We start from the raw sequence: 226,964 nt of genomic DNA, 5'->3' as shown, positions 1-226,964 counted from the left end.
TGACCCAGTTGGCGGCAAGCTTGGCATCGCCGCACACGCCGACCACCTGTTCGAAGTAGTCGGCCTGCTCACGGCTGGTCGCCAGCACGTTGGCGTCGTAGACCGACAGGCCGAACTGGCTCTGGAAGCGCTCGCGCTTTTGCGGTGGCAACTCCGGCAGGGTGGCGCGGGTGGCTTCGAGGAAGGCGTTCTCGATGACCACCGGCAGCAGGTCCGGGTCGGGGAAGTAACGGTAATCGTTGGCTTCCTCCTTGCTGCGCATGGAGCGGGTCTCGTCCTTGTTCGGGTCGTACAGGCGGGTTTCCTGGATGACCTTGCCGCCGTCTTCGATCAGCTCGATCTGGCGTTGCGCTTCGGTGTTGATGGCGCGCTCGATGAAGCGGAACGAGTTGACGTTCTTGATCTCGCAGCGGGTCCCGAACTCGGCCTGGCCCTTGGGGCGTACCGAGACGTTGCAGTCGCAACGCAGCGAGCCTTCGGCCATGTTGCCGTCGCAGATGCCCAGGTAGCGCACCAGGGCATGGATGGCCTTGACGTAGGCGACCGCCTCTTTGGCGCTGCGCAGGTCGGGTTCCGAGACGATCTCCAGCAGCGGCGTGCCGGCGCGGTTGAGGTCGATGCCGGTGGAGCCGCTGAAGTCTTCGTGCAGGCTCTTGCCGGCGTCTTCTTCAAGGTGCGCCCGGGTGATGCCGATGCGCTTGACCGTGCCATCTTCGAGGGCGATGTCCAGGTGGCCCTTGCCGACGATCGGCAGCTCCATCTGGCTGATCTGATAACCCTTGGGCAGGTCGGGGTAGAAGTAGTTCTTGCGCGCGAACACGTTGTGCTGGCCGATTTCGGCATCGATGGCCAGGCCGAACATGCAGGCCATGCGCACCGCTTCCTGGTTCAGCACCGGCAGTACGCCGGGCATCCCCAGGTCGATCAGGCTGGCCTGGGTGTTCGGCTCGGAGCCGAAAGTGGTGGCGCTGCCGGAGAAAATCTTCGACTGGGTGGCGAGCTGGGTGTGAATCTCCAGCCCGATGACAACTTCCCATTGCATGTGGTGGTCCCTCAGAAGCCGTTAGGTGCGCGAGTGTGCCAGTCAGTCACTTGCTGGTAGCGGTGTGCGACGTTGAGCAGGCGGCCTTCGTGGAAATACGGCGCGAGCAACTGCACGCCAACCGGCAGACCATCGACGAAACCGGCCGGCATCGACAGGCCTGGCAGGCCGGCGAGGTTGGCGGTGATGGTGTAGACGTCTTCCAGGTATTCAGCGACCGGGTCGTTGTTCTTGGCGCCGATCTTCCAGGCCAGGTTTGGCGTGGTCGGGCCGAGAATCACGTCGACATCGTTGAAGGCCGCCATGAAGTCGTTCTTGATCAGGCGGCGGATTTTCTGCGCCTGCAGGTAGTAGGCATCATAGTAACCGGCCGACAGGGCGTAGGCACCGACCATGATCCGGCGCTGCACTTCGGCACCGAAGCCTTCGCCACGGGAGCGCTTGTACAGGTCGGTGAGGTCAACCGGGTTCTCGCAGCGGTAGCCGAAACGCACGCCATCGAAACGCGACAGGTTGGACGAGGCTTCAGCCGGGGCGATCACGTAGTAGGCCGGAATCGCGTGCTGCATGTTCGGCAGGCTGATTTCCTTGACCACGGCGCCGAGTTTTTCCAGCTCCTTGACGCTGGCCTGGACCAGGTCGGCGATGCGCGGGTCGAGGCCGGCGCCGAAGTATTCCTTCGGCAGACCGATGCGCAGGCCTTCGAGCGAGGCATTGAGGCTGGCGCTGTAGTCCGGCACCGGTTCATCGATGCTGGTGGAGTCCTTCGCGTCGAAACCGGCCATGCCTTGCAGCAGCAGCGCGCAGTCTTCGGCGGTGCGGGCCAGCGGGCCACCCTGGTCGAGGCTCGATGCGTAGGCAATCATGCCCCAGCGCGAAACGCGGCCGTAGGTCGGTTTCAGGCCAGTCAGGCTGGTCAATGCCGCCGGCTGGCGGATCGAGCCGCCGGTGTCGGTGGCGGTGGCGGCGGGCAGCAGGCGCGCGGCGACCGCAGCTGCCGAACCACCGGAGGAACCGCCAGGCACGTGCTCGAAATTCCACGGGTTTTTCACCGGGCCGTAGTAGCTGCTCTCGTTGGCCGAACCCATGGCGAATTCGTCCATGTTGGTCTTGCCCAGCGTCACGGTACCGGCTTCGGCCAGCTTGCTGACCACGGTGGCGTCATACGGCGCCTTGAAGTTGTCGAGCATCTTCGAGCCGCAGCTGGTGCGGATGCCCTGGGTGCAGAACAGGTCCTTGTGGCCGATCGGCGCGCCCAGCAGGGCACCGCTCTCGCCGGCAGCGCGACGGGCGTCGGCAGCACGGGCCTGGCTGATGGCCAGTTCGTCGGTGACACTGATGAAGCTGTTGATTTGCGGATTGAGCTGGTGGATCCGCGCCAGCAGGGCACGGGTCAGCTCTTCGGAAGAAAACTTCTTGTCGGCGAGTCCGCGGGCGATCTCGGCCAGGGTCAATTGATGCATGGCAGGCTCTATTCCCTTACTCGATGACTTTCGGAACCAGGTACAGGCCGTTTTCCGTCGCCGGGGCGATGGCCTGGTAGCTGTCACGGTGGTTACTTTCTGTTACCACATCGGCGCGCAGGCGCTGAGTGGCTTCCAGTGGGTGGGCCAGTGGCTCGATGCCAGTGGTGTCGACTGCTTGCATCTGGTCGACCAGTCCCAGAATACTGTTCAGGGCATCGGTAGTGCGTGGCAGATCGCTTTCATTCAGGCCAAGTCGGGCCAGATGAGCGATCTTTTCCACGTCGCAGCGTTCAAGCGCCATGGGGATCTCCTGGGGAAACAAAAACGGATTTGGTCCGCGATGAGGAACATGCTGGCAGTATTACGGTCATAAGGCCGCGATCATGTGCAGGCTTGCTCGGAAAAACCACCAATTTAACATATTGGTGCCTTGCCCAAAATCCCCGCCGTTGTTAGAGTTTGCCGCACTTTTTTACCCACGCGTTGCCTAGGGTCACTTTCCCATGTTCAAGAAACTGCGTGGCATGTTTTCCAGCGATCTTTCCATCGACCTGGGAACTGCCAACACCCTTATTTACGTGCGTGAGCGCGGTATCGTCCTGAATGAGCCATCGGTTGTGGCCATTCGTACTCACGGCAACCAGAAAAGTGTCGTCGCTGTCGGTACTGAAGCCAAGCGCATGCTGGGCCGTACGCCTGGCAACATTGCTGCCATTCGTCCGATGAAAGACGGCGTGATCGCCGATTTCAGCGTTTGCGAGAAAATGCTGCAGTACTTCATCAACAAGGTTCATGAAAACAGCTTCCTGCAGCCAAGCCCGCGGGTGCTGATCTGCGTGCCGTGCAAATCGACCCAGGTCGAGCGTCGGGCCATTCGTGAATCGGCGCTGGGCGCCGGTGCCCGTGAAGTATTCCTGATCGAAGAGCCGATGGCCGCCGCTATCGGTGCCGGTCTGCCGGTTGAAGAGGCCCGTGGTTCGATGGTCGTCGATATTGGTGGTGGTACCACTGAAATCGCGCTGATCTCCCTCAATGGTGTGGTGTATGCCGAGTCCGTACGGGTCGGTGGCGACCGTTTCGACGAAGCCATCGTCACCTACGTGCGTCGCAACTACGGCAGCCTGATCGGTGAATCCACCGCTGAGCGCATCAAGCAGGAAATCGGTACTGCCTATCCGGGCGGCGAAGTCCGTGAAGTCGATGTCCGCGGCCGCAACCTGGCCGAGGGCGTGCCACGTGCCTTCACCCTGAACTCCAACGAAGTGCTTGAAGCCCTGCAGGAGTCCCTGGCGACCATCGTCCAGGCGGTCAAGAGCGCCCTGGAGCAATCGCCGCCGGAGCTGGCTTCGGACATCGCCGAGCGTGGCCTGGTGCTGACCGGTGGTGGTGCCCTGCTGCGTGACCTCGACAAACTCCTGGCCCAGGAAACCGGCCTGCCGGTGATCGTCGCCGAAGACCCGCTGACCTGCGTGGCGCGCGGTGGTGGCCGTGCCCTGGAAATGATGGACAAACACACCATGGACCTGCTCTCCAGCGAATAAGCTGGAACCTGCAGTTCACGCCGCCCGGTTTACAGGTAGTGCTCACAGTGCTACCTGTATGTGCTGGGCTGACGTCCGTGTGGGCGTCATTTTCCGTCAATCCGCAAGCAGGCCGGTGCGTTGCCGTATGAATGACCTCTTGAATCGTCGTCCACGAGGAGCGGCCCATTAAACCGCTTTTCGCCAAGGGCCCTTCGCTGGGCGTACGCCTGCTCGTGCTGGTTGTGCTGTCGATCACCCTGATGGTGGTCGATGCGCGCTTTACCCTGCTCAAGCCTCTGCGCAGTCAGATGGGCTTGGCGCTGATGCCGTCCTACCTGATTACCGATCTGCCTCAGCGCGTGTGGCAGGGGGTTGCCAGCCAGTTTGGCAGCCGTACCGAACTCGCTGCCGAGAACGAGAAACTCAAGACCGAAGCCTTGCTGCTGCAAGGGCGCCTGCAGAAGCTGGCAGCCCTGACCGAACAGAACGTGCGCCTGCGCGAATTGCTCAACTCTTCGGCGCTGGTCAACGAGAAGGTTGAAGTCGCCGAGTTGATCGGCGTCGACCCTAATCCCTTTACCCACCGGATCCTGATCAACAAGGGCGAGCGCGATGGCGTGGTCCTCGGTCAGCCGGTGCTCGACGCGCGTGGCCTGATGGGCCAGGTGGTCGAACTGATGCCCTACACCTCGCGGGTACTGCTGCTGACCGACACCACCCACAGCATTCCGGTGCAGGTCAACCGTAATGGCCTGCGGGCGATTGCCAGCGGTACCGGTAACCCCGAGCGCCTTGAGCTGCGCCACGTTGCCGACACCGCCGACATCAAGGAAGGCGACCTGTTGGTCAGCTCGGGCCTGGGTCAGCGCTTCCCGGCCGGTTACCCGGTGGCCACGGTCAAGGAAGTGATTCACGACTCCGGCCAGCCGTTTGCGATTGTCCGGGCAATCCCGACCGCTGCACTGAACCGCAGCCGCTACCTGCTGCTGGTGTTCACCGACAGCCGTTCGCCCGAGCAACGTGCCAGTGATGCGGCGATTGCCCAGGAACAGGCGGATCGCCAGGGCCTGCCAGCTTCGGCGGCTGCTGCGCCTGCCACGGCCCCGGCAGCACCTGCTGCGGCTACACCGGCAGCGACTGCTTCGACGCCAGCAGCACCAGCACCAGTGCCTGCCGCCCCCGGCGCACCGGCAACCAGTGCCCACCCGCCCGCCACGGCAGCCCCCGCAGCGCCTGCTGCAACGCCGGGCGCGCCCGTCATTTCCCGGGAGAGACACTGATGGTAAGCACCCGTAGCCGTAATGGCTGGGTCGTCTGGCTGACGTTTCTGCTCGGCATGCTGCTCAGCGTGTCGCCGATGCCGCCCTTCGCCGAAGTGTTCCGGCCAATGTGGCTGGCACTGCTGCTGGCATTCTGGACCCTGGCCCTGCCGCACCGGGTCGGCATGACCACTGCGTTCGTCCTGGGCCTGGCCGAGGACGTACTGTACGGCACACTATTGGGCCAAAATGCTCTGGTGCTGACCCTGATCACCTTCCTGGTGCTGTCGTTGCAACAGCGCCTGCGGATGTTCCCGATGTGGCAGCAGAGCCTGGTGATCCTGGTGATCTTCGGCCTGGCCCAATTGATCCAGCTGTGGCTCAGCGCCCTGACCGGCAACCGCCTGCCGACCCTGGCGCTGATCTGGTCGGCGGTCATCAGCGCCTTGCTCTGGCCATGGATCAGCTATGGCCTGCGTGGTTTGCGCCGGCGCTTGAGCATCAACTGAGCACTCACATCCCGACGCTGACAGGGAGACGTCAAGATGACCCCGCTGTACCTGGCCTCTGGTTCGCCACGCCGCCGTGAGTTGCTGACCCAGATCGGTGTTCCCTTTACTGCGCTCAGTGCGCAGATCGACGAGACCCCGCTGGCCGCCGAAGAGGCCGAGGCGTATGTCGAGCGTCTGGCGCGGGAGAAAGCCTGCGCTGGCCTGGCGTCACTGTCCCAGGGCAACGAACGCCAGGTCGCGGTGCTTGGCGCCGATACCGCCGTGGTGCTCGAAGGTCGAATTCTCGGTAAACCGCAACACCGCGAAGATGCCCTGGCAATGCTGGCAGCTCTTTCCGGGCGCGAGCACCAGGTGCTGACCGCGGTTGCCGTGGCCGATCATCAACGCTGCCTGAGTGTCAGTGTCACTAGCCGCGTGCTGTTTCGCCCTATCAGCGTCGAGGAGGCCGAGGCCTACTGGGCCAGCGGCGAGCCGGTCGACAAGGCGGGCGGCTATGCCATACAGGGCCTGGGTGCCGTTTTCGTACAGCGCCTTGAAGGCAGCTATTCGGCGGTGGTCGGTCTGCCGCTGAACGAAACCGCTGGACTGCTTGGCCAATTCGGCATCCCCTGCTGGCAGCGCCTGCCGGCCCGTTGAGCGAGGATAAGCCAGAACTGCCCTAGCCAGTCGCCAACGAGCGATCCATCATTACTGAAGTCATTTGACGAGAGCCTGCCATGAGTGAAGAGATTCTGATCAACATCACACCGATGGAATCACGCGTGGCGGTGGTGGAAAACGGTGTACTGCAGGAGGTGCATGTCGAGCGCACCCAGCGCCGCGGCATCGTCGGCAACATCTACAAAGGCAAGGTGGTGCGGGTGCTGCCGGGTATGCAGGCGGCGTTCGTCGACATCGGCCTGGACCGCGCGGCGTTCATCCATGCGTCGGAAATCTCCCAGCGCGAAGGTTCGTCGGTCGAGAGCATCAGCGCCCTGGTGCATGAGGGCCAGAGCCTGGTGGTGCAGGTGACCAAGGACCCGATTGGCTCCAAAGGCGCGCGCCTGACGACCCAGCTGTCGATCCCGTCCCGTTACCTGGTGTACATGCCGCGCACCAGCCATGTCGGCATTTCCCTGAAGATCGAAGACGAAGCCGAGCGTGAGCGCCTCAAGCAGGTGGTTACCGACTGCATCGCCCAGGAGAACATCCAGGACGCCGGCGGTTTCATCCTGCGTACCGCCGCCGAAGGTGCCGGCGCCGATGAGATCCTCATGGACATCCGCTACCTGCGCAGGCTTTGGGAGCAGATCGGCACTCAGATCAAGACCGTCGGCGCGCCGACCGAAATCTATGAAGACCTGGGCTTGGCCTTGCGCACCCTGCGCGACCTGGTCAACCCGAAGATCGAGAAGATTCGCATCGACTCGCGGGAAACCTTCCAGAAAACCACGCAGTTCGTCGCCGAACTGATGCCGGAGATCGCCGATCGCCTGGAGCATTACCCGGGCGAGCGACCGATCTTCGACCTCTACGGCGTCGAAGACGAAATCCAGCGTGCCCTGGACCGTAAGGTGCCGCTCAAGTCCGGCGGCTACCTGGTGGTCGACCCGGCCGAGGCGATGACCACCATCGACGTCAATACCGGGGCCTTCGTCGGCCACCGCAACCTCGAAGAAACCATCTTCAAGACCAACCTTGAGGCGGCCACCGCCATTGCCCGGCAACTGCGCCTGCGCAACATCGGCGGGATCATCATCATCGACTTCATCGACATGGAAGATGAAGAGCACCAGCGCCAGGTGCTACGCACCCTGGAAAAACAGCTGGAGCGCGACCACGCCAAGACCAACATCATCGGCATCACCGAACTGGGCCTGGTCCAGATGACCCGCAAGCGCACCCGCGAAAGCCTCGAGCAGGTGCTGTGCGAACCCTGCTACTGCTGCCAGGGGCGCGGCAAGCTGAAAACCCCCGAGACAGTCTGTTACGAGATTTTCCGCGAGATCCTTCGCGAAGCCCGTGCGTATCAGGCCGAAGGCTATAGAGTGCTGGCCAACCAGAAGGTGGTAGACCGCTTGCTGGACGAAGAGTCGGGCAATGTTGCCGAGCTTGAAGCCTTCATCGGTCGAACCATTCGCTTCCAGGTCGAGTCCATGTATTCCCAGGAACAATACGATGTGGTGCTCCTCTGACTCGTTCTGAACAACATTGCGCCGTGCGTCGGCTGGCAAAGCGCCGGGTTGCGGTCATAGTTAAGCCACGATCTGGAGGGCCACTGGCATGGAACGACTAATACGCGTTCTCGGCGCCTTGACCCGCTGGGGGCTCGGCTTCAGTGCCTTGCTGGCAGTGCTGGTGGCGCTGTATGTCAGCCTCGGTCGGCAATTCATCCCGCTGGTGGCCGAGTACCGCGCCGAAGTCGAAACCAAGGCCGAGCAGGCCCTGGGCATGCCGGTGCATATTGGTGCCCTGGAAGGGCACTGGAGCGGCCTGGCGCCGATTGTACGGGTGCGTGATATTCAGGTCGGCGAAGGGGCAACGGCCCTGCGCCTGGACGGCGTCAAGCTGGTGCCCGACCTCTGGGCCAGCCTGGTCGAGCGCCAAGTGCGCCTGGCCAACCTCGAGGTCGGTGGCCTGCAGCTCAGTCTGCGCGAAGATGAAAATGGCGCCTGGGCCCTGGAAGGGCTGCCGAAAAAAGACGACAAGCCGCTGGACCCCGAGCAACTGCTCAAGCAAATCCAGGTGGTGTCCAAAGTCACGGTGGTCGACAGCCAGGTGACGCTGGAGGCGTTCCAGCGCGAGCCGATGACCCTCACCTACGTCAGCCTTGGCCTGCAGACCGGCAGCGTGCGTCAGCGCCTGGATGCGCGGGTGACCCTGCCCGATGGCCAGCCGCTGGCGTTGAGCCTGCGCAGCCGCATCCGCCCAAGCCAGTGGCGCGACGGTGAAGTCGATGCCTACCTGAGCTTGCCGCAAAGCGACTGGGCGCGCTGGCTGCCACCACGCCTGCTGGGCCAGTGGCAGGCCACCGAGCTGCGCGCGGGTGGCGAGCTGTGGGCGAACTGGGGCAAGGGCCAGTTGCAAAGCGCCATGGTGCGCCTCAATGCGCCGCAGCTGCGCGGTCACTATGCCGAACGCAAGCCGGTGCAGGTCGATAACCTGGCCCTCAATGCCTGGTTCCAGCGAAGCGAGAAGGGTCTTGATGTACTGGTCGACTCCCTGGCCATGAGCCTGGGCAAGACCCGTTGGGAATCCCACGTGCAGCTCAAGCAGACGGCAGCGACCGAGTCGAGCGACGAAACCTGGGCGATCCAGGCCGACCGCCTCGACCTGACGCCCGTTACGCCGCTGCTCGATGCCTTGGCACCGTTTCCGGAAAAACTCATGGCGGTAGTCGATGGCCTCAAGGTCACGGGGGCCTTGCGCAATGTGCGTCTGGACATCCGGCCTAAAGCCCAGGGTGACCAGCGCCTGAGCTTCGCTGCCAACCTGGAGCGGGTAGGTTTTGATGCCTATCACGGCGCCCCGGCGGCGGGGAATGTCAGCGGCAGCATCAGCGGCGACCTCGGCCAGGGCGAGCTGCGCCTGGATACCGATGCCTTCATGCTGCACCTGTACCCGATCTTCGAGAAGCCCTGGCACTACCAGAAGGCCAATGCACGGCTGACCTGGCGCCTGGACCAGGACGGCTTCACCCTGATCGCGCCGTACCTCAAGGTGCTGGGCGATGAGGGCAAGATCGCCGGCGACTTCCTGATTCGCCTGCTGTTCGATGAAACCCGCGAAGACTACATGGACCTGCGTGTCGGCCTGGTCGACGGCGACGGTCGCTACACTGCCAAGTACCTGCCCGAAGTGCTCAGCCCGGGGCTGGATGAATGGCTGCGCACGGCAATCCTCAAGGGCGCGGTCGATGAAGGGTATTTCCAGTATCAGGGCTCGATCAATCACGGTGCCCCGGCGCAGGCCCGGAGCATCAGCCTGTTCTTCAAGGTGCACGATGCCGCCCTGGACTTTCAGCCGGGCTGGCCGCAGGTGCAGAAAGTTGCCGGTGATGTGTTCATCGACGACGATGGCGTGCGCATCAAGGCGCAAAGCGGGCAGTTGCTCAATACCCAGGTGCGTGACGTTGAGGTCAACATTCCCCATGTCGTCGCCGGTGAACACAATCACCTTTATCTGGACGGTGAATTCGACGGCGGGCTCGGCGATGGCCTGAAGATTCTCCAGGACGCCCCGATCGGCACCGGGCCGATCTTCGCCGGCTGGGAAGGCGAGGGCAGCCTCAAGGGCAAGCTGAAGCTGGATATCCCCTTGGCCAAGGGACAGAAGCCCAAGATCGTGGTCGATTTCGCTACCCGCGATGCACGGTTGAAGATCGCCGCGCCAGCCTTGGAGCTGAACCAGCTCAAGGGCGATTTCCGCTTTGACTTCGACAAGGGCCTGAGCGGCGAGAACATCAGCGCACGGTCCTTCGACAAGCCGATCACCGCGCAGATCTTTGCCGAAGGCAAGCCCGGCGAGTTGCAAACTCGCGTCAATGCCAAGGGCCAGATGCCCGTCAAGGCGCTGACCGACTGGCTGCAGGTCAAGCAGGCCCTGCCGCTGTCCGGTGAATTGCCTTATCAGTTGCAGGTGAGCCTGGGCAGTCGCGAAAACCTGCTGACGGTCCATTCCAGCCTCAAGGGCTTGACGGTGGACTTGCCAGCGCCCTTTGGCAAGGCTTCCAGTGAAACCCGCAACAGCCAGTTCAGCATGACCCTGCAGGGGCCGGAGCGGCGTTTCAATGTCACTTACGCCGATGTCGCCAAGGCGTTCTATGCTGCGCCCATGGACAAGCTCGACCAGGGGCGTGGCGAATTGCTGTTCGGCGCCGGGACCGCCCAGTTGCCACCGGGCCAGGGCCTGCGGGTGCGTGGCCGCCTGGCGGAGCTGGACCTGGAGCCCTGGCAGAAGCAGCTTGATCGCTTTGCCGGCAATGACCCGAGCGGCAGTGCCAAGCAAATGCTGCGCGGCGTCGACCTGAGTATTGGCCAGCTCAAGGGCTTTGGCCTGAACCTGGCCCAGGCGGTGGTACGTGTGGACCGCAGCGGCAACCTGTGGGCCTTGCGCCTGGACAGCAAGGAAGTCATCGGCAACGCCCGCATCCCTGATGCCAAGGGGGCGCCGATGGTGATCAACCTGCAGACCATTCACCTGCCGCCCGCCGACCCCGCTGAAGTCTCTTCCGATGACGGCCCGGATCCGATGGCCAACATCGATCCGCGCAAGATTCCAGCTGTCGACCTGACCATCGACAAGCTGTTCCGCGGTGACGACCTGCTCGGCAGCTGGGCGGTAAAAGTTCGCCCGACCGCCAAAGGTATCGCCCTCAACGACCTCGACGTCAGCGTCAAAGGCCTGCAGATCGACGGCAACGGTGGCTGGGAAGGCGCGCCGGGGGCCAGCGCCAGTTGGTACAAGGGCCGCCTGGAAGGCAAGAACCTGGCTGACATCCTCAAGGCCTGGAATTTTGCCCCGACGGTCACCAGCCGTGATTTCCGCCTGGACGTCGATGGTCGCTGGCCTGGCTCGCCTGCCTGGGTCGGGCTCAAGCGTTTCTCCGGCAGCCTCGATGCTGCCTTGCGCAAAGGTCAGTTCGTTGAAGTGGAAGGCGGCGCTCAGGCGCTGCGGGTGTTCGGCCTGCTCAACTTCAACTCGATTGGCCGGCGCTTGCGCCTGGACTTCTCCGACCTGCTCGACAAGGGTCTGAGCTACGATCGGGTCAAGGGCCTGCTGGTGGCCAGTGAAGGGGTCTACGTGACCCGCGAGCCGATTACCCTGACGGGCCCGTCCAGTAACCTGGAACTGGATGGCACCCTGGACATGGTCCGTGACCGGGTCGACGCCAACCTGTTGGTGACCTTGCCGGTGACCAACAACCTGCCGATTGCCGCCCTGATTGTCGGAGCGCCGGCCATCGGCGGGGCATTGTTCCTGGTTGACCGGCTGCTCGGTGATCGGGTGGCGCGATACGCCAGCGTGCATTATCGCGTCGAGGGTCCGTGGAAAGAGCCTAAGATAAGCTTTATCAAACCTTTCGACAAAACACGCTAGGAGCCGGCATGAAGTCAGCGGTTATCCAGATGGTCAGCCAGAGCGACGTTCTGGCCAACCTGGAACGAGCCCGGCACCTGCTTGAGCAGGCGGCCGCAGGTGGCGCGCGGCTCGCTGTGCTACCGGAAAACTTCGCCGCCATGGGCCGGCGCGACAGCGCTGCAATCGGTCGCGCCGAAGCCCTGGGCGAAGGCCCGATCCTGCCCTGGTTGAAACAGACTGCCCGCGACCTCAAGTTATGGATAGTGGCCGGGACCTTGCCGCTGCCGCCGGTCGGCCAGGCCGAGGCCAAGTCCCATGCCTGTTCCTTGCTGATCGATGAACATGGCGAGCAGGTGGCGCGCTACGACAAGCTGCACTTGTTCGATGTCGATGTGGCCGATAACCGCGGCCGCTATCGCGAATCCGATGACTATGCCCACGGCGGGCAGGTGGTGGTTGCCGATACCCCGGTGGGTCGCCTGGGCCTGAGCGTCTGCTATGACCTGCGCTTCCCCGAGCTGTACAGCGCGTTGCGCGAGGCCGGGGCCGAATTGATCAGCGCACCGTCAGCCTTCACCGCCGTGACGGGTGCCGCGCACTGGGAAGTGCTGATCAGGGCGCGGGCCATCGAAACCCAATGTTATGTCCTGGCCGCGGCCCAGGGCGGAACCCACCCGGGGCCACGGGAAACCTATGGTCATGCGGCGATCGTCGACCCCTGGGGGCGCATCGTCGCCGAACAGGCCAGTGGCGAGGCCGTGCTGCTCGGCGAGCGCGACAGCAGCGAACAAGCGTCCATCCGGGCGCGGATGCCGGTGACCTTGCACCGGCGCTTTTTCTCGCAGGACGCCTTGCGGCCTGCGCACACCTCGGAGTGACTATGAGCCAGATGTTATCCACTGTCAGCGAACACCTGCTGGCGCCGGGCGGCCTGACCCTCGACAGCCTGCAGTCAGTGCTGGGCGAGCTGGCAGGGCCAGGCATCGATGCCGCCGACCTGTACTTCCAGGGGCAGATTTCCGAATCCTGGGCGCTGGAAGACGGCATCGTCAAAGAAGGCAGCTTCAACCTCGATCAGGGCGTGGGCGTGCGTGCCCAGTCCGGCGAGAAGACCGGGTTTGCCTACAGCAATGCCATCAATCTCGAAGCCCTGACGTCGGCGGCCCGCGCGGCTCGGTCGATTTCCCGTGCCGGGCAGAATGGCAGTGTGCAAGCGTTCAACAGCCAGGACGTCGTCCAGTTGTATGGCACCGACAACCCGCTGGAAGTCATCAGCCGCGCCGAAAAGGTCGACCTGCTCAAGCGGGTCGACGCCGCCACGCGCAAGCTTGATCCACGCATCCAGCAAGTCACCGTCAGCATGGCCGGGGTCTGGGAGCGGATCCTGGTGGCCGCTGCCGACGGCAGCCTGGCGGCCGACATTCGCCCGCTGGTGCGTTTCAACGTCAGTGTGATTGTCGAGCAGAATGGCCGCCGCGAGCGTGGCGGCCATGGCGGTGGCGGGCGTACCGATTACCGCTATTTCACTGACGAGCGGGTCATGGGCTTTGCCCGTGAGGCCCTGCGCCAGGCGCTGGTCAACCTTGAAGCGATCCCGGCGCCGGCGGGTACCTTGCCGGTGGTGCTCGGTTCGGGCTGGTCCGGCGTATTGCTGCACGAGGCGGTGGGCCATGGCCTGGAAGGTGACTTCAACCGTAAGGGCAGCTCGGCCTATAGCGGCCATATGGGCGAAAAGGTGGCTTCAAGCCTGTGCACCATCGTCGATGATGGCACCCTGGAAGGTCGTCGCGGCTCGCTGAGCGTCGATGACGAAGGCACTCCGACCGAGTGCACCACCCTGATCGAGAACGGCATCCTCAAGGGCTACATGCAGGACAAGCTCAACGCCCGTCTGATGGGCATGGCGCGCACCGGTAATGGCCGCCGCGAGTCCTATGCGCACCTGCCGATGCCACGCATGACCAACACCTACATGCGTGCTGGCGAGAGCGACCCGGCAGAAATCATCGCCTCGGTGAAAAAGGGCATCTACTGCGCCAACCTTGGCGGCGGACAGGTGGACATCACCAGCGGCAAGTTCGTGTTCTCTACCAGCGAGGCGTACCTGATCGAAGACGGCAAGATCACCGCTCCGGTCAAAGGCGCAACCCTGATCGGTAACGGTCCGGAAGCCATGAGCCGGGTATCGATGGTCGGCAACGACCTGGCGCTGGACAGCGGTGTCGGTACCTGTGGCAAGGATGGTCAGTCGGTGCCGGTGGGCGTCGGCCAGCCGACCCTGAAGATCGATGCGATCACCGTCGGTGGCACGGGCGCATGAAGATGAAACCGGGCAGGCAGGGCGCCTGCCCGTGTGCGGGGCTCAACGCAGGCCGCGTTGGACCTCGTCGAGTTCGCGGATGTACTTGAAGATCTTGCGGCTCGCGCTTGGTGCCTTGTTGCGCGCCAGCTCGTGCTGGGCCTGGCGGATCAGCGAGCGTAGCTGCTGGCGATCGGCTTCCGGAAACTCCTGGACGAACTTCTCCAGGACTTCGTCGGTACCGTCGATCAGCCGGTCGCGCCAGCGTTCGAGGTTGTGGAAGCGCTCGTTGTACTGGCGCGAGGATGCGTCGAGCTGGTCAAGCAGGGCATTGATCGCGTCGATGTCCTGGTCGCGCATCAGCTTGCCGATGAACGACTTGTGACGCCGCTTGGCCTCGTTCGCGGTGTGCCGCTTGTGTTCTTCCAGAGCCGCGCGCAGTTCGTCGGTCAACGGCAGTTTGGCCAGGGTGTCGGGCTTGAGCGTAGTGAGGCGCTCGCCCATATCAACCAGCGCCTGCATCTCGCGCTTGATCTGGGTTTTGCTTTTTTCGCCGTCAAAGGCGGTGTCGTAAGAATCAACCATGGGGGCAGTCCGCTGAGAATCGCCGCCATGATAACCAGTCGGGGGCCGCTTGTCCGGTCCGGTCGTAGATTGACCCGCGCCGAACGCAGAATTTGAGTGGAGAAAACCATGAGTGCAGTCCAGAGCGTAGGTCCACAGGCCCTGCCGGCGTTGCAGGAGCAGGTCGAGCAGATCATCGCCGAAGCCCGGCGCCAGGGCGCCAGCGCCTGTGAAGTGGCGGTATCGCTGGAGCAGGGGTTGTCGACCTCGGTGCGCCAGCGCGAAGTCGAAACCGTGGAGTTCAACCGCGACCAGGGCTTCGGCATTACCCTGTACGTGGGGCAGCGCAAGGGCTCGGCGAGCACGTCGGCCAGCGGCAGCGAGGCGATCCGGGAAACCGTCGCCGCCGCCTTGGCGATTGCCAAGCACACCTCCGAAGACGAGTGCGCCGGGCTTGCCGATCCGGCACTGATGGCCCGTGAGCAGCCGGACTTCGACCTGTACCATGCCTGGGACATCACCCCTGAGCAGGCCATCGAGAAGGCTCTTGAGTGCGAGGCTGCGGCCTTCGACGCCGATGCACGGATCAAGAACGCCGACGGCACCACCCTTAACACCCACCAGGGCTGCCGCGTTTATGGCAACAGCCATGGCTTTATTGGCGGCTACGCTTCGACCCGGCACAGCCTGAGCTGCGTGATGATCGCCGAAGCCGACGGCCAGATGCAGCGCGACTACTGGTATGACGTCAACCGTCAGGGCGAATTGCTGGCCGACCCGCGCAGCATCGGTATACGCGCCGCGCAACGGGCGGCCAGCCGCCTCGGCGCGCGCCCGGTGCCGACCTGTGAAGTACCGGTGCTGTTCTCCGCCGAGCTTGCTGGCGGTTTGTTCGGCAGCTTCCTCTCGGCGATTTCCGGCGGCAACCTGTATCGCAAGTCATCTTTCCTTGATGGCGCCATGGGCCAGCGCCTGTTCCCGAGCTGGCTGACGCTGGATGAGCGTCCGCACTTGCAAAGGGCGTTGGGCAGTGCGGCCTTCGACGGTGATGGCCTGGCAACCTACGCCAAACCGTTCGTCGAGAATGGCCAGCTTGTGTCTTATGTGCTGGGCACCTATTCCGGACGCAAGCTCGGCTTGCCGAGCACCGCCAACGCCGGTGGCGTGCATAACCTGTTCGTTACCCATGGCGTCGAAGACCAGGCGGCCTTGCTGCGGCGCATGGGCCGCGGGCTGTTGGTCACCGAGCTGATGGGCCATGGCCTGAACATGGTCACCGGTGACTATTCTCGTGGTGCCGCAGGCTTCTGGGTTGAAAACGGCGAGATTCAGTTCGCTGTTCAGGAGGTGACGATCGCCGGCAATATGAAGGACATGTTCCAGCAAATCGTCGCGATCGGTAATGATCTTGAAACCCGCAGCAATATTCACACAGGTTCCGTGCTGATCGAGCGGATGACCGTAGCGGGCAGTTAAGCCCCTCCCGGCCTCATCGCTGGCTTGCCAGCGATCGAGCGCGCAGCGGTCGCAATCCAGTTTATCGCGGGGCAAGCCCGCTCCTACACCCCCTCCAAAGCCCGGCCATGTGTCGGGCTTTTTGTTTTTCTTTTCCCTTGTTCTTGAACTGATTCTGATTATCACTTAATAATGAATATCATTATCTTGGCGATGATGTTCATGAAACCAGTCCTCCACGAATTGCCCTACCTGGAAAACTGGCGCTGGCTGAGCCGGCGCATTCGCTGTGCCCTCGACCCGGACGAGCCGCGCCTGATCGAGCACTACCTCACTGAGGGCCGCTACCTGGTGTGCTGCACCGATACCAGCGCCTGGACCGTCGCCCTGACTTCATTCCGCCTGTTGCTGGATACCGCCTGCGATCGCGCACTGCCCTGGCATTGGCGCTGCCTGTGCCTGGACCAGGCCTGGCGACCGCTGCTGGAGCTGCGCAACCTCGATCGCCACGAACACAACCAGCGCTGGCAGCCCTTCGCCCTGCAACTGGCGAACTGCGTGCTGCTGCCTTCGATTTCCTACGATGAACTGATGCAAGGACTTGATGATGAGTAATACCCGTATCGAGCGCGACAGCATGGGTGAACTGCTGGTGCCGGCCGAGGCCCTGTATGGCGCCCAGACCCAGCGCGCGGTGAACAACTTTCCGATCAGCCAGCAACGCATGCCGACCCAGTTCATTCGCGCGTTGCTGCTGGCCAAGGCTGCCGCGGCCAGGGCCAATATCGAGCTCAAACAGCTGGACCCGGCCCGGGGCGAGGCGATCGTCAACGCCGTGGAGCAACTGCTGGCGGGCGATTTCATGCAGCACTTCCCGGTGGATATCTTCCAGACTGGCTCCGGGACCAGCTCGAACATGAACGCCAACGAGGTGATCGCCACCCTGGCCAGCCGCGTGCTGGGCGACACGGTCAACCCCAACGATCATGTCAACTGCGGGCAAAGCAGCAACGACATCATCCCCACCACCATTCATGTCAGCGCCGCGCTGGCCTTGCATGAGCAGTTGCTGCCGGCGCTGAACCATCTGGTCAAGGTCATCGAGGCCAAGGCTGAGCAGGTGCATCCGTTCATCAAGACCGGCCGCACCCACCTGATGGATGCCATGCCGGTGCGCATGAGCCAGGTATTGGGTGGTTGGGCGGCGCAGATCAAGGCGGCTATCGGCCACCTGCAGGCGACCCTGCCAAGCCTGCAGGCGCTGGCCCAGGGCGGTACTGCGGTGGGCACCGGCATCAATGCCCACCCTGAATTCGCTGCCCGCTTCAGCCAGCAACTGACCGCGCTGACCCGCGTCGAGTTTATCCCTGGGCATAACCTGTTTGCCCTGATCGGCTCGCAGGACACCGCAGTGGCCGTTTCCGGCCAGCTCAAGACAACGGCGGTGGCGCTGATGAAGATCGCCAACGACCTGCGCTGGATGAACTCCGGGCCACTGGCGGGCCTTGGCGAAATCGAGCTCGAAGGCTTGCAGCCGGGCTCCTCGATCATGCCGGGCAAGGTCAACCCGGTTATCCCGGAAGCGACCGCCATGGTTGCCGCGCAGGTGATCGGCAACGACGCGACCATCGCCGTGGCCGGGCAGTCGGGCAACTTCGAGCTCAACGTGATGCTGCCGATCATTGCCCAGAACCTGCTCAGCAGCATCGAGCTGATGGCCAATGCCAGCCGCCTGCTGGCCGACAAGGCGATTGCCAGCTTCAAGGTCAACGAGCCAAAACTCAAGGAAGCGTTGGCGCGCAACCCGATCCTGGTGACTGCGCTGAACCCGATCATCGGCTACCAAAAGGCCGCCGAGATCGCCAAGACCGCCTACAAGCAGGGTCGGCCGATTATCGACGTGGCCCTGGAACATACCGACCTGCCGCGCAGCCAGCTTGAAGCGCTGCTCGATCCGGAAAAGCTCACCGCTGGCGGGATCTGAGCCGGTCCACCGCTCTGGAGGTTAGTCATGCAGCACTGGAAACGCACCACCGAAATTGCCAACCGCTTGTTTGAACAGGGCGAGCTGGTCGATGCCCGCGAGTTGTATCTGCAGGCCCTGGCGCTTGCCCAGGTGTTGTTCGAGCGCTGGCATGACGCCGACGAAGCGGTGGCCGCTTGTGTCATCGCCCACCACAACCTGGCCGACTTGCACCTGCGCCTGAATCAGCCGCAGGAAAGCGCCGAGTACCTCTGCGCCATTCACCAGCGGCTGCTGCAGAGCGCCCAGGACCCACGCCTGGCGCCGAGGTTGCGTGAAGCTGCGCTGCGTCATAGCAGCAAGACCTACACCGAGTTGCTGAGCTTTATCAGCGAGTACGGCCAGTACCCGCGCACCGAGCGTCTGCTCTACCGGCACGAGCCGCAGCCGGCCCTGCATGCCGGCCAGGAAAGCACCGCGCCTTCAGCCCTACGACATGGAATCCAGTGATATGCCTTATACCTTGCCTGCATTGCCTTACGCCTACGATGCGCTGGAACCGCACATCGATACCCAGACCATGCAGATTCACCACAGCAAGCACCACCAGACCTACATCAACAACCTCAATGCGGCGGTAGAAGGCAGCGAGTATGCCGAGTGGCCGGTGGAAAAACTGGTCGCCAGCGTTAAACAACTGCCGGAAAAACTGCAGAACGCCGTGATCAACCAGGGTGGCGGCCACGCCAACCACTCGCTGTTCTGGACGGTAATGTCGCCCAAGGGCGGCGGCTTGCCACAAGGCGCCGTGGCCAAGGCCATCGAGGAGCAACTGGGTGGCTTCGACGCCTTCAAGGAGGCCTTTACCAAGGCTGCGCTGACCCGTTTCGGCAGCGGCTGGGCCTGGTTGAGCGTGACCCCGGCCAAGACCCTGGTGGTCGAAAGCAGTGGTAACCAGGACAGCCCGCTGATGAACGGCAATACGCCGATCCTCGGCCTGGACGTCTGGGAGCACGCTTACTACCTGCTGTACCAGAACCGCCGTCCGGAATACATCAACGCGTTCTACAACGTGATCGACTGGTCCGAGGTAGAGCGTCGTTACGCAGCCGCGCTTGTGTGAGTCGCGCGGGTATGCGTTCGGATGTGATGTCCATTGCCGGAGTGCGACTGTTTCGCCTGGCGCTCGGTACCCTGTTGTTGCTGGTCGGCTTCGCGCTGCTGGTGGCTCAGGGTATCGCCTGGCTTGATCTGGAGCCGCGCATGCTGCGGGCACTTGAAGGCGGTGCGCTGTGCGCCCTGGGCACTGCCCTGGGCGCCGTGCCGGTGCTGGTGATCCGCAACATGCCGGTGGCGCTCGCCGATACCCTGCTGGGCTTCGGGGCCGGGGTGATGCTGGCGGCCACGGCTTTCTCGCTGATCATTCCCGGGCTGGATGCCGCCCAGGCCATTGGCCTGGGTAAATGGGGCGCGGGTGGCTTGATCAGCTTCGGCTTGCTGTTCGGGGCCTTCTGTCTGTACCTGGTGGACCTCAAGGTCTCCGGCGCTTCACCGGAGGCGCTGGTCGGTACTGCTCAGCAGCCGGTGATCGCCGCGCGGATCTGGGTGTTCGTCATCGCCATCATTGCCCATAACATTCCGGAAGGGATGGCTATTGGCGTGTCTGCCGGCGGCGGCATGCCTGATGCCGACAGCCTGGCCATGGGTATCGCCTTGCAGGATGTGCCCGAAGGCCTGGTCATCGCCCTGGTGCTGGCAGGGGCGGGGATGGCCCGCTTCAAGGCGTTTCTGATCGGTGCGGCTTCAGGTCTGGTCGAGCCGCTGGCGGCGGTGGTGTGCGCCTGGCTGGTTAGCGTGGCGGAGTTGTTGCTGCCATTGGGGTTGGCCTGCGCGGCAGGTGCGATGTTGCTGGTGGTGACCCAGGAAATCATTCCGGAATCGCGCAGCAATGGCCATCACCGGCTGGCCAGTCTTGGCCTGTGCATCGGCTTCTGCCTGATGATGGTGATGGACACGGCGCTGTCTTGAGAAAACGGGGGCGGGTTACTCGCCCTCGTCGAAGTAGTTGTTGATCAGCTCGACCAGTGCAGCCAGTGCTGCGTCGTCTTCTTCGCCTTCGGTGTGCAGGTGCACCTGAGTGCCCTTGCCAGCCGCGAGCATCATCACGGCCATGATGCTCTTGCCGTCGACCAGGCTCTGGGGTGTACGGCCCACTCGGACCTGGCAGGGAAAGCGTCCGGCTACACCTACGAATTTCGCCGCCGCCCGGGCGTGCAGCCCCAGCTTGTTGATGATGGTGATTTCACGAGCGGGCATCGAGGCGGGGATCCTGTGGGCTAGAGGTCGCGGTGGCGAACCTGGACGTTCTTCAACGATTGTTGCAGCAGCTGTCCCAGTCGCTCGGTCAGGTACACCGAGCGGTGGTGACCGCCGGTGCAGCCGATGGCAATGGTGACATAGGCGCGGTTGCTGGCGGCAAAGCGTGGCAACCATTTGAGCAGGTAGCTTGAGATGTCCTGGAACATGTCCTCGACATCCGGCTGCGCTGCCAGGTAGTCGATCACCGGTTGCTCCAGCCCTGAATGGTCGCGCAGTTCCGGCTTCCAGTAGGGGTTGGGCAGGCAGCGCACGTCAAACACCAGGTCGGCGTCTACCGGCATGCCGCGCTTGAAGCCGAAGGACTCGACCAGAAATGCCGTACCTGGTTCCGGCTGGTTCAGCAGGCGCAACTTGATCGAATCACGCAACTGATAGAGGTTCAGGTTGGTGGTGTCGATCTTCAAGTCAGCGAGGTCGGCGATCGGCCCGAGCAGTTCGCTCTCGACCTTGATGGCTTCGGCCAGCGAGCGTTCGGCGTTGGTCAGCGGGTGGCGGCGACGGGTTTCCGAGAAACGCTTGAGCAGGGTTTCCTCATCGGCGTCCAGGTACAGCACATCGCACTGGATATGTCGGCTGCGGGCGTCTTCGAGCAGTTCCGGGAAGCGCGTGAGGTGGCTTGGCAGGTTGCGCGCGTCGATCGACACCGCCACCTTGGGCTGCATCAGTTCGGTATTGATCAGGGCGTTTTCGGCCAGTTGCGGCAGCAAGCCCGCCGGCAGGTTATCGATGCAGTAGTAACCGTTGTCCTCAAGTACATCGAGGGCGGTGCTCTTGCCGGAGCCGGACCGGCCGCTAACGATGATCAAGCGCATGTTCAGTGCCCGTTTTGTACGTCCAGTACGACCTGGTACAAGGATTCGTTACTGGTGGCCGCACGCAGTTTTTCGCGCACGTCCTTGCTATCGAGCATGCTGGCGATCTGGCGCAGCAGCTCCAGGTGCGCATCGGTAGCCGCTTCCGGGACCAGCAGTACGAACAGCAGGTCGACCGGGGCACCATCGATGGCGTCGAAATCGATAGGGGCGTCAAGGTGCAACAGCGCGCTGACCGGCGATTCGCAGCCCTTGAGGCGGCAATGCGGAATGGCAATGCCGTTGCCGAAGCCGGTAGAGCCCAGTTTTTCCCGGGCGATCAGGGCTTCGTACACGTCCTGGGTGTCCAGCTCGGGCACTTGTTTGCCGATCAGATTGGCGATCTGTTCGAGCGCACGCTTTTTACTGCCGCCCGGCACGTTCACAAGGGAACGGCCGGGGGTCAGGATGGTTTCAAGTCGGATCATGGATGAGGGGGATCAGCGGGCCGCTGCACCTTGCAGCAGGCTTTGCTGTTTTTCCTTGTGTTTTTTCAGTTGGCGGTCGAGCTTGTCAGTCAAGGCATCGATCGCTGCATACATGTCTTGGTGTTCGGCATTTGCAACCACTTCGCCGCCGGGAATGAACAGCGTTGCTTCAATCTTCTGCTGCAACTTCTCGACCTTCATGATTACCGTCACATTGGTAATCTTGTCGAAATGCCCCTCCAGCCGTTTCAACTTCTGCTCGACGTACTCACGCAGGGGCTGAGTAACTTCTACATGCTGTCCACTGATATTGACTTGCATACAGCTTCTCCTTTGTTGCCGGTGCATAAGAGGCAGGTGTTGCGCCTGCCACTGAACTGCGGTGGCACACCTCAGGAGCCGTTACATCAATCGCTTGCGCTCGCTCGACGGTGCAATGCCGAGGGACTCGCGGTACTTGGCGACGGTGCGACGTGCTACCTGGATGCCTTGTGCCTCCAGTAAACCAGCGATCTTGCTGTCACTCAATGGCTTTTTCTGATTTTCCGCTGCAACCAGTTTTTTGATGATCGCGCGGATCGCCGTGGACGAGCATTCGCCGCCTTCGGAGGTGCTGACGTGGCTGGAGAAAAAGTACTTCAGCTCGTAAATACCACGAGGGGTGTGCATGTATTTTTGCGTGGTGACCCGGGAAATGGTCGATTCGTGCATGCCCACCGCTTCAGCGATATCGTGCAGCACCAGCGGCTTCATCGCCTCATCGCCGTGATCGAGGAAGCCACGCTGGTGTTCGACGATCTGGGTGGCGACCTTCATCAGGGTCTCGTTACGGCTTTGCAGGCTCTTGATGAACCAGCGCGCCTCTTGCAACTGGTTGCGCATGAAGGTGTTGTCGGCGCTGGTGTCGGCGCGCCGAACGAAGCCGGCGTACTGCGGGTTGACCCGCAGGCGCGGCACCGCTTCCTGGTTGAGCTCGACCAGCCAGCGCTCGTTGTCCTTGCGCACGATCACGTCCGGAACCACGTATTCGGCTTCGCTGGACTCGATCTGCGAACCTGGGCGCGGGTTGAGGCTCTGCACCAGTTCGATGACCTGGCGCAGTTCATCTTCCTTGAGCTTCATGCGGCGCATCAGCTGGCTGTAGTCGCGACCACCGAGCAGGTCGATGTAGTCGCTGACCAGGCGCTGGGCTTCGGCCATCCACGGGGTGCTTGGCGGCAGTTGGCGCAATTGCAGCAACAGGCATTCGCTGAGGTTGCGCGCGCCGATGCCGGCCGGTTCGAACTGTTGAATGCGGTGCAGCACGGCTTCGACTTCATCCAGCTCGATGTCGAGCTCGGGGTCGAAGGCGTCGCAGATTTCTTCCAGGGTTTCGTCGAGGTAGCCCTGGTTGTTGATGCAGTCGATCAGGGTCACGGCGATCAGCCGGTCGGTGTCGGACATCGGTGCCAGGTTGAGCTGCCAGAGCAGGTGGCTCTGCAGGCTTTCGCCAGCGGAGGTGCGGGTGGTGAAGTCCCACTCGTCATCGTCGTTGCTGGGCAGGCTGCTGGCGCTGGTCTGGTAGATGTCTTCCCAGGCGGTGTCGACCGGTAGCTCGTTGGGAATGCGCTCGTTCCATTCGCCTTCTTCGAGGTTGTCCACCGTCGGGGCGGTCTCCTGGAAGCTGGTTTCCTGAACTTCGGCGACGGGTTTGCTCTCGGCGTTGTCGGCCATCGGGTCGCTGTTGTCGAAGTCGTCGCCATCTTCCTGGCGTTCGAGCATCGGGTTTGATTCCAGCGCTTCCTGGATTTCCTGCTGGAGGTCCAGGGTAGAAAGCTGGAGCAGACGTATGGCCTGTTGCAACTGCGGGGTCATCGTCAGTTGCTGGCCCATTCTTAGGACGAGCGATGGTTTCATGGCAGGGGCTTAACACCTTATTTGCCGGCGCACATGCGCCATCCACTACAAGGGCACCGAAGCGCCAACTTTAAGCAAATTATATGCCTGAAATTGCAGCGTTTGCCTAGAGCGCCGTAACAATTAAGCCATGAACTGGCTTGATCGAGAGCGCTCTGGCAGCGCCTTACACCTTGAGCCTACAGGCGGAACTCATGGCCGAGGTAAACCTCTTTGACCAGATCGTTGGCCAGGATGGTCTCTGCATCGCCTTCGGCGATCAGTTGGCCATCGTTGACGATGTAAGCGGTTTCACAGATATCCAGGGTTTCACGGACGTTGTGGTCGGTGATCAGAACGCCAATGCCCTTGGCCTTCAGGTGGTGGATGATCTGCTTGATGTCGCCGACCGAGATCGGGTCGACACCGGCAAAGGGTTCGTCGAGCAAAATGAACTTCGGCGCAGTGGCCAGGGCGCGGGCGATCTCGACGCGGCGACGTTCGCCACCGGAGAGGCTCATGCCGAGGTTGTCGCGGATGTGGCTGATGTGGAATTCCTGCAGCAGGCTTTCCAGTTCCTTGCGCCGGCCATCGCGGTCCAGGTCCTTGCGGGTTTCAAGGATTGCCATGATGTTGTCGGCCACCGACAGCTTGCGAAAGATCGAGGCTTCCTGCGGCAGGTAGCCGATACCGGCGCGCGCGCGGCCGTGCATGGGCTGATGGCTGACATCGTGGTCGTCGATCAGGACACGGCCCTGATCGGCCTGGACCAGGCCGACGATCATGTAGAAGCAGGTGGTCTTGCCGGCGCCGTTGGGGCCGAGCAGGCCGACGATCTGGCCGCTGTCGATCGACAGGCTGACGTCGCGGACCACTTGCCGGCTCTTGTAGCTCTTGGCCAGGTGCTGGGCTTTGAGGGTTGCCATTTACTCGGCCTTCTTCTTCGGCTGGATCACCATGTCGATGCGTGGGCGCGACTCGGTGACTTTGCCACCGCGACCGGCGGTAGCGATCTGTTTCACCGTGTCGTAGACGATCTTCTCGCCTTCGGTGGTGTTGCCTTCGTTGATGACCTTGGCGCGGTCGATCAGCACGATGCGGTTTTGCGGCGCGTTGTACTGGATGGTCTTGCCATAGCCTTGCATCTTGTCCGGTTTTTCGGCGCTCTGCTGCTGTTCGAAGTAGGCCAGGTTGCCCACCGAGGTCACCACGTCGATGTCGCCACCGGCAGTACGGGTGATGGTCACGGTGTTGCCTTTGATCATCATCGAACCCTGGGTGATGATCACGTCACCGGTGTAGGTGGCAACGCCTTGTTTGTCATCCAGTTGAGCGTGGTCGGCCTGAATGCGGATCGGCTGGTCACGGTCGTTCGGCAGGGCCCAGGCGCTCGCGCTTCCCAGTGCTGCGCTCAGGCTGAGCAAAAAGGGGAGGGTTTTAACGAGCCTCATACTGTCCTCTTACGTTGGACAGCAGGTCCATCCTGCCGTCTTTCAAATACGCTTTCATTCCATTGCCCGTAGTTACGCCACCGGCGCCGTCGATTCTAACGGCTTGCTCGGTTTGCGCATATTGCTTCTGCGGGAATACCGTCATGCGGCTGGTGGTAATGATCATGGTGCGGTTTTTTTCATCGGTGCGGGCAACCCGTACCGAGTCGATCAGTTCGACTTCGCTGCCATCGGGGTTGACCTCGCCGCGCTCGCTTTGCACGTGCCACGGGTAAGTGGTGCCACGGTACATCTGCAGGTCCGGCGTGGTCAGCAAGGTCACTTCGCTGGCCTTGAGGTGCTCGACCTTGTCGGCGGTCATCTCGTACTGCATCTTGCCGTCGGGCAGGAACTGCACGCTGTGGGCGTTCACGGCGTAATAGTCAATGGCGCTCTGGTCGGGCCCGACAACAGGTTTGTTGTCGAGGAAGCTCTCAGGGCTGATGTTCCAGTAGCCGATCGCCACCAGCAAGGCGGCAATCACACTGAACAGCGCAATGTTGCGGATTTTCTTACTGAACATGTGTCGCTCTACAGGTAATGGCTGTTGGCCGCTTCAAGATTGCCCTGGGCTTGCAGGATCAGTTCGCAGAACTCGCGAGCTGCACCTTCGCCGCCACGCGCCTGGGTCACCCCATGAGCGTGCTCGCGAACGAAGGCGGCGGCGTTGGCCACCGCCATGCCCAGCCCGACCCGTCGGATCACGGGCAGGTCAGGCAGGTCGTCGCCCAGATAGGCAACCTGTTCATAGCTTAGGTTGAGCTGGCCAAGAAGCTCGTCCAATACCACCAATTTATCTTCGCGGCCCTGGTACAGGTGAGGAATGCCGAGGTTCTTTGCCCGGCGCTCGACCACCGGGGTCTTGCGCCCGCTGATGATGGCGGTGGTCACGCCCGAGTTCATGAGCATCTTGATGCCCTGGCCGTCGAGGGTGTTGAAAGTCTTGAATTCGCTGCCATCTTCGAGAAAGTACAGGCGCCCATCGGTGAGTACGCCGTCTACGTCGAAAACCGCCAGTTTGATGGCTTTGCCGCGCTGGAGCAGGTCCTGGGTCATTTACATCACTCCCGCACGCAACAGGTCGTGCATGTTCAGGGCGCCAACCGGGCGCTCGTCCTTGTCGATCACCACCAGGGCGCTGATCTTGTGGTCTTCCATGATCTTCAGGGCCTCGGCGGCGAGCATCTCGGCGCGGGCAGTCTTGCCGTGGGCGGTCATGACTTCCTCGATGAGGGTCTTGTGCACATCGATGTTGCGATCGAGGCTACGGCGCAGATCGCCGTCGGTGAAGATCCCGGCCAGCCGTCCGTCGGCTTCGAGTACCACGGTCATGCCCAAACCTTTGCGAGACATTTCGAGGAGCGCGTCCTTGAGCAGGGTGCCGCGCTGAACCTGCGGCAACTCGTCGCCAGCGTGCATGACGTTCTCGACTTTGAGCAGCAGGCGTCGGCCGAGGGCGCCGCCGGGGTGCGAGAACGCGAAGTCTTCAGCGGTAAAGCCGCGGGCCTCGAGCAGCGCGATGGCCAGGGCATCGCCCAGTACCAGTGCTGCGGTGGTCGAGGAGGTCGGTGCCAGGTTGAGCGGGCAGGCTTCCTGGGCGACGCGGGCGTCGAGGTTGGCCTCGGCGGCCTTGGCCAGCGGCGAGTCGGGGTTGCCGGTGAGGCTGATCAACTGGATGCCCAGGCGCTTGATCAGCGGCAACAGGGTGACGATTTCGGCCGTCGAGCCCGAGTTGGAGAGGGCCAGGATCACGTCATCACGGGTGATCATGCCCATGTCGCCATGACTGGCTTCGGCCGGGTGAACGAAAAACGCCGGCGTACCGGTACTGGCCAGGGTGGCGGCGATCTTGTTGCCGATGTGCCCCGACTTGCCCATGCCGACCACCACTACCCGGCCCTTGCTGGCCAGGATCAGCTCGCATGCCTTGACGAAATCGGCGTCGATGTGGGCCAGCAGGCCCTCAACCGCCTCGAGTTCGAAACGGATGGTGCGCTGCGCGGATTGGATCAGGTCGCTGGATTGGCTCATGTCGAAAATCGGATTGCCTGATGAAAAGGCGGCGATTATAGCGGTAATGGGCAAATCCCTCACCTTGTGATTGTCATACAGTTGCGCATTAAGCTTAACCATGCCTGAACAAGCACTGCAGCGGCCTTGGGGCGGCCCTATCAGCGGTGCTATAGTTCGCCGCTGTTCGGCCCGCTCGGTGCGGGCGTGCCTCCACGAAGGGGGCGCGCGTCTGAGTGAGAAGGCTGCATCGCAAGGAGTCTAGATGAGCGTTGATAACGCCTACGCGGTCGAATTGAAGGGCGTGACCTTCAAGCGCGGTTCGCGCAGCATCTTCAATAATGTCGACATACGCATTCCGCGCGGCAAGGTTACCGGCATCATGGGGCCTTCCGGGTGCGGCAAGACCACGCTGCTGAGGCTGATGGGCGCACAGTTGCGTCCGGCCAGCGGCGAAGTCTGGGTGGCAGGGCAGAATCTGCCGACCCTGTCGCGCAGTGACCTGTTCGATGCCCGCAAGCAAATGGGCGTGCTGTTCCAGAGCGGCGCGCTGTTCACCGATCTCGATGTGTTCGAGAACGTCGCCTTCCCGTTGCGGGTACATACCCAGCTGTCCGACGAGATGATTCGCGACATCGTCCTGATGAAGCTCCAGGCCGTTGGCCTGCGCGGTGCCATCGAGCTGATGCCCGACGAGTTGTCCGGTGGCATGAAGCGTCGCGTCGCCCTGGCCAGGGCCATCGCTCTGGACCCGCAGATCCTTATGTACGACGAGCCGTTCGTCGGCCAGGATCCTATCGCCATGGGGGTGCTGGTACGGCTGATCCGCCTGCTCAACGACGCCCTGGGCATCACCAGTATCGTGGTTTCCCACGATCTGGCCGAAACCGCCAGCATTGCCGACTACATCTACGTGGTGGGTGATGGTCAGGTCCTGGGGCAGGGCACGCCAGAGGAACTGATGGGCTCCGATAACCCGCGCATTCGTCAATTCATGAAAGGCGATCCGGATGGTCCGGTGCCCTTTCACTTTCCTGCGCCGGATTACCGCGCCGATCTTCTGGGGAAGCGTTGATGCGCAAAAAATCCATGCTCGAACGTATTCGTCGCTTTGGTCGTTCGGCCATCGACGTGCTGGCCGTACTCGGCCGCTCCTTTTTATTCCTGCTGCATTCGCTGGTAGGGCGCAGCGGCACCGGCGGCGGCTTCCAGCTGTTGGTCCGGCAGCTGTATTCGGTTGGCGTGCTGTCGCTGGCGATCATTGTCGTTTCCGGGGTGTTCATCGGCATGGTGCTGGCCCTGCAGGGGTTCAGCATCCTCACCAAGTACGGCTCGGAGCAGGCGGTGGGGCAGATGGTCGCCCTGACCTTGCTGCGTGAACTCGGGCCGGTGGTTACCGCCTTGCTGTTCGCCGGCCGTGCAGGCTCGGCGCTGACCGCCGAGATCGGCAACATGAAGTCCACCGAGCAATTGTCCAGCCTGGAAATGATCGGTGTCGACCCGCTCAAGTACATCGTCGCCCCACGGTTGTGGGCCGGTTTCATCTCCCTGCCGTTGCTGGCGCTGATCTTCAGCGTGGTCGGCATCTGGGGTGGCTCATGGGTTGCCGTGGACTGGTTGGGCGTCTACGAAGGCTCGTTCTGGGCCAACATGCAGAACAGTGTTTCCTTTACCGACGATGTGCTCAACGGGGTGATCAAGAGCCTGGTTTTTGCCTTCGTCGTGACCTGGATTGCCGTATTCCAGGGCTATGACTGCGAGCCCACTTCAGAGGGGATCAGTCGTGCCACCACCAAGACCGTGGTCTATGCCTCATTGGCAGTCCTGGGTCTGGACTTTATTCTGACCGCCTTGATGTTTGGAGATTTCTGATGCAAAACCGCACCCTGGAAATCGGTGTCGGCCTGTTTCTTCTGGCCGGGATCCTGGCGCTGATCCTGCTGGCCCTGCGTGTCAGCGGCCTGTCGGCGAGCCCGAGCAGCGATACCTATAAACTTTATGCCAATTTCGACAATATCGCCGGTTTGACTGTCAGAGCTAAAGTGACCATGGCCGGTGTGACCATCGGTAAGGTCACCGCCATCGATCTGGATCGTGACACCTTCACCGGTCGGGTAACGCTGCAGCTGGAAAAACGGGTAGATAACCTGCCGGTCGATTCCACTGCATCTATCCTCACCGCTGGGCTGCTCGGCGAGAAGTACATCGGTATCAGCGTGGGCGGAGAAGATGCGGTGCTCAAGGATGGTGCAACCATTCACGACACCCAGTCGGCGCTGGTACTGGAAGATCTGATTGGCAAGTTCCTGCTCAATACCGTTGGCAAAGAAGCTAAATAAGGAGTTTCCATGATTTCTATCCTGCGACGCGGCTTGCTGGTGTTGCTGGCAGCGCTGCCGTTGATGGCCGGCGCGGCTGTGCAGTCACCCAAAGAGGTGATTCAGGCTACAACCAACCAATTGCTGGCCGACCTCAAGGCTAACAAGGAGCAATACAAGGCGAACCCGAGTGCCTTCTATGACGCCTTGAACGCCAATCTGGGGCCGGTTGTGGATGCCGATGGCATTTCGAAAAGCATCATGACCGTCAAGTATTCGCGCAAGGCCAGCCCGGCGCAGATGCAGCGCTTCCAGGAGAACTTCAAGCGCAGCCTGATGCAGTTCTATGGCAACGCTTTGCTTGAGTACAACAACCAGGGCATTACCGTCGGCAACGAGAAGAAAGACGGCGATGACCGCGCCAGCGTCGACATGAGCGTCAAGGGCAACAACGGTGCTGTCTATCCGGTGTCCTACACCCTGACCAAGCTCGACGGCGAATGGAAAGTGCGTAACGTCATCGTCAACGGCATCAACATCGGCAAGCTGTTCCGCGATCAGTTCGCCGACGCCATGCAGCGCAACGGCAACGACCTGGACAAGACTATCGACGGTTGGGCGGGTGAAGTGGCCAAGGCCAAGGAATCCACCGAGCAAGCGGCCGAGAAGCAAGCGCAATGACCGACAGCGCCGTGACCATGAGCGAGCCGGGTGTATTGAACCTGGCCGGGGTCCTGGATTACCGCAGCGGGCCTGCCTTGCGCAAGGAAGGCAAGGCCCTGATCGCGGCGTGCAAGGCCCAGGCCTTGGTGCTGGATTGCTCGAAGGTAGAGAAATCCAGCAGCGTCGGCCTGTCCCTGCTGCTGGCCTTCATGCGCGATGGCAAGGCGGCCGGCAAGGCCGTCGAAGTTCGCACCATGCCCCAGGACATGCGTGAAATCGCCGAAGTTTATGACCTCGATGAGGTGCTGGCCGGTCAATGACCGCCAGCCAGCGACTGGCCCCTCTGTCAGAGTCTCCGATTACGGGGTTCGCAGGCGAGGGGCTTTTTTGTATGATGGCCGACCCGCGCGCACAGGGCGCCGATTGAGGTTGAGCATGCAGGCCGTAGAAGTTAAGAACTTCCTTGAAGAAAAGTTGCCGGGAACCCGGGTCGAAGTTGAAGGCGAAGGCTGCAACTTCCAGTTGAACGTGATCAGCGACGAATTGGCGGCCCTGAGCCCGGTCAAGCGTCAGCAGCAGATCTATGCTCACCTTAACCCGTGGATCACCGATGGCAGCATCCATGCGGTAACCATGAAATTTTTCAGCAGCGCAGCCTGGGCTGAGCGCACCTGAGCCAACTTGGCGGCGAGACTCTAATGGACAAACTGATTATTACTGGCGGCGTTCGCCTCGATGGCGAAATCCGCATTTCCGGGGCAAAGAACGCTGCCCTGCCGATTCTGGCGGCGACCTTGCTCTGCGATGGCCCGGTCACCGTGGGCAACCTGCCGCACCTGCACGACATCACCACGATGATCGAGCTGTTCGGCCGCATGGGCATCGAGCCGGTGATCGACGAGAAGCTCTCGGTCGAAATCGACCCACGCACCATCAAGACCCTGGTCGCGCCGTACGAGCTGGTGAAAACCATGCGCGCCTCGATCCTGGTACTGGGCCCGATGGTTGCCCGCTTTGGCGAAGCCGAAGTGGCCCTGCCTGGCGGTTGCGCCATTGGTTCGCGTCCGGTCGACCTGCACATCCGCGGCCTTGAAGCCATGGGCGCAAAGATCGAGGTCGAAGGCGGCTACATCAAGGCCAAGGCCCCTGAAGGCGGCCTGCGTGGCGCGCACTTCTTCTTTGATACCGTCAGCGTGACCGGTACCGAGAACATCATGATGGCCGCAGCCCTGGCCAAAGGCCGCAGCGTGCTGCAAAACGCCGCGCGCGAGCCGGAAGTGGTCGACCTCGCCAACTTCCTCAACGCCATGGGCGCCAAGGTTCAGGGCGCCGGTACCGACACCATCACCATCGACGGCGTCGAGCGTCTGGGTTCGGCGACCTACCGCGTCATGCCTGACCGTATCGAAACCGGTACCTACCTGGTGGCTGCGGCCGTTACTGGCGGTCGGGTCAAGGTCAAGGACACCGATCCGACCATCCTCGAAGCCGTCCTTGAAAAACTCAAGGAAGCTGGTGCCGAAGTCACCACCGGTGAAGACTGGATCGAGCTGGACATGCACGGCAAGCGGCCTAAAGCCGTCAACCTGCGTACCGCTCCCTACCCGGCGTTCCCGACCGACATGCAGGCGCAGTTCATCTCGCTCAACGCCATTGCCGAAGGCACCGGCGCGGTGATCGAGACGATCTTCGAAAACCGCTTCATGCACGTCTACGAAATGCACCGCATGGGCGCCCTGATCCAGGTCGAAGGCAATACTGCCATCGTGACCGGGACCAAGACCCTCAAAGGCGCTCCAGTGATGGCCACCGACCTGCGGGCTTCGGCCAGCCTGGTGCTGTCGGCGCTGGTTGCCGAAGGCGACACCCTGATCGACCGCATCTACCACATCGACCGTGGTTACGAGTGCATCGAGGAAAAACTGCAGATGCTCGGCGCGAAGATCCGTCGCGTTCCGGGCTAGCCTGTGACCGGCGCAGGGACGCGCCAGCCAATTGCTGCACCGAATTAATGCGGTCGGGCCCTGTTGAGTGCCCGGCCAGCTGTAGCCGCATAAGGACCGACGTTTCCCATGTTGACCATCGCGCTATCCAAAGGTCGGATTCTCGACGATACCCTGCCGCTGCTGGCGGAGGCCGGTATCGTTCCGACCGAGAACCCGGACAAGAGCCGCAAGCTGATCATTCCTACAACTCAGGAAGACGTGCGTCTGCTGATCGTGCGTGCCACCGACGTGCCGACCTATGTCGAGCATGGTGCCGCCGACCTGGGTGTGGCCGGCAAGGACGTGCTGATGGAGTACGGCGGCCAGGGCCTGTACGAGCCGCTGGACCTGCAGATTGCCCAGTGCAAGCTGATGACCGCCGGCAAGATCGGTGCTGCCGAGCCTAAAGGCCGTCTGCGCATCGCCACCAAGTTCGTCAACGTTGCCAAGCGCTACTACGCCGAACAAGGCCGTCAGGTCGATATCATCAAGCTGTATGGCTCGATGGAGCTGGCGCCGCTGATCGGCCTGGCCGACAAGATCATCGACGTCGTCGACACCGGTAATACCCTGCGTGCCAATGGCCTGGAACCCCAGGAACTGATTGCCACCATCAGCTCCCGGCTGGTGGTCAACAAGGCTTCGATGAAGATGCAGCACGCCCGCATCCAGAGCCTGATCGACACCCTGCGCCAGGCGGTCGAATCGCGACACCGCGGCTGACTTCTGCGCGCGACCTTCGCTGTCGCGCCCGTCTATCCGCGTCATAGCCAATTTTCTCGGGTGCCCGCGCGGATGGACTGGTAGCTTAGGGCGCCTGAGCATTCGCCATTTATTGAGGCCCTCGCTATGACCACGTCCACTGCAATCGCCCGACTCAATGCCGCTGACCCGGATTTCGCCCGACATCTGGATCATCTGCTGAGCTGGGAAAGTGTCTCTGACGACGCGGTCAACCAGCGCGTGCTCGACATCATCAAAGCCGTGCGCGAGCGCGGCGATGCGGCGCTGGTGGAGTTCACCCAGCGTTTCGATGGCGTGCAAGCCACTTCGATCAACGACCTGATCCTCGGTCGCGAGCGCCTGGAGCTGGCCCTGACCCGCATCACCCCGGCCCAGCGTGAAGCCCTGGAAAAAGCCGCAGAGCGGGTGCGCAGCTACCACGAACGGCAGAAGCAGGATTCCTGGAGCTACACCGAAGCCGACGGCACCGTGCTCGGTCAGAAGGTCACGCCGCTGGACCGCGCCGGCCTGTATGTGCCGGGCGGCAAGGCGTCGTACCCCTCGTCGGTACTGATGAACGCGATTCCGGCCAAGGTCGCCGGTGTCGGTGAAGTGGTCATGGTGGTGCCGACCCCGCGTGGCGAGGTCAACGAGCTGGTCCTGGCCGCCGCCTGCATCGCCGGTGTCGACCGGGTCTTCACCATCGGTGGCGCCCAGGCGGTTGCTGCCCTGGCCTATGGCACCGAAAGCGTGCCACAGGTCGACAAGGTGGTTGGCCCGGGCAACATCTACGTGGCCACCGCCAAGCGTCATGTGTTCGGTCAGGTAGGTATCGACATGATCGCCGGTCCGTCGGAGATTCTCGTGGTATGCGACGGCCAGACCGACCCGGACTGGATCGCCATGGACCTGTTCTCCCAGGCCGAGCACGACGAAGATGCCCAGGCGATTCTGGTCAGCCCCGACGCCGCGTTCCTCGACAAGGTTGCCGCTAGCATCGACAAGCTGCTGCCGACCATGGAGCGCGCCGAGATCATCAAGACCTCGATCAACGGTCGAGGTGCGCTGATTCAGGTGCGCGACATGCAGCAGGCGATGGAGGTAGCCAACCGTATTGCGCCGGAGCACCTGGAGCTGTCGGTGGCCGATCCGCAAGCCTGGCTGCCGCAGATTCGCCACGCCGGCGCGATCTTCATGGGCCGCCACACCAGCGAAGCCCTGGGCGATTACTGCGCAGGCCCCAACCACGTACTGCCAACCTCCGGCACCGCGCGCTTCTCGTCGCCGCTGGGGGTGTACGACTTCCAGAAGCGTTCGTCGATCATCTTCTGCTCCGAGCAGGGCGCTTCCGAGCTGGGCCACACCGCCTCGGTACTGGCCCGTGGCGAATCGCTGACCGCCCACGCCCGTAGCGCCGAATACCGCATCCTTGCCGACAAGAAGGGGAACTGAACATGAGTAAATTCTGGAGCCCCTTCGTCAAGGACCTGGTGCCTTACGTACCGGGCGAGCAGCCAAAGCTGGCCAAGCTGGTCAAGCTCAACACCAATGAAAACCCCTACGGCCCGTCGCCCAAGGCGCTGGAAGCCATGCGTGGCGAGTTGAACGACAACCTGCGCCTGTACCCGGACCCCAACAGCGACCTGCTCAAGCAGGCGGTGGCCGAATACTACGGCGTGCAGGGCAACCAGGTATTTCTCGGCAACGGTTCGGACGAAGTGCTGGCGCACATCTTCCATGGCCTGTTCCAGCATGATGCGCCGCTGCTGTTCCCGGACATCAGCTACAGCTTCTACCCGGTCTACTGCGGCCTGTACGGCATCCCGTTCGAGGCGGTGGCGCTGGATGAGCAGTTCCAGATCCGTGTCGACGATTACCGCAAGGCCAATGGCGGGATCATCTTCCCCAACCCCAACGCACCGACTGGCTGCCTGCTGGCCCTGGAGGCCATCGAGCAACTGCTCAAGGCCAACCCGGACTCGGTGGTGGTGGTCGATGAAGCCTACATCGACTTTGGCGGCCAGACCGCCATCAGCCTGGTGGATCGCTACGACAACCTGCTGGTCACCCAGACCCTGTCCAAGTCGCGCTCGCTGGCAGGCTTGCGGGTCGGTCTGGCGGTGGGCCACCCGGACCTGATCGAGGCCCTGGAGCGGATCAAGAACAGCTTCAACTCCTACCCGCTCGATCGCATGGCGATCGTCGGTGCGGCGGCGGCGTTTGCAGACCGTGCGTACTTCGACGAAACCTGCCGCAAAGTGATCGACAGCCGCGAGTGGCTGGTCAAGGAATTGAGCGCCCGTGGTTTTGAAGTATTGCCGTCGGCGGCCAACTTCATCTTTGCCCGCCACCCGCAGCAGGATGCCGCCGAGATTGCGGCCCGCCTGCGCGAGCAAGGGGTGATCGTGCGGCACTTCAAGCAGGCGCGGATTGCCCAGTTCCTGCGGATTACCATTGGTACCCCGGAGCAGAACCAGGCGTTGCTTGATGCATTGAACTAGTTTCGCGTTGTCTTAATCGCCGGCAACGCCGGCTCCCACAGGGTTGACCGCCCCTGTGGGAGCCGGCGTTGCCGGCGATTGCTTTTGGCGGGGTGAAAGCGGTAACCTTTCCTCTCTAAAATTCATCCGATGATTGGATGTCATGACCTTACTGATCAAACGCTCCCTGGTCGAACAAGCCGTCGAGCAACTGCGCCAGCGCGTGGCCAGCGGTGCCTGGGCCGTGGGCCAGCGCCTGCCCACCGAACCGGAACTGGCCAGCGAACTGGGCATCAGTCGCAACACCGTGCGTGAAGCCATGCGCGTGCTGGCGTTCAGTGGCCTGGTCGAAGTCCGCCAGGGGGATGGCAGCTACCTGCGCAGCGCCGTCGACCCGCTGCAGGCGCTACAGGCCTTGTCGCGCTGCGATCTGGAGCAGGCGCGAGAGACTCGCCATATTCTTGAAGCCGAAGCCATTGGCCTGGCCGCGCTGCGCCGTACCGACGCGGACCTGCACGCTCTTCGCGAAGCGCTCGAACACAGCGGCGCGCATTTTCATGCCGACCTGGAGCAGTACATCCGCTGCGATCTGGTGTTCCACCAGCGCCTGGTCGATGCCGCGCACAATCCGGCCCTGAGCGAGCTGTATCGGTACTTCTCCGGTGTGGTGGCCGCCACCTTGCACCACAACCTGTCCCACGCGCCCCGCTGTCAGCTGGTCTTCGACCTGCACGGGCAGATTCTCGATGCCATCGAACAACGCGATCCGGACAGGGCCAAGGCCCTGAGCCGGACCCTGATCAACGAATCCTGACCTTGCGAGACTGCCATGGGCCATGACACAACCCGAACTGCGGCGCCAGCCAATGGGCCGGAGCTGGAAGAACTGCTGATCGACGCCGAAGCCGACGACGAACAGGTGCAACAGCAGCCGGTGCTGCTCAAGCGGCCCTGGCTGTTGCTGCTCGGCCTGGTGCTGGTGGCGCTGAACCTGCGGCCGGCGTTGTCGAGCATGGCGCCGCTGCTTAGCCAGGTTTGCGACAGCCTGGGCCTGACAGCGTCGCAGGCCGGTTTGCTGACGACCTTGCCAGTGCTTTGCCTGGGCCTGTTCGCGCCGCTGGCGCCGTTGCTGGCGCGGCGCTTTGGCAGCGAGCGGGTGATCCTCGGTATTCTTTTGGTGTTGGCAGCGGGTATTGCCGTGCGTAGCGCCTTCGGCAGTACCGGCGTGTTCGTCGGCAGCATCATGGCCGGGGCCAGCATCGGCGTGATCGGCGTACTGTTGCCTGGTATCGTCAAACGCGATTTCCCCAAGCACGCCGGGACCCTGACCGGTGTCTACACCATGGCTTTGTGTCTGGGCGCGGCCATGGCGGCCGGCGCCACCGTCCCCCTGAGCGAGCGCCTGGGTGACAGTTGGTCGCTAGGTCTGGGCTTCTGGTTGATCCCGGCATTGCTGGCCGCGCTGATCTGGCTGCCCCAGGCGCGCGAGGGGCACGGTGCGCATCACGTCGCCTATCGGGTGCGTGGCCTGCTGCGCGACCCGCTGGCCTGGCAGGTGACCTTGTACATGGGCCTGCAGTCGTCGCTGGCCTATATCGTCTTTGGCTGGCTGCCGTCGATTCTGATCGGTCGTGGCCTGAGCCCGACCCAGGCGGGGTTGGTGCTTTCCGGCTCGGTCATCGTGCAGTTGATCAGCTCGCTCAGCGCCCCCTGGCTGGCGACCCGCGGCAAGGACCAGCGCCTGGCCATCGTGATCGTCATGCTCATGGCCCTGACCGGCTTGTTCGGCTGCCTGTATGCGCCCCTGGATGGCCTGTGGGGCTGGGCCATCGTGCTTGGCTTGGGGCAGGGCGGCACCTTCGCCCTGGCCCTGACCCTGATCGTGCTGCGCTCCAAAGACGCCCATGTGGCGGCCAACCTGTCGAGCATGGCTCAGGGCATCGGCTATACCCTCGCGTCGATGGGGCCGTTCGCGGTCGGCCTGGTGCATGATTTGACCGGCGGCTGGAACGCGGTGGGGTGGATCTTTGCGGTGCTGGGGGCCGGCGCCATTGGTTTTGGCCTCAAGGCCGGGCGCAACTTGCATGTGCAGGTGGCCAGCGAGCGGGTTTGAGATTGCGTTGAGGCTATCGCCGGCAAGGCCGGCTCCCACAGGGGAACTGCTGCACACTCCTGTGGGCGACAGCCTTGCTGGCGATGGCTGCGAAGCGGCCCGGATTTAAGCAGACATTCGCCAGGCAAATGCCCATAGCTTTTTGCCACTCCAGCGGACTATCGTTCAGGTCTATTCCCTTCGAAACGGACCCGCCCCATGAGCGACGCCAACACTGCCTTGATCACCCGCTTCTACCAGGCGTTCCAGCGCCTGGATGCCGAAGCCATGGTTGCCTGCTACAGCGACGATATCGTCTTCAGCGACCCGGCCTTCGGCACCTTGCGCGGCAAGGACGCGGGTGACATGTGGCGCATGCTCACCACCCGTGCCAAGGATTTTTCCCTGACCTTCGACAGCGTGCGTGCCGATGAACGCAGCGCCAGTGCCCACTGGGTCGCCCGCTACCTGTTCAGCCAGACCGGCCGCACCGTGGTCAACGACATTCAGGCGCGGTTCGTCCTGCGGGACGGCAAGATCTGCGAGCACCACGATAGCTTCGACCTGTGGCGCTGGTCGCGCCAGGCATTGGGTACCAGCGGGTTGTTGCTGGGCTGGTCACCACTGGTGCAGGGCAAGGTGCGCGCCCAGGCGCAGAAAGGCCTGCGGGCGTTTCAGGCCGGGCGCTGAAGCGCTAAGCTGTGCGCTTTGCCGTTGATAGTAGCCGTCGTGTCCGAGCCCACTCCCGAACCCCTGAACAAACCCTGGTACGTCTACCTGGTGCGCGCCGCCAATGGCTCGCTGTATTGCGGGATCAGTGACAACCCCGCGCGGCGCTTCCTAGCCCATCAGAAGGGCCAGGGCGCACGCTACTTCAGTACCAGCCCGGCAGTGGCGTTGGTCTATGTCGAAGCCTGGCCGGACAAGACCAAGGCCCTGCAACAGGAGCGGCTGGTGAAGAAGCTGCGCAAAAGTGCCAAGGAGGCGCTGGTGGCCTCCTGGTCGGGGCTCAGTCCTTGCGACGCTTGAGCTGATCGGTCAGTTGCGTCGGCAGGCCCTTGATGATCAGGGTACCGGCTTCCTCGTCGTACTCGATCTTCGAGCCCAGCAGGTGGGCTTCAAAGCTGATCGACAGGCCCTCGGCGCGCCCGGTGAAGCGGCGGAACTGGTTGAGGGTGCGTTTATCGGCCGGGATTTCCGGCGACAGGCCGTAGTCCTTGTTGCGGATGTGCTCGTAGAAGGCCCGAGGGCGGTCTTCGTCGATCAGCCCCGAAAGCTCCTCAAGGGTCACCGGCTCGCCGGCCTTGGTCTGGCTGGTGGCGTAGTCGACCAGGGTCTGGGTTTTCTCGCGGGCGGCTTCTTCGGGCAGGTCCTCGCTTTCGACGAAGTCACTGAAGGCCTTGAGCAGCGTACGGGTTTCGCCCGGGCCGTCGACACCTTCCTGGCAGCCGATGAAGTCGCGGAAGTACTCCGAGACCTTCTTGCCGTTCTTGCCTTTGATGAACGAGATGTACTGCTTGGAGGCTTTGTTGTTCTGCCACTCGGAGAGGTTGATGCGTGCAGCCAGGTGCAGCTGGCCCAGGTCCAGGTGGCGCGATGGGGTCACGTCGAGGTCGGCGTTCACCGCCACGCCTTCGCTGTGGTGCAGCAGGGCGATGGCCAGGTAGTCGGTCATGCCTTGCTGGTAGTGGGCGAACAGGACGTGGCCGCCTACGGACAGGTTGGACTCTTCCATCAGTTTTTGCAGGTGTTCGACGGCGACACGGCTGAAGGCGGTAAAGGTACTGCCTTCCTCCAGGTATTCCTTGAGCCAGCCGCTGAACGGGTGGGCGCCGGATTCTGCGTGGAAGAAGCCCCAGGCTTTGCCCTGTTTGGCGTTGTAGCTGTCGTTGAGGTCGGCCAGGAGGTTTTCGATGGCACCGGACTCGGCCAGTTCCGAGTCGCGTGCGTGCAGCACGGCGGGGCTACCATCGGGTTTCTTGTCGATCAGGTGGACGATGCAATGACGGATCGGCATGGGATTCTCGGTCGAAAATGGGCGGTGCTGGCCGCGTTGCAAAGTCGCCAAGTGTACCTCAGCCCAGGGGGGATTCAGTGGCCAGATGTTGGCAGATATGTCGGTTGTTCGTTTTTTGTTCAGAATTTTGCGTTTTTTCGCGCAAACCCCCGAAAAACCTGCACATTTGCCCTGAGGGAGGCGGATATTTATCTATTCCTGTGGTAGTTTTGCCCGGTCTTGCGCCCCGTGTGTGGCGCATTGCTGGCAGACCGCTCGCGTCACGTCGAACCAAACGTCGTTTTACGTATCTACATACGCGATTGACGTGGCTGTAACACCGGACCGCCGGATACCCCGCAGGTCTGGCTCGATGACTGACGTAGCACTCTGCATACTCACTGAATTTGATAGGGAAGGAACACCACCATGGCATTGACCAAAGACCAACTGATCGCCGATATCGCTGAAGCTATCGACGCGCCAAAAACCACCGCGCGTAACGCTCTGGAGCAACTGGGTCAGATCGTTGCTGATCAGCTGGAAAATGGCAGCGAAATCACCCTGCCAGGCATCGGCAAACTGAAAATCACCGAGCGTCCTGCCCGTACCGGCCGCAACCCTTCGACTGGCGCTGCCATCGAAATCGCTGCCAAGAAAGTCGTCAAGTTCGTGCCAGCCAAAGTGCTGACCGACGCTGTAAACAAGTAATTGTAAACAGCTCGAAAAAACCGCGTCCGGGTTGCCCGGACGCGGTTTTTTTATGCCTTGGTTTTGCTCCAGCGCTGCTGGCGCCAGGCTTGGCGCGCTGCAGCATCCTGGAAGGTCCAGGCGATCATGCGGCTCTGCTTCTGCCCCTGGCCCATCTCCACCACTCGCTGATCGAGCGCACCGGCCTTTTTCAGCGCCGCCTGGATGCCGGGCAGGTTGGAGGCTTTGGACACCAGGCTGGTGAACCACAGCACCTGCTGGCCAAGGCTGGCGCTCTCCGTCACCAACTGGCTGACGAAGCGGATCTCGCCGCCTTCGCACCACAGTTCGTTGTTTTGCCCGCCAAAGTTCAGCACCGGCAGCTTGCGCTTGGGGTCGGCCTTGCCCAGCGCCCGCCATTTGCGCTGGCTGCCACGGGTGGCTTCTTCGCGCGAGGCGTGGAAGGGCGGGTTGCACAGTGTCAGGTCGAAGCGCTCGTCACTGTTCAGCAGCCCCAGCAGGATGTGCTTGCGGTTGCCTTGCTGGCGCAGGCTGATGGCCTTGCCCAGGCCGTTGGCCTGGACGATGGCGCCGGCCGCAGCCAGCGCCGTGGCGTCGATGTCCGAGCCGAGAAAGCGCCAGCGGTAATCGCTGTGGCCCAGCAACGGGTAGATGCAGTTGGCGCCGACGCCGATATCCAGGGCCTGGACGTGCGCACCCCGGGGGATTTCGCCGCTGTTTTCTTGCGCGAGCAAATCGGCCAGCACATGCACGTAATCCGCCCGGCCAGGGATCGGTGGGCATAGATAGTCGGCCGGGATGTCCCAGTGCTGGATACCGTACTGAGCCTTGAGCAAGGCGCGGTTGAAGACCCGCACAGCCTCGGGGTTGGCGAAGTCGATGCTGGGCTTGCCATGGGGGTTGGTGATCATGAACTGGCCCAGCTCAGGGCTGCTCTTGATCAGTTGGGGGAAGTCGTAGCGGCCCTGGTGGCGGTTGCGCGGGTGCAGGGTCGGTTTGTTGGCTGTGGTCATGTTGATGTCCGGTGGAAAGCATCGCGGGTCAAGCCCGCTCCTACAGGGTTGTGTAGGAGCGGGCTTGACCCGCGAAAGCATCACTGAGGTCAGCGAGTGTTACAAGGCGGCAATCCGCGCATGCTGCTCGGTGAAGTTGGCCAGGGCCTGTTCGGCTTCAGCCAGCTTGGCGCGCTCCTTGTCGATCACCGCAGGCGGTGCCTTGTCGACGAAGGCGGCGTTGGACAGCTTGCCGCCAACACGTTGGACTTCACCCTGCAGACGCTGGATTTCCTTGTTCAGGCGAGCCAGCTCGGCGTCCTTGTCGATCAGGCCGGCCATCGGCACCAGCACCTGCAGATCGCCAACCAGGGCGGTGGCGCTCAGTGGCGCTTCGTCCTGTTCGCCGAGCACGGTGAAGGACTCGATCTTCGCCAGCTTCTTGAGCAGCGCTTCGTTTTCCTGCAGGCGACGCTGGTCTTCGGCGCTGGCGTTTTTCAGGAACAGTTGCAGCGGCTTGCCCGGGCCGATGTTCATTTCGCCACGGATGTTGCGCACGCCGAGCATCAGCTCCTTGAGCCACTCGATGTCGCCTTCGGCAGCGGCATCGATGCGGCTTTCGTTGGCCACTGGCCAAGGCTGCAGCATGATGGTCTTGCCTTCGGCACCGGCCAGCGGCGCCAGGCGCTGCCAGATTTCTTCGGTGATGAACGGCATGAACGGATGGGCCAGGCGCAGCGCCACTTCCAGCACCCGTACCAGGGTGCGGCGGGTGCCACGGGCACGTTCGATCGGCGCGTTCTCGTCCCACAGCACCGGCTTGGACAGCTCCAGGTACCAGTCGCAATACTGGTTCCAGATGAACTCGTAGAGCGCTTGGGCGGCGAGGTCGAAACGGAACTGATCGAGCTGGCGGGTGACTTCGGCTTCGGTGCGCTGCAACTGCGAGATGATCCAGCGATCGGCCAGCGACAGCTCATAGGCTTCGCCGTTCTGGCCGCAGTCCTCGCCCTTGTCCAGCACGTAGCGGGCAGCATTCCAGATCTTGTTGCAGAAGTTGCGGTAGCCCTCGACGCGGCCCATGTCGAACTTGATGTCGCGACCGGTGGAGGCCAGCGAGCAGAAGGTGAAGCGCAGGGCGTCGGTGCCGTAGCTGGCGATGCCCTCCGGGAACTCGGCCTTGGTCTGCTTGGCGATCTTCTCGGCAAGTTTTGGCTGCATCATGCCGCTGGTGCGTTTTTCCAGCAGCTCGTCGAGGGTGATGCCGTCGACGATGTCCAGCGGGTCAAGGACGTTGCCCTTGGACTTGGACATCTTCTGGCCCTGGCCATCGCGCACCAGGCCGTGGACATAAACGGTCTTGAACGGTACCTGCGGGGTGCCGTCCTCGTTCTTCACCAGGTGCATGGTCAGCATGATCATCCGGGCAACCCAGAAGAAAATGATGTCGAAGCCGGTGACCAGCACGTCGGTGGAGTGGAATTTCTTCAGGAATTCGGTCTGCTGCGGCCAGCCCAGGGTCGAGAAGGTCCACAGGCCCGAGCTGAACCAGGTATCGAGGACGTCGTTGTCCTGGTTCAGGACCACGTCGGCACCGAGGTTGTGCTTGCTGCGCACTTCTTCTTCGCTGCGCCCGACATAGACCTTGCCGGACTCGTCGTACCAGGCCGGAATACGGTGGCCCCACCACAGCTGACGGCTGATGCACCAGTCCTGGATGTCGCGCATCCACGAGAAGTACATGTTTTCGTATTGCTTGGGCACGAACTGGATACGGCCGTCTTCAACGGCAGCAATCGCCGGCTCCGCCAGCGGCTTGGTCGACACGTACCACTGGTCGGTCAGCCACGGCTCGATGACGGTGCCGGAGCGGTCGCCTTTCGGCACTTTCAGGGCGTGGTCGTCGACGCTGACCAGAAGGCCCGCAGCGTCGAAGTCGGCGACGATCTGCTTGCGCGCGACGAAGCGGTCCAGGCCGGCATACTGGGCAGGCAGGGTGGCGTCGATGCTGTCGTTGACGCTGCCGTCGAGGTTGAACACCTGTGCGGCCGGCAGGACGAAGGCATTCTTGTCGAAGATGTTCAGCAGCGGCAGGTTATGGCGCTTGCCGACTTCGTAGTCGTTGAAGTCGTGGGCCGGGGTGATCTTCACGCAGCCGGTGCCGAATTCAGGGTCGCAGTAGTCGTCGGCAATGATCGGGATGCGCCGAGCAACCAGGGGCAGCTCGACGAACTTGCCGATCAGCGCCTTGTAACGCTCGTCTTCCGGGTTCACGGCAACGGCGGCGTCGCCGAGCATGGTTTCCGGGCGAGTGGTGGCGACGATCAGGTAGTCCTTGCCGTCGGCGGTCTTGGCGCCATCAGCCAGCGGGTAGCGCAGGTTCCACAGGTGGCCCTTCTCGTCGTGGTTTTCCACTTCGAGGTCGGAGATCGCCGTGTGCAGCTTGGTATCCCAGTTGACCAGGCGCTTGCCGCGGTAGATCAGGCCGTCTTCATGCAGGCGCACGAAGGCTTCTTTAACGGCTTCAGAGAGGCCGTCGTCCATGGTGAAGCGCTCGCGGCTCCAGTCGACCGACGAGCCCAGGCGGCGAATCTGGCGGCTGATGTTGCCACCGGACTGATCCTTCCATTCCCAGACCTTTTCCAGGAATTTCTCGCGGCCCAGGTCGTGGCGGTTCTGGCCCTTGGCTTCAAGCTGGCGTTCGACCAGCATCTGCGTGGCGATACCGGCGTGGTCGGTGCCAGGCTGCCACAGGGTGTTGCGGCCCTGCATGCGGCGGAAACGGATCAGGGCGTCCATGATCGCGTTGTTGAAGCCATGACCCATGTGCAGGCTGCCGGTGACGTTCGGCGGCGGGATCATGATGGTGTAGGAATCGCCCGCGCCTTGCGGAGCGAAATAATTCTCGGACTCCCAGGTGTTGTACCAGGAAGTTTCAATAGCGTGCGGCTGGTAGGTCTTATCCATGCGCGGCGGGACCCTTAGGCATTTATTCAGGAAAGCCGAGAAGTATAACGGGGATAAGGGGCGGGGCGTAGTGTGAGGTGATGGCAGGAGGCAAAAACAGTGGTGAACGCATCGCGGGGCAAGCCCGCTCCCACAGATGCTGGTGGTTCTGTGGGAGCGGGCTTGCCCCGCGAAGGTGCGTTTACTCGGGAAGCTGGTTAAGCAGGCGCTCGAGCCGGGCATCGAGCCGGCGCTTGATCTCGCTCTCGATATGCGGGGCGAAATCGTTGATCACGTCTTGCATGATCAATTGCGCGGCCGCGCGCAGCTCGGCGTCCAGGTGCAGCAGGGTTTCCTGGCGCTTGGCCTGTGGGTCGGCAGGGGTTTCAGGCACGGGCTCTGGCGCCACTTCGGCCTCTTCGAGCAGCAGCGGGATCTGCTCCTCGACAGTGTCGGTCAACAGCGGTGGCTCGAGGGATGCATCGCCAAGCAACTGACGGATCGACTCCAGGTCGTCCAGCAGGTGCGCGGATTGGGGCAGGGGAGTGGATTTGTCCATCGTCTTCAGAGTCGCTGTAAGCGGTGATCTTGCAGAGCATAGCCCTGTTCGCGGTAGAAACGGAAACTCTCTCGGGCCGCCTGACGAATCGCCGGCTCTTCGACCACGATCTCGGCGATCCGGGCAAAACCGGCCGCGAAGGGCGGAACCTTGAGGTCGAGGTTGATCAGCAGGTCCTGATGGCTGCCGGCGTCATCGCCAAGGCCCAGGGCCACGCTGGCCTGCGGGTCATCTTCAGCCGGGCTGTGGGGCACGAAGGCCTCGCCCTTGAACGCCCACAGGCGTGCGTCCAGTTCATCGCGCTGGGCGGCGTCGCTGCAATGCAGGTAAACCCGGTGCCCGAGGCGCCAGGCCTTTTCGCACAGCTTGCAGGCGAAATCCAGGCGCGCCGAGGGCGCGGCGCTGGGCAATATGTAGAAATCGACTTTGGTCATGATCGGCCTGCCGGCCGGCTACGCCCGAAGGCGCAGGCGGCCTGCGTCATCTCAGGCGTTGGCGCGGTCGAGCAGGTACTGGGTCAGCAGCGGTACCGGACGGCCCGTGGCGCCCTTGTCCTTGCCGCCGCTGATCCAGGCGGTGCCGGCGATGTCCAGGTGGGCCCAGTCGTAGGCCTTGGTAAAGCGCGAGAGGAAGCAACCGGCGGTGATGGTGCCGGCTTTCGGCCCGCCGATGTTGGCGATGTCGGCGAACGGGCTGTCGAGCTGCTCCTGGTATTCATCGAACAGCGGCAACTGCCAGGCGCGATCGTCGGCGCGCTTGCCGGCCTCGAGCAGTTGCCCGACCAGCGCGTCGTTGTTGCCCATCAGGCCGGACGTGTGGCTGCCCAGGGCGACGATGCAGGCGCCGGTCAGGGTGGCGATGTCGATCACCGCCTGCGGCTTGAAGCGCTCGGCGTAGGTCAGGGTATCGCACAGCACCAGGCGGCCTTCGGCGTCGGTGTTGAGGATCTCGACGGTCTGCCCGCTCATGGTCGTGACGATGTCGCCCGGACGGGTGGCGCCGCCGCTTGGCATGTTCTCGGCGCAGGCCAGCAGGCACACCAGGTTGATCGGCAGTTGCAGTTCGAGCACGGCGCGCAGGGTGCCGAAGACGCTGGCGGCACCGCCCATGTCGAATTTCATTTCATCCATGCCGGCGCCGGGCTTGAGGCTGATGCCGCCGGTGTCGAAAGTGATGCCCTTGCCCACCAGCACGAAAGGCTTCTCGCTCTTTTTGCCGCCCTGGTAGTTGAGCACGATCAGCCGTGGTGGCTGGTCGCTGCCCTGGCCAACGGCATAGAAGGCGCCCATGCCCAGGTCCTTGATCTTCTTCTCGTCCAGCACCTCGACCTTCAGGCCTTTGAATTCCTTGCCCAGGGCCTTGGCCTGTTCGGCCAGGTAGCTCGGGTGGCAGACGTTCGGCGGCAGGTTGCCCAGGTCGCGGGTGAAGCCCATGCCGTTGGCGATTGCGACGGCGTGCTTGACCGCGCGCTCGACGTCGCTGACGCCGGCCTTGGCGCTGAGCAGGGTGATTTTCTTCAGGGCGCGGGGTTCGGCCTTCTTGCTCTTGAACTGGTCGAAAACGTACTGGCCATCGAGCAGGGTTTCGGCCAGCAGGCGGGTCTTGCCATAAGAGGCCTCGCGGCCGGTGACGGCGACGTCGTCCAGGGCCAGCACCGCATCGCTGCCGTTCAGGCCCTTGAGCACCGCTAGAACGCTGGCGACCACTTTGCGCCAATTGCGATCACCCAGCTCGGCATCCTTGCCGGTACCGACCAGCAGCACGCGCTCGGCCTTGAGGTTGGGCAGGCTGTGCAGCAGCAGGGTCTGGCCGACCTTGCCGGTCAGGTCGCCGCGCTTGAGCACGCTGGCCAGGGCGCCGCCGGTAGCCTCGTCGATGGCCTTGGCGGTGGCGCCGAGTTTGCCGCCTTCAGCCACGGGCAGCACCAGCGTGGCGGTTTTCAAGGATGCAGCGGCTACGCTTTTTACAACCAGTTCCATGTCAGGTTCCCCGAATGATCTGTCAGTGCGCACACGGTATGCCGGCGCGCCAAGGCTCCTGGCCGCGTGGTCGCGTACCAGTGATAAAGCCCCCAGTTTGAGCCTGCTTCGCCCGCCCTGACAACCCCGAGATGAAGCATTGTGCGGCGCCAAGTGACAGGCACGGTCAATCACAGGATAATGCGCCAACTTTTACCCGGGTTCGCTCTGGCGAGCGGGCTACTATCTTGGCTGTTATGGATTCCTTGTTCGGCTGTCCGAGCCTGACAACCCAGGAGTGTCTGGTTTGATCGTCTTTCGTTATCTGTCCCGCGAGGTCCTGGTGACCTTGAGTGCCGTCAGCGCCGTGCTGCTGGTCATCATCATGAGTGGGCGCTTCATCAAATACCTGGCGCAGGCTGCCCAGGGCGTGCTCGATCCGAGCGTACTGTTCCTGATCATGGGGTATCGCCTGCCGGGCTTCCTGCAATTGATCCTGCCCCTGGGCCTGTTTCTCGGCATCCTCCTGGCCTATGGCCGGTTGTACCTGGAAAGCGAGATGACCGTGCTCTCGGCCACCGGCATGAGCCAGCAGCGCCTGCTGGGCATGACCATGGCCCCGGCTGCGCTGGTCGCCGTATTGGTCGCCTGGCTGAGCCTGGGGCTGGCGCCTCAGGGCGTCACCCAGGTGGCGCAGATCATCAACCAGCAGGATGCCCTGACCGAGTTCGACACCCTGGTGCCGGGGCGCTTCCAGACCCTGCGCGATGGTTCGCGGGTGACCTACACCGAACAACTGTCGGAAGACCGCGCCAACCTTGCCGGCGTGTTCATCTCCGAGAAGCGCTTCAGCCAGGACAAGACCAAGGATCGTGGCCCGTCGGTACTGGTTGCCGAAAAAGGCCACCAGCAGGTCAACCCCGATGGCAACCGTTACCTGATCCTGGAAAACGGCTATCGCTATGACGGCAACCCTGGCCAGGCCGATTACCGGGCAATCAAGTACGAAACCTACGGCGTGCTGTTGCCCAAGCCCGAGGTCAGTGAAGAAGTCACCGAGCGCGAAGCCATCCCGACCTCGCAACTGATCGGTAGCCAAGGCCTGCGCGAGCGTGCCGAGCTGCAATGGCGTCTGTCGCTGCCGTTGCTGGTGTTCATCGTGACCCTGCTGGCAGTGCCGCTGTCGCGGGTCAACCCACGCCAGGGCCGTTTCCTCAAGCTGCTGCCGGCGATTCTTCTGTATATGGCGTACCTGACAATGCTGATTGCCGTGCGTGGCGCCCTGGAGAAAGGCAAACTGCCGATCGGCCTGGGCATCTGGTGGGTCCATGGCCTGTTCCTGCTGATCGGCCTGGGGCTGATGTACTGGGAGCCGCTGCGCCTCAAGCGCGCTGCTCGCCGTGCGGAGGTGGCCCATGGTTAAGCTCGATAGTTACATCGGCAAAAGCGTGCTGGTGGCCATTCTGGCCGTGCTCGGGATCATTCTCGGCCTGGCCTCGCTGTTTGCCTTCATCGATGAAATGGGCGACGTCACCGATACCTATACGTTGATGGACGCTGGCACCTTCGTCTTGCTCACCGCGCCGCGGCGCCTCTACGACATGCTGCCGATGGCCGCGCTGATCGGTTGCCTGATCGGCCTGGGCAGCCTGGCCAGCAGCAGCGAACTGACCATCATGCGCGCCGCGGGCGTGTCCATTGGCCGGATCGTCTGGGCGGTAATGAAACCGATGCTGGTGCTGATGCTGGCCGGTATCCTGATTGGCGAGTACCTGGCCCCGGTCACCGAGAACAAGGCCCAGGCCGAGCGTTCCCTGGCCCAGGGCGGTGGTGAGGCGCAGAGCTCCAAGCGCGGTATGTGGCACCGTCAGGGTGAGGAGTTCGTGCACATCAACTCGGTGCAGCCCAACGGCTTGCTGTACGGCGTGACCCGCTACCGTTTCGACAACGAGCGGCACATGCAGACCTCAAGCTTTGCCCGCCGCGCCCAGTACAAGGACGATCACTGGCTGCTCAGCGACGTTACCACCACGTATTTCCGTGGAGACCACACCGAAGTGGTCAAAACCCCTGAAGAGCGCTGGGACGTATCCGTCACTCCGCAACTGCTCAATACCGTGGTCGTAGCGCCAGAGTCGCTGTCGATTACCGGGCTCTGGGACTACATCCACTACCTGTCCGACCAGGGCCTGAACAACGCCCGTTACTGGCTGGCGTTCTGGACCAAGGTGCTGCAGCCGATGGTCACCGCCGCGCTGGTGCTGATGGCCATCTCCTTCATCTTCGGCCCCCTGCGCTCGGTTACCCTCGGCCAGCGGGTGTTCACCGGGGTTCTGGTGGGCTTTGTGTTCCGTATCGCCCAGGACTTGCTCGGGCCTTCGAGCCAGGTGTTCGGCTTCCCGCCGTTGCTGGCGGTGGTGCTGCCGGCGGCAATCTGTGCGGTGGCAGGGTTGTGGTTGTTGCGGCGCGCTGGATAGGCCGCTGCAGACAAGAAAATGCCGACCCTTGGGTCGGCTTTTTTCTGTCTGCTATTTCTTGCGCTTGGGGATCCGCACCAGCTGGGTGTCGGAATAGATGTCGTGCCAGCTGCGCTTGCGCTTGTCGAACAGGGCCCAGATAAAACCCAGGCCCAGGCACAGCCAGGAGGCGATGGCGACGACGAAACGCAGCAGGGCCTGCCACAGGCTGATGGCACTGCCATCGGCGTTCTGTACACGAATCCCCCACACTTGCATCCCCAGGGTCTGGCCGCCGTGGGTCCAGAACTTGGCGAAGAAGCCGAACAGGGCGAACAGCAGGATGGTCGACAGCAGCGGATCGCCATCCAGCGCGCCAGCCTCGGTCAGCTCGCGCATGCGCGCCTCGCCGATAATGGCCATCTGGATCATCTTGTAGGCGCCGGCAGTGACGATCAGCAGCGCGGTGCACAGCAGAAAATCGTAGAACATGGCGGCCAGGCGGCGGCCCAGGTCGACCGGGGGAAATTCACCCTGGGGCTGAAGCAGGTGCTTGGGCATTCACGGGGCCCTCCTTGCGCAAAACGCCCATTCTACGGAATTGCGCGCACAAAAAAGCCCCTGCTGTTGCCAGCAGAGGCTTCTTTGTTGATGAAGATCAGCCTTCGGCTTGAACTTCGTCAGCCTGCATGCCTTTCTGGCCTTGCACGGCGATGAAGGTGACTTTCTGGCCTTCTTTCAGGCTCTTGAAGCCGTTGCCCTGAATAGCGCGGAAGTGTACGAACAGATCCGGACCGCTTTCTGGAGTGATGAAACCAAAACCTTTCTCGTCGTTAAACCACTTGACGGTACCGCTCTGACGTTGGGACATTGTCTTATTTCCTTTGAAACTTAGAATTAGTAACAGCTTCTTCCAAATGAAAGAGTACTGGGCTGGGTTGCAGGAAAGTAAGAGACGTCGAACGGGTGTAGCAAACATCAGAGCTACTGCCCAGGTCACGAACCATAGCGACCCATGCAAACACAGTGCACAGACAATACGCTAACTTTGAAGACAAAAACAAGCCCTGCAGACCGCTGCTGCTGTGCCTTTTAGCGGCCGTTCGGTCGATTGCTTCCGGCTCATTCCAAGCGGTGTTGCAAGGCTTTTCGAAAGTTATAAACCACGTTCGGATTCGAAAATCCGAACGCGTCATGACACCGAGTTTCAAGTAACGATTCAGCCGCGATAGTAACGCTGGGCAACAAACGGCATCTTGCTGACTTTCATCGCTACGCGCTTGCCGCGAACAATGGCCCACAGCGGAGTTTCCAGGGCGATATGGGCCGCATCCAGGTAGCCCATGGCCACCGGCGCATTCAATGACGGACCAAAGCCGCCACTGCAGACGCTACCGATTACCGTGCCCGCCTCATCGACGATTTCAGCACCTTCACGGACCGGGGTGCGTTCCTGCGGCAGCAGGCCCACGCGTTTACGGGCAACGCCGCTTTGCTGCTGGGCGAAGATCGCCTCGGCACCGGGAAAACCACCGGCACGTTCGCCATCGGCCCGGCGCACCTTGGAAATGGCCCAGAGCAGGCTGGCTTCGATTGGCGTGGTCTGGCTGTTCATGTCATGGCCGTACAGGCACAGGCCGGCTTCCAGGCGCAGCGAATCGCGTGCGCCCAGGCCAATGGCGGCTACCTCCGCTTCGGCCAGCAGGCGGCGGGCCAGTGCTTCGGCGTTTTCGGCCGGCACGGAAATCTCGAAACCGTCTTCACCGGTATAACCCGAGCGGCTGACAAAGCAGCCGGCGCCCAGCAGTTGCACCGGCTGGAACTGCATGAAGGTCATTTTTGCCACTTCTGGCGCCAGGCGCTCCAGCACCTTGACCGCTGCCGGGCCCTGCAGGGCCAGCAGGGCGCGCTCCTCGAACAGAGGCTGGATCTGGCACTGGTCGCCGATATGCTTGCGCAGGTGCGCCAGGTCCTGCTCCTTGCAGGCGGCGTTGACCACCAGGAACAGTTCGTCGTTGCCCAGGTTGGCGACCATCAGGTCATCGAGAATGCCGCCTTGATCGTTAGTGAACATGGCATAGCGCTGCATGCCCACCGGCAGGTCGATGATGTCGACCGGCACCAGGGTTTCCAGGGCCTTGGCGGCACCGGCGCCGCTCAGGCGGATCTGGCCCATGTGCGAAACGTCGAACAGGCCGGCCTGCTCGCGGCTGTGCAGGTGTTCTTTCATCACCCCCAACGGGTACTGAACCGGCATGTCGTAGCCGGCGAACGGCACCATGCGCGCGCCCAGTTCCAGGTGCAGGGCGTGCAGCGGGGTCTTGAGCAGTGTTTCGGTGGACATTGATGACTCCTTGGGGCTTGAGAGGGTGTCAGCATTCGATGATGTTGACGGCCAGACCGCCGCGGGCGGTCTCCTTGTATTTGCTTTTCATGTCGGCGCCGGTCTGGCGCATGGTGCGGATGACTTTGTCCAGCGAGACGAAGTGCTGCCCGTCACCGCGCAGGGCCATGCGCACCGCATTGATCGCCTTGACCGAGCCCATGGCGTTGCGTTCGATGCAGGGCACCTGGACCAAGCCGCCGATCGGGTCGCAGGTCAGGCCCAGGTTGTGCTCCATGCCGATCTCGGCGGCGTTCTCGACCTGCTGCACAGTGCCGCCCATGACCTCGCACAGGGCGCCGGCGGCCATTGAGCAGGCAACGCCAACCTCGCCCTGGCAACCGACTTCGGCGCCGGAGATCGAGGCGTTTTCCTTGTAGAGGATGCCAATGGCGGCGGCGGTGAGCAGAAAACGCACCACGCCGTCGTCATTGGCGCCCGGGATAAAGCGCATGTAGTAGTGCAGCACTGCCGGGACGATACCGGCGGCGCCATTGGTCGGCGCGGTGACCACGCGTCCGCCAAAGGCGTTTTCTTCATTGACGGCCAGGGCATACAGGTTGACCCAGTCGAGCACCGACAACGCATCGCGCAGGCTGGCCTCCGGGTTGCTGCACAGCTGACGGTAGAGCGCTGCGGCACGGCGCTTGACCTTGAGCCCGCCGGGCAGGATGCCTTCGTTGCGGCAACCGGCGGACACGCAGTCCTGCATCACTTGCCAGATGTGCAGCAGGCCGCTGCGGGTTTCTCCTTCCGGGCGCCAGGCCGCCTCGTTGGCGAGCATGATCTGGCTGATCGACAGGTTCTGTGCGGTGCAATGGCCGAGCAGCTCTTTGGCGGTCTTGAACGGGTAGGGCAGCACGGTGCTGTCTTCGACGATGCGATCAGCGCCAGCCGCGTCCTCATCGACCACAAAGCCACCGCCCACCGAGTAGTATTCGCGGCTGCGAATCTGCAAACCGGCGGCGTCGAAGGCACGGAAGATCATGCCGTTGGGGTGAAAGGCCAGGGGTTTGCGGATCATCGCCAGGTGCTGTTTTTCGACGAAGTCGATGGCGTGCTCGCCGAGCAGCTTGAGCCGGCCGCTGCTGCGGATGGCCTGCAGGCGGGCGGGAATGCTTTCAGTATCGACCGTGTCCGGATGTTCGCCTTCCAGGCCAAGCAGCACGGCCTTGTCGCTGCCGTGGCCTTTGCCGGTGGCGCCGAGCGAGCCGTAGAGCTCGGCCTTGACGCACGCCGTGGCGGCCAGCAGGTCGTCGCGGCGCAGGCCTTCGGCAAAGCGCGCGGCGGCGCGCATCGGGCCGACGGTATGGGAACTGGAGGGGCCGATGCCGATCTTGAACAGGTCGAAGACACTTAGTGACATGGTCGTACCCTCGTTGTTGGGGAGGAGCATCGCCGGCAAGGCCGGCTCCCACAGGGTTCTTTGGTATTTCCAGAACCTGTGGGAGCTGGCTTTGCCAGCGATTAGGCCATCAGGCCGGACTCAGACGTCCTGATAGCTCTCGATCGACGGGCAGGCGCAGACCAGGTTGCGGTCGCCGAAGACGTTGTCGACCCGGCCGACCGGTGGCCAGTACTTGCCTTCCACCAGCGACGCCAGCGGATACACCGCCTGCTCGCGGCTGTACGGGTGGCTCCATTCACCGGCGATTTCCGCGGCGGTGTGCGGGGCGTTCTTCAGCGGGTTGTCGTCCTTGTCCAGGCTACCGCTTTCCACCGCGCGAATCTCTTCACGGATGCGGATCATCGCCTCGCAGAAACGGTCCAGTTCCTCTTTAGACTCGCTTTCGGTCGGTTCGATCATCAGCGTGCCGGCCACCGGGAAGGACATGGTCGGGGCATGGAAGCCGAAGTCGATCAGGCGCTTGGCGACGTCATCGACGCTGATCCCGCTGCTGTCCTTGAGGGGGCGCAAATCGAGGATGCACTCGTGCGCCACCAAGCCGTTGCTGCCGGTGTACAACACAGGATAGTGCTCTTCCAGGCGGCGGGCGATGTAGTTGGCGTTGAGGATGGCCATCTGCGAAGCGCGCTTGAGCCCGGCCCCCCCCATCATACGAATGTACATCCAGGTGATCGGCAGGATACTGGCGCTGCCGAACGGTGCGGCGCAGACCGCGCCCTGTTTGTTGTCCATGTGCGCATGGCCGGGCAGGAACGGCGCCAGGTGCGATTTGACGCCGATCGGGCCGACGCCCGGGCCGCCACCGCCGTGAGGAATGCAGAAGGTCTTGTGCAGGTTCAGGTGCGAAACGTCGCCACCGAACTTGCCCGGTGCGCAGAGGCCGACCATGGCGTTCATGTTGGCGCCGTCGATGTACACCTGGCCGCCGTTGTCGTGGATGATCGCGCAGATCTCGCCGATGGCTTCTTCGAACACGCCGTGGGTCGAGGGGTAGGTGATCATCAGCGCAGCGAGGTGTTCGCGGTGCTCGATGGCCTTGGCGCGCAGGTCGTCGATGTCGACGTTGCCACGGGCGTCACAGGCGGTGACCACCACGCGCATACCGGCCATGTGCGCGGTAGCCGGGTTGGTGCCGTGGGCCGAGGAGGGGATCAGGCAGATGTCGCGGCGCGCTTCGCCACGGCTCTGGTGGTAGGCGCGGATCGCCAGCAGGCCTGCGTACTCGCCCTGGGAACCGGCGTTGGGCTGCAGCGACACGGCGTCATAGCCGGTGGCGGCGCAGAGCATGGCTTCCAGTTCGCTGGTCAGTTGCTGGTAGCCCTGGCTCTGCTCGGCCGGTGCGAACGGGTGCAGGTTGCCGAACTCGGCCCAGGTCACGGGGATCATTTCGCTGGCAGCGTTGAGCTTCATGGTGCACGAGCCCAGCGGGATCATGGTGCGGTCCAGGGCCAGGTCCTTGTCGGCCAGGCGGCGCAGGTAGCGCATCAGCTCGGTTTCACTGTGGTAGCGGTTGAACACCGGGTGCTCGAGGATCGCCGACTGGCGCAGCAGGGCGGCAGGCAATTGCGCCTGAACGCGGGCCGCGAGGGCGGCGAAGTCTGGCGTGGCCTTAGCATCGGCGAACAACTGCCACAGCGCTTCGACGTCGGCCTGGGTGCTGGTTTCATCCAGCGACAGGCCCAGGCGCTGGGCGTCGATCTGGCGCAGGTTCAGGCGCTGGGCGCGAGCCTGGTCATGCAGGGCGGCGGTGGCGCTGCCGGTGGCCAGGGTCAGGGTGTCGAAGAAGTGCTCGACTTCGACCTTCACGCCCAACTGCTGCAGGCCGGCCTTGAGGATCGCGGTCAGTGCATGGGTGCGTTCGGCGATCTGCTTCAGGCCCTGCGGGCCGTGGTACACGGCGTACATGCTGGCGATGTTGGCCAGCAGCACCTGGGCGGTGCAGATGTTGCTGGTGGCCTTCTCGCGGCGGATATGCTGCTCACGGGTCTGCATGGCCAGGCGCAGGGCGGTCTTGCCGAAGCGGTCGATCGACACGCCGACCAGACGGCCCGGCATGTCGCGCTTGAACGCGTCGCGGGTCGAGAAGTACGCCGCATGCGGGCCACCGAAACCCAGCGGCACGCCGAAGCGCTGGGCGCTGCCGATGGCCACGTCGGCGCCGAATTCGCCCGGTGGGGTCAGCAGGGTCAGGGCCAGCAGGTCGGCAGCCACGGCGACCAGGGCATTGGCCGCGTGCAAGCGCTCGACCAGCTCTCGGTAATCGAACACTTCACCGTTGCTGGCCGGGTATTGCAGCAGGGCGCCAAAGAAGGCGCTGACATCGCTCAATTCACGCTCATCACCCACCACTACCTCGATACCCAGTGGTTCGGCACGGGTGCGCAGTACGTCGAGGGTCTGCGGGTGGCAATGCACGGAAGCGAAGAAGGCGTGGCTGCCCTTGTTCTTGCTCAGGCGCTTGCAGAAGGTCATGGCTTCGGCGGCGGCGGTGGCTTCGTCGAGCAAGGATGCGTTGGCGATCGGCAGCCCGGTGAGGTCGCTGATCAGGGTCTGGAAATTCAGCAGCGCTTCCAGGCGGCCCTGGGAAATCTCTGGCTGGTACGGGGTGTAGGCGGTGTACCAGGCCGGGTTTTCCAGCAGGTTGCGCAGGATCGGTGCCGGGGTGTGGCAGTTGTAGTAACCCTGGCCGATGAAGCTCTTGAACAACTGGTTGTTGCCGGCGATGGCCTTGAGCGAGGCCAGGGCGTCGGCTTCGCTTTGCCCTGCGCCCAGCTCAAGGACGCTGGTGCCCTTGATGCTGTCAGGAATGACTGCAGCGCTCATGGCCTCCAGCGAGTCGAAACCGAGGGTGGCGAGCATGTGTTGCTCATCGCGCTGGCGTGGGCCGATGTGGCGGGCGATGAATTCGTTGGCAGTGCCGAGGTTGATGGTCATGGCGGCTCCTCAGGCGTCAGCGTTGGCTTTGATCAGACGGTCGTAGGCGTCCTGGTCGAGCAGTTGCGCGACGGCACCGGCGTCGGTCGGGATGAAACGGAAGAACCAGCCTTCACCCAGCGGGTCTTCGTTGACCAGCTCGGGGTTGCCTTCAAGCTGGTCGTTGACCGCTACCACTTCGCCGGTCAGGGGCATGTACACGCCGCTGGCGGCCTTGACCGATTCGACGGTCGAGGCTTCGGCGCCTTGCTCGTAGCGTTGCAGCTCTGGCAGTTGCACGTAGACCACATCGCCCAGGGCGTTCTGGGCGAAGGCGGTAATCCCGACGGTGACGCTGCCGTCCGCTTCGCTACGCAGCCATTCGTGATCTTCGGTAAAACGCAACTCGCTCATGGAAACTCCTCAAGGGCCGCAGGGGACGGCTGTGGGCGTGGCTCAGATGAGCCCAGGGATGAGTAATGCCATAGCAATATTGCGGCCATCTATTAAATATCGTTATAAAACAATAGGTTATGTATTTATGAGGGCGAGCGCTCCGGTTGGCTGTAGCGAAATCGCTACGCCCGAAGGCGGGAAAAAAAGCGCAAGTGGATCAGAACCTTGCACTGCGGCCCTGAAACTGTTCTGTATTGATATCGTTACGGTGTAGTGATTTTGATACAGGTAGTCAGGGCTTGGTCGGAATGCCGTATTTGCGCAGGCGATGGGCAATGGCGGTGTGCGAGGTTTGCAGGCGGCTGGCCAACTGGCGGGTTGAGGGGTAGCTGATATAGAGCTTGGCCAGCAGGTTACGTTCGAAGTCTTCCACTGCCTGTTCCAGGCTGTCGACTTCAGCGTCATGCCCACGGGCCACCGAGGTGCCGGCGATGTCCAGGTCGCCGATGTCCACCAGGCTGCTTTCACTGATGGCCGCGGCACGGAAGATCACGTTCTGCAACTGGCGCACGTTGCCCGGCCAGCGGTTACCCAGCAGCGCAGGGTAAGTGGCCGGGGCCAGGCGGCACAGCGGGCGCTGGATCTGGGTGCAGGCCTGTTGCATGAAGTAGCGCGCCAGCAGGAGGATGTCCTGGCCGCGCTCGCGCAGTGGCGGCACCTGCAGGTTGAGTACGTTCAGGCGGTAGAACAGGTCTTCGCGAAAGGTGCCTTCGGCGACCATCTTTTCCAGGTCGCGGTGGGTGGCGCTGAGGATCCGTACGTTGACCTTCACTTCACGGTCGCCGCCGACCCGGCGAAAGCTGCCATCGTTGAGAAAACGCAGCAGCTTGGCTTGCAGGTACGGCGACATCTCGCCGATCTCGTCGAGAAACACCGTGCCCTGGTTGGCCAGCTCCATCAGCCCCGGCTTGCCGCCCCGTTGTGCGCCGGTAAAGGCGCCGGGGGCGTAGCCGAACAGTTCGCTTTCGGCCAGGTTCTCCGGCAGCGCCGCGCAGTTGAGCGCCAGGAAGGGCGCGTTGTGACGGCTGCTGATGGCGTGGCAGGCGCGCGCCACCAGCTCTTTGCCGGTTCCGGTTTCGCCGTGAATCAGCAGCGGCGCATCCAGGGCTGCGACGCGCAGGGCGCGGGCCTTGAGGGTGCGGATCGGCGGCGAATCACCCAGCAGCGCATCGAAACCTTCGGCGTGATCATGGTGCAGCGCCGACAACCGTTCACCGATGCGGTTGGGCTGGTACAGGGTCAGCAGGGCGCCGGCATTGGTGATCGGTGTGGCATCGAGCAGCAGGGTCTGGCCGTTGAGGGTCACTTCGCGCAAGGGCAGATGAAAGCCCTGTTCGATCAAGGCTTCGAGCAAACCGGGGTCGCCAAACAGGTCGGCCACCGAACGGTCGGACGGTTCCTGCCCGCACAGTGCCACCAGTGCCGGGTTGGCCAGCAACACGTGGCCGGCACTGTCGAGGGCCAGCACCGGGTCGCTCATCGCCGCCAGCAAGGCATCGAGCTGCAGGTGGCGACGCTGGCCGGGGAGGATGTCGACCACTTGTACGGTTTGCACGCCGTGCACGTTGAACAGCGCGTCGTGCAGCTCTTCGAGCACGTGGGGGCTGAGGGTCGGGGCGTCGATATAGACGTTCGGCGGCACCATCTCCACAGCGTCCAGGTTGAGGTTGCGGGCGCCGAGCAGGGCCAGCACTTCCTGGGTGATGCCGACGCGGTCGATGAAACTGACGTGGATGCGCATGGGGGGAGGGGTTCAAGGCTGCCGAAGGCGGCCAGTATGCTGTTCAGCGCAATCGCGGGGCAAGCCCGCTCCTACCTGGGTGGGAGCGGGCTTGCCCCGCGATGAGGCCCGAAGGCTATTCCAGATGTTCTGGCTTGACCGAGTCGCCAGACTTCATATTCAGCTGAGTCCGAATATCTTCGAACATCAGGTCATAGATCTTGTGTGGCGACCCGAGGCTCTCGAACTTCTTCGGCGCTGGCAGGTAGCTCTGGGCCTTGCGTGTGGTAAGGCTGAGAAAACTGGGGAGGACCTGATCTTTGGCCAGGAAGAATTTTTCGTCCACCGGCTTGCCTTCGATGTTGCCATGCATGTGGAACTGAATGCCTCGACCTTCCCTGGGGTCCTGCGCCACTTCGTAATTGATGTTCAGGTCGTAGCTGTGATCATTCTGGTTCAGTGCGGTGCGCTCGATATGGACGTGACCAGGTTGAAACTGGGCCATGGTGCAATCCTCCGGAAGGTTGAAAATGGCGGGCCCTCAAGCCCGCCCACTGCATTCAACGGTAGCTGATTCCAGGCTTCGAGGTGCTCACCCGGGTACCGGCGGTACCCTTGACGATATCCTCGATGTCAGCCAGCGAACCGATGACCGCCACTTTGCCGGTATGGCGGGCGAAGTCGCAAGCGGCCTGGACTTTCGGGCCCATGGAGCCGGCGGCGAAGCCGAGGCGTTCGAGCTCGTCCGGATGCGCCTGGGCAATGGCCTTCTGGCTCGGCTTGCCGTAGTCGATGAATGCGGCATTGACGTCGGTGGCGATCACCAGCAGGTCGGCTTCGAGCTGTTCGGCCAACAGCGCCGAGCACAGGTCCTTGTCGATTACCGCTTCGATGCCCTTGAGCTTGCGCTCGGCGTCATACATGGTCGGGATGCCGCCGCCGCCCGCGCAGATAACGATGCTGCTCTTTTCCAGCAGCCATTTGATCGGGCGAATCTCGAAGATGCGCTTGGGCTTGGGGCTGGCCACCACCCGGCGGTATTTATCGCCGTCGGCCTTGACCACCCAGCCTTTCTCCTTGGCCAGACGCTCGGCGTCTTCCTTGCTGTAGACCGGGCCGATGAACTTGGTCGGGTCCTTGAAGGCCGGGTCGTTGGCGTCCACTTCCACCTGGGTCAGGAGAGTGGCGAACGGCACTTCGAAGTCCAGCAGGTTACCCAGCTCCTGTTCGATGATGTAACCGATCATGCCTTCGGTTTCAGCACCGAGCACGTCCAATGGGTAGGCTTCGTCCGGCTTGTAGGATTGCGCCTGCAACGACAGCAGACCGACTTGCGGGCCGTTACCGTGGGCGATGACCAGCTCGTTGCCCGGATGAATCTTGGCGATCTGCTCGGCGGCGATGCGGATATTGGCGCGCTGATTGTCTGCAGTCATGGGTTCGCCACGGCGCAGCAGGGCGTTGCCGCCCAATGCAACAACGATACGCATGATGATGTCCTTTTAGCGTTGGCAGCGAAGCTCTTGTGGGAGCTGGCTTTGCCAGCGATTCAGGCACCGCGCAGTAACGGGTACTGCGCCGATACCATCGCCGGCAAAGCCGGCTCCCACAGGAGCGAAGGTTCGCTCCCTGAATGGATTACAGGTCAGCCAGGGTCGAGACCAGGATCGCCTTGATGGTGTGCATGCGGTTTTCCGCTTGCTCGAAGGCGATGCAGGCAGGCGACTCGAACACGTCGTCGGTCACTTCGATACCGTTGGCCAGGTTCGGGTACTGCTCGGCGATCTGTTTGCCGACCTTGGTGTCGGAGTTGTGGAACGCTGGCAGGCAGTGCATGAACTTGGTCCGCGGGTTGCCGGTGGCTTTCATCAGCTCGGCGTTGACCTGGTACGGCAGCAGTTGCTGGATGCGTTCGCCCCAGGCTTCAACCGGCTCGCCCATCGATACCCAGACGTCGGTGTGGATGAAATCGACGCCCTTGACCGCTGCTTTCGGGTCTTCGGTGAGGGTGATGCGTGCGCCGCTTTCTTCCGCGTATTTCTTGCAACGGGCGACCAGGTCGTCGTGCGGCCACAGGGCTTTGGGCGCGCAGATGCGCACGTCCATGCCAAGTTTGGCGCCGACCAGCAGCAGCGAGTTGCCCATGTTGTTGCGGGCATCGCCCAGGTAGGCGTAGCTGATGTCGTGGATCGGCTTGTCGGCGTGTTCACGCATGGTCAGCACGTCGGCGATCATCTGGGTCGGGTGGTATTCGTCGGTCAGGCCGTTGAACACCGGGACGCCGGCGAACTTGGCCAGCTCTTCGACGATTTCCTGCTTGAAGCCACGGTATTCGATGGCGTCATACATGCGCCCAAGCACCCGGGCGGTGTCCTTCATGCTTTCCTTGTGGCCGATCTGCGAGGAGTTAGGGTCGATGTAGGTGACGTTGGCGCCCTGGTCGTAGGCCGCCACTTCAAAGGCGCAACGGGTGCGGGTCGAGGTTTTCTCGAAGATCAGCGCAATGTTGTTGCCTTTGAGGTGCTGCTGCTCGGTGCCGGTGTACTTGGCACGTTTCAGGTCGCGGGACAGGTCCAGCAGGTAGCGCAACTCGCGAGGGGTGTGGTGTTCCAAGCTCAGCAGGTTACGGTTGTGGATGTTGAACGCCATGATGATTCTCCTGTTCGTGTGAACGGAAAGCGGTGATCGGCCCGTCTGCACCCGTGGGTGCAGACGGTTGGATGGTCGTTTTAGTAGTCGATAGGGTCACGCACGATCGGGCAGGTCATGCAGTGACCGCCGCCGCGACCGCGGCCCAGTTCGCCGGCGCTGATGGTGATGACTTCGACACCGGCCTTGCGCAGCAGGGTGTTGGTGTAGGTGTTGCGGTCGTAGCCGATGACCACGCCAGGCTCAACCGCCACCACGTTGTTGCCGTCATCCCATTGCTCGCGTTCGGCGGCGAAGCTGTTGCCGCCGGTTTCCACCACGCGCAGCTGCTTGAGGTTGAGGGACTCGGCGACCACGTCGAGGAACGACTTGTTCTCGCGGCGCACGTCCATGCCGTACGGCTTGCTGCTGTCCGGACGGATGACGAACGGGACGATTTCCTTGACCACTTCCGGGAAGATCGTGACCAGGTCGCGGTCGCAGAAGCTGAACACGGTGTCCAGGTGCATCGCGGCGCGGGATTTCGGCAAGCCGGCCACCACGACCTTCTCGACCGCGCCTTTGGCAAACAGCGATTGCGCCAGTTGACCGATGGCCTGGCGCGAGGTGCGCTCGCCCATGCCGATCAGGACCACGCCATTGCCGATCGGCATGACGTCGCCGCCTTCGAGGGTGGCTTTGCCGTGGTCATGGTCCGGGTCGCCGTACCAGACTTCAAAGTCGGCACCGCTGAACTCGGGGTGGAACTTGTAGATGGCGGTGGTCAGCAGGGTTTCCTGACGTCGCGCCGGCCAGTACATCGGGTTGAGGGTCACGCCGCCGTAGATCCAGCAGGTGGTGTCGCGGGTGAACTGGGTGTTGGGCAGTGGGTCGAGCAGGAAGCTGGAGTGGCCCAGGTAGTCGCGGTACATCTTGATGACGCTGGCGCCTTCGCTGTCGGGCAGGTCTTCACCGGCCACGCCGCCGATCAGGAACTCGGCGAGCTTGCGTGGCTCCAGGCCTTCGAGCCAGCTGCGCACTTCGTTGGTCAGGCCGACACCGACGGTGTCCGGGGTGATCTTGCGGTCGAGGATCCATTTCAGCGCTTCGGGGTTCTGTACGGTCTCGGTCAGCAGGTTGTGCATTTCCAGCACTTCGATGCCGCGCTCGCGCATTTTAGTGACGAAGTCGAAGTGGTCGCGCTTGGCCTGGTTGACCCAGATGACGTCATCGAACAGCAGTTCGTCGCAGTTGCTCGGGGTTAGGCGCTGGTGCGCCAGGCCAGGGGAGCAGACCATCACTTTGCGCAGTTTGCCGGCTTCGGAATGTACGCCGTACTTAACTTTATCCGTGGACATGGTTCATTTCCTCCAAGTTGCGAAAACGGGTGGTTACAGAGTCAGGAAGCCGTCGTACAGGCCGTAGGCAGCCACCAGGGCGCCAAGGACCACGGCGGCGAAGATCAGCTTCTCCACGTTGGTAAAAATCGGTTGGCCGACCTCGCGCTTGGCCTTGGCGAACAGAATTACGCCAGGGGCATAGAGCAGGGCCGAGAGCAGCAGGTATTTGACGCCGCCGGCATACAGGAGCCAGACCGCGTAGAGCAGGGCGATGGCGCCGATGACCAGGTCTTTCTTGCGTTCGGCCAGGGCCTGTTCGTAGGTTTCACTGCGCAGGGCGAGCAGGAAGGCATAGGCTGCCGACCACAGGTAAGGCACCAGGATCATCGAGGTGGCGAGGTAGATCAGTGACAGGTAGGTACTGGCCGAGAACAGGGTGATGACCAGGAAGATCTGCACCATGGCGTTGGTCAGCCACAAGGCATTGGCCGGTACGTGGTTGGCGTTCTCGCGGCGCAGGAACTCCGGCATGGTGTGGTCTTTGGCGGCGGCGAACATGATCTCGGCGCACAGCAGCACCCAGGACAGCAGCGCGCCGAGCAGCGAGATGATCAGGCCGACGCTGATCAGTACCGCGCCCCAGTGACCGACCACGTGCTCAAGCACGGCAGCCATCGACGGGTTCTGCAGCTTGGCCAGTTCCGGTTGAGTCATGATGCCCAGCGACAGCACGTTGACCAGCACCAGGAACAGCAGCACGGTGATGAAGCCGATGACCGTGGCCTTGCCCACGTCCGAGCGTTTTTCCGCCCGGGCCGAGAAGATGCTCGCGCCTTCGATACCGATGAACACCCAGACGGTGACCAGCATCATGTTGCGCACCTGGTTCATCACGCTGCCCAGGTCCGGGTTCATCGAACCCCAGATGTCAGCGGTGAAGATGTCCAGCTTGAAGGCGAACAGCGCGATCAGCACGAACAGCGCCAGCGGCACGACCTTGGCCACGGTGGTGACCAGGTTGATGAAGGCCGCTTCCTTGATGCCGCGCAGCACCAGGAAATGCACGGCCCAGAGCAGTACCGAGGCGCCAATGACCGCCGCCGGGGTGTTGCCCTCGCCAAAGATCGGGAAGAAGTAGCCAAGCGTGCTGAATAGCAACACGAAGTAGCCGACGTTGCCGAGCCAGGCACTGATCCAGTAGCCCCAGGCCGAAGAAAAGCCCATGTAATCGCCGAAACCGGCCTTGGCGTAGGCGTACACCCCGCCGTCCAGGTCAGGCTTGCGATTGGCCAACGTCTGGAATACGAAAGCCAGGGTCAGCATGCCGATGGCAGTGATGCCCCAGCCGATCAGAACGGCGCCTACATCGGCACTTGCGGCCATGTTTTGCGGCAGCGAAAAGATCCCGCCACCGATCATCGAGCCGACAACAAGTGCAACCAGCGCACCAAGTCGTAGTTTTCCGGGAGCGTCTGACATTGAATAACTCCGTACCAGGAGAAGAGATGGCGCTAGAATAAATCCAGCGGCGAATTCATTAGCTGATTCAGGTCAGTTCATGAGGACATTCCATTGCAAATCAATGACTGAAACAGCTTCCCGGAGTACGCCGACCACAGTGCTGCAAGCCTTGTCCACCGGCACCTCCATGGCGTTTTAGAGCAATCGCTCTTGCGGGGGCTGCGAGAATTGAAGCTAGTCCGTTTTGGGGGAATCGCAAATTTTCCCTGAGAAAATTTCTTATTAGCTTGAAGAGGCGGAAATTGTGCACAAAACTCACCGTTTAGTTCGTCAGGCATAGACGTACTAGTTATGAGCAGGGGGCGCTTAGTGGTTTAATATATATAGACGCTAAGACTGAGCTTATATTTAACTCAGGGTGTACCTCTGGCGTTACAAACACGAGACAGAAGGGGATCTGCATGTCCGAACCTGGACAGAAATTGCGCCTGGGTGCGTTGATCGCCTTGGTGGTCGGCTCGATGATCGGCGGTGGGATTTTTTCGCTGCCGCAAAACATGGCCGCACGTGCTGACGTCGGTGCGGTACTGATCGGCTGGGGGATCACGGCGGTGGGCATGTTGGCGCTGGCCTTCGTGTTCCAGACTCTGGCCAACCGCAAACCCGAGCTCGACTCCGGGGTGTATGCCTACGCCAAGGCCGGCTTTGGCGATTACATGGGCTTTTCTTCGGCCTGGGGCTACTGGATCAGCGCCTGGCTGGGCAACGTCGGCTACTTCGTGCTGCTGTTCAGCACCCTGGGTTTCTACTTTCCGGTGTTCGGTGAGGGCAATACGCCGATTGCCATTGCCTGTGCCTCGTTGCTGCTGTGGGCGGTGCACTTTCTGGTGCTGCGCGGAATCAAGGAGGCGGCGTTCATCAACCAGGTCACCACCGTGGCCAAGATCGTGCCGCTGGTGATGTTCATCGTCATTGCCGCCGTGGCGTTTCGCGCCGACATCTTCACCCGTGATATCTGGGGCATGAGCAACCCGAAGTTCGGCGGGGTGCTGGACCAGGTGCGCAACATGATGCTGGTGACGGTGTTCGTGTTCATCGGTATCGAGGGTGCCAGCGTCTATTCGGGGCGCGCGGCAAAGCGCTCGGACGTCGGCAAGGCCACGGTGGTCGGCTTTCTTGGCGTGCTGGCCCTGCTGGTGCTGGTCAACGTGCTGTCGCTCGGGGTGATGACCCAGCCGGAACTGGCGGCCTTGCAGAACCCGTCGCTGGCCTCGGTGCTTGAGCATATTGTCGGGCCCTGGGGGGCCTTGCTGATCAGTATCGGCCTGGCGGTGTCGCTGCTCGGCGCCTTGCTGTCGTGGGCCTTGCTGTGTGCCGAAATTCTCTTCGCCACCGCTCGCGACCAGACCATGCCGCGCTTTCTGGCCAGGGAAAACGCCAACCACGTACCCTCCAATGCGCTGTGGCTGACCAACGTGATGATTCAGCTGTTCCTGCTGATCACGCTGTTCTCTGCCGGGACGTACACCAGCCTGATCTACCTGGCATCGTCGATGATCCTCGTGCCCTATCTGTGGTCGGCGGCTTTTGCGGTATTGCTGGCGGTGCGCGGGGAATCGTACGAAGGGCACCCGGGGGCGCGACGCAAGGACTTGGTGATTGCCGGTATCGCCCTGGTGTATGCGATCTGGCTGTTGTACGCCGGCGGGCTCAAGTACCTGTTGTTGTCAGCGCTGCTGTACGCGCCGGGGGTGATCCTGTTCGCCCGGGCCAAGCATGAGCAGGGGCAGTCGCTGTTTACCACCTGGGAGAAGCTGATCTTTGCCGCGGTGCTGGTGGGCGCGGGGTTGGCGGCTTATGGCTTGTACAGTGGGGTGTTGAGCCTTTAATCAGGGCTGCGTCGCAGCCCATCGCCGGCAAGGCCGGCTCCCACAGTAGACCGGTGTGTACCACACTCTGCGGGAGCTGGCTTTGCCAGCGAGAGGCCCTCACATTCACCAACAGGCAGCAGCAGAACCCAGCTCACAAGCCCCCCGCTCCCAAACCAGCGGCGCCCCTGCAACCAGTAGCGGCGCTTTCAGCCGTCGCGCCGTCCCCCAGGGCGTCTGCTCCAGTAGCGGGTTCAGATCCGCCGCCGTCTCCGCCTGCAACGGCACATCCGCTACCACGGTGCCCTGATCGATCAACAGCTTCGCCGTGCGCGCCAGCGACAGGTGCAAGCTTGCCCCGCAACCGCTGCCCAGGCGATCGCTGTACGCCTTGATCGCCGCAGCCGCCATCAGGTAGCCGGTGCCATGGTCCAGTGCCTGCACCGGCAGCGGCACGGGCTGGTCGGCCTGCTGCCAGCGCATGCCTTCATGGGCGATGCCGCAGCTCATCTGCACCAGGCTGTCGAAGCCCCGGCGCTGTTGCCAGGGGCCGCTCCAGCCGTAGGCGTTGAGGCTCACATCGATCAGCCCGGGGTTGTGCTGGCGCCGCTGTTCGCTGGCGTAACCCAGTCGTTCGAGGGCATCGGCGCGGTAACCATGCAGGAGAATGTCGGCTTCACTGAGCAGGCGTTCAAACACCCGTCGATCATCCTCATCGTGCAAGTCCAGGCGCGCACAACGTTTACCCAGGGTCACCTCGGCAACCACCGCCGGTTCCTCCCAGCCTGGCGGGTCGATCCGCAGTACCTCAGCGCCGAAGCCAGCCAGCAGGCGGCTGGCGGTGGGGCCGGCGAGGATGCGGGTGAGGTCCAGCACCTTGACCCCGGCCAGAGGTCGGACGGCGTTACCGCTCCAGCGTCTGCTTGTAAAGGCTGGAGCCAGTTGGCGGTGAATCAACGGCTCGGCATTCACTGCCAGGCCCTGAGGATGGGCCGACCATTCGGGCCAGCTGCGCATTTGCGCGGCGCAACCGCCAGCGGTGACTATCGCGCTCTCCAGCTCGCTTGCATGCCAGCACGCAACCAGGTCAGCCATTTGTGCACGGTCAGCCGCACGGCCCACTACCTTCTCGGCGGCGGCGCGATGATGAGCTGCGTTGGTATGCAGGCGAATCCAACCATCTTCAGTGCGGTAGTCACCGGCAATCGGGTCCCACAAGGGCGGTGTGCTCCAGCCTTGCGGACGCAGGCTGGTGGCGAACCAGAACGAACTCAGGCGGCGGTCGACCTCGACCTTTGGCGGTTGATCAAGCTGGCGTTGCAGCAGTTCGGCCACGGCCAGGCCACAGGCGGCAATACTGCTGCTGGCCAGCTCGCTGACCGCAAAGGTCGAGGGCAGGGCGCCGCTGGCGTGAAAGCGCAGGGCATGCAGCAGTGTCGGTGGCAACTGCAGTTCGGTGACAAGGGTGTCGAGTAGCGCGGTCATCAATGGCCCTCCAGCAGAAGGGCCATTGCAGACCATCAGCGGCGCCAGGTCAAACCCTGAACTGATCCATCAGGGCCATCTGCTGCGACGACAGGGTGTTGAGCTGGCTGCTCACCTGGGCCGATTCGGCGGCCTGGCCGGTCAGGGTTTCGGTCACGCCACGGATCGCCGAGACGTTGCGGTTGACCTCTTCGGCCACCGCGCTTTGCTGCTCGGCGGCACTGGCGATTTGCAGGTTCATGTCGCTGATCACCGTGACTGCCTCGCTGATCTTGTCCAGCGCTTGCACCGCCTGGTGGATCTGCCCGGCGTTTTCCTGGGCCTTGCCGTGGCTCGAATGCATGGTCGCGACCACCTCGCGGGTGTTGCTCTGGATGCGTTCGATCACCTGGCGGATCTCTTCCACCGAGTCCTGGGTGCGCCGTGCCAGATTGCGCACTTCATCGGCCACCACGGCAAAGCCACGGCCGCTTTCGCCGGCGCGGGCCGCTTCGATCGCGGCGTTGAGGGCCAGCAGGTTGGTCTGCTCGGCGATGCTGCGGATCACTTCCAGCACCGAGCCGATCTGCTCGCTGTTCTGCGCCAGGGTTTCCACTTCACCTACGGCCTTGCTGACCTGTTCGGCAAGCACGGTAATGTCGCGGGTGCTGCGCTCGATGATTGCCATGCCGTCCTTGGCCGAGCGGTCGGCCCCTCGGGCGGCATCGGCGGCACTGGCGGCACTGTTGGCGACGTCATGGGCGGTGGCGCTCATTTCGTTGGAGGCGGTGGCCACCTGGTCGATCTCGCGAAACTGCACCTGCATGCCTTCGCTGGTGCGCTGGGCAATCGCCGAGGACTGGTCGGCGGTGGCTCGGGCCTGGGTGATGCTCTGCTTGATCTGGGCGATGGTCGGCTGCAGCTTGTCGAGGAAGCGGTTGAAGCCGCCGGTCAGCCGGCCCAGTTCGTCCTTGCGCGCATAGCGCAGGCGCTGGGTCAGGTCGCCGTCGCCGCTGGCGATGGCTTCGAGCATGCTCGCCACGCTGTTCAGCGGGCGGGTCACGCCGGTGGCGGTCAGCCACATCAGCAGCAGGCCGCCGAGGCCGGCCAGGGTGGCGAACAGCAGCACCTTGACGGTGCCGCTGGTGCGGGCGTCTTCGAGGGTAGCCTGAAGGCTGGAGGCGTCGGCCAGCAGTACCTGCTTGGGCAGGTCGATCAGAATGCCCCAGGGTTTGCTGTCGGCAATCGGTTGCACCGGGTTGACGGCACGGATGGTCTGGCCTTGCTCAAGGATCAGCGGCTGGTTGGCGGCGAGCTGTTGCAGTGCTTGCTGGCCGTCCTGGTCGATGGGTTTGCCGGCCTTGCCGGCATCGTTGCTGTTAGCGGCCAGCAGGCCGCTGGGGGCGACGATCATCAAGCGCCCGGCGCCGTTGAACAGCTCCTGCTGGGCTTTGGCGGCAGCGGATTGCAGGGCATCGAGGGAGATGTCCACGCCAGCCACGGCGATCACCTTGCCGTTGTGCAGCAGCGGCATGGTGATGCTGGTCATCAGCATCTGCTTGCCGCCGACGGTGTCGGAGTAGGGCTCGAGCAGGCACGCCCGGGCGCTGTTGCGCGAGCAGGTGTACCAGACGTTGTAGGGCGTGCCGCTGAGGTTGATCTCGGTCTTGTTCAGGTCGACATCGCTGATCACCGTGTTCAGGGCCTGGCCTTGGGCACGGCTCCAGTAACTGGCAAAGCGCCCGCTTTCGTTGCTCAGGCGCTTGGCGTCGTTGGCAAAAGCACTGTCGCCGCCCTCCAGGCCGTCGGGCTCGAAGGCCAGCCAGATGCCGAGCACGTCGGGGTTGCGCTTGAAGCTGGTGGCCAGGCTCTGGTTGATCGCTTCGCGCAGGTCGCCGCCGCTCAGACCGCGGTCACGGGCCAGTTGCTGCAGGTCCTGGACCTGGTCGGCGAGGGCGGTGACGACGGTCTGGCTGTCGCTGAAGGTGCGCCGCAGCATCTCGGCTTTCTCGCCCGCGCGGGCCTGCAGCAGGGCCTGGACGTTGCGGGTAAGCATGGTGGTGCTGGCGTCAGCGACCAGTTCATCGCTCTGGTGCGATTGATACAGGTTGATACCGACGACGAGTGCGACCACGCCAAGCAGGCAGAGGCCGGAAAGCAGGACGATTTTCAGGCGAATCGAGAGCGTGTCGAACATGGACGTACTCGCTAAAAGGCAGGCCGGTAGAGACCGAGCCACCGTACGGGCTCGATTCGCTACATCCATTTAGCGATAACAGTTCATCGGCCTTATAGCCTTAGCCATGAGTGTGTGCCGATGAACGGTCGTCAAGGCTCAAGGGCGCGGCTTCTGGCCGCGACCAGATCCACAGGTTGCCCAGGGTCATGCCGGCAATGGCGAGAAACACCGGCCAGCGATGGTCGAGGAACACCAGCATGAGGCTGGCGCACAGCAGCATGCTGAGCGTGGCGCTGACCTTGGCCCGGCGCTGGATCACCTTGCCGTTGCGCCAGTTGCTCAGGATCGGTCCGAACAAACGATGGTTTTCCAGCCAGGCGCTCAGGCGCGGCGAGCTGCGGGTGGCGGCCCAAGCGGCAAGGAGGATGAACTCGGTGGTGGGCAGGCCGGGAATCACGATCGCCACCAGGCCGATGCCGAGGCTGACGTAAGCCAGCAGGCCAAACAGCAGGCGTGAGAGTTTTGAAGCGGCTGGGCGGGTCATGGGCTTGTCGGTGTGCACGGGCAAGGCCCGGTTACCGCGAGGGTAACCGGGTACGACGCATCAGGCCAGTTCGGCTTTAGGCGCAGTTGCATAGGCGTGTTTGAGCAGTTCGGTGAAGCGCTCGAAGGCGGCCACGGCGCCTTGCTCGGCCTTGGCTTCTTCTTCGGCGCTCAGTTGCAGGCCGTCGAGGATGCGGGTGAACTGTTTCCAGCCTTCGGCGCGGCCACCGGCCGGTTCGCCCAGGTGACGGGCACCGAAGCTGTCCGACAGGCCCAGGCCGACGGCACGCTTGATCAGGAACGCGGCGCCAAGCTTGGAACCTTCGGAAACGAAGATCCAGCCCATGGCTTCACCCAGGCTTGGGCGCTGCAGGGCGCCGGCGAAGTCGGCCGGGATCTCGGTGTTCAAGTCCGCCAGGTCCAGGCCGGCCTGTTCGGCGCGGCAGCGTTCGGCCAGGTCCGGGACGATGGCGATCAGTGCCGGATCGGTGTACAGCGCTTTGAGCTCGGACTGGAACAGGTACTGGGCAACCACGAAGCGGGCGAAACTCTCGCGGGTTTCGAACGGCGCGTGGGATTTGACCAGGGCGTCCAGTTCGCTGTGCGGGGCGTGGGTCAGCTGGTTCAAGCGTTGCGAACGCAGGCTGGCGCGTTCGGCGGTGGTAGCGGCGGTCATGGTGATTCCTTGCGAAATGGGCGTGCCTGATGACTAGACGAATGAGAAGACGCGTGACAGTAAAAAAACCTCACCTGCGGGGGCTGCATTTGCAGCCCATCGCGGGTCGAGCCCGCTCCCACAGGTTCTCGGTCAGATATCCCAGACCAGGTTGATGGCGACGTTGCGGCCCGGCATGGTCAGGCGGTCGAGGTTGGCCGGGGCGGTCACTGCCGCTTCACCGAGGCCGTCGTAGCCGCGCACGTCATCCCACTGCCAGTACTTCTTGTCGGTCAGGTTGTAGAGACCGGCGTTGACGCTGATGTCGTCAGTGACCTTGTAGAAACCGGTCAGGTCGAGCACGCCGTAGCCGGGGGTGCGGAACTGCTTGCTGGTGCCGTCGGGGGCAAAGAAGGTGGTGTCGTCGACGCGGTCCTTGCGCTTGACCAGGGTCCAGCTCAGCAGCGCGCCGTATTGTTCCTGCTCGTAGCCCATGCCCATCACCGCGGTCAGCGGGTTGACGCTGTTGAGTGGCTGGCCGCTGTCGTCGTTGCGGCCGTGGGCATAGGCCAGCGAGCCCTGGGTATACACGCCGTGCGGAGCACCGAAGGCGTCGAGGTTCAGGCGGCCCTTGAACTCTGCACCCTTGATGGTCGCGTGCTTGATGTTGTTGGCTTCGAAGGTCTGGCCCAGGTTGCTGCCCTGCACGGCGTCTTCGTTGATGAAGTCGCGGTACTTGTTGTAGAACACCGCGACATCGAAGTTACCCGCCTCGAAGTTGCCGCGCAGACCGGTCTCGTAGCTCTTGCTCTTTTCCGGTTCGAGGTTGGAGTTGCCACGCACGCTGTAGCCCAGGCCCGGGTTCTCGAAGCGGCCGTACAGCGCCTTGGCGGTTGGCGTGCGGAAGCCTTCGGCGTACTGGCCGTACCAGGTGTAGGTGTCGTTGAAGGCGTAAGTCAGGCCGAACTTGGGCGAGACCCGGTGCCATTTCTTGGCGCCGTCATCGACAGGGTCGGTGGCGCTGGCGCCAACCCCGCGGAGGAACGCGTCGGTCATGTGCGGCTTGAGTTCGGTGTAGTCGTAGCGCACACCCGGCAGGAAGCTCCACTGGTTCCAGCGGATCTCGTCCTGGGCGAACAGGCTGTAGGTGTTGACGGTCGGATCGGGGAAATCGCTGACCAGGGCCTGGCTGTCCTTGGCACTGGCCTGGCCGATGAATTGACAGTCGCCACCAACGTTCAGGCAGGTGCCGGTGCCGCTGCGCGAGCCGGTGACCTTCTGGTGCTTGAGGGTGGTGCCGTAGGTCAGCAGGTGCTCGGTGGCGCCGACGCTGAAGGCTTTGTCCAGTTGCGCGTCGAACAGCCACTGGCGATCCTTGTAGGTGGTTTGGCGGTCACGGAACACCTGGCGGCCCGACGCGAAGTAGAGCTCTTCGGTGCGCTGGTCGGTCTTGCCGATCTGGTAGTTCAGGCTCCACTTCATGTTGTCGGCCAACACACTGCCCAGGGCGAATTCGTGGTTGATGCCGAAACGCTCGCGGGTCACGGTGTCGTTACCGGTGCGGTCGCGGTACGAGTTCATGGCGCCAAAGCCTGGAATGAACGGCCCGCCCACGGCGCTCTTCTGCTTCAGGTCGCGGTCGTCCTTGTAGCTTTCGTAGGTGAAGGCCAGGCGCGCGTCGTCAGCGTAGTTCCAGCCGGCCTTGGCGAGGATGTTGGTGGTGCGCACGTCTTCGGGGTTGGCGGCGGTGCGCGCCAGGCCCGTGCCGCCGTGGCTGCTGTAAGACTCGGTTTCATGGCCGTTGCGCTGGCTCAGGTGCAGCAGGCCGTCGAATTCGCCCTGGCGGCCGGCGACGCTGGCCGAGTTCAGCCAGCTCTCATCCGCCGAGCTGTAGCCGGTCTTCAGGCGTGCGCCGAGGTCCTGGCCAGGCTTGATGATGTCGTCGGGATCGAGGGTGAAGTAGCTGACCGCGCCGCCGATGGCGTTGCTGCCGTACAGCACCGAGGCCGGGCCACGGAGGATCTCCACGCGCTTGACGATTTCAGGATCGACGTAGTTGCGCTGGGTCTGGGCATAAGGGCCGAAGAAGAAGCTGTCGGGGATCGACACGCCGTCGATCTGGGTCAGTATCCGTTCACCGTCGATACCACGGATGTTGTAACCGTTCAGGCCGCTGCGCTGCCCGGTGCCGCTGACTGACACACCCGGCTCGTAACGGACCAGGTCCTTGATGCTGTTGACGTTCTGCCGGTCGAGCTGCTCACGGGTCTGCACGCTGACGGTGCTCGGCACCTGGCTGATGTCCTGGGCGCTGCGGGTGGCACTGACGGTGATCTGCTGCAGGGCGATGGCCTTGCTGGCGCTGCGTTCGATCACCACGTTGCCGCTGCCGAGGGTGCGGTAGCTCAAGCCGGTGCCGGCCAGCAGTTGCTGTAACGCGGCTTCCGGCTTCAGCGAACCCTGCACGCCCGGGGAGGCCACGCCTTCGGCCAGTTCAGCGGAGAAGCCCACTTGCCAGCCGGTCACCGCGGTAAAGGCGTTGAGCGCCGACACCAGTGGTTGCTGGCTGATGGCGAAGCGGTAGTCACCCATCCGCGGGGCACTGGCCTGGGCCGGTTCCGCGGCCAGCGCCGGCAGGCTGCAGGCGCCGCTGGCGAGCAGGGCCAGGGTCAACAGGGAGAACGTGCAACGCTGCAGGCCGGGGGTAGGTGAAGTGGCTGAAGACCGACGAGTGAAACCAGTGGGCATCGAAAGCGCTCCCTGTCGCGCAAATGTTATAGGTGCTGGCTGATTCAAAAATAAGAATCAGTTGCATTGGCTATAACGAGACGTAACAGCTTCCGGGATCGCGTAAAAAAACTTTTGCGTCAGTTGAGGATGACCAGTGCCGGGTATTCGTGCAGCTGCGCCGAGGTAATGTGGGCAAGGGCGCGCAGGGTTTCCAGGGGTTGGTCGAGGCGGTAGTTGCCAGTGACCGCGACATTTTCCAGGTGCTCATTGCCGTTGATGATCCAGCCGGGGTAGTAGCGGCGCAGTTCGGCCAGCACCTGGCTCAACGGACAATTTTCGAATACCAGGCGGCCCTGGACCCAGGCCAGGTCCTTCTGCGCGTCCAGGCGCCCGCGTTGGCTGAAACCGTTGGGCCCGACGCTGATACTGTCGCCCGCCGACAGGCGAATGCGCTGGTCGCTGCTGGCCTGCAGGTCGACGTCACCGCGTTGCACCCGCACCTGGGCTTCGCCGTTGAGGTAGCGCACGGCAAAATCGGTGTCGCGCACGCTGGCCCGCAACGGGCCGGCCTGCAGCTCCAGGGGCGGTTGGGTACCGGCGGGCACTTCGAAATAGGCCTCGCCCTGCAGCAGCCGGGCCACCTGACGGTTGTCGCGCAGGTCGCTGGCAAAGGCCGAATTGGTGTTGAGCAACACCCTGGAGCCGTCGTCCAGCTGTAGCCGCTGGCGTTCACCCACCACGGTCAGGTGGTCGGCCTGCAGGCGCAGCGGCAGGTTGCCAAGGGTGAAAATCCCTACCAGCAGCACGGCGGCTGCGGCCAGGGGCTTGTAGTGCGGGCGGATGCGTGAGCGTAGCGTGCGGCGCTGCCCCTGTTGCAACTGGCTGGCAACCTGACGCAACGGCGCGCCGTTCCAGATCGCTTCGGCCTCGACGTAGGCCCGGGCATTGGCCGGATCGGCTTCCAGCCAGGCTTCGAAGGCCTGGGTATCGTGTTCCGACGCGCATTGCAGGCGAATCAGCCAGTCCAGAGCCTGGTCCATGGCCTGATCACTGGCGCCTTGGCCAGGTGGCGAGGGGCGAGGGGCGGGACGGTCGGTCACGGGTGGGTCCTTGGCGGGTTGGCGCTTTTGCGCGAATGATCGGGGCTATCCATGGGGATGGCAAGGGTTTAGCTGCGATCGACGACAGGCTGTTTACTGCAGCCGGTCGGCTACCCCCACACAGATGGCCATGATCAGTTTCAGTTCCTTCTGAACCGTGCTTGCCGAGACGTTCAACTGCTCGGCGATTTCCAGGTAGCTGGCGCCATGCAGGCGGCTGAGGATGAAGATCCGTTGTTGGCGCTCGGTCAACTGCGCGAGGCTGACGCTCAGGCGCTTGAGCAGTTGTTCGGCGTGGGCGGCGTCTTCGGCGCTGCTGCTGGGCGCGGCGACGTTGTGCAGGATCTGCTCGGGTACATCGTCGACCAGGTTGCGCGACTGCGCCCGGCGTGCGCGCAAGTGATCGAGGGCGAGGTTGCGCGCAGTCTGGAACACGAAGGGTTCAAGGTGTTCGATGGGGCGTTCGCCAAGGGCGCGGGTCACCCGCAGGTAGGTCTCCTGCAACAGGTCCTCGGCAGTGCTGGGGTTATCCACCATGCGCTGCAGGGTACGCAACAGGCTGACGCGCTGCGCGAGGAAAACGGCGTTGAACTGGGACTGACTCACAGCGGTACCCGACCATGGCATGGCGAATGATAATGCTTATCATCAGCGCCTTGGTCAAGTACTGCCTTGGTCGCTCCTACAAGGGATGATCCTAGCGGGCGTTGCACAGTGCCAGGCAGTTATCCAGCATGCGGTTGGAGAAGCCCCATTCGTTGTCGTACCAGGCCAGCACCTTGAGCATGCGCCCGTTGGTGCGGGTGTGATTGGCATCGAAGATCGACGACAGCGGGTTATGGTTGAAATCACAGGACACCAGCGGCAGGCTGTTGTAGCCCAGCACCTTGGAATGCCGGCTGGCTTCCTTGAACAACTCATTGACTGCCGTGGCCGTGGCCTCGCGCTCAAGGTTGACGGTAAGGTCGACCAGCGACACGTTGATCACCGGCACCCGCACGGCCATGCCGGTGAGCTTGCCGGCCAGCTCTGGCAGCACCAGGCCCACCGCTTCGGCCGCGCCGGTCTTGCTCGGGATCATCGACTGGGTCGCCGAGCGGGCACGGAACGGGTCGCTGTGGTAGACATCGGTCAGGTTCTGGTCGTTGGTGTAGGCGTGGATGGTGGTCATCAAGCCTTGTTCGATACCGTACTCGCGGTGCAGTACCTGGGCCAGCGGCGCCAGGCAGTTGGTGGTGCACGAAGCACTGGAGATGATCTGGTGCGAAGGGCGCAGGATGTCATGGTTGACCCCATACACCACGGTGGCATCAGCGCCCTTGGCCGGTGCCGAGATAATGACTTTGCCAGCCCCGGCAGTAAGATGGGCGGCTGCCTTGGCGCGTTCGGTGAACAAACCTGTGCATTCGAACACCACATCGATGGCTTCGGCTTTCCACGGCAGCTCCGCCGGATTGCGGATGGCGCTGACGGCAATGCGGTCGCCGTTGACGGTTATGCTCTCGTGATCGGATTCAACCGTGGCAGCAAAGCTGCCGTGGACGCTGTCGTGTTTGAGCAGATGGGCATTGATCGCACTGTCGCCCAGGTCGTTGATGGCGACGACCTGCAGGTCCTGGCGGTAGCCTTGGGTATAGAGTGCGCGAAGGATGTTGCGGCCGATGCGGCCAAAGCCATTGATTGCGATACGAAGGGTCATGGAGCTACCTCTGGCAGACCGGGTGAAGCCCGTGGCAATTGAAGTTTTGCTTCACTGCATCTGTTTTTGTTGTTGGAATTACAAGATTTTTCGTAAAAAAATAGAAAACAAGCCTTTTTACTGGCAATATTTTGTTCAATCTACAACGAGCGATCGGCCAAGCCGTTCCTCCCGCAACGCATCGCCCCTGCTTTTGAGCCTAGGCCGCGATCGTTGATAAGGGAAACCGCCGCAGAGGTCGCAACCACCGATAGCCTGGAGTCCAGTACATGCATCCGCGCATTCTTGAGGTCACCCAACGGCTGATCGCCCGCAGTCGCCCCACCCGTGAACGCTACCTTGAGCTGATTCGCGGGGCCGCCAGCGACGGGCCGATGCGTGCCAAGCTGCAGTGCGCCAACTTCGCTCACGGTGTCGCCGGCTGCGGCAGCCAGGACAAGCAAAGCCTGCGGATGATGAACGCGGCCAACGTCGCCATCGTCTCCGCCTACAACGACATGCTCTCGGCGCATCAGCCTTATGAGCATTACCCCGAACAGATCAAACAGGCACTGCGCGAGATTGGCTCGGTCGGCCAGTTCGCCGGTGGCGTGCCGGCCATGTGCGACGGCGTCACCCAGGGTGAGCCAGGCATGGAGCTGGGCATCGCCAGCCGCGAAGTGATCGCCATGTCGACCGCCATTGCCCTGTCGCACAACATGTTCGACGCGGCGCTGATGCTCGGTATCTGCGACAAGATCGTCCCCGGCCTACTGATGGGCGCGTTGCGCTTCGGCCATCTGCCGACCCTGTTCGTCCCGGGCGGGCCAATGCCGTCGGGCATCTCCAACAAGGAGAAAGCCGATGTACGCCAGCGTTACGCCGAAGGCAAGGCCAGCCGCGAGGAGCTGCTGGAGTCGGAGATGAAGTCCTACCACAGCCCCGGCACCTGCACCTTCTACGGCACCGCCAACACCAACCAGTTGCTGATGGAAGTGATGGGCCTGCACCTGCCGGGCGCCTCGTTCGTCAACCCGTACACGCCGCTGCGCGATGCCCTCACCGCCGAGGCCGCCCAACAGGTCACGCGCATGACCAAGGCCAGCGGCAACTTCATGCCCCTGGGCGAGATCGTCGACGAGAAAGCCCTGGTCAACTCCATCGTTGCCTTGCACGCCACCGGCGGCTCGACCAACCATACCCTGCACATGCCGGCGATTGCCCAGGCGGCGGGCATCCAGCTGACCTGGCAGGACATGGCCGAGCTTTCGGAAGTGGTGCCGACCCTGTCTCATGTCTACCCGAACGGCAAGGCCGACATCAACCACTTCCAGGCCGCCGGCGGCATGGCCTTGCTGATTCGCGAACTGCTCGATGCCGGTTTGCTCCATGAAGACGTCAACACCGTCGCTGGCCATGGCCTGCGTCGCTACACCCAGGAGCCGTTCCTTGAGGCCGGCAAACTGGTCTGGCGCGAAGGCCCGAAGGCCAGCCTTGATGAGGCGATCCTTCGCCCAGTGGCACGGGCGTTCTCGCCCGAAGGCGGTCTGCGGGTCATGGAAGGCAACCTCGGTCGCGGGGTGATGAAGGTGTCCGCAGTAGCCCCCGAGCATCAGGTGGTCGAAGCCCCGGCACTGGTGTTCCATGACCAGCAGGCGCTGGCCGATGCGTTCCAGGCCGGCGAGCTGGAGCGCGATTTTGTCGCGGTGATGCGCTTTCAAGGCCCGCGCTGCAACGGCATGCCCGAGTTGCACAAGATGACCCCGTTCCTCGGTGTGTTGCAGGATCGTGGCTTCAAGGTGGCACTGGTAACCGACGGGCGTATGTCCGGCGCTTCGGGGAAAATCCCGGCGGCCATTCATGTTTGCCCTGAAGCCTTCGATGGCGGCCCGCTGGCACGCCTGCGCGATGGTGATATCGTCCGCGTCGACGGTGTGGCCGGCACCTTGACCGTGAAGCTCAGTGCGGCCGAACTGGCTGATCGTGAACTGCCGGCGGCCCCGAGCGGCAATGACCTGGGCTGCGGTCGCGAGCTGTTTGGCTTCCTGCGTACCGCCCTGAGCCCGGCGGAGAAGGGTGCCAGCGCCTTCACCTCGGCACTGGAGACGCTCAAGTGAAGCGCGCACTGGTCGGCGATATCGGCGGCACCAACGCGCGCTTTGCCCTCTGGGAAGACAACCGCATGCACGCGGTGCAGGTCTTTGCCACAGCCGACTACACCAGCCCGGAACAGGCCATCGGCGCTTATCTGGCCGATCATGGCCTGGCCCGCGGTGAGCTGGGCGCGGTGTGCCTGGCGGTGGCCGGGCCGGTCGATGGCGATGAGTTTCGCTTTACCAACAACCACTGGCGCCTCAGCCGTCAGGCGTTCTGCAAGACCTTGCAGGTCGAACGCTTGTTGCTGATCAACGACTTCACCGCCATGGCCCTGGGCATGACCCGTCTGCAGGCGGGCGAGTACCGTACCGTTTGCGACGGCACGCCCGATGCTGCCCGCCCGGCCTTGGTGATCGGCCCGGGCACAGGTCTTGGCGTCGGCACCTTGCTGAGCCTGGGAGAGGACCGCTGGATGGCCTTGCCCGGCGAGGGCGGGCATGTCGACCTGCCGGTGGGCAACGCCCGCGAAGCGCAGATTCGTCAGCAGATCGAGAACGAAATCGGTCATGTCAGCGCCGAATCCGTCCTCAGCGGCGGCGGCCTGTTGCGCTTGTACCAGGCCATCTGCGCGCTGGACGGCCAGCCCGCACCGTTGCAGAGCCCGGCGGCGATCACCGATGCGGCGCTGGCCGGTGAGCCTGTTGCCCTGGCGGTGATCGAGCAGTTCTGCCTCTTTCTGGGCCGGGTGGCGGGCAATGATGTCCTGACTCTCGGCGCGCGCGCCGGGGTGTATATCGTCGGCGGCGTCATTCCGCGCTTTGCCGAACTGTTCCTGCGCAGCGGCTTTGGCGCCAGCTTTGCCGACAAGGGCTGCATGAGTGGCTACTTCAAGGATGTCCCGGTATGGTTGGTAACCGCTGAGTTCTCCGGTTTACTCGGGGCTGGCGTAGCCTTGCAACAAGCCGGCTGATATCTGGGGGCGGGCTTGCCCCGCGAAGCCCTCTCCCTGATAAACAAGGAGTGATGCGTGAGCAAGTCGATACTGATGGTCGACGACGACCAGGACATCCGTGAGCTGCTGCAAACCTACCTGAGCCGTGCCGGTTTCAGCGTCCAGGCGGTGGCCGACGGGCGCGGCTTTCGCCAGGCCCTGGATGCCAGCGATTGCGACCTGGTGATCCTCGACGTGATGCTGCCCGACGAAGACGGTTTCAGCCTGTGCCGCTGGGTGCGTCAGCATCCGCGCCTGGCGCAGGTGCCGATTATCATGCTCACCGCCAGCTCCGACGAGGCCGACCGGGTCATCGGCCTGGAGCTGGGCGCCGATGATTACCTGGGTAAACCCTTCAGTCCGCGTGAACTGCAGGCGCGGATCAAAGCCCTGTTGCGCCGTGCCGGTTTTGGCCAGGAGCGCAATGGCGGTGATGTGCTGGCCTTCGATGACTGGCGCCTGGATACCATCAGCCACCGCTTGTTCCACCGCGATGGTGAAGAGGTGATCCTTTCCGGCGCCGACTTTGCCTTGCTCAAACTGTTCCTCGATCACCCGCAACAGATCCTCGACCGCGACACCATCGGCAATGCCACCCGCGGTCGCGAGCCGATGCCCCTGGACCGTATCGTCGACATGGCGGTCAGCCGCCTGCGCCAACGCCTGCGCGACACAGACAAACCGCCGCGATTGATTCGTACCGTACGCGGCAGTGGTTACCTGCTGGCGGCCAGCGTTGCGCCTGCGCACTGAAGGGCGCTGGCGCCTGCCGCTGCCGCGCTCGCTGCTGGGGCGGATGCTGCTGTTGACCCTGCTGGTGGTGCTGCTGGCGCAGGGCTTGTCGAGCCTGATCTGGCTGTCGCAACTGCGCGCCAGCCAGATGGAGGGCCTGGTCGCCAGCGCGCGCAGCCTGGCCCATTCGATGAGTGCCAGCGTCAGTTACTTTCGTTCGCTGCCGGTGGCGTACCGGCCGATGGTGCTCGACCAGTTGCGCAGCATGGGCGGCACCCGTTTTGTCGTTTCCCTCAATGACAAACCCCTGGGCATGCAGGTGCTGGCGGCCACGCCGCGCAAGCAAGCGGTGATCGACGCCGTCGGCGACGTGCTGCACCAGCGCCTTGGCGCGCAGCTGGAAATCTCCATCCAGTTCGTCAGCCCGCAGGATCTGCGGATCTTCAACAGCGGCCTGAAACTCGATGAGCTGCCGCGCTCCTGGGCGCACTATGCGTTGACCCTGGAGCCGATCAACCCGCCGGTGCTGGTGACCCAGATCCGCCTGGATGAAGACGAATGGCTGTACATCGCCTCGTTGCTGCCCGAGCCTTACACCAGCCTCGAAGAACAGGGCCTGCCGAGTCAGCAGCTGTGGTTCATCGTACTCACCAGCTCGTTCCTGCTGTTGTTCATCGGTTTGCTGGTGCACTGGCAGAGCCGCCCGCTCAAGCGCCTGGCCCTGGCTGCCAGGGAAATGTCACTGGGGGCCGATGTCGAGCCGGTGACTGAAGGCGGTGGCAGCGAAGTGGAGGAGGTGGGCCGGGCCTTCAATGCCATGCGCGAGCGCATCAGCCGCTACCTGACCGAACGCAGCCAGTTGTTCAGCGCCATCTCCCACGACCTGCGCACGCCGATCACGCGTTTGCGCCTGCGGGTCGAGCTGCTGGATGACGAGCCGTTGCAGGCCAAGTTCGGCCGCGACCTGGATGAGCTGGAGATGTTGGTCAAGGGCGCACTGCAATGCGTGAAAGACACCGACATCCACGAGAACATCGAGCGTATCGACCTCAACCAGGTGCTCGAATGCCTGGTCGAGCCGTACCTGGGCAGCGGCCAGATCACGCTTGAAGGCCGCGCGCTGGCGCCGTATCCCGGCAAACCACTGGCGCTCAAGCGCTGCATCGGCAACCTGATCGACAACGCCCTGAAGTATGGCGAGCGTGCTCACCTGCGCATCCTCGACAGCGACAGTGACTTCGTTTTGCAGGTCGACGACGAGGGCCCGGGCGTGCCTGAGCAGCGTCAGGAACAGGTGTTCGAGCCGCACTTTCGCCTGGCCGGGCAGCAGCAGGGTTACGGTCTGGGGCTGGGTATCGCGCGCAACATCGCGCACAGCCATGGCGGCGAAGTGAGCCTGCGCAACCTGCGTGAGGGCGGCTTGCGGGTGACCTTGAGCCTGCCGCGCAGCAGTGACTGAAAGCCCCGCTGCGCGAATGTCACCGGCTTGTGACATTCGCGCATCCCTTCGTTACCTCCGGCACAGGTGCCGCTGGTTAGACTCTGATGCAAGCGCAAGCACCACGACTTGCACCTGCATAACAACAAGAAAAGGTTCCTCTCGATGAATGCGATCAATCGCCTCGCCGCTGTCATTTCTCTCGCCTCCTTGTTGCCCTTGAGTGCTGTTGCTGCCGCTAACGGTACGGTCGAAGTCACCCATTGGTGGACCTCCGGTGGTGAAGCCGCAGCGGTGAAAACCCTCAAGGAACAAGTCGAGAAAGACGGCTTCACCTGGAAGGACAACGCCGTCGCCGGTGGCGGTGGCGCAGCGGCCATGACCGTGCTGAAAAGCCGCGCGGTCGCCGGCAACCCGCCGGGCGCCGCCCAGATCAAGGGGCCGGACATCCAGGAATGGGGCGCGCTGGGCCTGCTCACTGAGCTCGATGATGTCGCCAAAGCCAACAACTGGGATGCCTTGCTGCCAAAGAAAGTTGCGCAGCTCATGCAGTACGACGGCCACTATGTAGCAGTGCCGGTGAACATCCACCGGGTCAACTGGCTGTGGATCAACCCGCAGGTGTTCGACAAGGCCGGTGCCAAGGTGCCGACCACCCTCGACGAACTGTTCGCTGCCGCCGACAAGCTCAAGGCTGCAGGCTTCACCCCGCTGGCCCATGGTGGCCAGCCGTGGCAGGACAGCACCGTGTTCGAAGACCTGGTGCTGAGCATCCTCGGGCCCCAGGGCTATCACCAAGCCTTTGTCGAACTGGACGAAGACACCCTGACCGGCGAAAAAATGATCGAGGTGTTCAAGACCCTGCAACGCCTGGGCACCTACATGGACCCTAACCGCGCCGGACGTGACTGGAACATTGCCGCTGGCGAGGTCATCAACGGCAAGGCCGGCATGCAGATCATGGGCGACTGGGCCAAGAGCGAATGGACTGCCGCCGGCAAGGTAGCGGGCAAGGACTACCAGTGCGTGGCCTTCCCTGGCACCCAGGGCAGCTTCGCCTACAACATCGATTCGCTGGCGATGTTCAAGCTCAAGAACGCGAACGACATCAAGGCCCAGAACGACCTGGCCAAGGTCGCCCTGGAGCCGCGGTTCCAGACCGTGTTCAACCAGAACAAGGGCTCCCTGCCGGTGCGCCAGGACATGGACATGAGCCAGTTCGACGCCTGTACGCAGAAGTCGGCGGCGGACTTCAAGGAAGCGGAAAAAGGTGACGGCCTGCAACCGAGCATGGCCCACAACATGGCGACCTCCCTGGCGGTGCAAGGGGCGATCTTCGATGTTGTCACCAACTTCTTCAACGACCCGAAAGCCGACCCGGCGACGGCGGTCAAACAGCTGAATTCGGCGATCAAGTCGGCCAAGTGATGGTGTAGGCAACGACTCTGCGGGGCTTCATCGCTGGCAAGCCAGCTCCCACAGGGTCGGTGCATGCAGTCCATTGTGGGAGCTGGCTTGCCAGCGATGCGGTGCGCAGCGCCGCCCTTCAACCGAGACTTTCTGATGAGCACTGTTGCCACAATCAACAAGGCCTCACCCCTGGACGCCCTGCAGCGCTGGCTACCGAAACTGGTACTGGCGCCGAGCATGCTGATCGTCCTGGTGGGCTTTTACGGCTACATCCTCTGGACCTTCGTCCTGTCCTTCACCAACTCAAGCTTCATGCCCAGCTACAAGTGGGTGGGCCTGGCGCAGTACGCGCGGCTGATGGAGAACGACCGCTGGTGGGTGGCGAGCAAGAACCTGCTGCTGTTCGGCGGTATGTTCATCGCCATCAGCCTGGTGATCGGCGTGCTGCTGGCGATTTTGCTCGACCAGCGCATTCGCCGCGAAGGGTTCATTCGCACCATTTACCTGTACCCCATGGCGCTGTCGATGATCGTCACCGGCACCGCCTGGAAGTGGCTGCTCAACCCCGGCCTGGGCCTGGACAAGATGCTCCGCGACTGGGGCTGGGAAGGCTTTCGCCTGGACTGGCTGGTAGACCCCGAGCGGGTCGTCTACTGCCTGGTGATCGCTGCCGTGTGGCAGGCCTCGGGCTTTGTCATGGCGCTGTTCCTGGCCGGCCTGCGCGGCGTCGATCAATCGATCATTCGCGCCGCACAAGTCGATGGCGCCAGCCTGCCGAGCATCTACCTGCGTATCGTCCTGCCGAGCCTGCGCCCGGTGTTTTTCAGTGCGCTGATGATCCTTGCGCACATCGCGATCAAGAGCTTCGACCTGGTCGCGGCGATGACCGCGGGCGGCCCGGGCTATGCCTCGGACCTGCCGGCGATGTTCATGTACTCCTTCACCTTCAGCCGCGGGCAGATGGGCATGGGCTCGGCCAGTGCGATCCTGATGCTCGGCGCGATCCTGTCGATCCTGGTGCCTTACCTGTATTCGGAACTGAGGAACAAGCGCCATGACTAGGTCCCTCGCTCCCCGCTCATTGAGCCTCAGCCGCCTGGCCATCTACTCGACCCTGATCCTGGCCTGCGCGCTGTACCTGATCCCGCTGATCGTGATGCTGCTGACCAGCTTCAAGTCGCCGGAAGACATCCGCACCGGCAACCTGCTGAGCTGGCCCGAGGTGATCACCGGCATTGGCTGGATCAAGGCCTGGGACACGGTGGGTGGCTACTTCTGGAACTCGGTGAAGATCACCGTGCCGGCGGTGCTGATCTCGACCCTGCTCGGTGCGCTCAATGGCTATGTGCTGTCGATGTGGCGCTTCAGGGGCTCGCAGCTGTTCTTCGGGCTGCTGCTGTTCGGTTGCTTCCTGCCGTTCCAGACCGTACTGCTGCCGGCCTCGTTCACCCTCGGCAAGCTTGGCCTGGCAAGCACCACCACCGGCCTGGTGCTGGTACACATCGTCTATGGCCTGGCCTTTACCACGCTGTTTTTCCGCAACTACTACTGCAGTGTGCCGGATGCCCTGGTGCGGGCGGCGCGGCTCGATGGCGCGGGGTTCTTCACCATCTTCGGGCGCATCCTGCTGCCGATGTCGGTGCCGATCATCATGGTCTGCCTGATCTGGCAGTTCACCCAGATCTGGAACGACTTTCTCTTCGGCGTGGTGTTCGCCAGCGGCGACGCACAACCGATCACCGTGGCCCTGAACAACCTGGTCAACACCAGCACCGGGGTCAAGGAATACAACGTCGACATGGCGGCGGCGATGATCGCCGGGTTACCGACCCTGTTGGTCTATGTGCTGGCTGGCAAGTATTTCCTGCGCGGGCTCACGGCCGGCGCGGTCAAGGGGTAAACACAATGGCAACGCTTGAACTGCGCAACGTCAACAAGAGCTACGGCAGCGGTCTGCCGGACACCTTGAAAAACATCGAACTGTCGATCGACTCCGGCGAGTTCCTGATCCTGGTCGGCCCGTCCGGTTGTGGTAAATCGACCCTGATGAACTGCATCGCCGGCCTCGAACAGATCAGCGGCGGGGCGATCCTGGTGGACGATGCCGACATCAGCGGGATGAGCCCCAAGGATCGCGACATCGCCATGGTGTTTCAGTCTTACGCGCTGTACCCGACCATGAACGTGCGCGACAACATCGCCTTCGGCCTGAAGATGCGCAAGATGCCCGCCGCCGCCATCGATGAAGAGGTGGCACGGGTGGCCAAGCTGCTGCAGATCGAGCATCTGCTCACGCGCAAGCCTGGTCAGCTGTCCGGGGGCCAGCAGCAGCGCGTGGCCATGGGGCGGGCCTTGGCGCGGCGACCGAAGATCTACCTGTTCGATGAGCCGCTGTCCAACCTCGACGCCAAGTTGCGGGTGGAGATGCGCACTGAAATCAAGCTGATGCACCAACGCCTGAAGACCACCACGGTGTACGTTACCCACGATCAGATCGAAGCCATGACCCTGGGCGACAAGGTGGCGGTGATGAAGGACGGGCTGATCCAGCAGTTCGGCACCCCGCAGCAGATCTACAACGATCCGGCCAACCTGTTCGTCGCCAGCTTCATCGGTTCGCCACCGATGAACTTCATTCCCCTGCGCCTGCAACGCCAGGACGGCCGCCTGCTGGCGCTGCTCGACAGTGGCCAGGCGCGCTGCGAGCTACCCTTGGGTATCGAGACGGCGGGCCTGGAGGACCGTGAAGTGATCCTCGGCATTCGCCCGGAACAGATCGCCCTGGCCCCGGCCCAGGCCAATGGTTTGCCGAGTATTCGTGCCGAGGTGCAGGTCACCGAACCCACCGGCCCGGACCTGCTGGTGTTCGTTACCTTGAACCAGACCAAAGTCTGCTGCCGCCTGGCCCCGGATGTACCGACCCAGGTGGGCGACACCCTGAACCTGCAGTTCGACCCGGCGCGGGTGCTGCTGTTCGATGCCGCCACCGGCGAGCGCCTGGGCGTTGCCGCGCCAGTACCGACCCAGGCGAGCAAGGATAATGTCGCCCAATTCAAGGGCCGCTGAATTCGTTAGAGAACGTAGAAACCCATCGAGAACAATAAAACGAGGAAACAAGGGATGGATCACTTCAAGCGTATCAAGCCACTGGCGCCGCTGACCCTGCTGGCGGCCCTGGGCGTCAGTTGCGGGGTGCAGGCGGCCGGCGCCTTTGCCCCGGAGTCGAAATGGATGAGCGGCGATTGGGGCGGTACCCGTACCGAATTGTTGGAAAAGGGCTACGACTTCACCCTCGATTACGTCGGTGAGGTGGCCGGCAACCTCAACGGTGGCTACAACGACGACAAGACTGCCCGCTACAGCGACCAGTTCGCCCTCGGCGCGCACCTGGACCTGGAGAAGATCTTCGGTTGGCAGGATGCCGAGTTCAAGTTGGCGATCACCGAGCGTAGCGGTCGCAACCTGTCCAACGACCGTATCAGCGACCCGCGCGCCGGGCAGTTCAGTTCGGTTCAGGAAGTCTGGGGGCGCGGCCAGACCTGGCGCCTGACGCAGATGTGGGTCAAGCAGAAGTACTTCGATGGCGCCCTGGACGTGAAGGTCGGGCGCTTTGGCGAAGGCGAGGACTTCAACAGCTTCCCCTGCGACTTCCAGAACCTGGCGTTCTGCGGCTCGCAAGTGGGCAACTGGGTGGGTGGCATCTGGTACAACTGGCCGGTCAGCCAATGGGCGATGCGGGTCAAGTACAACATCACCCCGGAGTTCTTCGCCCAGGTCGGCGTGTATGAGCAGAACCCCTCCAACCTTGAGACCGGCAACGGCTTCAAGCTCAGCGGCAGCGGCACCAAGGGCATGATCCTGCCGGTGGAATTGGTCTGGTCGCCGCAGGTCAATGGCCTGCCGGGCGAGTACCGCCTGGGTTACTACTACAGCACGGCCAAGGCCGATGACCTGTATGACGATGTCAATGGCCAGCCCCAGGCGCTGACCGGCGCCGCCTTCAAGTCGCATTCGAGCAAGCATGGCTGGTGGGTGGTGGCCCAGCAGCAGGTCACCGCGCACAACGGCGATGCCAACCGCGGCCTGAGCCTGTTCGCCAACTTCACCGTGCACGACAAGGCCACCAACGTGGTGGACAACTACCAGCAGGTGGGCATGGTCTACAAGGGTGCCTTCGATGGCCGGCCCAAGGATGACATCGGCTTTGGCGTGGCGCGCATTCACGTCAACGATGATGTGAAGGATCGCGCGCAACTGCTCAATCAGCAAAGCGGCATCGAGGATTACAACGACGCCGGTTTCGTGCCGATCCAGAAGACCGAATACAACGCCGAGCTGTACTACGGCTTCCACGTCACCAACTGGCTGACCGTGCGGCCGAACCTGCAGTACATCAAGAGCCCGGGCGGGGTCGATGAGGTGGATAACGCGCTGGTCGCCGGGTTGAAGATTCAGTCGTCGTTCTGAGGCGATATGTTGTAAATTTACGCATATTGCAAACCCATCGCGGGTCAAGCCCGCTCCCACAGGACTTGTGGGAGCGGCGGTGCGGCGTTCCGACTTGACCCGCGATGCGGCCTCACTAACAACAAGAGTTCCCCGCCATGCCAGAGCACCCGCTACAACGTTTCTTCACCTCGCAGAGGCCGCGGCCGACCTTCGAGTGGGAGCGTTACCAGCAGCGCGATGTGCTGATCATCGATCATCCGCAATGTCAGGCGGTGTTCAGCCGTCAGGGCGCACAGTTGTTGCACTTCCAACCACAGGGCGAGCGCCCGTGGCTGTGGTGTGCGGCGCAGTGGCCGCAAGTTGGCGCCATCCGTGGCGGTGTGCCGGTGTGCTGGCCCTGGTATGGCCGTCATCCCAGCGAAGACATGTGGCCGGCCCACGGCTGGGCACGCTTGCTCGACTGGAAGCTGATCGACAGCAGCGAAGATGAACACGGCGTGACCCTCAAATGGCGCCTGCAACTGTGCGACTGGCAGGTCGACCTGTTGGCCAGGCTGGGTAAACGCATGGAGCTGCAACTGAGTACCGAACACCAGGACAGCCAGCCTTGTCAGTTGAGTCATGCTCTGCTGGCTTACTGGCGTATTAGTGACGTTTCTGAGATAGCGCTATCTGGGCTGGAAAACATTGAAGGTTACGACCGTTTGAACCGTCAATCCTGTCGCCAGAAGGGCGCTTTGAAGGTCCACGGCGGTTGCCAGCGGGTGTTTCCCAATGCGGCGACCCTGCAGTTGCACGATCCGGCTTGGCAGCGCCAGCTGTGCATCGATACCGGTGACAGTGAGGACACCGTGGTCTGGCACCCCGGCAGTCGGCCGTTGATGGGTGTCAGTGGCAGCGAAACCCTGGGTTTCGTCTGTGTCGAGGCGGCCAGTGGCAGCAGTGACAGCCTGAGCCTGGCGCCAGGGGAGCAAGCACACCTGCGTTTGCAGGCGCACCTGCTCAGTTGAGTTCGTCGTCGATCGGGTAACGGCTGGCGTTGAGGCTTTCCTTGATTTTGCGCAGGTGCGGCTGGAAGTCGACGCCGCGGCGCAAGGTCATGCCGGTGGCCAGCACGTCGAGCACGGTCAGCTGGATGATTCGCGAGGTCATCGGCATATAGATGTCGGTGTCTTCCGGCAGCGGGATGTTCAGGCTCAGGCTGCTGGCCTTGGCCAATGGCGAGTCGGCGGCGGTCAGGCCGAGTACCGAGGCGCCGTTTTCCCGGGCCAGGCGCGCGACTTCAACCAGCTCGCGGGTGCGCCCGGTGTAGGAGATGATCACGAACAGCTCGCCGGTGTGGGCCACCGAGGCCAGCATGCGTTGCATCAGCACATCGGCGTGGGCCGACACCGCCAGGTTGAAGCGGAAGAACTTGTGCTGGGCATCCAGCGCCACCGGGGCCGAGGCGCCGAGGCCGAAGAAGTGGATCTGCCGGGCCTGGATCAGCATGTCGACGGCGCGGCTGATCAGCTGCGGATCCAGTTGCTGGCAGGCACTGTCCAGCGAGGCGATGGCGCTGCCGAAGATTTTCTGGGTGTAGGACGCCGGATCATCGTCGGCTTCCACTGCCCGGCTGACGTAGGCAGCGCCGCTGGCCAGGCTCTGCGCCAGTTGCAGCTTCAGTTCGGGGTAGCCGCTGACGCCGAACGAGCGGCAGAAGCGATTGACCGTCGGCTCGCTGACCTTGGCGGCCTGGGCCAGGGCGGCAATGCTGAAACGGGTGGCTTGCTGGGGGTTGAGCAGGATGACTTCGGCGACTTTGCGCTCAGCCTTGTTCAGCTCTTCGAGGCGGCCCTGGATCTGCTCCAGGAGGTTTCGCACGCGGTCCATGGGTGTTTTCCTTGGGTCGATGAGGCACCCGGCTGGTGACAGCTGCGGGCTTTTGACACGGTGGCCTATCGTACTGATGGCATGGGTGGCACACCACTTGAATCTGTCCACTGAGTAAAATGTTGTGGTTTTTACTACATTATTCCTTGAAAACTGCGATTGAAAACGGTATTTCTACGTCAACTTGATAAAAGAACCAACATCATGGCTTCGATCAGCGTTGAACCCTGCACCTTTGCCCTGTTTGGCGCCCTTGGCGACCTGGCCTTGCGCAAGCTGTTTCCGGCGCTTTATCAGCTCGACCGGGCCGATTTGCTGCACGCCGACACCCGCGTGCTGGCCCTGGCCCGCGAGGCGGGCAGCGTTGAACAACACCTGGCGTCGATAGAAGCGCATCTGCGGGAGTTCGTGCCCGCCGGGCAGATCGAGGCGCCGGTGTTGCAGCGCTTCCTGGCCCGCCTGAGCTACCTGCACGTGGATTTTCTCCAGGCCGATGACTATCAGGCCCTGGCCGAGCAGGTTGGCAGCGACAGCCAGTTGATCGCCTACTTCGCCACCCCGGCGGCGGTGTATGGCGGCATCTGCGAGAACCTCGACAAGGTTGGCCTCAGCGCCCGTACCCGGGTGGTGCTGGAAAAACCCATCGGCCATGACCTGGAATCCTCACGGCGGGTCAACGACGCCGTGGCCCAGTACTTTCCAGAAAACCGCGTCTACCGCATCGACCATTACCTGGGCAAGGAGACGGTGCAGAACCTCATTGCCCTGCGTTTTGCCAACAGCCTGTTCGAAACCCAGTGGAACCAGAACTCGATTTCCCACGTGGAAATCACTGTCGCCGAAAAGGTCGGCATCGAAGGGCGCTGGGGCTACTTCGACAAGGCCGGGCAACTGCGCGACATGATCCAGAACCACCTGCTGCAACTGCTCTGCCTGATTGCCATGGACCCGCCCAGCGATCTCTCGGCCGACAGTATCCGTGACGAGAAGGTCAAGGTGCTCAAGGCCCTGGCGCCGATCAAGGGCGAGGGCTTGAGCACGCAAGTGGTGCGCGGCCAGTACATTGCCGGCTACAGCGAAGGCAAGCCGGTGCCCGGTTACCTGGAAGAAGACAACGCCAACGCCCAGAGCGACACCGAAACCTTCGTCGCCCTGCGCGCCGATATCCGCAACTGGCGCTGGGCCGGGGTGCCGTTCTACCTGCGCACCGGCAAGCGCATGCCGCAGAAGCTGTCGCAGATCGTCATCCACTTCAAGGAAACCCCGCACTACATCTTCGCCCCGGAACAGCGTTTGCAGATTGGCAACAAGCTGATCATCCGCCTGCAACCGGACGAAGGTATCTCGCTGCGGGTGATGACCAAGGAGCAGGGCCTGGACAAAGGCATGCAACTGCGCAGCGGGCCATTGCAGCTGAATTTCTCCGATACCTGGCGTAGCGCGCGGATCCCCGATGCCTACGAGCGGTTGTTGCTGGAAGTGATGCGCGGCAATCAGAACCTGTTTGTGCGCAAGGATGAAATCGAATACGCGTGGAAGTGGTGCGATCAGCTGATCGCCGGCTGGAAGCAGTCGGGCGACGCGCCCAAGCCCTATGCCGCTGGTTCCTGGGGGCCGATGAGCTCGATTGCACTGATTACCCGCGATGGGAGGTCCTGGTATGGCGATATCTGAACTGCAACTGCCGGCAACCGTCACGGCACATGATTTCAACACCGCGCCGCAATTGGCCGAAGGGCTGGCCAAGGACGTGGCCGGGCGCCTGAATACGGCCATTGCAGCTAAAGGCCAGGCTACCCTGGTGGTGTCCGGTGGACGCAGCCCGGTGGCTTTCTTTGCGGCGCTGCTCAAGCAGCCGCTGGACTGGTCGAAGGTGCTGGTGACCCTCGCTGACGAGCGCTGGGTGCCGGTCGAGCATGCCGACAGCAATGCCGGCCTGCTCAAGCGCCATTTGTTGACCGGTCCTGCTGCCAAGGCGCGTTTCCTCAGCCTCTATCGCGCCGCAGGCAGTCTTGAGGCCGCTGCGCAGGAAGCCGATCAGGCCCTGGCCGAACTGCCAGGGATCGACGTACTGGTCCTGGGCATGGGCGACGATGGCCATACCGCCTCGCTGTTCCCCAACAGCCCGAACCTTGCCGAAGGCCTTGACCCAAGCAGCCCGCGTCGCTGCCTGGCGATGCTGGCGCCGGCGGTGCCGCATCAGCGCTTGAGCATGACCCGCGCACTGCTGGCCCGTGCCGGCTTTACCGCCTTGTCGGTGCAAGGTGCGGGCAAACTCGCTACCCTGCGCGCCGCGCTGGCCGGCGACGACTCGGCGCAAATGCCGATTCGCGCCTTCTTACAAGACCCTCTGGATATTTACTGGTGCCCATGAGCCAAGGATCTGCCGTTATGACCACGCATGAACTGAAACAGCCGGGAGCTTCCATGGCCGACAAGATTGCCCGGATCGATCAGATCTGCACCCAGGCGCGCATTCTGCCGGTGATCACCATCGCCCGCGAAGAAGACATTCTGCCCCTGGCCGACGCCCTGGCCGCCGGTGGCATCAAGACCCTGGAAGTGACCTTGCGCTCCGCCCACGGCCTCAAGGCCATCCAGGTGCTGCGCGAGCAGCGCCCGCAGCTGTGCATCGGGGCGGGCACGGTACTGGACCGCAACATGTTTGCCGCCGTGCAAGCGGCTGGCGCGCAGTTCGTGGTCACCCCGGGTATTACCCAGGACTTGCTCGAGGCGGGCGTCGACAGCGACATTCCGCTGCTGCCTGGCATCAGCACGCCGTCGGAAATCATGATGGGCTACGCCCTCGGCTACCGGCGCTTCAAGCTGTTCCCGGCCGAAATCAGCGGCGGCGTGGCGGCGATCAAGGCCTATGGCGGCCCGTTCGGCGACGTGCGCTTCTGCCCCACCGGTGGGGTCAATCCGGGCAATGTGAAGAACTACATGGCGTTGCCCAATGTGATGTGCGTGGGCGGTACCTGGATGCTCGACAGCAGCTGGATCAACAACCGTGACTGGGCCCGTATCCAGGCTTGCAGCGCCGAGGCCCTGGCCCTGCTGGACTGAAACTGAATTCGTTGTGTGCTACACGGCTTTGAGGTGCGCTTGGTCGGCGCACCTTTTTTTTGCCTGGAGTTCTGTCGAGGTGCCGCCAAGGACAGGGAAGATGATCCGGCTGCTGAGCCGGCCTGTTGCACCGTAGGGTTGAAGGCTCAAGAATTTTCAACCGAGGTGCGTCATGCAAGACGATAGCAAGGAAGAAAGCTACCAGCCGTTGGGTTTCCCCCTCAAGTGTGGATCGTATGAAACCGTACGCTACCTGTTAGCCGACCAGCAGCTCAGGCCTGGGGCCTGGGTCGATGGGCAAACGGTGTATGGCGACTTTACCTTCAGAGGCCGCAAGTGGGCCACGTTCACCCGTCCAGTGTTTGCTTATCTGGTTTATGTCGACACCCAGGTGCAGCATCCCGGTACCGATCGAACACCCAACGTTCGCAGCGCCCAGGGGCATGATCTATGGTTCTTCAAGGGCGCGGAGAAAGACTACGCAGTGTCGCCCGCGATTGATGTGGTCAACACCCATTCCGAATTACTCACAGGCTTTTCTGCCCAGCAGGCGTGGGCAAGGATGAAAGCCCGCCAGCACACCCTCACGTTACCGAGCAGCACAGCTTACTCCATCTACCAGATGCACTTGGTCTACGCCCATTGTGTCGTGGGCGCAGCAGACGCTGTCGGTAGCCTGTTCCAGCTGTCCCGGCGTGTCTTGCGCTGCAGTGATGAGTCAGCAGACCTGTACTTCCTGTCGTCAGTGGCAACCAGCCAGCTGGGCGCGTGCGTGACGGATCAGCAACTGTTCGAGCCGCTTTCAAGGGAGGACCTGTTGAAAACGATCCTGGTCGATGGTCACTCCCCCGGCGTCAACACGGGTGTCTGGAGCCTGGACCTGGATGCACGCGATAACCTGCGAAAGCAGTACTGATCCCGAGGCAAGGAGTGCCCATGATGAACAAGCAAACACCTGCGATTGCACAGTTTCCTTTCAAGGAAGGCTCTTATGAAATTGACCGTTACCTGTTTGGCGAAGAGACACCGCATTCCGGATGCTGGATAAAAGGTAATACCAGCTATGGTGATGTCGCCTATGGCGGGCAATCGTGGGCAACCTATACACGGCCGATATTTGCGTACCTGGTGCATACCGATACGGTAATTGCCTATGACAATTCCGAACAAACCAGGGAGGTCAGTATCACTGAGGGCCTGAGCAAGAGTTTTACCGCGAGTATTGATCAAAGTTATGGGTTCAGCGTCAATTTCGGCGCGATCAACATCGGCTCTGAAATTACGTCCAGCACTGTGTACAGCGAAGTGTGGTCGGAATCGATCAGTACCAAACGCAGCCTGACGGTGAAGGGACCCAATCGGTTTTTCATCTATCAGGTACATATTGTCTATGCCCATTTGATGACGTCGGCGGCCAAGCTGGAATGGTTGTTCAAGTATCGACTGCTTGCGCCGATCATGGACAGGGACAACCGTATAGTTCGGCCGGACATGGTGTATCTCTCGTCAGTGGCTTCGCCGCAAATTGTTCCTTTGAAGCACACCAACGCTGTCAGCCCGCTGAGCTGGGAGCAGATCAACCAGGCTGTACTTTTTGATGGATTCCAGCGCGAGGATGTCTGGGGCAAGTGGAGTTTTGACTACACCGCGGCAAACCGCAGACGCTGACCGATAGAAACGCCTCGTGCAGAGGCGTTTTTGGCGTTTCAGAAACTGTCCGAGGTACTGAAGCTGCCACCACCGCTGCTGCTGGAGCTGGAAAAGCCGCTACTGCTCGAACTTGAACTACTGGAACCGGAGCTCGACCAACTGCTCGACGAAGAGCCGCTGGATGACGAGCTGCGCGGCACCAGGCGCCGGCCACTTTGCAGCAGGGTTTCCAGGGCGTGCAGGCTGAGATCGCGCGTCATGTAGTCGGCCAGCAAGCGTTCGAAGCTCAAGCTGGTGTTATAGCTGTAATCGCTGTCCCGGTAGTAATCGGTGCGCAGTGCCCGCTCCAGTTCCTTGGCCCGTTCGTAGTCACGCAGAGCGCGGTCATGCTGGTCGCGCAGGTCCGGCAAGCGCGCCTGTACATCCTGCAGGCGCGGGTACAGCTCCTTGAGCTGGGCGGCGATCTTGTCATCGTTGCTGTCCGGGGTTTTTTGCACTTCGACCAGCAGTTGCTCGATCGTTTGCGCCTGCAGGCGTTCGGTGATGTTCTGGCGGATCCGCAGGTAGTGCGGGTCCTGCTTGCCGGCAAAAGCGGCCAATTGCTGGTGCTGCTCGTTGGCCCGCGCCTTGGCAGCGGCGATATGTTTGTTCAGCGTGGTATCTTCGCGGGTCAAAGGGTCCATGCCCGCCGCCGTTCGCGCCTGGGCCAGGTGCTGGTCAACCGCGGCTTGCCGCGTGGCAATCAGGGCCAGGCGCTCGCCTTGCTGTTCTTCGTTGCGCGTCTGCATGGCGCGCAGGATCAGCTCGTTGCTGCGGTTACCCTGGTAGTTGACGCGCTTGGCCAGCTTGTTGTCGAGCCAGCGGTGCAGAAAGTTGTAGCGGTACTGCTCGGTGCCGTAATCACGTTTGAGCAGGTGGTAATAGATCGGGTTGGCACTGTAGGAGGGCAGCTTGTCGACGCACTCCTGGCGGATCTCGGCGTAGCCGGTAATCGCTTCGCGATTGGCCTCTTGCGCGGCGAGCAGCTGCTCCTCCAGCTCGCACCAGGCAGGTTCGAGCGCCAGTTGCTCCTTCACCTGGCGCTCGATGCTTTCAATGCGCTCGCGCACGGTGTGCTGGCTGGTCAGCGAGGCGGCAATATCGCTTTCGACCTGGGCAAGTTCCGCGCGCAGTTGCACTTCGGCCTCCTGGCGTGCCTGCAGTTGCAGCAAGGTGTCCTGGTCGAGGGCCGGGCGATGTTCAAGCTTGAGCGTGACGATATTGCTCAGGCGCGTGAGGATGTCCTGCTCCAGGCGTGCTTCCTGATCGCTCAGGGCCGACAACATCTGCTCGGCGCTGCGCAGCAAGGCCTCGCTGCTGCGGGCGTTCTGTGCCACGGTGCTGGTGAGGGTACTAGGCGTCATGTGTTCACCAGTCCAGGATCATGTCAGGGTTGCTCGTGGTGCGCTGGTTGAAGCGCAGGGTCAGCGAATTGGCAGCCTTGCTGCCCATCATGCGCTCATCGACATGGCCGTCGTCGAGCTTGTCCTGCTTGACCTTGAGGTATTCGGCCTGGCTGACGCGCACGCCGAAGAAGCGGGTCCAGCGCTGGTTACCGGTTTCAGAGCTGGTGACCGGGACTTTGGCGCTGATACCAGCCGGGTCGGTGGCCTCGACCACCAGGAACCAGCTCTTGCCTTTGTCGGTGGCCTCGCCGCGGTTGCAACCAGCGGCGTCGTAGCAACGCTCGACCCCGGACTTGATCCCGGTGCGGTCCACGACCTGGATCGTCAGCGCAACGGCCGCGAAGTCGAGCATCTGCTCAAGATGCTTAAGCTGACCTTGGGCCTTGAAGGCGTCCTGGGTGTCCAGGCTGTTGCTGGCTTGCGCGAACAGCGCTTGCAGTTGCGCACGATCGCCAGCGGCCAGGGGCATCGCCTTGAAGCGCTGCAGCAGTTGCTCGCGCAGGGCGAGCTGCTCCAGCAAGCTGCTGGTGTAAAGGATCTGCTCACCCAGTTCGTTGACCTGCCGGGTGGCTGTTTTCAGCGTTTTATCGTCCTTGACCTGCAGCAGTTGCTGGTCGGCCAAGCTGGCAAGCTCCTTGAGCTTGGCAAACCGCTTGATGCCTTCCAGGTAGGTCGGTGTGGCCAAGAGGCTGGCCAGCTCATCGCGCTGTTTGTAGATGCCCTCGACCGTGGCTAAGGCGTACCGGCTCGCGTACAGGTTATCGCGGGCCTGCTCGAGCTGCGCCTCACGCTGCTCGACCAGCGCCTTGACGCTGTCGCGGTTGGTCTTGTGGATGAAATCCGGCACATCGCTGGCAAAGCTCTGATCCAGTGGCGGCAAGGTTTGCCGGACGTACTCGAGCAGGCGGCTGACAGCGGCATCGGGCTGCGCCACAGCCTTTTGCTGTAATTGCTCAAGCTTCTCGTGCTGCTGCTGGATGTTGCTGCGCAGGTCTTGATCACGACGAAGCAGCTCATGGGCACTGTTCTGGACTTCCACCGTCACGCCGGTGTCATGGGCGATGCGTGTGCACTGGGTGATCAGCGCCGCGGCAATGAGCGCCAGAAAAAGCTTGTAGAGCTGGCTGCGCGCCATCGATGCCTTGCTCAGCAGCCTTTGCCACCCGCTCAGCGGCGGGGCTTCGAACATCAGCCGGCGGGCGAAGAACTCGCGCACGCCCTGGTCGATCAGCGCCTCGTCGAAGGCGATGTTGTGGCTCTGGTAGTAGTCACGAATACGCGCCGCGACTTCGGCGCGGCGCTTGGGCAGGTTCAGGTGTTCCTGGAGCTGCATCTGCTGGTGGCGCAATTCGTCGACGAACGCCATCGCTCCGAGCTGTTCGGAGAGTGGAATGCTACTCATCAGGCCGCCTTGCTGAGCAGCGCGGCGAATTTACGTTTGGCATCCTCGACCGCGGCGGCGATGTCGCGCGAAGCGTTGCTCGATTCTGCCCGGTAGGTTTCGGTGAGGCTGTTCATGTCGGTCTGGAACGACAGCGTGGCGTCAGCCAGGGCGCGCACCGAATCGACCTTGATGGTCGAGCCGTAGCTGGCCTTGACCGCGGCTTCAAGCTGCTGGTTGCCGGTGCTGCCCAGGGCTTCGAGGCCCTTGCTGATGCCGTCGGTGGTGGCGTTGAGGGTATGGGTGGCCTCGGCCAGGCCGCTGTTGGCGGTGAACGACACGGCGAGGCCGGTGAGTACCACTTCGTTGGTCGAGAAGAACGAGACCATGCGCTGGTACTGACGCTCCTTGATCACGTGCACCTGGTTGATCCGGGCGAAGACCATCTCGGCAGTGTTGTAGCCGACCTTGAGGTCATCGGCGATGTCCTTGACGATCTGGTAGCGCTTGTCTTCATCCTGCAGGGCGCGCACGGCTTCGTCGCGGCGCAGCTCCAGGGCCGCGCGTTGGGCCGGCTCGGCCGATTCGGCGGCGGCGACCTGCTGGTTGGCCTCATTCAGTTCGGCGGTGCGCTGTTCCAGGGCCTGGCCGGCAATGGCCAGCACCTGTTGGGCTTCGACCTCGGCGGCTTTCATGGCCATGCGAAAGTCCATATAGGATTCGAGGATCACCGTCTCGCGGCTGATCTGGTCGTTGGCCGACTTGCACACCTGCAGGTAGTTGTCGCGAATGTCGTTGAAGCGGCTGGGGATCGAGCCGCGGCGCATGTTCATCCAGGCCAGCTTGAGTTTTTCCATGCTGTCCAGGCGCCCGTCGTCCATCCAGCCGGCCATGGCGGCAGCGTCTTCACGGATCGAGGTGAAACTCTGGGTGATGTCCATGAAGCGGGTGGAGATGTCCATGCCCTCGATCTGCTCGCGAACCATGCTGTTGAAGGCGGTGGACTGCTGCAGAACCGTGGCGATGGAGGTGACCTTGGTGGTGTCGTATTGTGCTACGCGGTCCAGCAACACCAGGACAGGCGCATCCTGAACGGGGCGAACGAGGTTGATGCCGATGGTGCGCAGGCCGCTCAGTGCCCGCTCGAGGTAGTTGCTCATCGAGTGTCCTTTCATGATGTGCGCGCAGCGCAAGGTAAAGCGAGGAGGGGAGTATACCGGGGCTTGCCGGCAAGCTGACCGACGATTTTTCTCGGGCGCAAACGAAAGTGCCCGCCTCCGGATGGAGGCGGGCACTCGGTTGCAGCTCAGCGTATGGCTCAGGCCGCCTTGGCTGCTTGCTGGCTCAACGAGCGGTTCAGGGCGCTGAACAATGCCTTGAAGCTGGCAGTGGTGAAGTTCTCATCGATACCCACGCCATGCACCGGACGACCACCGGCGACGCGCAGTTCGATGTAGGCCGCAGCCTTGGCGTTGGTACCCGCGCCGATGGCGTGCTCGTTGTAGTCCATGATTTCCACGGCGATCGGCAAGCCGGCCACCAGGGCCTCGAGGGCACCGTTGCCCTTGCCGCGCCAGTGCAGGGTGGTCTCGCCTTCAGCGGCGACTTCCACTTCCACCGCACTGTGGCCGTTCTCTTCCTGCAGTCGATGGCTGACCATCGCGTATGGCGAGTTGGCCTGCAGGTACTCGCGGTGCAACAGCGAGTGGATCTGCTGGGCGGTCATTTCCAGGCCCAGGCGGTCGGTTTCGCCCTGCACCACCTGGCTGAACTCGATCTGCATGCGCCGTGGCAGGCTGATGCCGTATTCCTGTTCGAGCAGGTAGGTGATGCCGCCCTTGCCCGACTGGCTGTTGACGCGAATCACCGCTTCGTAGCTGCGGCCGATGTCAGCCGGGTCGATCGGCAGGTACGGCACTTCCCACTTGGCGTCATCCTTCTGCTGGCTGAAGCCTTTGCGGATGGCGTCCTGGTGCGAGCCGGAGAACGCGGTGTGAACCAGGTCACCCACGTACGGATGACGTGGGTGCACCGGAATCTGGTTGCACTCCTCGACTACCTTGCGCACGCCGTCGATGTCGGAGAAATCCAGCTCAGGGTCGATGCCCTGGGTGTAGAGGTTCAATGCCAGGGTCACCAGGTCGACGTTGCCGGTGCGCTCGCCGTTGCCGAACAGGCAGCCTTCGACACGGTCGGCGCCAGCCATCAGGCCCAACTCGGTAGCGGCTACGCCAGTGCCACGGTCGTTGTGGGTGTGCAGGCTGATGATCACGCTGTCGCGGCGGTTGACGTTACGGCCGAACCATTCGATCTGGTCGGCGTAGATGTTCGGCGTCGAGACTTCGACGGTGGCCGGCAGGTTGAGGATGATCTTGTGCTCGGGGGTCGGGTTCCACACCTCGATCACCGCATCGCAGACTTCCTTGGCGAACTCAAGTTCGGTGGCGCTGAAGGTTTCTGGCGAGTACTGGAAGGTCCACTGGGTTTGCGGCTGCTGGGCGGCGTATTTGACGAACAATTTTGCCGCGTTCACCGCGATGTCTTTCACGCCTTGCTTGTCCTGGTTGAAGACAATGCGGCGGAACGACGGGCTGGTGGCGTTGTACAGGTGAACGATGGCCTTTTTCGCCCCGCGCAGGGATTCGAAGGTGCGCGCGATCAGGTCTTCACGGGCCTGGGTCAGCACCTGGATGGTGGTGTCGTCCGGGATGTGGCCATCTTCGATCAGGGTACGCACGAAGTCGAAATCGGTTTGCGACGCGGACGGGAACGAGGCTTCGATTTCCTTGACGCCAACGCTGACCAGGGTCTTCCAGAAGCGCAGCTTCTTCGCCGCATCCATCGGTTCGATCAACGACTGGTTGCCATCACGCAGGTCCGAGCTGCACCAGATCGGCGCCTGGGTGATGGTCTTCGAAGGCCAGGTGCGGTCCGGCAAGTTGACGGTCGCGAAGGCGCTGTATTTTTTCGAAGGGTCTTTGAGCATGGTCATGAAGGCAATCCTTGAATGTGCGGCCTTGAAAGGGGCCCGCCGAACGAAAACGAGATGAAAAGGCGAGGCGACGCGATTCAGCTTGGTAGTCGTGCACTGACCAGGCAGAGGCTGCGGTGTTGACGAAGCAGGATGAGGGTCTGAAAGGTTTTCATGGCTTCAACCCTAACCAGTGGGGTTAAAGATGGCAAGCCTTGCAAAAAGATTGAGATAAATGCTTAAAAAATGCAGATTGTCGAGATTTTATGGCTGTTAACTGATGAAAAGACCGCGCCAGTTGCGCGGTCTTTTTGAATGGCGCAAACCAGGCGTCAGGGCTGGAAGGCACCGATGAAGATCGCCGGATCGACCCGCGCATCGTTGAGGCTGACGTTCCAGTGCATGTGCGGACCGGTGGCGCGGCCGGTCGCGCCGACGCGGCCAACCACGGCGCCGCGGCTGAGCTGCTGGCCGGGCTTCACGTCGATCCTGGACATGTGGCAGAACATGCTGATGAAGCCCTGGCCATGGTCGACGAACACCGTGTTGCCGTTGAAGAAGTAGTTGCCGATCAGGATCACCTTGCCGTTGGCCGGGGTCTTGATCGGCGTGCCGGCGGGTACGGCGAAGTCCAGGCCGGCGTGCGGGTTGCGCTCTTCACCATTGAAGAAGCGGCGCACGCCGAACTTGCTCGACAGCGGGCCATTGACTGGTTTGTCGAGGATCAGGTTGCTCGGCAGGGTGGGGCTGAAGCTGCGATAGGCCTTGATCTGCTCGGCAAGCTCGGCATCGATGCGCTTGAGGTCGGCCGGGTCGGGATTGACCTGGCGTTTGTTCTTCAGGGTGATGCGCTGCTCCGGGTACTTCTTGCTGGCCACGGTGAAGTTCAGGGTCCGTGTGCCCTGGGTAAGTTGTGCGGTGCCGGGCTTTTGCGTCAGCGGCAGGCCGACGATGGCCAGCCAGGTGTCCTGTTCCTTGACCACCAGCACCGGTTTGCCGTCAAAGCGCGCCCGGGGTGCCGAGGCGCCCGGGCCCAGGTCGATCACGGCGACGCCGCCGGGTACCGGCTTGTTCAGTTGGCGGGTGATATAGCTGGCCTGGGCATTGCTGGCGAACATCAGGCATAGCAGTACCAGTGGGGTAAACAGACGGGGCATGATTCAGTCCAGTAAAGAGAGCGTGACCGGAGTCAGGTGGTTGTCTTCGACCCGCACCTGCAGTTCGCCTTCGCCCAGGCGGGCAGTCAGGCGCTGGCCATTGTGGGTCTGGGTGGCAGTGCGGATGGCCTGGCCACGCTCATCGAGCAGGATGCTGTAGCCACGGCCCAAGGTCGCCAGGGGGCTGACCACGTGCAGGGTCTGGGCCTGCGCTTGCAGGCGTTGGCGACGATCCTTGAGGGTCTCGCGCATGGCCCGCGGCAGGCGTTCGGCGAGGCTGTCCAGACGCTGCTTGAGCAGGGCCAGGGTGCGCCCGGGGTGTTGCGCGGCCAGGCGTGTGTCCAGGCGCGCGAGGTGCTCGCGGCGCTGGTTCAGGCGCTGCGCGAAGGCGCGGCGCAGGCGCATGTCCAGATCGTCCAGGCGCTGGGCCTGCTGGCGCAGGCGTTCGCCCGGATGGCGCAGGCGCCGGGTCAGGCTGTCCAGGCGCAGGCGCTCGTGCAGCAGGCGGCTCTGGATGCGTAGCAGCAGGCGGCGCTTGAGGCTGTCGATGCGCCGTTGCAGGTCGCTGCTGTCCGGCGCCAGCAGCTCGGCGGCGGCAGACGGCGTCGGGGCGCGCACGTCGGCGACGAAGTCACTGATCGAGACATCGGTTTCATGCCCGACAGCGCTGACGATGGGGGTCTTGCAGGCGGCGATGGCGCGGGCCACGGCCTCTTCGTTGAAGCACCAGAGGTCTTCCAGCGAGCCGCCGCCGCGGGCCAGGATCAGTGCGTCGAAGCCGCGGCTGTCGGCCAGTTGCAGGGCGCGGACGATCTGGTTGATGGCTTCGCGGCCCTGCACGGCGGTGGGGATCAGGGTCAGCTCGACTTGCGGCGCACGGCGGCGGAACACGCTGATGATGTCGCGAATCACCGCGCCGGTGGGCGAGCTGACGATGCCGATGCGCTGAGGGTGGGCGGGCAGGGCGAGCTTGTTTTCAGCACTGAACAGGCCTTCGCCACCGAGCTTTTCCTTCAGCGCTTCGAAGGCCAGGCGCAGGGCACCGTCGCCGGCCGGCTCGACGGTGTCGAGGATCAGTTGGTAGTCGCCACGGCCTTCGAACAGCGAGACCTTGCCGCGCACCTTGACCGCCAGGCCGTCGCGCAGGGCCTGGCGGACCCGAGCGGCGTTCTGGCGGAACAGTGCGCAGCGCACCTGGGCGCCGCTGTCCTTGAGGGTGAAGTAGACATGACCGGAGGCCGGGCGGGCGAGGTTGGAGATCTCGCCTTCGACCCAGACATTGCGGAACACGTCTTCCAGCAGCACCCGGGCGCGGCCGTTGAGTTGGCTGACGGTCAGGACTTCGCGGTCCAGGCCGAGTCTTTCGAAGGGGTCTTTGATCATGGGCTGCATCATAAAGGATTGTGGAGCCGGGGTGGCAGTGGCTCGGCGGTGTCTTCATCGCTGGCAAGGCCAGCTCCCACAGGAGCTGTGTACTCAGGCCCATTGTGGGAGCCGGCCTTGCCGGCGATGGGCTGCGCAGCAGCCCCCATATGCAGGATGAACTGCTCAACCAAAGCCCCGGCATCGCGCCGATAGGCCAGCGCCACCGTACTGCGGCAACCCTCATCGGCCAGGGCAATGAAGCGCAGCGAAGGCGGGGCAATCTCCGCCATGCATTGCGGCAGCAAGGCCACCCCAAAGCCTGCCTGGATCAACTGCAACTGGGTGGTCTTGCGCGACACCACCCGCGCCGCCCTGGGAAAGAATCCTTCACGCATGCACAGTTCGGCTGACAGGTAACTCAGGCCGCCACGCTGGCGATGGGGGATGGAAATAAACGCCTGCTCACGCAGCTGCGCCAGGCGCACGCTGGTTTCCCGCGCCAGTGGATGATCCTCGGCGACCGCCAGCAGCAACGGCTCTTCGAACAGCGGTTGCACGCACAGGCCTTCATGTTGACGCAGGACCGGCAAGCGCAGCAGGCCGACTTCCAGTCGACCTTCAGCCAATTCCACCAACTGCGCCTCGGACGACTGTTGGGCGATCTCCATGGACACGCCCGGGTTGTCGTGCAGATAGCCGCTGAGCCGTGCCAGCAACTGCCCGGTCAATGGTACGGTGCTGGAATGGTTGAGGCGCAGGCTGCCACGCACGCCCTGGCCAACTTCACGGGCCAGGCGTTCGGCTTTTTCCAGGTCCACCAGCAAGGTCCGCGCCCTGGGCAAAAAGGCCTGGCCCGCTGCGGTGAGGCGCGGCTGGCGGGCGGTGCGCTCGAACAGCAGGGTGTCGAGCTGTGACTCCAGCTCCTTGACCTGCCGGCTCAGGGCCGACTGGGCGATGAACAGGCGTTCGGCGGCAGCGCTGAAGCTGCCGCTTTCGGCGATTTCGACGAAGTAACGCAGCTGACGGGTAGAAATCATTAGTGCTATGCCGTATCAAGATGGCTGATCAGGTAATTGCATATTAGTCGGCATGGCTTGCCTCTGGCTAAAGTTTCCCGACCTCCTCTGATGAAAGCCGCCATGATCCCGACCCTGTTTGCCCAATTGCCCTTTACCTCCCTCGACTGGCTGCCGATCCTGCTCGGCGTGGCCGCAGCCTATGTCGTTTTCGGCATCGCCGGTTTCGGCACCGCGCTGGTGGCCGGCCCCGTGCTGATCAACTTCATGCCGCTGTCGCGGATCATCCCTTTGCTGGTGTTGCTGGACTTTGTCGCCGCCTTCGGTAACTGGCTGCCGGCGCGCAAAGCGGTGGCGCGCCCGGAACTGATGCGCCTGCTGCCGTGCATGGCGTTGGGCTGCACCCTGGGCGTGGTGTTTTTGCTCAACCTCAAGTCCGACCTGTTGCTGTTGCTGATGGGTTTGTTCATCAGCGCCTACGCCCTGTACAGCCTGGCGGTGAAGGTCAAGCCGGCGCAGTTGTCGGCCGCCTGGTCGGTGCCGATGGGAACGGTGGGCGGCCTGTTCGGTGCCTTGTTCGGCAGCGGCGGCTTTCTATATGCCCTCTACCTCAATGCCCGCCTGCCCTCCAAAGAGCAGGCGCGGGCCACCCAGAGCGCGTTGATCAGCTGCAGCACCGTGGTGCGCCTGAGCCTGTTCCTGATCGCCGGCGTGTATGCCGACCTGCCGCTGTTGCTGCTGGCGCTGTGCTTGTTGCCGATGATGGCCGTCGGGCTGTACCTGGGCCGGCGCCTGACCCTGAACATGTCACGCGACACCTTCGTACGCCTGGTCACCTGGCTGGTGTTGGCCAGCGGCATTGCCCTGATCGGCCGCTACCTGAGTGAGGTAAACTGGCACCTTTGAACCTGTTTGGCCGCTGTCATGACGACCCAGAGCATTATTGTCCCGAAGATTTCCACCGTCCCCGTGCATGAGCCCCGTGCCCGGGCAATCCTGCGCTGGCTGGTGCGCGAGAAGGTCATCGAGGAGCAACTGAGCACCTGTGGCAGCACCGGCAACCGCATGGCCTATGCCATCGCCGAAGGCGCGCGCAAGGTGGTCGAACGGCCGGAACTGCTGCCGTACGACCTGCCGGTCAATGGCCTTGAGGTCATTACCAAGCGCTGTATCTATACCCCGACCGAGGGCTTTCTTGAAGAAGCCGGCTGCGCTGAATGCCGCAAGGAAGTCGGCGTGGCGCTATTCGAAAGCCTGGAGGACTGGATGCCCGGGCGCACAGAAAACTTCGTTTGCCCGTTGTGCGGCCATGAAGATGACATCAACGGTTTTCTGTTCCTCCAGCCCTGCGCGTTTTCCAACCTCGGCTTCATCTTCAATAACTGGAGTGCGGCGGGGTTCACGCAGGCTTTTCTGGATAACTTCGCCGATTGGTTGGACCAACCGGTGGCCGTCGTGCAGGTAACCCGCGAAGGTAACTGACCGAAGGCCCATCTTTGCATTGAGCGAAGGGCACTGGATGAGTATAATGGCGCGCTTCCATTTTTCCCGCCCGGGAGCCCCCGCGATGCTGCGTATCAGCCAAGAAGCCCTGACCTTCGACGACATTCTCCTAGTGCCTGGTTATTCAGAGGTGCTACCCAATGAAGTCAGTCTCAAGACCCGTTTGACCCGTGGCATCGAGCTGAATATTCCGTTGGTTTCCGCCGCCATGGATACCGTGACCGAAGCCCGTCTGGCCATTGCCATGGCTCAGGAAGGCGGCATCGGCATCATCCACAAGAACATGACCATCGAGCAGCAAGCTGCCGAAGTGCGCAAGGTCAAGAAGTTCGAGGCCGGCGTGGTCAAGGACCCGATCACCATCGAGGCCGACGCCACGGTACGTGACCTGTTCGACCTGACCCGGCTGAACAACATCTCCGGCGTACCGGTGCTGCACGATGGCGACCTGGTCGGCATCGTCACCTCCCGTGACGTGCGCTTTGAAAACCGTCTGGATGCCACCGTCCGTGAAGTGATGACGCCTAAAGAGCGCCTGGTCACGGTCAAGGAAGGCGCCGACAAGAACGAAGCCCGCGAGCTGCTGCACAAGCACCGCATCGAGCGCGTGCTGATCGTCGACGACAACTTCGCCCTCAAGGGCATGATGACCGTCAACGACATCGAAAAAGCCAAGGCCTACCCGCTGGCCAGCAAGGACGACCAGGGTCGCCTGCGCGTCGGTGCGGCGGTCGGTACCGGCAAAGACACCGGTGACCGCGTTGCGGCGCTGGTTGCCGCTGGCGTTGACGTGGTGGTGGTCGATACCGCGCACGGTCACTCCAAGGGCGTAATCGATCGCGTTCGCTGGGTCAAAGAGAACTTCCCGCAGGTTCAGGTCATTGGCGGCAACATCGCCACCGGCGCTGCCGCCAAGGCCCTGGCCGAAGCCGGCGCTGACGCGGTCAAGGTCGGTATCGGCCCGGGTTCGATCTGCACCACCCGTATCGTCGCCGGTGTCGGTGTGCCGCAGATCAGCGCCATCGCCAACGTCGCCGCAGCCCTTGAAGGCACTGGCATCCCGTTGATCGCCGACGGTGGCATCCGCTTCTCCGGTGACCTGTCCAAGGCCATCGTTGCCGGTGCTTCGGCCGTGATGATGGGCTCGATGTTCGCCGGTACCGAAGAGGCTCCGGGCGAGATCGAACTGTTCCAGGGTCGCTCCTACAAGGCTTATCGCGGCATGGGTTCGCTGGGCGCCATGTCCCAGGCCCAGGGTTCCTCCGACCGTTACTTCCAGGACTCCTCGGCCGGCGCCGAGAAGCTGGTACCGGAAGGTATCGAAGGCCGCGTGCCGTACAAGGGCACCCTGACCGCGATCATCCACCAGCTGATGGGCGGCCTGCGCTCCTCGATGGGTTACACCGGCAGCGCCAACATCGAAGAGATGCGCACCAAGCCTGAGTTCGTGCGCATCACCGGTGCCGGCATGGCCGAGTCCCACGTGCATGACGTACAGATCACCAAAGAAGCGCCAAACTACCGCGTAGGTTGATGCTTCAGGCAACACTTGCTAGCGGGGCTGTTATCGACAGCCCCGCGTCGTTTCCGATTTCCACTGACGAGATTGAGTCATGGCCCTCGACATTCACGCTCACCGCATCCTGATCCTCGACTTCGGTTCCCAGTACACCCAGCTGATCGCCCGCCGCGTGCGCGAAATCGGCGTGTATTGCGAACTGCACCCGTTCGACATGGACGATGAAGCGATTCGCGAATTCGCCCCGCGCGGCATCATCCTCGCCGGTGGCCCCGAGTCCGTGCACGAAGCCGACAGCCCGCGCGCGCCACAGGCCGTCTGGGACCTGGGCGTACCGGTGTTCGGTATCTGCTACGGCATGCAGACCATGGCCGAACAGCTGGGCGGCAAGGTTGAAGGCTCCGAGCTGCGTGAGTTCGGTTATGCCCGCGTCGATGTAGTCGGCAAGAGCCGCCTGCTCGATGGCATCGAAGACCACGTCGATGCCGACGGCGTCCTCGGCCTGGACGTGTGGATGAGCCACGGTGACAAGGTCACCCGCATCCCGGAAGAGTTCCACATCCTGGCCAGCACCCCGAGCTGCCCGATCGCCGGCATGGCCGACGACACCCGTGGCTACTACGGCGTGCAGTTCCACCCGGAAGTGACCCACACCAAGCAGGGCGGTCGCATCCTCTCGCGCTTCATCCTCGACATCTGCGGCTGCGAAGCACTGTGGACGCCGTCGCACATCGCTGAAGACGCCATCGCCCAGATCCGCGCCCAGGTTGGCAGCGACAACGTCCTGCTGGGCCTGTCCGGCGGCGTCGACTCCTCGGTGGTCGCAGCCCTGCTGCACAAGGCCATCGGCGACCAGCTGACCTGCGTGTTCGTCGACAACGGCCTGCTGCGTCTGCATGAAGGCGAGCAAGTGATGGCCATGTTCGCCGAGAACATGGGCGTCAAGGTAATCCGCGCCAACGCCGAAGAGCAGTTCCTGAGCAACCTGGCCGGCGAAGCTGACCCTGAGAAGAAGCGCAAGATCATCGGTCGCACCTTCATCGACGTGTTCGATGCCGAGTCCACCAAGCTGCACAACATCAAGTACCTGGCCCAGGGCACCATCTACCCGGACGTGATCGAGTCGGCTGGCGCCAAGAGCGGCAAGGCCCACGTGATCAAGTCGCACCACAACGTCGGTGGCCTGCCGGAAGAAATGAACCTCAAGCTGGTCGAGCCGCTGCGCGAGCTGTTCAAGGACGAAGTCCGCCGCCTTGGCCTGGAGCTGGGCCTGCCGTACGACATGGTCTACCGTCATCCGTTCCCGGGCCCGGGCCTGGGTGTGCGCATCTTGGGTGAAGTGAAGAAGGAATACGCCGACCTGCTGCGTCGCGCCGACCATATCTTCATCGAAGAGCTGCGCAAGGCCGACTGGTACCACAAGGTCAGCCAGGCCTTCGTGGTGTTCCAGCCGGTGAAATCGGTGGGCGTGGTCGGTGACGGCCGTCGTTACGCCTGGGTCGTGGCCCTGCGTGCGGTAGAGACCATCGACTTCATGACCGCGCGTTGGGCACACCTGCCTTACGAGCTGCTGGAAACCGTCAGCGGCCGGATCATCAACGAGATCGAAGGCATCTCCCGCGTTACCTACGACGTGTCGAGCAAGCCGCCAGCGACCATCGAGTGGGAATGATCCCGCCGGTTGCTTGAGAAAGCGCCATGTCCCTTCGGGGCATGGCGCTTTTTTTTGTCGCGATATTTATCTAACGCCGCGGTTCAGCGCTGTCTCGCACAGTGGGCCTCCCTTGTACCGGAGGCTATCGTCATGAACGAATCACCGATGTCCGTGTTACTGCGCAACGAACTGTCGGCCATTGCCCGGCGGGTTGTGCACGCCTTTCCCGATCTGCGCAACGAGGCTCGTGAGGCTGCAAAAAGCTTGCTGCGCGCCGAGGGTAACCTGATCGCAGATCCGGATCGCATCTACTGGCACCGCTTCTCTGGAGCGGCCAGTAGCAGCAGAACGTTTACGGGCTGGGAGCATTACGGCGCGCCTGATCAATCCATGACCTTGACGGAGCTGGTGATGCGCCGCTTTCGCGTCAGTGATCAGGACAACGCCGACCTGCTGCTCCTGTACGGCGGCTTCTACACCGCCGGGCCCGGAGCGCGACGGTTCGATGAAACCAACGAAGTACGCCTGGATCCACAGAAGGTGCTCAATGCCTTGTGGCACCTGGACTTCGGCGCGGCTTTCCAGCGACGCAGGACGGCATTCTGGAGCGATCACGGCGCTGACGTTCGCACCCTGAGCAAGCTTAACTACCTGTCCGAAGCCCTGCAGGCCGGCTTGAGCGGGCAACTGAACGAACAGCAATTGCAACTGGTGTTCGATGCCGTCGGTTTCGACAGCAGTGTCATGCCGCAGCTTCAGCATGTTGAACAGGCGAAGCCGCCCGCCGCCGGTATCCAGATCGCGGCATTGAGCCTGGCCGGGCAGGTGTCGCCTGATGTGATCTGGTTGCAAGGGGCGGGCGGTCAGCATGTGCTCTATTTGCCTGGTGCGATGCCGTCCTTCCAGGGGTTCAGCCGCCAGCACGAGGTGGCCGGGTGGTTGTTCGGCTGGCTGCAGGCGCCTGCCAGCAGCGAGCAGCTGTTAGCGCATTTCTCCAGCGATCCGCAGCACAGGCTGCGCGATCAATTCGACAGTTGGGCGAAGGGTAGCCTCCAGGCATTTGCCGCCCTGGTTCAGCGTGTGCCGATCACAGGGGAGATTTTCACCTGGATGCGCGACAACGCCAGGCAGCACATGGAGGCTGATACCGATGCTGCCTTGCGCACCAATGCCGAACTGCGTGCGCAGTTGTGGGTGGGTTACCTGGGCGTGGCTTCGCGCCTGCTCGGCGCCGTGGCGCCTGCCGGTTGGCCGTTGGCATTGCTGGCGGTGGCTGTAGGCACTGCCAGCCTTGCGTTGAACATCGAGCAGGCGGTCGATGGCGACAACCCCGAAGAGCGTCGGGCGGGCTTGCTTGGGGCCATCCTTGCCGGTGTCGATCTGCTGCTCAACCTGCCGTTTCTGCTGCCGCTGGGGCGGGGGGCGGCGCAAGAGCTGGGCCCGCTTGAAGGCAATGAGATCATCGATGTGCCCGCGGCCACGAGCGGCCCTCTGCAAGGTGTCAGTAGCCTGGCTGATGGCGCCCAGTACATCGAGCTCGAGGGCGTGCCTTACCGGGTTCGATATGATCAGGACTTGCGTACCTGGCTGATTGTTCCTGAGGACAATCCGTTTGCCTTCTATGGCGTGATTCCCGTGCGCCTGGACGAGCAGGGGCAGTGGGTCGTGCTCGAATCCGCCTGTTTGCGCGGGGGCGGCCAGTGCCTGGGAGGGCTGACGCCCGAGCCGTCGGTCGCGATGGTGGATTATTCGCCCTTCGAGGCCGCTCCAGGTCGCTATGAAGTCCCCGAACCGGCCCGGCCTGCGGTGCTGGAACTGGTCAGTGCGAGCAACCGGCGGGCGATCGGCGGTGATTACTACGACCCGGAGTCGCCGCTGATGGAAGTGCGCGATAGCCTGGAGCAGATCCGTCAGCAACTGCGCACCGATGCCGGAAATTTTTTCACCCAGGTGATGCTGCCCAGGTTCAGGCTGAACCCGCCGACCGCCGCGATCAGCCCGCAGCGGGCATTCATCGAGCTGTTCGACGAGCATGCCGGCGTGGTCATTGGCGAATCGCACGCCTCGATCGCCAGCAAGCGCTGGTTGTTGGAAAACCTCACGCCGATGTATGCCAAAGGCGTACGGACGCTTTATCTCGAGCACCTGATGACCGATCTGCACCAGGCAGACCTGGACCTTTTCTATCGCAGCGGGCGCATGAGTGCGCACCTGCGGCGCTATCTGGGCCGGCTGGATGTCGGGCATCGTACCGATCCCACTGGCCGCTACACCTTCCTTGAACTGGTGAGAAAAGCCCGGGCCAACCGTATCAGGGTACAGGCTGTGGATTGTGTGGCGAGCTATCAGTTGGAGGGCCTTGAGGTTGAGCAACCGGTCAATCCGCTGCGCCAGAAAGTCATGAACTACTATGCCAACCGGGTTATCACCGCCAGGCAAGCGGAGCCTGGCGCAGGCAAATGGGTGGCGCTGGTCGGCAACACCCACAGCAACCTGTACAAGCGCGTACCAGGGCTGGCGGAACTGCAAGGGGTGCCAGGCTTGCGCCTGGTCGATGCCGGGCCGGGGCAGGCGACCGGGATCACCCTGGATGCGGGTGAATACTATTTGCCGAGCATGGGTAACCCCGACGGTATCGTACAGGGTGACTTGCGCCTGGCATTGCAGACGCAGGATCAGCCCGTTGCGTTTCGTGACGCTATTACTGCCCCGCCAGGCGTGATAAGGCCAGGGGAGTAGGCCCTGCGGCAACTCTTCACTTAATATTTCTCAATTGCAGGTGTATCGTATTCGCCCTTCATCGCCGGTACCTTGGCGCTTTTTTCGCCAGGTGCCGGCATGTTGTTCCTGGCATTACGAGGTACCTGCTGCATGTCCTTTACCCGGCGACAAATTCTCGGTGGCCTGAGCGGCCTGGTGGCGATTGGCCTGGGCGCGGGTGGTGCGTCCCGTTACTGGCTGGGGCGCACCGATCCGAACGCCGGGCATGACTACGAACTGATCGCCGCGCCGCTGGATGTCGAGCTGGTCTCCGGATTCAAGACCGAGGCCTGGGCCTTCGGTCCGTCGGCGCCGGGTACCGAACTGCGGGTGCGCCAGGGCGAGTGGTTGCGGGTGCGTTTCATCAACCACCTGCCGGTGGCCACCACGATCCACTGGCATGGCATCCGCCTGCCGCTGGAGATGGACGGTGTGCCATACGTCTCGCAACTGCCGGTGTTGCCGGGCGAGTACTTCGACTACACGTTCCGCGTGCCGGATGCCGGCAGCTACTGGTACCACCCGCATGTGAACAGCTCCGAAGAACTCGGCCGCGGCCTGGTCGGCCCGCTGATTGTCGAGGAGCGCGAGCCTACCGGCTTCAAGCATGAACGCACCCTGAGCCTGAAGAACTGGCACGTGGACGAGCAGGGCGCGTACCTGCCTTTCAGCATCCCGCGCGAGGCCGCCCGTGGTGGCACTGCGGGCCGGCTGATCACCATCAATGGCCAGGCCAACGCCGTGGTCGACATGCCTGCCGGGCAGATCGTGCGGGTGCGCTTGCTGAACCTCGACAACACCCTGACCTACCGCATCAACCTCAAGGGCAACTTCGAGGCGAGGGTCTACGCGCTGGACGGCAACCCCATCACCCCGCGCCCGTTGGGCAAGGACTACTGGCTGGGCCCGGGCATGCGTATCTGCCTGGCGATCAAGATGCCGCCGGCCGGTGAAGAGCTGTCGCTGCGCGATGGTCCGGTGCGCCTGGGGACCCTGCGCTCGGTGGCTAGCAGCGAAGGGCCGGGCGACTGGCCGCCGGCGCTGCCGGCCAATCCGATTGCCGAGCCGGACCTGGCCAATGCCGAGAAGCTCAACTTCAATTTCGAATGGGTCGGCTCGGTCTCGGTGAACACCGAGAACGGCAAGCCGCCAAGCTTGTGGCAGATCAACGGCAAGGCCTGGGACATCACCGACAAGACCTGCGCCGATCGGCCGATCGCCACGCTGCAAAAGGGCAAGAGCTACATCTTCGAGCTGAAGAACATGACCCAGTACCAGCACCCGATTCACCTGCACGGCATGAGTTTCAAGGTGATCGGCTCGAACAAGCGCAAGATCGAACCGTACTACACCGACACCTACCTGCTGGGCAAGAACGAGCGCGCACGGGTGGCGCTGGTGGCCGATAACCCGGGGACCTGGATGTTCCACTGCCACGTGATCGACCATATGGAAACCGGCTTGATGGCCGCGATCGAGGTGGCGTGATGCGCCAACCGCAGATCATCGATCGCAGCCGCGATCAGCAGTTCATGCGCCTGGCGCTGGAGTTGGCAGCGCAAGGCGCGGCCATGGGCGAAGTGCCGGTGGGCGCGGTAGTGGTTCAGCACGGTCAGGTGATTGGCCGTGGTTTCAACTGCCCGATCAGCGGCAGCGATCCCAGCGCCCACGCCGAGATGGTCGCCATTCGTGCCGCCGCCCAGGCCGCGAGTAACTACCGCCTGCCGGGTAGCACGCTCTATGTGACCCTGGAACCGTGCAGCATGTGCGCCGGGCTGATTGTCCATTCGCGGATCAGCCGGGTGGTGTATGGCGCGCTGGAGCCCAAGGCGGGCGTGGTGCAAAGCCAGGGGCAGTTCTTTACCCAGGGGTTTCTCAATCACCGGGTGATGTTCGAGGGGGGCGTGCTGGCGGAGGAGTGCGGGGCGATTCTGTCCGAGTTCTTCAAGGCGCGGCGGGCGAAGGCCTGAGCCCATCGCCGGCTCCCACAGGTCCGGCCTATGCAAATCCATTGTGGGAGCCGGCCTTGCCGGCGATGGGGCGCGCAGCGGCCCCCAGTCTCACAACGGCGGGGTCTGCTCGCTCGGCTTGGTCTTGTTCACACCCGGCACATGCAGGTTGCTATCGGCCACCTGGCTGCCTTCAAGCTGCGGCTGGGTCACCCAGGTGAGAATGTCGTAGTAACGGCGGATGTTGGCGACGAAGTGCACCGGCTCGCCGCCGCGGGCATAACCGTAGCGGGTCTTGCTGTACCACTGCTTCTGCGACAGGCGCGGCAGCATCTTCTTCACGTCCAGCCACTTGTTCGGGTTCAGGCCCTCGCGCTTGGCCAGCTTGCGCGCATCGTCCAGGTGGCCGCTGCCGACGTTGTAGGCGGCCAGGGCGAACCAGGTGCGGTCCGGCTCCTCGATACTGTCATCCAGCTCGGATTTGACATACATGAAGTACTTGGCGCCGCCGCGGATGCTCTGCACCGGGTCCAGGCGGTTGGACACGCCCATGGCCTGGGCGGTGCGCTGGGTCAGCATCATCAGGCCGCGTACGCCGGTCTTGGAGGTGACCTCGGCCTGCCACATGGACTCCTGGTAGCCGATCGCAGCCAGCAGGCGCCAGTCGACCTGTTCCTTCTTGGCCGAGGCCTGGAAGGCTTTCTCGTAGCGTGGCAAGCGCTGCTGCAGGTGCTGGGCAAAGGTATAGGCGCCTACGTAACCCAGTACATCGACGTGCCCGTAATAGCGATCTTTCAGACGCTGCAAGGTGCCATTCTTCTGCACCTTGTCGAGAAACTCGTTGATTTCGTTGAGCAGGCTGTTGTCTTCGCCGGCGGCCACGGCCCAGCGCTGGTCGCGGGCGTCACCGAGGTCGAAGGCCACCCGTACCTTGGGGAAATACACCTGGTTCATCGCCAGTTCGTTGGAGTCGACCAGGGTCAGGTCGATCTGCCCTTCGTCGACCATGCGCAGCAGGTCGACCACTTCAACGGCGTCAGATTCTTCGTATTCGAGCGCCGGATATTGCTTTTTCAGCTCGGCCATCTGCTCGGCATGGGTACTGCCCTTGAGCACCATGATCTTCTTGCCGACCAGGTCCTTGGCGTCGGTGGGCCGTGGGCGGCCGTTGCGGTAGATGATCTGCGGGGTGACTTCCAGGTACGGGTGGGAAAAGCGCACCTGCGATTTGCGCTGCTCGCTGCTGACCAGGCCCGCTGCCGCCAGCACCGGGCCGGAAGGTTGGCCGAGCTGGTTGAACAGGTCGTCGAGGTTGTCGGCGGTCTCGATCTTCAGCTCCACGCCCAGATCGTCGGCGAAACGCTTGACCAGCTCGTACTCGAAGCCGGTTTCGCCGTTGCGGTCCTGGAAGTAGGTGGCCGGGCTGTTGCGGGTAATCACGCGCAGCACGCCATCCTCCTTGACGCGCTCGAGGGTGCTGGGTTTTTCAACACAGGCACCGAGCATCAGGAAGAGTCCGGTTGCGATGAGCCATCTGGCGCACCGCTGGCGCAAAGCGGTTTGGGCGAACATAGGTTGCAGTATACGCAAAGGACCGGTTGCGCCATATCTCGACAACGGTTTGCTTGTCTGCTAGCGATCTTTGCGTTAAGGGCGAAATGCAGATCGAAACAGGCGGTTTTTTTTGACCCCCGAGTCCGCTTTGCCGGGCCGACATGCCCAGGTGTCGCAATGCTGTGTTTCGGGTGCCGGAAGCGCTGGAATTAGGCTAGAATGCACGGCCTCTAAGCACACCCCCTTCCTGAGGCTGTCCCGACGATGTTGATCCTGCGCGGCGCTCCTGCCCTTTCTGCCTTTCGCCACGGTAAGTTAATCGAGCAACTGAGCCAGAAAGTCCCCGCTGTTAGTGGTTTGTATGCTGAATTCACGCATTTCGCCGAGGTTGACGGCGATCTGAGTGCCGACCAACAGCAAGTGCTCGCGCGCCTGCTCAAGTACGGCCCGAGCGTACCGGTGCAGGAGCCAAGCGGCCGCCTGTTCCTGGTGGTACCGCGTTTCGGCACCATCTCGCCTTGGTCGAGCAAGGCCAGCGACATCGCCCACAACTGCGGCCTGGAAAACATCCAGCGCCTGGAGCGGGGCATTGCCTACTACGTCAGCGGTGAACTGAGCGACGCCGATGCCGCCGTCGTTGCCGACGTCCTGCACGACCGCATGACCCAACTGGTGCTGAGCAAGCTCGAAGAGGCCGCCAGCCTGTTCAGCCACGCCCAGCCCAAGCCGCTGACCGCCGTCGACATCCTCGGTGGTGGCCGCGCCGCCCTGGAAAAAGCCAACGTCGAACTGGGCCTGGCCCTGGCCGAAGACGAGATCGACTACCTGGTCACCAGCTTCCAGGGGCTCAAGCGCAACCCGCACGATATCGAACTGATGATGTTCGCCCAGGCCAACTCCGAGCACTGCCGCCACAAGATCTTCAACGCCAGTTGGGATATCGACGGCCAGAGCCAGGAAAAAAGCCTGTTCGGCATGATCAAGAACACCTACCAGATGCACAACGAAGGCGTGCTGTCCGCTTACAAGGACAACGCTTCGGTGATCGTCGGTTCCGTCGCTGGGCGCTTCTTCCCGAACCCTGAAACCCGCCAGTACGGCGCGGTGCAGGAGCCTGTGCACATCCTGATGAAGGTCGAGACCCACAACCACCCGACCGCCATCTCGCCGTTCTCCGGCGCTTCCACCGGTTCCGGTGGCGAAATCCGTGACGAAGGCGCTACCGGCCGCGGTGCCAAGCCCAAGGCTGGCCTGACCGGTTTCACCGTCTCCAACCTGCGCATCCCGGGCTTCGAACAGCCATGGGAAAAGGCCTACGGCAAGCCGGACCGCATCGTCAACGCCCTCGACATCATGGTCGAAGGCCCGCTGGGCGGCGCCGCGTTCAACAACGAATTCGGCCGTCCAGCCCTGACCGGCTACTTCCGTACCTTCGAGCAGTCGATCAATACCCCGCACGGTGAAGAAGTGCGCGGTTATCACAAGCCGATCATGCTGGCTGGTGGCCTGGGCAACATCCGCGAAGATCACGTGCAGAAGGCCGAAATTACCGTCGGCGCCAAGCTGATCGTGCTCGGTGGCCCGGCCATGCTCATCGGCCTGGGTGGCGGCGCGGCTTCGTCGGTCGATACCGGCGCCAGCTCCGCTGACTTGGACTTCGCCTCGGTACAGCGCGAGAACCCGGAAATGGAGCGCCGCTGCCAGGAGGTCATCGACCGCTGCTGGCAGCTGGGCGACAAGAACCCGATCGCCTTCATCCATGACGTCGGTGCCGGCGGTATTTCCAACGCCTTCCCGGAGCTGGTCAACGACGGTGGCCGTGGTGGCCGCTTCGAACTGCGCAACGTGCCCAACGACGAGCCGGGCATGGCCCCGCACGAGATCTGGAGCAACGAATCCCAGGAACGTTACGTGCTGGCGGTGAGTGCAGGCGACTTCGAGCGCTTCCAAGCCATCTGCGAGCGTGAGCGCTGCCCGTTCGCGGTGGTCGGCGAGGCCACTGCCGAGCCGCACCTGACCGTTACCGACAGCCACTTCGGCAACACCCCGGTGGACATGCCACTCGACGTGCTGTTGGGCAAGCCGCCGCGCATGCACCGTTCGGTGACCCGCGAAGCGGAGCTGGGCGATGACTTCGACCCAAGCACCCTGGAACTGAACGACTCGGTCGAGCGCGTCCTGCGTCACCCGGCCGTTGCCAGCAAGAGCTTCCTGATCACCATCGGCGACCGCACCATTACCGGCCTGGTTGCCCGTGACCAGATGGTTGGCCCGTGGCAGGTACCGGTGGCCGACTGCGCCGTCACCGCCACCAGCTTCGACGTCTACACCGGCGAAGCCATGGCCATGGGCGAGCGCACCCCGCTGGCCCTGCTCGACGCCCCGGCGTCCGGGCGCATGGCAATCGGCGAGACCCTGACCAACCTGGCCGCCGCGCACATCGGCAAGCTGTCCGACATCAAGCTGTCGGCCAACTGGATGTCCGCTGCCGGCCACCCGGGTGAAGATGCCCGTCTGTACGACACCGTCAAGGCTGTCGGCATGGAACTGTGCCCGGAGCTGGGCCTGACCATTCCGGTGGGCAAGGACTCGATGTCGATGAAGACCAAGTGGAGCGAAGAGGGCGCGGAGAAGAGCGTCACCTCGCCGATGTCGCTGATCGTCAGCGGCTTCGCCCCGGTCCTCGACGTGCGCAAGACCCTGACCCCGCAACTGCGCATGGACAAGGGCGAGACCGACCTGATCCTGATCGACCTGGGCCGCGGCAAGAACCGCATGGGCGCCTCGATCCTGGCCCAGACCCACGGCAAGCTGGCCGCCGTGGCCCCGGACGTCGACGACGCCGAGGACCTCAAGGCCTTCTTCGCCGTGATCCAGGGCCTGAACGCCGACGGTCACCTGCTGGCCTACCACGACCGTTCCGACGGCGGCCTGCTGACCACCGCGCTGGAGATGGCTTTCGCCGGTCATTGCGGCCTGGACCTGGAACTGGACACCCTGACCAGCAAGCGCGAGAAAGTCGCCGCCATCCTCTTCAACGAAGAGCTGGGTGCGGTGATCCAGGTGCGTCAGGACGCCACTCCCGACGTGCTGGCCCAGTTCAGCGCTGCCGGCCTTGGCGAAGACTGCGTCGCGGTGATCGGTCAGCCGATCAACAACGGTGAAGTGCTGATCAAGCTGGCCGGTGAAGAGCTGTTCAAGGGCGACCGTCGCCTGCTGCAACGCCAGTGGGCCGAGACCAGCTACCAGATCCAGCGCCTGCGCGACAACGCCGACTGCGCCGACCAAGAGTTCGACGTGCTGCTGGAAGAAGACAACCCGGGCCTGAGCGTCAAGCTTGGCTTCGACGTCAACCAGGACATCGCCGCGCCCTACATCAAGAAGGGCGTGCGCCCGCAGGTGGCAGTGCTGCGCGAGCAGGGCGTCAATGGCCAGGTCGAAATGGCGGCAGCCTTCGACCGTGCCGGCTTCAACGCCATCGACGTGCACATGAGCGATATCCTCGCCGGTCGCGTTGACCTCAACGACTTCAAGGGCCTGGTGGCCTGCGGTGGCTTCTCCTACGGTGACGTGCTCGGCGCCGGTGAGGGCTGGGCCAAGTCGGCGCTGTTCAACGCCCGTGCCCGTGATGCCTTCCAGGGCTTCTTCGAGCGTACCGACAGCTTCACCCTGGGTGTGTGCAACGGTTGCCAGATGATGTCCAACCTGCACGAACTGATTCCGGGCAGCGAGTTCTGGCCGCACTTCGTGCGTAACCGTTCCGAGCAGTTCGAGGCCCGTGTGGCCATGGTCGAAGTGCAGAAGTCGAACTCGATCTTCCTGCAGGGTATGGCCGGTTCGCGCATGCCGATCGCCATCGCCCACGGTGAAGGCCATGCCGAGTTCGCCAGCGAAGAAGCCCTGCTCGAAGCTGACCTGTCCGGTTGCGTGGCCCTGCGCTTCGTCGACAACCACGGCAAGGTCACCGAGAGCTACCCGGCCAACCCGAACGGCTCGCCGCGCGGGATCACCGGCCTGACCAGCCGCGACGGTCGCGTCACCATCATGATGCCGCACCCTGAGCGGGTCTTCCGTGCCGTGCAGAACTCCTGGCGTCCGGATGACTGGAACGAAGACGCGGCGTGGATGCGCATGTTCCGCAACGCTCGCGCGTGGGTGAACTAAGGGTGTACAAGCTCGCCTTCTTCGTCCCGCCAAGCCATGTGGAGGTGGTCAAGGCCGCTGTGTTCGCCGCAGGCGGCGGGCGCATCGGCGACTATGACTGCTGCGCCTGGCAGGTGCTGGGCCAGGGCCAGTTCCGCCCACTGGACGGCAGCCAGCCGTTCCTCGGGCAGACTGGCGTGGTCGAGCAGGTCGAAGAGTGGCGGGTCGAGCTGGTGGTGGCCGAGGAGTTGATTGGCTCGGTGGTCGCTGCCCTCAAGCGCAGCCACCCTTATCAAACCCCGGCTTATGAGGTCTGGCAGCTAGCGGACTTCTAAGGGCCTCATCGCGGGGCAAGCCCGCTCCCACAGTGGGAGCGGGCTTGCCCCGCGATGCTTTTCAGCCCTGCAATGCCTGACTCAAGGCAGCAGCACGCTTGCCCATCAACAGATGCCAGGTCCCATCCGCCAGCGGACTGACCCCCTGACACCCCAGCGCCAGCAGGCGCTCACGCGCCACCTTGCGCGCATCCTTGAGCTCGATCCGCACGCGGGTCAGGGCCACGCACTCCACCTTCAGCAGATTATCCTTGCCGCCCAGGGCGCTGAGCCAATCGTCAGCGGCCATGGTTTCTGTGGCCTCGATTTTTGCTTGTGGCTGCTCAACAGCGTTCGCCAGGGCATGCGGCAGCTGGTTGCGAATTTCGTCGGCAATGGTATCGGCCAGCGGCCCGACCACCACCTGCAGGCTGCCACCGGAACCTGGCCGCACTACGGCCATGGCGCCGAGGGTTTTCAGCGCGGCATCCTGAGCCAGGCTACGGTCGTTAAGCAGCAGGCGCAGACGGGTGGTGCAGGCGTCCACCGAGAGCAGGTTAGCGGCGCCGCCAAGGGCATCGATGTAGCGCTTGCCGCGTGGCGCGCTATTGTCCTGGGCCGGCGCTTCTTCGCTGGGCTGATCTTCACGACCCGGGGTTTTCAGATCGAAGCGGCGGATACAGAAGTCGAAAACGAAGTAGTACACCAGCGCATACAAAAGCCCTACCGGGAACACCATCCAGCCATTGGTTGAACGGCCCCAGCCCAGGGCCATGTCGATGGCGCCACCGGAGAAGGTAAAGCCCAGGCGGATGTTGAGCAGGTCGCACAGGGCCATGGAAAGGCCGGTGAGCACGGCGTGGATCAGGTAGAGCATCGGCGCGAGGAACATGAAGGCGAACTCGACAGGCTCGGTGACCCCGGTCAATGCCGAGGTCAGGGCCATCGATAGCAGGATCCCACCGATCAGCTTGCGCCGCGCCGGCAGGGCATGGCGGTACATGGCCAGGCACGCAGCGGGCAGGCCGAAGATCATCATCGGGAACATCCCGGCCAGGAACTGGCCGGCCCGGGGATCACCGGCGAAATAGCGGCTGATGTCGCCGGTCACCGTCAGGCCATTGGCACCCTCGAAACTACCGAAGACGAACCACACCAGATTGTTGAGGATATGGTGCAGGCCGGTGACGATCAGCAGGCGGTTAAGCACGCCAAAGAAGAACGCGCCGATGCTACCGCTGTCGAGCAGCAGCTGGCCCAGGCTGTTGATGCCGTTCTGCAGCGGTGGCCAGATCAAGCCGAACAGCAAGCCCAGGCCAACCGCTGAAAGGCCGGTGGCAATCGGCACGAAACGCCGGCCACCGAAGAAGGCCAGGTACTCGGGCAGCTTGATGTCCTTGAAACGGTTGTACAGCGCGCCGCCGAGCAGGCCTACGATAATCCCCGCGAGCATGCCCATGTCGATGTTCGGGTCGATCACCTTGAGGGTCGACACCAGCACCAGGTAGCCGATGGCCCCGGCCAGGCCCGCCGTACCGTTGTTGTCGCGGGCAAAGCCGACGGCGATGCCGATAGCGAAAATCAGCGCCAGGTTGGCGAAGATCGCGTTGCCGGCATCGTGGATCAGGGCGATGTTCAACAGGTCGGTGTCGCCCAGGCGCAGCAGCAGGCCGGCAATCGGCAGGATGGCGATGGGCAGCATGAGGGCGCGGCCGAGCCGTTGCAGGCCCTGGATGAAGTGCTGGTACATGGTGCGCTCCGGTTATTGTTCTGTGCTGAGTGGGGAGTGGCGGGGGTGTAATGGGCGTGTGGCGAAATCGTGGCAGGCCTGGCGCACCGCACGGGCGCTGGACAGGCCCAGCAGTTGCTGGCTGAAGGCACGGCATTCGCTGCTGTCGAGCTGGCGCACGCGCTCCTTGATCTCGCCAACCTGCGGGGCGCTGACCGACAGCTCGCTGACCCCGAGGCCGACCAGCACCGAAGTGGCCAGCGGGTCCGACGCCAACGCGCCGCACACGCCGACCCAACGGCCATGGCGGGCGGCGCCCTGGCAGGTCAGGTCGATCAGGTGCAGCAGCGCCGGGTGCAGGGCATCGACGCGCGCCGCCAGGCCCGCGTGGTCGCGGTCCATGGCCAGGGTGTACTGGGACAGGTCGTTGGTGCCGATGGAGAAGAAGTCGGCGTGCTCGGCCAGGCGCTCGGCGAGCAGGGCGGCGGCCGGTACTTCGATCATCACCCCAAGTTCGGCGCGCTGGCTGATGCCCAGTTCGCTGGCCAGCCGGTCCAGGCGCTGGCGGATATCCAGCAGCTCATCGACCTCACTGACCATCGGCAGCATGATCCGGCAGCGTCGCTGCGGGCTGACTTGCAGCAGGGCACGCAATTGCAGGTCGAGCAACTCCGGGCGCAGTTGACCCAGGCGAATGCCGCGCAAGCCCAGCACCGGGTTGGCTTCATGGGGCAGCGGCAGGTAATCCAGTTGTTTGTCGCCGCCGACATCGATGGTGCGGATGATCACCGGGCGATCGCCCATGGCATCCAGCACCGCCTGGTAAGCGCCACGCTGTTCCTGTTCATCCGGGGCGGTGTGACGGTCGACAAAGAGGAATTCGGTGCGCAACAGGCCGATGCCGTTGGCGCCCAGGGCCAATGCCTGGGCGGCCTCGGCAGCCGAGGCGACATTGGCGGCGACTTCGATCAAACGTCCGTCACGGGTTTGGGCGCTGCCTTGGGCGGCAGCTTGCTGTTGTTGCCGGCGTTGCTGTTGCTGCTGGCGTTGCTGGGCGACCTGGGCCAGGCGCTCGGCATCTGGTGTAGTCTCCAGCCGGGCGTGTTCAGCATCCACGACCAGCACCTGGCCTGCTTGCAGGTTCATCAGTTCCGGGCCCAGGGCAACCAGGCAGGGCAGGCCGCGGGCGCGGGCGAGGATGGCGACATGCGAGGTGGCGCCACCGGCAACCATGCACAGCCCGGCCACCGCATGCTTGTCGAGCAGCAGCAGGTCCGAGGGCGTCAGTTCATGGGCGGCGACAATCGCCGAGGGCGGCAGGTCGAGCTCGCGGGTTTCGCCGAGCAGGGCGCGCAGTACCCGTTGCTGAAGATCCTGCAGGTCGTTGGCGCGCTCGGCCAGCAGCGGCTTGTTGAGGGCCTTGAGGATTGCGCACTGGGCATCGATGGCCTGGCTCCAGGCGTGGCTGGCGGCGATACCCTGGTCGATGCGCTGGCGTGCAGCGTCGAGTAGCGACGGATCGTCGAGCAGTGCCAGGTGCGCTTCGAAAATGGCGGCGGCATCGCCCTGTTGCAAGTGCTGCAGGTCAGCATCAATGGCGGCCTTGACCCTGGCCAGTGCGGCGTCCAGGGCCTGATGTTGCGGGCCGGGTTGATGGCCGCCTGAGTCTTCGGGCAGGCGAATGGCGTCCAGGCGCGCCAGCGGGCCGCTGGCAAGGCCTGGTGAGGCGCACACACCATTGAGGATGCCGGGCTCCAGATTGGCGACGGGCTGGGCCTGAACGCTGACGGCCGGGCCGGCATGGTGTTCACCGGCGGTCGCTGTGGCGACCGCCGTCAGCAAGGCTTGCAAGGCTGCGGCGCTGTCGGCACCGCTGCAGACAATGTCGACTTCATCCTGCTCGCCCACTCCCAGGCCCATGATTGCTACCAGGCTGTTGAGCGCGGCGACCTGGCCATTGAAGTGCAGTTCGGCGTGGCTGACGAAACCCTGGGCAGTCTGGCGCAGCAATGCCGCCGGGCGCGCATGCAGACCGCCATGGTGGCCGACCTTGGCGCTGCCGCGCACGGTCTCACCTTTACTGGCAGCGTTGACGGTGCCGACGCCAGCATTGGGGATGACATCCAGCAGCGGCGCCCCCAGGGCCACCGAGCGGGTCGTGCGGGGCAGCAAGCGGTAGTCGCTGCTGTTGCTTAAGATCATCACGGTGATCAGGCTGGTGCTGTGTTGCGCGACCAGGTCCAGATCAAAGCGAATCAGCGGCTGGCCGCGTTCGACCCGCTCGCCGTTGGCTACCAGTGCGTCGAAGCCACGGCCCTGTAACTGCACGGTATCAAGGCCGATGTGCAGGAGGATCTCGGCTCCGTTGTCGGCACGCAAGGTCAGCGCGTGCAGGGTTTTCGCCAGGTGGATGACGGTGCCGGCGCAGGGCGCCTGCAGGCAGTCGTTGAGCGGGTCGATGGCGATGCCGTTGCCCAGGGTACCGCCGGCGAACACCGGGTCGGGGACCTGCTCCAGCGGCAACAGCGGACCTTCGAGGGGCGCATGGAGGGTAACGTTCTTGTTGTTGGGCATGCGTAAAGTCCTCGGTGCCTCAGTGAGTACGGGTCACTTTGCTCAGGTGGCGGGGCTGATCCGGGTCCATGCCACGCGCCCGGGCAAGGCCTGCGGCCATGACGTAGAAGCTCTGGATCGCCAGCAGCGGGTCGAGGCCAGGGTGGGCGGCGCAGCTTAAGGTCAGGTTGCGCTGGGGGATGTCCGCCGGCGCGGCCAGCAGCACCTTGGCGCCGCGCTGGCGCATGTCTTCGGCCAGTTGCAAGAGGCCTGCCTGCTCCACGCCACGGGGCGCCAGCACCAGCAACGGATAGTGAGCATCGATCAGCGCCATCGGGCCGTGACGCACTTCGGCACTGCTGAAGGCTTCGGCCTGGATCGCCGAGGTTTCCTTGAACTTGAGCGCCGCTTCCTGGGCGATGGCAAAGCCGGCGCCACGACCGATGACCATCAGCCGCTGGCAATCGCGCAGTTGTTCGATGGCCAGGCTCCAGTCCTGGGCCGCGGCTTCGCGCAGTTGCCCGGGCAGGGCGAGGCCGGCCTCGAGCAGCGCCGGGTCTTGCTGCCAGTGGGCGATCAGGCGGGCGCTGGCGCTGAGGGTGGCGATAAAGCTCTTGGTCGCGGCTACGCTCAGCTCAGGGCCGGCGCTCAGCGGCAGGCTGTACTCACACACACGTTCCAGCGGCGAATCCTCGGCATTGACCAGGGCTACACTGGTGGCACCGCGTTCGCGCAGGGTGTGCAGGCTGTTGACCAGGTCCGGGCTCTGGCCCGACTGGGAAAAGCCCAGGGCCACCTGGCCGCGCACCTGCAGGGGCGAGTTCTGCAGGGTCACCACCGACATCGGCAGCGAGGCCACCGGCAGGCCAAGCTGCTGCATGGTCAGGTAGGCAAAATAGCTGGCGGCGTGATCCGAGCTGCCACGGGCGACCGTCAAGGCCACCTGCGGCGCAAGGCTGCGCAGGTGCTCAGCAACGCTGGCGATGCGCGCATCGCAGCGCTGCAACTGGGTCTGCACAACGGCGGCTGAGGCCAGGGCCTCGGCAAGCATCTTAGAGCTCAAGGTGTTCTCCTTCGACCATTACGCCGATCAGGTTGAGGTTGCGATCCAGGCTCACGGCGTCGGCCCAGCTGCCGGGTTGCAGGCGCCCGCGCGCTTGCAGGCCGAGGTAGTCGGCGGGGAACTGCGACAGGCGCTGGGAGGCTTCGGCCAGCGGCAGGCCGATCTTCACCAGATTGCGCAGGGCCTGGTCCATGGTCAGGGTGCTGCCGGCCAGGGTGCCGTCGGGCAGGCGCACGCCGCCCAGGCACTTGGTCACGGTGTGGCTGCCAAGCTTGTACTCGCCATCGGGCATGCCCGCCGCAGCGGTGGAATCGGTCACGCAGTACAGGCAGGGGATCGAGCGCAGGGCCACGCGGATGGCGCCGGGGTGTACATGCAGCAGGTCGGGGATCAGCTCGGCAAAGCGCGCATGGGCCAGGGCCGCACCGACGATGCCCGGCTCGCGGTGGTGCAGCGGGCTCATGGCGTTGTACAGGTGGGTAAAGCTTGTAGCGCCAGCTTCAAGGGCCGCCACGCCTTCTTCGTAGCTGCCCAGGGTATGGCCGATCTGCAGGCGCACGCCGCGTTCGCTCAAGGCACGGATCAACGGCAGGTGGCCAGCGACTTCCGGGGCTATAGTGATCACCTTGATTGGCGCCAGGGCCAGGTAGGTCTCAACTTCCTCAAGCAACCCCAAGTGAGCGAAGTTCGGCTGCGCGCCGAGCTTGCCCGGGTTGATGTACGGTCCTTCGAGGTGCACACCCAACACCCGCGCGCCGTTGCTGCGCGGCTGGCGGGCGTAGGCGCCGAGTTCGCCGAGCACCTGGGTCAGTTCTTCCTTCGGCGCGGTCATGGTGGTGGCCAGCAGCGATGTGGTGCCGAACCGGACGTGGGTACGGGCGATGGTGGCAAAAGCCTTGGCGCCTTCCATGACGTCACTGCCACCGCCACCGTGCACGTGCAGGTCGATGAAACCGGGCAGCAGGTAGGGCAAATCGTTGCTCTGCGGGTCGCACGGCTGGCCGTCGATGGCGGCGACGCGGCCGTCGCGCAGCAACAGGCGTCCGCGTACCCAGCCCGTCGGGGTGAGTATGTTGTGTTCGCTCATGGGGGCTCCGCTAGCGTCGCAGCTCGGCGACAAAGTCGTAGTAGTCGTCGCGACAGTAGGTGTCGGTCAGTTCGATGGGGGTGTTGTCGTCGAGGTAGCCGACCCGGGTCATCAGCAGCATGGCGGTACCGGGCTGGATGCCGACCCGCGCGGCCAGCTCGGCGCTGGCGTTGATCGCGCGAATATGTTGCAGGGCACGCACCACCGGTTTGCCGATCTGGTCGAGGTATTGATACAGCGAATCGCCGATGGCTTCAGGGTTGCCCAGCAAGCGGGCGGGCAGGGTGCTGTACTCGACGGCCATGACAATGTCATCGGCCTTGCGCAGGCGCTTGAGGTGCACCACCTGTTCGCTGGGCGACAGGCCCAGGCGCACCAGCTCATCGGCCGACGGCGCGTCGACGCTGCGCTCCAGCCACTGCGAGCTGGGCGTGAAGCCCTTCAGGCGCAGCATTTCACTGAAGCTCGACAGGCGCGAGAGCGGTTGTTCCAGGCGCGGAGTGATGAACGTACCAGAGCCCTGGATGCGGCGGATCAGGCCTTGTTCGAGCAGCACTTCCAGGGCCTTGCGTGCGGTTACCCGGGAGATGTCCAGAGCTTCGCTCAGGCTTCTTTCCGAAGGCAATGCCTGTTCGGCTTTCCATTGCCCGGCATGAATGGCCTGTTCAAGGTTGCGCGCCAACTGAAGGTACAAGGGGGTGGCCAGGGTGTCGTCGGGACGCAGGGCGGTCAACGGAGTCATGGCGGTGGCTTCAGGTAGCGAGTGGTATTGAAAATTTAATACCACTTGCATACCACGTCAATACCACTTGTCAGCCCGTCTCATTTTGCGTCGTCTTCGACCGACTCAACCGCAGACTGCTGGGCAGCCAGTGCCTGTCGTGCCGCCTGTTCGATAAAGTCGAAGACGTGGGCGGGAACCGTGTATTGATACTGTTTACGCCTGTGCCTGGACACAACACCGCCATTGGTCAGGCACATCATGACCAGACTCGAAAGCTCACTGCCGCGTACGTCAAATTGCTCGTCGACGGCTTTGTAAACGCTATCGAAACAGGCCAGGAAGGTCGTTTCTTCGCGCAGTTCAACTTCAAGGGCGTGCTTGGCCATTGCGATGGTGAAGGTCACGCAAGGCGTCGCATCCCAGTAGCGGTAAACGGCCGCATCGCCACGGAACTGGAAGCTCAACTGCCCGAAGTCAATCCACTGGACATCCCAGAAATCCCTCACTGGTCGGGAGAAGCTTTGCAGTGCTTGCAGATAGCCTCGTTCGTCCCGTTTCATGGCAACCGACACGGGAAGCAACAGGCCGTTGTCCAGAGCCCCGGCTCGGCACAGTGTCTGATGGATCAGGAAGCGAGAAAGCCGACCGTTACCATCCATGAAGGGATGGAGGAGGACAAAGCCGAAAGAGATGATCCCGGCTGCCACCAGTGGATCGGTGTGGGCTGCATCTTCATTGGCAAAGTGCATCAATGATTCCATCAGCTCCCGGCAGAGCGCCGGCGGGGGAGGGACGTAGGTCACACCCGCAGCGCCTTGCATGGCTCCGGCAAGGTGGTTCTGTTCATGCCTGAACGCGGCAGCCATGTCATAAGGGTTGCTAAGCGTGGCGTTCTGCAAGGCAACCAGATACTCCTCGGTTAGCGGCTGACGCTCGTGGGCCTGGCGAAGCAACTGTATGAACTTGCGGGATTTGTCCTCACTTGGCGCTTCCCTCTCGATCGCGAAAGAATCCTTGGTTTCGTGCAAGTACGCCCAGTTGATGGCGCGGTCCATCATGATTGGCGGCAGCGACTGCATGAACGCCCTGGCGCGTGCTGGAATGTCATAGTCGAGCAGGGCTTTGATTTGCGGCGTACGTTCGACTGTGGCGCAGTAAGCCAGTGAGCCGAGGCCATTGAACTCGACCCGCCACTTGGAGCTTCGCTCCCCCGGCTTGGTGATGTAGCGTTCAGGATCGAAAAGGCCCACGAAAGGGCCACGAACAGGGGCTCTCTGTCTCAGCGACTCGCCAGAGAACACCTCGCGTAGATAGCAGGCCTTACGGATGTATATCCCGTTAGGCGTGGAGCGCAGGACATCTTCGAATGCTTCGGCGGGGATCCGGGGCAACGCCTGGGCCAATACCGCAAGGTTGATCCCTTCGTGCTTCAGGGCAAACAGCGTATGACCCAGCAAGTCGTCGGCCGCAGGCGCAATGGCGGGGGGCACGGCCAAGGTGTTGCCGATTGGTTGGATACGCGTAACCGGTTGAACGACAGCCGGTAGCTGCAGCGGTACTACCGTCAGTTGAAACTGCTGGTGAAGATGGGCATAGCCAACCGCTTGCATATCGGAAATCCTGCTTTTCGGTTTCAGAGGTCAGGATTTTCTTCACTGGCCCATGAAAATCTTCAGATTTCTCGAGTATGCCGATTTTTTCTTTACTTGCCAGGTTCATTTAAGGCGTTAGCGCCGACCGCCATCGTATGGTCCTCTTTTCGCCCAACCGCTGCACAGGCCAGCAAACCGACCTCAAACAAGATCCACATCGGCACCGCCAGCAGGGTCTGCGAGAACACGTCCGGCGGGGTCAGGAGCATGCCGACCACAAAGCAGCCGACGATCACATAGGGGCGGCTCTTGCGCAGGCTGGCGACGTCGGTGACCCCGGCCCAGACGATGATGAACGTCGCCACCGGGATTTCGAACGCCAGGCCAAAGGCCAGGAACAGGGCGAGGATGAAGTCCAGGTACAGGCCGATGTCGGTCATCATCGCCACGCCATCGGGGGTGACGCTGGCAAAGAAGCCGAACATCATCGGGAAGACCACGAAGAAGGCGAAGGCCATGCCCGAGTAGAACAGCACAATGCTCGACACCAGCAGCGGCAGGGCGATGCGCTTTTCCTGGCGGTACATGGCCGGGGCGATGAAGCTCCAGGCCTGGTGCAACAGCACCGGCATGGCCACGAACAGCGCCGCCATCAGGGTCAGCTTGAACGGCGCGAGAAACGGCGAGGTGACGCTGGTGGCGATCATGCTCGCACCTTCGGGCAGGTAGCGGCGCAGCGGCTCCGAGACCTGGGTGTACAGTGTCTGGGCAAACGGGAACAGGCCGAGGAAAACCACGGCGATGGCCAGCAGGCAGCGCACCAGGCGCCTGCGCAGTTCGCGCAGGTGAGCGGTGAGCGGCATGCCGGGGGCGTCGGTTGCTGTGTTCATCAGGGCGTTCCGCTGGTTGGGCTGTTGTCCGGCTGCAGGCTGACGCCGCGGCGCAGGTCCTGCTCAAGGCGCTGCAACGCCACGGCATCGAGTTCCTGGCTCAAGGCCTGGGTGTCCAGTTCGCGGTCCACCTGTGCCTTGATCGACGCCATGGCGCGTTTGGCCTGACCCAGGCCGCGGCCCAAGGTGCGGGCCGCCGCCGGCAGGCGCTCGGGGCCGAGCACCAGCAGGGCGACGATGCCCACCAGCAGCAGTTCGGTAAAACCGACTTCGAACATCAGCGCTGGTGTTCCGCTTGCTGCACGCTGTCGGCCTGCAGCGGCGCCTGGGGTTTGACCTGGCTTAGGGCATCGTCCTCGGCCGGCCCGTTACCCATGGATTTGCGAAAGCCCTGGATCGCATCGCCGACATCCGCCCCCAGGCCCTTGAGGCGCTTGGTGCCGAACAGCATGAACACGATCATCAACACGATGAGCAACTGCCAGATCCCGATACCACCCATGAAAAACGCTCCAAGCTCATGAAAAAGAAGGCCTTATCCTGCCTGCGCTTTATGACGTAAAAGTGACGTGCAACGGTTATTGCCATGTGTCTGCAACATCGGTTGTGTTGACTGATGCCTCATGGGTTCGGATGGGCAGTTCATGGGTGCGAAACGGCAACAAGGGGCGGCGCTGTTGATGGTGCTGGTGGTGCTGGCGATGCTCGCCGGTGGTTTGACCTGGTTGGTGCAGGACGGTCGCCAGCAGATCGACAGCGTGCGCCTGGTGCAACAGCGGGTGCAGGCAAGGGCGATGGAAAGCGCCGGCCTGGCTTTTGCCGAACAGGCCCTGAAAGACCCGGCCTGGCGCGCCAGCCCGTTGTTCTGGCAGGCGCTGCGCGGGCAGCCGTTGGCCTATGCCTTTGCCGGCGGCTCGGCGGCCTTGCGCATCCGCGACTTGCATACCTGCTTCAACGTCAACACGCTGATTGGCGAAGAGGGTGAACGTGCCGCACGGCAATTGCGCTACCTGCTTGGCGATGACATGGCTGCTCAACGATTGACCGATGCCCTCGCGGACTGGATCGACAGCGATGGCCAGACCCGTCTCAATGGCGCTGAAAGTGATCAGTACCTGCGCCAGTCACCTGCGCGCCTTGCGGCCAACCAGATGATGGTCGACATGAGTGAACTGAACCTGCTGCTCGAGCCCGACGCCCAGCGCCAGCAACGCTATCCACAGTTGTGCGCGCTGCCGCAGACCAGCGGCTGGCGACTGAATGCCAATGCCTTGAGCCTGGAGCAGCTACCGTTGCTCGAAGCGCTGTACGAAGGGGAGGTGTCGCGTTCGCTGCTGACCCGGATCATCACCGGCCGGCCCGCTGGTGGTTATCACGATGCGGGTGCGTTGCGTCAGGCACTGGGTGCCATGGACGATGCGATGTTTGCGCGCCTGAGCGAGGGCTTGTTGCTCAACAGCGGTGATTTTGCCCTGCAACTGGAGTTAGAACAGGACGGGCAGAAGATGCGCAGCGAGTTTCAGCTGCGGGCACGAGGGATCGTGCAATGGCACGCGCGGGTGCCGGCCCAGCAGGTGCAGGTGATCAGCCGCGCAGCGCAGCCCTGGTAAGGGCTGCGCTGCGCAACGCTTAGGTTACCCGCTCTGGGGTTACACGCCGATCTCACCGCCATCGGCACGCTGGATCACCACGGTCGATGCCCGTGGGCGCACCTTGGTGCCGGCCGGGGTAACGGTGGTGGCAACATCGGTGGACGGCCAGTTGTCCGGGTGCTGGATGTTGACGAAGATCGACTTGTTGTCCGGCGTGAAGGCAATGCCGGTGACTTCGCAGCCGTTGGGACCGACGAAGAAGCGACGCAGGTCGACCTGGTTCTGGGCGTTGACCGGGACCTGCTTGCCAGCGGCATTCACCAGGTCGGTAGGGATCACCGCCAGCATCTGGTCGTTGGTGTAGTCGGTCAGGGTTTTTTCACCGTTGTCGGTCTGGAACCAGAGGATGCCGCGGCTATCGAAACTCATGCCGTCGGGGCTGGCGAACTGGTTGAGTTCGGTCAGGCCCGAGCGGTTGATGTCGGCGGTACCGGCGGCGTTGGCACCAAACACGAAGATGTCCCAGGTGAAACTCAAATGATTGTCGCTGTCGTGCCAGCGGATGATATGACCATGGCGGTTCGGCCCGCGCGGGTTGGCGGCATCGACCTTGGCGGCGGTGCGCGCGCTGTTGTTGGTCAGGGTCAGGTAGACGTCGCCATTGAGCGGGTTGACCGTGGTCCATTCCGGGCGGTCCATCGGCGTTGCGCCCAGCGCGTCGGCAGCGCCGCGGGTGTTGAGGATGATGCCCGGCAGGTCGCCGTAGATCGAACCCAGGGTCTTGCCGCTGCTGGTCGGGGTATTGACGTCGAGCAGCAACCACACTCCCGAGCCGTCGGCATTGAAACGGGCGACATACAGCTTGCCCTGGTCCATGTACTTGTTGCCGGTGGCTAGGCGGTCGGCCGGGTTGGCATCGGCCGCTTCCCACAGCGCGGTGGAGACGAACTTGTACAGGTATTCGTTGTTCGAGTCGTCGCCCATGTACCAGACCAGCGGCTTGCCCACTACCGGCAGGCCCGGGCAGCAGCCCTCGTGGCGGAAACGGCCGAGCGCGGTGCGCTTCACCGCCAGGGTGCTGGCGTTGTACGGGTCGATCTCGACAATGTAGCCGTAGGTGCTGGCTTCGTTACGGAAGTCGTCGGTGGCGCTGGCGCCGCTTGGGGTGACGTTGAAGCGGCTGAATTCGCCATCCACTTCGGTCGGATCGCCCGCCACGCTTTCCCACTTGTAGTTACCGGCCTTGGTGCTTACGCCGATGCGCTTCTGGTCGGCCGGCAGGGTGGTGCTGGTGTTGACGAAAATCCCCGGCCAGTTCTCTTCGCAGGTCAGGTAGGTACCCCACGGGGTGTAGCCGTTGCCGCAGTTGTTGTTGGTGCCGCGGGCCTGGGTGCCGTTCTTCGAGAAGCGCGTCTTGACGTGGTCGCTGCCGCGCAGGGGGCCGGCGATGTTCATCACCGTGGCGGTGGTGAAGCGGCGGTTCAGTGGGTCATTGTCGACCACCTGCCAGCGGCCGCTGACTTTCTTCAGGCGGATCACCCCGGCGCCGTGGGCGTTGATCTCCTTGCGTACTTCCTCGACCGGCCGCTTGCCGCTGCCGTCGCTGGTCGGGCCGTTGGGGTGCAGGGCGTCGGCGTCGATGTACTCGTGGTTGATCGCCAGCAGGCCGTCTTCGGAGCTGCCGTTGATGGGGAAGAAATGCATGCCGTCATGGTGCATGCCCACCGAGTTGGCCTGGTCGGCGGCGGTGTTGCTGCCGTCGGCTTTCCACGGGTTGGCGCTGGTGTTCAGCGGTGTGCCCCAGGGCGCCAGGACATAGGCGGTGTAACCGGCGGCGACCACGCAGGCGTCGGTGCGCGAGCCGGGGATGGAGGTAAAGCCCAGTTTCAGTTTCGGCGGGGTTGGCGGCTCGACCACCGGATCGTCGTCATCCGAATCACTGCTGTCAAAGCAGCCCGTCAGGCCAGTCCCGGCAATCATCGCGATCGCGGCGCCCAGGCCACCGCGTACCACGCTGCGGCGGCTCAGGTAAGACTCCAGAACGCTGTCCATGGGCAGGTTGCCACTTGGGTTGCGGTTCAGGTTGTCGCCGGTGTCTCGACTCATCAGTTCAGTTCCTTTTGTTCAATGATGCGGCGTGAAAGAAACCGGGACTTTAGTGAGCAAGTGTGATGATTGATTGGCAGTTTTGTTAAAAGGCGTTGAAGAAATAAATAGTTACCACCTGATTTGCCTGAGGTTTTGCCTGGGCTGTCGATTAACTGCCATCAAACTGTAATCCAGGCGCCCCAATATCCCGGCCCGACAACCAACAAGCGCGAAGGCGACGGGACAGGCTGAACATGCACAGACGGGAAGTGTTGAACTGGATTGGCGTTGGCGCTACGGCGCCGCTGCTCACGGCCTGTGCGGGTCTGGGCGGGACGTCGACCGGCAACGATGCTTGGCTGGATGTGCTGTATTTCGCCGACACCCTCGACGCCCGCCAGGCGGGCAAACCGGTGGTCCCGGCCACGCGCCTGGGGCCGGTGACCCACCTGGGCCAGGCACCCTGGATGACCGGCGCCAGCGCCCGCCAGGCGCGAGCCGAACTCAACCCGTTGCTCGATGCCAGCCTGGCCGATGGCGTGCGCACCGGTGGCTATGCGGTGCTGGCGGCTGTGCTGGAGCAACTGCGCCAAACCGCCGGGGCCGAGAACTGCCTGACCCTGGAGAACGGCCAGGGCTGGAACGGCAGTGGCCTGGCCTACCTGACCCAGGGTGGCAGTGGTGTTGAAGGCAGCCAATTGCTGGCCAGCGACGTGCGCGTCAGCAGCGATGAGCGGGTGCTCTGGCCGCAGCGTTGCAGCGGGCTTTATCGGCAATATGGGCAGGCTGTGCTGGGCGCAGGTCTTGCCCCGGAGCAGTCCGCTGCGCTGGGTGTTACACCGTTTACGGTCATTCGCCGTGGCGGGGTACGGGTTGCAGTGGTCGGCATCACCGACCCCTATGCCCAGGACCAGAAAGCCTCGCTCAAACAGTGGTACCAATCGCTGTTGCCGGCCTTCGAGCAGGCCCGCGGCCAAGCCGAGCTGGTGATCGCCCTGGCCGACGTCGGCACCGGCCCGGGCTTGTGGCTGGCCGAGCGTTTGAGCGACGCCGACCTGTTGCTCTGCGCCCGTGGCCAGGACTTCTGGCCCGAACCGGTCAGCGTGCTGCAAGCCAGTGGCAAGCGGGTGCCGGTGCTGTTTGCCGGCAGCCGGGCCAGCGGCGCCTTTCAAGTTCGCTGCCAACGCGCTGGCGGGCAATGGCAGTTCAGCGCTCACTTTCACCCAGCTTTCGACAGCAGCCTGACGCCCACCGCCCAGGCCCGTGCCGCGCAGTTGCGTGGGCTGTTGGCGCAGCAACGCGCCGGTCACGCCGCCTGGCTCGATCAACCCCTGGCCCGGGCACCGCAGGCACTGTGGCGCCGCGATACGCGTGGCGGCAGTTGGGACCGCCTGCTGCATCAAGCGCTGTCGGCCGACAGCGACTACCCGGTGCTGTTGCCAGGCCTGCGTTACGACAGCCCCCTGGCCGCCGGCCAGGCCATCACTCGCGAACACCTGATCAGCCTGACCGGCAGCTACCCGGCGCCGGTGGTCGAAGCGCCCGCCCGGCAAGTCGAACAGGTATTGGAAAACGCCGCCGAGCAACTGTTTGGCGACCCGCTGTTACTCGACAACAGCCAGGACCTGCCGCGCTGGCTGGGCCAGCCCTGGCAGCTCAGTTACAGCCCGAGCGGCAAGCGCGTGTCCGGTTTCAGCGAAGTGCAAGGACAGTGCCGCACCTTCGGCCTGCAGTACGCCTCCAGCAGCGGCGAGCCACTGTGGCAACGGGTCGAAGCCTGGCTGTCGAAACAGCCAGCCGACTGGCAACTGCCGGCATTGCAATTGCCGCAGCTGCGCTATGTCCAGGGCCATCCCGGCTGGCATCCGCGTGAGTTGAACGCGTGACCAGCGCCTCGCGCCTGTTCAGCGGCGCACTGCTGACCCTGGCCGCCTGGCTCGCCGCCCAGTGCGTGCTGCAGCTCAGCCGGGCACCTGTGCCGGCAGTGGCCCAGGTACAGGACGCTACGCCATTGCCGGGCCTGATGCTCGGCCACTGGCAGGCCGAGGCCGACAGCGGCGGCGTGCCGCTGACCCGTTTACCGCTGCAGTACCTGGGCGGTCTCAGGGCCGTGCCGCTGAGCGCCACCGTGGTGGTGCTGCGTTACGGCCAGGCCACGCGCACCGTGCGCCGTGGCCAGCGCCTGGCCCCGGGCATTGTCCTTGAGAGCATCGACGACCAGGGCCTGATTTTCGACAACCAGGGGCGGCGCGAACGCCTGCCCTGGCCGCCACGGCCCGCCGTGACCGGCTTCAAGCGCCAAGGATGAATGATGATCGCAAGACTCTGCCTGGCCAGTGTGCTGAGCCTGGGCCTCAACCTGGCATGGGCCGAAGAGCCGGTGGCGCTGGATGACAACGAGACGCCGTTGTACGAAGTCAATTTCGTCGACACCGAACTGAGCGAGTTCATCGACAGTGTTTCGCAGATCACCGGCACCACCTTCATCGTCGATCCGCGGGTCAAGGGCAAGGTCACTGTGCGCACCGTCGATCGTCACGACAGCGAAGCGATCTACGACATCTTCCTGGCCCAGCTGCGGGCCCAGGGTTTTGCCGCCGTCGACCTGCCCAACGGCAGCGTCAAGATCGTCCCCGACCAGGCTGCACGGCTTGAGCCGGTACCGGTGGAGCGCGCGGGCAAATCGGCGCAAGGCAGCGACGGTGTCGCCACCCGGGTGTTCAATGTGCGCAATGCCGCCAGCGAGCAAGTGCTGGGGATTCTCAAGCCGCTGATCGATCCACGGGTCGGGGTGATCACTCCGTATCCGGCGGCCAACCTGTTGGTGATCACCGACTGGCGCAGCAACCTGGAGCGCATCGACAGCCTGTTGCTGCAGCTCGACCAGGTCAGTGACGAGCCGATGCAGGTGATGCCGCTGCAACATGCCAGCGCCAACGACACCAGCAAGTTGATCAGCCAGTTGCTGGCCCGCGAGCAGGGCGCCGACAGCGCCCAGGTGGTGGCCGATCCGCGCAGCAATGCCTTGCTGGTGCGCGGCAGTGCCGACAGCCGTGAGCGGGTGCGGGCCTTGCTCGCGCAACTGGATCGCCCCGGCGATAACCTGCGCAGTTCCAACACCCAGGTGATCTACCTGCGCCACGCCAACGCCAGCGAAGTGGTCAAGGTGCTGCGTAGCCTCAGCCAGGACAGCCTGCCAGCCGGAACGGGCGAAGGCGGCAAGGATGACAAGGCGCCGCCGCCGGTGAGCAGCTCGGGTATCCGCCTGGAGTACGAAGAAGGCACCAACGCCGTGGTCATGGTCGGCCCCGACAGTGAGCTGGCGGCCTATCGCAACATCGTCGAGCAACTGGATGTGCGCCGGGCGCAGGTGGTGGTCGAGGCGATCATTGCCGAAGTCTCGGATTCACGCGCCGAAGAGCTGGGCGTGCAGTGGCTGTTCGCCGATGAGAAGTTCGGTGCCGGCACGGTCAATTTCGGCACCGGTGGCGCGAGTATCGCCGCCATCGCTGGCGCCGCCGCAGCCAAGGACAATGCCGCACTGGGCAAGCTGCTGTCCGGCACCAACGGCCTGACCGCAGGCTTTGGCAACTTCGGCGGCGGCTTCAACTTCGCCGTGCTGGTCAACGCGCTGAAAAGCAAAAGCGGTTTCAACCTGCTGTCGACCCCCACCTTGCTGACCCTGGACAACGCCGAGGCATCGATCCTGGTCGGCCAGGAGGTGCCCTTCGTCACCGGCTCCGTGACCCAGGACAACACCAACCCCTACCAGACCATCGAGCGCAAGGAGGTCGGGGTCAAGCTGCGCATCAAGCCACAGATCAACATCGACAACACCGTGCGCCTGGATATTGTCCAGGAGGTCTCCTCGATTGCCGACAACGCCTCGGCCAGCGACGTGATTACCAACAAGCGCGAGATCAAGACCAAGGTCATGGTCGAGGACAACGGCCTGGTGATCCTCGGCGGTCTGATCAGTGACGAGGTCACGTCGAGCAAACAGAAGGTGCCGTTGCTCGGCGATATTCCCTGGCTGGGGCGGCTGTTCAGTTCCTCCGGGCACCAGGGCGTGAAACAGAACCTGATGGTGTTCATTCGCCCGCGCATCCTGCGTGACGGTCCGAGCCTGGCCAGCCTGAGCACCGAGAAGTACCGCAACCTGCAACAGGACACCGCCCTCAAGCTGCCGGCCATCAGTGACGACGGCAAGCTGTTGCAGGCCTTCCCGGCCAGCCGCCAGCGCCTGGACGAGGGCGTCTGGTGATGGAACTGTTGCCCTATCGCCTGGCCCGCCAGGCCGGCCTTGCCGTGGCGCCTTCGGCGACTGGCTGGAGCCTGTGGCTGCGCAGTGATGCCGACAGCGATCAATTGCAGGAACTGCTGCGCGTACAGGGCCAGCCGGATGAGGTCTGCCATCTGGACAGCGCCAGTTTCGACAGCCAGCTGGGGCAGCTGTACCAGGCCGGCGAAGGCGCCACCGCAGCGCTGATCGAAGGCATCGGCGAGCAGGTCGACCTCGACGGCCTGATGAGCGAAATGCCGCGCATTGAAGACCTGCTCGAAAGCGATGACGAAGCGCCGGTAATCCGCCTGATCAATGGCCTGTTCGCCCAGGCCCTGCGCCTGCAGGCATCGGACATTCATATCGAGACCTTCGAGCAGAGCCTGGTGGTGCGCCTGCGCGTCGACGGTCATTTGCGCGAAGTGCTGCGCCCACCGCGAGCGCTGTCGGCGATGCTGGTGTCGCGGATCAAGGTCATGGCCCGGCTGGACATCGCCGAGAAGCGCCAGCCCCAGGATGGCCGTATCACCCTGCGCTCGGCGGGGCGTGAAGTGGACGTGCGGGTGTCGACCCTGCCGGGCATCCATGGCGAGCGGGTGGTGATGCGCGTGCTCGACAAGCAGGCCAGCCTGCTGGCGCTGGCCAACCTCGGTATGCCGCAGGCCGTGGAGCAGGGCTTGCGCGCTTGCCTGGCGCGGCCCAATGGCATCGTCCTGAGCACCGGGCCGACCGGCTCGGGTAAAACCACCACCCTCTACGCCAGCCTCAACAGCCTCAACGACGGCAGCCGCAATATCCTCACCGTCGAGGACCCGGTCGAATACGCCATCGCCGGTATCGGCCAGACCGCAATCAACCCGCGCGCCGGGCTGACCTTTGCCACCGGCCTGCGGGCGATCCTGCGCCAGGACCCGGACGTGATCATGCTCGGCGAGATCCGCGACCGCGAGACCGCGCAGATCGCCGTGCAGGCCAGCCTTACCGGCCACCTGGTACTTTCGACCCTGCACACCAACAGCGCCGTCGGCGCGGTGACGCGTCTGCGCGACATGGGCATCGAGCCGTTCCTGATTGCCTCGTGCCTGCGCGGGGTCATGGCCCAGCGCCTGGTCCGGCGTCTGTGCCAGTGTGCCCGAGCGCAACCTTTACAGGCGGCCGAGCGGCAGCTGTGGCCGGAGCTGGCCGAGTTGAGTGAGACATTTCATGGCGTGGGTTGCGAGCAGTGCCAGGGCACGGGCTATCGTGGTCGGCTCGGCCTTTATGAGTTCATCGAACTGGACGCCGGCTTGATCGCCTTGCTCTACGACGGCGCCAGCGAAGTGGCCATGCACGAGCACCTGGCTGGGCGCCGGCAGAGCCTGGCCGGCATGGCCAGCGAGTGCCTGCGCCGCGGCGACACCAGCCTCGCCGAAGTGCTGCGCGCGGTGCAGGGCTGAGCCATGCCGACCTTTCGCTACCAGGCAGTGGACCTCAGCGGGCGGGCGCACAAGGCCAGTATCCAGGCCGACAGCGAGCGCCATGCCCGCCAGTTATTGCGTGAGCAGGGGCTGTTCACCCGGCAGTTGCAACGCCACGAAACCGGCAACGCCCAGCCGCGACGCCAGCGCGTCAACCGCGCCCAGTTGTGTGAACTGACCCGGCAACTGGCGACCCTGACCGGCGCCGGCATTCCCCTGGTGGATGCCCTGGCGACCCTGGAGCGGCAACTGGTGGAGCCGGCCTTGCGCAATTTGCTGGTGGCGGTGCGCGGTTCGCTCGCCGAAGGCCTGAGCTTGGCCCGCAGCCTGGCGCGCCAGGGGGGCTTGTTTTCCGGTTTGTATTGCGCGCTGGTCGAGGCTGGCGAGCGCTCCGGGCGCCTGGCCCAGGTGCTGGAACGGCTGGCCGAACACCTGGAGCAGGTCCAGCGCCAGCAGCACAAGGCACGTACGGCACTGATCTACCCCTGTGTGCTGATGGGCGTGTCGCTGGCGGTGGTGGTTGGCCTGATGACTTTCGTGGTGCCCAAGCTCACTGAACAGTTTGCCCACTCGGGGCAGAGCCTGCCGTGGATCACCTCGCTGCTGATCGGCATCAGCGACCTGCTGGTGCTGCTCGGCCCGTGGTTGCTGCTCGGCGGGGCGCTGGCGGCCCTGCTCGGCGCCTGGCTGTTGCGCCGCCCGCACTGGCGTATGCGCCGCGACGACCTGCTGCTGCGCCTGCCACGGATCGGCAACCTGCTGGCGGTGCTGGAGAGCGCACGCCTGTCGCGCAGCCTGGCGATTCTTTCCGGCAGCGGCGTGCCGTTGCTTGAAGCCCTGCAAGTGGCCACAGCCACGGTCAACAACCGGCGTATTCACCTGGCCCTGCAACGGGTCAGCACTGATGTGCAAGGCGGGGTCAGCTTGCACCGGGCGCTGGATGCCAGCGGCCACTTCCCGCCGTTGCTGCTGAACATGGTCGCCAGTGGCGAGGCCAGCGGCACGCTACCGGACATGCTCGAACGGGTCGCCGACAACCAGGAGCGCGGCTTCGCCCGCCAGGTGGACAGCGCCATGGCGCTGTTCGAACCGCTGATGATTCTGGTCATGGGCGCGGTGGTGTTGTTCATCGTCCTCGCCGTGCTGTTGCCGATCATGCAGCTCAATCAGGGCCTGACACTTTGAAAAGGAGCAAGACCATGCACAGCCCACGCGCGCGTCAGCGCGGTTTCACCCTGATGGAAATCATGGTGGTGATCTTCATCATCGGCCTGTTGATCGCCGTGGTCGCCCCCAGCGTGCTCGGCAGCCAGGACAAGGCCATGAAGCAGAAGGTCATGGCCGACCTGTCGACCCTGGAGCAGGCGCTGGACATGTACCGCCTCGACAACCTGCGTTTCCCGTCGGCCGAGCAAGGCCTGTCGGCGCTGGTCAGCAAACCGACGCTAGAGCCGCTGCCACGCGCCTGGCGCGCCGACGGTTATATCCGCCGCCTGCCGCAAGACCCGTGGGGCACGGCGTATCAGTACCGTGCCCCCGGCCAGCACGGGCGCATCGACATATACTCGCTGGGCGCCGATGGCGTCGAGGGCGGCGAAGGCATCGATGCCGACCTGGGTAACTGGGAACTCTAGGCATGCGCGCCGAGCGTGGTTTTACCCTGCTGGAAATGCTTGTGGTGCTGCTGATTGCCGGGCTGATGAGCACCTTGAGCATTGCCTGGCTCGACAGCGGCAAGGCGCCGGTGCACCAGGCCCTTGAGCGCCTGGCCAGTGCCAGTCGCCAGCAGGCGGAGCTGGCGCTGCATGGCGGGGAGATTCGTGGCCTGCGATGGAATGGCAGCCGTCCTGAATTTGTCCGCCTGATCGATGAGCGTTGGCAGGCCGAGCCCGTTGCCTTGGGCAACTGGCCGCCAGCTTTGCAAGCCGACTGGCCAGCCAGCCGCGAGCCACGCCTGGTGTTCACCCCCTCCGGTGTTGCGCGCAGTGCTGCCTTGAACTGGCATTGGCCGGAGGGGGCCGAGCGTTGGCAGTGGAACGGCGCCGGCCAGTTGCACAGGGCACCGCTGTGAGGCGCGCACAGCGAGGTTTCACCCTGCTGGAGGTGACCGTGGCCTTAGGGATTGCCGCAGCCTTGGCCATCATGACCAGCCAGGTGCTGCGCCAGCGCCTGGCGGTGCAGCAGAGCGTGCAGCAACACCGCCTGGGCGTGTTCTGCGCCCGCGAGCTACAGGCGCGTTTTGCCGTCGAGCAGTACTGGCCGATGGACAACAGCGTTGGCGGGCAATTGCAGCAGGGCGATGGCCTCTGTCATTGGCAACTGCAACTGACTTCCACGGGCGTGCGCAACCTGCGCCGTGGCGAGTTGCGTCTGTTTGCCGACCGTGACGGGCGCGACCCCCTTGGCCAGTACCGCATCTTCCTGGTGCGCCCATGAAGCGCCGCCAGCAGGGCCTGACCTTGCTCGAACTGCTGGTGGCCCTGGCCCTGACTGCCGTGCTGGGGATCTTGCTGGCAGCGCTGGTCAATGCCTGGGTGGGCGTGCGCGAACGCCTGCAACAACCTGCCCAGGCCTCGCCGGTACTGAATTTTTGCCTTGCCCTGGAGCGGCGTTTCGACTCGACGGTGTTGCGTCAGCTCTACGAGCAGCGCCTGCCTCTGGCAATCAATTGGCTGGACTGGCAACCCGCCGCCTTGCAACTGCACTGGGTGGCCCGCAGTGCCTGGCCGCAAGCTGAAGGCGGTTCACGCGTGCAGCGCCAGCGCCTCAGTTACGACCCCCGCGGCCAACGCCTGCTGCTGGAAACCTCCGCCGACCTGTATGCGGTGGGGAAACCGCAGTGGCATGAACGCGATCAGCTCGATCAGGTTGCGGCGCCGAGCTTCTCCTTTTTTCACTCGGGCCGCTGGCTGGCCTTTCCTTCTGCCGAGCGATCCGCCCCGGATCGCGGCATACGGCTTGAGTTCAAGCGTGATGGAGCACCTTATGTCTGTACCTTCGCCCTGCCGGAGGCGCCCTGATGAAATGGCTTGAGCGCTGGCAATCTCCACGCGCGAGCAACTGGCTGCTGCTACGGCCTGGTCTTGGGCACGCGCCCTGGAGCTGGCTGCGCCTGGCAGACGGCAGGCGCGAAGCCGGCGAGGGGCCGCCACCCAGCCCTGACGGCGCTTGCGTGGCGCTGATCCTGCCGGGTAACCAGTGCAGCCATTGCCAGCTTGCGGCGCCACCGGGGCTCAAGCGTGACGAGTGGCCGCTGCTGCTTGAAGAGCGTTTGCTGCAGCCCGCCGAGTCCATCCGTTGTGGCTGTGTGTCGCGCCAGGGCAATCAGCTGGAGCTGGTCAGCGTCGATCAGGCGCTGCTCGGCCAGTGGTTGGCCCAGTGTACGGAGTGGGGGCTAATCGTGGAGCGTTGCTGGGCCGAGTTTCAGTTGATGGCGGATACACCGGCAGGCACGGCCCTGTGCTGGCAGCGCAGCCCTGATCTGTTGTTGCTCAAGGGCGTAACCGAACAGTCCCGACAGCACTGGCTGGCTTGGCCGACCTTGCTCGGGCCGAACCTGCCGGCACCTTGGCCGGGCCTGCAACGCGAACAGTTCGAGGGCGCCTGGCCACCCCGACTGGTCGCGCTGGAGCGTTTGCCCAGCCTGTTTGACCTGAGCCCGGCACGTCAGCTGCGGCTGCGGCTTCCCATGGCCCCCGGGCAATGGCGACTGATTGGCGCGTGCACGCTACTGGGTATGCTCTGGAGTGGCTTGTGGCTGACCCAGCAATGGCGCCAGAGCGAGGTCTACAAGGCGCAGGTGGTCGCCGTGACCGGGCCTGTCACTTCACCTCGGCAGGCCGCCCAGGTCCTCAAGCGCCTGCGTCAGGCCGAGGAGGATCGCCAACTGCGCCTGCGCCAGATCGAGCAGCTACAGGCGGCGTTGCAGCAATGGTTGCAAGCGCAGCCTGCCTGGCACATGACCGCCACCGGCTTCGACGGGCAACGCTGGACGCTGCGCCTTCGTGGCGATCAGCCGCCCGCGGCCGCGACCTGGGAGGCCATCGCCAAGCAGGTCGGTGTGCGGGTTGAAGTCGCCGGTGGCGAAGATCAATTGCAACTGGTCTTCGACCTGGGAGCGGCGTCATGAATGAGTGGATACAGCGCCGCTGGTTACTGCCGGCCGCCTGGGCAACGGTCGCGTTGTTACTGCTGACCCTGGTGATGCGCGAAGGCACGGCCCGCTGGCAGGCCGCGCAGCAGTGGCAGGCCCTGGCCCGGTCGGCGGCCAGCGTGCAGGTCGCCGCGCGCTTCAGTGTCGAGCAACTGCAACAATCAGCCCAGGCAAACAGCATCGTCCTCAACGAGGTGCTGGCGGAACATCACAGCTGGCAGATCAAGGGCCGCGCAGCCGATGAGCAAAGTTTGCAGCGCTGGTTACTGGCCGTGCAAGGCGAAGGCCTGCGCCCGCTGCGCTGGTCACTGGAGCAGGTTGAGTCCGCCATGACCTTCGAGCTGGAGTTGCAGCAATGAAGCGCATCGGCTGGTTCAGCCTGGTGTTCTTGGTGAGCGTGGTGACCGGGTTACCGGCGAACTGGTTGCTCGCGCCCATGGCCGCCCAGGGTGTCTCCGGCAGCCTCTGGCAAGGCCAGGCTCAACGACTGGGGCAGGTGGGGCCGCTTGCCTGGCACTGGCAGCCCTGGCGTTTGCAGGCACAGGCCAACCTCGGGTTTCAGGGGCAGGACTGGCAGTTCAAGGTAACTGGCTGGCCGTGGAACTGGACCGCCGCTGTCGAGCCGTTGCAGCGCACGCTGACAATGCCTTTGTCCTATCGCCTGACGGGTGAGTGGACAGGCCGGATCGAAGTGCAGGGTAGCGGTCGGCAGTGCCAGGGTAGCCAGGGTGAGATCGCTGGCCGCAACCTGGCACTGGTTGCGCCATGGTCAGTGCCTTTGGGTGCCACCCGGGTGCGGGTTGATTGCTCGGTCGGCATGCACCTGTTGGCGCAATTGCAGTTGCAGGGGCAGCATCAGTTCGAACTGGACGCCGACCTGCGCCAGCGCCGCGGGCGTTTGCAAGGCGCTGTCGAACCCGGTGCAACCTTGGCCCCGGTGCTGCTCAGCGCCCAGTGGCTCAAGCCCGATGATTCGAGGCTGAGCCGCACGCTCAAATGGTGACGGAGCTCAGGGCCGGATTTCGATCATGGTGCCGTCCGGCACCATGTTCCACACCTCGCGCATGTCGCGGTTGGTCATGGCGATGCAGCCTTCGGTCCAGTCCAGGGTGTGGAACACCTCTTCCGGGTACTCCTCGCTCAGGGGCGTGCCGTGGATCATGATCATGCCGCCCGGCGGGACGCCTTCACGACGGGCGCGGGCGGCGTCGCTGATGTTCGGGTAGGACACATGCATGGCCAGGTTATAGCGATCGCTCTGCTTGCGCCAATCGATCCAGTAGAAACCCTCGGGGGTGCGCTTGTCGCCTTCCTGCACCTTGGCGCCCTTGGGCTGCTTGCCCAGGGAGATGCGGTAGGTCTTCAGCGGCGCGCCGTCACTGATGAGCTGCAGGCGGCGTTCGGACTTGATCACCAGGATCTTGTCGATCATCGCAGGCTTCGGCTGTTGCGGTTGCAGTGGCGAAGGCGCGGTCTTGTCGACCGGCCGGGTAATGATGGTTTCGGTGAAACCTGCCTGGGACATCGAAGCCACACTGAGGCAGAAAAGGGCAAGCAACCAGCGCATGAAGCGATATCCCTGAAAATGCTAGGTGTTGGGTGACAAGACGAGCATGGGTGAAAGGCATTCGTTGCCAATCGGGAAGCGTTGCTCGATGCGGTCACGATAATAGCATTCTAGGGTACGACTGATGGTGCGGAAAGCCAGCTCGTCCCATGGGATTTCACTTTCGTCGAAAAGCCGCACTTCCAGGCTCTCGACGCCGACGGCGAAGTCCAGGTCGGCGAGCTCGGCGCGAAAGAACACGTGCACCTGGTTGATGTGCGGCAGGTCGAACAGCTGATACAGGCTCATGGTCCCGACCCGGGCGCAGGCTTCTTCGATGGTTTCCCGGCGGGCGGCCTGGTCCATGGTTTCACCGTTCTCCATGAAACCGGCTGGCAAGGTCCAGTAACCACGGCGCGGTTCGATGGCGCGGCGGCACAACAGCACCTGGCTGCCCCAGGTCGGCAGCACCCCGGCGACGATATTGGGGTTCTGGTAATGAATGGCCTTGCAGTGATCGCAGACAAAACGCAGGCGGGTATCGCCCTCGGGAATACGCTGAATCACCGGATTGCCGCACGCACTGCAGAATTTCATGCTTTTATTCCTGTTAGGTGCGCCTATCTTGGCGCCACTGTCACCGCCGCCGCAAGCCGGATCGTCGTCGGGGCTTGGGCGGTTCGCGGCTTTGGTGCATCATGCAGGACAGGCTTTGGAATCGAGAGAGAGCAATGCTGGACGAGCTACTTCGCCGCGTGAGCAGTCATACGCCGAGTACCCTGGAGACGGACCGACGTTTTCCCGAGGCCGCTGTGTTATTGCCCATCACCCGCAGCGAAGAGCCGGAACTGGTGTTGACCCTGCGCGCCAAGGGGCTGTCGACCCACGGTGGCGAGGTGGCCTTCCCGGGCGGTCGCCGCGACCCGGAAGACCCCGACCTGATCTTCACCGCCCTGCGTGAAGCCGAAGAAGAGATCGGCCTGCCGCCAGGCCTGGTGGAAATCATCGGTCCGCTGAGCCCGCTGATCTCCCTGCACGGTCTGAAGGTCACGCCTTTCGTTGGCCTGATCCCGGATTTTGTCGAGTACCAGGCCAACGATGCCGAGATCGCCGCGGTGTTTACCGTACCGCTGGAGTTCTTCCGCCAGGACCCGCGCGACCATACCCACCGTATCGATTACCAGGGCCGTAGCTGGTACGTGCCCAGCTACCGCTACGGCGAGTACAAGATCTGGGGCCTGTCGGCGATCATGATCGTCGAGCTGGTCAACTTGCTTTACGATGCCAACATCAGCCTGCATCAGCCACCTGAACGTTTCACCCCCATTTGAGCGGGTGCACCCGCCAGCCACGCCGCACCGTGAGGAACCACGCATGAAATACCGTCTGGGCGACCTGCGGGTCGAAACCCATCCGCGCAGCTGGGTTGCGCCGACCGCCACGCTGATCGGCAAGGTCCGCCTGCAGGCGGGTGCCAACGTCTGGTTCGGCGCGGTGCTGCGCGGCGACAACGAGCTGATCGATATCGGCGAGAACAGCAACGTCCAGGATGGCACGGTGATGCACACCGACATGGGCTCGCCGCTGACCCTGGGCAAGGGCGTGACCGTCGGTCACAACGCCATGCTCCACGGCTGCACGGTCGATGATTACAGCCTGGTCGGCATCAACGCGGTGATCCTCAACGGTGCACGCATCGGCAAGTACTGCATCATCGGCGCCAATGCGCTGATCCCCGAGGGCAAGGAGATTCCCGACGGCTCGCTGGTCATGGGCTCGCCGGGCAAGGTGGTGCGCGAGCTGAGCGACGCGCAGAAGAAAATGCTCGAAGCCAGCGCCGCGCACTATGTGCACAATGCCGAGCGCTATGCCAGCGACCTGGCGCTCCAGGAGGATTGATGAGCAGCCTTGAACGTCCGGTTGCCTCGCCTTGCGTGCAGATCTGCGCGCTGGACGACGCTGATATCTGCACCGGCTGCCAGCGCAGCGCCGCTGAAATCACCCGCTGGGGGCGGATGGACAACAGCGAGCGCCGTCAGGTGCTCACGCTGTGCCATGAGCGGGCAGTCGCCGCCGGGCTGGTCTTCAGCGTCGGCGCATGATTCGCCCCTTGGCCGCCGGCAGTCGCTGCAGTACCCTGTAGCGCTTGCCCAGCGGTCGATCCCATGTTCTTTCTGATTGCCTATATCAGCAGCGTAGTGCTGATCAACTACGCCTTCTCCAGTGCCCCGCACCTGGACGTCATCTGGTCCGCCTGGGGCGGGCTGGTGTTCATCCTCCGTGACATGGTCCAGACCCGCTTTGGCCACGGCGCGCTGATTGCCATGCTGGCGGCCCTGGTGCTGTCCTATATCACCTCGGAGCCGGCCATCGCCCTGGCCAGTGCCACAGCCTTTGCCGTGTCCGAATGCATCGACTGGCTGGTGTTCACCCTGACCAAGCGGCCGTTGCATGATCGCCTGTGGTTGAGCTCGGCGCTGAGTATCCCGATCGACACCTTTATCTTCTTCGGCATGATCGGCGCCCTGACCCCGGCCGTGGTCGGCACCGCCCTGGCGTCGAAATTCGCCGGCGTCACCGTGGTCTGGCTGGCCATGGCCTGGCGCGTGCGCAAGCGGGTGGTCACCGGCTGAGGCCGACGGCCGCGGTTCATGTAAAATGGCGCTCCTTTTCACCGGGTTGCACCGAGTACGGGGCGGCCCAGGATGTTCTTCCCTCTGAGGACCTGAAATGACCCGTATCGGAACCCCATTGTCGCCGACCGCGACCCGCGTACTGCTCTGTGGCTGCGGCGAGCTGGGCAAGGAAGTGGTGATCGAGCTGCAACGCCTGGGCGTTGAAGTGATTGCCGTGGACCGTTACGCCAATGCCCCGGCCATGCAGGTGGCTCATCGCAGCCACGTGATCAACATGCTCGACGGCGCCGCCCTGCGGGCCGTGATCGAAGCCGAGAAGCCGCACTACATCGTCCCGGAAATCGAAGCCATCGCCACCGCGACCCTGGTCGAGCTGGAAAACGAAGGCTTCACCGTGGTGCCGACCGCACGTGCCGCGCAATTGACCATGAACCGCGAAGGCATCCGTCGCCTGGCCGCCGAAGAGCTGGACCTGCCGACCTCGCCGTATCATTTTGCCGACACCTTCGAGGAGTACTCCAAGGCCGTCGAAGACCTGGGCTTCCCGTGCGTGGTCAAGCCGGTAATGAGCTCGTCGGGCAAGGGCCAGAGCCTGCTGCGCAGCGTTGATGACGTGCGCAAGGCCTGGGATTACGCCCAGGAAGGCGGACGTGCCGGCAAGGGCCGGGTGATCATCGAAGGCTTTATCGATTTCGACTACGAAATCACCCTGCTGACCGTTCGTCATATCGGCGGCACTACCTTCTGCGCGCCGGTCGGTCATCGTCAGGAAAAGGGCGATTACCAGGAATCCTGGCAGCCGCAAGCCATGAGCCCGGTGGCCCTGGCCGAGTCCGAGCGGGTGGCCAAGGCGGTGACCGAGGCGCTGGGTGGCCGTGGCCTGTTCGGGGTCGAGCTGTTCGTCAAAGGCGATCAGGTGTGGTTCAGCGAAGTCTCGCCGCGCCCGCATGACACTGGCCTGGTGACCCTGATTTCCCAGGACCTGTCGCAGTTCGCCCTGCATGCGCGAGCAATCCTGGGCTTGCCGATCCCGCTGATCCGCCAGTTCGGCCCGTCGGCTTCGGCGGTGATTCTGGTGGAAGGCCAGTCGCAGCAAACCGCGTTCGCCAACCTGGGCGCCGCCCTGAGCGAGCCGGATACCGCCATTCGCCTGTTCGGCAAGCCTGAGGTCAATGGCCAGCGGCGCATGGGCGTGTGCCTGGCCCGTGACGAGTCGATCGAAGCCGCCCGGGCCAAGGCGACCCGTGCTTCGCAGGCGGTCAAGGTAGAGTTCTAAACCCAAGGCCGGCTGCCACAATGGATCTGCATTACGCGAACCCTGTGGGAGCTGGCCTTGCCAGCGATGGGCTGCGCAGCAGCCCCGCTTGTCAAAGCTCCGAGTGCCGCGTCTCTTTCAGGCACAGCACCGCAATCAGGCTCAATACAGCCGCCGCCGACACATACCCGCCGACCCAGCTCAGGCCGCCCATGGCCACCAGCTTCTGGGCAAAGAACGGCGCCGCCGAGGCCCCGACAATCCCGCCCAGGTTATAGGCTGCCGACGCCCCGGTGTAACGCACGTGGGTCGGAAACAGCTCAGGCAGCAGCGCCCCCATCGGCGCGAAAGTCACGCCCATCAAGAACAGCTCGATAGCCAGGAACAGCGCCACGCCGGTGGTCGATCCCGAGGTCAGCAGCGGCTCCATGGTAAAGCCCGAGGCAATCGCCAGCACGCCGCCGACAATCAGCACCGGCTTGCGCCCGTAGCGGTCGCTGAGCCAGGCCGACAGTGGCGTGGCCAGGGCCATGAACAGTACCGCGAAGCACAGCAGGCCGAGGAAGGTCTCGCGGCTGTAACCCAGGGTCGAGACACCATAGCTGAGCGAGAACACCGTCGAGATGTAGAACAGCGCATAACACACCACCATGGCCGCAGCGCCCAGCAGGGTCGGGGCCCAGTATTGGGCGAACAACTCGACCACCGGCATTTTCACCCGCTCGTGACGGGCCACGGCCTTGGCGAAGATCGGGGTTTCTTCCAGCTTCAGGCGCACATACAGGCCGACGATGACCAGGACGGCACTGAGCAGGAACGGGACGCGCCAGCCCCAGCTGCGAAACTGCTCGTCGCTCAGGACCATGGCCAGGGTCAGGAACAGGCCGTTGGCCGCCAGAAAACCGATGGACGGGCCCAGTTGCGGGAACATGCCGAACCAGGCGCGCTTGCCTTTGGGCGCGTTCTCGGTGGCCAGCAGGGCCGCACCGCCCCATTCGCCGCCCAGCCCCAGGCCCTGGCCGAAGCGCAATACACAGAGCAGGATCGGCGCCCAGGCACCAATGCTGTCGTAGCCGGGCAGCACGCCGATCAGGGTGGTGCAGACACCCATCAGCAGCAGCGAGGCCACCAGGGTCGACTTGCGCCCGATACGGTCGCCGAAGTGGCCGAACAGCGCCGAGCCCAGGGGCCGGGCGAGGAAGGCGATACCGAAGGTCAGGAACGCCGAGAGCATCTGCGCGGTGCCGGAGGTCTGCGGAAAGAACACCGGGCCGATTACCAGCGCGGCGGCGGTGGCGTACACGTAGAAGTCGTAGAACTCGATGGCAGTGCCGATGAAGCTGGCGGTGGCGACCCGCGCCGGCGAATTGCCGGGGCTGGCCTGGGCGGTTTCGGAGTAGGTGCTGCTGGTTGTCATACGGTTATCCCTGACAGTCGAATGCTCCATGGGCATGGCCCCAACCTGTTTGAACAGGCAGGCAAAGGCGCGCGCCGAAGCGAATTGTTATGGTCGCGTGGCTGAACATACGCCTTTTTGGGGTGGGGGCGGGCGCGGGCAAGGTTCGGGGTGTGAACCAGTACCGCTATTGCGCGCAATGTGCAGCCAGGCTGACGGGCCGTGTGACGCCGGTGCGGGTAGCGGGCGAGACGGCTGGGGCTGGGTAAGCGAGCCTCAGTATAGCTAGCGCTTGAGCGTCCAGACCAGTATGCGACTGGCACAATTGTCCTCGGTTTCGAGGATTTCCAGGCGATAACGGCCGATTTTCAGGCATACCGCGCTTTCCGGGATGCTTTCCAGGGCTTCGGTGACCAGGCCGTTGAGGGTTTTTGGACCGTCGCTGGGCAAGTGCCAGCCCAGGGTGCGATTGAGCTCGCGGATCGACACGTTGCCTTCGATGACGAAGCGTCCGTCGGCCTGGGGGTGGATGTGCGGGTTGTCGAGGCTGTGCTCGTCTTCGAATTCGCCGACGATTTCTTCGAGGATGTCTTCCAGGGTAACGATACCGAGCACTTCACCGTACTCGTCGACCACCACCCCCAGGCGCCGCTGCTGTTTGTGGAAATTCAGCAATTGCAGCTGCAACGGGGTGCTTTCCGGCACGAAGTAGGGTTCGTAGCAGGCCGCTTGCAGCGTTTCGCGGGTCAGCTCGGCATTGGGCAGCAAGTGGCTGATCTGCTTGGTGTTGAGGATCGCTTCAACCTGGTTGATGTCGCTGTGGTAGACCGGCAGGCGGGTGTGGCGGCTGATGATCAACTGCTCGATGATCGCCTCGATCGGCTCATCGAGGTTGATGCCGTCGACATCGTTGCGCGGCACCAGGATGTCGTTGACGGTGATCTTGTCCAGCGCCAGCAAGCTTTCGGGCAGGTTCAGGTGCTGTTCGGTGTCAGGCGCATCAGTGTCATAGCGGTCGGCAGCGTCGTTGTTGTGCATCGCCACGGCATGGCTTTGTACGCGAAACGGGCGCAGCAGCAGGCGTGCGCAACCATCGAGCAGCCAGGCCAGGGGTTGCAGCAGTTTGAGCGGCGCCTTGAGCAGGCTGTTGCCCAGGCCGATAAAGGCCTGGGGGTTGCGCCGGGCCAGTTGCCGCGGCAGGTATTCGGCGACGATCAGCAGCACGGCTGCGGCGCCCAGGCCGGCCAGCCAGAAGCCATGTTCGCCACTGTAACGCTGGCCCATCAGGCAGGCCAGGGCCAGCACCAGCAGCTTGCCCAGGGTCGAGCACAGCACCAGGGCCTGGGGGGTAACCGCAAGCTCCGGGTGTTCGCCGCTCTGGGCGTTGCGCCGTGCGCCGTTCAGCTGTTGCTGGGCGGTGTCCACCGCAGTGAACAGCGCCGACCAGAGCAGTGCCAGTGCCAATACACCGAGTAGCGGTCCTAACGGCAGAGCGTCCATTTACCTGTGCCCGTCAGATATGCAGGATGAATTCGCGTACCAGCTTGCTGCCGAAATAGGCCAGCATCAGCAGGCAGAAACCGGCCAGAGTCCAGCGAATCGCCTTGTGCCCGCGCCAGCCGAGGCGCGTACGACCCCACAGCAGTACGCTGAAGACGATCCAGGCCAGGCAAGCCAGCAGGGTCTTGTGCACCAGGTGCTGGGCGAACAGGTTGTCAAGGAACAGCCAGCCGGAGATCAGCGACAGCGACAGCAGGCCCCAGCCAGCCCAGAGGAAGCCGAACAGCAGGCTTTCCATGGTCTGCAGCGGCGGGAAGTTCTTGATCAGCCCGGACGGGTGCTTGTGCTTGAGCTGGTGATCCTGCAACAGCAGCAGCAAGGACTGGACCACGGCGATGGTGAACATGCCGTAGGCCAGGATCGACAGCAGGATATGGGCGAGGATGCCCGGCTCTTCGTTGATCAGCGGTACCGTGCCGGACGGCGCAAACTGGGCGATCAGGGCCGTGGCCATGCCTAGCGGGAACAGCAACAGCAGCAGGTTCTCCACCGGGATGCGCAGGCAGGCCAGCAGGGTCAGGGCGATCACCGCCGTGGCAATCAGGCTGGCGGCGCTGAAGAAGTCCAGGCTCAGGCCCAGGGGCGTGAGCAACTGCCAGAACAGCGCGGTGCCCTGGGCAATGACCGCCAGCGCGCCAAGCAGGCCGAGCAGGCGTTTGTCGGCCTTGGTGCCCTGGGCCAGGCGTGAGCCTTGATAGAAGGTCGCGGCGGCATACAGGCAGGCGGCGATGAGATTGGGTAGCAAGCTGGGTGACAAGGGGAGCATAAGTCCTGTTAGGCAAGCCCGAAAGGGACTGAGTTTGGCATAGATCGCGCCCGCCTAGGAAGACTGCCAGCCGACGGCATGGTGTGCGCTGGGCCAAGTCTTCGTTATAATCGCCGGCCTGCCCCTGCCCAAGGCCGGCCGAATACGCCAGAGGCAGCTGATAAACCTCGGTTCTACAGAGCCCGAAAGGATCACCATGTTTGAAAACCTGACCGACCGTCTGTCACAGACGCTGCGCCATGTCACCGGCAAGGCCAAGCTGACCGAAGACAACATCAAAGACACCCTGCGCGAAGTGCGCATGGCGTTGCTCGAGGCTGACGTCGCCCTGCCGGTGGTCAAGGATTTCGTCAACAAGGTCAAGGAACGTGCGGTCGGCACCGAAGTGTCACGCAGCCTGACCCCGGGCCAGGCGTTCGTGAAGATCGTCCAGGCCGAGCTCGAAGGCCTGATGGGCGCCGCCAACGAAGACCTGGCGCTCAACGCCGCGCCGCCTGCGGTGGTGCTGATGGCCGGTCTGCAGGGCGCGGGCAAGACCACCACCGCCGGCAAGCTGGCGCGCTTCCTTAAAGAGCGCAAGAAGAAGACCGTGATGGTGGTGTCGGCCGACGTCTACCGTCCGGCGGCGATCAAGCAGCTGGAAACCCTGGCGGGCGACATCGGCGTGACCTTCTTCCCGTCCGATATCAGCCAGAAGCCAGTGGCCATCGCTGAAGCGGCGATCCGCGAAGCCAAGCTCAAGTTCATCGACGTGGTCATCGTCGACACCGCCGGTCGTCTGCACATCGACGCCGAAATGATGACCGAGATCAAGGACCTGCACGCCGCGGTCAAGCCGATCGAGACGCTGTTCGTGGTCGACGCCATGACCGGTCAGGACGCCGCCAACACCGCCAAGGCGTTTGGCGATGCGCTGCCGCTGACCGGTGTGATCCTCACCAAGGTCGACGGTGATGCCCGTGGCGGTGCCGCGCTGTCGGTGCGTGCGATTACCGGCAAGCCGATCAAGTTCATCGGTATGGGCGAGAAGAGCGATGCGCTCGAACCGTTCCACCCGGACCGTATCGCCTCGCGCATTCTTGGCATGGGCGACGTGCTCAGCCTGATCGAGCAGGCCGAGCAGACCCTCGACAAGGAAAAGGCCGACAAGCTGGCCAAGAAGCTGAAGAAGGGCAAGGGCTTCGACCTCGAAGACTTCCGCGATCAGCTGCAGCAAATGAAGAACATGGGTGGCCTGGGCGGCCTGATGGACAAGCTGCCGAGCATCGGCGGCGTCAACCTGGCCCAGATGGGCAGCGCCCAGGGCGCCGCCGAGAAGCAGTTCAAGCAGATGGAAGCGATCATCAACTCGATGACCCCGGCCGAGCGCCGTGACCCTGACCTGATCAGCGGTTCGCGCAAACGCCGTATCGCCCTCGGTTCCGGCACCCAGGTGCAGGACATCGGCCGTCTGATCAAGCAGCACAAGCAGATGCAGAAGATGATGAAGAAATTTTCTGCCAAAGGCGGCATGGCCAAGATGATGCGCGGCCTGGGTGGCATGATGCCCGGCGGCGGCATGCCCAAGCTGTAACCCCATTCGGATCGGCGGCCTGGAAACGGGTCGACGATCGGAACCCCGCCTCGGCGGGAACGCCGCAGCCTTTATATAAAGGCTGCACAAACCGCAGATCGGCAGGCTGGCCTTTTTACCTGGCGTAAAAAGGCATTTGCAAAAGTCCGTGTATTCCTTGAGAATATGCGGCCTTTCGGGCACCCGTGTGCCCGCTGTGCATTATGATTTGCAGCACCGACTACAGGAACGATGTTCAATGCTAACCATCCGTCTTGCCCGTGGTGGCTCTAAAAAGCGCCCATTCTACACCCTGACCGTGACCGACTCGCGTAACCCGGTTACCGGTTCGCACATCGAGCAGGTTGGTTTCTTCAACCCTATCGCTCGTGGCCAGGAAGTTCGCCTGTCCGTTAAAGAAGACCGCGTTGCTCACTGGCTGAGCGTTGGCGCACAGCCGTCTGAGCGCGTTGCTCAGCTGCTGAAGGAAGCTGCCAAGGCTGCTGCCTGAACAGTATGAACGCGACGCCAGAAAATGCAGACGACCTGATCGTCGTCGGCAAGATTTTTTCGGTTCACGGCGTTCGCGGCGAGGTGAAGGTCTTTTCCTTTACCGATCCGATTGAAAACCTGTTGGATTACCCTAACTGGACGCTTCGGCACGAAGGGAAGGTAAAACAGGTCGAGCTGGTCAGTGGCCGTTCCACTCAAAAGGACCTGGTCGCCAAGCTCAAAGGCCTCGATGATCGTGATGAAGCCCGTCTTCTGAGCGGTTATGAGATTTGTATCTCGCGTAGCCTTTTGCCCAACCTGTCTGCCGACGAGTACTACTGGTACCAGTTGGTGGGTCTGAAAGTCATCAATCAGGACGAACAGCTGTTCGGCAAGATTGATCACCTGTTGGAGACCGGCGCGAACGATGTAATGGTGGTCAAGCCCTGCGCGGGCAGCCTGGATGATCGAGAACGCCTGTTGCCCTATACCGAGCAATGCGTGTTGAAGATCGACCTGGTTGCAGGCGAAATGAGGGTCGAATGGGACGCGGACTTCTAAGCAATGGCCAGCCTGCGCGTAGACGTCATCACGCTGTTCCCCGAGATGTTCTCGGCCATCAGTGAGTACGGCATTACCAGCCGCGCGGTGAAACAGGGGTTGTTGCAACTGACCTGCTGGAACCCGCGGGACTACACCACAGATCGTCACCATACGGTGGATGATCGGCCGTTTGGCGGTGGTCCGGGCATGGTGATGAAGATCAAGCCTCTGGAAGACGCCCTGGTGAGTGCCAGGCAGGCAACCGGAGAGGCGGCGAAGGTGATTTACCTGAGCCCACAAGGCCGCAAGCTGACTCAGTCGGCGGTCAAAGACCTGGCGAAGCATGAATCGTTGATTCTGATAGCCGGTCGATATGAAGGCATCGACGAGCGCTTTATTGAAGCTCATGTCGATGAAGAGTGGTCGATTGGAGACTATGTCCTGTCTGGCGGCGAGCTGCCGGCGATGGTCCTGATCGATGCGGTTACACGACTGCTGCCTGGAGCTTTAGGGCATGCGGACTCGGCGGAGGAAGACTCCTTCACCGATGGTCTGCTGGATTGCCCGCATTACACCCGACCTGAGGTGTATGCGGATCAGCGTGTTCCCGACGTGTTGCTTAGTGGCAACCATGCACACATCCGGCGATGGCGTTTACAGCAGTCCCTTGGGCGGACCTATGAACGACGCGTCGATCTTCTGGAAAGTCGCTCACTTTCTGGAGAAGAGAAGAAGCTGCTCGAGGAGTACCTCCGAGAGCGGGACGATAGTTAACGTATCGATGGTAGATCCGACGATTTACCTTAGGAGCACAGCATGACCAACAAAATCATTCAGCAGATCGAAGCTGAGCAGATGTCCAAAGAGATCCCGACCTTTGCCCCGGGCGACACCATCGTCGTTCAGGTGAAAGTGAAGGAAGGCGATCGTTCGCGTCTGCAGGCTTTCGAAGGCGTTGTAATCGCCAAGCGTAACCGTGGTCTGAACAGTGCTTTCACTGTTCGCAAGATCTCCAACGGTGTTGGCGTTGAGCGTACTTTCCAGACCTACAGCCCGCAAATCGACAGCCTGGCCGTGAAACGTCGTGGTGACGTGCGTAAAGCCAAGCTGTACTACCTGCGCGACCTGTCCGGTAAAGCCGCTCGCATCAAGGAAAAACTGTCCTGAGGACAGCTTGACCGGTGGCTGCGGCCACCATGCGAAAAAAGCAGCCTTCGGGCTGCTTTTTTGTTGTCTGAATTTTGTCGTCCTATGTGAAGCCCATGAACCCCAGAGAGCAGGAAATCGAACGCCGCACCGAACTGTCGGTGACCCGCGTGACCAAGGCGGTATTCCCGTCCACCACCAACCACCACAACACCCTGTTCGGCGGCACCGCGCTGGCCTGGATGGACGAAGTGTCGTTCATCGCCGCCACGCGTTTCTGCCGCTTGCCGCTGGTGACCGTGTCGACCGACCGCATCGACTTCAAGCACCCGATTGCCGCAGGGTCCATCGTCGAACTGGTCGGGCGGGTAGCGACTGTGGGTAACACCAGCCTCAAGGTCGAGGTCGAGGTGTTTGTCGAAAGCATGAGCTGTGACAGCCGCGAGAAGGCCATTCATGGCCTGTTCAGCTTTGTCGCCATTGATGAAGACAAGCGTCCGGTGCCGGTGTTGCCCGGGTTCTGACGTCAGCAGGTCAGGCCTCATCGCCGGCAAGGCCGGCTCCCACCGTTAACCAGATGACAGGCAGTTGTTCCCACAATGGATCGGCTTGCACCGGCCCCTGTGGGAGCTGGCCTTGCCAGCGATGAGGCCCTTGAGGTTAGCCTTGATCTGGTTGAATCAACGCCACCAACGTCCACCCAGGCCCAGGTTTCAGCACAGTGTCCGGCCCGAACACATGCACCCAGCCACTGCCATCGCGGGCAAACAGCAGGTTCGCCCGCTCGCCATGCAGCGCCTGATAATCGGTCCAGCCAAAGGCCTCGGTCAGGTTGGTGCTATACAGCTCGGCACCTTTGTTCAGTAAGCCGGCCAACTGCCCGTAGGTCAACGGCTGGTTCCCCAGCGTCTGTCCGCGATGTTCATCACTGGCCCGGTGCTTGTCGCTGCGCTTGGCCTCCAGTCCGCTGGCCAGGACAAACAGCCGCTGCGGGCCAAAGTCATGGCGAAAACGGGTGCAGGCCAGGGTATTGAGCTCGCCCGCCGGCGACAGCCCGAGCAGATGGCCCAGGCCCACCAGGTCCAGGTGCGCATCGGCATGCTGCGAGGCAGGGTGGCCAAAGTAAGTCGGCAAGCCCTCCATGCGCGCGGCGCGGATGTTTTCCCAGCTGGAATCGGCCAGCAGCACCCGGCAATCCAGCTGCTGCAGGGACTTGGCCATGGCCCGGGCCAGCGGGTTGGCGCCGACGATCAGAAAGCCGCTGGGGGCGGGCTCGGCAACCTTGAGCAGGCGCGCCAATGGTCGCGAGGTGGCGCTCTGCAGCACCACGGTGCCGATGATCACCGCGAAGGTCAGCGGCACCAGCAGCAGGGCGCCTTCATGCCCGGCTTGATCCAGGCGAATGGCAAAAATCGCCGATACCGCCGCCGCTACAATGCCGCGCGGGGCGATCCAGGCGAGCAGGGCGCGTTCACGCCAGTTCAGTTGCGAGCCGGCAGTCGACAGCGCGACGTTCAAGGGGCGGGCAATGAACTGGATGATCAGTAGCAAGGCCAGCACCGCCGGGCCCAAGCCAATCAGGGCATCGAGGTCCAGGCGTGCGGCCAGGAGGATGAACAGCCCGGAGATCAGCAGCACGCTGAGGTTCTCCTTGAAGTGCAGGATCTGCCGGACATCCACCCCCTTCATATTGGCCAGCCACATGCCCATGAGGGTGACCGCCAACAGCCCGGACTCATGCATCACCTGGTTGGCGGCAATGAAGATCCCCAGCACCGCCGCCAACGAAGCCAGATTGTGCAAATACTCGGGCAACCACTGGTGACGCATTACCTGGCCCAGCAGCCAGCCGCCGGCCACACCGAAAGCGCTACCGCAGACAATCACCCCGGCAAAGGTCACCAGGCTATGGCTCAGGCCCTCACCGGCGGCGCTGGCGATGATGAAGCTGTACACCACTACCGCCAGCAGTGCGCCGATCGGGTCGATGACGATGCCTTCCCAGCGCAGGATGTTGGCAATGGCCGCTTTCGGTCGCACCACCCGCAGCATCGGGACGATCACTGTCGGCCCGGTGACCAGGGTCAGGGTGCCGAACAGGGTCGCCAACAGCCAGTCGAAATCCAGCAGCCAGTGGGTCGCGAGGGTGATCACCAGCCAGGTCGATAGCGCGCCGAGAGTGACCATGCGCTGCACTACGCTGCCGATCTCTTGCCACTGCGACAGGTGCAGGGTCAGGCTGCCTTCGAACAGGATCAGCGCCACCGCCAGTGATACCAGTGGCATCAACAGCGGGCCGAACAGTTCCTGTGGGTCGAGCCAGCCGAGCACGGGGCCGGCGAGAATGCCGCTGAGCAGCAGGAAAAGGATTGCCGGCAGCTTCAGGCGCCAGGCCAGCCATTGGCAGCACAGCGCCGCCAGACCTATCCCGCCAAATGCCAGCAATATCTGTTGTTCGTTCATTCGGGCTCCCTATGCCGGCAGTGTTATGGAAGACTAGCGGCAATTCTTCGTTTTCGTCGCCTGCCGCAGAGTTGTCATGCCCGCTATTGAACATCCGCTTATCGATCAGTTTCTTGACGCCCTATGGCTGGAAAAGGGCCTGGCCGACAACACCCGCGATGCCTACCGCAGCGACCTGGCGCTGTTCAACGGCTGGCTCAAGGAGCAGGGCGTCGAGTTGCCCAATGCCGTGCGCGAACTGATCCTCGATCACCTGGCCTGGCGCCTGGAACAGGGCTACAAGCCGCGTTCGACGGCACGCTTTCTCTCTGGTGTGCGAGGGTTTTATCGCTACTTGCTGCGGGAAAAGCTGATTGTTATCGACCCGACCCTGCAGGTCGAAATGCCACAGTTGGGTCGGCCGTTGCCCAAATCCCTGTCGGAAGCCGACGTCGAGGCCTTGTTGCAGGCGCCGGACCTGAGTGAGCCGATCGGCCAGCGCGACCGCGCCATGCTCGAAGTGCTGTACGCCTGTGGCTTGCGCGTTACCGAACTGGTCAGCCTGACCCTGGACCAGGTCAACCTGCGTCAGGGCGTGCTGCGGGTGATGGGCAAGGGCAGCAAGGAGCGCCTGGTGCCCATGGGTGAAGAGGCGGTGGTGTGGATCGAGCGCTACCTGCGTGACGGGCGCAACGAGCTGCTCGGTGGGCGCCCCAGCGATGTGTTGTTTCCCAGCCAGCGCGGCGAGCAAATGACCCGTCAGACCTTCTGGCACCGCATTAAGCACCAGGCGCTGGTGGCCGGTATCGACAAGAGCCTGTCGCCGCACACCTTGCGCCATGCCTTCGCCACCCACCTGCTCAACCACGGCGCCGACCTGCGGGTGGTGCAAATGCTGCTGGGCCATAGCGACCTGTCGACCACCCAGATCTACACCCATGTGGCCCGCGCGCGACTGCAGGAACTACACGCTTTGCATCACCCCCGGGGTTGACGCTCGGGCGATCATCCAGCAGATTCCGACACCTCAGACGCTCGATATGGAAATCAAGCATGACCAGGTTCAAGTGCCCTGTAGCCGTGCCGTTGCAGGTCAGTAATGTCTGACGCCTTGTGGGCCGCCCGCCAGGGCGACGCCCTGATGCACACCTCGATGATGGCCGACATCGTCAGCGGCGTGCTGGAAGTCGCCGCCAACATCGCCATCGGCGTCCTGGCTACCGCCGCAGTGACAGCGGCGCTGGGCCTTACCGTGGCCACCGGCGGCCTGGGCTGCTTCGTGCTCGGTGCAGTGGTGGGCATCGTGGTCGGCGTGGCCATGAGCAAGACCGGCGCCGACAAAGGCTTGAGCAGTTTATGCGAGGGCATCGGCAACTTCCTGTTCCCACCCTCGGTGCAGGCCAACATCCTCACCGGCTCGAAGAATACCCACACCAATGGCAAGCCAGCTGCACGCGCCGCGGGTGTCATTGTCGCGGCGGCAGCACCTGCGGGCAGCGACGCCGCCCAAGCACCTGCCAAAGAAAAAGAAGAAAGCTTCCTCGACATGGCCAAGGGCTTTTTCTCGCAGATGTGGCGGCCCACGGTCGCCAGCCCGGCGCCGAACACCGAGCCTGCCGACGACGACAAGATCCTCTGCAGCAAGCACCCGCCGATGCCGCCGCAGTACCTGGCCGAAGGTTCGAGCAAGGTCACCATCAACGGCCATCCGGCTTGCCGCAGCGGCGATCGCAGCACCTGCGAAGCGGTGATCGTCGACGCCGGGCTGATCTCCGATAACGTGCGCATCGGCGGCGGCTCGATCGTGGTCCGCGAGATTCGCAGCGGCAAGACCCCGGGCATCGGCTTGGCGATTACCGCCTTGATGCTACTGCGCGGGCGCGGCGGCAAGTTCTACAGCAAGTTCGGCTGCATGGCGATTGGCGGCATCAGCAGTGCCGTTACCAGCCAGGTGACCGGCGCAATCACCAACGCCATCGCCGGCTCGCCCAACCCGGTGCATGTACCGACCGGGGCGAAGATTCTCAGCGGCGAGGAAGAACTCGATTTCAGCCTGCCAGGGCTGATCCCGTTGGACTGGCAACGCTACTACAACAACCGGGATGAGCGCCGCGACAGCCTGTTCGGTGCTGGCTGGAGCGTCGATTACGAAGTCTTCGTCGCCATCGAAGCGCATCCTGAAGGCGGTGAACGGCTGCTGTTCACCGACGAACAGGCGCGGGTCGTCGACATGGGGCATATCCCTCGTGGTGATGCGGTGTTCAGCGCTGGCGAAGGCCTGAGCGTGCGGCGCGCGCACAATGGCGAGTTGCTGATCGAAAGCGTCGACGGCCTCTATCGCCTGTTCCAACCAACCCCGGGCAACCCGCAACACCTGCGCCTGGCGCAACTGGGCGACCGCAACGACAACCGTATCTACCTGGACTACGACACCAGCGGCCGCTTGCTCAGGTTGCGTGACACCTTCGATGAGGTCCAGGTGCAGCTGGTTTACAGCGCCCAGTGGCCGGCACGGGTCAGCCATATCGAGCGCCTGTACCGCGACGATTCGAGCGAACGGCTGGTCAGCTATGCCTACGACAGCAACGGCGACTTGGCCGAAGTCCGCGACGCCAGCGGCCAGCTGCAACGGCGCTTCGCCTATGACCAGGGCCGGCGCATGGTTGAACACCAGTTGCCCAGCGGCCTGCGCTGCTTCTACCAATGGGCCCGCGCGGCAGACGACTGGCGCGTGGCCCGGCACTGGACCGACGACGGCGATGAGTACCACTTCGACTATGACCTCGAGGCTGGCATCACCCGAGTCACCGACGGCCTGCAGCGAGTCAGCGCTCGCCACTGGAACCCGCAGTTCCAGATCACCCAATACACCGACACCCTCGGCCATACCTGGCATTTCGAGTGGAACGACGAGCGCCAGCTGCTGGCGGCCACCGACCCGCAAGGCGGGCAATGGCAGTATCTGTACGATGAATCCGGCAACCTCTGCGAAAGCATCGACCCACTGGGCCGCAGCGAGGCGACCCTGTGGCTGGAACACTGGTCGCTGCCCCGGGTCCAGACCGACAAGGCCGGCAATCGCTGGAGCTACCGCTACGATCAGCGCGGCAACTGCAGCAGCGAAACCGATCCACTGGGCAATATCACCCACTACCGCTACGACGAACGTGGCCAGGTGGTGGAGATCATCGACGCGGCGGGCAAGCACAAGCAGCTGCACTGGAACGAACTCGGCCTGCTCATTGAACAGGTCGATTGCTCGGGGTATCCAACGCGCTTCAGCTATGACCGGCGCGGGCATCTGCAGGCCGTTACCGATGCCACGGGCGAGCGCACCGAGTACCAGTACGATGCCCAGGGGCGGCTACTCGGCTCGCAACTGCCCGACGGGCGCAGCGAGCACTATCAGCTCGATCACAACGGCCAGCTCATCAGTTATACCGACCCCGCCGGGCACACCACCCAGTACCGCTATAACCGACGCGGTCAGGTGCAGCAACGCTTCGATCCACATGGTCGGCAGATACAGTTCAGCTATGACGCCTACGGCCGCCTGCAGGCGCTAAGCAACGAAAATGGCGAGAGCTACCGATTCAGCTGGGACCTGGCTGATCGCCTGGCTGAACAGCAGGACCTGGACGGTAGCGCAAGCCGCTATCACTACGACCGGCTGGATAACCTCAGTTGCGTTGAGTACCTCCCCGCCCCCCAAGGCGGTGCTGAAGCGATCATCCATCAATTGCACCGGGATGCCGTCGGGCGCTTGATCAAAAAGCACACCGACGATGGCGAAACCCTGTACAGCTACGATCCTCTCGATCAACTGACGGCAATCAGTTTCACCGACAAGGCAGGCAACAGCGAACAACTGGCCTTCGCTTACGACGCCCTTGGCCAACTGCTGGAGGAACACAGCGCCAGCGGAGTGCTGCAGCATCACTACGACGAACTCGGCAACCTGATCCAGACCCGACTGCCCGATGGCCGCTGGCTCAACCGGCTGTATTACGGCAGCGGTCACCTGCATCAGCTGAATCTCGACGGCAAGGTAATCAGCGACTTCGAGCGCGACCGCCTGCACCGCGAGGTGCTGCGCACCCAGGGTCGTATCAGCACCCGCAGCGAGTACGACCGCAGTGGTCGTTTGCGCTCACGCCTGCGCCGCCCCAACCACCAGCCGCCGCAACTGCCTGCCTCCGTGCAGCAACGCTTCGACTACGATCCGGCTGACAACCTCATCAGCCGCTTCAACCAGCAGCCCGGCAGCCAGCACCAGCAACTGCTGCATTACGACGCCAGCGGGCGGATCATGGCTAGCCAGGAAGCGGGCCGCGGCCAGAGTGAAGCCTTCGCCTACGACGCCGCCGCCAACCTGCTCGATGGGCTGCAAGCCATCGGCCTGGTGCGCCATAATCGCTTGCTCACCTACCAGGACAAACGCTATCGCTACGACGGCTTCGGCCGCCTGATCGAAAAACGCAGCAGCCGGCGCGGCATCCAGCACTTCAGCTATGACGCCGAACACCGCCTGATCCAGGTGCGCAGCCAGCACGGCGGTCGTGAGCGAGTGCTGAACATGCGCTACGACCCGCTGGGGCGGCGTGTCGAGAAGAGCGAGTACGACGACCAGGGCAACCTGCTCGACCAGACCCGCTTCGCCTGGGATGGCCTGCGCTTGCTGCAGGAGCATCGATACAGCCAGACCAGCCTGTACCTGTATGTCGAAGACAGTCACGAACCCTTGGCTCGGGTTGACGGTACGGGGCTGCACCAGCAGGTGCGCTACTACCATAACGACCTCAACGGCCTGCCTGAGCAACTGACAGATGACAGTGGCGAAGCGGTCTGGCAGGCGCGTTATCAGGTCTGGGGCAATACCCTGCAGGAAGTGCGTGAGGCGCATTTCATAGAGGAGCAGAACCTCAGGTTCCAGGGCCAGTATCTGGACCGTGAGACGGGTCTGCACTACAACACGTTTCGGTTCTATGATCCGGATATCGGTCGCTTTCTCCAGACGGACCCGATCAGTCTGGCCGGTGGTATAAACCTCTATCAGTACAGTGCGAACCCGATTGATTGGATCGATCCACTGGGACTCTCCTGTGGACCTAGAAGGACCCGGCACGTTCCGAATCGGCATGTCCGGCGGCACAATGATGTAGGCAAAAGTAAATTCACGCCTGCGGAACATAGAAAGCTACAAGCAAAAAGCAAGTACAGAAAGCCGAGCCAATACAAGAAGCTAGAGGACAAAACCATGAACCACCCCACCAGAGTTGTTCGTCAGAATGATGGGCGAATTCGTTATGAGCGTGATTATGGTAGGGTGATCGGTACACGGGGTGAGAAAGGTCATGTCACAATCTATGACCCTGTGAAGGATAAAGTAGTCACTTCTTACCCCTCTCACTTTTAAGGTGTTTTTGATGTTGGACTTCTCTTATTTGTCAGACAAACGAGGCGATAAGCCTTTCCTTCAGCTAAGTGATGCTGACGTCGCACGCGTCCATGATGCCTTTGCTGGGTTGCGCGAAAAGACGGGTATTTATATTGATCCTTATGGTCGAACAAGAATTTATCCTGAACATCAAAAAATACTCGTCACGCTCCTGTCGAAGGATGCAGATGGCAGTGTGCTTCTTTTTATTGAATTTTTGAAAGCTGCCAGTGAGGCAGATGAGGTTTTGTTGGCAGACGGTGATTGATAGGGTGCCGTAGATAGGTGAGGTGTTCCAACATTCGCCAGAAACCTCAAAGGCTGTGCACTCTGATGAACGTCATCGGCAACAAAGCATCAATCGCCATCGAATATGTCCTGACCGATAGTGTCGAACTGATGGGGTATGCTCGATTCTGGTTCAGTTCTCAGCCGCTGGGCTCTCTGGAGGATTTGATCTACTTCGAAGGTTATCTGTTGGGTTGCCTTGAGGACCTGCTGCGTAAACCAGACCTGCCTGAGTGCTATGACTCCCCAAGTGTCTCGCAGACTTTCGCCTTGCTGGAAAAGGATCTTTCTTCGTTCGATGAGGAAGAAACTGAGGATTTCAGTGAGCGCGCCAGGCCGTTTTTTCTAATCTGTGGCACTTTGTTCGACGATTTTCTGGTGTTTTCTCATCGACGTAATCACACCTTCGGACGCGTCATTTGGAGGTTGGAAACTCCTGAGCAGGATCTGGTTTTCGCCGACTTGAAGGGCGCCTCCCGTGCTGTTTGCAGTGGCGACTTTAGCTACCGGGAAGTAGATGAATTGGCGAATCAACTGCGCGCTATTCTACGCCGCGCCCAATCGACCTGAGCGCTGCTCAAAAGTCGAACCAAAGCGGGCTCGCCAGATAGCCTGTGGAGGCTGGAGATATGAGAAGGACAGTGGAGGTCGCAGTGCATTGGACTGACGAGCAATTGGGCGGGAAAACCGTCCTGCCTGACAAGACGCCCTACTACGTTACGACCGACCTGCTTAAAAATGAAGCAGGGATAGAGACGAACTGGAGTCTGGTGTTGGAAATAGAAAGCAATACAGAAGATTTCGGTAGCAGAACCAGCCTTGGTAAAGCCTATTTTCTGGTCGAGAGCGCGCCATCCTCTTTACTAAGAAAAGGGTATTCTTTGAACGTGTATGAAGGCAGACGGTACGTTGCAGTGGTTGAGGTGGTTTAGCTGTTTCATCTGTAACGGCTGGTGAGTATCCGCTCTAGATGCTTGCAGTCGGTGATTACATTCAAGGGTGAACATGAAAAATAGAATCATCGTTGAAACCTACATTAAAATCGCCGACGGTTTCGTTGACTTTTTTGAGTTTCAAGGCGAGGTACGCCACCTAGATCAAATTGAAGGGGCTTTGGTTCTATCTATCAATGGTAAACGTCTTATTGATCAAAGCATGTTTGATTACGTCGACGACCTGTGGAGCTATTTGTCAGAAGGACTGCTGAAAGTCAGTGAGGGTCAATCGTTCAGCTGCTTTTTTCCGGACCAGCCAATCGAAATCAAACTGGCCCCTGCCAATGGTCGTCTGCAGGTGAGCGTCAATTGCCACCGCGAGGTGTCTGTCGCCGCCGATAAAGATGAATTTGTCAGGGTCATGAGCGAGCACGCGCGCAACTTCTTCATCCACTTACAGAACATACAACCCGGCGCCCAAGGTACGTGCAGCTATGCCTTGGGCCATCTGGACAAGATTCGTCGGTAAATGTCGATCACCGACCCCTGGCGCACGCGGCCTTGCGCTCCCGATTGAGCACGCCTCCGACCGCCGCCGCTTCTGTGGTAGGCTTGGGCGGTTTGCACCGAGGGCCGCAATGACACCCCGTTTTCAGGACGGGCGTGCTGCATCCGGCCCCCTGTCCGCCTTCAGGAGTTCCCATGCGCGTGACCCAGATTTTCGCCGCCGCCGCCCTGGCGCTGGTCAGTACCTTTGCCGCTGCTGCCGACAACGCCGAGCAGGCGATCCGCAAGACCCTGCAGTCCCTGGAACTGGGCGTGCCGGTCGACAGCGTTGCCAGCAGCCCACTGAACGGCCTGTATGAAGTCAAGCTCCAAGGCGGCCGGGTGTTGTACGCCAGCGCCGATGGCCAGTTCGTCATGCAGGGCTACCTGTTCCAGATCCAGGACGGCAAGCCGGTCAACCTGACCGAGAAGACTGAGCGGCAGGCCATCGCCAAGACCATCAATGCCATTCCAGCGGCGGAGATGGTGGTTTATCCTGCCAAGGGCGAAACCAAGTCGCACATCACCGTGTTTACCGACACCACCTGCCCGTACTGCCACAAGCTGCACGCCGAGGTGCCTGAGCTCAACCGTCGCGGTATCGAAGTGCGCTACGTCGCCTTCCCGCGTCAGGGCCTGGGTTCGCCGGGTGACGAGCAGTTGCAGGCGGTCTGGTGTTCGAGCGACCGCAAGGCGGCGCTGGACAAGATGATCGACGGCAAGGAAATCAAGGCCGCCAAGTGCGCCAACCCGGTCGGCAAGCAGTTCGCCCTGGGCCAGTCGATCGGTGTCAACGGCACGCCGGCCATTGTCCTGGAAAACGGCCAGGTGATTCCGGGCTACCAGCCGGCGCCGCAGGTGGCCAAGCTGGCCCTGGCCAAGTAATTCAATCTGAAGCCGCCACTTTGGGGTGGCGGCAGTTTCACGATCGGCTGCCAGCCGGTCGTTTCATGGGGAGTTCACAGTGAAACCGGTCAAAGTAGGCATCTGTGGGTTGGGGACCGTCGGTGGCGGTACCTTCAATGTACTTCAGCGTAACGCCGAGGAGATCGCCCGCCGTGCCGGGCGTGGTATTGAAGTGGCACAGATTGCCATGCGTTCGCCAAACCCGAATTGCCAGATTACCGGTACCCCCATTACCGCTGATGTGTTCGAGGTTGCCACGAACCCGGAAATCGACATTGTCATCGAGCTGATCGGCGGCTATACCATCGCCCGTGAACTGGTGCTCAAGGCCATCGACCACGGCAAGCACGTGGTCACCGCCAACAAGGCGCTGATTGCCGTGCATGGCAATGAGATCTTCGCCAAGGCCCGCGAGAAGGGCGTCATCGTCGCGTTCGAAGCGGCCGTGGCCGGTGGCATCCCGGTGATCAAGGCGATCCGCGAGGGTCTCTCGGCCAACCGCATCAACTGGGTGGCCGGGATCATCAACGGCACCGGCAACTTCATCCTCACTGAAATGCGTGAGAAAGGTCGTGCGTTCCCCGACGTGCTGGCCGAAGCCCAGGCCCTGGGTTACGCCGAAGCCGACCCGACTTTCGACGTCGAAGGCATCGATGCCGCGCACAAGCTGACCATCCTGGCGTCCATCGCCTTCGGTATCCCGCTGCAGTTCGACAAGGCCTACACCGAAGGCATCACCCAGCTGACCACCGCTGACGTGAATTACGCCGAAGCACTGGGTTACCGCATCAAGCACCTGGGCGTGGCCCGCAGCACGGCCAACGGCATTGAACTGCGTGTGCACCCGACGCTGATCCCGGCCGACCGCCTGATCGCCAACGTCAACGGCGTGATGAACGCGGTGATGGTCAACGGCGACGCTGCCGGCTCCACCCTGTTCTATGGTGCCGGCGCCGGCATGGAGCCTACCGCTTCGTCGGTGGTGGCTGACCTGGTCGACGTGGTTCGCGCCATGACGTCCGACCCGGAGAACCGCGTACCGCACCTGGCCTTCCAGCCGGACTCGCTGTCGGCCCACCCGATCCTGCCGATCGAAGCCTGCGAAAGCGCCTACTACCTGCGCATCCAGGCCAAGGATCACCCGGGCGTGCTGGCCCAGGTGGCGAGCATTCTCTCCGAGCGCGGCATCAACATCGAATCGATCATGCAGAAGGAAGCCGAGGAACAGGACGGTCTGGTGCCCATGATCCTGCTCACTCATCGAGTGATCGAGCAGCGCATGAACGATGCCATCACCGCCCTGGAAGCCTTGCAGGATGTGGTCGGCAACGTGGTGCGTATCCGCGTCGAACAACTCAACTGAGCCGTCTTTTGCGTTAGAGGATTTAGGTCATGCGTTACATCAGTACCCGCGGCCAGGCACCGGCCCTGAATTTTGAAGACGTGCTGCTGGCCGGTCTTGCCAGCGACGGCGGCCTGTACGTGCCGGAAAACCTGCCACGCTTCACCCAGGAAGAAATCGCTTCCTGGGCCGGCCTGCCGTACCACGAGCTGGCTTTCCGGGTGATGCGTCCGTTCGTCACCGGTAGCATCGCCGATGCCGATTTCAAGAAGATTCTCGAAGAAACCTACGGCGAGTTCGCTCACGCCGCCGTCGCGCCGCTGCGTCAGCTGAACAGCAACGAATGGGTGCTGGAGCTGTTCCACGGCCCGACCCTGGCGTTCAAGGACTTCGCCCTGCAACTGCTCGGCCGCCTGCTCGACCACGTGCTGGCCAAGCGTGGCGAGCGCGTGGTGATCATCGGCGCCACCAGTGGTGACACCGGCTCTGCCGCTATCGAAGGCTGCCGCCGTTGCGACAACGTCGACATTTTCATCCTCCATCCGCACCAGCGCGTGTCGGAAGTTCAGCGCCGGCAGATGACCACCCTCTTCGGCGAGAACATCCACAACATCGCCATCGAAGGCAACTTCGACGACTGCCAGGAAATGGTCAAGGCCAGCTTCGCTGACCAGGGCTTCCTCAAGGGCACTCGCCTGGTCGCGGTGAACTCGATCAACTGGGCGCGGATCATGGCCCAGATCGTCTACTACTTCCACGCAGCCCTGCAGCTGGGCGGCCCGGCTCGCTCGGTGGCGTTCTCGGTACCGACCGGCAACTTCGGCGACATCTTTGCCGGCTACCTGGCGCGCAACATGGGCCTGCCGATCAGCCAACTGATCGTCGCCACCAACCGCAACGACATCCTGCACCGCTTCATGAGCGGCAACCAGTACGTCAAGGAAACCCTGCACGCGACCCTGTCGCCGTCGATGGACATCATGGTCTCGTCGAACTTCGAGCGCCTGCTGTTCGACCTGCACGGTCGCAACGGCGCGGCCATCGCCGGCCTGATGGACAACTTCAAGCAGGGCGGCGGTTTCAGCGTCGAACAGGACCGCTGGACCGAAGCGCGCAAGCTGTTCGATTCGCTGGCGGTCGATGATGCGCAAACCTGCGAAACCATCGCCGAAGTCTTCGCCCAGACGGGTGAGGTGCTCGACCCGCACACCGCAATCGGCGTCAAGGCCGCCCGCGAATGCCGTCGCAGCCTGGACACGCCGATGGTGGTGCTGGGTACCGCACACCCGGTCAAGTTCCCGGAAGCGGTGGAGAAGGCCGGTGTCGGCAAGGCCCTGGAATTGCCTGCACACCTGAGCGACCTGTTCGCCCGTGACGAGAAGTGCACGGTACTGGCCAACGACCTGAAAGCCGTTCAGGCCTTCGTCAGCCAGCACGGTAATCGCGGCAAGCCGCTCTGATCGACTGATCGGCACATGAAAGCCCGTCTCTGACGGGCTTTTTTGTTTCTACACTGGCATTGGTTTGCAACAACGGATCAGGGGTATCAATGAGCACAGGACGTCGTCGCGCAGCAGGGCTGCTATGGGTTTGCCTGCTGGGGCTATGCACCGGGCAATGGGCCCATGCCGCCCAGAGCCTGCCCTTTACCCTGGTGCCGCCGTTTACCGAGCTTGGTCCAATGCCGCTGACCTCCGCCCAACAGCAGTGGCTGGGCCCGGCACGGGTGTTGCGGGTGGGCATCTCGTTTGCCGATTACGAGCCGGTGGATATCACCATCGACCGCAATCGCTACCAGGGTATCAGCGCCGACTACCTGAGCCTGGTCGCTGAACGCCTCGGGGTGAAAACCCAGGTGCTGGCCTTTGCCAAGCGCGAGCAGGCCATCGAGGCCCTGCGCCAGGGCGAGATCGATGTACTGACCAGCGCCAATGGCTTCGAGCGTAGCGTGCCGGGCCTGGCGTTCTCCGACGATTACATTCCGGACCGCTCCATGGTCGTGGTGCGCGGTGGTGCGCCGATTCCGCCGGCCTCACTGGCGGGCATGAAGGTGGTCCTGCTCGACGGTTACGCCGACACCCAGGTTATGCACCGGGTTTATCCCGATAGTCAGGTGCTGTTGGCGCCCAACCTGAGTAGCGCACTGGAAGCGCTCAATCAGGGCGAAGTGGATGCGTTTATCGGCAACGAAATCATCATCCGCGCTTTCAATGCCCTGCGCCCGTACCTGGGGTTGCAGGTGGTCGGCCCCAGTGCCTTGCCGCCGATCGGCTTTGCCTTTGCCGTGCGCAACGAGGACCGGCTGCTGCAGGCAATGTTCAACGACGCGCTGGCCAGCATTGATGAGCCGGTGCGCCGCGAAATTCTCGGCCGCTGGACCTCCGGGCTAGGCTCGGACGTGGCGCATCACCGGGTTGAACTGAGCGTGGCCGAGCGCCAATGGATCGCCAGCCACCCGAGCGTGAGCGTAGTCGGCAGCCAGTACCCGCCTTACCTGTTCCGCACGCGTCAGGGGGCCTGGGTTGGCCTTAACAGTGATGTGCTGGCGACCATCGCGCAGATGACCGGGCTGCGGTTTGTCTACGCGCCATCCTCGTCGATTGCCCAGAGCCTGGAACTGCTCAAGAGCGGGCAGGCTGACATGAGCACGACCCTGAGCGAGACCCCGGAGCGTCGCGAGTTTCTCGACTTCACCCATTCCATTGGTGGCCAGAGCTGGGTGTTCATCGTGCGCAAGCCGCAACTGGGCCTGGCGTCGCTGGATGAACTGGCCGGGCAGACCCTGGCACTGCCAGCGCAGCACGCGCTGGAAAACACCATTCGCCAGGATCACCCCGGTATTCGCCTGATGTTGGTGGACTCACTGGAGCAAGCCCGGGAAAAGGTGCGCAGCGGCGAAGCGTTGGCGACCATCGATAGTGAAATCGGTGCCTACAGCGTGGTCGGCAATGACCCGGTGCTCAAGGTCGGGCGCGGGGTGGAGGGCAAGTGGGCGCCGGACCGCTTCTCGGTTCGGCGCACTGCGCCGGAGCTGGAGAGCATCCTGAACAAGGCGCTGGAAGCGTTCCCGGTCGCCGAGTTGCGCGCCGTGCGCATGAAGTGGCTGGGGGCGCTGGCACCGCCGGCACCTGCCTGGCAGCGGATTGCGCCATGGATCTACTGGACCGTGGCTGCTGCCGTGCTGTTCGGGTTGGTGTCGCTGGTCTGGAGCAGCCGCCTGCGTGCGCAGATCAGCCAGCGGCAAAAGGCCGAAGAAGCCCTCAACGACCAGTTGGCCTTCAAGCGCGCATTGCTCGACGGCATCCCCAACCCCATCTATGTACGCGACCTGGAAGGGCGGCTGATCACCTGCAACAAGAGCTATGAACAGGTGTTCTCGTTGCGCCTGGAAGACGTCAAGGGCCAGCGTCTGACCGATATCGAGGTCATCCCCGTCGAACTGGCCGAGCAGTTGCATGGCGATTACCTGGATCTACTCAAGGATCCCAAGCCGGTATTCGTCGATCGGCATATTGAATTCCAGGGCCAGCGTACCGATGCCTACCAGTGGACCGTGCCGTTCTACCGTGCCGATGGACAGTTGCAGGGCTTGCTTGGTGGCTGGATCGACATCACTGAGCGCAAGCAACTGGAAGCGGCGTTGGTGCATGCCCGGCAGCAGGCCGAACAGGCCAACCAGGCCAAAAGTGCGTTTCTGGCCACCATGAGTCACGAAATTCGCACCCCCATGGCGGTCATCATCGGCTTGCTCGAACTTGAACGGGAAACCACCCTTGCCCGCGGTGCGCAACCGTCCCAGGGACTGGAAACGGCCCATCAGTCGGCCCGTGAGCTGATTGCCCTGATCGGCGACAGCCTGGATCTTGCTCGCATCGAGGCCGGTAGCCTGCAGCTGGAGCCTCAGGCACGGGCGCTCAGGCCGTTTCTCAGCGCAATCGTTGAGCAGTTTCACGCCCAGGCCCTGGGCCAGGGCCTGGAATTACGCCTGCAACTGGCAAACGATGTGGATGGGGTGTACTGGTTCGACCCGCTGCGCTTGCGCCAGGTATTGACCAACTTGCTGGGTAACGCCCTGAAATTCACCCACCTGGGGCTGGTGGAGTTGCAGGTCGGCCGCAGCGGGCACGACAGTTTGCACGGCGTTGGCCTCAGGTTGTGTGTGTGCGATACCGGCATCGGCATCAGTGCGCAACAGCAGAGCGAACTGTTCCAGCCGTTCTCACAGGCAGATGCTGGCGCCGACTATGGCGGCTCGGGCCTGGGCTTGAGTATTTGCCGGCAACTGGTCGAGTTGATGGGCGGCAGCATTACCTTGCGCAGTGTGCTGGGCAAGGGCACCGAGGTCTGTGTCGAGCTGACCCTGGAAGCCTTGGCCGCCGAGCCGGCGCCGGCGGAGGACGCCGCCGGCCTGTCCAGTGGGCCAGCGCGGCGAATCCTGGTGGTCGACGACCTGTCTGCCAGTCGCTTGGTACTCAGCCAGCAACTTGAGTTTCTCGGCCATGAAGTGCTGGCCGTGGAGGATGGCCAGAGCGCGCTGCAGGCCTGGCAGAACGGGGCGTTCGACCTGGTGCTCAGCGACTGCAACATGCCGGTGATGAACGGCTATGCACTGGCCCGTGGCATTCGCCGGTTGGAGCGCAGCAGCCAGCGGCCAGCCATCGCCATCGTCGGCTGCACCGCTAACGCCATGAAGGAAGAACGTGCCCGCTGCCTTGAGGCCGGCATGGACGAATGCCTGGTCAAGCCGGTTGCGCTTGCCCAGCTGGTCGCTGTTATCGAGAAGCTGGCTCCCCGCCACAGCTTCAAGATGCAGACCCTGCAGAAGATGACCCAGGCCAAACCTGCAGTGCTGCAACGCATGCTGGAAGAATTACGGAAAAATCTGGCCGAAGAATCGATCCTGCTGGCATCGGCCGTTGAGGCGCAGGGCTGGGAGCGAATCGGGGTGTCATTGCACCGTCTCAAGGGCGTGGCCGGCCTGATCGATGCGTTGCCCCTGGCGCAGGCCTGTCGGCAACTTGAAAGCGCCAGCCAGGCTTGTTCTACGCAGGCGGCGCACTCGGCGTGGTCAGCGTTGCAGGTGGTGATCGGCCAGTTGAGTCAGGATATTGAACAGGAGCTGTGGAAATTGTTGCCTGAACTTTAGGACATGTCCTATGGGCGTTTCAGGTCGATTTTCCTAGAGTTGCACAGTGCTGTCGTTCAGATCGGCTACTGCGGGGAAATTTTCATGCGCTCACTTAAGGTTCTGATCCTTGAGGATCATCCTTTTCAACTGATGGCCTTGCATCAGATGCTCAACGCCAATGGCGTCTTCGATGTGCTGACGGCGGAGTCGGTCGAGGGTGCCCGGCAGACCTTGGCGCGACGCGGGCGTGTCGACATCGCCATCTGCGACCTGCACATGGACGGTCAGGACGGCCTGGAACTGATCCGCCACCTGGCAGACAGCGGGCTTGCTGCAGCGCTGATTATCCTCAGCAGTGCCGAACGCGGGGTGCTCGATAGTGTTGCCGACCTGGCTCGACAACTGGGCTTGCGGGTTCTCGGCAGCTTGCAGAAACCAGCCTGCAGCGTTTCTCTGCACAAGCTGTTGCGCCGCTACCTGGATGAGCCCGGCGCTACCCCCCAGGCGGTCGCCGCACCGGCCCATGCCGACCTGTTGGCCATGTCACCGGCCGAAGTGGCGCAGAGCAAAGCGCAATGGGTGGTCCATTACCAGCCCAAAGTCGCTTTCGACGGAACCCTGGTCGGGGTCGAGGCGCTGGTGCGCTGGCAGCATCCGAGCCTTGGCTTGCTCGGCCCGGGGCAGTTCTTCCCGCTGGTCGAGGGCGCCGGTTTGCTGGAGACCCTGAGCTGGCATGTGCTCGACCAGGCCTTGGCTTTCAGCGCCAAGGTCAGGTTAAACAGTGGCCAGCCACTGCCGGTGGCGGTCAACATTGCCCCGCAGATGCTGGTTCACGACGATTTTGCCGAGCAGGTCGTCGCTGCCCTCAAACGTCATGACGTGCCGCCCAGCGCCCTGACCCTGGAGGTCATTGAAACCCATGGCTGCCAGCTCGACAGCAACCAGCTCGAAGGGTTGCTGCACCTGCGCATTCAGGGCTGCCAACTGTCGATCGATGACTTCGGCATGGGCGTATCCAACCTCCAGCGCCTGCTCGAGCTGCCGTTCAGCGAACTGAAGCTGCCCAGCGAGTTTGTCCGTGGCATGGCCGACGACGGTCGCAAGGCGGCGGTGGTCGCTGGTGCCCTGATCATGGCCCGGCGCATGGACCTCAAGGTGGTGGTCGAAGGGGTCGAGACGGTTGACGACCTGATGGCGATCAAGGCCCTGGGCAGCCCAGTCATGCAGGGTTACTTCATTGCCCGGCCGATGGCAGGGGTAGACCTCTGCCAATGGATGCTGGAGCGTGAGCCGGGCGAAACCAAGCAGCGGCGCAGGGCGTGAGCCACTTTCAGCCCAGGCCATGTTCCTGCAAATAGAGGTACAGCGCAGCGTCATTGGCCAGGCCCAGCTTGCGCATGGCGCTGACCTTCTGGCTGCTCACCGTCTGCTTGCTGCGGTTGAGCAGGGCGGCGATCTGGCCGACCGTGTGGCCGGCGGCAAGCAGGCGGGAAACTTCCAGTTCCCGCGGCGACAAGGCCGTCTGGGCACGGGCCAGGTCTTCGCGCACCGCGCCCTCCTGCAGCAGTAACTGCTGCACCGAGTCGGCCAGGTAGATCTTGCCGCGTTGCAAGCGCGCGATGGCCTGGGGCAACTCGTCAGCCAGGCTGGCTTTGCTCAGCAGGCCATTGACGCCCTGGGCCAGCATCGCCCGGAACAATCCGGCGTTGTTGAGCATGGTGACCACCAGGATGGGTAACTGCGCAGAGTGCCGCCGTAGCTGCTCGAGCAGTTTCAGACCATCGTTCTGCTGCTCGACGGGCATCATGAAATCGGTCACCAGCACATCGCAGTCCTGCGACTGCACCAGCTGCATCAGCTCCAGCGGGCTACCGGCCTCTGCGACCACGCGAACCGATGGAATCTGTTCGAGCACGGCGCGCAGGCCAATGCGAAAGATCGGATGGTCATCGGCAAGGATGATGCGCAGTTCGCCAGAGGCAGGATCCGTCACAGGCAGGCTCCGATCAATCGGCTGGATTTCAATCTGTCATTTTTGCCGGGCATGCTGGGTCGAGGAAATCGCACAGTGAGAACTTTTCCGGCTGCCGCAGGGTCAGTGAAAGACCCCTTCTCGACAGGTAGGTGAACAATGAATGAGATGGAATGTATCAGATTGTTGCTCGGCGAAGCATTGGCACCTTACCGGGTCAGGCTGGTGCGCCTGAGCACCGGTTGTGATTTTGACCTGTGCCTGAGCGATGAAGCGAGCCGCACCGTGTTGCAGCGTACGGTAAAACCCAGCCAGTTGCAGGACCAGCGCCTGCTGGTCGACCTGGTCGATGGTTTGCAGCGCGACTTGCTCATCGTCGAGGGGCGTCTGCAACCCTGCGTGATTGCGGCCCAGCGCCACTTGCAGCAAGGGCGCCCGAACAGCGTCCGGGTGTGACGGAACCTTTGCCGATGAGCGCAATCAGATCTTACAAGGACAGCTGATCGGGATTTTGCTCCGATGTCGTGATGCTGTCGTGCGAAGCCCCGATGGGCTTCTGTTTAACCCCGGGCGGCCTCCCCACCGTTCGGGGTTTCTTTTTGCCCGGGATTTATCTCGGCCCGGGTCAGTCGTGCTCGCCAAACAGACGCTGGCTGTCATGCACGTACTGCTCGCGCATTTGCGGGGCCAGCCACTGGGTGTAGAGGTCGGGCAGGGTATCGTTGCGCAACGGCAGCAGCAGCTTGTTGATATGGCTGATGGCTTCGCGGCCTAGCGGTGTGTCGGAGCAGCCTACCCGCAACAACTGGTATTGCTCGGCGCCCTGGATCGGGAAGAAGGTGTAGTCATCGGTCGGCCAGCCTTGTTGTTGCAGCAAGTAACGCACCTCTGGCCAGTAGCCAAGCACCAGTTGCAGGCGGTCATGCTGCTGCATCTGCAACAGGCTGGTGACTGCATCGTTACCGTAGTGGCGGCTGAGGGTGGTGTCAGGCAGGGTCTTGAGCAGTTCATCCACCGCAGTGCTGTAGCTGCGCTGGGCAACCACACCGAGCTTGAGTGCAGTGTTGCCTAGCAACGCCGGCAGGTTGACCTGATTACCCTGCAGATAGGGTTCGAGCAGGTGCTGGTCTTTGCGCCGAACGACCAGACCACTGCTCAGCACGCCCAGGCTGGGAATCGAGAAGTGCACGTAGCGCGCTCGCTCGGGCGTCCACAGCAAGGTGGGGTCGCAGGTGAAGGTGGGCTCCTGAAGCATCTGGATGCCCCGGGCGCGGTTGACCCGGACAATGCTGTGATCGTATTCGGGCATCTGTTCGATCAGCAGCGCCAGCAACTGGTCGATCGCCCCCTGGCCTTTGCCGGTGCCTTCGAGAATGGTCAGCGGCGGCAGGTCACGCAATAGCCAGAACAAGCGCTCCTTGGCCCAGGCCGAAGTCGGCATGCCCAGGCTCAGCAGCAGACCCAGCAACAACGGCCAGCCGCGACGCAGGCTGGTTTGCCAGTGATAGGTCATGTTCGGCTCTCCACCGTTGCCACGGGATTCACGCAAGGCCTTGTTCAGACCGCCCCTTGGCTGCGTAGCCGGGCAATAGCGGCGGCGTCGTAACCCAGCCCGCCAAGCAACTGATCGGTGTGTGCTCCCAGCTGCGGGCCGACCCACTCACTGGAGCCTGGAGTATCCGAGAGTTTGGGGACGATCCCCGGCATTTTGAACGGCTTGCCGTCCGGCAGTTTGGCCTGAAGGAACATCTCGCGGGCGAGAAACTGCGGGTCGCTGAACATGTCTTCGGCGCTGTAGATGCGGCTGGCTGGCACTTGCGCGTCATTGAGCACCTGCATCAGGTCGTCCAGCGGCAGGGTCCGGGCCCAGCGGTCGATCACCCCGTACAGTTCATCGCGGCGCACGTCGCGGCCGTCGTTACTGGCCAGGGCCGGATCGTCGGCCAGGTCGTTGCGGCCGATGGCCTGCATGAAGCGCTTGAAGATCGCATCGCCATTGGCGCCGATCTGCACATGCTTGCCGTCGGCACTGGTGTGAATCGAGGAGGGGGTGATGCCGGGCATGATGTTGCCGGTACGCTCGCGAATAAAACCGAACACGTCGAACTCTGGCACCATGCTCTCCATCATGGCGAAGATCGCCTCGTACAGGGCTACATCCACCACCTGGCCCTGGCCGCCGTTGACCTCGCGATGACGCAGGGCCATCAATGCGCCGATTACACCCCACAACGCAGCAATCGAGTCGCCAATGGAGATCCCGGTACGTACCGGCGGGCGGTCCTCGAAGCCGGTGATATAGCGCAGCCCGCCCATCGACTCGCCAACCGCGCCGAAACCCGGTTGGTCCTTCATCGGCCCGGTCTGGCCGAAGCCGGACAGGCGCACCATCACCAGCTTCGGGTTGAGGGCGTGCAGCACGTCCCAGCCCAGGCCGAGCTTTTCCAGCACCCCGGGGCGGAAGTTCTCGATCAGGATGTCGGCTTCGGCCAGTAGCTTCTTGAGAATTTCCAGCCCTTCGGCATGCTTGAGGTTGAGGGTCAGCGACTGCTTGTTGCGGGCCTGCACGAACCACCACAGCGATGTGCCTTCGTACAGCTTGCGCCACTTGCGCAGCGGGTCACCGCCATCGGGCGACTCGACCTTGATCACTTCGGCGCCGAATTCTGCGCAGATGCGTGAAGCGAACGGGCCGGCGATCAGGGTACCGAGTTCGATGACTTTGAGGCCGGCGAGAGGTTTGCTGGGCGTTGGCATGAGGCGTCCGTGGCAGCGGGTCAGGGCCCCCGTTTTTATCATAGCTGGGGCCGCTCAGATACTGCCGCGGCGCAACGAACATGCGGATCGGTTAGACTGGGCGACTTTCCTTGCCGCAAGAAGCCCGTCCATGGCCCAGCCGTCCACCACCTACAAGTTTGAACTGAACCTCACCGACCTTGACCGCGGCGTGTACGAAAGCGTCAAGCAGACCATCGCTCGTCACCCCTCGGAAACCGAAGAGCGCATGGCCGTGCGTTTGCTGGCCTACGCCCTGTGGTACAACGAACAACTGGCTTTTGGCCGCGGTCTGTCGGATGTAGACGAAGCGGCGGTGTGGGAAAAGAGCCTGGACGACCGCATCCTGCACTGGATCGAAGTTGGCCAACCGGATGCCGATCGCCTGACCTGGTGCTCGCGCCGCACCGAACGCACCAGCCTGCTGGCCTATGGCAGCCTGCGCGTGTGGGAAACCAAGGTGGTGCCGGCGGTCAAGAACCTGAAAAACCTGAACATCGCCGCCGTGCCCCAGGAAGTCCTGGAAACCCTGGCCAAGGACATGCCGCGCGCGATCAAGTGGGATGTGATGATCAGCGAAGGCACGGTGTTCGTTACCGACGATCGCGGCCAGCATGAAGTCCAGCTTCAATGGCTGATGGGCGAGCGCGGCTGAAGCCGCGATTGCACCGCCATCACATTTTCCTGATTCACGAGAAGCCTCAATCGCCCCATGCGTATCGATCCCCGCCCGTTGCCGTCCACGCTGCCATTCCTTGGCGACCTGCCGCCGTTGCTGACCCGCCTGTATGCCGCCCGCGGCGTGCAATCGGCAGCCGAGCTGGATAAAAGCCTGGCGCGCTTGCTGCCTTACCAGCAACTCAAGGGCATCGAGGCGGCGGTCGACCTGCTGGTGACCGCACTGGCCGAACGTCAGCGCATCCTCATCGTCGGCGACTTCGACGCTGACGGCGCCACGGCCAGCACCGTCGGCGTACTCGGCTTGCGCCTGCTCGGTGCCGCCCATGTCGACTACCTGGTGCCCAACCGCTTTGAGTACGGCTACGGCCTGACCCCGGAGATCGTCGAGGTGGCCCTGCAGCGCCAGCCGCAACTGCTGATCACCGTCGACAACGGCATCTCCAGCGTCGAAGGCGTGGCAGCCGCCAAGGCGGCGGGCTTGAAAGTGCTGGTGACCGATCACCACCTGCCAGGCCATGAACTGCCGGCGGCCGATGCCATCGTCAACCCCAACCAGCCGGGCTGCGAGTTTCCCAGCAAGGCGCTGGCCGGGGTCGGGGTGATCTTTTATGTCCTGATGGCCTTGCGCGCGCGGTTGCGCAGCCTGGGCCACTACGACAATGCAGCGCAACCGAACATCGGCGAGTTGCTCGATCTGGTGGCCCTGGGCAGCGTGGCCGACGTGGTGCCGCTGGATGCCAACAATCGCATCCTGGTCCATCAGGGCCTGGAACGGATCCGCGCCGGGCGGGCACGGCCGGGGCTCAAGGCAATCCTCGAAGTAGCCCGGCGCGATCACGCGCGCATCACCTCCACCGACCTTGGTTTTATCCTCGGCCCACGGCTCAATGCCGCCGGGCGCCTGGACGACATGAGCCTGGGCATCGAGTGCCTGCTCAGCGACGATGCCAACCTGGCACGGGAAATGGCCGGCCAGCTCGACGAACTGAACCAGGACCGCAAGTCCATCGAGCAGGGCATGCAGCGCGAAGCCCTGGCCCAGCTCAAGGACTTGCCGCTGGAATCGATGCCGTTCGGCCTGTGCCTGTTCGAGCCGGATTGGCACCAGGGCGTGATCGGCATCCTCGCTTCGCGCCTCAAAGAGCGTTATCACCGCCCGACCATTGCCTTTGCCGATGCTGGCGAGGGCATGCTCAAGGGCTCGGCGCGTTCGGTGCCGGGCTTTCATATTCGTGATGCGCTGGATGCCGTGGCCGCCCGTCACCCGCAACTGATCAGCAAGTTTGGTGGCCACGCCATGGCTGCCGGCCTGTCGCTGCCGACCGAGAACTTCCCGGCCTTTGCCCAGGCGTTCGACGAAGAAACCCGGCGTCAACTGCGTGAAGAGGACCTGACCGGTCGCTTGCTGTCCGACGGCACCCTGGCGGTCGAGGAGTTTCACCTGGAGTTGGCCCGCGCCCTGCGCCATGCCGGGCCCTGGGGGCAGCACTTCCCCGAACCGCTGTTCCATGGCGTGTTCCAGTTGGTCGAGCAGCGGGTGGTGGGTGAGCGGCACCTGAAGGTGGTGCTCAAGAGTGAATGCGGCTCGCTCAAGCTCGATGGCATCGCCTTTGGCGTTGACCGCGAAGTCTGGCCCAATCCGACCGTGCGCTGGGTCGAACTGGCCTACAAGCTCGACGTCAACGAGTTCCGCGGCCAGGAAAGCGTGCAACTGATGATCGCCCATATCGAGCCGCGCTGAACTCACGGGGCAAAGTGGTCTAGGCTTCGAATGATCGGTCGAAGAACCTGCGGGGAAGATTCTGTAGTCGGCCAGTCAACTATCTGGAGCCTTACCACTTGATTTGAGAGGTGCCCCATGAGCCTGCTGCTTGAGCCGTACACCTTGCGCCACTTGATCCTGCCCAACCGTATTGCCGTGTCACCCATGTGCCAGTATTCCAGTGTCGACGGCCTGGCCAACGACTGGCACCTGGTGCACCTGGGCAGCCGCGCGGTGGGCGGCGCCGGCCTGATTTTCACTGAAGCCACTGCCGTGACTGCCGACGGGCGCATTACCGCGCAGGACCTGGGCTTATGGGACGACGCGCAGATCCCGCCGCTGCAACGCATCACCCGCTTCATCACCGCCCAGGGCGCGGTGCCAGGCATCCAGCTGGCCCATGCCGGGCGTAAGGCCAGCACCCATCGGCCCTGGCTGGGCAAGCATGGCAGCGTCAAGGTGAGCGATGGCGGCTGGGTACCGTTGGGGCCCTCGAAGATTGCCTTCGACCCGGAGCACACGGCACCGACCGAACTGACCGAAGCGCAGATCGGCGAGATCATCCAGGCGTTTGTCGATGCCGCCCGGCGGGCCCTGGTGGCGGGCTTCAAAGTCGTCGAAGTGCATGCCGCCCACGGTTACCTGTTGCACCAGTTTCTCTCGCCATTGAGCAACCAGCGCCGTGACCAGTACGGCAGCTGTTTCGAAAACCGCATTCGCCTGACCCTGCAAGTGAGCGAAGCGGTGCGTGACGTCTGGCCGGCTGAACTGCCGGTGTTCGTGCGCCTGTCGGCCACCGATTGGGTCGAGGATGGCTGGAATCCCGATGAGACTGTCGAGCTGGCCAAGCGCTTGAGACAGTTGGGCGTGGACCTGATCGATGTGTCCTCCGGCGGTACCTCGGCGAAGGCCGAGATTCCCACCGGGCCTGGCTATCAGACACAGTTTGCGGCAAAAGTCCGGGAAGAATCGGGGATTGCCACCGGGACGGTGGGCTTGATTACCGACCCGATGCAGGCTGAAACCATCTTGCGAACGGCGCAGGCCGATATCATCTTCCTCGCCCGCGAGCTGCTGCGCGACCCGTACTGGCCACTGCACGCCGACGATGACCTGGGGGGCAACAAAGCGGTGTGGCCGGCGCAGTATCAACGCGCGACCAGTCGCGAGCAGCCGATTCACGAGTCTGATTTGCGCGATTGAAGCAACCCATCGCGGGGCCGGTCGAGGTGCCCCGCGATCGCCCCTCAGGCATGCGCCGCCTGGCTCAACACATCACTGACCCACTGGTTGATGCTTTTATCAGCCAACTCCGCCTTTTGTGCGACGCTGGCATGCAGCGTCGGCTCCAGGCGCAGGCTCAATTTCCCCGAATAAGCTTTCTGTGGTTCACGACCTACGCGAGCGCAGGTATCGAGGTAGTCATCCACGGCTTCTTCGAAGGCGCTGCGCAGTTGCGCGACCGATTGCGCGTGAAAGCCGATTACATCGCGTATACCCGCGACATGGCCAATCAGCAATTGGTCTTCATCACGGTATTCGATACGGGCGGCATAGCCTTTGTAATTCATGACATTCATGGGGTCACTCCTGCCTGTTCCAGAAACAACCGCGCATCGCGGATCTGATAAGGCTTGGCATCTTTATCCGGATGAGGGCGATGGAACGTCGCGATCACTCCATTGAGTTCGAAGCGCACGCGTGAACCTCGACCTTCGATTACCCGGCCCCCCGCACCGACCAGCAAGGATTCGATGCGAGCCCATTCCAGATTGTTGGGTAATGGTTTGCTGAAGATCGACTTCAGCGTACTGCGCTGATGATTATTCATGGTATCAGATTATGATACCGCTAACCCTGCAGCAATGGGATGTCCGTAGGGCGAGGCCTTGGCGGATGAAGGAGGTTTCCTGGATTCAGCCCAGCTCCCCCACCGCCCGCCACGCCTCATCAATCGCCGCATGGGCATAAGCACTCCAGGCCGCGTCCGAGTTGGCGATGCTGACCTTGCCCACGGGCTGGCGCGCCAGCGCTATCCACTTTTCGGTCTGCTCGGGATCGTCGTAGAGGGTGTTGGTAAAGCAGGCGTAGCCGTGGGGCCAGCGGTTGACGGTGATCGCCAGGATGTCCTGGTTGTGGTCAAAGCCGCCCGGGCCCAGCATGCGTTGCAACTGTTCGCGCAACTGGCTCTCCAGCACCTCGAATGAGGTACCGTACAGGCGTCCACGCCCGGCGCGGGCCTGGTCGCGGCTGTTCATGCCGCTGTCGGGGCTGGTCGGCACGTAGACCATGTGCAAGCCGATGGGCTGCGCCGGGTCGCGCGGGTGCTCGTAGCCACCCAGGCTTACCGGGTAGTCGAGCTTGATCCGGCTGTAGGGCTGGGTCGCGGCATAGATCTCGTGCACGCCAAGCTTCTTGAAGGCCTGCCAGTTGCGCACGATGACCTTGGTGTACACCAGCGGGAATTTGACGTTCTGGCTCAGGGCATGGGCCTGGTCGGCCGACAGGTCGCGCAGCAGGTAGGGGATCATCATGTTGTAGCAGGCCAGGATGCAGTGCTTGCCACGCACCTGGGCCAGCTGCCCGCCACGGCTGAAGCCGATATTTACGCCGCCGTCGACGTTGCGCACGCTGACCGCCGTGCTGTTCAGGCGCAGGCGTACCGGTTGCCCGGCGCGGTCGAGCTGGCTGTAGTCGAAGTTGGCCAGGACGATGTCGTCCATGTCCTGGCCCGGCGCCACCGTCGGCACCAGGCTGCGCACCAGCAGGCGCGCCAGCGAGGCGTTGCCGTCGGGGAAGTGGTAAATGTACGGCTCTTCCATTTCCGCCTTGGCTTCTTCGCTGATGGGTTCCAGGTTCATTGCGGCAAAGCCCGGGAAGCCGACGTTGTAGGCGTCGGCGGCGGCCACGGCATCGATGCTCAGGGCCATGAAGTCGTTGGTGCGGCCCTGGAAGTACTTGACTGCCTTGGCCGACAGGCCGACGTCCTTGAGGAGGAAATCGCGGTAGCTGGTGCGCTCAAGGTAGGTATTCTTGTCTTCCAGCGATTTGCCGGCCAGGTAATCCCGGGGCGCTTCGTGCAGGTCGATCAGGGCCTTGCGGTCGCTTTCGGGCAGGGGGAAATCGTTGATGAAATCGCTGATCGAGCGGGCGTTTAGCTGCGCGGGGGCAATGTCATCGGCGACCATTGGCGTTGGGTCGCCGCTGACCAGCTTGTCTTCGCCGAAGGTCTCGCGGTCGAAGAACACCGCGCGCGACAGGCCCAGGTCCGGGTAGAAGCTGCGGTCAAAGGCGCTCTCGAAACGCTTGATGTCCACCCCGAGTTTTGCCAGCAGGCCGTTGACCTCTTTGCTGTACAGGTGGTTGGGCGACTGGAAGGCTTCGCTGCCGCCATAACCGAGGATCATCCGCCCGCCGGCGCTGAACTCGTTGCGCTTGGCATGGCCGCCGAAGTCATCGTGGTTCTCGAGAATCAGGATCTTCGCTGCGGGGTGCTTCTCGCGGTAGAAGAAGGCTGCCGACAGGCCGCTGATGCCGCCGCCGACCACCACCAGGTCGTACGCCTCGCTGATCGGCAAGGCGTCGGTGGCGAAGCTCTGTTTTTCCCAGCCCATCTGGTGGGCGACTTCGAAGGCGCCGACATGGCTGCCGCGCAAGCCGGTCAACGCCGGTGGGTAGTAGCGCCCGCTGGGGGCAGCCTGAAGCAGTTGCAGTGGGGTCAAGCCCGCTGCAACGCCGATGGCGACTCCGTTGATGAAGTCGCGTCGGGTGATTTCCATGGGTGTCCTTACCTTAATGTTTGAACATCACATGCCGGATGCAGGTGTAGTCCTCCAGCCCGTACATGGACATATCCTTGCCATAGCCGGACAGTTTCTGACCGCCGTGGGGCATTTCGCTGACCAGCATAAAGTGCGTGTTGACCCAGGTACAGCCGTACTGCAGGCGCGCCGAGATGCGGTGGGCGCGGCCGACGTCAGCGGTCCACAGCGACGACGCCAGGCCGTAGTCGGAATCGTTGGCCCAGGCCAGGGCCTGAGCTTCGTCGTCGAAACGGGTCACCGAGACCACAGGCCCGAACACTTCGCGACGCACGATCTCGTCATCCTGCTGGGCATCGGCCAGCACCGTCGGTTCAAAGAAGAAGCCGTCACCGGCCACTGCCTTGCCACCGGTCACCAGGCGAATATGTGGCTGGGCAATCGCCCGTTCGACCATGGCCGCCACCCGGTCGCGGTGCTGGGCGCTGATCAGTGGGCCGAGTTCGGTGTTCGGGTCGTTCTGCAGGCCATGCTTGATACTGGCCACGGCTTTGCCGAGTTTTTCAACGAATTGCTCGTAGATGCCGCTCTGGGCATAGATCCGGCAGGCGGCGGTACAGTCCTGGCCGGCGTTGTAGAAACCGAAGGTGCGGATGCCGTCGACCGCGGCGTCGATATCGGCATCATCGAAAATGATCACCGGTGCCTTGCCACCCAACTCCATGTGCATGCGTTTCACGCTGTCGGCGGTGCTGGCGATGATATGGGCCCCGGTGGGGATTGAACCGGTCAACGACACCATGCGCACTTTCGGGTGGTTCACCAGCGGCGTGCCGACACTTGGGCCACGGCCGAAGAGGATGTTCAGTACGCCGGCGGGGAATATGTCGCTGGCCAGTTGGGCCAGGCGCAATGCCGTCAGTGGCGTCTGCTCCGACGGTTTGAGCACCACGGTGTTGCCGGCGGCCAGGGCTGGGGCGATCTTCCAGGCCACCATCATCAGCGGGTAGTTCCATGGCGCAATCGAGGCGACCACGCCCAGCGGGTCGCGGCGGGTCATCGAGGTGTGCCCCGGCAGGTATTCACCCGCGGCCGAGCCACCGAGGCAGCGGGTGGCGCCGGCAAAAAAACGAAACACATCGGCGATGGCCGGGATCTCGTCGTGGAGCGCGGCGGCGTACGGCTTGCCGCAGTTGTCCGACTCCAGCCGGGCCAGCTCTTCACCGTGGGCTTCGATGGTCTGGGCGAGTTTGAGCAGCAGCAGCGAACGCTCCTTGGGGGTGGTCTGCGACCAGCTCTGGAAGGCGCGGTCGGCAGCGCGCACGGCGGTATCGATCTGGGCCTCGCTGGCTTCGTTGACTTCCACCAGCACGCTGCCCAGCGCCGGGTTGAGTACGGCACAGCTTGCGCCTTCGCCTTCAACCAGTTGGCCGTTGATCAACAGTCGGGTTTGCATGGTCTAGCCCTCCAGGAGTTATTTGCCGTTACCGGAGACGCTTTCGCCGCCGCGGGTCAGGTAATAGGCGCCGAGGATCGGCAGCATGGTCACCAGCATCACCAGCATGGCCACCACGTTGGTCACCGGCACATCGCGCGGCCGGCTCAACTGGTTGAGCAGCCAGATCGGCAGGGTGCGTTCGTGGCCGGCGGTGAAGGTGGTGACGATGATTTCATCGAACGACAAGGCAAACGCCAGCATGCCGCCGGCCAGTAATGCCGAGCCGAGGTTGGGCAGGATGATGTAGCGAAAGGTCTGCAAGCCGTCGGCACCGAGGTCCATCGACGCCTCGATCAGGCTCTGTGAGGTACGTCGCAGGCGGGCGATGACGTTGTTGTAGACGATCACTACGCAGAAGGTGGCGTGGCCGACGACGATGGTGAAAATCCCGGGCTCGATACCTAGGGTCTTGAACGCCGAGAGCAGGGCGATCCCGGTGATGATCCCAGGCAGGGCGATGGGCAGGATCAGCATCAGCGAGATGCTTTCCTTGCCGAAAAAACTGCGCCGGTACAGCGCCACCGAGGCCAGGGTGCCGAGCACCAGGGCGATCAGCGTGGCCAGGCAGGCGACCTGCAGCGACAGCTTGATCGACTCCAGCACGTCCGGGCGCGAAAACGCCACGCTGAACCATTTGAGGGTAAAGCCCTGGGGCGGAAAGCTGAAGGCGGCGTCCTCGGTGTTGAAGGCATAGAGGAAGATGATCAGGATCGGAAAGTGCAGGAACACCAGCCCGCCCCAGGCCGCCAGGCGCAGGCCGATCGAGGCGCGCTCAGAGTGCATCGAAGGCCCCCAGGCGTTTGACGATGGACAGGTAGATGGCGATCAGCACGATCGGCACCAGGGTAAAGGCGGCGGCCATGGGCATGTTGCCGATGGCGCCCTGCTGGGCGTAGACCATGCTGCCGATGAAGTAGCCGGGCGGGCCGACCAGTTGCGGGACGATGAAGTCGCCCAGGGTCAGCGAGAAGGTAAAGATCGAGCCTGCGGCAATGCCCGGCACCGACAGCGGCAGGATCACCTGCATGAAGGTCTGCCGCGGCCTGGCGCCCAAGTCCGCCGAGGCTTGCAGCAGCGAGGGCGGCAATCGCTCCAGCGAGGCCTGGATCGGCAGGATCATGAACGGCAGCCAGATGTAGACGAACACCAGAAAGCGCCCCAGGTGCGAGGTCGACAGGGTGCTGCCGCCAACCCCGGGAATACCGAGGATGAACAGCAGCACTGGCCCCAGGTTCAGTTGCTGGACGAACCACTGGGCCACGCCGCCTTTGGCCAGCAGCAAGGTCCAGGCGTAGGCCTTGACGATATAGCTGGCCCACATCGGCATCATTACCGCGATGTAGAAGAACGCCTTGGTCTTGCCGCTGGTGTACCGGGCCATGTAGTAGGCGATGGGGAAGGCCAGGGTGGCGCTGGCGATCGATACGGCGATGGCCATGCCCAGGGTGCGCAGGATGATGTCGAAGTTCGACGGGTTGAACAGCGCGCTGAAGTTGGCCAGGGTCAGCTCCGGGCTGACTGCCATGGTGAAGTCGTCGAAGGTGTAGAAGCCCTGCCACAGCAGGCTCAGCAGCGAGCCAAGGTATATCGCGCCGAACCAGGTCAGTGGCGGCACCAGCAGCAGCGCCAGGTACAGGTTGGGCCGCCGGTAGAGCAGGTTGGAGAAGCGCCGCATGGCTGTCGGCGCGGCTGTTGCCAGGGCCTGGCTCATCTCAGCGGCCCTCGCCGGGCACGGTTTCCTGCAGCGCGGTCATCGCCTCGCGGGCCCAGCGCGCCTGCAGGCGTTGGCCGGGCTGCCAGGGCGCGGCGTGTTCCTGCCATTGGTTGTTGGCCTGGCTGATGCAGAGCAGTTGGCCGTTGTCCAGTTGCAGCTCGTAGCGGGTGGCGCTGCCTTGGTACTGGATATCGTGGAGCAGGCCGCTGACCTGGATTTCGTTGCTGGCGGCCGGTTGGTCGCCAAGGCGGATGTGTTCCGGGCGGATCGAGAAGGGCAGCTCGCTGCCATTGAGCTGCTGCGCCAGTGTGCCGCGCAGCACATTGGAGGTGCCGACGAACTCGGCAACGAAGGTGGTCGCCGGCTTCATGTACAGGTTGCGCGGGGTGTCGACCTGCTCGATGCGGCCCCGGTTGAACACCGCGACCCGGTCCGACATCGACAGCGCCTCGGTCTGGTCATGAGTGACGAAGATGAAGGTAATGCCCAGTTGGCGTTGCAGCTTTTTCAGCTCGCCCTGCATTTGTTCGCGCAATTTCAGGTCCAGCGCGCCCAGGGGCTCGTCGAGCAGCAGCACCCGCGGGCGGTTGACCAGCGCGCGAGCCAGGGCCACGCGCTGGCGCTGGCCGCCGGAGAGCTGCACCGGCTTGCGCAGGCCATAACCGCCCAAGGCGACCATGGCCAGGGCTTCTTCGGCGCGGGCGTGGCGCTCGGCCCGGGCCACGCCCTTGACCTTCAGGCCATAGGCGACGTTGTCGCGCACGTTCATGTGCGGGAACAGCGCGTAATCCTGGAACACCGTGTTGACGTCGCGCTGGTAGGGCGGCAAGCCCGCAGCTTCTGCGCCATGGATGCGGATCGAACCGGTACTGGGTTGCTCGAAACCGGCGATCAGGCGCAGGCAGGTGGTCTTGCCCGAACCCGAGGGGCCGAGCATCGAGAAGAACTCGCCGTCGTGGATGTCGATCGACACCTGGTCAACGGCCCTGACCTCGCCGAAGGCGCGCGAGACATTGGTGAACTGGACTGCAAGGGTCATGCTCAGGTGCTCCACAGGTAAGTGGGGGCGAAACCCATCGCTGGCAAGGCCGGCTCCCACAGGCTGGTGTACACCGGTCCATGGTGGGAGCCGGCCTTGCCGGCGATAGGGCCTTACCTCCCACCCATGATCGCAATATAGTCCTGGGTCCAGCGGCTATACGGCACGAACTTGCCGCCTTCAGCCTGCGGGGTTTTCCAGAAGGCGATCTTGTCGAACTGGTCAAAGCCATTGGTCTTGCAGCCTTCGGCGCCCAGCAGTTCGCTGCCGGTACAGGCCGCCGGCACCGCTGGCAACGAGCCGAACCAGGCCGCTACGTCACCCTGGACCTTGGGTTGCAGCGACCAGTCCATCCACTTGTAGGCGCAGTTGGGGTGTTTGGCCTCGCTATGCAGCATGGTGGTGTCGGCCCAGCCAGTGGCGCCTTCTTTGGGAATGGTCGAGGCCACCGGCTGCTTGTCGGCCTGCAGGCCATTGACCATGTAGCCCCAGGAGCTGGAGGCGACTACGCCTTCGTTCTTGACGTCGCTCATCTGCACCGTGGCGTCATGCCAGTAGCGGTGGATCAGCGGCTGTTGCTGGCGCAGCAGATCGAGCACCGCCTTGTACTGGGTTTCGTTCAGTTCATAGGGATTCTGGATGCCGAGCTCGGGCTTGGTCGATTTGAGGTACAGCGCCGCATCGGCGATGTAGATCGGCCCGTCGTAGGCCTGGACCCGGCCCTTGTTCGGCTTGCCGTCCGGCAGGTTCTGCGGCTCGAACACCACGCCCCAACTGGAGGGCGCCTGTTTGAACACGTTGGTGTTGTACAGCAGCACGTTCGGGCCCCACTGGTAGGGCGTACCGTAGACCTTTTTATCGACCACGTACCAGGCGCCATCCTTGAGCCGTGGATCGAGGTTTTTCCAGTTGGGGATCAGCGCGGTGTTGATCGGCTGTACGCGCTTGCCGGCGATCAGCCGCAGCGAGGCGTCGCCGGAGGCGGTGACCAGGTCATAGCCGCCCTTGGTCATCAGGCTGACCATTTCGTCGGAGGTGGCGGCGGTCTTGACGCTGACCTTGCACCCGGTGTCCTTCTCGAAGCCGGTCACCCAGTCGTAGGCCTTGTCGCTTTCGCCGCGCTCGATGTAACCCGGCCAGGCGACGATATCCAGCTGGCCTTCGCCGGCGCCCACGGCTTTCAAGGGATCGGCGGCCTGCAGGCCGGCGCTGGCCAGCAGGGCGGTGCTCAGGGCGCAGAGCGTGGCGGTCTTGTGCACGAACATGGTGTTCCCTCTTGTTGAAATTATCTCGGGGCAGTGAAAGTGCAGGTATAGCTGCTTTAAGCGTAGTTGCTGTTGCCTGGGTCCAGCGTAGCCCGGTCTTGGGCAACATCTGGAAGCAAATGCATTCAGCTTCGCTTCAGCCAGCGGCAGTACTCTTGGGGTTTCTTTCCTCCCTTGGAGATGCCCGATGAACACCCGAGGCTTGCTCGATCAACTGCTCAAATCCGGCCAGGACCTGCTGCAGAACCAGGCCGGCAAAGGTTCCGCCGGCAAAACCGGCGGTATTGGCGACCTGCTCGGCGGCAAGGGCGGCGGTGGCCTGGGCAGCCTGCTTTCCGGTGCCGGTGGTGGTGCCCTGGCAGCCGGGGCGATGGGTTTGCTGCTGGGCAGCAAAAAAGCTCGCAAATACGGCGGCAAGGCCCTGACCTATGGTGGCCTGGCGGCCCTTGGGGTGATCGCCTACAAGGCCTACGGCAACTGGCAGGCCAAGCAGGGGGCCGCCGTGCAGGGCGAGCCGCAGACCCTCGACCGCCTGCCGCCGGCCCAGGTCGAGCAGCACAGCCAGGCGATCCTCAAGGCACTGGTGGCCGCGGCCAAGTCCGACGGCCACGTCGATGAGCGCGAACGGGCGCTGATCGAGGGCGAGTTCGTCAAGCTGTCCAGCGACCAGGCGCTGCAGCACTGGCTGCACGCCGAGCTGAACAAACCCCTGGACCCGGCTGACGTTGCCCGCGCTGCCAGCACCCCGGAAATGGCCGCCGAGATGTACATCGCCAGCGTCATGCTGGTGGACGAGGAGCATTTCATGGAGCGCGCCTACCTGGACGAACTGGCGCGCCAGCTCAAGCTTGATCCGGCGCTCAAGAGCGAGCTGGAAAACCAGGTAAAACTTGCCGCCAGCCAATGAAATCGGGCTAGTGGCCAGTATCTAGCCCGTTTGGCCTGGTCCAGTTGTTAAGTCAGCCGCAAATGCGCGCAGCCGCTGGGCTATACTCTGCCCATTTTTCCTGCTCGCGTAGAACATTTGAGGGCTGACTGTGAAAAACTGGACCTTGCGCCAACGGATCCTGGCGAGTTTCGCCGTGATTATCGCCATCATGTCGCTGATGGTGGTCGCCGCCTATTCGCGACTGGTGGCAATTGAGGCCGGCGAGGAAGCGGTGCGAACCGACAGCATTCCCGGGGTCTACTACAGCTCCATGGTCCGCAGCGCCTGGGTCGACAGCTACGTGTTGACCCAGCAATTGGTCGGCTTGAGCGATCATCGCGAGATCAGCTCGGCCGACATGGAGCTGTACAAGGGGTTTGAAGAGCGCCTCAAGCAGCACATGGCCAGCTACCGGTCGACCATCCGCGACAAGGATGATCTGGCCACCCTCGACCAATTCACCCAGCTTGAGACGGATTACCTCAAAGCGGTGGACATCGTGCTGGATGCCTACCGCAAGAAGGATTACCCCGAAGCCCAGCGCCTGCTCGCCGAGGTCCTCACGCCTGCCTGGATCAACGGACGCAAGCACCTGAACGGGGTGATCGAACGCAATCGTCATGCCGCCGAAAATGCGACCGAATCGATCGTCAGCGCCGTGGCGACGGCCAAGTTCAGCATGGTCGTCTCGTTGCTGTTGGCCATTTTTGCCGCGACCACCTGCGGCCTGGTGCTGATGCGCGCCATCACCGCGCCAATGCAGCGGATTGTCCATGCCCTGGACAAGCTCAGCGGCGGCGACCTCAGCGTGCGCCTGAACCTGGACCGCAAGGACGAGTACGGCGCCGTGGAAACCGGCTTCAACGAGATGATGGGCGAGCTGACCAACCTGGTGTCCCAGGCTCAGCGCTCGTCGGTGCAGGTCACCACCTCGGTGACCGAAATCGCCGCCACCTCCAAGCAGCAGCAGGCGACCGCCACCGAGACCGCTGCCACCACCACTGAAATTGGCGCAACTTCCCGGGAAATCGCGGCGACTTCCCGCGACCTGGTGCGGACCATGACCGAAGTTACCTCGGCTGCCGACCAGGCTTCGATCCTCGCCGGTTCCGGCCAGCAGGGCCTGGCGCGCATGGAAGAGACCATGCACCAGGTGATGGGCGCGGCGGACCTGGTCAACAACAAGCTGGCGATCCTCAACGAGAAGGCCGGCAACATCAACCAGGTGGTGGTAACCATCGTCAAGGTCGCCGACCAGACCAACCTGCTGTCGCTCAATGCCGCCATCGAGGCGGAAAAAGCCGGTGAGTATGGGCGCGGCTTTGCCGTGGTCGCCACCGAGGTGCGGCGCCTGGCTGACCAGACTGCCGTGGCCACCTATGACATCGAGCAGATGGTTCGCGAGATCCAGTCGGCGGTATCGGCCGGGGTCATGGGCATGGACAAGTTCTCCGAAGAAGTGCGCCGTGGCATGTTCGAAGTGCAGCAGGTCGGCGAGCAGCTGACCCAGATCATTCATCAGGTCCAGGCCCTGGCGCCGCGGGTGCTGATGGTCAACGAAGGCATGCAGGCCCAGGCCACTGGCGCCGAGCAGATCAACCACGCCCTGGCGCAGTTGGGCGATGCCAGCAGCCAGACCGTCGAGTCGCTGCGCCAGGCCAGCTTTGCTATCGACGAACTGAGCCAGGTGGCCACCGGCCTGCGTGGCGGCGTGTCGCGGTTCAAAGTCTGACCTGCCGATGAACGACCTTCAGCCCCGCCGCAACCAGGACGCGGCCTCCCACGGCACCCTGTACCTGGTATTCCGTATCGGCGAGCAGCGCTTTGCCCTGGACGCCCATGAAGTTGCCGAGGTACTGCCGCGCCTGCCGCTCAAGCCCATCGCGCAAACCCCGTCATGGGTTGTCGGGGTGCTGGCCCATCGCGGCGCGCTGGTGCCGGTGATCGATGTCGGCGCCTTGAGTTTTGGCTTGCCGGCGCCGGTGCGCACCAGCACACGCCTGGTGCTGGTGCACTACCGCGTCGATCCGTTGCGCCCGGCGTTGTTACTGGGGCTGATCCTTGAACAGGCCACCGATACCCTGCGCTGCGACCCTGCCGAGTTCCAGCCTTATGGCCTGGACAATCGGCAGGCACCGTACCTGGGCCCGGTGCGCGAGGATGCCCATGGTTTGCTGCAGCGTATCAGTGTGCAGGACCTGCTCGGCATCGAAGTGCGCGAGCTGCTGTTCCCGCCCGACGTTGCAGCAGGTGGCGAGGGGCAAGCATGAGTGGCGAGCAGCGTTTTTTTCGCTTTTTGCAGGATCGCATCGGCCTGGACGTTGCCTCGGTCGGCGCACCGATGGTCGAGCGCGCCTTGCGTCAGCGTTGTGCGATCCTGGAGGCCCGGGACCTGGATGACTACTGGTTGCGCCTGCAGCAGTCGGGTCAGGAGCAGCAGGCACTGATCGAGGCGGTGATCGTCCCGGAAACCTGGTTCTTCCGCTACCCGGAGTCCTTCAATGCTCTGGTAACCCTGGCGCGCAAGCGTCTGGCCGAGCTTGGTGGCCTGCGCCCGCTGCGCATCCTCAGCCTGCCGTGCTCCACCGGAGAAGAGCCGTATTCGATTGCCATGGCCTTGCTCGACGGCGGCTTTGCCGCCCACAGCTTTCGCGTCGATGCGATGGACATCAGCCCCAACTCCATTGGCCGGGCCGAACAGGCGCTTTATGGGCGCAACTCGTTTCGCGGTGCGTACCTGGACTTTCGTGAGCGGCATTTCAGCGAGTGCGCCGAAGGCCACAGCCTCGATGATCGGGTTCGCCAGCAGGTCAGGCTGCAGGTAGGTAACGTGCTCGATCCGGCATTGAGTTCCCGCGAAGGCAGCTACGATTTCGTCTTCTGCCGCAACTTGTTGATCTACTTCGACGTACCCACCCAGCAACGGGTGTTCGAGGTACTCAAAAACCTGATTCATGAACAGGGCGTGCTGTTTATCGGCCCGGCCGAGGGCAGCCTGCTGGCGCGCATGGGCATGCGCCCGGTGGGTATCGCCCAGTCCTTCGCCTATGTGCGCCAAACCGAGATGGAGCCTGCGCCGCCGAGCAAACCGTTGGCCATTCCAGTGCCATTGACGGTGCCGCTGACGGTGGCCAGCGTGCCGCGCCCGGCGCCTGCCCTGATGCGCAGGATCAAGCCTTTTGCCCCACCGCCTGCCAAGCCCGCCGCACAGGAGCCGGCGAGCGAATTGCTGGCGCAGATTGCGCAACTGGCCAATGCCGGTAGCAGCGCCCAGGCCCAGGCCGCCTGTGCACGTTATTTGCAGCAGTACCCGCCCAATGCCCAGGTGTTCTACTGGCTGGGCTTGCTCAGCGACACCGCCGGCGACAGCAGCGATGCGTTGAGCCATTACCGCAAGGCGTTGTACCTCGACCCCCAGCATCCGGAGGCACTGGTGCACCTGGCCGCGTTGCTGGCTTCTCAAGGTGATGTCGCAGGCGCCCGGCGCCTGCAGGAACGGGCCGCACGGCGCGCCGACCGGGAGTCTGAACAATGATGGGTGACAACGACGTGCAACTGGTCGCCAGTGACGCCGCCAGCATCGACGACTGCTGGAACCGTATCGGGGTCCATGGCGACAAGCGCTGCCCGCTACTCGAGGCGCATATCCATTGCCGAAACTGCGAGGTGTATGCGGCCGCAGCCACGCGCCTGCTGGACCGTTACTCGCTGTCCCAGCAAGCCTACGAGCAAAGCGTAGCCCTCGAGCAAGCCAGCAGTGGCCGCTCGTTGTTGCTGTTTCGCCTGGGCGAGGAGTGGCTGGCGTTGGCCACCCGTTGCCTGGTCGAGGTCGCACCGTTGCAGCAGGTGCATTCCCTGCCGCACCAGCGCTCGCGGGTGCTGCATGGGGTGGCCAATGTACGTGGTGCGCTGGTGCCGTGCCTGTCGCTGAGCGATCTGCTCGGCCTTGAACCCCAGGCCGCGGCGGCGACCTCGGCGCGGGTCATGCCGCGCATGCTGATCATTGCCGCTGCGGGCGGTTCGGTGGTGGTCCAGGTCGATGAAGTGGATGGTATCCATGGCCTGGACCCCGGCCGCCTGGCTGTGGAGCAGGGTGAAACACGTTTTACCGCAGCGGTGCTGCAATGGCGCGGGCGCAGTGTCCGCGTGCTGGATGAAGAACAAGTGCTGTCTGCCGTGAACCGGAGCCTGTCATGACCCCAGAGCAAATGCGCGACGCCTCGTTGCTCGAGCTGTTCAGCCTGGAGGCCGAAGCCCAGACCCAGGTGCTCAGCGCCGGGTTGCTGGCGCTGGAGCGCAACCCGACCCAGGCCGATCAGCTTGAAGCCTGCATGCGCGCGGCCCACTCGCTCAAGGGCGCGGCGCGGATTGTTGGCGTCGACGCCGGGGTGAGCGTCGCCCATGTGATGGAAGACTGCCTGGTCGGCGCGCAGGAAGGCCGCGTGCTGCTGCGCCCGGAACATATCGATACCTTGCTGCAAGGCACAGACCTGTTGATGCGTATCGCCACCCCCGGTGACGTCAGCATCGATGCGGCGGTGCAAGCCTTTCTGGTGCAGATGGCCGCTTTGCTCGACCCGGGCGCGGCACCGCCGCCCGCTATGGCGCCGCCAGCCGTTGCCTTGCCGGAACCCGAACCCCTGCTGGTCGAGCCGGTCATGCTGGAACCCGAGCCGGAAGTCGAAGCGGCGCCTGTGCGCAGCGGCAAGCGCACGAGTGAGGGCGGCGAGCGGGTCTTGCGTGTCACTGCCGAGCGCCTGAACAGTCTGCTCGACCTGTCGAGCAAATCGCTGGTTGAAACCCAGCGCTTGAAACCCTATCTGGCCACTCTGCAGCGCCTCAAGCGCATGCACGGGCAGAGCATCCGTGCCCTGGACGGCCTCAAGCAGCAACTGGAAAGCAGCGGCCAGAGCCCGGAAGTCCAGGATGCCCTGGCCCAGGCTCAACGTTTGCTTGGGGAAACCCAGCAGATTCTGTTGCAGCAGGCATCGGACCTCGACGAGTTCGGTTGGCAAGCCAGCCAACGCGCGCAACTGCTGTATGACACCGCGCTGGCCTGTCGCATGCGCCCGTTTGCCGATGTGCTGACCGGGCAAAGCCGCATGGTCCGTGACCTTGGCCGCTCGCTGGGCAAGCAGGTGCGCCTGGAAATCGAAGGCGAGAAGACCCAGGTCGACCGCGACGTACTGGAAAAACTCGAAGCGCCCTTGACCCATCTGCTGCGCAATGCCGTCGATCACGGCATCGAGTCGCCCGAACGGCGCCTGGTGGCCGGCAAGCCGCTGGAAGGGCAGATCCGCCTGCGCGCTTCGCACCAGGCCGGGCTGCTGGTGCTGGAGATCAGCGACGATGGTGGCGGCGTCGATCTGGCGCATTTGCGCCAGAGCATCGTTGAACGCCAGTTGTCGCCTGCCGAGACCGTGGCGCAGATGAGCGAGGCCGAGCTGCTGACCTTCCTGTTCCTGCCCGGTTTCAGCCTGCGTGACCGGGTGACTGAAGTCTCCGGGCGCGGTGTCGGCCTGGATGCCGTGCAGCACATGGTTCGCCAGCTGCGCGGCTCGATCGAGCTGACCCAGGCCAGCGGCCAGGGCAGTTGCTTTCACCTTGAAGTACCGCTGACCCTGTCGGTGGTGCGCAGCCTGGTGGTGGAGGTCGGCGCCGAGGCCTATGCCTTCCCGCTGGCGCACATCGAACGCACGCTGGAACTACCGGCCGAGGCCATCGTGCAGATCGAAGGCCGTCAGCATTTCTGGCATGAGGGCCGGCATATCGGCCTGGTTTCGGCCAGCCAGCTGCTCAATCGCCCGCCGAGCCAGGGCGAAGGGCAGAGCATCAAAGTGGTGGTGATTCGCGAGCGCGAGATGCTCTATGGCGTGGCGGTCGAACGCCTGATCGGCGAGCGGGTGCTGGTGGTGATGCCGCTGGATGCGCGCCTGGGCAAGGTCCAGGACATTTCCGCCGGGGCCTTGCTCGACGATGGCGCGGTGGTACTGATCATCGACGTCGAAGACCTGCTGCGCTCGGTGGAAAAGCTCCTCAGCACCGGTCGCCTGGAACGTATCGAACGCGGCCAGCGCAGCGTGCGCGAGGCGGCGCGCAAGCGCGTGCTGGTGGTCGACGATTCGCTGACCGTGCGCGAATTGCAGCGCAAGTTGCTCAGCAACAAAGGCTATGAAGTGGCCGTTGCGGTAGACGGCATGGACGGTTGGAACGCCTTGCGCAGCGAGGACTTCGACCTGCTGATCACCGACATCGACATGCCGCGCATGGACGGTATCGAACTGGTCACCCTGCTGCGCCGTGACAGCCGCCTGCAATCACTGCCGGTGATGGTGGTTTCGTACAAAGACCGCGAAGAAGATCGTCGCCGTGGACTGGACGCCGGGGCCGACTACTATTTGGCAAAGGCCAGTTTTCACGATGATGCCTTGCTCGACGCCGTCGTCGAGTTGATCGGGGGAGCGCAGGGATGAAAATCGCCATCGTCAACGACATGCCCATGGCCGTGGAGGCCTTGCGCCGGGCGTTGGCCTTCGAACCGGCCCATGAGGTGATCTGGGTCGCCAGCAATGGCGCCGAGGCGGTCAAACTGTGTGCCGAGCAACTGCCGGACCTGATCCTCATGGACCTGATCATGCCGGTCATGGACGGTGTCGAGGCAACCCGGCGGATCATGGCTGAAACCCCTTGCGCCATCGTTATCGTTACCGTCGACCGCCAGCAGAATGTCCACCGGGTGTTCGAGGCCATGGGCCATGGCGCTCTCGACGTGGTCGACACCCCGGCCCTGGGGGCTGGCGACCCGCGCGAGGCCGCCGCGCCGCTGCTGCGCAAGATCCTCAACATCGGCTGGCTGATCGGCCAGCAGCGCAGCAGCCCGACCCGGGCCATGGCCGCGCCGGTCCGTGAGGCTGCCCAGCGCCAGGGCCTGGTTGCCATCGGCTCCTCGGCCGGTGGCCCGGCCGCCCTGGAAGTGCTGCTCAAAGCCTTGCCCAAGAGCTTTCCCGCAGCGATCGTGCTGGTTCAGCACGTTGATCAGGTGTTCGCCGCCGGCATGGCCGAGTGGCTCAGCAGTGCGTCGGGCCTGGCGGTGCGCCTGGCCAGCGAAGGCGAGCCGCCACAACCGGGGCAGGTGTTGCTGGCCGGGACCAACCACCACATCCGCCTGCTCAAGAACGGCAACCTGGCCTATACCGCGGAGCCGGTGAACGAGATCTACCGGCCCTCCATCGATGTATTTTTCGAAAGCGTGGCCCGCTACTGGCGCGGCGACGCGGTCGGCGTATTGCTCACCGGCATGGGGCGCGATGGCGCCCAGGGCTTGAAGCTGATGCGCCAACAGGGCTTTTTGACCATTGCCCAGGATCAGCACAGCAGCGCGGTGTACGGCATGCCCAAGGCAGCCGCCGCGATAGACGCCGCCGTGGAGATTCGCCCGCTGGAGCGAATCGCCTCGCGATTGATGGAAGTTTTTCCAAAATGACGATATGTATTGAGCCATGCCGGCTGGCCGGCAGTGACCAGGTGACAGCGCATGAATGATTTACCGCTCGACGGTTTTCCGACCATGAATGAAAATTCGGCGATGGTCCTCTTGGTCGACGATCAGGCAATGATCGGCGAAGCGGTGCGGCGTGGCCTGGCTCACGAAGAGAACATCGACTTCCACTTCTGCGCCGACCCGCACCAAGCGGTGGCCCAGGCGGTGCGGATCAAACCCACGGTGATCCTCCAGGACCTGATCATGCCCGGCCTGGACGGCCTGACCCTGGTGCGCGAATACCGCAACAACCCGGCCACCCAGGACATCCCGATCATCGTCCTGTCGACCAAGGAAGACCCGCTGGTCAAGAGCGCGGCCTTTGCCGCCGGGGCCAATGACTACCTGGTGAAGCTGCCGGACAACATCGAACTGGTGGCGCGCATCCGTTATCACTCGCGCTCCTACCTGACCCTGCTGCAACGCGACGAGGCCTACCGGGCCCTGCGCGTCAGCCAGCAGCAGTTGCTCGACACCAACCTGGTGCTGCAACGGCTGATGAACTCCGATGGCCTCACGGGCCTTTCCAACCGCCGCCATTTCGACGAGTACCTGGAGCTGGAGTGGCGCCGGGCCATGCGTGAACAGGCGCAGTTGTCGTTGTTGATGGTCGATGTCGATTACTTCAAGTCGTTCAACGACACCTTCGGCCACCTGGCCGGGGATGAAGCACTGCGCAAGGTGGCTGAAGCCATTCGTGCCTCCTGCGCCCGCCCCAGCGACCTGCCGGCCCGTTACGGCGGCGAGGAGTTCGCCCTGGTGCTGCCCAACACCTCGCCGGGCGGGGCGCGCCTGGTCGCGGAGAAACTGCGCCAGACCGTAGAGGCCATGAACATCGCCCATACCATGCCCAACCCCGACTCGGTCCTGACCGTGAGCATCGGCCTGGCGACCCTGACCCCGGGCATCGGCAGCCATTGCCGGCAGTTGATCTCGGCGGCGGACAAGGGCCTGTACCTGGCCAAGAACAATGGGCGCAATCAGGTTGGGGTGGATTGACCACGGACGTGCGCTGCCCCTTGTGGGAGCTGGCTTGCCAGCGATAGGGCCAGTGCAGCCTGCACCCCTTGTGCGGTATGGCTTGCGAGCGCTTCGCACTCGATCGCTGGCAAGCCAGCTCCCACAGGTTGTGCATCCATCAGCACACCCGCTAGACGGGCTGCCGTCGGCTTTCAGACTCGGTTATACTCTCCGGCTTTTCTACAGAATACGCACGAGAGCTGCCCGCCCATGGAAATCCAACCGATCCTGAACACCATCAAGGACCTGACCGAGCGCTCCGAGTCCATTCGGGGGTATCTTTGACTACGATCACAAGCATGACCGCCTGATCGAAGTCAACCGCGAGCTCGAAGACCCGAACGTCTGGAACAAGCCCGAGTACGCCCAGGAACTGGGTCGCGAACGCGCCATGCTGGCGCAGATCGTCGAGACCCTGGATGAACTGTCCGGTGGCCTGGTCGACTCCCGCGAGCTGCTCGACATGGCCGTCGAAGAGAACGACGAAGCCGCCGTCAACGACGTCGTCGAAGTGCTCCAGGGCCTGGAAGAATCCCTGGCCAAGCTCGAATTCCGGCGCATGTTCAGCGGCGAGATGGACATGAACAACGCCTACCTGGACATCCAGGCCGGTTCCGGCGGCACCGAAGCCCAGGACTGGGCCAACATCCTGCTGCGCATGTACCTGCGCTGGGCGGCCAAGCGTGGCTTCGACGCCACCATCATGGAGCTGTCCGAGGGTGAAGTCGCCGGCATCAAGGGCGCCACCGTGCACATCAAGGGCGAGTACGCCTTTGGCTGGCTGCGTACCGAGATCGGTGTGCACCGCCTGGTGCGCAAGAGCCCGTTCGACTCCGGCGCCCGTCGCCACACTTCGTTCTCGGCGGTGTTCGTGTCGCCAGAGATCGACGACAAGGTCGAGATCGAGATCAACCCGGCAGACCTGCGCATCGACACCTACCGCTCCTCGGGCGCTGGTGGTCAGCACGTAAACACCACCGACTCGGCTGTACGTATCACCCACGTACCGACCAACACCGTGGTCAGCTGCCAGAACGAACGTTCCCAGCACGCCAACAAGGACACCGCCATGAAAATGCTGCGGGCCAAGTTGTACGAGCAGGAGATGCAGAAGCGCAACGCCGCTTCCCAGGCCCTGGAAGACAGCAAGTCGGACATCGGCTGGGGTCACCAGATCCGCTCGTACGTGCTCGACGCCTCGCGGATCAAGGACCTGCGCACCAACATCGAGCGCAGCGACTGCGACAAGGTGCTCGATGGCGATATCGACGAATACCTGGAAGCCAGCCTCAAGCAAGGGCTGTAACCGCGCGGCCCCGGCCCGCCCCCTGTCGGGGCGGGCTTGCCCCGCGATCCCTTGCCCAAGGCGAGGGACAATGAACCCGTGATGGAAAATGTGACGACATGAGCGACTTACAACTCGACCCGCAAGACCTGCAACAGGAAGAAAACAACCTGATCGCGCTGCGCAAGGAAAAACTTGCTGCCGAGCGCGCCAAGGGTAATGCCTTCCCCAACGACTTCCGCCGTGACAGCTACTGCAACGACCTGCAGAAACAGTATGTCGACAAGACCAAGGAAGAGCTGGAAGCTGCAGCGATTCCGGTCAAGGTTGCCGGGCGCATCATGCTCAACCGTGGCTCGTTCATGGTGATCCAGGACATGACCGGTCGCATCCAGGTCTATGTCAACCGCAAGACCCTGTCGGAAGAAACCCTGGCCGCAGTCAAGACCTGGGACCTGGGCGACATCATTGCCGCCGAAGGCACCCTGGCGCGTTCCGGCAAGGGCGACCTGTACGTCGAAATGACCAGCGTGCGCCTGCTGACCAAGTCGCTGCGCCCGCTGCCGGACAAGCACCACGGCCTGACCGACACCGAACAGCGCTACCGCCAGCGCTACGTCGACCTGATGGTCAACGAAGAGACCCGTCACACCTTCCGCGTCCGCTCGCAGGTCATTGCGCACATCCGCAATTTCCTGATGGCCCGCGACTTCCTCGAAGTCGAGACGCCGATGCTGCAAACCATCCCCGGTGGTGCCGCCGCCAAGCCGTTCGAAACCCACCACAATGCGCTGGACATGCAGATGTTCCTGCGTATCGCTCCGGAGCTGTACCTCAAGCGTCTGGTGGTGGGCGGTTTCGAGAAAGTCTTCGAAATCAACCGCAACTTCCGTAACGAAGGCGTATCGACCCGGCACAACCCCGAGTTCACCATGCTCGAGTTCTACCAGGCCCACGCCGACTACGAAGACAACATGGACCTGACCGAGGAGCTGTTCCGCGAGCTGGCCCAGCTTGTCCTGGGGACTACCGACGTGCCGTACGGCGACAAGGTGTTCCACTTCGGCGAGCCGTTCGTGCGCCTGTCGGTGTTCGATTCGATCCTCAAGTACAACCCTGAGATCAGCGCGGCCGACCTGCAGGACATCGACAAGGCCCGCGCAATCGCCAAGAACGCCGGTGCCAAGGTCCTCGGCTTCGAAGGCCTGGGCAAGCTGCAGGTGATGATTTTCGAAGAGCTGGTCGAGCACAAGCTGGAGCAGCCGCACTTCATTACCCAGTACCCGTTCGAAGTCTCGCCGCTGGCCCGCCGCAACGACGAGAACCCGAACGTCACCGACCGCTTCGAGCTGTTCATCGGTGGCCGCGAAATCGCCAACGCCTACTCCGAGCTCAACGATGCCGAAGACCAGGCCGAGCGCTTCATGGCCCAGGTGGCCGAGAAGGACGCCGGTGACGACGAAGCCATGCACTACGATGCCGACTTCGTCCGTGCCCTGGAATACGGCATGCCGCCAACCGCCGGTGAAGGCATCGGCATCGACCGTCTGGTGATGCTGCTGACCAACTCGCCATCGATTCGCGACGTCATCCTGTTCCCGCACATGCGCCCACAGGCCTGAGCGAACTGAACAAGCCGCCTTCCGGGGCGGCTTTTTCATGCCTGCAATAAATTCTTTGATCGGATCCAACGTTTGGGGTAGACCAGCAGTGACTCCCGCAATGATTCAACAAGGCGCCGCCGGCGTGGCTACAGCGGTGGCCGAAAGCGTGCAGTACCAGGGCCGCAAGGCCAGCCGCGAAGGTAGCGAGCTTCGCCGCCAGCAAATCCTTGATGCGGCCATGCGCATCGTCGTGCGTGATGGCGTGCGTGGCGTACGTCACCGCGCGGTGGCCGCCGAGGCCGGGGTGCCGCTGTCGGCGACCACCTATTACTTCAAGGACATCGAAGACCTACTCACCGACACCTTCGCCCAGTATGTCGAACGCAGCGCCGCCTACCTGGCCAAACTCTGGGAAAACACCGAGGTGGTGCTGCGCCAGTTGTTGTCCCAGGGCGATGGCAGCCCGCAGTCGCGGGCGCGCCTGGCCGACGAAGTGGCGAAGATGACCACCGACTACGTGCAGCGCCAGTTGCACAACCGCCGTGACTTTCTCATGGCCGAGCAGGCTTTCCGCCAGGAGGCGCTGTTGTGCCCGCGGCTGGCCGAACTGGTCAAGTCGCACGAGCAGATCCTCCTGCGCGGCGCCGTGCAGATGCTGCAAGTGGTAGGCTCGCATCAGCCGCAACAGGATGCCCTGGTGTTGACGGCGATTATCGAGCAGATGGAATATCAGGGCCTGCTCGACGGCGAACACGCCCAGGCTGAAGCGCCGATGCTCGCTATTCTTACCCGGTACCTGCATCTGGTATTGGCGTCGGTGTAAGGCGCGAACCTATTTCAAGGAGAGGTTGATGAAAGCCAGAACCCTGCTGTTGGCATTGTCGTTCTTGCTGCTTGGCGGTTGTCTGGTCACCTTCAACGAGCCGATCCCGGCCAATAAGCCCGCGCCCAAGGCCCTGTTGGGCACATGGACGAGCAAGGATGCCTGGGGTGAACCGTTGACCCTGCAGATCAGCCGCAGCGGTGGCAACGCCTACAAGGCGGTGGCCATTGGCAAGGACAAGAAGCGCGACGAGTACGCCTTCACCGTGTCCCAGCACGGCAATCGTTGGTACCTCTCGGCCGGCGTGCCCAAACGCCTGGGCGGTAATTTCCTGATCGGCGGCTTCGAAGTGCTCGATAACAAGGTGCTGGTGGTCTACAACCTCGATGTCGAGCAGGTCAACCAGGCCGTACGCAAGAAAGAACTCAGTGGCCGCACCATCGAGGTGCCGGAAGACAACGGCGAAGGCATCCTGATCGACAGCCCGGCCGAGCGTGTCCTGGCCTATCTGGACGACCCGGCCAACTCCGACCTGTTCATCGAAGTGGCGCGCTTCACGCGGGCCGGCAAGTGATAGTTGCAACTCAAGGAGTGTAGGGTGGACGAGTACCAGCAGACGATACGCGCCCTGTCTGATCGCATTGTCCTGGCGCAAACGCCCATTCGCGTGCTCGATGCGGTGAAGTGGGACGACAGCATTCGCCAGGGTTTCCTCAAGTCCAAAGGCAAGGAGCCGCCAGCGGTAGACCGCGCCTATTACCAGGGCCGGCCCTTGTCGTTCGATTCGGCGGCGGTCAAGCTCGAGTTCCAGAACATCGAGCGCGACATCACTCGCCAGCTCGGCCAGTTCAACCCGGTCGGGCAGATCATGCGGCGCATGTGCAAGGAATACCGCATGGTGGTGCGCATGCTCGAAGCGCGTGGCACCGAGGATTTCGGCCTGATCTCCCAAGAGCTGTATGGCGCCGCCTCCGACGCCTTCCATGCCGGTGACCCGACCCTGGCCGACCTGGGCCTGATGCTCTCGGATTACCTGAACAACATCGACGGCCGCGGCGACCTCAAGGACGAGCCGAAGAACCTCACCGCCAAGCAGGCCGTGGAGATGCTCCAGGGCCGCCTGAACAAAGTGTTCAATGAGGCTGAAGACACCATCCGCGTGTTCGAGTCCGACGGTATCGTCGCCGACGCCGCCGCCGGTGCCGACTACATCAAGATCCGCGCCGACGCCATGTTCAACAGCCGCGACGTACGGGCGCTGGAGGTGCATGAAGGCCTGGTGCACGTCGGCACTACCCTGAACGGCCTCAACCAGCCGATCTGCACCTTCCTGGCCAAGGGTCCGCCCTCATCGACCGTGACCCAGGAAGGCCTGGCGATCCTCATGGAGGTGATCGCCTTTGCCTCCTACCCCAGCCGCCTGCGCAAGCTGACCAACCGTACCCGGGCCATCCATATGGTCGAGGAGGGCGCGGATTTCATGCAGATCTATGAGTTTTTCCGCGCCCAGGGCTTCGAGATGGCCGAAAGCTACGGTAACGCCAGCCGGGTATTCCGCGGGTCGGTGCCCAACGGCCTGCCGTTTACCAAGGACTTGTCCTACCTCAAGGGCTTTATCATGGTTTACAACTATATTCAGTTGGCCGTGCGCAAGGGCAAGCTCGAACAGATCCCCTTGTTGTTCTGCGGCAAGACCACCCTTGAAGACATGCGCACGTTGCGCCAACTGGTCGATGAAGGCCTGGTGGAACCGCCCAAGTACCTGCCGGAGCAGTTTCGCGACCTCAACGCGCTGTCGGCCTGGATGTGTTTCTCCAACTTCCTCAACCACCTGAGCCTGGACCGGATTGAAGCCGATTATTCGAACATTCTCTGATGCATGGCGCAGGCCCCTGGGCCTGCTGCTGGTGCTGCTGAGTCTGGGCGGCTGCAGTTCGCTGTTGTTCTTTCCCGAGCCTGGCCAGCCGTTCACCCCGGAAAAAGCCAGGCTCGAGTACCGCGACGTCACCCTGACCGCGGCCGACGGCACCCGCCTGCACGGCTGGTGGCTGCCGGCCAAGGCTGGTGTCGAGGTCAAGGGCACGGTGCTGCACCTGCATGGCAATGGCGGCAACCTGGCCTGGCACCTGGGTGGCAGCTGGTGGTTGCCGGAGCAGGGCTATCAGGTGCTGTTGCTCGACTACCGCGGTTACGGCCTGTCCGAGGGCAAACCGGAGTTGCCCGAGGTCTACCAGGACATCGCCGCAGCGCTGGACTGGCTGGACCAGGCGCCCGAGGTGCAGGGCAAGCCACAGGTCCTGCTCGGCCAGAGCCTGGGCGGTTCAATGGCCATTCACTACCTGGCCGAGCATCCCCGGCAGGCCGAACGCTTCAAGGCGATGGTCTTCGATGGCGTGCCGGCCAGCTATCGCCAGGTCGGGCGGTTTGCCCTGAGCAACTCCTGGATGACCTGGCCGCTACAGGTGCCGTTGTCGTGGCTGGTGCCCGATGGCGACAGTGCGATCCATTCGATTGCTCGGATCAAGGCGCCGCCCAAGTTGTTTTTCCACAGTATCGACGACCCCATCGTGCCGCTGGCCAACGGCATCCAGTTGTACCAGGCTGCGCCACCTCCGAGGGTGTTGCAGCTGACCCGTGGCGGGCATGTGCAGACCTTTGCCGACAAGACCTGGCGCCAGGTCATGTTGCGCTTTCTGGACGACCCGAGCCATTTCAACGGGCTGCGGCGCCTGGCCGAAGTCCCCAATTACCCTGACGAGAAGTCGCAATGAGTGAAGAACGCAACGCCATCCCGCTGATCATTACCGGTGTCTGCAGCATCATCGGTACCGTCGCGGCCCTGTGGTATTACGGTTACCTGCATTTCGCCAAGCCTGAGGATGCCTTGCTGTTGTCCGATTTCACCATGCTCAAGACCATTCCGGGCGAGGACTACAAGATATCCCTGCAGCCGGCCAACCAGGTGGCGCAATGCGTTGATGGTGTGCTGGTGTTGTTCGACACCGCGCAGAAGGGCCTGACCGGCGTCCTGGTGAACAACAAGAAGCAGGCCGTGCGCTGCCTGGGGCAGGAGACCCCGCAAGAAGTCCAGTAAGCCCCGGGGCTGCTTTGCAGCCCAATCGCCGGCGAGGCCGGCTCCCACAGGAAGGGTAAATGCAGGCCCATCGTGGGAGCGGGCTTGACCCGCGATGAGGCCAGGACAGCCAGCCCATCGGCGTGCGCCATCAGCTTCGGGACTGCTTTCACCCGGTTCTGAGAGGGGTTTGCCGTGATGGCTATTGGCTGTGACCGAAGCGTTTTTTCAATAGTTCAGAAAAAATTGCCGTGTGGTTACGGTTTTTTCTGACTGATCGGTCAGTGGTTTTTTCGTTGAACTTTCAGCTGTGTCCGCAGTACGCGAGCGCCTGCGCAGGCGCTCTGAACGCAGCTACAGACGGGATGAATCAAGCGCTGATGTCGCCTTTGGTGCAGCTCATTTCCTGCAGGTAACGGCGAGACAGCGCAAGAAAACGCGGGGTCGGACCGATGTCTTCGTAGAGCGGATCGCCTTCTTCATCGGTGGCAATCACCTGCGAGCCCTGGACATAGGGGAAGCTCGCTTCCAGCTCCTCAAGCGCTGCCCCCAGCAGTTCGCCGAGCAGCTCTTCGGGCTGGCGCTTGGGGTACATTTCGGCCAGGGCCGCCAGGCGCGCCGCTGCTTCCATGTCCAGGTGCAGGACATGGCCAGTGGGGCTCAACGGGCCTTTGGCGTTCTGTTCCCAATGCTGGGCAAGATCACGGATTTTCATGATGTTCTCCTGTGGGCCTGAGTTGAGACCTAGGTTGAGCGTAGTTCAGCCGCGGCTCTGCCTTGAAGCTCGACCACTACTGGGGCACTCTGGGCCCAGAGCGGTTTTCCCGAATGCCGGAGACAGGGCTGATGACTGATATCGATGTGCGCTTGCGTGAAGATGTTCATTTGTTGGGCGAGTTGTTGGGCGACACCGTGCGCGAGCAGCACGGCGAAGCGTTTTTGCAGACCATCGAGGACATTCGCCGCAGTGCCAAGGCCGACCGCAGCGGCAGTGCCGAGCAGCTGAGCTCGACCCTCAACGACCTGGCCGAAGACGAACTGCTGCCGGTGGCCCGGGCCTTCAACCAGTTTCTCAACCTGGCCAACATCGCCGAGCAGTATCAGCTGATCCGCCGCCGCGACGCCGGCCAGCCCGAACCTTTCGAAGCCCGTGTGCTGCCCGAGTTGCTGGCACGGCTCAAGGCCGCCGGCCACAGCGACGATGCCCTGGCCCGGCAACTGGGCAAACTGAGCATTGAACTGGTGCTGACCGCTCACCCGACTGAAGTGGCCCGGCGCACCCTGATCCAGAAGTACGACGCGATTGCCGCGCAGCTGGCCGCCCAGGATCACCGCGACCTGATCCCCGCCGAGCGCGAACAGATCCGCGAACGCCTGCAACGCCTGATCGCCGAAGCCTGGCACACCGAAGAAATCCGCCGCACCCGGCCAACCCCGGTGGACGAAGCCAAATGGGGCTTTGCGGTGATCGAGCATTCGCTGTGGCAGGCGATCCCGCATCATTTGCGCAAGGTCGACACGGCCCTGCACCAGGCCACCGGCCTGCGCCTGCCACTGGAGGCGGCGCCGATTCGCTTTGCTTCGTGGATGGGCGGCGACCGCGATGGCAACCCCAATGTCACCGCGCCGGTTACCCGCGAAGTGTTGTTGCTGGCGCGCTGGATGGCCGCTGACCTGTTCTTGCGTGATATCGATGCCCTGGCTGCCGAGCTGTCGATGCAGCAGGCCAGCGAGGCGCTCAGGGCCACAGTGGGTGACTCCGCCGAGCCCTATCGGGCCGTGCTCAAGCAGTTGCGTGAGCGCTTGCGGATCACCCGTGCCTGGGCCCACGCCTCGTTGACCGCCGCGCAGGCTCCTGCCCCCGAAGTGCTGCAGGACAACCGCGAACTGTTCGAGCCCTTGCAGTTGTGCTTCGAGTCGCTGCACGCCTGTGGCATGGGCGTGATTGCCGATGGCCCGCTGCTTGACTGCCTGCGCCGGGCGGTGACCTTCGGTCTGTTCCTGGTACGCCTGGATGTGCGCCAGGACGCCGCCCGGCACACCTCGGCGTTGAGCGAAATCACCGAATACCTGGGCCTTGGCCGCTATGCCGAGTGGGATGAAGACGCACGCGTCGCCTTCCTGCAGCAGGAACTCAACAGCCGTCGGCCACTGTTGCCAAGCTACTTCAAGCCCCAGGCCGACACCGCCGAAGTGCTTGCCACCTGCCGCGAGATTGCCGCAGCGCCAGCGGCCTCGCTGGGCTCCTATGTCATCTCCATGGCCGGTGCCGCCTCTGACGTGCTGGCGGTGCAACTGCTGCTCAAGGAAGCCGGCGTACTGCGGCCTATGCGCGTGGTGCCGCTGTTCGAAACCCTCGCCGACCTGGACAACGCCGGGCCGGTGATGGAGCGCCTGCTCGGCCTGCCGGGCTACCGCGCCGGCTTGCATGGCCCGCAGGAAGTGATGATCGGCTATTCCGACTCGGCCAAGGATGCCGGTACCACGGCGGCGGCCTGGGCCCAGTACCGCGCCCAGGAAAGCCTGGTGCGCATCTGCCGTGAGCAACAGGTCGAATTGCTGTTGTTCCACGGTCGCGGCGGTACCGTCGGGCGTGGCGGCGGCCCGGCCCACGCGGCGATCCTGTCGCAGCCGCCGGGGTCGGTGGCGGGGCGTTTTCGTACCACCGAGCAGGGCGAGATGATCCGCTTCAAATTCGGCCTGCCGGACATCGCCGAGCAGAACCTCAACCTCTACCTGGCCGCGGTGCTGGAGGCGACCTTGCTGCCACCGCCGCCGCCACAACCGGCCTGGCGCGCGCTGATGGACCAGTTGGCCGCCGACGGCGTCAAGGCTTACCGTGGCGTGGTGCGTGACAACCCCGAATTCGTCGAGTACTTCCGTCAATCCACCCCGGAGCAGGAGTTGGGCCGCCTGCCGCTGGGCAGCCGCCCGGCCAAACGTCGCGCCGGCGGTATTGAAAGCCTGCGGGCGATCCCGTGGATTTTCGGCTGGACCCAAACGCGCCTGATGCTGCCGGCCTGGCTTGGCTGGGAAGCGGCACTGAACAATGCCCTGGCCCGTGGCCAGGGGCCGTTGCTGGCCGAGATGCGCGAGCAGTGGCCGTTTTTCCGCACACGCATCGACATGCTGGAAATGGTCCTGGCCAAGGCCGATGCCGATATCGCCCGCTCCTATGACGAACGTCTAGTGCAACCAGAACTGCGACCTTTGGGTGCACATTTGCGCGACCTATTGTCGCAGGCGTGCCAGGTGGTACTGGGGCTGACCGGGCAGCCGGTGCTACTGGCACACAGCCCCGAGACCCTGGAATTCATCCGCTTGCGCAACACCTATCTGGACCCGCTGCATCTATTGCAAGCCGAACTGCTGGCGCGCTCGCGCGGGCGCGAAGCCGCTCTGGATAGCCCGTTGGAACAGGCCTTGCTGGTTACCGTGGCCGGTATCGCGGCGGGTTTGCGCAATACCGGCTGAGTGCAAACCCCGGCCCGCCGATCCGTTGCACAGGGCGGGCAGAATGCTTGTAAAGCAACAGGTTGCGCCCGGCGCAACCTGTGCTCAAGACGGCCACTGTGCACGGGTTTTTCCGACTTTCGACCGCTTGTGTGGCTTGCGGGCGCTGTGTATCTTGAGCAGCCTTTTGATCGAAATTACGATCATCACCCAAATTCCGGGATTGGCCCTGCGTGGCAAACCCACTGATTTGCTTACAAAAAAATGAGGAGCACGAGATGCGCGTAATTCTGCTGGGAGCTCCCGGGGCCGGTAAAGGTACTCAGGCAAAGTTCATCACCGAGAAGTTCGGTATTCCACAGATTTCCACTGGCGACATGCTGCGCGCCGCAGTCAAGGCCGGCACTGCGCTGGGCCTGGAGCTGAAGAAGGTTATGGACGCCGGTCAGCTGGTCTCCGACGAACTGATCATCAACCTGGTCAAAGAGCGCATTGCCCAGGCTGACTGCGCGAACGGCTTCCTGTTCGACGGCTTCCCGCGCACCATTCCTCAGGCTGAAGCCATGAAGGAAGCGGGCGTGACCATCGACAATGTTGTGGAAATCGCCGTAGACGACGAAGAGATCGTTGGTCGTATGGCCGGTCGCCGCGTGCACCTGGCTTCGGGTCGTACCTACCACATCCAGTACAACCCACCGAAGGTGGAAGGCAAGGATGACGCCACTGGCGAAGACCTGATCCAGCGTGATGACGACAAGGAAGAAACCGTACGTCATCGCCTGTCGGTCTACCACACCCAGACCAAGCCTCTGGTTGACTTCTACCAGAAACTGGCGGCCGCAGAAGGCAAGCCGAAGTACAGCCATATCGAAGGCGTGGGCTCGGTTGATGCCATCACCGCCAAGGTCCTGGCCGCACTGAGCTGATCGACGCTCGGTAGTGCAGACAACGGCCCGCTTGCGGGCCGTTGTTGTTTATAATGCCGCTCTTTTTTCTTGCCCCTGGAACCCCCGATGACCACCTTGCTGGCCCTCGATACCGCCACTGAAGCCTGCTCCGTTGCCTTGCTGCATGACGGCAAGGTTTCCAGCCACTATGAGGTGATCCCGCGCCTGCACGCGCAGAAGCTGCTGCCGATGATCCAGCAACTGCTGGCCGATGCCGGCGTCACCCTGCAACAGCTCGATGCCATCGCCTTCGGCCGTGGCCCGGGTGCCTTCACCGGCGTGCGCATTGCCATTGGCGTGGTCCAGGGCCTGGCCTTTGCCCTGCAACGGCCGGTATTGCCGGTGTCCAACCTGGCCGTGCTGGCCCAGCGCGCCCTGCGCGAGCAGGGCGTACAGCAAGTGGCGGCGGCAATCGATGCGCGCATGGACGAGGTCTACTGGGGCTGCTATCAGAATGTCGACGGCGAAATGCGCCTGCAGGGCACCGAGGCAGTGCTGCCACCGGAGCAGGTCGCGCTGCCGCTTGGCGCCAGCGGCGACTGGTTCGGTGCCGGCACCGGCTGGGGCTATGCCGAGCGCCTGGCGGTCAAGGTCAACGCTCAGGATGCCAGCCTGCTGCCCCATGCCCAGGACCTGCTGAGCCTGGCGATGTTCGCCTGGCAGCGTGGCGAGGCCATTGCCGCGGACCTTGCGCAGCCTGTGTACCTGCGCGACAAAGTGGCCACGCCGAAAGCGCGCTGAGTGCAACTCGTCGACTATTCTCAGGCCAAGTAAAACCTTTTGCCCGAACTGTGGTCCAGTTATCAATCGGGCATTAGCGAAGGATCAACGATGCTGCTAAATTGCCATCATTGCTCTTGAGTAATCGCCATGCGTATCGACGGTTTTTCCTCGCAGTCCTACCCCATCAAGCGTGCCCCGCGCAAAGCGCCGGTGCGCACCGATGACGTGGAAGACGAGGATCTGCCGGGCGAGTTCGAAGTGCAGCCGCAAGCCAGCGCAAGCCAAGGCCAGGCGCGCCCTGGCGGCCTGCCGGCACGGCCCCAGGACATGATCTTCCCGCGGGCGCGCAACAAGCGCACCGCCCATGCTCTGGCCAGCTACCTGACCACAGCCGGTTTCGTTGACTGGGAGATGGAAGTACTGGGGCTGGACCTGTACATTTGATGGATGAGTCTGTCCACGCTTCCCTATTTTGTCGGTTGTCCGTCCTGGAGTGAAAACGCCTGGCGCGAGTACCTGTACCCGGCTGACGCCAAAAGCGGCGAGTTTCTCGGCCTCTACAGCCAGGTCTTCAATGCCGTAGAAGGCAACACCACCTTTTATGCCCGCCCGGCACCGGCGACGATCGAGCGTTGGGCGCAGGTGATGCCCGCGCATTTTCGTTTTACCGCCAAGTTCCCCGGCGATATCAGTCATAGTGGTGATCTGCACAGTCAATTGGCGGCCGCGCAATCCTTCATCGACTTGCTCAAGCCCTTGGGCGCACGCGTAGCCCCCTACTGGCTGCAGTTGCCGGCAACCTTCGGCCCGGCGCGCCTTGGTGAGCTGGTGACTTTCCTCGACGAGGCCGGTGTGGCCATCGCCGTGGAGGTACGCAATGCAGCGTTCTTCAGCAAGGGCGATGAAGAGCGTAGGCTCAACCGCTTGCTGCTCGATCGCGGCGTGGAGCGCATCTGTCTTGATCCCCGGGCGCTGTTCAGCTGCACGTCGCGCAGCCCTGAGGTGCTTCACGCCCAGTCGAAAAAGCCTCGCGTGCCGCCACGCCCGACCGCCTTCACCCAGCACCCGCAGATACGTTTCATCGGCCACCCCGAGCTTGCCGCCAACGAGCCGTTCCTGCAGCCGTGGCTGGACAAAGTCGCGGCCTGGATCGAGGAGGGGCGCAGCCCCTACGTTTTCTTGCATACTGCCGACAACCGCCTGGCCGCCGCCCTGGCCCGGCGTTTCCATCAGGGCCTGATGGAACGTCTGCCGGGGCTTGCAGCCTTGCCTGAACTGGACAGGACACCAGAAGCCGAACAACTCGGCTTGCTCTAACCTGCCCTGCCGCCTGCCCGGGAGTCATGATCATGGATGTGCAAACCCTGCGTGCCGAAGCCTTCAAAGCCCTGCATGAACGCGATGGCGCCTTCGTCATTCCCAACCCCTGGGATGCCGGTTCCGCCAAGCTGCTGGCCAGCCTCGGCTTCGAGGCGCTGGCCACCACCAGTGCCGGGCTGGCGTTCTCCCTGGGGCGTCCGGATGCCGAAGGGGCCATGAGCCTGGATGAAACCCTGGATAACGCCCGTGCCATTGTCGACGCCACGGCGTTGCCGGTGGCCGCAGACCTGGAGAACGGCTTCAGCGACGATCCCAAGGGGTGCGCCGAGGCGATCCTGCAGGGCGCCGCCGTCGGTCTGGTCGGTGGTTCCATCGAAGATGCCAGCGGCAACGCCGAAGACCCGATCTACAGCTTTCATCACGCCGTGGAGCGGGTCGAAGCGGCGGTGGCCGCCGCCCGTAGCCTGGACTTCCCGTTCATGCTCTGTGCCCGCGCGGAAAACCTGCTGCACGGGCGCATGGACCTGGATGACACCATTGCCCGCCTGCAGGCCTTCGCCGAAGCCGGCGCCGATGTGCTCTATGCACCGGGCCTGCGTACCGCGCAAGAGATCCGCCGTGTGGTCCAGGCGGTAGCGCCCAAGCCGGTCAACGTGCTGATGGGCCTGAGCGGTGTGCAGCTGAGTTTTGCCGATGTCCAGGCCCTTGGTGTCAAGCGCATCAGTGTTGGCTCGTCGCTGGCGCGGGCGGCCTATGGGGCGTTTTTCAACGCCGCGCAACGGATTCATGATCAAGGCCGTTTCGACTACGCCGACCAGGCGTTGTCGTTCGACCAGCTCAACCAGTTATTCAGGCGTTGATCGACCATGCGCAAAGGATTGCTCGCTGTGCTGTGCCTGATGTTGATTGCCGTAAGTGTCGTTGCCTGGCGCATGGGCTGGCGTCTGCCAGATGCCTGGAACCCCTGGGCGGCGCTGGATGTGCGCGAGCCGCCGAACCTGCTGACACCGTATAAGCTGGGCCGTCTGCAGGATGATCCGCAGCTGTGCGAGCAGGCCCTGGCAACCTCGAACCTGCGCTATCGCAGGCAGTCCGACAGCCCGGCCAACGCGCCGTGCCCGCTGGAAAACGTGGTGCGGGTCGAAGGCTCCTCGGTGCGCCTGAGCAGCAGCTTTCTCGCCAGTTGCCCGATGGCGGTGGCTTATGCGCTGTTCGAGCGCCATGCCCTGCAACCGGCGGCGCAGCGTGCTTTTGCCCAACCGGTGGTGCAGGTCGATCACCTGGGCAGCTTCGCCTGTCGCAACATGTACAACCGCAAGAATGGCCGCCTCAGCCAGCACGCCACGGCCAACGCCCTGGACATCGCCGGCTTTCGCCTGGCCGACGGGCAGCGTATTCAGTTGCTCAAGGACTGGCCGGGGGAGGGCGTCAAAGCGAAGTTCTTAAGGGATGTGCACGCCAGTGCTTGCGACAGCTTCAATACGGTGCTGGGGCCCGACTACAACGGCGCGCACCGTAATCACTTTCATCTGGACATGGGCTTCTGGCAGATCTGCCGCTGAGGCTCAGGCGGCGATGCGCACGTTGTTCAGCACCACCGGGCGGGCCCAGCGATTGTCAAAGTCCAGCTGCGATTGCTGCACGGCCATGGTGGCTTCGTCGAAAGGTTCGCGTGCCTTGTCCAGCAGGTCCATCTCGAATTCGGCGATCGGCAGGTACAGCGGCTTGGCCTGTGGTGCCGGGCCTGGCTCAGGCAATGGCTGACCCTGGCTCATGACGATCGGGCGTACCCAGGTGTTGCTGATATCCAGCTGACGCTGCTGCTCGATCAGTTCGGCGGCGCTGAACGGCGGCGCGAGTTTTTCCAGCAGTTCAGGTTCGAGTTCGGCAATCGGCAGGAACAGCGGCTCGGGCGGGGCCAGTTCGGTGTCATGCACATCGCACAGGCGCTGGCTGTGAATCTGCGCCAGCACCTGGCTGCCGCCCAGCGGCTCGCCGGTGACCTTGTCGAATTGCTCGGCGGCCATGGCCTTGGCTGCGTCTTCCTGACCTTGCTGCTCAGCCAGGGCGCGGGCAAAAAAGTCCTGCCACAGGTGGCTGACGCCGCCCAGTGCCTGGGTATTGTGCCGGCCATAGTCGCCGACGGGCGAGATATAACCTGAGTTGAGCTGAAGAATGTCGGTCATGGCAGTCGCAGAGGGTTCTGGTCTGGCAAAATAGCGAATACTTCGTATATCGGCCGCGGCCGACGATCATTTAATTTTTTTGAGTACAGGATTTGATGGTGGAGCAACTGGCGGACGGCGGCATCCGGGTCGAGGCATTGACGGCCGATTTTCAGGCCCAGGCTGTCGAGTGGGCACAGCGCCTGGAGTTGCCGCTGAGCGACGACAACGCAGGCTTTGCCGTGCAGGTCGGTGCCAGTGGCCTGCAGATCCAGCAGCTCGGCCCGCAGGCGCCGGGGCCGGTGCGGGTGGATTTCGTCGAAGGCGCGGCGGCCCATCGGCGGGTGTTCGGCGGCGGTAGCGGGCAGATGATCGCCAAGGCCGTGGGTATCGCTCAAGGCGTACGCCCGCAGGTGCTCGATGCCACGGCGGGGCTGGGCAAGGACGCTTTCGTGCTGGCCAGCCTTGGCTGCCAGATGACCCTGATCGAACGCCAGCCGCTGGTGGCGGCCTTGCTTGAAGATGGCCTGGCCCGCGCCCGCAATGATGCCGAGGTTGGCCCGATCGTCGCGCGCATGCACCTGCTCACCGGCAATGCCATCGAGCACATGCACAACTGGCAGGGCGAGCCGCCGCAGGTGATCTACCTCGATCCGATGTTCCCGCACCGCGACAAGAGCGCCCTGGTGAAAAAGGAAATGCGCGTGTTCCGCCCGCTGGTCGGTGACGACCTCGACGCCCCGGCGCTGCTCGCCGCCGCCCTGGCCCTGGCCAGCCACCGGGTGGTGGTCAAGCGCCCGCGCAAGGCACCGATCATCGACGGGCCCAAGCCCAGCCACTGCCTGGAAGGCAAATCCAGCCGCTACGACATCTACCCGAAAAAAGCCCTCAAGCCCTAGGGGCGGTAGGCGCGCATGAACAGCGCCACCACTTCCTGGACATGGGCCTCGGCGGCCTCGGCATCCAGCGCCGGGGCATAGCCGAGCAACAGGCGGAAGTTGGCCGCGCCCTTGAGCAGGCAGAAGAAGTGCTCGGCGGCGTTGGCCGGCAGCTCGATGCGCAGCAACCCGCGCGCATCCGCCTGGCGCAGCAGCGCCTCCATCTCATGCAGGACCCGCATCGGGCCGGCCTCGAAGAAGATCTGGCTGAGTTTCGGGTCCTGATTGCCCAGGGCCATGATCAGCCGGTGCAGCTTGACCGACAGGTCGCTGCTGATCAGCGCCTGAAAACCGCGACCGATCTTCAGCAGTACCTGCTCCAGCGGCACACCTTCAGGCAGCTCGAAGATCAGTTCGGGCAATTGCGCCGTGCAGGTGGCGACCACCGCCGAAGAGAACAGCGTCTCCTTGTCGGTGAAGTGGCTGTAGACCGTGAGTTTTGACACACCTGCCGCTGTCGCGACCGCATCCATGCTGGTGTTGGCATAGCCAAGGGTGAGAAACAGCACCTTGGCTGCCTCGAGAATGGCCTGGCGTTTTGCCAGGTCCTTGGGCCGGCCGGGGCCGGTAGCAGCGGTGACTTTGGGCATGAGTGAAAAGTTACATATTCCAGTAAGTGCACATGGTACATCGCGACCGGTATTTCGGCGGGCAAATATCGACGTGCTGCGCCCGGCATAAATGTCGGAATTCTCTCGCACGCCTGCTTCCCCGGTCCGGCTCCCTGATTTAATATACCCGTCAGTATAAATATTCAAAGCGCCATTCGCGAAAGGTCATTCATCATGTTGCGCTATGCCTTGCCCCTCGCTTTGCCCGTCGGTCTTGTGTTGCTGCTTGCTGCCTGTGGGCAGGAAAGCGCACCGCAGACTTCCCTTCGCCCGGCCATGGTGGTGCAGCCGCAGCCGGCCAGCGCCGCTGCCGACAGTTACCCCGGCGAGGTGCGTGCGCGCTTCGAGCCAGACCTGGCGTTCCGTATCGGTGGCAAGGTCAGCAAGCGCCTGGTCGAGGAGGGGCAGCGGGTCAAGGCTGAACAGGCGCTGGCCGAGCTCGACCCTCAGGATGTGCGCCTGCAACTGGAAGCCAGCCGTGCACAACTGGCCGCCGCCGAAGCCAACCTGAACCTGGTCAAGGCCGAACGCGACCGCTACAAGACCCTGCTCGACCGGCAGATGGTCAGCCGTTCGCAATATGACAACGCCGAAAACCTCTACCGTGCCGGGCTCGCCCGGCTCAAGCAAGTGCGCGCCGAGTTTGATGTGGCCGGCAACCAGGCGGAATACGCCGTGCTGCGGGCATCTCAGGATGGGGTGATTGCCAAGCGCCAGGTTGAGGTCGGGCAGGTGGTGTCCGCTGGCCAGACGGTGTTCACCCTGGCCGCCGATGGTGAGCGTGAAGTGCTGATTGGTCTGCCGGAACAGAACTTCGGCCGTTTCAAGGTGGGGCAGCCGGTGTCGGTGGAGCTCTGGTCGCAACCGGATCAGCGCTTCAATGGCCGCATCCGCGAGCTGTCACCGTCCGCCGATCCGCGTTCGCGCACGTTCGCGGCGCGCATCGCCTTCACCGCTGGCAAGGTGCCGGCCGAGCTCGGTCAAAGTGCCCGGGTGTTCATCCAGCACACCGAGCAGATTCCCCTGGCGGTGCCGCTCTCGGCCCTGACCGCAGAGAACGGCCAGACCTACGTCTGGCGTGTCGATGCCAACAACACCCTCAAGCGCGTGCCGGTGCGGGTCGGTGCTTACGGTGAAAACAGCGTGCCGGTGCTCGAAGGCCTGAATGCCTCGGACTGGGTGGTAGCGGCCGGCGTGCATGTGCTCCAGGAGGGGCAACAGGTGCGTCCGGTGGATCGGTCCAATCGTGTGGTGAATCTGGCGGTCAAGGAGTAAGTCCCGATGGGTTTCAACCTTTCCGCCTGGGCCCTGCGCAATCGGCAGATCGTGCTGTTCCTGATGATTTTGCTGGCCGTGGTCGGCGCGCTGTCCTACACCAAACTGGGGCAGAGCGAAGACCCGCCCTTTACCTTCAAGGCCATGGTCATTCGCACCCTCTGGCCAGGCGCCAGTGCCGAGGAAGTCTCGCGCCAGGTGACCGAGCGCATTGAAAAGAAACTGATGGAAACCGGCGAGTACGAGAAGATCGTCTCGTTCTCGCGGCCTGGTGAATCGCAGGTCACCTTCATGGCCCGCGACTCGATGCATTCGGCCGACATCCCCGAGCTCTGGTACCAGATTCGCAAGAAGGTCGCCGACATCCGCCATACCTTGCCGCCGGGTATTCAGGGGCCGTTCTTCAACGACGAGTTCGGCACCACCTTCGGCAATATCTACGCGCTGACCGGCGACGGCTTCGACTACGCCGTGCTCAAGGACTACGCCGACCGGGTGCAGATCCAGCTGCAACGGGTCAAGGACGTCGGCAAGGTCGAGCTGCTGGGCCTGCAGGACGAGAAGATCTGGATCGAGCTGTCCAACCTCAAGCTGGCCACCCTCGGCCTGCCCTTGGCCGCAGTGCAGCAAGCGCTGGAAGAGCAGAATACGGTGAGCACCGCAGGCTTCTTCGAGACGCCGAGCGAGCGCCTGCAACTGCGGGTCAGCGGGCGCTTCACCACGGTCGAGCAGATCCAGCAGTTCCCGATCCGGGTCGGCGACCGCACCTTCCGTATCGGCGACGTCGCCGATGTGCGCCGAGGTTTTAACGACCCACCGGCACCGCGCATGCGCTTCATGGGCGAAGACGCCATTGGCCTGGCGGTGTCGATGAAGGCCGGTGGCGATATCCTGGTGCTGGGCAAGGCTCTGGAAACCGAGTTCGCCCGCATCGCCCACAACCTGCCGGCCGGCATGGAGCTGCGCAAGGTGTCCGATCAGCCGGCGGCGGTGAAGACCGGTGTGGGCGAGTTCGTCCAGGTGCTGGTCGAGGCGCTGGCCATCGTTTTGCTGGTGAGCTTCTTCTCCTTAGGCATGCGCACCGGCTTGGTGGTGGCGCTGGCGATCCCGCTGGTGCTGGCGATGACCTTTGCCGCCATGTACTACTTCGGCATCGGCCTGCACAAGATATCCCTCGGCGCGCTGGTGCTGGCCCTGGGCTTGCTGGTGGATGACGCGATCATTGCCGTGGAAATGATGGCGATCAAGATGGAGCAGGGCTTCGACCGGCTCAAGGCCGCCAGTTATGCCTGGACCAGCACCGCCTTCCCGATGCTGACCGGCACCTTGATCACCGCCGCAGGCTTCTTGCCGATTGCCACCGCGCAGTCCGGCACCGGTGAATACACCCGCTCGATCTTCCAGGTGGTGACCATCGCCTTGCTCGCCTCGTGGATCGCCGCCGTGGTGTTCGTGCCATACCTGGGCGAGCGCCTGCTGCCGGACCTGGCCAAGCTGCACGTGGCCAAGCACGGCACCGCCGACGGTGGCCCGGACCCATATGGCACGCCCTTCTACCAGCGCGTGCGGCGCCTGGTCGGCTGGTGTGTAGAACGGCGCAAGACGGTGATCCTGGCAACCATCGCCCTGTTTATCGGCAGCATTTTGTTGTTCCGCTTCGTGCCCCAGCAGTTCTTCCCGGCCTCCGGGCGCCTGGAGTTGATGGTCGACCTCAAGCTTGCCGAAGGCGCCTCGCTGAGCAACACCGCCGAGCAGGTTAAACGCCTGGAGGCAATGCTCAAGGAGCGTACCGGCATTGACAACTACGTGGCCTATGTCGGCACCGGTTCGCCGCGCTTTTACCTGCCGTTGGACCAGCAACTGCCGGCGGCAAGCTTTGCCCAGTTCGTGGTGCTGGCGAAAACCATCGAGGAGCGTGAGCAACTGCGCAGTTGGTTGATCGCCACCCTCGATGAGCAATTCCCCGACCTGCGCTCGCGGGTCACGCGCCTGGAAAACGGCCCGCCGGTGGGCTACCCGGTGCAGTTCCGGATCACCGGCGAGCACATCGAGCAGGTGCGTGCCCTGGCCCGCAAGGTGGCCGCCAAGGTGCGTGAGAACCCCCATGTGGTCAACGTGCACCTGGACTGGGAAGAGCCGAGCAAAGTGGTTTACCTGAACATCGACCAGGACCGCGCCCGCGCCCTGGGGGTGAGCACGGCGAACCTGGCGAGGTTTCTGCAAAGCTCGCTGACCGGCTCTGCTGTCAGCCAGTTCCGTGAAGACAACGAGCTGATCGAAATTCTCCTGCGTGGCACCCAGCAGGAGCGCACGGAGCTTGCCAACCTGCCGAGCCTGGCGGTGCCCACCGACAATGGCCGTAGCGTTGCCCTGTCGCAGGTGGCAACCCTGGAATACGGTTTTGAAGAGGGCATCATCTGGCACCGTAACCGCCTGCCCAACGTTACCGTGCGCGCCGACATCTACGGCAAGGAACAGCCGGTGACCCTGGTCCAGCAAATCCTCCCGACCCTGGACCCGGTGCGCGCCGAACTGCCCGATGGCTACCTGCTGGAGGTAGGCGGCACGGTAGAAGACTCGACCCGCGGGCAGAAGTCGGTGAACGCCGGGGTGCCGTTGTTCATCGTCGTGGTGCTGACCCTGCTGATGCTGCAGTTGCGCAGCTTCTCGCGCACGGTGATGGTGTTCCTCACCGCGCCCCTGGGGCTGATTGGCGTGACCCTGTTCCTGTTGGTGTTCCGCCAGCCGTTCGGCTTTGTCGCCATGCTCGGGACCATTGCCCTGTCGGGCATGATCATGCGCAACTCGGTGATCCTGGTCGACCAGATCGAGCAGGACATCGCCGCCGGGCTTGACCGCTGGCAGGCAATTATCGAGGCGACGGTAAGGCGCTTCCGGCCGATCGTGCTGACCGCCCTGGCGGCGGTACTGGCGATGATCCCGCTGTCACGCAGCGTATTCTTCGGGCCGATGGCGGTGGCGATCATGGGCGGCCTGATCGTGGCGACGGCGTTGACGCTGTTGTTCCTGCCGGCGCTGTATGCGGCGTGGTTCAGAGTCAAGAAAGCCTGAGGGCCTGATCGCCGGCTCCCACAGGTCCGGTGACACAGATCTATTGTGGGAGCCGGCCTTGCCGGCGATGGGCTGCGCAAGCAGCCCTTTGGAGCGAGAGACTCAAAGCGCGCCAAAGACCTTCTTGGCAATGCTGGTAGCCGCCGCAGCCGGGTTCTGGCGGATGGTTTGTTCCTGCTTGCCAATCATCTCGAACAGGCCGTTGAGCGCCTGCTCGGTGACGTAACCTTCGACGTTGGCATTCTTGGCATCCAGCACGCCCAGGGTCGCCGCTTGCCCAGCGAAGCTGTTGTACTGCTGGGCCAGGCCGACCTGGTCGGTGGCCTTCTTGACGATCGGCAGGAACTTGGCGCGAATCTGCTCGCGGCTGGTCTTGCTCAGGTACTGGGTGGCCGAGTCGTTGCCGCCGCTGAGGATGCCCTTGGCATCTTCCACGGTCATCTTCTTCACGGCATCGACCAGCAGCGCCTGGGCCTGCGGCACGGCAGCTTCAGCGGCCTTGTTCATACTGGTTTCCAGTTGCTCGACCTGGGCCCCCATGCCGAACGCCTTCATTTTCTTGGCGGCTCTGCCAAGGTTGCCCGGCAACTCGATCCGCACATCCGGGTTATTGCTGAAACCACCGGGGGTGCCCAGTTGTTTGACCGCCACCTGGGCGCCCTGGGTCAGGGCGTCTTTAAGGCCGGTGGAGGCATCTTTTTGCGAGAGGTCGCCGAGCGACAGCGCCAGGGCGCTGGCCGACAGCAGCAGGCCGGCGCACAGGCCGGTGAAGGTTAGAGCTGGGCGGAACATGGCAGCATCCTTATGCGAAGGAAAAACAATCAATCAACGAACGGCATCGACCTTGATGCGCACCGGCTGCGGGTCGTTGCCATCGAGCTGTACGCCATGATGCTCGGTATTGATGAACAGCAGCTTGCCATCCAGTTCGATCCGCGCACTGACTGCATAGCGGTGACCGGGCTTGACCTGCGCCGGGTCGTAGCTCAGGTGGAAGGGCAGCGGCACATTGCCTTTGACCGGGCCGCTCTGGCTGGCCAGGGTGACGGCAGGGGCGTCCATCAGCGACACGTCCTGCAGGGCGACGCTCAGGGTGGCGGCGGGCGGCAGGGCGATGCGCTGCAGGTAGAAAACTTCGCCATCCAGGCTGGCCTTGGACGCTTCAGGGGTGCTGCTGCACGCGGCCAGCAGGCTGCCCAGAAGGATCAGGGACAGTTTTTTCATCAGTAGCTCCTTATCGGTGGCGCCGCTGGGGCGGTCGCCAACCGGGTCAATGGGTATAGCTCCAACAGCACAGGCCAGTATGGCCTATGCCGCAGTCTCGGTGGTTTCTTCGCTGCGATGCAGGGCCACCTGGCGGATCGACAGGCGCACCTCTGCCGACAGCACCCGCTTGGCTGCGCCTTCGGCCAATTCGCTGAGCTTCGCGTGATAGCCAAGCTTGCCGTTGGTATCCGGGTGCAATACGCCTTGCTCGATCTGGGTCTGGATAAAGTGGCGGAACAGGGTCTTGTCGAAGAACTCCGGGGCGTTCAGGCCATGCAAAATCGACAGGCGCTGGGCCATGATCACGCACAGGTCTTCCAGCTCTTCGGCGCTCAGGGTGTGCTGGCCGCTGTTGAGCAGCAGGGCGGTGGCCATGTAGAAGCGCTGCAGGGTCTGGGTGATGGCGCGGGCCAGCAGGGTCAGCAGCACGAACTGCCGCGAACTCGGTGCCGGGCGCAGGTACACGCCGTTTTCGAAGCGCAGCAGGCCTTGCTCGACGAAGGCCTCCAGCCACTGGTCGATGACCGCGTCCAGCTCATCGAGCTCCCAGCGAATGAACAGCTCCGATTGCAGGTATGGGTACAGCGCCCGGGTGTACTGCAGAATCAGCTCGCGGCTCATGCGCGAGCTGCTCTGGAAGAAGCTCGCCAGCAAGGCCGGCAGCGCGACAATGTGCAGCACGTTGTTGCGGTAGTAGGTCATCAGGACAGCATTTTGCTCGTCCAGGTAGAGGATCTTGCCCAGCGCATCGCTCTGTTCGGCCAGCAGGTCCATGCCCTTGACGTGGCTGATCAGTGCCAGGCCATCACCTTCGGGCAGGGTGGTGTGCGGCGCATAAGGCACCTTGCGCAGCAGCGCCAGGTACAGGTCCAGCACCCGCGCCAGAGCACGTTCATCCAGGGCCAGGCGGCTGGTGGAGAGCAGCGCCAGGGCCACCAGGTTGACCGGGTTGATCGCCGCCGCCTCGTTCAGGTGCTGGGCGACTTTCTCGCCCAGGCGCGAGGTGGTCTCGTTGAGCCAGGCCGGGCGGAACTGCGGGCCGTGTTCCTGTTCGCGCCAGCCAGGTTGCTGCTGATCGAGGAAGGCGCCGAGGCGGATCGGCTCGCCGAAGTTGACCGCGACCTGGCCGAAGCGCTGCTTGAGCGCGCCGATGACCTTGAAGATGTCGAAGATCGATTCTTTCTTCTTGCTCGCGCCGCGCAACTCGCCCAGGTAGGTGCGGCCTTCGAGCACGCGTTCATAGCCGATGTACACCGGGACAAAGACGATTGGCGTGCGCGACGAGCGCAGGTAACTGCGCAGGGTAATGGCGAGCATGCCGGTTTTCGGTTGCAGCATGCGTCCGGTGCGCGAGCGCCCACCTTCGACGAAGTACTCGACCGGAAAACCCTTGGTGAACAGGGTGTGCAGGTATTCGTTGAACACCGCGGTGTACAGCGGGTTGCCCTTGAAGGTGCGGCGCATGAAGAACGCCCCGCCGCGGCGCAGCAGGCCGCCGATCACCGGCATGTTGAGGTTGATCCCGGCGGCGATATGCGGCGGGGTCAGGCCGTTGCGAAACAGCAGGTAGGAGAGCAGCAAGTAGTCGATATGGCTGCGGTGGCAAGGCACGTAGATGACTTCATGGCCCGGGGCGATGCCTTGCACCTGCTCGATGTGGTTGACCTTGATGCCGTCGTAGATCTTGTTCCAGAACCAGCTCAGCACCACTTCCAGAAAGCGGATGGCGGTGTAGGTGTAGTCCGAGGCGATCTCATTGCCATAGCGCAGGGCCTGGGCTTCGGCTTTGGCCAGCGGGATCTTCTCGCGCTCGGCCTCATCGGCGATGGCCTGGCGCACCAGCGGGTCGTGGATCAGGCCTTTGACCAGGTTACGGCGGTGGGAGATGTCCGGGCCGATGACGGCGCTCTTGAGGTTGCGAAAATGTACGCGCAGCAGACGCTGGGCCATGCGCATGGTGCGCTCGTGGCCCTTGTTGTGCTGCACCAGCTCACGCAAGTGAATCGGCGCCGAGAACTGCACGCGGGTCTTGCGCCCGAGAATCAACACGGTCAGCAAGCGGCGCAGGCGTCCGGTAACCGCCCAGCTGTCAGCGAACAGCAGCTTCCAGGGGCTGGATTCGCTGGCCGGCGACTGGCCCCAGAACACGCTGACGGGGATGATCTGCGCGTCTTCCTCGGCATGCTGGCTGACGGCGTTGACCAGCCGTGCCAGGGTGGGCGGGGCGCCGCGCTTGTCGTGACGGCCAAGCCAGTCTGGCTCCGGGGTCAGGTAAAAGAACGCGGCAGGTTCTTGCAGGGTCCCGACGGCTACGGGCAGTACCGGGCGAGGCAGCCCGGCTTTGGTGCACTCGCGGTCGAGTACCGCAAGGTCGGTCAGCGATGGCGATTGCAGGGCGTAAAACACTGGCCGGCTGCGATCCAGGTTCAAGGTGAAGGATGACTGGTTGATGGTCTCGGAGCGAACCCACAGGTACAACAGGCGACGCAGGGCGCCGAAGATCAGGCGGCGCAGGGGGGAACGGGTCATACGGTGTGTGCTCTGGATGAGATTTTCGAGTAATTGCTCAGTGGGCTAGTGTGCCGTATCTGCGCAAGTTCAGCAAAAAGCGCCCCGGTCATGAAAATTAATTTAAGTGTGTCATATACTCGGTCCGCCGCTTGCAAGAGATTTCGGCAAGCTGCGTCGGTGGGGGGTGGTGACCCCTCTGCATGCAAGGCGATTCCAAAATAAAAATCCGGAGTAGTTCAGATGTCGTCTCGTGAGACTGGAAGTGTAAAGTGGTTCAATGACGCCAAAGGTTACGGCTTCATTCAGCGTGAAGGTGGCGCGGACGTGTTCGTTCACTACCGTGCCATCCGGGGTGAGGGGCATCGCACCCTGCTCGAGGGGCAGCAGGTCGAGTACAGTCTGACTCAGGGCCAGAAAGGCCTGCAGGCAGAAGACGTAGTCGGGCTGTAAGCGCCGGGCCACAAGCCTCGAGCCTGGGCCCAGAAGCGAAAAGGCCCGCCGCCGGACGACCGGGGCGGGCCTTTTCGAAAAAGTTGTTTCAGCTGGTGCGCCAGGTGATTTCCTCTTCGCCGTCGGCACTGATGCGGATCCAGCGATCGGCGTCCTCTTCACCTTCTTCCTCGACCCAGCTGCCCGGTGCGCAACGCACTTCGACGTTCAGCGCGGCAAAGGCGGCGCGAGCGCATTCAATGTCGTCTGCCCACGGCGTCTGGTTGCTTTCCAGGTAAAGACTGTTCCATTTGCCCACAGCTTTCGGTAACCAGGTAACTGGAATGTTACCGGCCTTGCACTTGTAGGTCTGGCCTTTCTGCTGCCAGTCGCTGCACGGGCCGAGTGCCTCGGTGAGCCAGGCGGCGATCTGCTTGTGGTCGACGTCGGCGTCTTTCAGGTAAATCTCGATATCGGGTTGGCGCATAGGGGCTCCGGGTGTGCTCAGTCTTGGCGCACAAAGTAATCGTAACGCATCGATACCGTGACCTCGAAAGGCTCGGCCTGGTCGATGACGCGCGCGCGTTTATCGGCGCTGGCGCGCCAGCCATGCGGGGTCATGGCCAGCAGGTCGGCGCGGGCCTTGCTATCGGCAAGGCTCAGGCGCAATTTCAGGGTTTCGCTGTGGGCGTGCCGCATGCCCTCAGGCACCAGTGCCAGGTGCTTGTCATCGGCGTAGTCGCGCACTTCATCGTAGAGCTTGTGGCGCAACTCGATCAGGTGTTCGTTGGTCGGGCCGACGCGCATCAAACCGCCGCCGGGGCTCAGCAGGCGCAGGGCCTCTTGCCAGTCCAGCGGGCTGAAGACACTGGCCAGGAACTGACAGCTGGCATCGGCCAGCGGCACTCGGGCCATGCTTGCCACCAGCCAGGTCACCGCCGGGTTGCGCTTACAGGCCCGCTTGACCGCCTCGCGGGAGATATCCAGGGCGTAACCATCGGCCTCGGGCAGCGCTTGGGCGATCTGTGCGGTGTAGTAACCCTCGCCACAACCGATATCCAGCCAGCGCTCGGGTGCGCGTTCAGCGGCAAGCTCGGCCAGGCGCCGGGCTACCGGGGCGTAATAGCCGGCGTTGAGAAAGTCGCGGCGGGCCTCGACCATCGCCTGGTTGTCGCCCGGGTCACGGCTGTTCTTGTGCTGCACTGGCAGCAGGTTCAGGTAACCCTGGCGAGCACGGTCGAAACGATGGCCAGCCGGGCAGGCCACGCCATTGTCGAGCGTGCTCAGCGCGGCGCTGCAGATCGGGCAGGTGAGCATCAGGCAAGCAGCCGGGTCAGGGTCTGGTAGTAGATTTCGGTCAGCACATCGAGGTCACTGGCCAGGATCCGCTCGTTGACCTGGTGAATCGTGGCGTTGACCGGGCCCAGCTCGACCACCTGGGTGCCGAGGGTGGCGATGAAGCGCCCGTCGGAGGTGCCGCCGCTGGTCGATGCCTTGGTCTCACGGCCGGTGACCGCCTTGATGCTGGCCGATACCGCGTCGAGCAAATCGCCCGGCTCGGTGAGGAACGGCAGGCCCGACAGTGCCCAGTCCACGTGCCAGTCCAGCTGGTGTTTGTCGAGGATCGCGGCAACCCGCTGTTGCAGGCCCTCGACCGTTGACTCGGTAGAGAAACGGAAGTTGAACAGCGCAGTCAGCTCGCCGGGCACCACGTTGGTGGCACCGGTGCCGGAGTTGAGGTTGGAGATCTGGAAGCTGGTCGGCGGGAAGAACGCATTGCCTTCGTCCCAGTGTTCGGCTGCCAGTTCCGCCAGGGCCGGAGCGGCCAGGTGGATCGGGTTCTTCGCCAGGTGCGGGTAGGCCACATGGCCCTGGACACCGCGCACGGTGAGCTTGGCGCCGAGCGAGCCGCGGCGGCCGTTCTTGACCACGTCACCGACCAGGCTGGTGCTCGACGGCTCGCCGACGATGCACCAGTCCAGGCGCTCGTTGCGTGCGGCCAGGCGCTCGACCACGGCCTTGGTGCCGTGGTGGGCCGGGCCTTCTTCATCGCTGGTGATCAGGAAGGCGACCTTGCCGCGATGGTTGGGGTAGTCGGCGACGAAGCGCTCGGTGGCCACCACCATGGCCGCCAGGCTGCCTTTCATGTCGGCAGCGCCACGCCCGCAGAGCATGCCGTCGGCATCGATCAGGGCGTCGAACGGATCGTTCTGCCAGGCCTGCACCGGGCCGGTCGGGACTACGTCGGTGTGGCCGGCGAAGCACAGTACGGGACCTTCCTGGGTGCCATGGGTGGCCCAGAAGTTGTCGACGTCTTCGATCCGCATCGGTTCGAGCATGAAACCGGCATCGCCCAGGCGCTGCATCATCTGTTTCTGGCAGTCGAAGTCCAGCGGGGTTACCGACGGACGGCGAATCAGGTCGCAGGCCAGTTCAAGGGTAGGCGAGAGGTCGGCTGGGGCCGTCATGAGGAACTCCGGGGGCAAGGCAGGGCACGAATTCGAGGGGGGTTATCTTATAGCAAAAGCACGGGTTGAGGACCTTGGATCTGTGCTGTTTGTCAGGGCCCCATCGCTGGCAAGCCAGCTCCCACAGGTTGGGTGTTTACCCGTCCTTGTGGGAGCCGGCCTTGCCGGCGAAAGGGCGGCAAGGCCGCCCCGGGGTCAGGAAGCCTGGGCCGGCTGCGCTGCATCCACAGGCTTAGGCAGCGACGACAGCATGGCCATGATCAGCGCCGCCAGGTACGGCAGCGACTGCACCAGCAGCATCGTTACCCAGAAGCGCATGTCGTTGCTCGGCAGGCCCTGGACCAGGTAGATCCCGGCCGCCGCGCCCCACAACAGCAACATGATGAACAGCTCCTCACGCGCCTCGGAAAGCGCCACCAGCAAGCCATGGCTGTCGGCGTTCTTCGGCGTACGGAAGAACGGGATGCTGCTGGTGAAGAAGCCGTACAGCACCGCCTTGGCAATCGTGTGCGAAAGCGCAAGGCCTGCCAGGGCCGCGGCGAAAGCGTCCTTGAGGTTCACGCCCACCGCGCGGCGGTAGAGGAACACGATCTTGCCGACTTTGAACACGAACAGCGCCAGTGGCGGAATAGCGAAGATCAGCAGCGGCGGGTCGACCCGTTGCGGCACGATGATCATCGCCGCCGACCATAGCAGGGCGCCGACGGTGAAGAAGATGTTCATGCCATCGGCGATCCACGGCAGCCAGCCGGCCAGGAAGTGGTAGCGCTGGCCACGGGTCAGCTCCGAGTCCTTGCCGCGCAGCAGGCTTGCGGCATGGCGCTTGATGATCTGGATGGCGCCGTAGGCCCAGCGGAAGCGCTGCTTCTTGAAGTCGATGAAGGTGTCGGGCATCAGGCCCTTGCCATAGCTCTCGTGGGAATACGCCGCCGAGTAGCCCTTCTCGAACACGCGCAGGCCGAGCTCGGCGTCTTCGCAGATGCACCAGTCGGCCCAGCCCAGCTCTTCGAGCACCGAGCGCCGGGTCATGGTCATGGTGCCGTGCTGGATGATCGCATCACGGTCGTTGCGGGTGACCATGCCGATATGGAAGAAGCCCTTGTACTCGCTGTAGCACAGCTTCTTGAAGGTGCTCTCGTTCTGGTCGCGGTAGTCCTGGGGCGATTGCACCACGGCGATTTTCGGGTCGGCGAAGTGCGGCACCATGTGCTTGAGCCAGTTGCGGTCGACGCAGTAGTCCGAGTCGATCACCGCGATCACTTCGGCGTCCTTGGCGGTATGCGGGATCAGGTAGTTCAGCGCACCGCCCTTGAAGCCGGCCAGGGGCGCGACGTGGAAGAACTTGAAGCGCTCGCCGAGCATCTCGCAGTGGGCCTTGATCGGCTCCCAGACCGCCGGGTCCTTGGTGTTGTTGTCGATGATCAGGACTTCGTAGTCCGGATAATCCAGCGCCGCCAGGGCGTTGAGGGTCTGTTTGACCATCTCCGGCGGCTCGTTGTAGCACGGCACATGCACCGAGACTTTCGGTCGGTAGGCCGCGTCGGCCTGCACCGGCAAAAACTCCCGGCGGCGCTTGTGAATCCATACCGCTTCGGCCAGCTCATGGGCCTCGGTCAGCAGCACGATAAATACGCCAAGGGCGCCGAGGGCGAGCAAAAAGCCCACGGTCAGGCTGAACCAGGTGCTGTATTGCTGGCTGTAGTCGTAGCCGATCCACACCAGCACCGAACCGCAGAGGAAGGCGATAAAGGTCAGGAAGGTCCGGCCGCGCTGACGCAGGGCCGAGCCGTCGATCAGCAGCAGGGTCAGCGAGAGCATCGCCAGTACCACCGAACCGACCGCCAGCACGCGCCATTGGGGAATGGCCACTACCGGGCCTTCAAAGTTGAATTTCTGCTGGCGC

At 63.2% G+C, this 226,964-nt stretch carries 206 protein-coding genes and 1 pseudogene (2 of these 207 running past the window's edge); 121 read left to right on the top strand and 86 right to left on the bottom strand.

The window, feature by feature from the left end; genetic code table 11:
• The 3 genes in view from gatB to gatC are tightly spaced (at most 16 nt apart) and all read right to left on the bottom strand, a layout consistent with a single transcriptional unit that may run on beyond the window.
• Positions 1-1,042 carry the 5' portion of an Asp-tRNA(Asn)/Glu-tRNA(Gln) amidotransferase subunit GatB gene (gatB, locus tag NLX68_RS08725; protein WP_254283665.1) on the bottom strand. It extends 404 nt beyond the left edge of the window, so 1,042 of the gene's 1,446 nt are visible here — the first part of the coding sequence; its start codon is at positions 1,040-1,042; its stop codon lies off the left edge, out of view.
• Between the two features lie 11 nt (positions 1,043-1,053).
• Entirely contained in the window at positions 1,054-2,505 is a 1,452-nt protein-coding gene (gene gatA / locus NLX68_RS08720) for an Asp-tRNA(Asn)/Glu-tRNA(Gln) amidotransferase subunit GatA (protein ID WP_254283664.1), read from the bottom strand.
• A gap of 16 nt (positions 2,506-2,521) precedes the next feature.
• Positions 2,522-2,809, bottom strand: coding sequence for an Asp-tRNA(Asn)/Glu-tRNA(Gln) amidotransferase subunit GatC (gatC, locus tag NLX68_RS08715; protein ID WP_010223404.1), 288 nt, complete (start codon positions 2,807-2,809; stop codon positions 2,522-2,524).
• A 202-nt stretch (positions 2,810-3,011) separates the two neighbouring features.
• Here gatC and mreB point away from each other — a divergent pair, with 202 nt between their 5' ends.
• The 8 genes from mreB to tldD all read left to right on the top strand — a co-directional run bounded on the left by mreB (position 3,012) and on the right by tldD (position 14,182).
• On the top strand, positions 3,012-4,049 hold the full coding sequence (gene mreB, locus NLX68_RS08710) for a rod shape-determining protein MreB (protein WP_008371426.1): 1,038 nt from the start codon (positions 3,012-3,014) through the stop codon (positions 4,047-4,049).
• A gap of 143 nt (positions 4,050-4,192) precedes the next feature.
• A complete protein-coding gene (mreC, locus tag NLX68_RS08705) occupies positions 4,193-5,311 on the top strand; it encodes a rod shape-determining protein MreC (protein WP_367949528.1) in 1,119 nt (372 codons plus the stop codon).
• Positions 5,311-5,799, top strand: a complete 489-nt coding sequence (mreD, locus tag NLX68_RS08700) for a rod shape-determining protein MreD (protein WP_254283663.1) — start codon at positions 5,311-5,313, stop codon at positions 5,797-5,799. Before mreC ends, mreD begins: the two co-directional genes overlap by 1 nt.
• Before the next feature lie 36 nt (positions 5,800-5,835).
• On the top strand, positions 5,836-6,438 hold the full coding sequence (locus tag NLX68_RS08695) for a nucleoside triphosphate pyrophosphatase (RefSeq protein ID WP_254283662.1): 603 nt from the start codon (positions 5,836-5,838) through the stop codon (positions 6,436-6,438).
• Positions 6,439-6,518: 80 nt separating this feature from the next.
• Positions 6,519-7,976 carry a ribonuclease G gene (rng, locus tag NLX68_RS08690; RefSeq protein WP_254283660.1) on the top strand — a complete coding sequence of 486 codons (1,458 nt, stop codon included), beginning with the start codon at positions 6,519-6,521 and terminating at the stop codon, positions 7,974-7,976.
• A gap of 88 nt (positions 7,977-8,064) precedes the next feature.
• On the top strand, positions 8,065-11,880 hold the full coding sequence (locus NLX68_RS08685) for a YhdP family protein (RefSeq protein WP_254283658.1): 3,816 nt from the start codon (positions 8,065-8,067) through the stop codon (positions 11,878-11,880).
• A gap of 8 nt (positions 11,881-11,888) precedes the next feature.
• The gene (locus NLX68_RS08680; protein ID WP_010223398.1) at positions 11,889-12,740 is read left to right on the top strand and encodes a carbon-nitrogen hydrolase family protein; all 852 of its coding nucleotides are present in this window, start codon (positions 11,889-11,891) and stop codon (positions 12,738-12,740) included.
• 2 nt (positions 12,741-12,742) lie between these two features.
• Complete coding sequence (gene tldD, locus NLX68_RS08675) at positions 12,743-14,182, top strand: metalloprotease TldD (RefSeq protein ID WP_010223397.1); 1,440 nt, start codon at positions 12,743-12,745, stop codon at positions 14,180-14,182.
• 42 nt (positions 14,183-14,224) lie between these two features.
• Here the strand turns inward: tldD and yjgA are convergent, their stop codons facing one another.
• Positions 14,225-14,746, bottom strand: a complete 522-nt coding sequence (yjgA, locus tag NLX68_RS08670) for a ribosome biogenesis factor YjgA (RefSeq protein ID WP_115088594.1) — start codon at positions 14,744-14,746, stop codon at positions 14,225-14,227.
• Positions 14,747-14,854: 108 nt separating this feature from the next.
• On the opposite strand from yjgA, the gene pmbA reads away from it, so the two are divergent.
• The 6 genes from pmbA to NLX68_RS08640 all read left to right on the top strand — a co-directional run bounded on the left by pmbA (position 14,855) and on the right by NLX68_RS08640 (position 20,171).
• A complete protein-coding gene (gene pmbA, locus NLX68_RS08665) occupies positions 14,855-16,201 on the top strand; it encodes a metalloprotease PmbA (RefSeq protein ID WP_010223395.1) in 1,347 nt (448 codons plus the stop codon).
• Positions 16,202-16,393: 192 nt separating this feature from the next.
• Positions 16,394-16,795 (top strand): FagA protein, encoded by a 402-nt coding sequence (locus NLX68_RS08660; protein ID WP_100782185.1) that lies wholly within the window; start codon positions 16,394-16,396, stop codon positions 16,793-16,795.
• Positions 16,788-18,164, top strand: coding sequence for a lyase family protein (locus tag NLX68_RS08655; RefSeq protein WP_254283656.1), 1,377 nt, complete (start codon positions 16,788-16,790; stop codon positions 18,162-18,164). Before NLX68_RS08660 ends, NLX68_RS08655 begins: the two co-directional genes overlap by 8 nt.
• Positions 18,165-18,191: 27 nt before the next feature.
• Positions 18,192-18,653: a DUF2753 domain-containing protein gene (locus NLX68_RS08650; RefSeq protein ID WP_254283655.1), complete on the top strand. Its 462-nt coding sequence runs from the start codon at positions 18,192-18,194 to the stop codon at positions 18,651-18,653.
• Position 18,654: 1 nt separating this feature from the next.
• A complete protein-coding gene (locus NLX68_RS08645; protein WP_010223391.1) occupies positions 18,655-19,266 on the top strand; it encodes a superoxide dismutase in 612 nt (203 codons plus the stop codon).
• An 11-nt stretch (positions 19,267-19,277) separates the two neighbouring features.
• On the top strand, positions 19,278-20,171 hold the full coding sequence (locus NLX68_RS08640; protein ID WP_036993956.1) for a ZIP family metal transporter: 894 nt from the start codon (positions 19,278-19,280) through the stop codon (positions 20,169-20,171).
• A 15-nt stretch (positions 20,172-20,186) separates the two neighbouring features.
• Here NLX68_RS08640 and NLX68_RS08635 read toward each other — a convergent pair whose 3' ends face one another.
• From NLX68_RS08635 to NLX68_RS08590, 10 genes are all read right to left on the bottom strand, one after another.
• Positions 20,187-20,459 (bottom strand): HPr family phosphocarrier protein, encoded by a 273-nt coding sequence (locus tag NLX68_RS08635; protein WP_010223388.1) that lies wholly within the window; start codon positions 20,457-20,459, stop codon positions 20,187-20,189.
• A 20-nt stretch (positions 20,460-20,479) separates the two neighbouring features.
• The gene (rapZ, locus tag NLX68_RS08630; protein ID WP_254283653.1) at positions 20,480-21,334 is read right to left on the bottom strand and encodes an RNase adapter RapZ; all 855 of its coding nucleotides are present in this window, start codon (positions 21,332-21,334) and stop codon (positions 20,480-20,482) included.
• A 2-nt stretch (positions 21,335-21,336) separates the two neighbouring features.
• Positions 21,337-21,801 carry a PTS IIA-like nitrogen regulatory protein PtsN gene (ptsN, locus tag NLX68_RS08625; protein WP_115088586.1) on the bottom strand — a complete coding sequence of 155 codons (465 nt, stop codon included), beginning with the start codon at positions 21,799-21,801 and terminating at the stop codon, positions 21,337-21,339.
• Positions 21,802-21,813: 12 nt separating this feature from the next.
• Positions 21,814-22,122, bottom strand: coding sequence for a ribosome-associated translation inhibitor RaiA (raiA, locus tag NLX68_RS08620; RefSeq protein ID WP_010223385.1), 309 nt, complete (start codon positions 22,120-22,122; stop codon positions 21,814-21,816).
• Positions 22,123-22,203: 81 nt separating this feature from the next.
• Positions 22,204-23,697 carry an RNA polymerase factor sigma-54 gene (locus NLX68_RS08615; protein WP_254283651.1) on the bottom strand — a complete coding sequence of 498 codons (1,494 nt, stop codon included), beginning with the start codon at positions 23,695-23,697 and terminating at the stop codon, positions 22,204-22,206.
• Positions 23,698-23,876: 179 nt separating this feature from the next.
• Positions 23,877-24,602, bottom strand: a complete 726-nt coding sequence (gene lptB / locus NLX68_RS08610; protein WP_010223383.1) for an LPS export ABC transporter ATP-binding protein — start codon at positions 24,600-24,602, stop codon at positions 23,877-23,879.
• Positions 24,603-25,127, bottom strand: a complete 525-nt coding sequence (lptA, locus tag NLX68_RS08605; RefSeq protein WP_254283649.1) for a lipopolysaccharide transport periplasmic protein LptA — start codon at positions 25,125-25,127, stop codon at positions 24,603-24,605.
• Complete coding sequence (gene lptC / locus NLX68_RS08600; protein WP_254283648.1) at positions 25,114-25,689, bottom strand: LPS export ABC transporter periplasmic protein LptC; 576 nt, start codon at positions 25,687-25,689, stop codon at positions 25,114-25,116. The genes lptA and lptC overlap by 14 nt, the downstream gene beginning before the upstream one ends.
• An 8-nt stretch (positions 25,690-25,697) precedes the next feature.
• The gene (locus NLX68_RS08595; RefSeq protein WP_254283647.1) at positions 25,698-26,222 is read right to left on the bottom strand and encodes an HAD family hydrolase; all 525 of its coding nucleotides are present in this window, start codon (positions 26,220-26,222) and stop codon (positions 25,698-25,700) included.
• Complete coding sequence (locus NLX68_RS08590; RefSeq protein WP_254283645.1) at positions 26,223-27,197, bottom strand: KpsF/GutQ family sugar-phosphate isomerase; 975 nt, start codon at positions 27,195-27,197, stop codon at positions 26,223-26,225.
• A 244-nt stretch (positions 27,198-27,441) separates the two neighbouring features.
• On the opposite strand from NLX68_RS08590, the gene NLX68_RS08585 reads away from it, so the two are divergent.
• The 14 genes from NLX68_RS08585 (at position 27,442) to NLX68_RS08520 (ending at position 38,466) form a co-directional block, all read left to right on the top strand.
• Complete coding sequence (locus NLX68_RS08585) at positions 27,442-28,251, top strand: ATP-binding cassette domain-containing protein (protein ID WP_010223378.1); 810 nt, start codon at positions 27,442-27,444, stop codon at positions 28,249-28,251.
• Entirely contained in the window at positions 28,251-29,048 is a 798-nt protein-coding gene (mlaE, locus tag NLX68_RS08580) for a lipid asymmetry maintenance ABC transporter permease subunit MlaE (protein ID WP_010223377.1), read from the top strand. The genes NLX68_RS08585 and mlaE overlap by 1 nt, the downstream gene beginning before the upstream one ends.
• A complete protein-coding gene (gene mlaD, locus NLX68_RS08575) occupies positions 29,048-29,515 on the top strand; it encodes an outer membrane lipid asymmetry maintenance protein MlaD (RefSeq protein ID WP_010223376.1) in 468 nt (155 codons plus the stop codon). The genes mlaE and mlaD overlap by 1 nt, the downstream gene beginning before the upstream one ends.
• Positions 29,516-29,524: 9 nt before the next feature.
• On the top strand, positions 29,525-30,175 hold the full coding sequence (locus tag NLX68_RS08570) for a phospholipid-binding protein MlaC (protein WP_254283644.1): 651 nt from the start codon (positions 29,525-29,527) through the stop codon (positions 30,173-30,175).
• A complete protein-coding gene (locus NLX68_RS08565) occupies positions 30,172-30,477 on the top strand; it encodes a lipid asymmetry maintenance protein MlaB (RefSeq protein ID WP_254283643.1) in 306 nt (101 codons plus the stop codon). Before NLX68_RS08570 ends, NLX68_RS08565 begins: the two co-directional genes overlap by 4 nt.
• 115 nt (positions 30,478-30,592) lie before the next feature.
• On the top strand, positions 30,593-30,832 hold the full coding sequence (locus NLX68_RS08560; RefSeq protein ID WP_010223373.1) for a BolA family protein: 240 nt from the start codon (positions 30,593-30,595) through the stop codon (positions 30,830-30,832).
• A 23-nt stretch (positions 30,833-30,855) separates the two neighbouring features.
• Positions 30,856-32,121, top strand: coding sequence for a UDP-N-acetylglucosamine 1-carboxyvinyltransferase (gene murA, locus NLX68_RS08555; protein WP_010223372.1), 1,266 nt, complete (start codon positions 30,856-30,858; stop codon positions 32,119-32,121).
• A 108-nt stretch (positions 32,122-32,229) separates the two neighbouring features.
• Positions 32,230-32,865, top strand: a complete 636-nt coding sequence (gene hisG, locus NLX68_RS08550) for an ATP phosphoribosyltransferase (RefSeq protein WP_115088578.1) — start codon at positions 32,230-32,232, stop codon at positions 32,863-32,865.
• Between the two features lie 126 nt (positions 32,866-32,991).
• Positions 32,992-34,317 carry a histidinol dehydrogenase gene (gene hisD, locus NLX68_RS08545; protein WP_254283642.1) on the top strand — a complete coding sequence of 442 codons (1,326 nt, stop codon included), beginning with the start codon at positions 32,992-32,994 and terminating at the stop codon, positions 34,315-34,317.
• A gap of 2 nt (positions 34,318-34,319) precedes the next feature.
• Positions 34,320-35,366 (top strand): histidinol-phosphate transaminase, encoded by a 1,047-nt coding sequence (gene hisC / locus NLX68_RS08540; protein WP_254283641.1) that lies wholly within the window; start codon positions 34,320-34,322, stop codon positions 35,364-35,366.
• A 142-nt stretch (positions 35,367-35,508) separates the two neighbouring features.
• Entirely contained in the window at positions 35,509-36,159 is a 651-nt protein-coding gene (locus tag NLX68_RS08535) for a FadR/GntR family transcriptional regulator (RefSeq protein WP_010220561.1), read from the top strand.
• Positions 36,160-36,174: 15 nt separating this feature from the next.
• Positions 36,175-37,458, top strand: coding sequence for an MFS transporter (locus tag NLX68_RS08530; protein WP_254283640.1), 1,284 nt, complete (start codon positions 36,175-36,177; stop codon positions 37,456-37,458).
• A 198-nt stretch (positions 37,459-37,656) separates the two neighbouring features.
• Positions 37,657-38,127 (top strand): nuclear transport factor 2 family protein, encoded by a 471-nt coding sequence (locus NLX68_RS08525; RefSeq protein WP_254283639.1) that lies wholly within the window; start codon positions 37,657-37,659, stop codon positions 38,125-38,127.
• Between the two features lie 39 nt (positions 38,128-38,166).
• Positions 38,167-38,466 carry a GIY-YIG nuclease family protein gene (locus NLX68_RS08520; RefSeq protein ID WP_010220564.1) on the top strand — a complete coding sequence of 100 codons (300 nt, stop codon included), beginning with the start codon at positions 38,167-38,169 and terminating at the stop codon, positions 38,464-38,466.
• Here the strand turns inward: NLX68_RS08520 and yejK are convergent.
• Positions 38,447-39,454: a nucleoid-associated protein YejK gene (gene yejK, locus NLX68_RS08515; RefSeq protein WP_010220565.1), complete on the bottom strand. Its 1,008-nt coding sequence runs from the start codon at positions 39,452-39,454 to the stop codon at positions 38,447-38,449. The two genes, NLX68_RS08520 and yejK, sit on opposite strands and share 20 nt — an antisense overlap.
• A 408-nt stretch (positions 39,455-39,862) precedes the next feature.
• Here yejK and NLX68_RS08510 point away from each other — a divergent pair, with 408 nt between their 5' ends.
• Positions 39,863-40,144, top strand: a complete 282-nt coding sequence (locus NLX68_RS08510; RefSeq protein WP_009398256.1) for an HU family DNA-binding protein — start codon at positions 39,863-39,865, stop codon at positions 40,142-40,144.
• 50 nt (positions 40,145-40,194) lie between these two features.
• Here the strand turns inward: NLX68_RS08510 and rlmF are convergent, their stop codons facing one another.
• From rlmF to NLX68_RS08485, 5 genes are all read right to left on the bottom strand, one after another.
• Complete coding sequence (gene rlmF / locus NLX68_RS08505) at positions 40,195-41,157, bottom strand: 23S rRNA (adenine(1618)-N(6))-methyltransferase RlmF (protein ID WP_254283638.1); 963 nt, start codon at positions 41,155-41,157, stop codon at positions 40,195-40,197.
• A 99-nt stretch (positions 41,158-41,256) separates the two neighbouring features.
• The gene (locus NLX68_RS08500; RefSeq protein WP_254283637.1) at positions 41,257-44,103 is read right to left on the bottom strand and encodes a valine--tRNA ligase; all 2,847 of its coding nucleotides are present in this window, start codon (positions 44,101-44,103) and stop codon (positions 41,257-41,259) included.
• A 181-nt stretch (positions 44,104-44,284) separates the two neighbouring features.
• Positions 44,285-44,641, bottom strand: coding sequence for a DNA polymerase III subunit chi (locus NLX68_RS08495; RefSeq protein ID WP_254283636.1), 357 nt, complete (start codon positions 44,639-44,641; stop codon positions 44,285-44,287).
• Between the two features lie 5 nt (positions 44,642-44,646).
• A complete protein-coding gene (locus NLX68_RS08490; protein WP_100781970.1) occupies positions 44,647-45,075 on the bottom strand; it encodes a DNA polymerase III subunit chi in 429 nt (142 codons plus the stop codon).
• A gap of 51 nt (positions 45,076-45,126) precedes the next feature.
• Positions 45,127-46,620 (bottom strand): leucyl aminopeptidase, encoded by a 1,494-nt coding sequence (locus NLX68_RS08485; protein ID WP_254283635.1) that lies wholly within the window; start codon positions 46,618-46,620, stop codon positions 45,127-45,129.
• A 286-nt stretch (positions 46,621-46,906) separates the two neighbouring features.
• On the opposite strand from NLX68_RS08485, the gene lptF reads away from it, so the two are divergent.
• Together lptF and lptG are read left to right on the top strand one after the other, a co-directional pair.
• Positions 46,907-48,022, top strand: coding sequence for an LPS export ABC transporter permease LptF (gene lptF / locus NLX68_RS08480; RefSeq protein WP_254283634.1), 1,116 nt, complete (start codon positions 46,907-46,909; stop codon positions 48,020-48,022).
• Complete coding sequence (lptG, locus tag NLX68_RS08475) at positions 48,015-49,076, top strand: LPS export ABC transporter permease LptG (protein WP_254283633.1); 1,062 nt, start codon at positions 48,015-48,017, stop codon at positions 49,074-49,076. Before lptF ends, lptG begins: the two co-directional genes overlap by 8 nt.
• Positions 49,077-49,127: 51 nt before the next feature.
• Here lptG and NLX68_RS08470 read toward each other — a convergent pair whose 3' ends face one another.
• The 12 genes from NLX68_RS08470 to arcD (NLX68_RS08415) all read right to left on the bottom strand — a co-directional run bounded on the left by NLX68_RS08470 (position 49,128) and on the right by arcD (NLX68_RS08415) (position 63,382).
• Complete coding sequence (locus NLX68_RS08470) at positions 49,128-49,616, bottom strand: RDD family protein (RefSeq protein WP_254283631.1); 489 nt, start codon at positions 49,614-49,616, stop codon at positions 49,128-49,130.
• Between the two features lie 97 nt (positions 49,617-49,713).
• Positions 49,714-49,926, bottom strand: a complete 213-nt coding sequence (locus tag NLX68_RS08465; RefSeq protein ID WP_007931076.1) for a cold-shock protein — start codon at positions 49,924-49,926, stop codon at positions 49,714-49,716.
• A 348-nt stretch (positions 49,927-50,274) separates the two neighbouring features.
• Positions 50,275-51,399, bottom strand: a complete 1,125-nt coding sequence (gene gcvT, locus NLX68_RS08460) for a glycine cleavage system aminomethyltransferase GcvT (RefSeq protein ID WP_254283630.1) — start codon at positions 51,397-51,399, stop codon at positions 50,275-50,277.
• 28 nt (positions 51,400-51,427) lie between these two features.
• Complete coding sequence (locus tag NLX68_RS08455; protein WP_254283629.1) at positions 51,428-52,804, bottom strand: L-serine ammonia-lyase; 1,377 nt, start codon at positions 52,802-52,804, stop codon at positions 51,428-51,430.
• Between the two features lie 120 nt (positions 52,805-52,924).
• The gene (gene gcvP, locus NLX68_RS08450) at positions 52,925-55,780 is read right to left on the bottom strand and encodes an aminomethyl-transferring glycine dehydrogenase (protein WP_254283628.1); all 2,856 of its coding nucleotides are present in this window, start codon (positions 55,778-55,780) and stop codon (positions 52,925-52,927) included.
• A 9-nt stretch (positions 55,781-55,789) separates the two neighbouring features.
• Positions 55,790-56,173 carry a glycine cleavage system protein GcvH gene (gene gcvH / locus NLX68_RS08445; protein ID WP_254283626.1) on the bottom strand — a complete coding sequence of 128 codons (384 nt, stop codon included), beginning with the start codon at positions 56,171-56,173 and terminating at the stop codon, positions 55,790-55,792.
• 274 nt (positions 56,174-56,447) lie between these two features.
• Positions 56,448-57,956 (bottom strand): sigma-54-dependent transcriptional regulator, encoded by a 1,509-nt coding sequence (locus NLX68_RS08440; RefSeq protein ID WP_254283625.1) that lies wholly within the window; start codon positions 57,954-57,956, stop codon positions 56,448-56,450.
• Positions 57,957-58,071: 115 nt separating this feature from the next.
• Positions 58,072-58,440: a DUF5064 family protein gene (locus tag NLX68_RS08435; protein ID WP_010220192.1), complete on the bottom strand. Its 369-nt coding sequence runs from the start codon at positions 58,438-58,440 to the stop codon at positions 58,072-58,074.
• Positions 58,441-58,495: 55 nt separating this feature from the next.
• The gene (arcC, locus tag NLX68_RS08430; protein ID WP_010220191.1) at positions 58,496-59,425 is read right to left on the bottom strand and encodes a carbamate kinase; all 930 of its coding nucleotides are present in this window, start codon (positions 59,423-59,425) and stop codon (positions 58,496-58,498) included.
• Between the two features lie 148 nt (positions 59,426-59,573).
• A complete protein-coding gene (locus tag NLX68_RS08425) occupies positions 59,574-60,584 on the bottom strand; it encodes an ornithine carbamoyltransferase (protein ID WP_010220190.1) in 1,011 nt (336 codons plus the stop codon).
• A gap of 80 nt (positions 60,585-60,664) precedes the next feature.
• Positions 60,665-61,921 carry an arginine deiminase gene (gene arcA / locus NLX68_RS08420; protein WP_010220189.1) on the bottom strand — a complete coding sequence of 419 codons (1,257 nt, stop codon included), beginning with the start codon at positions 61,919-61,921 and terminating at the stop codon, positions 60,665-60,667.
• Positions 61,922-61,954: 33 nt separating this feature from the next.
• On the bottom strand, positions 61,955-63,382 hold the full coding sequence (arcD, locus tag NLX68_RS08415; protein WP_010220188.1) for an arginine-ornithine antiporter: 1,428 nt from the start codon (positions 63,380-63,382) through the stop codon (positions 61,955-61,957).
• A 443-nt stretch (positions 63,383-63,825) separates the two neighbouring features.
• On the opposite strand from arcD (NLX68_RS08415), the gene arcD (NLX68_RS08410) reads away from it, so the two are divergent.
• Positions 63,826-65,253: an arginine-ornithine antiporter gene (arcD, locus tag NLX68_RS08410; RefSeq protein ID WP_254283624.1), complete on the top strand. Its 1,428-nt coding sequence runs from the start codon at positions 63,826-63,828 to the stop codon at positions 65,251-65,253.
• A gap of 105 nt (positions 65,254-65,358) precedes the next feature.
• Here the strand turns inward: arcD (NLX68_RS08410) and NLX68_RS08405 are convergent, their stop codons facing one another.
• The 8 genes from NLX68_RS08405 to gap all read right to left on the bottom strand — a co-directional run bounded on the left by NLX68_RS08405 (position 65,359) and on the right by gap (position 75,602).
• A complete protein-coding gene (locus NLX68_RS08405) occupies positions 65,359-66,717 on the bottom strand; it encodes a CoA transferase (protein ID WP_254283623.1) in 1,359 nt (452 codons plus the stop codon).
• Positions 66,718-66,766: 49 nt separating this feature from the next.
• A complete protein-coding gene (locus NLX68_RS08400) occupies positions 66,767-68,893 on the bottom strand; it encodes a methyl-accepting chemotaxis protein (RefSeq protein ID WP_254283622.1) in 2,127 nt (708 codons plus the stop codon).
• Positions 68,894-68,993: 100 nt separating this feature from the next.
• A complete protein-coding gene (locus NLX68_RS08395) occupies positions 68,994-69,419 on the bottom strand; it encodes a YbaN family protein (RefSeq protein WP_010220184.1) in 426 nt (141 codons plus the stop codon).
• A 60-nt stretch (positions 69,420-69,479) separates the two neighbouring features.
• Positions 69,480-70,094, bottom strand: coding sequence for a biliverdin-producing heme oxygenase (locus NLX68_RS08390; protein WP_254283620.1), 615 nt, complete (start codon positions 70,092-70,094; stop codon positions 69,480-69,482).
• Positions 70,095-70,226: 132 nt separating this feature from the next.
• Positions 70,227-72,821 (bottom strand): TonB-dependent receptor, encoded by a 2,595-nt coding sequence (locus NLX68_RS08385; RefSeq protein WP_254283619.1) that lies wholly within the window; start codon positions 72,819-72,821, stop codon positions 70,227-70,229.
• A 119-nt stretch (positions 72,822-72,940) separates the two neighbouring features.
• Positions 72,941-73,903: a FecR domain-containing protein gene (locus NLX68_RS08380; protein ID WP_254283617.1), complete on the bottom strand. Its 963-nt coding sequence runs from the start codon at positions 73,901-73,903 to the stop codon at positions 72,941-72,943.
• A gap of 93 nt (positions 73,904-73,996) precedes the next feature.
• A complete protein-coding gene (locus NLX68_RS08375; RefSeq protein ID WP_010220179.1) occupies positions 73,997-74,509 on the bottom strand; it encodes an RNA polymerase sigma factor in 513 nt (170 codons plus the stop codon).
• A 91-nt stretch (positions 74,510-74,600) separates the two neighbouring features.
• Entirely contained in the window at positions 74,601-75,602 is a 1,002-nt protein-coding gene (gene gap, locus NLX68_RS08370) for a type I glyceraldehyde-3-phosphate dehydrogenase (protein WP_010220178.1), read from the bottom strand.
• 269 nt (positions 75,603-75,871) lie between these two features.
• On the opposite strand from gap, the gene edd reads away from it, so the two are divergent.
• The 10 genes from edd to NLX68_RS08320 all read left to right on the top strand — a co-directional run bounded on the left by edd (position 75,872) and on the right by NLX68_RS08320 (position 87,708).
• Complete coding sequence (edd, locus tag NLX68_RS08365; protein WP_254283616.1) at positions 75,872-77,698, top strand: phosphogluconate dehydratase; 1,827 nt, start codon at positions 75,872-75,874, stop codon at positions 77,696-77,698.
• Positions 77,695-78,648 (top strand): glucokinase, encoded by a 954-nt coding sequence (locus NLX68_RS08360; RefSeq protein WP_254283615.1) that lies wholly within the window; start codon positions 77,695-77,697, stop codon positions 78,646-78,648. Before edd ends, NLX68_RS08360 begins: the two co-directional genes overlap by 4 nt.
• A 75-nt stretch (positions 78,649-78,723) precedes the next feature.
• Positions 78,724-79,422, top strand: a complete 699-nt coding sequence (locus tag NLX68_RS08355) for a response regulator (protein ID WP_254283707.1) — start codon at positions 78,724-78,726, stop codon at positions 79,420-79,422.
• A 43-nt stretch (positions 79,423-79,465) separates the two neighbouring features.
• Positions 79,466-80,860 (top strand): ATP-binding protein, encoded by a 1,395-nt coding sequence (locus NLX68_RS08350; RefSeq protein ID WP_269467562.1) that lies wholly within the window; start codon positions 79,466-79,468, stop codon positions 80,858-80,860.
• Between the two features lie 144 nt (positions 80,861-81,004).
• Positions 81,005-82,267 (top strand): ABC transporter substrate-binding protein, encoded by a 1,263-nt coding sequence (locus NLX68_RS08345; protein ID WP_010220173.1) that lies wholly within the window; start codon positions 81,005-81,007, stop codon positions 82,265-82,267.
• 135 nt (positions 82,268-82,402) lie between these two features.
• Entirely contained in the window at positions 82,403-83,311 is a 909-nt protein-coding gene (locus NLX68_RS08340) for a carbohydrate ABC transporter permease (RefSeq protein WP_254283614.1), read from the top strand.
• A complete protein-coding gene (locus NLX68_RS08335; RefSeq protein WP_010220171.1) occupies positions 83,304-84,149 on the top strand; it encodes a carbohydrate ABC transporter permease in 846 nt (281 codons plus the stop codon). The genes NLX68_RS08340 and NLX68_RS08335 overlap by 8 nt, the downstream gene beginning before the upstream one ends.
• Before the next feature lie 5 nt (positions 84,150-84,154).
• The gene (locus NLX68_RS08330) at positions 84,155-85,315 is read left to right on the top strand and encodes an ABC transporter ATP-binding protein (RefSeq protein WP_254283613.1); all 1,161 of its coding nucleotides are present in this window, start codon (positions 84,155-84,157) and stop codon (positions 85,313-85,315) included.
• A 54-nt stretch (positions 85,316-85,369) separates the two neighbouring features.
• Positions 85,370-86,716: a carbohydrate porin gene (locus NLX68_RS08325; protein WP_010220169.1), complete on the top strand. Its 1,347-nt coding sequence runs from the start codon at positions 85,370-85,372 to the stop codon at positions 86,714-86,716.
• 137 nt (positions 86,717-86,853) lie between these two features.
• Positions 86,854-87,708, top strand: coding sequence for a D-hexose-6-phosphate mutarotase (locus tag NLX68_RS08320; protein ID WP_010220167.1), 855 nt, complete (start codon positions 86,854-86,856; stop codon positions 87,706-87,708).
• On the opposite strand, the gene hexR is transcribed toward NLX68_RS08320, so the two are convergent.
• Positions 87,701-88,561: a DNA-binding transcriptional regulator HexR gene (hexR, locus tag NLX68_RS08315; protein ID WP_174242320.1), complete on the bottom strand. Its 861-nt coding sequence runs from the start codon at positions 88,559-88,561 to the stop codon at positions 87,701-87,703. The genes NLX68_RS08320 and hexR overlap by 8 nt on opposite strands.
• 213 nt (positions 88,562-88,774) lie before the next feature.
• Here hexR and zwf point away from each other — a divergent pair, with 213 nt between their 5' ends.
• From zwf to NLX68_RS08290, 5 genes are all read left to right on the top strand, one after another.
• Positions 88,775-90,244, top strand: coding sequence for a glucose-6-phosphate dehydrogenase (zwf, locus tag NLX68_RS08310; RefSeq protein WP_010220164.1), 1,470 nt, complete (start codon positions 88,775-88,777; stop codon positions 90,242-90,244).
• Positions 90,231-90,944 carry a 6-phosphogluconolactonase gene (gene pgl, locus NLX68_RS08305; protein WP_254283612.1) on the top strand — a complete coding sequence of 238 codons (714 nt, stop codon included), beginning with the start codon at positions 90,231-90,233 and terminating at the stop codon, positions 90,942-90,944. The genes zwf and pgl overlap by 14 nt, the downstream gene beginning before the upstream one ends.
• Positions 90,945-90,961: 17 nt before the next feature.
• The gene (locus tag NLX68_RS08300; protein WP_254283611.1) at positions 90,962-91,636 is read left to right on the top strand and encodes a bifunctional 4-hydroxy-2-oxoglutarate aldolase/2-dehydro-3-deoxy-phosphogluconate aldolase; all 675 of its coding nucleotides are present in this window, start codon (positions 90,962-90,964) and stop codon (positions 91,634-91,636) included.
• A gap of 172 nt (positions 91,637-91,808) precedes the next feature.
• The gene (locus NLX68_RS08295) at positions 91,809-92,552 is read left to right on the top strand and encodes a monalysin family beta-barrel pore-forming toxin (RefSeq protein WP_254283610.1); all 744 of its coding nucleotides are present in this window, start codon (positions 91,809-91,811) and stop codon (positions 92,550-92,552) included.
• Positions 92,553-92,572: 20 nt separating this feature from the next.
• Entirely contained in the window at positions 92,573-93,304 is a 732-nt protein-coding gene (locus tag NLX68_RS08290) for a monalysin family beta-barrel pore-forming toxin (RefSeq protein ID WP_254283608.1), read from the top strand.
• A 38-nt stretch (positions 93,305-93,342) separates the two neighbouring features.
• Here NLX68_RS08290 and NLX68_RS08285 read toward each other — a convergent pair whose 3' ends face one another.
• From NLX68_RS08285 to NLX68_RS08255, 7 genes and pseudogenes are all read right to left on the bottom strand, one after another.
• Positions 93,343-94,689, bottom strand: coding sequence for a hypothetical protein (locus NLX68_RS08285; protein WP_254283607.1), 1,347 nt, complete (start codon positions 94,687-94,689; stop codon positions 93,343-93,345).
• 4 nt (positions 94,690-94,693) lie between these two features.
• Positions 94,694-96,133, bottom strand: a complete 1,440-nt coding sequence (locus NLX68_RS08280) for a DUF6384 family protein (RefSeq protein ID WP_254283606.1) — start codon at positions 96,131-96,133, stop codon at positions 94,694-94,696.
• Positions 96,133-97,272, bottom strand: a complete 1,140-nt coding sequence (locus NLX68_RS08275) for a merozoite surface protein 3b (RefSeq protein WP_254283605.1) — start codon at positions 97,270-97,272, stop codon at positions 96,133-96,135. The genes NLX68_RS08280 and NLX68_RS08275 overlap by 1 nt, the downstream gene beginning before the upstream one ends.
• A gap of 158 nt (positions 97,273-97,430) precedes the next feature.
• Complete coding sequence (leuA, locus tag NLX68_RS08270) at positions 97,431-99,104, bottom strand: 2-isopropylmalate synthase (RefSeq protein ID WP_254283604.1); 1,674 nt, start codon at positions 99,102-99,104, stop codon at positions 97,431-97,433.
• A 311-nt stretch (positions 99,105-99,415) separates the two neighbouring features.
• Positions 99,416-100,240, bottom strand: a complete 825-nt coding sequence (locus tag NLX68_RS08265; RefSeq protein ID WP_254283602.1) for a M23 family metallopeptidase — start codon at positions 100,238-100,240, stop codon at positions 99,416-99,418.
• 3 nt (positions 100,241-100,243) lie between these two features.
• Positions 100,244-101,623 (bottom strand): exodeoxyribonuclease VII large subunit, encoded by a 1,380-nt coding sequence (gene xseA / locus NLX68_RS08260; protein WP_254283601.1) that lies wholly within the window; start codon positions 101,621-101,623, stop codon positions 100,244-100,246.
• A 155-nt stretch (positions 101,624-101,778) separates the two neighbouring features.
• A pseudogene (locus NLX68_RS08255) lies at positions 101,779-102,642 on the bottom strand (LysR family transcriptional regulator); the annotation flags it as partial.
• Between the two features lie 102 nt (positions 102,643-102,744).
• On the opposite strand from NLX68_RS08255, the gene NLX68_RS08250 reads away from it, so the two are divergent.
• From NLX68_RS08250 to tadA, 7 genes are all read left to right on the top strand, one after another.
• Entirely contained in the window at positions 102,745-103,527 is a 783-nt protein-coding gene (locus NLX68_RS08250; protein ID WP_254283599.1) for a sulfite exporter TauE/SafE family protein, read from the top strand.
• A gap of 18 nt (positions 103,528-103,545) precedes the next feature.
• Positions 103,546-104,103, top strand: a complete 558-nt coding sequence (locus NLX68_RS08245) for a sugar ABC transporter ATPase (protein ID WP_115088528.1) — start codon at positions 103,546-103,548, stop codon at positions 104,101-104,103.
• 85 nt (positions 104,104-104,188) lie between these two features.
• Entirely contained in the window at positions 104,189-105,658 is a 1,470-nt protein-coding gene (guaB, locus tag NLX68_RS08240) for an IMP dehydrogenase (protein WP_010220150.1), read from the top strand.
• 79 nt (positions 105,659-105,737) lie between these two features.
• Complete coding sequence (guaA, locus tag NLX68_RS08235) at positions 105,738-107,315, top strand: glutamine-hydrolyzing GMP synthase (RefSeq protein ID WP_115088526.1); 1,578 nt, start codon at positions 105,738-105,740, stop codon at positions 107,313-107,315.
• 132 nt (positions 107,316-107,447) lie between these two features.
• Positions 107,448-110,036 carry a membrane-targeted effector domain-containing toxin gene (locus NLX68_RS08230; RefSeq protein ID WP_254283598.1) on the top strand — a complete coding sequence of 863 codons (2,589 nt, stop codon included), beginning with the start codon at positions 107,448-107,450 and terminating at the stop codon, positions 110,034-110,036.
• A gap of 132 nt (positions 110,037-110,168) precedes the next feature.
• Positions 110,169-111,545: a multicopper oxidase family protein gene (locus NLX68_RS08225; RefSeq protein WP_254283597.1), complete on the top strand. Its 1,377-nt coding sequence runs from the start codon at positions 110,169-110,171 to the stop codon at positions 111,543-111,545.
• Positions 111,545-112,027: a tRNA adenosine(34) deaminase TadA gene (gene tadA, locus NLX68_RS08220; protein WP_254283596.1), complete on the top strand. Its 483-nt coding sequence runs from the start codon at positions 111,545-111,547 to the stop codon at positions 112,025-112,027. The genes NLX68_RS08225 and tadA overlap by 1 nt, the downstream gene beginning before the upstream one ends.
• Positions 112,028-112,117: 90 nt before the next feature.
• Here the strand turns inward: tadA and mltF are convergent, their stop codons facing one another.
• A complete protein-coding gene (gene mltF, locus NLX68_RS08215; protein ID WP_254283595.1) occupies positions 112,118-113,578 on the bottom strand; it encodes a membrane-bound lytic murein transglycosylase MltF in 1,461 nt (486 codons plus the stop codon).
• Between the two features lie 246 nt (positions 113,579-113,824).
• Here mltF and purL point away from each other — a divergent pair, with 246 nt between their 5' ends.
• Positions 113,825-117,724, top strand: coding sequence for a phosphoribosylformylglycinamidine synthase (purL, locus tag NLX68_RS08210; protein ID WP_254283594.1), 3,900 nt, complete (start codon positions 113,825-113,827; stop codon positions 117,722-117,724).
• Between the two features lie 2 nt (positions 117,725-117,726).
• Complete coding sequence (locus NLX68_RS08205; RefSeq protein ID WP_254283706.1) at positions 117,727-118,038, top strand: YqfO family protein; 312 nt, start codon at positions 117,727-117,729, stop codon at positions 118,036-118,038.
• 61 nt (positions 118,039-118,099) lie between these two features.
• Here the strand turns inward: NLX68_RS08205 and nagE are convergent, their stop codons facing one another.
• The 9 genes from nagE to tatA all read right to left on the bottom strand — a co-directional run bounded on the left by nagE (position 118,100) and on the right by tatA (position 128,157).
• Positions 118,100-119,767: an N-acetylglucosamine-specific PTS transporter subunit IIBC gene (gene nagE, locus NLX68_RS08200; protein WP_254283593.1), complete on the bottom strand. Its 1,668-nt coding sequence runs from the start codon at positions 119,765-119,767 to the stop codon at positions 118,100-118,102.
• Between the two features lie 12 nt (positions 119,768-119,779).
• Positions 119,780-122,320 (bottom strand): phosphoenolpyruvate--protein phosphotransferase, encoded by a 2,541-nt coding sequence (gene ptsP, locus NLX68_RS08195; protein WP_254283591.1) that lies wholly within the window; start codon positions 122,318-122,320, stop codon positions 119,780-119,782.
• A 19-nt stretch (positions 122,321-122,339) separates the two neighbouring features.
• A complete protein-coding gene (locus tag NLX68_RS08190) occupies positions 122,340-123,350 on the bottom strand; it encodes an SIS domain-containing protein (RefSeq protein ID WP_254283705.1) in 1,011 nt (336 codons plus the stop codon).
• Between the two features lies 1 nt (position 123,351).
• The gene (gene nagA, locus NLX68_RS08185; RefSeq protein WP_254283590.1) at positions 123,352-124,449 is read right to left on the bottom strand and encodes an N-acetylglucosamine-6-phosphate deacetylase; all 1,098 of its coding nucleotides are present in this window, start codon (positions 124,447-124,449) and stop codon (positions 123,352-123,354) included.
• A gap of 10 nt (positions 124,450-124,459) precedes the next feature.
• Positions 124,460-125,191, bottom strand: a complete 732-nt coding sequence (locus tag NLX68_RS08180; RefSeq protein WP_254283589.1) for a GntR family transcriptional regulator — start codon at positions 125,189-125,191, stop codon at positions 124,460-124,462.
• An 80-nt stretch (positions 125,192-125,271) separates the two neighbouring features.
• Positions 125,272-126,783 (bottom strand): Fic family protein, encoded by a 1,512-nt coding sequence (locus NLX68_RS08175; protein ID WP_254283588.1) that lies wholly within the window; start codon positions 126,781-126,783, stop codon positions 125,272-125,274.
• 92 nt (positions 126,784-126,875) lie between these two features.
• Positions 126,876-127,655, bottom strand: coding sequence for a twin-arginine translocase subunit TatC (gene tatC / locus NLX68_RS08170; RefSeq protein ID WP_254283587.1), 780 nt, complete (start codon positions 127,653-127,655; stop codon positions 126,876-126,878).
• Positions 127,655-127,933, bottom strand: a complete 279-nt coding sequence (gene tatB / locus NLX68_RS08165; protein ID WP_254283586.1) for a Sec-independent protein translocase protein TatB — start codon at positions 127,931-127,933, stop codon at positions 127,655-127,657. Before tatB ends, tatC begins: the two co-directional genes overlap by 1 nt.
• Positions 127,933-128,157, bottom strand: a complete 225-nt coding sequence (gene tatA, locus NLX68_RS08160) for a twin-arginine translocase TatA/TatE family subunit (RefSeq protein WP_254283585.1) — start codon at positions 128,155-128,157, stop codon at positions 127,933-127,935. Before tatA ends, tatB begins: the two co-directional genes overlap by 1 nt.
• Before the next feature lie 142 nt (positions 128,158-128,299).
• Between tatA and gspK the strand changes: the two genes are divergently transcribed.
• Positions 128,300-129,265, top strand: coding sequence for a type II secretion system minor pseudopilin GspK (gene gspK / locus NLX68_RS08155; protein WP_254283584.1), 966 nt, complete (start codon positions 128,300-128,302; stop codon positions 129,263-129,265).
• A gap of 39 nt (positions 129,266-129,304) precedes the next feature.
• Here the strand turns inward: gspK and NLX68_RS08150 are convergent, their stop codons facing one another.
• On the bottom strand, positions 129,305-131,353 hold the full coding sequence (locus tag NLX68_RS08150) for a PhoX family phosphatase (RefSeq protein WP_254283583.1): 2,049 nt from the start codon (positions 131,351-131,353) through the stop codon (positions 129,305-129,307).
• Between the two features lie 236 nt (positions 131,354-131,589).
• Here NLX68_RS08150 and NLX68_RS08145 point away from each other — a divergent pair, with 236 nt between their 5' ends.
• From NLX68_RS08145 to gspN, 12 genes are read left to right on the top strand one after another with little or no spacing between them, the layout of a single operon-like run.
• Complete coding sequence (locus tag NLX68_RS08145; RefSeq protein WP_254283582.1) at positions 131,590-133,221, top strand: lipoprotein UxpA; 1,632 nt, start codon at positions 131,590-131,592, stop codon at positions 133,219-133,221.
• On the top strand, positions 133,218-133,643 hold the full coding sequence (locus tag NLX68_RS08140) for a pilus assembly protein PilZ (protein ID WP_254283581.1): 426 nt from the start codon (positions 133,218-133,220) through the stop codon (positions 133,641-133,643). The genes NLX68_RS08145 and NLX68_RS08140 overlap by 4 nt, the downstream gene beginning before the upstream one ends.
• A 3-nt stretch (positions 133,644-133,646) precedes the next feature.
• Complete coding sequence (gene gspD, locus NLX68_RS08135; RefSeq protein WP_254283580.1) at positions 133,647-135,599, top strand: type II secretion system secretin GspD; 1,953 nt, start codon at positions 133,647-133,649, stop codon at positions 135,597-135,599.
• 5 nt (positions 135,600-135,604) lie between these two features.
• The gene (locus tag NLX68_RS08130; RefSeq protein ID WP_254283704.1) at positions 135,605-137,053 is read left to right on the top strand and encodes a GspE/PulE family protein; all 1,449 of its coding nucleotides are present in this window, start codon (positions 135,605-135,607) and stop codon (positions 137,051-137,053) included.
• Positions 137,054-137,056: 3 nt separating this feature from the next.
• On the top strand, positions 137,057-138,259 hold the full coding sequence (gspF, locus tag NLX68_RS08125; RefSeq protein WP_254283579.1) for a type II secretion system inner membrane protein GspF: 1,203 nt from the start codon (positions 137,057-137,059) through the stop codon (positions 138,257-138,259).
• Between the two features lie 14 nt (positions 138,260-138,273).
• Positions 138,274-138,708 (top strand): type II secretion system major pseudopilin GspG, encoded by a 435-nt coding sequence (gene gspG / locus NLX68_RS08120; RefSeq protein WP_010220266.1) that lies wholly within the window; start codon positions 138,274-138,276, stop codon positions 138,706-138,708.
• Positions 138,709-138,710: 2 nt separating this feature from the next.
• Positions 138,711-139,145 (top strand): prepilin-type N-terminal cleavage/methylation domain-containing protein, encoded by a 435-nt coding sequence (locus tag NLX68_RS08115; protein ID WP_254283578.1) that lies wholly within the window; start codon positions 138,711-138,713, stop codon positions 139,143-139,145.
• On the top strand, positions 139,142-139,510 hold the full coding sequence (locus tag NLX68_RS08110; RefSeq protein WP_010220264.1) for a type II secretion system protein GspI: 369 nt from the start codon (positions 139,142-139,144) through the stop codon (positions 139,508-139,510). Before NLX68_RS08115 ends, NLX68_RS08110 begins: the two co-directional genes overlap by 4 nt.
• Positions 139,507-140,094, top strand: a complete 588-nt coding sequence (locus NLX68_RS08105) for a prepilin-type N-terminal cleavage/methylation domain-containing protein (protein ID WP_100781993.1) — start codon at positions 139,507-139,509, stop codon at positions 140,092-140,094. Before NLX68_RS08110 ends, NLX68_RS08105 begins: the two co-directional genes overlap by 4 nt.
• Positions 140,094-141,203, top strand: a complete 1,110-nt coding sequence (locus NLX68_RS08100) for a GspL/Epsl periplasmic domain-containing protein (protein WP_254283577.1) — start codon at positions 140,094-140,096, stop codon at positions 141,201-141,203. Before NLX68_RS08105 ends, NLX68_RS08100 begins: the two co-directional genes overlap by 1 nt.
• Positions 141,200-141,586: a type II secretion system protein GspM gene (gspM, locus tag NLX68_RS08095; protein ID WP_254283576.1), complete on the top strand. Its 387-nt coding sequence runs from the start codon at positions 141,200-141,202 to the stop codon at positions 141,584-141,586. The genes NLX68_RS08100 and gspM overlap by 4 nt, the downstream gene beginning before the upstream one ends.
• Positions 141,583-142,230 (top strand): type II secretion system protein N, encoded by a 648-nt coding sequence (gene gspN, locus NLX68_RS08090; RefSeq protein ID WP_254283575.1) that lies wholly within the window; start codon positions 141,583-141,585, stop codon positions 142,228-142,230. Before gspM ends, gspN begins: the two co-directional genes overlap by 4 nt.
• A 6-nt stretch (positions 142,231-142,236) precedes the next feature.
• Here the strand turns inward: gspN and NLX68_RS08085 are convergent, their stop codons facing one another.
• Both NLX68_RS08085 and NLX68_RS08080 read right to left on the bottom strand, forming a co-directional pair.
• Positions 142,237-142,794 (bottom strand): murein L,D-transpeptidase family protein, encoded by a 558-nt coding sequence (locus NLX68_RS08085; RefSeq protein ID WP_010220259.1) that lies wholly within the window; start codon positions 142,792-142,794, stop codon positions 142,237-142,239.
• Between the two features lie 21 nt (positions 142,795-142,815).
• Entirely contained in the window at positions 142,816-143,370 is a 555-nt protein-coding gene (locus NLX68_RS08080) for an NUDIX hydrolase (RefSeq protein WP_254283574.1), read from the bottom strand.
• A 134-nt stretch (positions 143,371-143,504) separates the two neighbouring features.
• Here NLX68_RS08080 and NLX68_RS08075 point away from each other — a divergent pair, with 134 nt between their 5' ends.
• The 5 genes from NLX68_RS08075 to purT all read left to right on the top strand — a co-directional run bounded on the left by NLX68_RS08075 (position 143,505) and on the right by purT (position 146,685).
• Entirely contained in the window at positions 143,505-144,104 is a 600-nt protein-coding gene (locus NLX68_RS08075) for a CoA pyrophosphatase (protein ID WP_010220257.1), read from the top strand.
• Positions 144,105-144,147: 43 nt separating this feature from the next.
• Positions 144,148-144,672 (top strand): gamma carbonic anhydrase family protein, encoded by a 525-nt coding sequence (locus NLX68_RS08070; RefSeq protein ID WP_254283573.1) that lies wholly within the window; start codon positions 144,148-144,150, stop codon positions 144,670-144,672.
• Entirely contained in the window at positions 144,672-144,875 is a 204-nt protein-coding gene (locus NLX68_RS08065; protein ID WP_254283572.1) for a DUF1289 domain-containing protein, read from the top strand. The genes NLX68_RS08070 and NLX68_RS08065 overlap by 1 nt, the downstream gene beginning before the upstream one ends.
• 63 nt (positions 144,876-144,938) lie before the next feature.
• The gene (locus NLX68_RS08060; protein ID WP_254283571.1) at positions 144,939-145,406 is read left to right on the top strand and encodes a preQ0 transporter; all 468 of its coding nucleotides are present in this window, start codon (positions 144,939-144,941) and stop codon (positions 145,404-145,406) included.
• Between the two features lie 97 nt (positions 145,407-145,503).
• Positions 145,504-146,685, top strand: a complete 1,182-nt coding sequence (gene purT / locus NLX68_RS08055) for a formate-dependent phosphoribosylglycinamide formyltransferase (protein ID WP_254283570.1) — start codon at positions 145,504-145,506, stop codon at positions 146,683-146,685.
• A gap of 91 nt (positions 146,686-146,776) precedes the next feature.
• Here purT and NLX68_RS08050 read toward each other — a convergent pair whose 3' ends face one another.
• The 3 genes from NLX68_RS08050 to ccsA form a co-directional block, all read right to left on the bottom strand.
• A complete protein-coding gene (locus tag NLX68_RS08050) occupies positions 146,777-148,081 on the bottom strand; it encodes an MFS transporter (RefSeq protein WP_010220252.1) in 1,305 nt (434 codons plus the stop codon).
• 264 nt (positions 148,082-148,345) lie between these two features.
• Complete coding sequence (locus tag NLX68_RS08045; RefSeq protein ID WP_254283569.1) at positions 148,346-149,560, bottom strand: transporter associated domain-containing protein; 1,215 nt, start codon at positions 149,558-149,560, stop codon at positions 148,346-148,348.
• 13 nt (positions 149,561-149,573) lie between these two features.
• Positions 149,574-150,377 (bottom strand): inner membrane protein YpjD, encoded by an 804-nt coding sequence (ccsA, locus tag NLX68_RS08040; protein ID WP_176470442.1) that lies wholly within the window; start codon positions 150,375-150,377, stop codon positions 149,574-149,576.
• Between the two features lie 205 nt (positions 150,378-150,582).
• Between ccsA and ffh the strand changes: the two genes are divergently transcribed.
• From ffh to NLX68_RS08010, 6 genes are all read left to right on the top strand, one after another.
• Positions 150,583-151,959 carry a signal recognition particle protein gene (gene ffh / locus NLX68_RS08035; protein ID WP_010220248.1) on the top strand — a complete coding sequence of 459 codons (1,377 nt, stop codon included), beginning with the start codon at positions 150,583-150,585 and terminating at the stop codon, positions 151,957-151,959.
• Between the two features lie 238 nt (positions 151,960-152,197).
• Complete coding sequence (rpsP, locus tag NLX68_RS08030; protein ID WP_010220247.1) at positions 152,198-152,449, top strand: 30S ribosomal protein S16; 252 nt, start codon at positions 152,198-152,200, stop codon at positions 152,447-152,449.
• A 5-nt stretch (positions 152,450-152,454) separates the two neighbouring features.
• Complete coding sequence (gene rimM / locus NLX68_RS08025) at positions 152,455-152,991, top strand: ribosome maturation factor RimM (protein WP_254283568.1); 537 nt, start codon at positions 152,455-152,457, stop codon at positions 152,989-152,991.
• A 3-nt stretch (positions 152,992-152,994) separates the two neighbouring features.
• Entirely contained in the window at positions 152,995-153,747 is a 753-nt protein-coding gene (trmD, locus tag NLX68_RS08020) for a tRNA (guanosine(37)-N1)-methyltransferase TrmD (RefSeq protein ID WP_254283567.1), read from the top strand.
• 42 nt (positions 153,748-153,789) lie between these two features.
• A complete protein-coding gene (gene rplS / locus NLX68_RS08015) occupies positions 153,790-154,140 on the top strand; it encodes a 50S ribosomal protein L19 (RefSeq protein WP_010220244.1) in 351 nt (116 codons plus the stop codon).
• Between the two features lie 95 nt (positions 154,141-154,235).
• Positions 154,236-154,643 carry an acyl-CoA thioesterase gene (locus tag NLX68_RS08010; RefSeq protein WP_254283566.1) on the top strand — a complete coding sequence of 136 codons (408 nt, stop codon included), beginning with the start codon at positions 154,236-154,238 and terminating at the stop codon, positions 154,641-154,643.
• Positions 154,644-154,779: 136 nt separating this feature from the next.
• On the opposite strand, the gene NLX68_RS08005 is transcribed toward NLX68_RS08010, so the two are convergent.
• Positions 154,780-156,582: a sodium:proton antiporter gene (locus NLX68_RS08005; RefSeq protein ID WP_254283565.1), complete on the bottom strand. Its 1,803-nt coding sequence runs from the start codon at positions 156,580-156,582 to the stop codon at positions 154,780-154,782.
• Positions 156,583-156,658: 76 nt separating this feature from the next.
• Between NLX68_RS08005 and xerD the strand changes: the two genes are divergently transcribed.
• From xerD to NLX68_RS07950, 11 genes are all read left to right on the top strand, one after another.
• Positions 156,659-157,555 (top strand): site-specific tyrosine recombinase XerD, encoded by an 897-nt coding sequence (xerD, locus tag NLX68_RS08000; protein ID WP_254283564.1) that lies wholly within the window; start codon positions 156,659-156,661, stop codon positions 157,553-157,555.
• A gap of 105 nt (positions 157,556-157,660) precedes the next feature.
• Positions 157,661-161,977, top strand: coding sequence for an RHS repeat-associated core domain-containing protein (locus tag NLX68_RS07995; protein ID WP_254283563.1), 4,317 nt, complete (start codon positions 157,661-157,663; stop codon positions 161,975-161,977).
• A 10-nt stretch (positions 161,978-161,987) separates the two neighbouring features.
• A complete protein-coding gene (locus NLX68_RS07990; protein WP_254283562.1) occupies positions 161,988-162,266 on the top strand; it encodes a hypothetical protein in 279 nt (92 codons plus the stop codon).
• A gap of 65 nt (positions 162,267-162,331) precedes the next feature.
• A complete protein-coding gene (locus tag NLX68_RS07985; protein WP_254283561.1) occupies positions 162,332-162,856 on the top strand; it encodes a hypothetical protein in 525 nt (174 codons plus the stop codon).
• Between the two features lie 83 nt (positions 162,857-162,939).
• Positions 162,940-163,218, top strand: coding sequence for a hypothetical protein (locus NLX68_RS07980; protein WP_254283560.1), 279 nt, complete (start codon positions 162,940-162,942; stop codon positions 163,216-163,218).
• Between the two features lie 73 nt (positions 163,219-163,291).
• Positions 163,292-163,750 carry a hypothetical protein gene (locus tag NLX68_RS07975; protein ID WP_254283559.1) on the top strand — a complete coding sequence of 153 codons (459 nt, stop codon included), beginning with the start codon at positions 163,292-163,294 and terminating at the stop codon, positions 163,748-163,750.
• 173 nt (positions 163,751-163,923) lie between these two features.
• Positions 163,924-164,652 carry a bifunctional protein-disulfide isomerase/oxidoreductase DsbC gene (dsbC, locus tag NLX68_RS07970; RefSeq protein ID WP_254283558.1) on the top strand — a complete coding sequence of 243 codons (729 nt, stop codon included), beginning with the start codon at positions 163,924-163,926 and terminating at the stop codon, positions 164,650-164,652.
• Between the two features lie 79 nt (positions 164,653-164,731).
• On the top strand, positions 164,732-166,036 hold the full coding sequence (locus tag NLX68_RS07965) for a homoserine dehydrogenase (RefSeq protein ID WP_010220232.1): 1,305 nt from the start codon (positions 164,732-164,734) through the stop codon (positions 166,034-166,036).
• A gap of 29 nt (positions 166,037-166,065) precedes the next feature.
• Positions 166,066-167,475 (top strand): threonine synthase, encoded by a 1,410-nt coding sequence (gene thrC / locus NLX68_RS07960; RefSeq protein ID WP_010220231.1) that lies wholly within the window; start codon positions 166,066-166,068, stop codon positions 167,473-167,475.
• Between the two features lie 221 nt (positions 167,476-167,696).
• Positions 167,697-171,161: a transporter substrate-binding domain-containing protein gene (locus NLX68_RS07955; protein ID WP_254283703.1), complete on the top strand. Its 3,465-nt coding sequence runs from the start codon at positions 167,697-167,699 to the stop codon at positions 171,159-171,161.
• 84 nt (positions 171,162-171,245) lie between these two features.
• Entirely contained in the window at positions 171,246-172,466 is a 1,221-nt protein-coding gene (locus tag NLX68_RS07950; RefSeq protein WP_254283557.1) for an EAL domain-containing protein, read from the top strand.
• 7 nt (positions 172,467-172,473) lie between these two features.
• On the opposite strand, the gene NLX68_RS07945 is transcribed toward NLX68_RS07950, so the two are convergent.
• Positions 172,474-173,136: a response regulator transcription factor gene (locus tag NLX68_RS07945; protein ID WP_254283556.1), complete on the bottom strand. Its 663-nt coding sequence runs from the start codon at positions 173,134-173,136 to the stop codon at positions 172,474-172,476.
• Between the two features lie 147 nt (positions 173,137-173,283).
• On the opposite strand from NLX68_RS07945, the gene NLX68_RS07940 reads away from it, so the two are divergent.
• Positions 173,284-173,571, top strand: coding sequence for a DUF3509 domain-containing protein (locus NLX68_RS07940; protein ID WP_254283555.1), 288 nt, complete (start codon positions 173,284-173,286; stop codon positions 173,569-173,571).
• Between the two features lie 169 nt (positions 173,572-173,740).
• Here the strand turns inward: NLX68_RS07940 and NLX68_RS07935 are convergent, their stop codons facing one another.
• On the bottom strand, positions 173,741-174,628 hold the full coding sequence (locus NLX68_RS07935) for a TIGR02285 family protein (protein ID WP_254283554.1): 888 nt from the start codon (positions 174,626-174,628) through the stop codon (positions 173,741-173,743).
• A 44-nt stretch (positions 174,629-174,672) separates the two neighbouring features.
• A complete protein-coding gene (locus NLX68_RS07930; protein WP_254283553.1) occupies positions 174,673-175,872 on the bottom strand; it encodes a CaiB/BaiF CoA-transferase family protein in 1,200 nt (399 codons plus the stop codon).
• Between the two features lie 130 nt (positions 175,873-176,002).
• Here NLX68_RS07930 and NLX68_RS07925 point away from each other — a divergent pair, with 130 nt between their 5' ends.
• From NLX68_RS07925 to NLX68_RS07915, 3 genes are all read left to right on the top strand, one after another.
• Positions 176,003-176,545, top strand: a complete 543-nt coding sequence (locus tag NLX68_RS07925) for a YaeQ family protein (protein WP_010220222.1) — start codon at positions 176,003-176,005, stop codon at positions 176,543-176,545.
• Positions 176,546-176,602: 57 nt separating this feature from the next.
• Positions 176,603-178,312 (top strand): single-stranded-DNA-specific exonuclease RecJ, encoded by a 1,710-nt coding sequence (recJ, locus tag NLX68_RS07920; protein ID WP_254283552.1) that lies wholly within the window; start codon positions 176,603-176,605, stop codon positions 178,310-178,312.
• A gap of 117 nt (positions 178,313-178,429) precedes the next feature.
• Positions 178,430-179,536, top strand: coding sequence for an NADH:flavin oxidoreductase/NADH oxidase (locus NLX68_RS07915; RefSeq protein ID WP_254283551.1), 1,107 nt, complete (start codon positions 178,430-178,432; stop codon positions 179,534-179,536).
• 44 nt (positions 179,537-179,580) lie between these two features.
• Here NLX68_RS07915 and NLX68_RS07910 read toward each other — a convergent pair whose 3' ends face one another.
• The 8 genes from NLX68_RS07910 to ydcS all read right to left on the bottom strand — a co-directional run bounded on the left by NLX68_RS07910 (position 179,581) and on the right by ydcS (position 187,610).
• Positions 179,581-179,913, bottom strand: a complete 333-nt coding sequence (locus tag NLX68_RS07910) for a type II toxin-antitoxin system HicB family antitoxin (protein WP_254283550.1) — start codon at positions 179,911-179,913, stop codon at positions 179,581-179,583.
• Positions 179,910-180,164 carry a type II toxin-antitoxin system HicA family toxin gene (locus tag NLX68_RS07905; RefSeq protein ID WP_254283549.1) on the bottom strand — a complete coding sequence of 85 codons (255 nt, stop codon included), beginning with the start codon at positions 180,162-180,164 and terminating at the stop codon, positions 179,910-179,912. Before NLX68_RS07905 ends, NLX68_RS07910 begins: the two co-directional genes overlap by 4 nt.
• Positions 180,165-180,249: 85 nt before the next feature.
• Entirely contained in the window at positions 180,250-182,112 is a 1,863-nt protein-coding gene (locus NLX68_RS07900; protein ID WP_254283548.1) for an NAD(P)/FAD-dependent oxidoreductase, read from the bottom strand.
• A 13-nt stretch (positions 182,113-182,125) separates the two neighbouring features.
• The gene (locus NLX68_RS07895) at positions 182,126-183,550 is read right to left on the bottom strand and encodes a gamma-aminobutyraldehyde dehydrogenase (protein ID WP_254283547.1); all 1,425 of its coding nucleotides are present in this window, start codon (positions 183,548-183,550) and stop codon (positions 182,126-182,128) included.
• Between the two features lie 18 nt (positions 183,551-183,568).
• Entirely contained in the window at positions 183,569-184,375 is an 807-nt protein-coding gene (locus tag NLX68_RS07890; RefSeq protein WP_254283546.1) for an ABC transporter permease, read from the bottom strand.
• Positions 184,365-185,303 carry an ABC transporter permease gene (locus tag NLX68_RS07885; protein WP_254283545.1) on the bottom strand — a complete coding sequence of 313 codons (939 nt, stop codon included), beginning with the start codon at positions 185,301-185,303 and terminating at the stop codon, positions 184,365-184,367. Before NLX68_RS07885 ends, NLX68_RS07890 begins: the two co-directional genes overlap by 11 nt.
• A gap of 1 nt (position 185,304) precedes the next feature.
• The gene (locus NLX68_RS07880; protein ID WP_254283544.1) at positions 185,305-186,345 is read right to left on the bottom strand and encodes an ABC transporter ATP-binding protein; all 1,041 of its coding nucleotides are present in this window, start codon (positions 186,343-186,345) and stop codon (positions 185,305-185,307) included.
• Between the two features lie 113 nt (positions 186,346-186,458).
• The gene (gene ydcS / locus NLX68_RS07875) at positions 186,459-187,610 is read right to left on the bottom strand and encodes a putative ABC transporter substrate-binding protein YdcS (protein ID WP_254283543.1); all 1,152 of its coding nucleotides are present in this window, start codon (positions 187,608-187,610) and stop codon (positions 186,459-186,461) included.
• A 187-nt stretch (positions 187,611-187,797) separates the two neighbouring features.
• Here ydcS and NLX68_RS07870 point away from each other — a divergent pair, with 187 nt between their 5' ends.
• The 15 genes from NLX68_RS07870 to NLX68_RS07800 all read left to right on the top strand — a co-directional run bounded on the left by NLX68_RS07870 (position 187,798) and on the right by NLX68_RS07800 (position 203,904).
• Entirely contained in the window at positions 187,798-188,517 is a 720-nt protein-coding gene (locus NLX68_RS07870; RefSeq protein WP_254283542.1) for a tellurite resistance TerB family protein, read from the top strand.
• 130 nt (positions 188,518-188,647) lie between these two features.
• Complete coding sequence (locus tag NLX68_RS07865) at positions 188,648-190,270, top strand: methyl-accepting chemotaxis protein (RefSeq protein WP_254283541.1); 1,623 nt, start codon at positions 188,648-188,650, stop codon at positions 190,268-190,270.
• 7 nt (positions 190,271-190,277) lie between these two features.
• Positions 190,278-190,808 carry a chemotaxis protein CheW gene (locus NLX68_RS07860; RefSeq protein ID WP_254283540.1) on the top strand — a complete coding sequence of 177 codons (531 nt, stop codon included), beginning with the start codon at positions 190,278-190,280 and terminating at the stop codon, positions 190,806-190,808.
• Positions 190,805-192,073: a CheR family methyltransferase gene (locus NLX68_RS07855; RefSeq protein ID WP_254283539.1), complete on the top strand. Its 1,269-nt coding sequence runs from the start codon at positions 190,805-190,807 to the stop codon at positions 192,071-192,073. Before NLX68_RS07860 ends, NLX68_RS07855 begins: the two co-directional genes overlap by 4 nt.
• On the top strand, positions 192,070-192,735 hold the full coding sequence (locus NLX68_RS07850) for a chemotaxis protein CheW (RefSeq protein WP_254283538.1): 666 nt from the start codon (positions 192,070-192,072) through the stop codon (positions 192,733-192,735). Before NLX68_RS07855 ends, NLX68_RS07850 begins: the two co-directional genes overlap by 4 nt.
• On the top strand, positions 192,732-195,011 hold the full coding sequence (locus tag NLX68_RS07845) for a hybrid sensor histidine kinase/response regulator (protein ID WP_254283537.1): 2,280 nt from the start codon (positions 192,732-192,734) through the stop codon (positions 195,009-195,011). The genes NLX68_RS07850 and NLX68_RS07845 overlap by 4 nt, the downstream gene beginning before the upstream one ends.
• Positions 195,008-196,021 (top strand): chemotaxis response regulator protein-glutamate methylesterase, encoded by a 1,014-nt coding sequence (locus NLX68_RS07840; protein WP_010224911.1) that lies wholly within the window; start codon positions 195,008-195,010, stop codon positions 196,019-196,021. Before NLX68_RS07845 ends, NLX68_RS07840 begins: the two co-directional genes overlap by 4 nt.
• 51 nt (positions 196,022-196,072) lie before the next feature.
• Complete coding sequence (locus NLX68_RS07835; protein ID WP_254283536.1) at positions 196,073-197,077, top strand: PleD family two-component system response regulator; 1,005 nt, start codon at positions 196,073-196,075, stop codon at positions 197,075-197,077.
• 231 nt (positions 197,078-197,308) lie between these two features.
• Positions 197,309-198,404 (top strand): peptide chain release factor 2 gene (gene prfB / locus NLX68_RS07830; protein WP_100782011.1). Its coding sequence is split into 2 segments (ribosomal slippage): positions 197,309-197,380 and positions 197,382-198,404, totalling 1,095 coding nucleotides; the frame shifts between segments, so codons are not numbered across the junction.
• A 98-nt stretch (positions 198,405-198,502) separates the two neighbouring features.
• The gene (gene lysS, locus NLX68_RS07825) at positions 198,503-200,005 is read left to right on the top strand and encodes a lysine--tRNA ligase (protein WP_010224906.1); all 1,503 of its coding nucleotides are present in this window, start codon (positions 198,503-198,505) and stop codon (positions 200,003-200,005) included.
• A gap of 100 nt (positions 200,006-200,105) precedes the next feature.
• Positions 200,106-200,810, top strand: coding sequence for a TetR/AcrR family transcriptional regulator (locus NLX68_RS07820; RefSeq protein ID WP_100782012.1), 705 nt, complete (start codon positions 200,106-200,108; stop codon positions 200,808-200,810).
• A gap of 28 nt (positions 200,811-200,838) precedes the next feature.
• Entirely contained in the window at positions 200,839-201,384 is a 546-nt protein-coding gene (locus NLX68_RS07815; protein ID WP_254283535.1) for a hypothetical protein, read from the top strand.
• A 24-nt stretch (positions 201,385-201,408) separates the two neighbouring features.
• On the top strand, positions 201,409-202,686 hold the full coding sequence (locus NLX68_RS07810; RefSeq protein ID WP_254283534.1) for a flavohemoglobin expression-modulating QEGLA motif protein: 1,278 nt from the start codon (positions 201,409-201,411) through the stop codon (positions 202,684-202,686).
• Entirely contained in the window at positions 202,658-203,581 is a 924-nt protein-coding gene (locus tag NLX68_RS07805; protein ID WP_254283533.1) for an alpha/beta hydrolase, read from the top strand. Before NLX68_RS07810 ends, NLX68_RS07805 begins: the two co-directional genes overlap by 29 nt.
• Positions 203,578-203,904 carry a hypothetical protein gene (locus tag NLX68_RS07800; protein ID WP_010224896.1) on the top strand — a complete coding sequence of 109 codons (327 nt, stop codon included), beginning with the start codon at positions 203,578-203,580 and terminating at the stop codon, positions 203,902-203,904. Before NLX68_RS07805 ends, NLX68_RS07800 begins: the two co-directional genes overlap by 4 nt.
• 349 nt (positions 203,905-204,253) lie before the next feature.
• Here NLX68_RS07800 and NLX68_RS07795 read toward each other — a convergent pair whose 3' ends face one another.
• A complete protein-coding gene (locus NLX68_RS07795; RefSeq protein WP_254283532.1) occupies positions 204,254-204,598 on the bottom strand; it encodes a pilin assembly protein in 345 nt (114 codons plus the stop codon).
• A gap of 131 nt (positions 204,599-204,729) precedes the next feature.
• On the opposite strand from NLX68_RS07795, the gene ppc reads away from it, so the two are divergent.
• The 7 genes from ppc to NLX68_RS07760 all read left to right on the top strand — a co-directional run bounded on the left by ppc (position 204,730) and on the right by NLX68_RS07760 (position 211,888).
• Positions 204,730-207,357, top strand: a complete 2,628-nt coding sequence (gene ppc, locus NLX68_RS07790; protein WP_254283531.1) for a phosphoenolpyruvate carboxylase — start codon at positions 204,730-204,732, stop codon at positions 207,355-207,357.
• Positions 207,358-207,614: 257 nt separating this feature from the next.
• A complete protein-coding gene (adk, locus tag NLX68_RS07785; RefSeq protein ID WP_254283530.1) occupies positions 207,615-208,262 on the top strand; it encodes an adenylate kinase in 648 nt (215 codons plus the stop codon).
• A gap of 87 nt (positions 208,263-208,349) precedes the next feature.
• Complete coding sequence (gene tsaB / locus NLX68_RS07780) at positions 208,350-209,024, top strand: tRNA (adenosine(37)-N6)-threonylcarbamoyltransferase complex dimerization subunit type 1 TsaB (RefSeq protein WP_254283529.1); 675 nt, start codon at positions 208,350-208,352, stop codon at positions 209,022-209,024.
• A gap of 129 nt (positions 209,025-209,153) precedes the next feature.
• A complete protein-coding gene (locus tag NLX68_RS07775) occupies positions 209,154-209,450 on the top strand; it encodes a hypothetical protein (protein ID WP_254283528.1) in 297 nt (98 codons plus the stop codon).
• Positions 209,451-209,453: 3 nt separating this feature from the next.
• Positions 209,454-210,323 carry a DUF72 domain-containing protein gene (locus NLX68_RS07770; RefSeq protein WP_254283527.1) on the top strand — a complete coding sequence of 290 codons (870 nt, stop codon included), beginning with the start codon at positions 209,454-209,456 and terminating at the stop codon, positions 210,321-210,323.
• Positions 210,324-210,355: 32 nt separating this feature from the next.
• Positions 210,356-211,186, top strand: a complete 831-nt coding sequence (locus tag NLX68_RS07765; RefSeq protein WP_254283526.1) for an oxaloacetate decarboxylase — start codon at positions 210,356-210,358, stop codon at positions 211,184-211,186.
• A gap of 18 nt (positions 211,187-211,204) precedes the next feature.
• Positions 211,205-211,888, top strand: coding sequence for an extensin family protein (locus tag NLX68_RS07760; protein WP_254283702.1), 684 nt, complete (start codon positions 211,205-211,207; stop codon positions 211,886-211,888).
• A 3-nt stretch (positions 211,889-211,891) separates the two neighbouring features.
• Here the strand turns inward: NLX68_RS07760 and NLX68_RS07755 are convergent, their stop codons facing one another.
• Positions 211,892-212,512 carry an energy transducer TonB gene (locus NLX68_RS07755; RefSeq protein WP_254283525.1) on the bottom strand — a complete coding sequence of 207 codons (621 nt, stop codon included), beginning with the start codon at positions 212,510-212,512 and terminating at the stop codon, positions 211,892-211,894.
• 95 nt (positions 212,513-212,607) lie between these two features.
• Here NLX68_RS07755 and NLX68_RS07750 point away from each other — a divergent pair, with 95 nt between their 5' ends.
• Complete coding sequence (locus tag NLX68_RS07750; RefSeq protein ID WP_254283524.1) at positions 212,608-213,390, top strand: class I SAM-dependent methyltransferase; 783 nt, start codon at positions 212,608-212,610, stop codon at positions 213,388-213,390.
• On the opposite strand, the gene NLX68_RS07745 is transcribed toward NLX68_RS07750, so the two are convergent.
• Complete coding sequence (locus tag NLX68_RS07745; protein WP_254283523.1) at positions 213,387-214,019, bottom strand: TetR/AcrR family transcriptional regulator; 633 nt, start codon at positions 214,017-214,019, stop codon at positions 213,387-213,389. The two genes, NLX68_RS07750 and NLX68_RS07745, sit on opposite strands and share 4 nt — an antisense overlap.
• Positions 214,020-214,214: 195 nt before the next feature.
• On the opposite strand from NLX68_RS07745, the gene NLX68_RS07740 reads away from it, so the two are divergent.
• On the top strand, positions 214,215-215,315 hold the full coding sequence (locus NLX68_RS07740; RefSeq protein WP_254283522.1) for an efflux RND transporter periplasmic adaptor subunit: 1,101 nt from the start codon (positions 214,215-214,217) through the stop codon (positions 215,313-215,315).
• Between the two features lie 6 nt (positions 215,316-215,321).
• Positions 215,322-218,387 (top strand): efflux RND transporter permease subunit, encoded by a 3,066-nt coding sequence (locus tag NLX68_RS07735; protein WP_254283521.1) that lies wholly within the window; start codon positions 215,322-215,324, stop codon positions 218,385-218,387.
• A 102-nt stretch (positions 218,388-218,489) separates the two neighbouring features.
• On the opposite strand, the gene NLX68_RS07730 is transcribed toward NLX68_RS07735, so the two are convergent.
• From NLX68_RS07730 to plsB, 3 genes are all read right to left on the bottom strand, one after another.
• Complete coding sequence (locus tag NLX68_RS07730) at positions 218,490-219,179, bottom strand: DUF4197 domain-containing protein (RefSeq protein ID WP_254283520.1); 690 nt, start codon at positions 219,177-219,179, stop codon at positions 218,490-218,492.
• A gap of 33 nt (positions 219,180-219,212) precedes the next feature.
• Positions 219,213-219,611 carry a YbaY family lipoprotein gene (locus NLX68_RS07725; protein ID WP_010224875.1) on the bottom strand — a complete coding sequence of 133 codons (399 nt, stop codon included), beginning with the start codon at positions 219,609-219,611 and terminating at the stop codon, positions 219,213-219,215.
• Positions 219,612-219,695: 84 nt separating this feature from the next.
• Positions 219,696-222,182, bottom strand: a complete 2,487-nt coding sequence (plsB, locus tag NLX68_RS07720) for a glycerol-3-phosphate 1-O-acyltransferase PlsB (RefSeq protein WP_254283519.1) — start codon at positions 222,180-222,182, stop codon at positions 219,696-219,698.
• Positions 222,183-222,404: 222 nt separating this feature from the next.
• Here plsB and NLX68_RS07715 point away from each other — a divergent pair, with 222 nt between their 5' ends.
• Entirely contained in the window at positions 222,405-222,614 is a 210-nt protein-coding gene (locus NLX68_RS07715) for a cold-shock protein (protein WP_009395290.1), read from the top strand.
• An 88-nt stretch (positions 222,615-222,702) separates the two neighbouring features.
• Here the strand turns inward: NLX68_RS07715 and NLX68_RS07710 are convergent, their stop codons facing one another.
• The 4 genes from NLX68_RS07710 to NLX68_RS07695 form a co-directional block, all read right to left on the bottom strand.
• Entirely contained in the window at positions 222,703-223,080 is a 378-nt protein-coding gene (locus NLX68_RS07710; RefSeq protein WP_254283518.1) for a hypothetical protein, read from the bottom strand.
• Positions 223,081-223,097: 17 nt separating this feature from the next.
• Positions 223,098-223,910 carry a putative RNA methyltransferase gene (locus tag NLX68_RS07705; protein WP_254283517.1) on the bottom strand — a complete coding sequence of 271 codons (813 nt, stop codon included), beginning with the start codon at positions 223,908-223,910 and terminating at the stop codon, positions 223,098-223,100.
• Positions 223,910-225,061: a succinyl-diaminopimelate desuccinylase gene (gene dapE, locus NLX68_RS07700; RefSeq protein WP_010224867.1), complete on the bottom strand. Its 1,152-nt coding sequence runs from the start codon at positions 225,059-225,061 to the stop codon at positions 223,910-223,912. Before dapE ends, NLX68_RS07705 begins: the two co-directional genes overlap by 1 nt.
• Before the next feature lie 195 nt (positions 225,062-225,256).
• Positions 225,257-226,964, bottom strand: partial view of a glycosyltransferase gene (locus NLX68_RS07695; RefSeq protein ID WP_254283516.1) — the 3' portion only. Its footprint extends 884 nt past the window's final position; only the last 1,708 of its 2,592 coding nucleotides appear in the window; its start codon lies off the right edge, out of view; it ends in the stop codon at positions 225,257-225,259.

It is taken from the genome of Pseudomonas sp. SBB6 (genome assembly GCF_024213215.1).
Taxonomy (GTDB): Bacteria; Pseudomonadota; Gammaproteobacteria; order Pseudomonadales; family Pseudomonadaceae; genus Aquipseudomonas; species Aquipseudomonas donghuensis.
Note: the sequence above shows the minus strand (reverse complement) of the source record. Positions and strands in the feature narration are given on the sequence as shown.

Excerpts from the sequence above, each read along its gene's own strand:
- NLX68_RS08100 (WP_254283577.1), top strand. The coding sequence starts at position 140,094 with ATGAAATGGCTTGAGCGCTGGCAATCTCCACGCGCGAGCAACTGGCTG.
- NLX68_RS08590 (WP_254283645.1), bottom strand. The coding sequence starts at position 27,197 with ATGAGCCAATCCAGCGACCTGATCCAATCCGCGCAGCGCACCATCCGT.
- NLX68_RS08275 (WP_254283605.1), bottom strand. The coding sequence starts at position 97,272 with ATGAGCAACTACCTCGAGCGGGCACTGAGCGGCCTGCGCACCATCGGC.
- dsbC (WP_254283558.1), top strand. The coding sequence starts at position 163,924 with ATGCGCGTGACCCAGATTTTCGCCGCCGCCGCCCTGGCGCTGGTCAGT.
- NLX68_RS07730 (WP_254283520.1), bottom strand. The coding sequence starts at position 219,179 with ATGTTCCGCCCAGCTCTAACCTTCACCGGCCTGTGCGCCGGCCTGCTG.
- NLX68_RS07745 (WP_254283523.1), bottom strand. The coding sequence starts at position 214,019 with ATGCCCAAAGTCACCGCTGCTACCGGCCCCGGCCGGCCCAAGGACCTG.
- lptC (WP_254283648.1), bottom strand. The coding sequence starts at position 25,689 with ATGTTCAGTAAGAAAATCCGCAACATTGCGCTGTTCAGTGTGATTGCC.
- pmbA (WP_010223395.1), top strand. The coding sequence starts at position 14,855 with ATGAGTGCAGTCCAGAGCGTAGGTCCACAGGCCCTGCCGGCGTTGCAG.
- NLX68_RS08345 (WP_010220173.1), top strand. The coding sequence starts at position 81,005 with ATGAATGCGATCAATCGCCTCGCCGCTGTCATTTCTCTCGCCTCCTTG.
- adk (WP_254283530.1), top strand. The coding sequence starts at position 207,615 with ATGCGCGTAATTCTGCTGGGAGCTCCCGGGGCCGGTAAAGGTACTCAG.
- NLX68_RS08390 (WP_254283620.1), bottom strand. The coding sequence starts at position 70,094 with ATGACCGCCGCTACCACCGCCGAACGCGCCAGCCTGCGTTCGCAACGC.
- NLX68_RS08685 (WP_254283658.1), top strand. The coding sequence starts at position 8,065 with ATGGAACGACTAATACGCGTTCTCGGCGCCTTGACCCGCTGGGGGCTC.
- NLX68_RS08635 (WP_010223388.1), bottom strand. The coding sequence starts at position 20,459 with ATGCCCGCTCGTGAAATCACCATCATCAACAAGCTGGGGCTGCACGCC.
- NLX68_RS08650 (WP_254283655.1), top strand. The coding sequence starts at position 18,192 with ATGCAGCACTGGAAACGCACCACCGAAATTGCCAACCGCTTGTTTGAA.
- NLX68_RS07855 (WP_254283539.1), top strand. The coding sequence starts at position 190,805 with ATGAGTGGCGAGCAGCGTTTTTTTCGCTTTTTGCAGGATCGCATCGGC.
- rpsP (WP_010220247.1), top strand. The coding sequence starts at position 152,198 with ATGCTAACCATCCGTCTTGCCCGTGGTGGCTCTAAAAAGCGCCCATTC.
- mreD (WP_254283663.1), top strand. The coding sequence starts at position 5,311 with ATGGTAAGCACCCGTAGCCGTAATGGCTGGGTCGTCTGGCTGACGTTT.
- NLX68_RS08585 (WP_010223378.1), top strand. The coding sequence starts at position 27,442 with ATGAGCGTTGATAACGCCTACGCGGTCGAATTGAAGGGCGTGACCTTC.
- gspN (WP_254283575.1), top strand. The coding sequence starts at position 141,583 with ATGAAGCGCATCGGCTGGTTCAGCCTGGTGTTCTTGGTGAGCGTGGTG.
- gcvT (WP_254283630.1), bottom strand. The coding sequence starts at position 51,399 with ATGTCCACCGAAACACTGCTCAAGACCCCGCTGCACGCCCTGCACCTG.
- NLX68_RS07925 (WP_010220222.1), top strand. The coding sequence starts at position 176,003 with ATGGCCCAGCCGTCCACCACCTACAAGTTTGAACTGAACCTCACCGAC.
- rplS (WP_010220244.1), top strand. The coding sequence starts at position 153,790 with ATGACCAACAAAATCATTCAGCAGATCGAAGCTGAGCAGATGTCCAAA.
- murA (WP_010223372.1), top strand. The coding sequence starts at position 30,856 with ATGGACAAACTGATTATTACTGGCGGCGTTCGCCTCGATGGCGAAATC.
- gatC (WP_010223404.1), bottom strand. The coding sequence starts at position 2,809 with ATGGCGCTTGAACGCTGCGACGTGGAAAAGATCGCTCATCTGGCCCGA.
- NLX68_RS08660 (WP_100782185.1), top strand. The coding sequence starts at position 16,394 with ATGATGTTCATGAAACCAGTCCTCCACGAATTGCCCTACCTGGAAAAC.
- leuA (WP_254283604.1), bottom strand. The coding sequence starts at position 99,104 with ATGACCATGCTCAAAGACCCTTCGAAAAAATACAGCGCCTTCGCGACC.
- ptsN (WP_115088586.1), bottom strand. The coding sequence starts at position 21,801 with ATGATCCGACTTGAAACCATCCTGACCCCCGGCCGTTCCCTTGTGAAC.
- NLX68_RS08045 (WP_254283569.1), bottom strand. The coding sequence starts at position 149,560 with ATGGACGCTCTGCCGTTAGGACCGCTACTCGGTGTATTGGCACTGGCA.
- NLX68_RS08230 (WP_254283598.1), top strand. The coding sequence starts at position 107,448 with ATGAACGAATCACCGATGTCCGTGTTACTGCGCAACGAACTGTCGGCC.
- NLX68_RS08115 (WP_254283578.1), top strand. The coding sequence starts at position 138,711 with ATGCGCGCCGAGCGTGGTTTTACCCTGCTGGAAATGCTTGTGGTGCTG.
- NLX68_RS07910 (WP_254283550.1), bottom strand. The coding sequence starts at position 179,913 with ATGAATGTCATGAATTACAAAGGCTATGCCGCCCGTATCGAATACCGT.
- lptG (WP_254283633.1), top strand. The coding sequence starts at position 48,015 with ATGGTTAAGCTCGATAGTTACATCGGCAAAAGCGTGCTGGTGGCCATT.
- NLX68_RS07905 (WP_254283549.1), bottom strand. The coding sequence starts at position 180,164 with ATGAATAATCATCAGCGCAGTACGCTGAAGTCGATCTTCAGCAAACCA.
- NLX68_RS08400 (WP_254283622.1), bottom strand. The coding sequence starts at position 68,893 with ATGTTCGACACGCTCTCGATTCGCCTGAAAATCGTCCTGCTTTCCGGC.
- trmD (WP_254283567.1), top strand. The coding sequence starts at position 152,995 with ATGGCCAGCCTGCGCGTAGACGTCATCACGCTGTTCCCCGAGATGTTC.
- NLX68_RS08005 (WP_254283565.1), bottom strand. The coding sequence starts at position 156,582 with ATGAACGAACAACAGATATTGCTGGCATTTGGCGGGATAGGTCTGGCG.
- arcD (WP_010220188.1), bottom strand. The coding sequence starts at position 63,382 with ATGTCAGACGCTCCCGGAAAACTACGACTTGGTGCGCTGGTTGCACTT.
- ptsP (WP_254283591.1), bottom strand. The coding sequence starts at position 122,320 with ATGCCCAACAACAAGAACGTTACCCTCCATGCGCCCCTCGAAGGTCCG.
- NLX68_RS07795 (WP_254283532.1), bottom strand. The coding sequence starts at position 204,598 with ATGAAAATCCGTGATCTTGCCCAGCATTGGGAACAGAACGCCAAAGGC.
- NLX68_RS08640 (WP_036993956.1), top strand. The coding sequence starts at position 19,278 with ATGCGTTCGGATGTGATGTCCATTGCCGGAGTGCGACTGTTTCGCCTG.
- rimM (WP_254283568.1), top strand. The coding sequence starts at position 152,455 with ATGAACGCGACGCCAGAAAATGCAGACGACCTGATCGTCGTCGGCAAG.
- rng (WP_254283660.1), top strand. The coding sequence starts at position 6,519 with ATGAGTGAAGAGATTCTGATCAACATCACACCGATGGAATCACGCGTG.
- lysS (WP_010224906.1), top strand. The coding sequence starts at position 198,503 with ATGAGCGACTTACAACTCGACCCGCAAGACCTGCAACAGGAAGAAAAC.
- NLX68_RS08285 (WP_254283607.1), bottom strand. The coding sequence starts at position 94,689 with ATGACGCCTAGTACCCTCACCAGCACCGTGGCACAGAACGCCCGCAGC.
- NLX68_RS07705 (WP_254283517.1), bottom strand. The coding sequence starts at position 223,910 with ATGCTCACCTGCCCGATCTGCAGCGCCGCGCTGAGCACGCTCGACAAT.
- NLX68_RS08290 (WP_254283608.1), top strand. The coding sequence starts at position 92,573 with ATGATGAACAAGCAAACACCTGCGATTGCACAGTTTCCTTTCAAGGAA.
- guaB (WP_010220150.1), top strand. The coding sequence starts at position 104,189 with ATGCTGCGTATCAGCCAAGAAGCCCTGACCTTCGACGACATTCTCCTA.
- dapE (WP_010224867.1), bottom strand. The coding sequence starts at position 225,061 with ATGACGGCCCCAGCCGACCTCTCGCCTACCCTTGAACTGGCCTGCGAC.
- NLX68_RS08405 (WP_254283623.1), bottom strand. The coding sequence starts at position 66,717 with ATGACCGCGCTACTCGACACCCTTGTCACCGAACTGCAGTTGCCACCG.
- NLX68_RS07840 (WP_010224911.1), top strand. The coding sequence starts at position 195,008 with ATGAAAATCGCCATCGTCAACGACATGCCCATGGCCGTGGAGGCCTTG.
- NLX68_RS08335 (WP_010220171.1), top strand. The coding sequence starts at position 83,304 with ATGACTAGGTCCCTCGCTCCCCGCTCATTGAGCCTCAGCCGCCTGGCC.
- plsB (WP_254283519.1), bottom strand. The coding sequence starts at position 222,182 with ATGACCCGTTCCCCCCTGCGCCGCCTGATCTTCGGCGCCCTGCGTCGC.
- NLX68_RS08250 (WP_254283599.1), top strand. The coding sequence starts at position 102,745 with ATGATCCCGACCCTGTTTGCCCAATTGCCCTTTACCTCCCTCGACTGG.
- NLX68_RS08320 (WP_010220167.1), top strand. The coding sequence starts at position 86,854 with ATGCCAGAGCACCCGCTACAACGTTTCTTCACCTCGCAGAGGCCGCGG.
- NLX68_RS08300 (WP_254283611.1), top strand. The coding sequence starts at position 90,962 with ATGACCACGCATGAACTGAAACAGCCGGGAGCTTCCATGGCCGACAAG.
- NLX68_RS07880 (WP_254283544.1), bottom strand. The coding sequence starts at position 186,345 with ATGACCCTTGCAGTCCAGTTCACCAATGTCTCGCGCGCCTTCGGCGAG.
- lptA (WP_254283649.1), bottom strand. The coding sequence starts at position 25,127 with ATGAGGCTCGTTAAAACCCTCCCCTTTTTGCTCAGCCTGAGCGCAGCA.
- NLX68_RS07895 (WP_254283547.1), bottom strand. The coding sequence starts at position 183,550 with ATGCAAACCCGACTGTTGATCAACGGCCAACTGGTTGAAGGCGAAGGC.
- tatB (WP_254283586.1), bottom strand. The coding sequence starts at position 127,933 with ATGTTCGAAGTCGGTTTTACCGAACTGCTGCTGGTGGGCATCGTCGCC.
- NLX68_RS08490 (WP_100781970.1), bottom strand. The coding sequence starts at position 45,075 with ATGACCAAAGTCGATTTCTACATATTGCCCAGCGCCGCGCCCTCGGCG.
- gatA (WP_254283664.1), bottom strand. The coding sequence starts at position 2,505 with ATGCATCAATTGACCCTGGCCGAGATCGCCCGCGGACTCGCCGACAAG.
- NLX68_RS07715 (WP_009395290.1), top strand. The coding sequence starts at position 222,405 with ATGTCGTCTCGTGAGACTGGAAGTGTAAAGTGGTTCAATGACGCCAAA.
- ppc (WP_254283531.1), top strand. The coding sequence starts at position 204,730 with ATGACTGATATCGATGTGCGCTTGCGTGAAGATGTTCATTTGTTGGGC.
- tatC (WP_254283587.1), bottom strand. The coding sequence starts at position 127,655 with ATGAACACAGCAACCGACGCCCCCGGCATGCCGCTCACCGCTCACCTG.
- purL (WP_254283594.1), top strand. The coding sequence starts at position 113,825 with ATGTTGATCCTGCGCGGCGCTCCTGCCCTTTCTGCCTTTCGCCACGGT.
- NLX68_RS07815 (WP_254283535.1), top strand. The coding sequence starts at position 200,839 with ATGAAAGCCAGAACCCTGCTGTTGGCATTGTCGTTCTTGCTGCTTGGC.
- xerD (WP_254283564.1), top strand. The coding sequence starts at position 156,659 with ATGCCCGCTATTGAACATCCGCTTATCGATCAGTTTCTTGACGCCCTA.
- NLX68_RS08485 (WP_254283635.1), bottom strand. The coding sequence starts at position 46,620 with ATGGAACTGGTTGTAAAAAGCGTAGCCGCTGCATCCTTGAAAACCGCC.
- NLX68_RS08535 (WP_010220561.1), top strand. The coding sequence starts at position 35,509 with ATGACCTTACTGATCAAACGCTCCCTGGTCGAACAAGCCGTCGAGCAA.
- NLX68_RS07775 (WP_254283528.1), top strand. The coding sequence starts at position 209,154 with ATGCGTATCGACGGTTTTTCCTCGCAGTCCTACCCCATCAAGCGTGCC.
- tldD (WP_010223397.1), top strand. The coding sequence starts at position 12,743 with ATGAGCCAGATGTTATCCACTGTCAGCGAACACCTGCTGGCGCCGGGC.
- guaA (WP_115088526.1), top strand. The coding sequence starts at position 105,738 with ATGGCCCTCGACATTCACGCTCACCGCATCCTGATCCTCGACTTCGGT.
- gap (WP_010220178.1), bottom strand. The coding sequence starts at position 75,602 with ATGACCCTTCGTATCGCAATCAATGGCTTTGGCCGCATCGGCCGCAAC.
- NLX68_RS07770 (WP_254283527.1), top strand. The coding sequence starts at position 209,454 with ATGAGTCTGTCCACGCTTCCCTATTTTGTCGGTTGTCCGTCCTGGAGT.
- mreB (WP_008371426.1), top strand. The coding sequence starts at position 3,012 with ATGTTCAAGAAACTGCGTGGCATGTTTTCCAGCGATCTTTCCATCGAC.
- yjgA (WP_115088594.1), bottom strand. The coding sequence starts at position 14,746 with ATGGTTGATTCTTACGACACCGCCTTTGACGGCGAAAAAAGCAAAACC.
- NLX68_RS07800 (WP_010224896.1), top strand. The coding sequence starts at position 203,578 with ATGAGTGAAGAACGCAACGCCATCCCGCTGATCATTACCGGTGTCTGC.
- pgl (WP_254283612.1), top strand. The coding sequence starts at position 90,231 with ATGGCGATATCTGAACTGCAACTGCCGGCAACCGTCACGGCACATGAT.
- gcvH (WP_254283626.1), bottom strand. The coding sequence starts at position 56,173 with ATGAGCGAGTTGCGTTTTACCGAAGATCACGAATGGCTGCGTAGCGAA.
- hisD (WP_254283642.1), top strand. The coding sequence starts at position 32,992 with ATGACCACGTCCACTGCAATCGCCCGACTCAATGCCGCTGACCCGGAT.
- NLX68_RS08330 (WP_254283613.1), top strand. The coding sequence starts at position 84,155 with ATGGCAACGCTTGAACTGCGCAACGTCAACAAGAGCTACGGCAGCGGT.
- ydcS (WP_254283543.1), bottom strand. The coding sequence starts at position 187,610 with ATGTTCGTGCACAAGACCGCCACGCTCTGCGCCCTGAGCACCGCCCTG.
- NLX68_RS07870 (WP_254283542.1), top strand. The coding sequence starts at position 187,798 with ATGAACACCCGAGGCTTGCTCGATCAACTGCTCAAATCCGGCCAGGAC.
- NLX68_RS07725 (WP_010224875.1), bottom strand. The coding sequence starts at position 219,611 with ATGAAAAAACTGTCCCTGATCCTTCTGGGCAGCCTGCTGGCCGCGTGC.
- NLX68_RS08470 (WP_254283631.1), bottom strand. The coding sequence starts at position 49,616 with ATGCCCAAGCACCTGCTTCAGCCCCAGGGTGAATTTCCCCCGGTCGAC.
- tadA (WP_254283596.1), top strand. The coding sequence starts at position 111,545 with ATGCGCCAACCGCAGATCATCGATCGCAGCCGCGATCAGCAGTTCATG.
- NLX68_RS07890 (WP_254283546.1), bottom strand. The coding sequence starts at position 184,375 with ATGCACTCTGAGCGCGCCTCGATCGGCCTGCGCCTGGCGGCCTGGGGC.
- NLX68_RS07915 (WP_254283551.1), top strand. The coding sequence starts at position 178,430 with ATGAGCCTGCTGCTTGAGCCGTACACCTTGCGCCACTTGATCCTGCCC.
- hisC (WP_254283641.1), top strand. The coding sequence starts at position 34,320 with ATGAGTAAATTCTGGAGCCCCTTCGTCAAGGACCTGGTGCCTTACGTA.
- rlmF (WP_254283638.1), bottom strand. The coding sequence starts at position 41,157 with ATGACCACAGCCAACAAACCGACCCTGCACCCGCGCAACCGCCACCAG.
- NLX68_RS07735 (WP_254283521.1), top strand. The coding sequence starts at position 215,322 with ATGGGTTTCAACCTTTCCGCCTGGGCCCTGCGCAATCGGCAGATCGTG.
- NLX68_RS08065 (WP_254283572.1), top strand. The coding sequence starts at position 144,672 with ATGAGCAGCCTTGAACGTCCGGTTGCCTCGCCTTGCGTGCAGATCTGC.
- NLX68_RS08175 (WP_254283588.1), bottom strand. The coding sequence starts at position 126,783 with ATGCAAGCGGTTGGCTATGCCCATCTTCACCAGCAGTTTCAACTGACG.
- NLX68_RS07930 (WP_254283553.1), bottom strand. The coding sequence starts at position 175,872 with ATGCCAACGCCCAGCAAACCTCTCGCCGGCCTCAAAGTCATCGAACTC.
- NLX68_RS08695 (WP_254283662.1), top strand. The coding sequence starts at position 5,836 with ATGACCCCGCTGTACCTGGCCTCTGGTTCGCCACGCCGCCGTGAGTTG.
- NLX68_RS08350 (WP_269467562.1), top strand. The coding sequence starts at position 79,466 with ATGCTGCTGTTGACCCTGCTGGTGGTGCTGCTGGCGCAGGGCTTGTCG.
- edd (WP_254283616.1), top strand. The coding sequence starts at position 75,872 with ATGCATCCGCGCATTCTTGAGGTCACCCAACGGCTGATCGCCCGCAGT.
- NLX68_RS08500 (WP_254283637.1), bottom strand. The coding sequence starts at position 44,103 with ATGGATAAGACCTACCAGCCGCACGCTATTGAAACTTCCTGGTACAAC.
- yejK (WP_010220565.1), bottom strand. The coding sequence starts at position 39,454 with ATGCCGATCCGTCATTGCATCGTCCACCTGATCGACAAGAAACCCGAT.
- NLX68_RS08560 (WP_010223373.1), top strand. The coding sequence starts at position 30,593 with ATGCAGGCCGTAGAAGTTAAGAACTTCCTTGAAGAAAAGTTGCCGGGA.
- NLX68_RS08395 (WP_010220184.1), bottom strand. The coding sequence starts at position 69,419 with ATGACCCGCCCAGCCGCTTCAAAACTCTCACGCCTGCTGTTTGGCCTG.
- raiA (WP_010223385.1), bottom strand. The coding sequence starts at position 22,122 with ATGCAAGTCAATATCAGTGGACAGCATGTAGAAGTTACTCAGCCCCTG.
- gspG (WP_010220266.1), top strand. The coding sequence starts at position 138,274 with ATGCACAGCCCACGCGCGCGTCAGCGCGGTTTCACCCTGATGGAAATC.
- gspF (WP_254283579.1), top strand. The coding sequence starts at position 137,057 with ATGCCGACCTTTCGCTACCAGGCAGTGGACCTCAGCGGGCGGGCGCAC.
- gcvP (WP_254283628.1), bottom strand. The coding sequence starts at position 55,780 with ATGACCATCAACCTCGGCACTGCCAACGAATTCATCGCCCGCCACATC.
- NLX68_RS08525 (WP_254283639.1), top strand. The coding sequence starts at position 37,657 with ATGAGCGACGCCAACACTGCCTTGATCACCCGCTTCTACCAGGCGTTC.
- NLX68_RS08060 (WP_254283571.1), top strand. The coding sequence starts at position 144,939 with ATGTTCTTTCTGATTGCCTATATCAGCAGCGTAGTGCTGATCAACTAC.
- NLX68_RS08385 (WP_254283619.1), bottom strand. The coding sequence starts at position 72,821 with ATGCCCACTGGTTTCACTCGTCGGTCTTCAGCCACTTCACCTACCCCC.
- NLX68_RS08280 (WP_254283606.1), bottom strand. The coding sequence starts at position 96,133 with ATGAGTAGCATTCCACTCTCCGAACAGCTCGGAGCGATGGCGTTCGTC.
- recJ (WP_254283552.1), top strand. The coding sequence starts at position 176,603 with ATGCGTATCGATCCCCGCCCGTTGCCGTCCACGCTGCCATTCCTTGGC.
- NLX68_RS07765 (WP_254283526.1), top strand. The coding sequence starts at position 210,356 with ATGGATGTGCAAACCCTGCGTGCCGAAGCCTTCAAAGCCCTGCATGAA.
- NLX68_RS08145 (WP_254283582.1), top strand. The coding sequence starts at position 131,590 with ATGCACAGACGGGAAGTGTTGAACTGGATTGGCGTTGGCGCTACGGCG.
- xseA (WP_254283601.1), bottom strand. The coding sequence starts at position 101,623 with ATGATCAAAGACCCCTTCGAAAGACTCGGCCTGGACCGCGAAGTCCTG.
- mlaD (WP_010223376.1), top strand. The coding sequence starts at position 29,048 with ATGCAAAACCGCACCCTGGAAATCGGTGTCGGCCTGTTTCTTCTGGCC.
- NLX68_RS08655 (WP_254283656.1), top strand. The coding sequence starts at position 16,788 with ATGAGTAATACCCGTATCGAGCGCGACAGCATGGGTGAACTGCTGGTG.
- NLX68_RS08565 (WP_254283643.1), top strand. The coding sequence starts at position 30,172 with ATGACCGACAGCGCCGTGACCATGAGCGAGCCGGGTGTATTGAACCTG.
- NLX68_RS07820 (WP_100782012.1), top strand. The coding sequence starts at position 200,106 with ATGATTCAACAAGGCGCCGCCGGCGTGGCTACAGCGGTGGCCGAAAGC.
- NLX68_RS08530 (WP_254283640.1), top strand. The coding sequence starts at position 36,175 with ATGGGCCATGACACAACCCGAACTGCGGCGCCAGCCAATGGGCCGGAG.
- NLX68_RS07900 (WP_254283548.1), bottom strand. The coding sequence starts at position 182,112 with ATGGAAATCACCCGACGCGACTTCATCAACGGAGTCGCCATCGGCGTT.
- NLX68_RS07885 (WP_254283545.1), bottom strand. The coding sequence starts at position 185,303 with ATGAGCCAGGCCCTGGCAACAGCCGCGCCGACAGCCATGCGGCGCTTC.
- NLX68_RS08080 (WP_254283574.1), bottom strand. The coding sequence starts at position 143,370 with ATGAAATTCTGCAGTGCGTGCGGCAATCCGGTGATTCAGCGTATTCCC.
- NLX68_RS07845 (WP_254283537.1), top strand. The coding sequence starts at position 192,732 with ATGACCCCAGAGCAAATGCGCGACGCCTCGTTGCTCGAGCTGTTCAGC.
- NLX68_RS08075 (WP_010220257.1), top strand. The coding sequence starts at position 143,505 with ATGCTGGACGAGCTACTTCGCCGCGTGAGCAGTCATACGCCGAGTACC.
- purT (WP_254283570.1), top strand. The coding sequence starts at position 145,504 with ATGACCCGTATCGGAACCCCATTGTCGCCGACCGCGACCCGCGTACTG.
- NLX68_RS08010 (WP_254283566.1), top strand. The coding sequence starts at position 154,236 with ATGAACCCCAGAGAGCAGGAAATCGAACGCCGCACCGAACTGTCGGTG.
- gspK (WP_254283584.1), top strand. The coding sequence starts at position 128,300 with ATGGGTGCGAAACGGCAACAAGGGGCGGCGCTGTTGATGGTGCTGGTG.
- NLX68_RS08570 (WP_254283644.1), top strand. The coding sequence starts at position 29,525 with ATGATTTCTATCCTGCGACGCGGCTTGCTGGTGTTGCTGGCAGCGCTG.
- NLX68_RS08435 (WP_010220192.1), bottom strand. The coding sequence starts at position 58,440 with ATGGCCCAGTTTCAACCTGGTCACGTCCATATCGAGCGCACCGCACTG.
- NLX68_RS08180 (WP_254283589.1), bottom strand. The coding sequence starts at position 125,191 with ATGACTCCGTTGACCGCCCTGCGTCCCGACGACACCCTGGCCACCCCC.
- rapZ (WP_254283653.1), bottom strand. The coding sequence starts at position 21,334 with ATGCGCTTGATCATCGTTAGCGGCCGGTCCGGCTCCGGCAAGAGCACC.
- NLX68_RS07935 (WP_254283554.1), bottom strand. The coding sequence starts at position 174,628 with ATGACCTATCACTGGCAAACCAGCCTGCGTCGCGGCTGGCCGTTGTTG.
- thrC (WP_010220231.1), top strand. The coding sequence starts at position 166,066 with ATGCGTTACATCAGTACCCGCGGCCAGGCACCGGCCCTGAATTTTGAA.
- NLX68_RS08340 (WP_254283614.1), top strand. The coding sequence starts at position 82,403 with ATGAGCACTGTTGCCACAATCAACAAGGCCTCACCCCTGGACGCCCTG.
- NLX68_RS08325 (WP_010220169.1), top strand. The coding sequence starts at position 85,370 with ATGGATCACTTCAAGCGTATCAAGCCACTGGCGCCGCTGACCCTGCTG.
- NLX68_RS07995 (WP_254283563.1), top strand. The coding sequence starts at position 157,661 with ATGTCTGACGCCTTGTGGGCCGCCCGCCAGGGCGACGCCCTGATGCAC.
- NLX68_RS08050 (WP_010220252.1), bottom strand. The coding sequence starts at position 148,081 with ATGACAACCAGCAGCACCTACTCCGAAACCGCCCAGGCCAGCCCCGGC.
- arcA (WP_010220189.1), bottom strand. The coding sequence starts at position 61,921 with ATGTCCACGGATAAAGTTAAGTACGGCGTACATTCCGAAGCCGGCAAA.
- NLX68_RS07740 (WP_254283522.1), top strand. The coding sequence starts at position 214,215 with ATGTTGCGCTATGCCTTGCCCCTCGCTTTGCCCGTCGGTCTTGTGTTG.
- NLX68_RS07835 (WP_254283536.1), top strand. The coding sequence starts at position 196,073 with ATGAATGATTTACCGCTCGACGGTTTTCCGACCATGAATGAAAATTCG.
- NLX68_RS08455 (WP_254283629.1), bottom strand. The coding sequence starts at position 52,804 with ATGTCACTAAGTGTCTTCGACCTGTTCAAGATCGGCATCGGCCCCTCC.
- ffh (WP_010220248.1), top strand. The coding sequence starts at position 150,583 with ATGTTTGAAAACCTGACCGACCGTCTGTCACAGACGCTGCGCCATGTC.
- NLX68_RS08495 (WP_254283636.1), bottom strand. The coding sequence starts at position 44,641 with ATGGACAAATCCACTCCCCTGCCCCAATCCGCGCACCTGCTGGACGAC.
- hisG (WP_115088578.1), top strand. The coding sequence starts at position 32,230 with ATGTTGACCATCGCGCTATCCAAAGGTCGGATTCTCGACGATACCCTG.
- NLX68_RS08105 (WP_100781993.1), top strand. The coding sequence starts at position 139,507 with ATGAAGCGCCGCCAGCAGGGCCTGACCTTGCTCGAACTGCTGGTGGCC.
- mlaE (WP_010223377.1), top strand. The coding sequence starts at position 28,251 with ATGCGCAAAAAATCCATGCTCGAACGTATTCGTCGCTTTGGTCGTTCG.
- lptB (WP_010223383.1), bottom strand. The coding sequence starts at position 24,602 with ATGGCAACCCTCAAAGCCCAGCACCTGGCCAAGAGCTACAAGAGCCGG.
- NLX68_RS07750 (WP_254283524.1), top strand. The coding sequence starts at position 212,608 with ATGGTGGAGCAACTGGCGGACGGCGGCATCCGGGTCGAGGCATTGACG.
- NLX68_RS07755 (WP_254283525.1), bottom strand. The coding sequence starts at position 212,512 with ATGACCGACATTCTTCAGCTCAACTCAGGTTATATCTCGCCCGTCGGC.
- NLX68_RS08190 (WP_254283705.1), bottom strand. The coding sequence starts at position 123,350 with ATGCTTGCCGAGGCCCTGGCCTCAGCCGCCGTTGTGCAGACCCAGTTG.
- NLX68_RS07860 (WP_254283540.1), top strand. The coding sequence starts at position 190,278 with ATGAACGACCTTCAGCCCCGCCGCAACCAGGACGCGGCCTCCCACGGC.
- NLX68_RS08085 (WP_010220259.1), bottom strand. The coding sequence starts at position 142,794 with ATGCGCTGGTTGCTTGCCCTTTTCTGCCTCAGTGTGGCTTCGATGTCC.
- NLX68_RS08225 (WP_254283597.1), top strand. The coding sequence starts at position 110,169 with ATGTCCTTTACCCGGCGACAAATTCTCGGTGGCCTGAGCGGCCTGGTG.
- NLX68_RS07990 (WP_254283562.1), top strand. The coding sequence starts at position 161,988 with ATGTTGGACTTCTCTTATTTGTCAGACAAACGAGGCGATAAGCCTTTC.
- zwf (WP_010220164.1), top strand. The coding sequence starts at position 88,775 with ATGGCTTCGATCAGCGTTGAACCCTGCACCTTTGCCCTGTTTGGCGCC.
- NLX68_RS08295 (WP_254283610.1), top strand. The coding sequence starts at position 91,809 with ATGCAAGACGATAGCAAGGAAGAAAGCTACCAGCCGTTGGGTTTCCCC.
- NLX68_RS07940 (WP_254283555.1), top strand. The coding sequence starts at position 173,284 with ATGGAATGTATCAGATTGTTGCTCGGCGAAGCATTGGCACCTTACCGG.
- NLX68_RS08150 (WP_254283583.1), bottom strand. The coding sequence starts at position 131,353 with ATGAGTCGAGACACCGGCGACAACCTGAACCGCAACCCAAGTGGCAAC.
- NLX68_RS07710 (WP_254283518.1), bottom strand. The coding sequence starts at position 223,080 with ATGCGCCAACCCGATATCGAGATTTACCTGAAAGACGCCGACGTCGAC.
- NLX68_RS08510 (WP_009398256.1), top strand. The coding sequence starts at position 39,863 with ATGGCATTGACCAAAGACCAACTGATCGCCGATATCGCTGAAGCTATC.
- NLX68_RS08680 (WP_010223398.1), top strand. The coding sequence starts at position 11,889 with ATGAAGTCAGCGGTTATCCAGATGGTCAGCCAGAGCGACGTTCTGGCC.
- NLX68_RS08595 (WP_254283647.1), bottom strand. The coding sequence starts at position 26,222 with ATGACCCAGGACCTGCTCCAGCGCGGCAAAGCCATCAAACTGGCGGTT.
- arcC (WP_010220191.1), bottom strand. The coding sequence starts at position 59,425 with ATGCGTATCGTTGTTGCATTGGGCGGCAACGCCCTGCTGCGCCGTGGC.
- NLX68_RS07955 (WP_254283703.1), top strand. The coding sequence starts at position 167,697 with ATGCCGCTGACCTCCGCCCAACAGCAGTGGCTGGGCCCGGCACGGGTG.
- NLX68_RS07950 (WP_254283557.1), top strand. The coding sequence starts at position 171,246 with ATGCGCTCACTTAAGGTTCTGATCCTTGAGGATCATCCTTTTCAACTG.
- nagE (WP_254283593.1), bottom strand. The coding sequence starts at position 119,767 with ATGTACCAGCACTTCATCCAGGGCCTGCAACGGCTCGGCCGCGCCCTC.
- NLX68_RS07975 (WP_254283559.1), top strand. The coding sequence starts at position 163,292 with ATGAAAAATAGAATCATCGTTGAAACCTACATTAAAATCGCCGACGGT.
- NLX68_RS08265 (WP_254283602.1), bottom strand. The coding sequence starts at position 100,240 with ATGCCCCGTCTGTTTACCCCACTGGTACTGCTATGCCTGATGTTCGCC.
- NLX68_RS08070 (WP_254283573.1), top strand. The coding sequence starts at position 144,148 with ATGAAATACCGTCTGGGCGACCTGCGGGTCGAAACCCATCCGCGCAGC.
- gspM (WP_254283576.1), top strand. The coding sequence starts at position 141,200 with ATGAATGAGTGGATACAGCGCCGCTGGTTACTGCCGGCCGCCTGGGCA.
- tsaB (WP_254283529.1), top strand. The coding sequence starts at position 208,350 with ATGACCACCTTGCTGGCCCTCGATACCGCCACTGAAGCCTGCTCCGTT.
- NLX68_RS08355 (WP_254283707.1), top strand. The coding sequence starts at position 78,724 with ATGGTCGACGACGACCAGGACATCCGTGAGCTGCTGCAAACCTACCTG.
- NLX68_RS07985 (WP_254283561.1), top strand. The coding sequence starts at position 162,332 with ATGAACGTCATCGGCAACAAAGCATCAATCGCCATCGAATATGTCCTG.
- NLX68_RS08440 (WP_254283625.1), bottom strand. The coding sequence starts at position 57,956 with ATGCGCATCCACGTCAGTTTCATCGACCGCGTCGGCATCACCCAGGAA.
- mltF (WP_254283595.1), bottom strand. The coding sequence starts at position 113,578 with ATGTTCGCCCAAACCGCTTTGCGCCAGCGGTGCGCCAGATGGCTCATC.
- NLX68_RS08645 (WP_010223391.1), top strand. The coding sequence starts at position 18,655 with ATGCCTTATACCTTGCCTGCATTGCCTTACGCCTACGATGCGCTGGAA.
- arcD (WP_254283624.1), top strand. The coding sequence starts at position 63,826 with ATGTCCGAACCTGGACAGAAATTGCGCCTGGGTGCGTTGATCGCCTTG.
- NLX68_RS08245 (WP_115088528.1), top strand. The coding sequence starts at position 103,546 with ATGACGACCCAGAGCATTATTGTCCCGAAGATTTCCACCGTCCCCGTG.
- NLX68_RS07850 (WP_254283538.1), top strand. The coding sequence starts at position 192,070 with ATGATGGGTGACAACGACGTGCAACTGGTCGCCAGTGACGCCGCCAGC.
- gspD (WP_254283580.1), top strand. The coding sequence starts at position 133,647 with ATGATCGCAAGACTCTGCCTGGCCAGTGTGCTGAGCCTGGGCCTCAAC.
- NLX68_RS08425 (WP_010220190.1), bottom strand. The coding sequence starts at position 60,584 with ATGGCGTTCAACATCCACAACCGTAACCTGCTGAGCTTGGAACACCAC.
- nagA (WP_254283590.1), bottom strand. The coding sequence starts at position 124,449 with ATGAGCGAACACAACATACTCACCCCGACGGGCTGGGTACGCGGACGC.
- NLX68_RS08465 (WP_007931076.1), bottom strand. The coding sequence starts at position 49,926 with ATGTCCCAACGTCAGAGCGGTACCGTCAAGTGGTTTAACGACGAGAAA.
- NLX68_RS08615 (WP_254283651.1), bottom strand. The coding sequence starts at position 23,697 with ATGAAACCATCGCTCGTCCTAAGAATGGGCCAGCAACTGACGATGACC.
- tatA (WP_254283585.1), bottom strand. The coding sequence starts at position 128,157 with ATGGGTGGTATCGGGATCTGGCAGTTGCTCATCGTGTTGATGATCGTG.